Source organism: Bradyrhizobium septentrionale (assembly GCF_011516645.4).
GTDB lineage: Bacteria > Pseudomonadota > Alphaproteobacteria > Rhizobiales > Xanthobacteraceae > Bradyrhizobium > Bradyrhizobium septentrionale.
In genome coordinates this window covers 2,780,096-3,004,509 of record NZ_CP088285.1, presented here as the reverse complement: position 1 = coordinate 3,004,509, position 224,414 = coordinate 2,780,096, and the positions used below count along the sequence as shown (strand labels likewise).

Here is a 224,414-nt window from a genome sequence, read left to right as displayed (position 1 = left end):
CCGTGTTCGCCGTCCTGACAATTGGAAATGCCGTCGCCGCGCTGCCGGGCGCCGCACCGGCCGGGCACGTTGCTTCGGCCCGGGCGGTGCAGCCGCTTCTGACCATGGCCGAGCAGGAACTGCCGTTCGACCGCTACTGGTCCAAGAACTAAACCAAGAACTGATCCAAAACTGATCCAAGTGGTCCTCGCCGGACCCGGAGCGTGATGACCTCTTCATCGCGCTTTTTCTTGTCCGAACCTCGCTGGATCAGCGCCTGGCGCGTGCCGCCTCGACAATCGCGATGGCGGCGCGGACGCCGGCCTCGATATCGAGGTTGGAATTATCCAGCGTGTGGGCGTCCGCCGCAGGCCGCAGTGGCGCAATCGCCCGGTTCTTGTCCCGATCGTCGCGCTTTAGAATGTCGGCGAGCACCGCTTCCTCGTCGGCGTCCTCGCCGCGGGCACGCGCCTCCAGCGTGCGCCGCCGCGCCCGCACCCGGGGATCGGCGACCACGAAGATCTTCACGTCGGCATTCGGACAGATCACGGTGCCGATGTCGCGCCCATCCAGCACCGCCCCGGGCGGATCGGCGGCGAATTGGCGCTGGAAGTTCACCAGCACCTCGCGCACCTCGGGAATCGCCGACACCACCGAGGCGGCATCGCCGACCCTCTGGGTCTTGAGGATCGGATTGCCGAATTTTTCGGGATCGAGCTCGAGTGCCGCGGCCACCGCCAGCACCTTGTCGCTAAGATCGGCGCCGGCTTCGATCATGGCATAGGCCACCGCGCGGTAGATCACGCCGGTGTCGAGATGGCGATAGCCGTAGTGGTGGGCGAGCCGCTTGCCGAGCGTGCCCTTGCCCGAGGCCGCGGGTCCGTCGATGGCGATGATCATGCGAAATCAGCTCCGAGCGCGCGCATCATCGGAATGAAATCCGGAAAACTGGTGGCGATGAAGCCGGTGTCGTCGATCTTGACCGGCCGATCGGACGCGCAGCCCATCACCAGCGCCGACATCGCGATGCGGTGGTCCATATGGGTCGCGACCAGGCCGCCGCCCGGCACATGGCCGCGGCCCTCGACGATCAGGTCGTCGCCAGACACTTCGACCTTGACCCCATTGACCCGCAGCATGTCGGCGGTGGCTTCAAGCCGGTCGGATTCCTTGACGCGCAGCTCCTGCAGCCCGCGCATGATCGTGGTGCCCTCGGCGAAGGCGGCCGCAACCGCCAGCACCAGATATTCGTCGATCATCGACGGCGCGCGCTCCGGCGGCACCTCGACGCCCTTCAGCTTCGAGGCGCGCACGCGCAATTGCGCCATCGGCTCGCCGGCATCGCCGCGCACATCACTCTCCTCGATCGAGGCGCCCATCTCGCGCAGCGTGGTGAACAGCCCGGTGCGCAGCGGATTGGTCATCACGTCGGAGAACACCACGTCGGATCCCTGGACGATCAGCGCCGCAACGATCGGGAACGACGCCGAAGACGGATCGGCGGGCACCACGACGCCGGCGCCGTGCAGCTCGGGCTCGCCGTTCAGCGTGATCCTGCGGCCGTGGCTGCCTTCCTTCTCCGAGGAGATCTCGGCACCGAAATGCTTCAGCATCAGCTCGGTATGGTCGCGGCTTGCCTCCTGCTCGATCACAGTGGTGATGCCGGGCGCGGACAGCCCCGCCAGCAGCACCGCGGACTTGATCTGGGCCGAGGCGACCGGCGTCTTGTAGACGATCGGCACCGGGTAGCGGGCGCCATGCAGGGTGAGCGGCAGCCGGCCGCCCTCCCTGATGTCGCTGGTCCGGGCGCCCATCAGTTCCAGAGGGTCGAGGATGCGGCGCATCGGCCGTGTGCGCAGCGAGGCGTCGCCGTCGAAGATGGCCGCGATCGGACAGCCGGCCACCGCGCCCATCACCAGGCGGCAACCGGTGCCGGAATTGCCAAAATCGAGCGGGGCTGAGGGCTGGGCGAAGCCGCCGACGCCTACGCCTGCGACCGACCAGGTAAACGGGGCCGTGCGCTCCACCTTGGCACCCAGCGCGCGCATGGATTTGGCGGTATTGAGGACGTCCTCGCCCTCCAGCAGGCCGGAAATGCGGGTTTCGCCCACCGAAAGCGCCCCCAGGATCAGGGCACGGTGGGAGATCGATTTATCGCCGGGAACGCGGACTTTGCCGGCCAGGGGGCCGCAGGCGCGCGATTCCAGCGGGGTTGGGCTGTCAGAATGGGCCAAGATTGTGTCCTCTCGCGCCGCGGCAGGTATCACATAGGCAACACCGCGTCACGCGCCCGTCACTTGCGCGCAAACCGCTATTGACAGCGGCGGCTCAACTAGCCAAGTGAAGCACCGTTTTTCAGCAAAATTCTGGGATGACCACGTTGGCCAAGTCCGAGCTCGGAACCAAGCGTATTTGCCCGACCACGGGCAAGAAGTTCTACGACCTCAACAAGAATCCGGTGATCTCGCCCTACACCGGCGAGGTCGTGCCGATCGCACCCGTGGCCCCGCCGCGGGGCCGTGGCGCCACCGTCAGTTCGCCTGCGACCGCCGCCGAGATGCCCGAGGCGGCCGAGACCGAGGAGTTGGTCTCGCTCGAGGAGGCCGATGCCGAGGAGAACACCGGCAAGGTCAAGGCCGTGGTTCCCGAATCCGAGGACGATATCGAGGTCGACGAGACCATCGATGACGATGACGACGATGATTCGACCTTCATCGCCGATGAGGAAGAGGGCGACGAGGACGTGACCGATATCATTGGTGACGTCGGCGGTGATGAAGAGACTTGAGATCGGCGCCGATCTATGATCAACGGTGCTGCCGCGCGAGTCGCTTAGGCCGCGCGGGCCGGGATCGATCCCCCAGGGTCATCCCAACTGGATAAGGGGCCATAGCTCAGCTGGGAGAGCGCTTGCATGGCATGCAAGAGGTCGGCGGTTCGATCCCGCCTGGCTCCACCACGCTTCGCCCTTCGGGCTACGCGTGGCGCAGCCACGAGTTGCCTGAAGGGCGAAGCGTGGTGTCCGGCGTAGCCCGAAGGGCGAAGACGGACTGCCAACGGTTCTATTCCCGTCCGGATTCAGTGGGTGCGAATGTGGTACGTCTACATCATCCGCAGCATCAACTTCCCTGATCAGGGATATGTTGGCGCCACCGAGGATCTGAAACGACGGATTCCCGAGCACAATGCCGGCAAATCCGCGCACACCTCAAAGTTCCGGCCCTGGCAACTCGTTTGGTACTGCGCATTCCCGGACAAATACAAAGCCCTGGCATTCGAGAAATACCTTAAATCCCACAGCGGCCGCGCCTTCACCAAGAAGCGCCTCTGACAGCTCCCCCTACTCTCCCAGCACTGTATTCAGCCGGTCGCGCAGCGCGACGATCTCATCCTTCATCGCCAGTAACTCGCCGACCGTGCAGTCCGAGGCTGCGAGGATCGACTGCGGAACGACCTTGGCCTTTTCGCGCAGCGCGTGGCCCTGCGGCGTCAGCGCGATCAGGACCTGGCGCTCGTCCTCGGTGCTGCGGGTCCGCTTGATCAGTTCGGCGGCCTCCAACCGTTTGAGCAGCGGCGTCAGCGTGCCGGAATCCAGGAACAGGCGCTCGCCGAGGTGCTTCACCGGCACGTCGTCACGCTCCCACAGCGCCAGCATCACGAGATACTGCGGATAGGTCAGCCCGAGCCGGTCGAGCAGCGGCTTGTAGACGCGGTTGAAGGCGTGCGCCGTCGAATAGACCGCAAAGCAGATCTGGTTGTCGAGCCGCAGCGCCTGATCCGCCGCCGTAGGTTTCCTGACCATGATTCCCATCGAATCCATCTCGTTTCCGGGTCATTCTGGGCTCACTGGAGCCGGGATTCAATTGCGAACAATTAAATGTGAGGCCGCAGATTTTATATTGCGCGCAATCTAATTGCGTGCAACATAGACCGCGTCGAACACGAACTCAAGTCCACCGAAGTCCAAACCCAAGGGAGACCACCATGTCTGTGAACGTGCTCTACAAGACCAGCGCCAAGGCAACCGGCGGCCGCGACGGCCATGCGGCAACGCTCGACGGCGCGCTCGACGTCAAGCTCACCACCCCGAAGGAGCTCGGTGGCGGCGGCGGCGCCGGCAACAATCCGGAGCAGCTGTTCGCGGCCGGCTATGCCGCCTGCTTCATCGGTGCCATGAAGTTCGTCGCCTCCCAGGGCGGCCCGAAGGTTCCCGCCGATGCCTCGGTGACCTCGACGGTCGGTATCGGCCCGCGCTCGGCAGGCGGCTTCGGCCTCGCCGTCGAGCTCGCCGTCTCACTGCCCGGCCTTCCCCGCGATGAGGCCGAAGCGCTGGTCGAAAAGGCCCACCAGGTGTGCCCCTATTCCAACGCGACCCGCGGCAATGTCGACGTCAAGCTGAGCGTCGTCTAATTCGCCTTCCGCCCAATGGTCCGCCACATCAGCGTGGCGGACCATTGCATTTGAGCGGACTTTTTCATTTGAGGGCATTGCATTTCGAATGCCAGTTCGCTTGGCGAACGCAGGCGCAGCCCACTGCATGGGCCTGCGCGGACGGGAGCATTGCTGCCCTTTAAAGGCTCTGGGACCTCGTTTTTGAGTCCCAACTGAGTGAAGGTTGCTTCCATGAATACCCCAGCGGTGACGGGCGCGATGACCGGACTGCGCGTGATCGATCTGACGCGCGTGCTCGGCGGCCCGTATTGCACCCAGATCCTCGCCGACCACGGCGCCGACGTGATCAAGGTCGAGCCGCCCGCCGGCGACGAGGTGCGCGACTGGGGCCCGCCCTTCCACGAGGAAGACGCGGCCTATTTCGTCGGCATCAACCGCAACAAGCGCTCGATCGGCCTCGACCTCGCCTCCGAGGGCGGACGCGTGGTGCTGATGAAGATGCTCGAGACCGCCGACGTGCTGATCGAGAATTTCAAGCCCGGCACGCTCGACAAATGGGGCATCGGCAACGACGTGCTGCGCGCGAAGTTTCCGCGCCTCGTGCATTGCCGGATCTCCGGCTTCGGCGCCGACGGCCCGCGCGGCGGCAATCCCGGCTATGACGCGATCATCCAGGCGATGACCGGCATGATCGCGGCCACCGGCTCGCCGGAGAGCGGCCCGATGCGCATCGGCGTGCCGCTGGTCGACATCACCACCGGGCTCTATGCGGCGATCGGCATCCTGATGGCGCTGTCGGAGCGGCAGCGCTCGGGGCTCGGCCAGTTCATCGAGACCACGCTGTACGAGACCGGGCTCGCGATCATGCATCCGCACACCGCGAACTATTTCATGCATGGCAAGCCGCCGTCGCTCACCGGTAACGAGCATCCCAACCTCGTGCCCTACGCGATCTTCCCGACCAGGACCGACAACATCTTCATCGGCGTCGGCAATGACGGCACCTTCCGCAAGCTCGCCAAGGAAATCGGCAAGCCCGAGCTCGGCACCGATCCGCGCTTTGCCCGCAACAAGGACCGCATCGCCAACCGCGATGCGCTGCGCCTCGAGCTTGCCGCGGTGTTCAGCCAGCACGAGGCCGAGCCGCTGTGCAACCGGCTGCTCGCGGCCGGCCTGCCGGCAGGCCCGGTGCAGAAGATCGACCAGGCGCTGACCAACCCGCACACGATCCATCGCGGCGACGTCATCGAGAAGGATTGGTACAAGGGCGTCGCCTCGCCGATCCGCCTCGAGCGCACCAGGCCGAGCCTGCGCCGCACGCCGCCGAAGTTCAGCCAGCACGCCGCGGAGGTGCTCGGCGAGTTCGGCTACTCCAAGGACGAGATCAGCGGCCTAGTTGAAAAGGGCGTGGTCTGCGGTCCCCAGCGCAAACGTTGATCCTCACGCCTGCTCTGCGATGCAACGTCGCGTCCGGCGTTGCCCCGCACGGACGCGACCGCAATCTCCGCCTTTTTTACCGCTTCCCTTTGCTTCGGCTTCCCCCCTACCATGACTTTCGTTTATACGGTCATTTGAACGTCATCCGGCGCTGTTAACGCGCGCAACGAAAGATGGCGTTCCAACCGGGAGGGGTTTTGATGATCTTTCGACGACTCGGCGCTGCTGCGGCAGCCGCTGCCGCGCTTGCATTCGCGTCGCCTGCATTTGCGGTGACCGAGATTCAGTGGTGGCACGCGATGACCGGCGCCAACAACGACGTCATCGTCAAGCTGGCCAACGACTTCAACGTCGCGCAATCCGATTACAAGGTCATTCCGACCTACAAGGGCGGCTACGCCGACACCATGAACGCCGGCATCGCCGCCTTCCGCGCCGGCAACGCGCCGCATATCATGCAGGTGTTCGAGGTCGGCACCGCGACGATGATGGCCGCCACCGGCGCCGTCAAACCGGTCTACAAGCTGATGGCCGATGCCGGCGAGAAGTTCGACCCGAGCGTCTACCTGCCCGCGATCACCGGCTACTACTCGACCTCCAAAGGCGAGATGCTGTCATTCCCCTTCAACTCGTCGTCGACCGTGATGTGGGTCAATCTGGACGCGCTGAAGAAGGCCAACATCGCCGAGATCCCGAAGACCTGGCCGCAAGTGTTCGACGACGCCAAGAAGCTGAAGGCGGCCGGCTACGCCACCTGCGGCTTCTCCGGCTCCTGGGTCACCTGGGTCAATCTCGAGCAGCTCTCGGCCTGGCACAACGTGCCGCTCGCCAGCAAGGCCAACGGCCTCGACGGCTTCGACACCGTGCTCGAATTCAACGGCCCGCTGCAGGTCAAGCACCTCGAGAATCTGGTCGAGCTGCAGAAGGACAAGACCTACGACTACGCCGGCCGCACCAACACCGGCGAAGGCCGCTTCACCTCGGGCGAGTGCCCGATCTACCTGACCTCGTCGGCCTTCTTCGGCAACGTCAAGGCGCAGGCCAAGTTCAACTTCACCGCGGCGCCGATGCCGTACTATCCCGACGTCAAGGGCGCGCCGCAGAACTCGATCATCGGCGGCGCCTCGCTCTGGGTCATGGGCGGCAAGTCGGCCGAGGAATACAAGGGCGTGGCCAAGTTCCTGACCTTCCTCTCGGACACCGACCGCCAGATCTGGATCCACAAGGCCTCGGGCTATCTGCCGATCACCAAGGCAGCCTACGCCAAGGCCAAGGAAGAGGGCTTCTACAAGGACCAGCCCTATCTCGAGACCCCGCTGCTCGAGCTCACCAACAAGGAGCCGACCGCGAATTCCCGCGGTCTGCGCCTCGGCAACATGGTGCAGCTGCGCGACATGTGGTCGGAGGAGATCGAGCAGGCGCTGGCCGGCAAGAAGACCGCCAAGCAGGCGCTGGACGCCGCCGTCGAGCGCGGCAACCAGATGTTGCGGCAGTTTGAAAAGACCGCCGTCCGCTGACATGATGCCTTCGGCATGATCCGGAAAAGTGCGAAGCGGTTTTCCGGAAAGATCATGCCCAAACGACGAGCTAAAGCGCGACGACTGATTCAACCTAATCTCGTCGCGCTTTAGGGCCATCAACCGGCAGGCCGCAACCTAGCGGCCTGCTTTTTGCCGAGACCATGCAAAAGCAAGCGATCTTCCAATCAAAGCTGTTGCCTTACGCGCTGGTTGCCCCGCAACTCGCGATCGTGCTGATCTTTTTCTACTGGCCGGCCGTGCAGGCGGTGATCCAGTCCTTCCTGCTGCAGGACGCGTTCGGCCTGTCCACCAGCTTCGTCTGGTTCGAGAACTATCTCGAACTGTTCAAGGAGCCGGCCTATTTCGCCGCGATCGTCAGGACCTTCGCGTTCTCGTTCGCGATCGCGGCCTCCTCGCTGTCGTTCGCTCTGTTGCTTGCGGTGATGGCCGACAGGCCGCTGCGCGGCTCGACGCTCTACCGCACGCTGCTGATCTGGCCCTACGCGGTAGCTCCGCCGGTGGTCGGCGTGCTCTGGGTGTTCATGCTGCACCCCTCGCTCGGCGTGCTGTCGCGCTATCTGCGCGGCATGGGCATCGACTGGAATCCGCTGCTCAACGGCGACCAGGCGGCGGCGCTGATCATCCTCGCCGCGGCCTGGAAGCAGATCTCCTACAATTTCCTGTTCTTCCTCGCGGGCCTGCAGAGCATCCCGAAGAGCGTGATCGAGGCCGCCGCGATCGACGGCGCCCGCCCGATGCGGCGGTTCTGGACCGTGATCTTCCCGCTGCTGTCGCCGACCATCTTCTTCCTCCTGGTCATCAACATCGTCTACGCCTTCTTCGACACTTTCGGCATCATCGACACCATGACCCGCGGCGGTCCGGGCAAGGCGACCGAGACGCTGGTCTACAAGGTCTATACCGACGGCCTGCTCGGCGGCAATCTCGGCTCCTCGGCGGCGCAGTCGGTCATCCTGATGGCCATCGTCGTCGTGCTGACCGGCATCCAGTTCCGCTTCGTCGAACGCAAGGTGACCTACTGATGGTCGAGGAGGAAGGCTTCCAGCGCTATCTGGCTCACGCCATCCTGTGGATCGGGATCGCGATCGTCGCCTTCCCGGTCTATCTCGCGATCGTCGCCTCGACCCAGGACAACGCGGTCATCGCCAACGGCCAGATGTCGCTGTTGCCCGGCGGCCATTTCCTCGAGACCTACTACCAGACACTGTTTGTCGGCACGAGCGGATCGACCCGCGAGCCGGTGCTCAACATGATGCTGAACTCGCTGATCATGGCGCTCCTGATCGCGGTCGGCAAAATCGCGATCTCGATCATCTCGGCCTACGCGATCGTGTATTTCCGATTTCCCTTCCGGATGGCGATCTTCTGGATCATCTTCATCACGCTGATGCTGCCGGTCGAGGTGCGCATCTATCCGACCTACAAGATCGTCGCCGACCTGCATCTGCTCGACAGCTATGCCGGCCTGTCGCTGCCGCTGATAGCCTCGGCCACCGCGACGCTGCTGTTCCGCCAGTTCTTCATGACCGTGCCGGATGAACTGCTCGAGGCCTCGCGGATCGACGGCGCGGGCCCGTTCCGCTTCTTCTGGGATACGCTATTGCCGCTGTCGCGCACCAACATGGCCGCGCTGTTCGTGATCCTGTTTATCCTCGGCTGGAATCAGTATCTCTGGCCGCTGTTGATCACCACGCGCGACGACATGCAGACCATCCAGGTCGGCATTCGCAAGATGATCACCACGACCGACGCGCTGACCGAATGGCCTATCGTGATGGCGACCGCGCTGCTGGCGATGCTGCCGCCGGTGTTCGTCGTGGTCGTGATGCAGAAACTGTTCGTGCGCGGATTGGTGGAGACGGAAAAGTAATGGCTAACGTCACGCTGCGCAGCGTTCGCAAGACCTATCCCGGCGGCTTCGAGGCCATCAAGGGCGTCGATGTCGACGTCGGCGACGGCCAGTTCTGCGTGCTGGTCGGCCCGTCCGGCTGCGGCAAGTCCACGCTGCTGCGCATGGTCGCGGGGCTCGAGACCATCACCGGCGGCGAAATCGACATCGGCGGCCGCGTCGTCAACCAGGTCGAGCCCGCCGACCGCGACATCGCGATGGTGTTCCAGAATTACGCGCTCTATCCGCATATGAGCGTCTACAACAACATGGCCTACGGCCTGCGCAACCGCGGCATGGCCGAGACCGAGATCAGGACGCGTGTCGAGGAAGCCGCCCGCGTGCTCGAGCTCTCGCCGATGCTGGAGCGCAAGCCGCGGCAGCTCTCCGGCGGCCAGCGCCAGCGCGTCGCGATGGGCCGCGCTATCGTGCGCCAGCCAAAGGTGTTTCTGTTCGACGAGCCGCTGTCGAACCTCGACGCCAAGCTGCGCATCGCGATGCGGGTCGAGATCCGCAAGCTGCAGCGCCGGCTCAACACCACCTCGATCTACGTGACCCACGACCAGCTCGAGGCGATGACGCTCGCCGACATCCTCGTGGTCATGAATGGCGGCCAGGTCGAGCAGATCGGCAATCCGCTCGACATCTATCAGAGGCCGGCGACCACCTTCGTCGCCTCGTTCATCGGCGCGCCGCCGATGAACCTGATGCCGCTGCGCTCGGACGAGCTGAAGTCCCAGATCACCGGTGCCGACGGCGCCGGCATCGCTGGGATCCGGCCGGAGGATTTCGTCATTACCAACGAGACGGTATCCGGCGGCGTCGCGCTCGGCCTGACCGTCGAGGCGATCGAGCATGTCGGCGCCGAGACCTTCGTCTATGGCAGCCGCCAGCGCGAGCAGCAAAGCGTGGCCGCCAATCCCGGCGAGCTGCCGCCGGGCGAGGTGATCGTCCGGGTTCCCGGCGCCACCGGCCCCGCCATCGGCGAGCCGATCCGGGCGGTCGCCCCGCGGGACAAACTGCATCTTTTTACCGCTGATGGCCGCAAGCGGGTCGGACAATAACCAATCGGGAACGATTGGGAGCCATGCTGGCGCGTTTTCGAGCGAAGTGGACGCCGGTTCGCGTGAAGAAAACGCGGTCAAAACAAAAGGCTGGAGCTTCGGTTCTGATTTAATCAGAACCGATATGCTCCAGGCGGCATTTACGCTGGTTTCAGAGGCGCTTGAACGCTATCCAGATCACTCCCATATTGGCTTGTGACCGACGGGCAAGCGGCCCGCCGGTTGCATGGGGTGCCGCAAGGGCCCCTCAAAGTCGCTTCGAGAGGACTTTGTAATGTCTCGTGTTCCATCGTTGTCCAGTCCGTTCCTTCTGGGATTCGACGAGATCGAGCGTGCGCTCGACCGCGTCGTGAAGGGCGCCGACGGCTATCCTCCGTACAACATCGAGCGGTGCGACCGTACCAACGGTCAGCCTGAGCGGCTTCGCATCACGTTGGCGGTGGCGGGCTTCACCCGCGACCAACTCGATGTGACCATTGAGGAAAATCAGCTCGTCATCCGCGGCCGCCAGCAGGACGACAAGGCTCGGCAATACATCCATCGCGGCATCGCCGCGCGCCACTTCCAGCGCACCTTCGTGCTGGCGGAGGGGATGCAGGTGCTGGGCGCGGATCTGAAGAACGGGCTGTTGTCGATCGACCTGGCCAGGCCAGAGCCTGAACGGGTCGTTAAGACAATCGCTATCAGTGAACACGAATAATAGAAACCAGGAGCGGACTCGACCGCTTATCTGACTGAGGAGTCGAGACCATGAGTGAAGCGAGTATCATCTACCAATCCGACAGCGTCACGCCGGAAGCGCTGGCCCATCTGGGCGAGGGCCATATCGCCTATGTGAAGCAGGTCCGTTCCGAGGACGTGCCCGACCTCTTTCCGCAGGCGCCGAAGATCGCGCCGGGCCTCAAGCTGTTCGCACTGCATGCCGCCGACGGCACGCCGATCATGCTGACCGACAGCCGCGAAGCCGCGATCGCGAACGCCTGGAGCAACGAGCTGCAAGCCGTCAGCGTCCACTGACGCTGCGCTGAATTCAGCATCCGCTGATACAATGCGCGGGCATGCCTCGACACCGGTCGAGGCGGCCCGCGCATTCTTATTTTGGCGCCCCGTCCTGCGGGTAGTTGCAGCTGTCACAACTTTAACGAAGCCCGCGGTAAGCTTCCCTGATCTGACGCCATCAGTGCGCGGGTGCCTATGATCAGTCGATCGTCTAACTGGGGTCTTCTGTTTGGCGGACTGGCCTCGCTTGTCGTCGCCTGCTGTCTCACCCTCGCTTGGTCGAGAGAGCCCGGCAGCTTTGTCATGTTGCTGGTGATGTTCGTGCCCGCTGTCACGATCATGGGCGGCCTCGCTGGCGGGTTTCTGTTCGGCATCGTCGGTACCATCATTGCCCTCGGCAGGCATCGCATCGAGGCGTCGCCACTGAGTTATGCGCTGCTGGGAGGACTTGTTTCCCTGGGAGTGCTGGTGCCGTACGCGTCGTGGATAGCGGGCGGGATCCTTCCAGCGCTGCAAGGGCGGCAGGGTGTTTATGTGTTGCTTCCGACCGGGCTGCTGCCGGTTATGATCGCGGGCCTCCTTGTTGGATCGAAAGTCGCCTCGGAGCAGAACGCGGACGCAAGACGTGGCGCGCAGACAACTCCACCCCCGCTCGAAGGTGGGTCTCCTACTTAAGCCGCGGGCTGAGGCTGGGCCGCGACAGGTCGCGAAGCTCATCAATCATGTGACGGTCCGCGTTGACGCGGCGAGCATCGGGCCCATGCACAGCTGCACCTCGCCCGGCACATTGTAGGTGCGCATGATCGCGCGGCTGTCGCGCATGCCACAAGCCTCCCGCTGCACCACGAACATCCAGAGCGCGTGGCCGGCCTCCCGCACCAGAACGCGCCGCGCCTGCAGCCCGGATGCCGGCGCGCCCGAAGCCGGTTGCGCGGCATCGAACTCGCGCAATTTGGCGAGGGCTTGTTCCAGCGCACGCCCCATTCGTCCGAGCGCAGAAGCCTTCTCCTCGGCGAGCTCGTAAGTGAGGACGTCGAGGGGAGTGCGAAAGCGAAAGTCGAGGGACATCGGTATCCCCTGGGGCCGCGTGCATGATGATGCGCCCCAGATTCTTCTGGGGTGATGGAACGGTTGTCAATAGGCGCTCACGCCGGTGCCTTGCGCAGCTGACCATGGCGGCGGCCCCCGTTTCGCTGCGCGCCATTCCATGTTGTAATCAGTTCCCGTGACCAACAGTCCGCGCAGTCCTGAACCTCGGAGAAGGCAACGCGACAGGGGGAATTTCCAGCAAAGTTTTGTCAGACGCAAAATCGAATTGAGGAGATGCGACCATGCAGAAGAGCTCGCTGATCAGTCTCATTGCTTCGGTGCCGATCGCCATCCTGGCAACCGGCATCGCGATCTCCGCGCAGGACAAGTACACTCTGCAAGTGCCTGGTGGGCTCGCATTTTCCGAGTTCAGGGGATACGAGGACTGGCCGGTGATCGCGATCAGCGAGAACGAAGGCGTCATTGCCGTGATCCTGGGCAATCCGGCGATGATCGGCGCTTACCGAGAGGGCGTGCCCGGCAATGGCAAGCCGTTCCCGGACGGCGCCAGGATGGCGAAGATTCATTGGATCCCGAAAAAGCAGGAAGCGTATCCCGGCCAGCCGACGGTGCCGGGCGCCCAGCACGACGTCGACTTCATGGTGAAGGACAGCAAGAGATTCGCCGACAGCGGCGGATGGGGATACGGCGCGTTCGAGTATGACGCGGCGACCGATGTGTTCAGGCCCGCCACCACGGCGGACAATCCACCGCAGGAAAACGACGCGAAGTGCGGCTACGCATGCCACACCGTGGTGCAGAACCGCGACTACGTATTCACCGAGTACGGAAAGCGGTGAAGGGCCGGATTGTGTGAACCAACGCTCCGTCAGCCGCGCTGCGGATATCCGGCTTCAGTTTCTCGCTGAACCGAAGTTCTCCGCGCTGATGGCGCGGTCCAGGGCTTCGATCAACGCCTGAACCTCGACGAACTTGCTGCGTGCCCGCTCCGCCTTGTCACGATCGAAGGGAGCGGCCAGCACTTTCGCATGCGTGTCCCTGTCCTCGACCATGCGATCACGGGCTTTCTTCAGTGTTTCAAGTCGCTCGCTCATCTGGGTCCTCCCGTACGTAGCTGCTCATTCGTAACCAAGGACTCAGCCGAAGTTGGCCGGAAGCTCACCCTTCCGGAAGAAGACCGTAGGCTCATCATCATAGTCACCGATTTCGGGATCGCCGGTGGACGAGAATGCAACGACGGCGAGCTTGCTCAACGCCAGCCGCTCCGCCGTTCGCAGCGCGCCATTTGCCGTTTTGCAGACGATTGGAGAGTCGGGCTTCAGATACCCGCCTTTGCCGGCGTTGAATGCCTGCACGACGTAGGTTGTTTCGCGGGCCATGAAGGCTCCTTAAGCTGCCGAGGGATGCGGTTGATGCAAAAGACTGCGAACGCTGCGCTCAGCGTTTCATCGCTTCCATGAGCGCAGAAATCTTGATCGTGGCGAAACTGGAAAAGGTGTCGGACACGGCATATGGCAAAACGATCTGTTCGTTGTGCCTCATCGCACCGCAGGTATAGACGACGTTGGGGACGTAGCCTTCGCGCTCGGACGGTTCAGGCCGCAACAACGGCTCGCTCGAGCGTGCCAGCACCCTGGATGGGTCGCGCTTGTCGAGCAGCGCCGCCCCGATCGAGTATTTGCGGACCGGGCCAACACCGTGCGTCAGCAGCAGCCAACCTTCATCAAGCTCGATCGGCGACCCGCAATTGCCGATCTGGACGAACTCCCAGGGAAATTGCGGCCGCAGAACGGCCTGACCGCCTTCCCATGTGTAGAGGTCGTCTGAATAGATCAGGTACAGGTTCTCGTTATCCTGTCGCGCGATCATGGCGTATCTGCCGTCGATCTTGCGCGGGAACAGCGCCATGCCCTTGTTGCGTGCCGCGGCGCCCCGCAAGGGCGTCAGTCGAAACGACATGAAGTCGCTGGTCTCGATCAATTCGGAACGGATCGCCCGTCCGCTGTAGGCCGTATAGGTCGCGTAGTAGGCTTTTCGATCACCGTCGCTGAATTCAACAAAGCGCGCATCCTCGATGCCGTTGGATTGGGATTCGGTGATGGGAAAGATGACGCGCTCGCTGAGCTCTTCCTCACCCTTGAATGTCAACTCGACACGCTCGCCATCCGGACCCGATATGCGATGGGAAATCCGAGGGAGCGAGGCGAGGCGAGCCGTCGGATCAACGGTCAGGCTGCCATCGGCAGCGATCGTTCCGGTTCGAAAAGTCAGTGACGACACGTGCCCTTCGCCGATCGCACGCAGACTGATGACGACGCATATGCCGCCGTTCGGCGCACCCGATTGATCGGGGTGCGGCACGATGCTGGGATTGAATAAGGCAGAGGCTTCGAACGAATACTCACTGAGAAAATAGGCGCCAACGAGCTGGCGCTGGGTCTTTGAAAAGACGCCATGCGTCGCGAACGCGTCTTCCATTTCATCCGCGCGGGCTTCGAAGGTCTCCAACAGGTTCCGATGGCGGCCCTGGAAATTGTCCAGGACGTCCGCGAGCTGAGCGGCAACGGCATCCGGATCGAGTGCGAGAACCCGATCGACGATATGATTTGCGCGTATTTTGTCGGTCGGATTCAGATCGCGCGGTTCGGTCGCCGGCTTGAACGGCCGCACGATGACCCGCGCGGGATCGGGGCGCAGATGAAGCGCCTGCCGATTCAGAAAAGTAGCTTGTGACACGGCATCCTCGGCTCGCTGGATTGGAGGGTGAAATTCAGGCGCCTACAGCCCGCAAGGCCGCAGGCCTGGTCAGGCTGGTGTTGACGCGCGCGAGCTGGCGCATCTCTGCAAGTCCGAGGAGATAGCAAACAACCGATTCGCCACCGCGGTTTTCGTTGGCACGATCGGGGTGCAATCCATCGCGGCAACTTCCAGTTTGCGAATCGACCAACGCCACCGACAGATCGTTGCTGCCGAGAAACCAGCCGAAGGCGCGCGCTGCCATGGCCTTCCATTCGGCATCGCCGCTCGCGCGCCAGGCCGCAAGGCAGGCTGCGATCGTCGCCGTTGCTTCCACGGGCTGCTGATCGAAGGCACGGGGATGTTGCCGCTGCTCGCCGAACCCGGCGGTGCCGACCGGACGGAAATGACCCGCTGCTGTGGTTTGTTGCGTCATGAGCCAGCGCAGGGACCTCAATCCAGCATCGAGATATTCTGGCACTTTCGTCGCCACGCCCGTCAGCATCAAGGCCTGCGGCAGCCGCGCGTTGTCGTAAGCCAGCCCTTCTTCAAACCACACCCAGTCCGGCGTCTGGACACACGCCAGGCAAGACATCAAGCGGTCGGCAAGAGACAGCCGGATCGCCCTGGCGTGGAGATTGTCCGGCGTCACTGCGCAATAGGCGTCCAGGCCCAGAAGCATGAATGCCCACGCTCGCGGTGAACGAAAGCTCTCCGCGGTCGACAATGCCTCGGCGAACAAGGCCGCGGCCCATCGGCGCCGCGACGGGCTCAGATCACTGCGCGCGGCCTCGCCCAAGGCCCATAGCGTTCGCCCATTGCTGTCTTCGGAACCTTTGTCTTCAAGCCAGGTTCGATTGAAGCCCATGAAATTGCGAAACTGCCTGGTATCGGGGTTCCACGCGTGCTGCACGAAAGCCGCAAAGCGAGTCGTCAACAGCTCCGGCAGCGGCTGTTCACCCGGATTGTTCAGCGCGCAGGCGAGCAGCAGTGCGCGGGCATTGTCGTCGACGCAATAGCCGTGCGCGCGATCGGGCACCGAATGGACCGCGTGCTGGAACAGGCCGGTATCGTCGCACATCGACAGGAAGTGGCCGATCTGCATGTCCGGCGGCGCGGGACTGCGGAGCTCCGGCGATCCTACGTCGGAGCGCGCGAAGAGCTTCGGCCGGTGCGCTTGCCGTGCAGTCTCGAAGACCGCCATGTAACGCTCGGCCGTGCGTTCCCATGTCATCGTTCGGCTCGCCGCGTAGGCGCGCCGCGACATCGCCTGCCGGCGAGCGTCATCGGTGAGCAACTTTGCGATTTCGTTGCCGATCGCCGAGGCGTTGCCGAAAGGCACCAGAACGCCGCATCCATCTGCCAGCAGCTCGCGCGCGTGCCAATAGGGCGTCGAAACGACCGGCCTCCCCAGTCCGAAGCTGTAGGCCAGGGTCCCTGACGTCATCTGGGCTTCGTTGAGATAGGGCGTGACGTAAACGTCGCACATCGAGATGAATTCGAGCAGCGTCGCCAGATCGACGAACCGGTCGAGGAACACCACCTGACCGTCTATTCCGAGTTCGCGCGCTCGCGCCATCAGGCTCTCGCGATACCCCTCGCCCTGGTTTCGAACCAGGTTGGGGTGTGTTGCGCCGAGCACGACGTACACCGCATCCGCGCAGCGTTTCAGGATCGACGGCATGGCGTCGATCATGACTTCGATGCCCTTGTTCGGTGACAACAGGCCGAATGTCAGGATGACCGACTTTTCCTCAAATCCGAGCCTCGCCTTCGCTGCATCGGGCTCGACAAAGGCGACATCGGGAATGCCGTGGGCGATGATCTCGATCTTGTCCTCCGGCACCAGATAGATATCGCGCAACAGCTCGCGCCCCTTGTCGGCCATTACCACGACCTTCGACGACAAATCGACGATGCGCTCCATGACCATACGTTGCCTGGCCGTCGGATCGGCCAGCACGGTATGGAACGTCGTCACCACCGGCATGGTAAGGCGCGACAGCAGCACGAGGATATGAGCACCGGCTTCACCGCCGAAAATCCCGAATTCGTGCTGCAGGCACACGATGTCAAACTGGCCGGCATTGAGGAAATCCGCGGCGCGCGTGTAATCTTCGAGATTGCCGTCCTTGATCTGAAAAGCGACCGCCAAGGGATAATCATAGACTTGACCCCGATCGGTCATCGCCACGATGCAGGCCTCAAGATCCGGGCGCGAAACCGATATCGCGTTTCGCAGATCGGTCGTGAAGGTTGCAATTCCGCATCGGCGCGGCAACGAGTTGCCGATAAAGGCGATACGGCGGGGCGATGTCATGTCTGTACCTCGATGATCCGGCTTGATGTCGGAGCGTGCACGGCGCCGGATGCGGCGGCAGATTTGGCCGTTCGTTCTGCGCAATCCTGCATCAGGGCTGCAATTGGATCAGGTCCCGGATAGGCGATCAAAATACTCATTCCCTCCGGGCCAACCTCGATGCCGGCGCTGTCGGCTTCGGCAAAAATTGCGTCCCCAACGGAGGTAGCGGTCGACCCGATGCGCCCGCTCCCTTCGATCACAAGGATCCAGGTTTCCCGGTCGGTATCGAGCGCCCAATGCGAATTCGCCTGAAGATCGATCCGCTCAAGAACGAAATGCGGACTTGCGACGAGAACCTTCCGGACATCGGTGAGACGTCGTGGAGGCGATTGCGTTGGGGGTGGCCCGGCAACCGAGGCCGCCACGGCGCTATCCTCGTGCAGCTCCCGATTCCGGCCAAAGTCGAACAAACGGAATGTCGTATCGCTGCGCTGCTGGATCTCGGCGAGCACGATATCAGCTCCGAGAGCGTGGATTGTGCCGGCGGGGACGAAGATGACGTCGCCCTGCATGACAGGATGCCATTGCGCCAAGCCGGCAATCGTGCCGTCCCTGATCGCTGCGCGCAAAGCCTGCAGCGTAAGATGTTGCTTTAGCCCCAGCGCAACCCGCGCCCCCGGCGCGGCCGAAAGGATGTACCAGGCCTCGGTTTTCCCGTTCGGCAGACCGAGGGCGTGCGCAAGCTCATCATCCGGATGAACCTGGATCGACAGGGGTTGGCTGGTAAACAGCAGTTTGAACAGGAGTGCCGAAATCGGCGCGCTCTCGCCTGTACGCTCAAGCCACAATTCTCCAACGGGATCGGCGGAAGCGTCGATGCGGCTCCAGGGACGCAGATCGACGCGCCCCCACGGCTTGCGGGTGATCTGTATCGAGGCTTGCTCGACGGTCATCTAATGTCCTGACCCAAAACGCGCATGTCGATACGACAGCCGTTGGTCGATTCCGCTCGGAAGATTTGGCGTGGCTAAGACGTCGCACTTCGCGACAGGCGCTGTCGCAACGATCCGGTGACGTCATCTATTCAATTGGCTACTCTGACGCCCGATAGCAACCTGCGCTCTCTTCGGCCGCCCGCACTTTCTCCCGCTCTCGTGCGGACTGTGTCGCAGACCTCAGCAGCCGCGACAGATATTCTTTAGCTTGGCCGCGATTCGAGCCTCTTCCGCAAGCAACGGATCTTTGTATTCAGCTCGCGGCGTGCGGTTATCGACCGCCGCAGGCTCCTTCGGCTTCGGAGGGAATGCCGCGTCGTAACAGCTGAGGCGCGCGCCCGTGCTTTCGATCGCGCGGCAGTTCGGTTCTGCGGCGAGCGCGCCTTGCGCGAATGCGCCTAGCGCCAAGGCGAGAACAAGCGTCTTCATGCAGGTGCCTTTCCGGGCAATATTCAATCTAAAAATCCCATCGTCTGTCCTTCTTGCCCGCCGACTATTGCCTTGCTCGCCTTCGGTCGAGCCGTGCGCCCGGCGAGGTATCGACGCAGCCATTGAAGATCGGCCGACGCTTCTTCACGTTTCGAGCTGATCGAACTCATCAGGCATCAGGACCTGGCCTCGCGGCGTGCATATCCGCACGTCCATATAGCCGTCCTGCAGAAGCTCCCTTGCCTTCGACAAAGCAGCGGCGATCGTGGCGCGGCCAAGGTTGACGCGACCGAATTGATGGTTTCCGCTGACCAGATATTGGAGCTGCGTCGTCTTATCCATGCAAGGCGGCCGCAGCAGCCACCAGGAGCAGAAGAAATAACGGGACGATCACCGGCGGCACGATCCAATCGGCCAGGCGAAATCGAGACACGTATGCTCCTCATCTTTGTGGCGGGAGCCCTACGTTACCCTCAGTCACCGGTGAATGCCGTGGATGGACGGTGATGACGCGACTCTACGCTCAGGTCCGGCAAATAGCGAGCTTTTAAAACCTGGTGCGGTAACAGCGCCAGGTCCATGGCGCCCCGGACCACGCAAACGCCCTAGCTGCCTGAACGCTCCGTCAGCCGCGCGCGGATATCCGGCTTCAGCACCTTGCCGACCTTGGACCGCGGAAGATCGTCCCAGACCTCGATTTGCTTCGGCGTCTTGATGCTGCCGATCTGCTGCTTGACGAAGGCGGCCAGCGCTGTTGCATCGATCGTTTGGCCGGCGCGCGGCTGCACCACCGCGACGATCCGCTCGCCCCATTTGTCATCGGCTAACCCGATCACCGCACAATCCTGCACCGCTTCATGGGCGCGCAACGCGTTCTCGACCTCGATCGAGTAGACGTTGAAGCCGCCGGTGATGATCATGTCCTTGGCGCGATCGACGATGTAGAGATAGCCATCGCCGTCGATGTAACCGATGTCGCCGGTATGGTGCCAACCATGCGCCGAGGCTTCCGCCGTAGCCTGCGGATTCTTGTAGTAGCCCTCCATCACCAGCGAGCCGCGCACCACGATTTCGCCGCGCGATCCGGCCGGCAAGAGCTTGCCGTCGCCGTCCATGATACCGGCCTGCACCAGCGGGCTGATCCGCCCGGCGGACGACAGCCGCTGCATCGCGATCGTGCCGTCCGGATTGTAGTGATCGGCCGGCGCCATCATCGAGATCATCATCGGCGCCTCGGTCTGGCCGAACAGCTGCGCCATCGGCCCGATCCGCCGCAAGGCTTCCGCGAGCCGCGCCGCCGAGATCGGCGCCGCGCCATACCAGAAGCATTGCAGCGAGCCGAGATCGGCCACATCGAGCTTCGGGTGATCGAGCAGCATGTAGATCACGGTCGGCGGCAGGAAGGTGTGGGTGACGCTGTAACGCGCGATCAGCGTCAGGAACTCGCCGATATCAGGGTGGTGCATGATCACGATGCGGCCGCCGAGCGCCATGATCGGAAAACAAAGCACTCCCGCGGCATGCGTCAGCGGCGCCAGCGCGAGATAGACCGGACGGCCCTTGAACGGATAACCCATCAAGGTCAGCGCGGTCATCGCCTCGATGTTGCGCCCCGACAGCATCACGCCCTTGGGCTTGCCGGTGGTGCCGCCGGTACCCGGGATCATCGCGAGATCATCGATCGTGTCGCGTTCATAGGGATCGTCGGCGAGACCGCTCAGCCAGCGGTCGAACGACGGCGCGAACGGCAGCTCGGTATCGAGACAGACCAGCGCGCGCAGCTTGGGCAGGTCCTGCCTGACCGCGTCGACCATCGGCGCAAAGCTCGAATGGAACAGCAGCAGGCTGCAATCGAACTGGTCGAGGATGAACTTGTTCTCAGCCGCCTCGTTGCGCGGATTGATCGGGCACCACACCGCAGCGGCGCGCGAGATGCCGAATACGCAGGCGAAGGCGAGCGGATCGTTGCCTGACAGGATCGCGACCTTGTCGCCGGGAGCAATGCCGGATCGGTCGAGCCCGCGCGCGATCCGGTAACTCAGCCTTTGCACCGCGCCATAGCTGAGGTCGCGTCCGTCCATGGTCAGACACGGCGCGTCGGCGCCGAGCGAGGCGCCCTTGTCGAGATAATCGATGAAGCGCATGGCGGGCCTCGCGCGCGAGGCGGGTGGCGCGGACGACCGCCCCACCCGCGATTGACTCAGTCGTGCACAGTCAGGACCGGCTTGCCGACAAGCCCGAAGCTGCGCAATTGCCCGAGCAGTTCGTGATGGCCGAACGCCTGGCAGCCGGAGGCGAAGCCGACACGCTTGGGCGGCTGCTGCAGCAGATGCGCCGCGGCATAGGCCTGCAGCATGCCGGTCTGCTTGTAGTTGCTGTTGCCGTAGATGACGCAGTGCGCGCGCCCCAGCGGGCCGGAGGCGTACACAGAATCCATCGACTTGTTGACGCGCGGGTTCTCGCGCGGTGGCATGGTGTTCATCACGCCGGCTGCGGTCTGCGCCAGTGCGGCGTAGCGGTCGTCGGGGTTCATGTCCTTGGTCGCCTCCAGCGCGGCGGCGACGATCTGCGGCACGCCCAGCATCAGCGCGCGGTTGAACACGCCGCCCAGCACCTTCACGTTGGCGACGCGCGGATCGCGCTTGAACCACACCGGATGCGAGGTGCCGCCCCAGGGCAGCGCCAGCGCCAGCTCGTGCTGGCCGGGGATGGCGAGGTTGTAGAGGCCGGCATCGGGCTGATGCTCGACGTACTTGTTCTGCTCCAGGTAGTAGGCCTTGGCCATCGCGGCGTTGACCAGGATGGTCTGCGTCGAGGCGATGGTCGGGCTCCCGCCCCAGAACACGGCGATATCAAGCGTGTCGAGGCCGGGCGTCTCCAGGCAGAGCTGCGCGGCGATCTCGCCGGTGGTGTACATCTGCGCGATGCCCGGCGCCAGCAGCAGGCCGGCATTGGCGAACCTCTTGCCAAACTCCTGCTCGAGCGTGATCAGCCAGTCCTGCTCGCCCGTGGTGTCGGTGTAGTGGCACTTGGCAGCCAGACAGGCCTGCACCACCTCGACGCCGAACTTGGCGAACGGGCCCACGGTGTTGAGCACCACCGAGGCGCCCTTGAACAATTCGGTCAGTGCGGCCGCGGTGTGCGGCACCGTCACCACCTCGTACTCGGCGGTCTCGATACCGGCCACGTTCGACTTCATCGCGGCGTTGAGCTTCTCGGCGCTGCGGCCGGCGGCGATGAAGGGGATGTTGTACTCGCGCAGATATTCGCAGACCAGCCGGCCGGTGTAGCCGGAAGCGCCATAGACGATGACGGGCTTCTTCTCGCTCATTGCGATCCTCCGAAATGCTTGTTGTCGGCTTTGTTGCTACATGCCCATGCCGCCATCGACCGGCAGGCCGATGCCGGTGATGAAGCGGGCGTCGTTCGAGCACAGGAACACCGCGGCGTCGGCGATGTCGGAAACCTCGGCGAGCTTGCCGAGCGGCGTCTGCTCCACCACCGAGCCGACGGCGGCGTTGACGTCGGGCGCCAGACCGATCTTCACGATGTCATTGGCGAGCTGCAGGCCCATGTCGGTCGGGATCAGGCCGGGATAGATGCAATTGACGCGCACGCCAAAGCCGAGCTTGCCGGCTTCCATCGCCGCGACCCGCGTCATGCGGTCGACCGCGGATTTGGTGCCGGAGTAGACGGCGATGCTCGGGAACGCGATCGTCGCCGCAACGGAAGCGATATTGACGATCGCGCCGCCCTTGCCGGCGGCGCCGCCCGGCCGCATCGCGCGGAAGGCATGCTTCATGCCGAGCACGGTGCCGACGATGTTGACGTCGCACATGCGGCGCGCGTCCTCGGCCTTGATCTCGCTGACCAGCGAGGTGATCTCGATGCCGGCATTGTTGATCAGGATGTCGTAGCCGCCGAGGGTTTCGACCGTCGCGGCGGCAGCCCGCTCCCATTGCGCGTCGTCGGTGACGTCGAGCTTGACGAAGCCGGTTTTCACGCCGGCCTTGGCGATCTCGCCGGCGGTGTCTTTGCCGACGCTTTCGAGAATATCGCCGATCATGACCGCGGCGCCGGACCGTGCCAGCGCCTGCGCGATCGCCGCGCCAATCCCCCGGGCGCCGCCGGTGACCAGGGCTTTCCTGCCTTCAAGGCTCTTCGCAGTCATGACGTAGTCCTCCCTTTGCTTGGTGATTGATCGGTGCTGTGGCGATCGGCGGGCCGGGGGCCTTGCGCATTCTCTGCGCATTGGTGGTCGCGGCCGGCGTCGGGGGGCGCAGCGATGGCGCGCCCGGCGGTGCATTTCCTCCTGTTTGTCGTTTAGGTCAGCCGTCTTGACGGTTGTCCAAATTATTGCGCCAACCCTCGTCCAGTAACTTGACACTTGTCAAGCCTGAATTTGACAAGTGTCAAATAGGATGGTGTGTGAAGGGATGGAGCATGCCGCGGTCCGCGCGGTATAGTCTCGGCAAGGAACAGTCAGACGAAAGGCACGAGATGGCGCGGCAAGCGACGGGAGCGGCCCAACGCGTGGCGGTGGCGGCCGAGGCGCTGCGCGACGAGAAGTTCAGTGCGCGGCGCATCGAGCTTGCGGAAGCCGCGCTGGAAACGCTCGGCGAGCTCGGCTTCGCGCGCACCAGCCTGCGCGAGATCGCGCAGAACTCCGCCTTCACGCACGGCGTGTTTCACTACTACTTCAGCGACAAGCTCGACCTGATCTGCTGCTGCGTCCGTCACTACAAGGCGAAATGCGTGACGCGCTATGACGAGGTGGTGACGTCGGCGCAAAGCCGCGACGAATTGACCGAAGGTTTTCTCGCCAAGCTCGCGGCAACGTTGCGGGACGAAGCCCGCATGCACCGGCTCTGGTACGATATGCGCTCGCAGGCGATGTTCGAGCCGGCGTTTCGCAAGGACGTGCTCGAGATCGACAAGAGCCTGGAAGCGATGATCTGGCGCATCGCCACGCGCTACGCCGAGCTCGGCGGCAAGCGGCCGGCATCCTCTCCGGCCGCGCTCTACGCGTTGCTCGACGGCCTGTTCCAGAACGCGCTGCTCAGACACCTCGCCAACGACGAGAAGGCCGTTCCGGATCTGCTCGACGAGGTCCGTCGTCTGCTGCCGACGATCTGCTGAAGGGTTGCGAAGACCTGAAACGATCGCCAACGCGTTGGCGTGCGCCAGCGCCTGACGCATCGGCTATGCTCTGATGACAGTGGCGCGAAAACAAATTCGCGATTACGCCGCGCTCGCCGGCGGCAGTGCGAGCACCGAGTAGATCGCCTGCGCGTCGCGCGAGGCACGCAGCTTCTTGGCGACGTCCTGGTCGCGCAGCAGGCGGGCGATCCGTGCCAGCGCCTTGAGGTGGTCGGCACCGGCGCCTTCGGGCGCCAGCAACAGGAAGATCAGATCGACCGGCTGGCCGTCCATCGCCTCGAAATCGATCGGGCGCTCGAGGCGGGCGAAGAAGCCGAACAGCTTCTCCAGTTTGGGCAGCTTGCCGTGCGGAATGGCGACGCCATAGCCGACCGCCGTGGTGCCGAGCTTCTCGCGCTGCAGCAGCACCTCGAAGACGGCGCGCTCGTTCTGCCCGGTCAGAGCCGACGCACGCGCGGCAAGTTCCTGCAGCGCCTGCTTCTTGCTGATGACTTTTAAAGCCGGGAGAATCGCCTCGGGTGCGACCAAATCGGTAATCGGCATTGGGACGTTCCGAGGTGAATGAACCGTCAGGTTGCGAAATAGGCTTTACAGCGGCGGCGTCAAGAAGTTGAGGTGGGATGCGGGCTTAGCCCGGGTCCAGCTGGCAGGGCTTCTACTCCAACGTATCGGCGGTGCCAACACCTGCGAACCCTGTTCCGCCCCCCTTATTGCTGGAGGCGGCGGACCATAAGCAGGGCCGGCTTCGGACGTCAATGCCATCTCTCGTATATCCTCAGGGGCTCATCGCGGGCGGGTCGACCCAGCCGACATTGCCGTCCGTACGGCGGTAAATGATGTTCACCCGGCCGCTGCCGCCATGCTGGAACACCAGGCAGGAGGCGCCGGACAGGTCGAGCTCCATCACCGCTTCACTGACCGACAGCCGCTTCAGCGCGGTGGTTGCCTCGGCAATGATCACCGGGCTGTATTCGGTGACCTCGTCGTCGTTCTCGGGCGCCTCGATGACGTAGCTCGGCGCGTCGAGCCCGGCGCCGTTCAATTCGGCAAGCGCTGCGTTAGCGGCATAGGTCTTGCGGTGGGAGCGATCCTTGAGCCGGCTCTTGTAACGGCGCAGGCGCTTCTCGATCATCAGGAGCGCAACATCCGCGCTGGCATAGGCGTCGACGGCGTTGGATTCGGCTTCCAGCGTGATGCCGGAATCCAGATGCAGCGAGCAATCGGTTCGGAAGCCGAAGCCATCCTTGCTCAGCGTGATGTGACCGGAATAGTTGCCATCAAAATACTTTCGCAGGACCTCGTCGGTGCGCTCGCTGACGCGCGCGCGAAGCGCCTCGCCGATGCTGATGCTCTTTCCCGAGATACGAAGGGTCATTTGATGCCTCAATTGCTGGATGCCTCGATCACTCTTGCAGGAGCATGATGCTTGCTGGGCTTCCGGTCACCTTCCTTCCTGGACGACGCTTCACCTGGAAAGGTTGAGACTATCGCGATTTGACGCGAACGCAACGAGCGCATGGTCCGGTCCGTACTCGGACGGGGTCATGCTCAAAGAGTAACCTAAACGGGGGCTGTATCGCGCGACCGGTCGGACGAGGAGGCGGGAGCCGAAAGGGCATTGCCAAGCATGCTCTGTTTGTCACGGCGGCGCTGCACCGAAGATGGGATCCGCATCGCTTCGCGGTACTTCGCGACGGTGCGGCGGGCAATATCAATGCCCGAGGCGCGCAAACGTTCCACGATCGTGTCGTCGGACAGGATCGCCGACGGCGCCTCGCCGTCGATCAGTTGCTTGATGTGGTGACGCACCGCTTCGGCGGAATGCGCCTCGCCGCCGTCTGCGGACGCGATCGAGGCGGTGAAAAAATACTTCAATTCAAAACTGCCGCGATTGGTCGCCATGTATTTGTTGGCGGTGACGCGCGACACCGTCGATTCATGCATCTGGATCGCATCCGCCACCGCCTTCAGATTGAGCGGCCTCAAGTGCGCGACGCCATAGGTGAAGAACCCGTCCTGCTGGCGGACGATTTCGGTCGCGACCTTCAGGATGGTGCGGGCGCGCTGATCGAGCGCGCGCACCAGCCAGGTCGCGTTCTGCAGGCAGTCGGTGAAGTACGACTTGTCACCGTCCTTGCGGATCGTCTTCGACAGTTCAGCGTAATAGGTCTGGTTGACCAGAACGCGTGGCAGAGTGTCGCTATTGAGCTCGACATGCCAGCCGCCGTCGGGGCCGGGACGGACATAGACGTCGGGCACCATGGTCTGCGTCCGCGCGGTGCCGAACTTCAGACCGGGCTTCGGATCGAGCCGGCGGATCTCCGCGATCATGTCGGTGATGTCTTCGTCGTCGACGCCGCAGAGCTTTCGCAAGGCCGCGATGTCGCGCTTGGCGAGCAGGTCGAGATGCTCGACCAGCGCCTGCATCGCCGGATCGTAGCGATCGAGCTCACGCAGCTGGATCGCCAGGCACTCGCTCAGGTTTCGCGCGCACACGCCCGGCGGATCGAATTTCTGCAGCACCGCGACGACCTCGTCGACCGCCTGCTGCGACGCACCGAGCCGCTCGGCGGCCTGGCCGAGATCGGCGGGCAAATAGCCGGCGTCGTCGACCAGATCAATCAGATACTGCCCGATCATGCGCTGCGCCGGCCCCGAGAACGCCACCGCAAGCTGTTCGGCGAGATGGTCGGCGAGCGTCAGCTCGGCGGCGACGAAGGCTTCGAGATTGTACTCGTCGTCGCTGGAGGCGCCACCGCCCCATTCGGTATAGACAGAGGGTGGCGCGTCCTGCGCGGCGCGCGCGGCCGCCTCCGCCGGCTCCTCGGAGAATACGTTGTCGAGACCGGTATCCAGCGTCTGCTCGATCTCGGCGCGGGTGCCGAGGTCGCGGTTCATCCATTCCTCCTGGCCGGGCTCGAAGGCGGTCTCGCCGCCCGAGCCTGCCGCCATATCGGGATGATCGCCGTCATCCCCGTAGCTGCTGGAACCGTCGGAATCGCCGTAATCGGACCGTTCCATGGCCGGCTCGCCCGCCACTGGCGGTTCCGGCCCGTCGGCGGCGCGATCGAGCAGCGGGTTCCGTTCCAGCTCTTCCTCGACAAAGGCCGACAGATCGAGGTTCGACAGTTGCAGCAGCTTGATCGCCTGCATCAGCTGCGGCGTCATCACCAGCGACTGCGACTGGCGGAACTCTAGTCTTTGCGTCAGCGCCATGGAGGCAAGAACGACCCTAAAAGTTGGCTCGATTCTTGCTTATCTTAGTCCGCGAAGCTTGTATACGGCTTGACGGATGCAATTTTTGGGGTATGCGCGACCAGCAAGAGTGGACGCCCGGTTTTGCGGCCGATCGCGCGTCAGATTCTCTAATTAGCGCATGATCTTGTCGCCAAACCGCTGCACACTTTGGCAGATCATGCGCTACAGGCGGAATTCCTCGCCAAGGTAAAGCCGACGTACATCGGGATCATTAACGATCTCCTCTGGGCTTCCCTCAGTCAAGATCTCACCGGCATAGACGATGTAGGCGCGGTCGGTCAGGCCGAGCGTCTCGCGGACGTTGTGGTCGGTGATGAGGACGCCGATGCCGCGGTTGGTGAGATGGCGGACGAGGTCCTGGATGTCGCCGACCGCGATCGGGTCGATGCCGGCGAACGGCTCGTCGAGCAGCATGTAATTCGGGCGGGTCGCCAGCGCCCGCGCGATCTCGACGCGGCGGCGCTCGCCGCCGGACAGCGCGATCGACGGGCTTTTGCGCAGCCGGGTGATGTTGAATTCGTCGAGCAGCGAATCGAGCTCATGCTCGCGCTTCTTCTTGGAGGGCTCGACGACCTCGAGCACGGCGCGGATGTTCTGCTCGACCGTGAGGCCGCGGAAGATCGAGGCTTCCTGCGGCAGATAGCCGATGCCGAGCCGCGCGCGCTGATACATCGGCAGCTTGGTGACGTCATGGCCATCGAGCTCGATCGCGCCGCGATCGGCCTTGATCAGGCCGGTGATCATGTAGAATACGGTGGTCTTGCCGGCGCCGTTGGGCCCGAGCAGGCCGACCGCTTCGCCGCGGCGCACATAGATGCTGACGCCGCGCACGACCTGGCGGCTGCCAAAACTCTTTTCCACGCTATGCACAGCCAGATAGCCCGGCCGCTTGATCAGCTGTGGCGCAGCCGGAGCGCTGTTTCTGGCGGGACGCGCACGCGCCGGCGCTGCAGCGGGCTGCGACCGCGGCAACTCGACGTCGGGAACGGGGGCGGCGCGCGCCATCGGGGGCGCGTCGCGCACCGGTGACGTCAGCATCTCGCCGAAGGAATCGCCGAGCGCCGTGATGTCGTCATGCGAGCGCGCAAATCCGGTGCTGCGTTTCGCAGGGCGCCGCCGGAACATGCCGAGAAAATCCACCATCCCCGCTTCGCTTCAGCCTTTCACGGTAATCCGGCGACTTTGCCTGCGGACCAATCGATTCGCACGCGAAGGCGCAAGCATGATCCGGAAATCTGGATTCCGGCCTCCCCTCGCGACAACAGCGGACGCGTTTGCGCGGAGATCATGCTCAAACAACACGGCAAAGCGCGATCACCCGCGCCTTGAATGAATGGATGCCCCTGACCGGCCAACATGACTCCCCCTCAAGGCGCATCGTTTGGCCGGGCCGCTGCAGTAGATACAGCCTCACCCCGCGCGCTTCAACCTCGCAGCCGCAAAATATTATCTAATGCATTGATTTATCTTGATTTTGGTGGTTTGGCGGAAGCTGACGGGGGGCTTACGGGTGCGGTCGGCGCCGGCGCGCCGCTGCAGTCTTGTCCCTGAACGACCATGGCCTGCACCCTGCCGGTGTCGGATTCCACGCGCGAGACGCCGGTCGTCATGTCCACAAGCAGGCGATCGCCGCGCACCACGTTCTGGCACTGGGTCAGCACCACCTGGCTGCCGCTGCCGCCGAGCATGGTGATCAAATTGGTCCTGGTGTCGAAGATCGCGGTCGTGCCGGTGACGACCTGATCCTTCTGGGTCACGACGACATCGCCCTTCGCTTCCAGCCGCTTGATCGAGGACGCGCCGGCGGGGCCGGGTGTCATCGGTTGCACCGCAGTATCCCGGGGCGGGTCCTTGGATGGGGTGGCCCCCGGGGCAGCCGCCGGCGGCTGGGTTGATTTATCCTCGTAGAACACGACCAGGATCTTCGAGGTCATGGTGGTATCGCCCTGCACGACCTTCACATTGCCGGAGAAAGTCGCCTCCTTCTTCTTGTCACGCATTTCGAGCACGGCCGCCTCGATCTTGACCGGCTGGTTGCGGTTCTGCGCGAAGCCCTGCATGGCATTGGGCACGGCCGCGGTGCCCTGCCCGCGCGCGCTGTCGGACGCCATCAGAGCGAGGAGAGCGACGATTGCGGCGCGCGAAAGCAGCATCGGCATGACGATCCTCGCGCCACCGGCGCCTATTTTGGCTTGCCCGGAACGAGTTGAAGCGGCGATGGGGCCACTGGAGGGGTTGCAGGGGCGGCAGGGGCCGCGCCGGGGGCAGCCGGCGCTGGACAGCCGCCCTTGCCGCTCTGTCCGCCCTGCGACTGGATGAACAGGCCCTGCACCTTGCCGTTGTTGGATTCCACCCGCGACACGCCGGTGGTCATGTCGACCAAAAGGCGGTCGCCGCGCAGCACGTTCTGGCACTGGGTCAGCACCACCTGACCACCGGCGCCGCCGAGCATGGTGATCAGATTGGTCTTGGTGTCGAAGATCGCGGTCTCGCCGGTGACGACCTGGTCCTTCTGGGTCACCACGACATCGCCCTTCGCCTCCAGCCGCTTGATCGAGGACGCGCCGCCGGGGCCTGGTGTCGCCGACTGCATCGGCGCAGCACCCTTGGCGGCCGCGGCCTTGCCGGCCGGCGCAGGTGCCGGCGCCTGGGTCGACTTATCCTCGTAGAACACGACCAGGATCTTCGAGGTCATGGTGGTGTCGCCCTGCACGACCTTCACATTGCCGGCGAAGGTCGCCTCCTTCTTCTTGTCGCGCATTTCGAGCGAGGCCGCCTCGATCTGGATCGGCTGGTCGCGGTTCTGCGAAAAGCCCTGCATGGCGTTGGGAACGCCGGTCATCGTGCCCTGCGCGGACGCAGTGCCGGCTGCGAACAGCGCGAGCAGAAGGGCCGCCATTGCGACGCCGTGCGGAAAAAATCTCATCATCAAAATCATTTCGTGTTGGCGGATTTGCGCGCCTTCGGTGGCGGCGGAGGAGGCGGCGCGGGCTCGGCAGGCGGGTTGTTGTCGCCGAGCTTGTCCAGATTCATCACGACATTGCCTTCGAACCGCACAAGCTCGCCGCTGTTGTAGATCCGCAGCCGGTCGGAGGTCAGCGTGCCCTCGAGCAGCTTGACGTCGACATGCTCGTCCGACGACACATTGCCCTTGTTGATGTCGACGAAGGCCTGCGTCAGCTTCGCCTCATAGCCGGTGGACGATTGCAGGAAGATATCCTGGCGCAGGTCGAGCAATTGCTTCTTGTTGTCGAAGAAGCCGGTGCGCGCGTCCATCGTCACCGTCGACTGATCCTGCTGCGCCACCTTGGCGCGGATGGTCTTCAGCTCGACATGGTCGGGATCGGTGACGTCCTGGATCGCCGCCTTGGCCCACATCTCATAGGGCCGCCCATCGGCCGAGAAGCCGGCGATATGCGGCGATTCCATCGTGATCTTGGTGCCCGACACCACGAGGTTGTCCATCTCGAGCGGCAGCTTGGGGATCACGTCGTGGAATGGATTGAACACCGAGATCGAGATGATCGAGGCCATCGACAGCCCGACCACCGCAGGTACCGCGATGCGCAGGATCCGCACCATACGGCTGTGCCGCGCGGCGGCGGCAAAGCGCGCCTCGAGGCCCGTGACATAGGCTGGATTCTGAACCGAATTCACCTGAGCTCCAGAGGCGCGAAATCGCCCCTATTCTAGCCGGAGCCGCCCAAATATGCAGCCGGGACCCGGCGTCGCGCCCCCCAGCCGACTTCAACCCGGACCACGCGTGAACAGTTTGGCCGAAACGGGGCGGAATCGCCCCTGCTGCGACGAATTCGGCGCCCATTACGAATGGGCGAAAATGTCCTCGGCCTCCCAGCCGTCGAGATCGAGCCTAGCCCGCGTCGGCAGGAATTCGAAGCAGGCCCTGGCGAGATCCGTCCGTCCCTCGCGCGCCAGCATGACATCCAGTTTGTCGCGCAGCGCGTGCAGGTGCAGCACGTCGGACGCGGCGTAGGCGAGTTGGGCTTCGCTCAGGCTTTGCGCGCCCCAGTCGCTCGACTGCTGCTGCTTCGACAATTCGACGTTCAGCACCTCGCGCACCAGATCTTTCAGGCCGTGGCGGTCGGTGTAGGTGCGCGACAGGCGCGAGGCGATCTTGGTGCAATAGACCGGCGCCGGCATCACGCCGAAGGTGTTGTAGAGCACCGCGACGTCGAACCGCGCAAAATGGAAGATCTTGGTGACTTTCGGATTGGCGAGCAGCGCCTTCAGGTTCGGCGAATCGGTGTGTCCCTTTGGAATCTGGATCACGTCGGCGGTGCCGTCGCCGTTCGACATCTGCACCACGCAGAGGCGGTCACGATGCGGATGCAGTCCCATGGTCTCGGTGTCGATCGCCACCGAATCGGTGTAGCGGGACAGATCGGGCAGATCGCCGCGATGCAGGCGGATGGTCATGAAATAAGGCCTCGGGTCTCGGATCGATTCGACGGGCGACACTAGCGCTCAAACGCCCGGGAGGCGAGCGGATAGGCCGTTTCCGGGCGGCTCGGCCTTGCGTTTTCTGCCGGGCTCTTGCCGTTTCCCGACACGGCGGCCCGGCATCGCGCCGCTCTGTTGCATTTGCATCACGCTGCAATTCAAACGATCAGGGATGGGATGATCGGCAGCCACGCAATTCCTATATATGGAAGCTCGGGAAACGTCGCGGTTATTGATCGCACTTCCGCGCATTTTTGCGCTTCGGCACCGATGAAATCCGCGAACGGCGCCCCCATTTGTGCCGGGCCGCTCGCACGCCCTTCTCATCATCTGAAATGAGCCTCATGTCGGAACAGACCCTCGCCGCGCCGATCGACGACGACCAGCAGGAGCGCGGCTTTACGCGCTATCAGTCGTTCCTGATCGCGCTGCTTGCCTTCACGCAGTTCACCCTGATCCTCGACTTCATCATCATGTCGCCGCTCGGCGCCATCCTGATGCCGTCGCTCAACATCACGGCCGGGCAGTTCGGCGTCGCGGTGTCGGCCTACGCCTTCGCCGCCGGATTTTCCGGCATCCTCGCCGCCGGCTTTGCCGATCGATTCGACCGCAAGCGGCTGCTGCTGTTCTTCTATGTCGGCTTCATGCTCGGTACCGTGCTTTGCGCGGTGGCGCAGAATTTCCACGTGCTGCTGCTCGGCCGCATCGTCACCGGCCTGTTCGGCGGCGTGATCGGGTCCGTCGTGCTTGCGATCGTCACCGACCTGTTTCCGCTGCAACAGCGCGGCCGCGCGATGGGCGTGCTGCAGACGGCGTTCGCCGCGAGCCAGGTGCTCGGCGTCCCGGCCGGACTTTTCCTGGCCAATCACTGGAACTGGCACATCTGCTTTGTCGCCATCGTCGGCCTGTCGATCGCGGCGATCGCCGTCATCGCGCTGGTGATGGAGCCGGTCGACGGGCATCTCAAGCTGCAGCACGACAGCAATCCATTCCGCCATCTGGTCGCGACCGTAGGACAGCCGCGCTACACGCTGGCTTTCCTGGTGACGACGCTGCTGGCGACCGGCGGCTTCATGCTGATGCCGTTCGGCAGCGCCTTCACCGTGCACAATCTCGGCATCGACATCGTCCATCTGCCGACGATCTATCTGGTCTCCGGGCTGTTCAGCATCCTCATCGGGCCGTTGGTCGGCCGCGCCAGCGACAAATTCGGCAAATATCCGACCTTCGCGTTCGGCTGCGTGGTGTCCGTCATCATGGTGCTGATCTACACCAATCTCGGCCACGTCTCGCTGCTGACCGCGATCGTCGTCAATGTGCTGATGTTCGTCGGCATCTTCTCGCGCATGATCCCGTCGCAGGCGTTGATGTCGGCGATCCCCGATGCCAGCCAGCGCGGCTCGTTCAGCGCGGTCTCAGCATCCGTACAGCAGTTGTCGGGCGGGCTGGGCTCGGTGTTCGCGGCGGCGATCATCGCCGAGAACCCGGACGGTTCGCTGCTGCACTTCGACCGTCTCGGCTACATCGTCGTTGCGACGACCCTCATCTCGCTGACCGCGATGTATTTCGTGCAGCGGCCAATCGCGCACCGCGCCGGCCGGCGCATCGTCTGACGGGAGGTGCCGGGCGGTTGACGAAGTTCGGTAGCTACACTTGAAGCAAGGAAACGAGAGGAATTGCGCAGAATGCCTTGTCAAGCAAGACCTTGCGAAGGTGCTGCGCAACGCCGCGTAGCTTCGGGTGGTGCTCCACCAACCGCTTGGTGCGAGCGACCGCGGACATCACTCCGGCGGCTTGTCGGCCCAGCCTGGTGAGCGGAATGAAACTGTCGAACAATGGCTCGTCGTCATTGCAGAACAGCCGCTTGTATTCATGCGAGCCGAAGTCGAAGTCGCGATAGTGCCGGCCGGCAAAATGATGGATGATTTCCTGCATCAAGAGCAGACCGGGGCTGAATTTCGCATTGCCTGACAAAGTGTAGGTGTTGAACATCGTCGAGAAGCGGTGGCCGTCGGCAACCACGGCGAAGATCGCGATCACTTCCTCGTCGCTTTCGAGCGCGTGAATTTCGATGGCACGGCCGCCGTGGGGCAGCTTTGTCGTGCAGGCGGTGCGGATGAATGTCTCCACGGCGCGTTCGGCGAACACATTGGACAGCTTGCGCTCGGCCAGCCGCTCCGACTTCACGCGGAAGAACCAGTCGAGCAAACGGGCAATATCGGCGTCGGCAGAGGCGACGTGATAGCGGTAGCCGGTCAACTCAAGCAGCTTGCGCTGCTTGAGCTTCATGCGGCGGGAGGGATTGTCGATCAGGCTTGCGGCCGTCGCGCCCGGCTCGATTGTGCGCTTCGGGCAGTTGAAGACCGGGGGCTCATGAGGCAGCAGCGCCAGCGGATTTTGCACGTCGCGCCACTGCGCCGGCTGTTGGCGCAGCACCAGCACGTCGCCCTCGTCGCGCTTGGCGAGCATCGCGATGACTGCGTTGAGATCGGCCTTCGTGGCACCGGCGGCGAACTCGCGATCCCACAGGCCCATGTTGAAGGTTGCGTGCTCGCCACCCATGAAGCTCGCGCGGCGCACGCCCAGCGCTGTTTGCAGGGCAAGCGGCAGCAAGCCCCGTGGTTGGCCGTCGCCGTCACGCATAACAACGATGAAAGGCGACAGTCCTGCGCGCTCACCGACATCACGCTGCCACGGGGCGAGGAAGTCGAAGCGCTGAAAGGGCGTGATGGAATGGTTCGAGCGCTCAAGACTCCGCCAAATCGTCTCGGCGGCGTCGAGATCGTGGACGACATCGACGGCGGCGATGCGCGCTGGTTGAGCCCGCGCTGCGTGGCTTTCGATCGCGATCATCCCCTAGCCCTGTCGTAGTGCGTAGTCCCAGCGCAGCTGAGGCCGTCCGGTCGGCGCACCATCTGAGCGTAGTTCGATGTCGGGACAGAAATGGTAAAGTGTCGCAGGACGAGAGAAGGGGGGTTACCTCCATCGTTTATCGGTTAGTCATGAGGCTATCGGTTCCGTTTTGGATACACCGACCGTCAGGCTCCTTGTTGACCACGGAACGACGTATTCGGCGGCCACGTGGCTCGCTGGTTTTGTCGATGTTTGATCAGGTAGCGTTTGGCTGTGACGCTTGAGGCACGAAATTGGCGACACCCCCCTCAGTTCCTGAATCTGGACCTGGATCTGAAGTCGAACTCGGACCTCGGTGCACTCGTGGCGCATTTGGATCAAAACGTCGTCGTCATCTCGCATCAGGAATTCGAAGGGCAGTTTCTGCTTGTTCTCGAACTCGCCGACGAAGAGCGCGCTCGGGATTGCACGTTGGTGCACACTGCAGTTTCTGACGATCGTTGACGAGCTTCCCGACACGATGCGCGAGCTTTGGAAGGGGTGCACCTCGCGTACCTTCTCCTACGGATTTGAGGGAGGATGCGATGGTGCCGCGCTGGACACGACAATCCCGGCGGATTTGCTGCTCCGGATAGGACGGGCCGGCGCTGAACGTCGGGATCACGGTGTCTCCCTATCGGCCCGATTGAAGTGCGAGCGATCTCTGGAGCGACGCAGCGCGCGTAGGGCAGACGGTTGATGGCGTGATCGCCGTCTCGCCCCACCCTCGGCGGGTTACGCCTTCGCCGCACCCACCCTTAGGGATGCTGAGCGATTTCAATCGCTTAAAAAGGGGGTGGTGCCCAGGAAAGGACTCGAACCTTCACGGCCGTTAAGCCACTGGCACCTGAAGCCAGCGCGTCTACCAATTCCGCCACCTGGGCATGTGGAGCGGCTTAGTAAGGATCGGTTACGCGCTTGTCAAATTCGGGATTGGAAATTCAAATAGCCTGTACAGGATTGGGCTGATGGCGTATCGCGAGAGGCGCTAAATGCGCTCAATCGCTCTCGAATCCGGCAGGAATTTACCTCATGGCATCGAACCTGGAAACGCTCGTCACAGTCTTCGGCGGATCGGGTTTTCTGGGACGGAACGTGGTCCGGGCGCTGTGCAAGCGCGATTACCGCGTGCGGGTAGCGGTGCGGCGGCCCGAACTGGCCTTCCATCTGCAGCCGCTCGGCCGCGTCGGGCAGATTCATGCGGTCCAGGCCAATCTGCGCTACCCGGCCTCTGTCGAGGCGGCGATGCGTGATTCGCATATCGCCATCAATCTGGTCGGCATCCTGGCCGAGGGCGGCGGGCAGAGCTTTGACGCCGTCCAGGTGAAGGGCGCGGAGACCATCGCCAAGGCGGCGGCTAGCGCCGGCGCCCGGATGGTCCACGTTTCGGCGATCGGGGCCGATGAGAATTCGCTGTCGGGTTATTACCGCGCCAAGGCGGCCGGCGAGGCGGCGGTACAGGCGGCCTTGCCACAGGCCACCATCATGCGGCCGTCGCTGCTGTTCGGGCCGGAGGATCAGTTCACCAACCGCTTTGCGGCCTTGGCGCGGATGTCGCCGGTGCTGCCGCTGGTCGGCGGCGGCACTGGCAAGCTGCAGCCGGCCTATGTGGCCGACGTTGCCAAAGCGGTGGCCGATGCCGTCGACGGCAAGGCGAAGCCGGGCGCGACCTACGAGCTCGGCGGGCCGGAGGTGCTGACCATGCGCGAGGTGATGGAGATCATCCTCCAGATCACCCAGCGCGACCGCATGCTGGCGCCGCTGCCGTTCGGCCTCGCCAAGCTGCAATCGTATGTCCTGCAGTTCGCGCCGGGGCCGTTCACGCTGACGCCCGACCAGGTCGCGATGCTGCGTTCGGACAATGTGGTGTCGGATGCCGCCAAGGCCGCCGGGCTCACTTTCGCCGGCCTCGGCATCGCGCCCGATTCGATGGAAGCGATCGCCCCGCAATATCTCTGGCGCTTCCGCGCGACCGGGCAGTTCCAGAAGAAGAGCGCGTAAGCACTCTCTCCAAGCGTCGTCCCGGCCAAGCGAAGCGCGAGCCGGGACCCATAACCACGAATGTCCAAGGTGCGCACCGCTGGGGCCACAGCTCTTCATGACTGAAAGAGCTGTGGTTATGGGTCCCTGCTTTCGCAGGGACGACGGTGGAGTGTACCTTACCTTCCCATCGCCAGCGCGATCAGGCCGAGGGTGCCGACGATCACGCGCCACCAGGCAAAGAACGTGAAGCCGCGGCGGGTGACGAAGTTGAGGAACGCCCGCACCACGATCATCGCCGTGATGAACGACACCACGAAGCCGACCGCGATGACGCTCAGATTGTCCGAGGTGAAGTCGGCGCGGTTCTTGTAGAAATCATAGGCGAACGCGCCGACCATGGTCGGGATCGCGAGGAAGAACGAGAACTCCGCCGCCGAGCGCTTGTCGGCGCCGAGCAGCATCGCGGCCACGATGCTGGCGCCGGAGCGCGATACGCCGGGGATCATTGCCAGGCACTGCGCGACGCCGATCCAGAAATACATCAACAGCGGGAACCGGGTCGCATCGTCCTCGTACACCTTGAGATCGAGCTGATCGACCCAGAGCAGGACGGCGCCGCCGACGATCAGCGTGAAGCAGACCACCCACGGATTGAACAGGAATTCCTTGATGTATTTGCCGGCGATCAGGCCGATCACGACGGCAGGCAGGAACGCCACCAGCACGCCGATCACGAAGCGGCGGTCGTCGGGATTGGAGAACATGCCGAGCGCGACGCGCCACAATTTGACGAAATACAGCGCGACGATCGCGAGGATCGCACCGAGCTGAATCAGGATCGCAAAGCTCTTCCAGAAATTGCCTTCGCCGAGATTGAAGAAGCGTTCCGCGAGCAGCAGGTGGCCTGTCGAGGAGACCGGCAGGAACTCGGTGACGCCCTCGACGATGCCGAGAATCACCGCTCGCAGCATATCCGTCATCATGATGTGGCCTGCCCCGTGTGGAAAACGGGATTCTTCTCGCTTATTCGCACATTGGCCGCAATCGCAAAAAATCGTCAAACAATGGGTTACCTGACCGATTTGCTGGGCTATAGCGTTTTTGTGACCCGCACCGTCTGCGGGGGTGGCTACCGGTTTGCGTGCTGACGCGACATAGAGACGACCGGGTCAGGTCTGGCCAAATCACAGACCCAGGTCACACAGGTTGATGGTTTCTTAATCGCCGCGGAACTACCAAGGACTTCATGTACACGCTGTATCACCATCCGTTCTGTCCGCATTCGCGATTCATTCGCCTCGTGCTCGGCGAGTACGGGCTCGATCTGCGTCTGGTGGAGGAGCGGGTGTGGGAGCGGCGCGAGGCATTCCTGGCGCTCAATCCGGCGGCAACCACGCCGGTCCTGATCGCCGAAGGTTTTCCGCCGATTCCGGGGGCGCCCGTGATCGCCGAATATGTCGACGAGGCTCATGGCCTCGATGCCGGCGAGCGGCGGCTGATGCCGACGTCGACGGCCGAGCGCGTCGAGGTGCGCCGGCTGGTGGCATGGTTCAACGAGAAATTTTTCGAGGAAGCCTCCAACCCTCTGGTGACCGAGCGGATCTACAAGCGCTTCATGAGCGAGGACAATGGCGGCGGCCCGCCGGCCCCCGACATCATGCGCGCCGCCAAGGTCAATGTGCGCTATCATCTGAGCTATATCGGCTGGCTCGCGAAGACGCGGAACTATCTCGCCGGCGACCGCCTCACCTACGCGGACCTCGCCGCCGCGGCGCATCTTTCGGCGATCGACTATCTGGGCGACGTGCCATGGAGCGAGGACGACGCAGCAAAGGCGTGGTACGCGCGGGTGAAATCCCGCCCGTCGTTCCGCCCGCTGCTCAGCGAATGGCTGGCGGGGGTGCCGGCGTCGCGCACCTATGTGGACCTCGACTTCTGAACCCGGCGGTCCGGCTCTCTCCTGCCGATCTCAAGGCGGCACTGACGCGCGAGGCGCGCGCGCTCGGCTTCGATGCCGTCGGCTTCACCGGCCCTGACGCGATGCGCGAAGCCGGGCAATACTTCCACGAGTTCCTCAACTCCGGCGGCCATGGCGACATGGACTGGCTCGCCGCCAATCCGGAGCGGCGCGCCGATCCACGCGTGCTGTGGGGCGGTGTGCGCTCGATCATCATGCTCGGGGTCAATTACGGGCCCGACGACGATCCGCTAAAAATTCTCGCGCGTCGATCGCATGGCGCGATCTCGGTCTATGCCCAGGGCGACGACTATCACGACGTGATCAAGAAGCGGCTGAAGATTCTGGCGCGCTGGCTCACTGCTGCGACCGGCGACGAGGTGAAGGTGTTCGTCGACACCGCCGCCGTGATGGAGAAGCCGCTCGCACAGGCCGCCGGCATCGGCTGGCAGGGCAAGCACACCAATCTGGTGTCGCGCGAGTTCGGCTCGTGGCTGTTTCTCGGCGCGATCTATTCCGCCACCGAGCTGCCGCGCGACGATAGCGAAGCCGATCATTGCGGCAGTTGCCGCGCCTGTCAGGACATCTGTCCGACCGCGGCGTTTCCGGCCCCCTACACGCTCGATGCGCGGCGCTGCATCTCGTATCTGACGATCGAGAACAAGGGCCCGATCCCGCACGAATTCCGCAAGAGCATCGGCAACCGCATCTATGGCTGCGACGATTGCCTCGCGGTGTGTCCGTGGAACAAGTTCGCGCAAGCGGGACGTGAGCAGAAGCTCGCGGCACGCGATGCGCTGCGCGCGCCCGCGCTCGGCGAGCTGGCGCGGCTCGACGATGCCGCTTTTCGCGCGCTGTTCACGAAGTCGCCGGTCAAGCGCATCGGCCGCGACCGCTTCATCCGCAATGTGCTGATCGCGATCGGCAATTCCGGCGATACAAACCTTGCCACTGAGGCACAGCGGTTGCTCGACGATGCAAGCCCGCTGGTGCGCGGCGCCGCGGTGTGGGCGCTGTCGCAACTGATCGCCCGCGATGCGTTCGCGGCGCTGGCCTCACGCGCTGGCGGCGAGCCTGATGTCAGCGTGCAACAGGAGTGGCGCGCGGCAGCGGCCTCTTGATTTCATCGCGGCATTCCCGTCATGGTCGACAACCATGACAAACCAGCCCTTCTTCACCAGGCACGGCGACGGCTTCATGCCGACGGCTGTTGCGAACGGACCGTGGAGCCCGGAATCGATGCACGGCCGCGTCGTGATCGGCCTGCTCGGCTTCGTCATCGAGCAGCGTCACGGCTCCGACGACTTCGTCCCGGCGCGGCTGACAGTCGACATGTTTCGGCTGCCCAACATCACGACGCCGGTCGAGGTGACGACGAAACTCGTCCGCGACGGGCTCCGCATCAAGATGATCGAGGCCGAGTTTGTCTCCGGCGGCACCAGCATGGCGCGCGCCTCCTGCCAGTTGTTGCGCAGGACGGAAAATGCGCCGGGCAATGTGTGGTCGCCGCCGAACTGGACGGTGCCGCGGCCTGCGGACATTCCAAAGCCGGCCGATCCGAGGCTCGGCATGAACGGCAAATGGGAGACGCGGCCGATCGCAGGCCACATGGGTTCGCTCGGCGAGCGCCGGCTCTGGATGAGCGAGGTGCGCGAGCTCGTCGCCGGCGTGAAGATGACGCCGTTCGTCCATGTCGCGACCGGCGCGGATTTCGCCAGCCCCTTCGCCAATGCCGGCGACCAGGGGCTCGGCTACATCAACAGCGACGTCACGATCTATCTGCACCGTTTGCCGGTGACCAACTGGATCGGCTTCGAGGTCGTCAACCACCACGCCACCGACGGCGTCGCGATCGGCGAATGCTGGCTCTATGACGAGAAGGGCCCGATCGGCACGTCGACCGTGGCGGCGCTGGCGCAGCGCAAGCCGATGACCAATCCGCCGCCGCCGTAGACTCTCGCCATCGTCGCAGGATTCTCACCCCGTCATTGCGAGGAGCGCAGCGACGAAGCAATCCATATATCAGCGTATGCGGAGCGATGGATTGCTTTGCTTCGCTCGCAATGACGGCGAATTACTCGGCCAAATGCCGCTTCATCTCCGGCCGCTCCTTCAGCGCGGCACCCTGCTTGCCTACGATCTTGGCGATCCGCTCCGGCGCAAAATTCAGATCGACGAAGGCCGGCGCGGTGTTGGCGACCTCGTGGTATTCCGTGATCTTGCCGTTACGCAGCCGCATGATCGCGACGCCCTCGAACATCGCCCGCGCCCCCTTGGCTTCCGGCAAGGTCGAGCGGTAGCTGAACGTGTAGCGCGCATAGAGCGTCGCGCCGTCAGAGACGGGATCATGCATCACCCAGCGGAAATCGGTCGCGGTCCGGTAGAACCAGTCGTCGATCATCTCGGCGATTTTGGCGTGGCCCTTGAACGCGCCGTAGAACACGTCATGATAGACGCCGTCCTCGGTGAAGAGATTTGCAAACGCCTTGCCGTTGCGCTGCTCGACCGCGTCGCAGAACGCGCGCAGCATGTTCGTTGTGTCCATTGGCGTTTCTCCCCGGTGTGTGTGGCCCATCCTTCGAGGCTCGCTTACGCTCGCACCTCAGGATGACGTCTTTATCCGTAGCCGTCACCCTGAGAGCTTGTGAGGTTTTTGCCTGTTTGGGGCGAGGCTGGGCTGGTTGTCGGTCGATGATGGAGTTTGAGTTGACTGATTAGTTCGCTTTTACGCGGCGCGGAGGCGGATACCTTGCAAGATGTTGTTGGTGAGGGCGAACCAGAGCACGACGGCGCGGACCTTTTCGATGCCGCGCACGGTCAATTGCCGCAGGTCCCAGTTGCGCCAGCGGGCATGGATGCACTCGCAGGTCGAGCGGGTTTTGTATCGGGCCTTGCCTGCCTCGCTTGCCATCCGTGCGCGCCAAGCCAACACACCCGGACCGTCGCCGCGTCGCGGCAGGCACGGGTCTGTGCCATGCTTGGATTGCGTGGGCGGACAAAACACCTCGACACCTTCGGCATGCGCCCATTCGATGTCCTCGGCGCTGCCAAAGCCGCCGTCGACGAGATGGCGCTTGGGTAGACCGCCGGGGCGCGTACGCTGCTGCTCCAGCATCGGCCGCATCAAGCCGCGATCGGACCCGATGCTGGTAACGTTGAGCCCGGTCACGATCTGCTCGCCGGCCGCACTCGTCACCTGCACGTTGTAAGCGGGGCGGAAGCCGCCGCCGGCCATCTTCATGACCCGTGCATCGGCGTCCGTCGTGGAGGCCCGCGGCTCTTTCGGCTTCTTGCCATTGCCACGCTTTTCTTCACGCTCTTTGCGCCGTTGCTTGATCTCGGCGAGCGCCGTCTGCGCCGCTTTCAGGCGGCCCTGGCGCTCACGCGCAGCCCGCTCTCGAGCGGCCCGAATGCGCTGATTGCTGGCATCCGAGCGTGCTTCAACCTCTCCTTTGAGGTCTTCAACCACCGCCTCAGCCTGTGCCAGATGCTTGTCCAGCGTCGCCTCGCGCCGGAATGAGGCGGCCCCGGCGCTGGCGCGGACCCGTACGCCGTCCTGGGCCAGGGTCTCCAGATCGACCAGGCCGGCCTTCGCCAGCGCCGCCAAATGCTCGCAAAGCAACCGGTCGAGCAGATCGGCGCAGCCCACCCGGAAGTCCGCCAACATGTGATAGTTCACCGATACCCCGCCGCACAGCCAGCGGTAGGCGTCGTGGCTCTCGCAAAGGCGCTCCAGGGCACGCGCGCTGCCGACGCCCTCGCTGGTGGCTGAGAGCCACAGCGCCAGCAAAAGCCGCGGCGATGTCGCGGGGTGACCGGGGCGATCGCCGCGAGCCTTGATCCGGTCCTCCAGATCGCTCAGATCGAGCCCTTCGACATAAGACCAGATCAGGCGCACCGGATGGTCTTCCCCGATCAGACTCTCGATATCCACCGCACGCAACGCGATCTGGTCGCGTTGCGGCTCGCGCAGCCGCGGCGCCCCGCGCGCTGTCGCTTCAGCCGGCGGCTTTGCCTGCTCCGGCAAATCCCCAAACAGCTCATCGGCAGCCATCGTCGCCTCCCGCGATTCATCGTCGCCAGACAACCACATCGCACAACAATCCGGACAAATTTGCTCGGCTCCCCGCAAAAAAATCACATCCTGTGAGGTGCGCGCCCTTGCGCGCCTCGAAGGGCGGCGGCGTGGCTAAATCTCCGCCACCGCGGCGATGATCCGCGCGATGTCCTGCGGTCGCGACAGCCGGTGATCGCCGTCCTGGATCATGGTCAGCACCACGTCGTCGGCCGGCAGCCGGTGCACCAGCGCGAACGCGTGCTTCCACGGCACGTCGGGATCCTGCGCGCCCTGCAGGATGCGCACCGGACAGCCGACGTCGATCTTGCTTCCGAGCAGCAGATGATTGCGGCCCTCCTCGATCAGGTTGCGGGTGATCGGATAGGGCGAGCCGTCACCATAGTCCGACGGCCGCAGCCACAAGCCCTTGGTCTCGATCTCGGCGCGGATCTCCGGCGGGAACGCCTTCCACATCAGCTCCTCGGTGAAATCCGGCGCCGGCGCGATCAGCACGAGGCCGGCGAGCGACGCACGGCCGCTTCCGCGCCTCGCAATCTCGCGCGCCAAAAGCAGCGCCATCCAGCCGCCCATCGAGGAGCCGATCACGACCTGCGGCCCGCTGCAGAACTGCGAGAACACAGCAAAGCTCTCCTCAAGCCAGCGGCCGATCGTGCCGTCGGCGAAATCGCCGCCGGATTCGCCATGGCCGGAATAGTCGAACCTGGTGCAGCCGCGGCCGTGCTCGGCGGCCCATGCGTCGAGCGCGATCGCCTTGGTGCCGGTCATGTCGGACTTGAAGCCGCCGAGCCAGAACAGCCCCGGCGCGCCAGTTGCGCTGCCGGGAGCGGCACCGGCACGGGCGCGCACCGCGATCCGGCGCGCCCCACTGCCCTCGCCGACCTCGATGAAGGCGGGTTCCTGCCCGGATGCGGCGGTTTGGCTCATGGTTCGGTCACTCGCGTGTCAGACATCTGCTTTTCAATCGTCGTGCGGCGCCGGTCAACGGCGGCAAGTCCGCCTTGCGGAGGAGCAGTGCCCGCTATATGTGCCGGGCGTGGCTAAAATGCCTCGCAATTGACGGTTTTGCCGCTTAGAAAGCGAGTTCGCTTGCCCGTTGCAGCATCTTGCTTCAAAATATCCGCCTTCCCTTTCACAACTTTGGAGAGTTACCCATTCGCCGTCCCAATAGAGCCCCGCCCACAGTCGCCAAAGACGGGCCGCGCACCAATGATGAGATTCGCAACGCGCAGATCCAGCTGATCGATGCCGCCGGTGTCAACCAAGGCACCGTCGAAACCATGGTGGCCATCAAGATGGCCATGGAAGCCGGCATGGACCTCGTCGAGATTTCGCCGAATGTCAGTCCTCCGGTCTGCAAGATCATGGACTACGGCAAATACAAATATTCCGCGCAGAAGAAGGCCGCCGAAGCCCGCAAGAAGCAGAAGGTCGTCGAGATCAAGGAGATCAAGCTCCGCCCGATGATCGACGATCACGACTATGACGTGAAGATGCGCGCCATGCAGCGCTTCTTCGAGGAAGGCGACAAGGTCAAGATCACCTTGCGCTACCGCGGTCGTGAGATGGCGCACCAGGAGATCGGCACCAAGCTTCTGGACAAGGTGAAGGCCGACGTGGCCGAGTTCGCCAAGGTCGAGCAGGACGCGAGGTTCGAGGGCCGCCAGGTGGTGATGGTGCTGGCGCCGCGCTAGTTCGAGTTAATCGATTTCAGCATTTGGAGCGGCCCGCCGGATCGGCGGGCTGTTTCGTTTCGTAGCCCGATGCTGCCAACCTCCCCTTGAAAAGGGGAGGTCGCTTTGCTCGCCCGAGCAAAGCGGGTGGGGATCATCTCTTTCGGCAGGCCACGGCGTCTGCGGCTGACGCCCATCCCGGCCTTCCCCCTTCCAGGGGGGAAGGAGAAGAGGCCGGGTCCCACCCGCCGGTTCCATCCCGCAAAGCGTTGCAAAACAGCCGATCCTCTGTCATAAGCCGGCCTTCGCCGCCCGGCTGATCAAGGGCTGCCGTGGCGACGTATCGTGCAGGTTCTTTCAATTCGGAAAAAACCATAGCACTTCCAACGCTCTAACGAGCATTTTAGCCGACCGAACGCCTCTTTGGGCGATATTCGTGTTGGGCGACAGGAGAGCCAAATGCCCAAGTTGAAGACCAAGTCGGGCGCTAAAAAGCGCTTCAAGGTGACTGCCACTGGCAAAGTCATGCACGCCCAGCGCGGCAAGCGCCACGGCATGATCAAGCGGACGAAGAAGCAGATCCGTCAGCTCCGCGGCACCCGCGTGCTGTTCAAGACCGACGGCGACAACGTCAAGAAGTACTTCTTGCCGAACGCCTGATCGCGCTGATCCGCTTGAACCCCGCCGCGACCGTGCGGCGCCCCGTCACCTCTTCTTAGATCTCAAGGATTTCCGTCATGTCTCGCGTCAAACGCGGTGTGACCTCTCACGCCAAGCACAAGAAAGTCTTCAAGGCCGCCAAGGGCTATTACGGCCGCCGCAAGAACACGATCCGCACGGCCAAGCAGGCCGTCGAAAAGGCCGGCCAGTACGCCTTCCGCGACCGCAAGCGCAAGAAGCGCACCTTCCGCGCGCTCTGGATCCAGCGCATCAATGCCGCGGTCCGTCCGTTCGGCATGACCTACAGCGTGTTCATCAACGGCCTGTCCAAGTCGGGCGTCGTCGTCGACCGCAAGGTGCTGTCGGATCTCGCGATCCACGAGCCGGTTGCGTTCCAGGCGATCGCCGAGAAGGCCAAGGCCGCGCTGGCGGCCTGATCCTAGCGGGCGTTTAGCGCCTTGTGCGAGTAGCGCTGGGCGACTTCCGCCCGGCAGAACGCCGTGAACGAGCGGTACATAGTGCCGCTCTCGTTCTGGTATTTGGCGTCACAGCGCTTGAGCCGGCTCGCATAGACCTTCTTCTGCGATGCTCCGAGGCCGGGCAGGAAGTCCGCCTCGCATTTCTTCTCGACGGCGGCGCCGAGCAGGACGTCGCCGCTCGCCCCGAACTCGCAGACCCGAAACACCTTCATCGCGCCGTCACAGCTGCGCTGGGCGTTGATGGTGTCGACGATCTCGTCCTGGGTCATGGACTTGTCCATGCAAACCGCCGCCAGCGCCGGTGTGGCTGATATCGACATGATGGCGGCCAAACTGGCCATGGCAACTCGGGCAGCGGTCAGGCGGGGTCTCAAGGGCATCGGGCGGTCTCCTCACATCCCACTTGGGTAGCGTCCCCCGCGCGCGGGGTTCAACCCTGCCGGTCATATGCCCGAAATGACCGGCTTTTTGCTTGACGTTACGGCCTTCGGGCGGCGACAACCCAGCCGAATTTTTGGCGCATGGTCCGCAAAGGCGAGCACCGGTTCGGGTACCGGTTTGTCCCGCCAGATCATGCGCCGCTCAAGCGCAGGAATTGACCGTGTCCGACCTCGCAACGCTCGAAAAGTCCATCCTCGACCAGATCGCCGCAGCCGGTGACGAAGCCGCCCTCGAGGCGGTGCGCGTCTCCGCCCTTGGCAAGAAGGGCTCGATCTCGGCCTTGCTCGCCACTCTCGGCAAGATGTCGCCAGAGGAGCGCAAGACGGAAGGCGCCAGGATCAACCTCGCCAAAGATACGGTGACCCAGGCGCTCGCAGCCAGGCGCGACGTGCTGAAAGCGGCCGCGCTCGATGCGCGGCTTGCGGCCGAGACCATCGACGTCACGCTGCCGCTGCGCGAGGCGCCGGCGGAGACCGGCCGCATCCATCCGCTGAGCCAGGTGTTCGAAGAGGTCAACACCATCTTCGCCGACATGGGATTCGCAATCGCCGACGGTCCCGACATCGAGACCGACGACTACAACTTCACCAAGCTGAACTTCCCGATCGGCCATCCGGCGCGCGAGATGCACGACACCTTCTTCTTCAATCCGAAGGAGGACGGCTCGCGCATGCTGCTGCGGACCCACACCTCGCCGGTGCAGGTGCGTACGATGCTGACGCAGAAGCCGCCGATCCGCGTGATCTGCCCCGGCCGCACCTATCGCATTGATTCGGACGCGACCCACACGCCGCAATTCCATCAGGTCGAGGGCCTCGTGATCGACAAGGGCTCGCATCTCGGCCACCTCAAATGGATCCTGCACGAGTTCTGCAAGGCGTTCTTCGAGGTCGACCACATCAACATGCGGTTCCGGCCGTCGTTCTTCCCGTTCACCGAGCCGTCGCTCGAGGTCGACATCCAGTGCCGCCGCGACAAGGGCGAGATCCGCTTCGGCGAGGGCGAGGACTGGATGGAGATTCTCGGCTGCGGCATGGTGCATCCGAACGTGCTGCGCGCCTGCGGCATCGATCCTGACATCTACCAGGGTTTTGCCTGGGGCATGGGCATCGACCGCATCACGATGCTGAAATACGGCATCGCCGATCTGCGCCAACTGTTCGAAAACGACGTCCGCTGGCTCAACCACTACGGCTTCAAGCCGCTCGACATCCCGACGATTGCGGGGGGATTGAGTTCGTGAGCCTCGTTCTCAACCACACATGCACCGGGACTCTCTCCGTTCCCTCCCCCCTTGTGGGGGAGGGTCAGGGAGGGGGGTAGCCCAGGATGCCGCACGCAGTCGTCAGCGAACGTCAGCGCAACAAGGCGAAGCAGCTTCGCCAGACGATGACGCGCGCCGAGACGCTGCTGTGGCGCCACCTCAAGGCAAATCGAATGGACGGCATCGGATTTCGCCGTCAAACGCCGATCAAGAACTACGTCGTCGACTTCGTCTGCTTTTCCGCAAACCTCATCATCGAGCTCGACGGCGAGACGCATGATTTCGACGAACGCCAGAAGGCGGACGAACGTCGTGATGCTTTCTTCAACTCTGAAGGCTTTCGGGTTCTGCGCTTCACCAACGAGCAGGTGATGTCGAACCTCGAGGGTGTCGTAGAGGCGATCCGCGAGGCGACTCAAGCCGGAGCAAGCGGCTTACCCCCCTCCCTGACCCTCCCCCACAAGGGGGGAGGGAACGGAGAGGCCGACCAAAACAACTCTGTAACCACCAACAAGAACCGAGGCATGCAGCCGTGAAGTTCACCCTCTCCTGGCTGAAGGAACATCTCGAGACCGACGAGCCGCTCGACAAGCTCGCCGACAAGCTCACCATGATCGGGCTCGAGGTCGAGAACATCGAGGACAAGGCGAAGGCGCTCGCGCCGTTCACCATCGCGCGCGTGATCTCGGCCGAGCAGCATCCGAATGCCGATCGCCTGCGCGTCTGCATGGTCGACACCGGCGACGGCGGTGCGCCGGTACAGGTGGTGTGCGGCGCGCCGAATGCGCGTGCCGGGCTGATCAGCGTGTTCTCGGCCCCCGGCACCTACATCCCCGGCAAGAACATCACGCTCGGCGTCGGTACCATCCGCGGCGTCGAGAGCCGCGGCATGCTGTGTTCGGCGGCCGAATTGCAGATCTCCGAGGATCACGACGGCATCATGGAGCTGCCGGCCGACGCACCGCTCGGCAAGGGCTATGCCGATTGGGCCGGGCTCGGCGATCCCACCATCGAGATCAATCTGACGCCGAACCGGCAGGACTGCACCGGCGTGCACGGCATCGCGCGCGACCTGTCCGCCGCCGACATGGGCAAGTTCAAGGACCAGGGCATCAGGCCGATCAAGGGCGAATTCCCCTGCCCCGTCCAGGTGAAGGTGGAAGACACCACGCTGTGCCCGGGCTTCGCGCTGCGGCTGGTGCGCGGGGTGAAGAACGGCCCGTCGCCGGAATGGCTGCAGAAGCGGCTGACCTCGATCGGCCTGCGCCCGATCAACGCGCTGGTCGACATCACCAACTTCATGACCTATGACCGCGCCCGCCCGCTGCACGTGTTCGACGCCAGGAAGGTGATGGGCAACCTCAGCGTACGCCGCGCGAAGGATGGCGAGACGCTGCTCGCGCTCGACGGCCGCACCTACACGCTCGACAGCAATGTCTGCGTGATCGCCGACGAGCACGGCGTCGAATCGCTCGCCGGCATCATGGGCGGCGAGGCGTCGGGCTGCGACGACAACACCACGGACGTGCTGATCGAATCGGCGCTGTGGAACGAGATCAACATCGCGCAGACCGGCCGCAAGCTCGGCATCAATTCGGATGCGCGCTATCGCTTCGAGCGCGGCGTCGATCCGGCCTTCATGGTGCCCGGGCTCGAGCTCGCGACCAAACTGGTGCTGGAGCTGTGCGGCGGCACGCCGTCCGAGAACGTCGTGGTCGGCAAGCAGTTCGGCGAGGACCGAATCATCGACTTCCCGCTCAGTGAGGTGAAGCGCCTTGCCGGCATCGAGGTGCCCCTGGTCGAGGTGAAGCTGATCCTCACCCGGCTCGGCTTCATGCTGGCCGGCAACGGCCCCGTGGTGAAGGTCGCGGTTCCGTCCTGGCGCACCGATGTGCACGGCAAGGCCGACATTGTCGAGGAGATCGTGCGCATCGTCGGCGTCGACAAGGTGCCGATGACGCCGTTCGAGCGTGGCGAGGAGCCGCGCAAGCCGGTGCTGACGCCGATGCAGCTGCGCACCCGCCGCGCCAAGCGCGCGCTCGGCGCGCGCGGCATGGTGGAGGCCGTGACCTGGTCGTTCATCACCAATGACGCGGCAAAGCTGTTCGGCGGCGGCCAGAGCGAGCTGGTGCTCGCCAACCCGATCGCGGCCGATCTCTCCGACATGCGGCCGAGCCTGCTGCCCGGCCTCGTCGCCGCGGCTCAGGCCAACATCAATCGCGGCACTCCCGACGTCGCGCTGTTCGAGGTCGGCCAGGTGTTCCGCGGCGACCGGCCGGAAGACCAGCTAGTAGCCGCCTCCGGCGTGCGCCATGGCTATGCCTCGACGAACGGAGCGGGCCGTTCCTGGACCGGCTCGGCGACAGCGGACGCGATGGACGCCAAGGCCGACGCCTTCGCCGTGCTGGCGGCCGCCGGCGCGCCGATGCAGGCGGTGCAGATCGTCCCCGGCGGCCCCGCCTGGCTGCATCCGGGACGCTCCGGCACCATCCAGATCGGCCCGCAGAACGTGCTCGGCACCTTCGGCGAGCTGCATCCGCGCGTGGCCGAGGCGCTCGGCGCCGATGGTCCGATGATCGTGTTCGAGGTGATCCTCGAGCGCATTCCGGAAGGCAAGCAGCGGGCAACCCGCGCCAAGCCGGTGCTGGAGCTCTCGGCCTTCCAGCCGGTGTCGCGCGACTTCGCCTTCATCGTCGACCGCAGCGTCAAGGCGGGCGACATCGTCCGTGCGGCGCAGAATGTCGACAAGAAGCTGATCACGGCTGTCACCGTGTTCGACGTCTATGAAGGCAAGGGTATCGATCCCGACAAGAAGTCGATCGCGATCGCAGTCACGATCCAGCCGCGCGAGAAGACGATGACCGACCAGGAGATCGACGCCGTCGCCGCCAAGGTCGTCGCCGAGGTGACCAAGAAGACCGGCGGCACGCTGCGGGCGTGAGCCGCCAGGCAGGCTGCGCGACTCCCTCTCCCGCTTGCGGGGGAGGTGGGTCGGGAACGTACGCGGACCTATCACCGTCACCCTGAGGAGGCCGCGTAGCGGCCGTCTCGAAGGGTCGACGGCCCGACTGTGGCCGTGCATCCTTCGAGGCTCGCTCCGCTCGCGCCTCAGGATGACGGGTCTGAATGGCGGGCGCTTTGTATCACGACATGAGTTCGTTCGCCGGCTAGCTAGTTGAACCTATTCCCCTCCCATGACCTCCCTCACCCTCCTCCCCTCCGACATCTCGACCAGCATCGCGCTCGCGATCTGCGCGATCGCGTTCGTGTCGGGCACGGCGCGCGGCTTCTCGGGGTTCGGCTCGGCGCTGATCTTCATGCCGCTCGCAAGCAGCGTCGCGGGACCACGGCTGGTAGCGGCTCTCCTGCTCATCATCGATTTCGTCGCCGCGGCGCCGCTGCTGCCGAACGCCTGGACCCATGCCGACCGCAAGGCGACCGCGGTGATGGTGGCCGGCGCGCTGGTCGGCGTTCCCATCGGCACCTACTTCCTCACGGTGCTCGAGCCCGTGACCACGCGCTGGATCATCTCCTGCTTCGTCGCGGCACTGCTCGCGCTGCTGCTGTCGGGTTGGCGCTACCACGGCAAGGATCACGCCGCGCTGTCGGTCGGCGTCGGTGGCCTCTCCGGCTTTTGCAGCGGCCTTGCGCAGACCGGCGGCCCGCCGATCGTCGCCTACTGGCTGGGCCGCCCGATCTCGTCGGTGATCTCGCGCGCCAACATCGTGCTGTTCTTCGGCGCCTCGGATTTCTTCTCGCTGATCAGCTACTGGTTCACCGGACTGATCACGATCGAGTCGATCAAGTTCTCGCTGATCGTGGGCCCGGTCTACGGCATCGGCGTCTGGTTCGGCGCCTCGCTGTTCGGCAAGGCAAGCGAGCAGGTGTTTCGCGCCATCTGCTACGCGCTGATCGCGGCGGCCGTCATCGTCGGCCTGCCCGCGCTTGATGGCATCTTGCGTGGCGGCTAGGTGACGGTGCACCTCGCCCCGCTTGCGGGGAGAGGTCGGATTGCGTAGCAATCCGGGTGAGGGGGTACAGGTTCTTCAACGTACACCGCCTGGCCGAGAGAGCCCCTCACCCATAGCCGATGCTTCGCATCGGCGTTCTTCTAAGTAAAGGACGGCGGCCGTAGGCCGCCTACGCCTCTCCCCGCAAGAGCGGGGCGAGGGAGACAAGCGAGGAAGCAATGATCGATCGCCGCAACGCATTGAAACTGGCGCTCGGCAGCGCTGCGATGCTCGCGTCGCCCGTGCGCGCGCAGGGCACCAAGCCGCGCACCCGCATCGTGTTCCTCGGCACCAAGGGCGGCCCCCGGGTCGGCAACGGCGCCTCCAATCCGGCCAATCTCGTCGTCGTCAACGACACGCCGTTCGTGATCGATTGCGGCATGGGCGTCAGCCGCCAACTGGTCAGCGCCGGCGTGCCGATCCCGTCCGTGAAGTACATCTTCATCAGCCACCATCATTCCGATCACAATCTGGAATACGGCAATCTGTTCTACAACGCCTGGGCGGCGGGCCTCTCGACGCCGATTCATTCGTTCGGTCCTAAGGGTATCGAGGCGATGACCAAGGAATACTGGGAGCTGAACAAGTTCGACGTCGAGACCCGGATCGAGGACGAAGGCCGGCCCGATCCGCGCAAGCTGCTGATTGCGAAAGACATCACCGACGACGGCGTGGTGCTGAAGACGGCAGATGTCACCGTCACCGCGTTCCGCACGCCGCATCCGCCGATCACGGACAATTTCGCCTACAAGTTCGAGACCCCGGACGGCACCATCGTGTTCTCCAGCGACACCGCCTACAATCCGAAACTCGCCGAGTTCGCCAAGGGCGCCGACGTGCTGGTGCACGAATGCCTCTATGTTCCCGCGGTCGATCGGCTGGTCGCCAAGACCAGGAACGGCGCGACACTGAAGAAGCATCTGCTCGACAGCCACACCTCGACCGAAGACGTCGGCCGCATCGCAGCCGCCGCCGGCGTGAAGACGCTGGTGCTGAGCCACTTCGTCCCCGGCGACGACCCTAATGTCACCGACGACGACTGGACCAGGGACGTGAAGACGAATTTCTCCGGCCGGATCGTGGTGGCGAAGGATCTGATGGAGCTGAAGCTGCCGGAGTGAAGGGCGGCCGGTGTCTCCCGCAAAACGCGAATGCGTTTTTGCGGAGACGGTGACAAACAAGCCCAGTCTCGCCGGAGAGAGCACGAAATAAGCCGTAACCCATCGCGCAGGGAAAGCCGGGATGTTCCCGGTGACACCTGCTTTCTACCTTTGCACGGGGCCCATGGGTGCGATCGGCACCCGGCTTTCCCTGCGCCCTCTGATCGAAGAGTGGCGAAACGAACGGCAAAACTCGGGCAAATCATGTCGCGAGAACGCGAAGCTGCGCCCCTTTCCCAGCTGTCATCGCCCGGCTCGACCGGGCGATCCAGTACGCCGCGGCCTCACGGCTCAAGCACCAGCGTCTCTGGAATACTGGATCACCCGCATGCGCGGGTGATGACACCGAGCAAGCCGTTTGACATCTTGAACCGTGAACCAACCCAACGGCCGCCCGCGGTGCCCGATCTCACCCCGCCCATCAATTCATCGGCCCGGTGGACCGATGCGGCGCGCGGCGCTTTTGTTTTGCGGCGGGCGCTGCGGGCTCCGGCGCCGCATCCTTCAGCGCGCCGATCCGGCGCAGCGCGGCGTCGGCGGCGCGCTCGCCCGAGTCCCAGGCGCCATCGACGGTGCCCCACAGCGTCTCATGGGTGGCCTCGCCGGCGAGATACATCGCGCCGATCGGCTCGCTCAAGATCTTGCGGGAGAACTGTGCGCCGGGCACTGCTGCCGACATCGCGCCGAGGATAAAGGGCGATGCATTCCAGCGCGTCGCGCTGGTCTGCTTCACCGCAGCGCCGACCTCGCTGCCGTAGAGCTTGGTCAGCCATTCCACCGCGAACGCGGACATTGCCTTCTCGCCCTGCGCCGACAGATCGCGGCCGAAGGACCCCGCGACGTCGATCGTGCACAGCGAGGAGCCCGCGATATTGCCGTAAAGAAGCGCCGTCCTGGTCGAATTGCTTTGCTCGATAATCACGTCATCGCGCGACAGCCCGAGCGGATTTCCGGGGAGCTGCAGCGCGATGCGGTCGTAGCTGCCGAGGCTGAGCTTGGCTGCGGCATCGAGCGCACGCTTCGGAAGTTCCGGCGCAAACTTGATATTGCCGCTCGCAAGCACATTGCTCGAGACGGTGACGATGGCGGCGCGCGCCGTGATCTTGCCTGTGGGCGTCTCGACCATCACGTCGCGATTGCTCCACAGGATGCGCTGCGCCGGCGTCGAGAGCACCATCGGCAGCTGCTCAGCGAGCTTGGCGATCAGCGTACCGAGCCCCTGTCGGCAGGCGATCGCGGTGTTGCGATCCTGCGCGCGCACCTTGTCGACGGCGGAGAGGTCCTTCAGATCCTTGCCGCTGAAATTGCCGCCGAGCAGGAATTCCGCGGTGCCGGCCCAATCGCCGAGATCCTTCGGCATCGCCGCGGCGCAGGCGATATCGGCCTTGCGCGACGCGTCGTCGACGGCGCGGTTGGCGCGCACCAGCGCCGCCAGGAATTCCTCGGTCTCGCCCGGGCGGGCGTAGCGCCGGCCGATGCGAATCTTCTGGCCTGCGGGCGCCGTGACGATGTCGAGGCCCGCGGAGCGGGCCAGCCGGATCATCGGATTGGTCTCGGGATTGTGCATCCAGCGCGCGCCGCGGTCGAACGGCACGCCGAATGTCGATGCATCGGTCTGGCAGCGGCCGCCGACCTGGCCCGACGCCTCCACCACGATCACCTTGCGGTTGGCGGCGACGATCCTCCGCGCCGCGGCAATGCCCGCGGCGCCAGCGCCGATCACGACGATGTCGGCCTCGCGCGGCGGCGGCGCGGCAAGCACCCGGCCGCCCAGCGCGGGCGCCAGCGCGAGAGCTGCGGACGCCGACAGGAAATCGCGACGGGTCACTGTCATGACATAGCTTCGAGCATGGTTTCCGGGGACTTGCAGAAAACGGGAACGCTTCGCGAACTGTGCCGCATCTCACCGACCGCAGCAACCATCATGGTAAATCAATCATGATTGATCCGCTGATGGCATGAACTAAATTGCAACGGCTTGCGACCATGATTAAGTCAACACAAGCGGTCGTAGAACCGCTGGGGGGAATCCATGGGCTTAATGCTCGATACCGTCGGTAAATGGATCGCGGGGTACCTGCAGAAGGAAGTCCCCGGTTACGAGCCGTTCACGCCGAGCGACCCGGACCATCTGCGGGGCATCATGCAGCCCGGCGATGTGCTGCTGGTCGAAGGCAACAACCGGATTTCCGGCATCATCAAATACCTCACGCAATCGACCTGGTCGCACGCCGCACTCTTTGTCGGACCGATCGACAGCGCGTTCGAGCCTGACGGCGAGCAGCATGTGCTGATCGAGGCCAATATCGGCGAGGGCGTGACCTCGGCGCCGCTGTCGAAATATCTGTCCTATCACACCCGCCTCTGCCGTCCGGTCGGCCTGTCGTTCGAGGACCGCACCACGGTGTGCCGCTACGCCATCAACCGCATCGGCTTCGGCTACGACACCAAGAACATCGTCGACCTCGCGCGCTTCCTGTTTCCGCTGCCGATCCCGCAGCGCTGGCGCCGCCGCATGATCGCGTTCGGCTCCGGCGATCCGACCAAGATCATCTGCTCGGCGCTGATCGCGCAGGCATTCGACGCCGTGCGCTATCCGATCCTGCCCAAGATCACGCGCGCCGCCAGCCGCAAGGCGCGCCGCGAGATCCTGCATATCCGCGATTCCTCGCTCTACATGCCGCGCGACTTCGACATCTCGCCCTATTTCGAAGTCGTCAAACCCACCATCGTGCACGGATTCGACTACACGGCCCTGCACTGGGCCGACAAGCAGAAGCCGCTCCAGGAGGTAGCGGGCGAATTCAGTGTGTTTCCAGAATCTAAGTCGCCGCCGCTTGTTCCTGAAGCGATTGACGAAGAGGCGACGCTTCCGGCTGCGGCTGCGGAAGTGATCACCGCGGAGCCCACACCGGGGTGAGCGTTCAGAACGTCGCCGCCAGCGTCAGCCTCACGGCAAGCGGTTCGGCGGGATGCACATGGCGGTCGGCGACGCCTTCGATCGGTTCGCCCGGCAGCCGCGACAGATAGTAATATTCGATCTGGTTGGTCTGTGCGTTGAAGAGATTGAGGACGTCGAGCTGCAGCCGCATCCCGTTGTCGAATTTGTAGCCGGCGCGAGCGTTGACGATGAACGACGACAGCGAGCGGACGCTGTCGTCCTCGATCAGCGGGCGCGGGCCGAAATAGCGGGCGCGCAGGCTGCCGAACCAGCCGGTCTCGCGGCCGAAGGTGACGCCGCCGCTGGCGACCCAGGCCGGCGCACCCGGAATGTAATTGCCGACCGGATCGACATCCGTGAAGCGCGCGCGGGTATAGGCGAGATCGAAATCGAGGCTCATCCACGGCGAGAGCTTGTATTGGTTGGTCCACTCGACGCCGACCCGCCGGCTCGGCCGGCTCGGCTCGGTGGTGCCGGCATCGCCGACGAACAGCAGCTCGGAATCGAAGTCGAGCACGAACACCGCAAGCGACGAGGTCAGACCGTCGATCGCCCTGGTGCGGATGCCGAGCTCGGCGCCCTTCGAGCGCACCAAAAGCGGCACGCGATCGAGCGGCGTCACCTTGTCGTTGGGATCGACCGTGATGGTCGCGCCGCGGATATCATTGGAATGCAGGCCGAAGCCGGCATTGCCGTAGAACTCGGTCTTGGCCCAGGGACCGAGCACGATGCCGGCCTTCGGGCTCGTCATCGCCGCCTGCGCGTTGCCGGAATTCTGCGGCGTGTCGCTCAGCACATGGCCGGCGAAATAATCTTCGCGGATGCCGACGGTGGTGCGCAGCCAATCAGTCCAGCGCGCGGTCGTATCGGCCCACAGGCCGACACTGCCCTCCTGGACCTGGTCGTTGCGCACCGTGGAGAGGATCTCGCGCTGCACCGTCTTGAACAGGCCGACATTGATGTCGTCGTAGCGGGTCTGCACGCCCACCCGCGTCTGGGTGTCAATGCCGGCGACGCGGACATCGACCGCGTGGCTGGCATCGAAGCCATAGACGGTGCGCTTATCAGTCTGGCTGAACTGGTCGCCATTAACGGGATCGTCGAGAAAATAGGTGAAATCGTTGTAGAGCTGCAGCGAGGAGCGGATCACATAGGCGTTGAGCTTGGTCTGCCCGTACTCGCTCGACTGCGCCCAATTGCCCGACAGGCTGAAGCGGCTCGAGGTACCGCCGTCGGTCGGGTTGAGCGAGCCGTAGCGGTCGATCAGGCCTTGGTCGATAGCGCGCTGCGCCACCTGGTCGGTCGAATTCCAGCCGTTGGAATAGGCCATCGCGGTCAGCGAGAAGCCGTCAGTCGCGGTACCCTGGCTGTAGCGCAGCACGCCGTTCAGCTTGCGGATGTCGTCGGGCACGGCCCACGGGCCGTTATATTTGTTGGCCTCGAAGGCCGCGAGCAGCGTGCCGTCACCGACCTTGGTCGAGCCCGCGGCCATCGCGCGCTGATAGAAGAAGCTGCCGGCGGTCAGCTCCACGATATTCTTTGGCAACCGGTCGAGATAGTTGATGTCGACGGCGCCGGCAGAGGCGAAATCGCCCTTGTCGGCGTAGTAGGGACCCTTGCGGACGTCCATCGACTGGATGAGCTCCGGAATCAGGAAGTTGATGTCGGCATAGCCTTGGCCGTGACCATGGGTCGGCATGTTGACCGGCATGCCGGCGACGTTGATGGCGAGATCGGTGCCGTGGTCGAGATTGAAGCCGCGCAGGAAATACTGATTGGCTTTGCCTTCGCCGGAATGCTGGGTGACGATCAGGCCCGGCACCACCTCCAAAACCTCGCCGACGCGCGAGACCGGCCGTGCATTCACCTCGTCGCCGCTGATCTGCCGCGCGCTTGCCGCGGTCGGTTGCAGGCTGGAAGACACCGTTGCGGAGCCGCCGGTGATTCCGTTGGTCGTAGACGTGGACTGGCTCGGTTGCGGCGCGGCGGGCTTGCGGCCGCCGGCGGCTACATGGTGCGGACGCTGAATCGGCCTGGCACGCTTGGGCTTCGCCTGATCGGGCGACGTCACCGTCACTGGCGGCAGCTGGCCGGGCGCGTCGACGGTTTGCGCTTCGGCAGCGGGCACAAACGCAGCAATGGATGCGGCGGCGGGAAATATCCGCCATACGGTCCGACGCAACGCCCATGCCCCCGCATGATACCTGCTACAGTCACGCTACGACCGCACCAGCTTCAACCAACCCGGCGAAACGACGCTAGCAAGCACGGTATGACGTTACAAGAAAAATGTCATACCGTGCGGCGGCCTGCCAACACGGATAGTCCATGCAACGCATCACCATCACCATCGAGGATGATCTGCTCGCGGAGATCGACGCCGCCGCCGCGGCGCGCGGCTATCAGAACCGCTCCGAGATTATGCGCGACCTGGCGCGCGCCGGCCTACAGCAGAGCGCGGAGGAAGCGCCGTCAGGGCAATGCGTCGCGGCGCTGGTCTATGTCTATGATCACGCCGCGCGCGATCTGTCGAAGCGGCTCGTGCAGAATTTTCACGGCCATCACGACCTGTCGCTGGCGACGCTGCATGTCCATCTCGACGACGACAGCTGCATGGAGGTGACGGCGCTGAAGGGCGCCAGCGGCGAGGTCCGGCATCTCGCCGACCACGTCATCGCCGAACGCGGCGTGCGTTACGGCCGCGTCGTAATGATCCCGACCGCGGCGGACAAGAAGCCGCGCAAGCGTGGACATCGGCACACGCATGATTGAAGATGCTCACCTCGCCCCGCTTGCGGGGCGAGGGAGAAGAAAGTCACGCCGCCCTCGCCTTGGTGCCGCTCGGGAGGCCGGCGCGGGCGAGGCCGCCATAGAGCGCTTCGCCCGGCATCTCGGATTTCAGGATCGCGCGTACCGCGACCAGCCGGTCGAGGTCGATACCGGTCGGAAATCCCTTGCTCTCGCAGAGGAAGACGAGATCCTCGAACACGACGTTGCCGGTGGCGCCCGGTGCGAACGGGCAGCCGCCGAGGCCGCCGAGCGAACCGTCGAGCACGCGGGCGCCTTCGTCGAGCGCGGCGGAGGCGTTGGCGATGCCCATGCCGCGGGTGTCATGCAGGTGGACGCAGACCGGCTTCGATCCGGCGATCTTCACCGCCCCCCGCGTCAGCTCGCCGACCTGCTTCGGCCCGGCATAGCCGACGGTATCGGCGATCGCGACCATGTCGACGCCGGCCTCGTAGAGCTTCTCGGTGAGGCGCAGCACTTCCCTGGGATCGACGGCACCGACGATCGAGCAGCCCAGCGCCATCGAGATCGCGGCATTGACCACCGGCCTGTGCGCGCTGGCGTCGCGCAGCTCGCAGAGCCGCTTGATGTTCTCGATCGCGGATTCGCGCGAGCGGTTGGCATTGGCCTGGCTGTGCTCCTCGGTCGCCGACACCACGGAGGCGATCTCGGCGACGCCGGAGGCCAGCGCCTCGTTGACGCCGCGCTCGTTCAGCGCCAGCGCGACGCCATGCGCGCCGGGCAGCGCGGCAATGGTCGCGACGACGTCGCGGACATCGACGAACTGCGGAAAGGTTCTTGCCGGCAGGAACGAGCCGACCTCGAAATGCCGGACGCCCGCGGCATATTCGTCGCGCACCCAGCGCTGCTTCGCCGCGGTCGACGGGAACGTCTTCACGAGCTGCAGACCGTCGCGCAGGCCGACTTCGCGCAAGGTTACCTTGTCGTTGGGATAGATATCTTGGACGCGGGTCATGTCAGCCTCACGCAGCGTTTCCGGTTGATGAAATCTTCTGTTGTGCCAGCTCGGCGCGCACCGCGTCGGTGTCGGCGCCAAGCACCGGCACTCTCAATCCTTCGCCGATATTGCTGCCGTTCCATTCGACCGGCAATGCGGGGACGCGGAACGGCTTGCCGTCGGCGTTCACATTGTTGACGAGCCCGCCGGGCCGCAGCACGTGCGGGTCCTGCAACAAATCTTCGGGCCGATTGATCGGCGAGAAGCAGATGTTGAGCGCGTCGAGCCTGGCCGACAGATCAGCCACGTTCCAGCCTTTGATCACCTCGGCGACACGCGGAATGATTCGGTCGCGCGCCATGATGCGGTCCGTGGTGGAGCGCAGCGTCGGATCGTCGGCGAATTCCGTCAGGCCAAACTCGCGGCAAAAACTCTGCCAATGGCCTTCTGTGACGACCCCGATGAAGATGCGATCGCCGCCGGCGGCATCGAAGATGTCGTAGATCGGCCAGGCATGCTCGCGCTCCGGCATCGAGCGCGGCTTGCGCCCGGTCATCTCGTACTCGACCATGTGCTGGGCGACCAGGAACAGGCAGTTCTCGAACAGGCCGATGCGAATATCCGCGCCGTTCCTGTTGCCGCCCCGCTTCTGGTAGAGCGCGGCCAGGATCGAGATCACCCCGAACATACCGCCCATGATGTCGTTGGCGGAGGAACCGACGCGCTGCGGCTTGTCGCGTGTGCCGGTCATCGCCGCGAGGCCCGACATCATCTGCACGACCTCATCCAGCGCCGGGCGATGATCGTAAGGGCCCGACAGAAAGCCCTTGTGGCCGGCGATAATCAGCTGCGGATATTTCGCGCGCAACTCATCGGCGCCGAGGCCCTGCTTGTCGAGCTGGCCGTCGCGAAAGTTCTCCAGGAACACGTCGGCGCTAGCGAGCAGCCGGTGCATCGTGTCGCGGTCCTCGGGCTTGGCGAAATCCAGCACCACGCTGCGCTTGCCGCGGTTGAACAGCGGGAAGAACGACACGCCCATGCCGCCGAGCGAGCGGGTCTTGTCGCCGGCGGGAGGCTCGACCTTGATCACCTCGGCGCCGAGTTGCGCCAGGATCATCCCGCAGGTCGGCCCCATCACCATGTGGGTCATCTCGACGACCCTCACGCCCTCCAGCGGCAGTCCGCTCCCGGTCATCGGTTTCTCCGTACTCGTTGCGCTCTTGTTCTGACGCGTTTTCTTCAGGCGAATCGGTACCCGCTTCGCTCGAAAACGCTTTGCTATCGGCGCAGGTTAGGCTTCCGCACGCTATCTGAAAAATATAATCTGTCGAATAGTGTATTCGCGGTTCTAGAACGCTGAACCCTCATGGATTCCCGCCAGCTTCGCTATTTCATCGCGGTTTACGAGCAGCGCAACCTGTCGCGGGCGGCGGACCAGGCCAATGTCGCGCAGTCCGCGCTGAGCCATCACATCGCCAATCTCGAGGCGGAATTTGCCACGCCGCTGTTTGAGCGCAAGCCGCGCGGCATGGAACCGACCGCGGCGGGCGAGCGGCTCTATGAGCACGCCCGCATCATCCTGCGCGCGATGGCGGCGGCCGAGCGCGAGATCAAGGAGGGCGGCAGCGAGATCGCCGGCGACATCTCGATCGGCATGGCCAATTCCGGGATGAAGGCAATCGGCGTGCCGTTGATGCGGACGGTGCTGACGAAGTATCCGAACCTGAAGCTGGCGCTGACCGAAAGTCTCTCCGGCGCGACACTGCTGCATTTGATGAGCTCGGAGGTCGACCTGGCGCTGGTCTACAATCCGCCCTCGGAAAAGGACCTGATCGCCGAGCCGGTGCTGGAGGAGCAGATGTTCTGCGTCGGCACCGAGAAATTGATCGGCAAGAAAAGACCGATCACGTTCGAGCAGGTTGCGCAACTGCCGCTGATCCTGCTCCGGCACGGGCTGTCGGCCCGCGCCCTGCTGGACGACCCCGTGCCGCTGAAGCGGCTGGAGGCCAACGCCATCCTGCATCTCAATTCAACCAGCGGCATGATCGGCGCCCTGACCGCGGGCCTCGGCTGCACCATCGCGACGACGCACTTCGTGAGAGAGCCGTTGCAGGCAGGGGCGCTGGTCGCACGCGAGGTGATCGAACCCAAGCTGAACCGCACGCTCTATCTGTGCCGCCTGCGCAACCGGCCGATGACCTATGTCATGGAGGAAATGTGCCGGCTGATCCGCTCCCTGATCGCCGAACAGGTCGGCCGTGGCGCGTGGGAGGCGACGCTCCTGATCTAAAGCGCTTTCAAGCGGAGCCTGCCCGCACTCGATGCGAAATGGGCACCGGTTCGCGTGAAGAAAGCGCGTCGGAAACAGCGCTATCGAAAATATCGAACGATCTCTTCGATATGTTCGTCTGGATTTCTGGCTTCCGGCTGCCAAACATGCGTGACCGGCACGACCTCACAAGAACGGCGGCCGCTGGACCATACGGGGAGGACCATCATGAGCGCCGTCGAACTCGGCTCGGTTGCCGATCTCGCCAAAACGACAGCCGGGCCCGACGGGATTTCGCGGCGGCTCGAGGCGCTGCCCACCTCCGCCTATGTCTGGCGGCTGGTGATCCTGCTCTCGCTCGGCGGCTGCTTCGAGATCTATGATCTGTTCTTCACCGGCTACATCGCGCCGGGCCTCGCCCGCAGCGGGCTGATGACCACGACGACGCAGGCCTTCTTCGGCTTCTCCGGCATCGGCGCCTTCGTCGCCGCGACCTTCGCCGGCCTCTTCATCGGCACCTTCTGCCTCGGCTTCCTCGCCGATCGTTACGGTCGCAAGGCCGTCTTCACCTATTCCCTGCTGTTCTACAGCGCGGCCTCGATCATCATGGCGTGCCAGACCACGCCTGGCGGCCTCTTGCTGTGGCGCTTCGTCGCCGGAATCGGCATCGGCATCGAGATCATCACCATCGATGCCTACATCACCGAGCTGGTGCCGAGCTGGATGCGCGGCCGGGCCTTTGCGATCAACCAGGCGGTGATGCTGTCGGCGGTGCCGATCGTCGCAGCACTTGCGTGGTGGCTGGTGCCGCTCACGCCGCACGGCATCGACGGCTGGCGCTGGGTGGTGCTGATCGGCGCGGCCGCCAGCATGGTGATCTGGGTGCTGCGGCTCTACGTGCCGGAAAGCCCGCTCTGGCTGGCCCGCCACGGCCGCGTTGCCGAGGCCGAGAGGATCATGCGAACGCTCGAGGCCTCATCGGGTGCGGCTGCTCCGCGCCCCGCCCCCACGGTCACGATGGTGCCGGCACGTGCGCCGGTCAGGACCGGCTACGCCGATTTGTTCAGGCCGCCTTACGCTTCGCTCGTCGTGCTGTTCATGATCTTCAATTTCTGTCAGGCGTTCGGCGTCTACGGCTTTTCCAACTGGGTTCCGGCGCTGCTGGTCGAGAAGGGCATCAACGTCACCAAGAGCCTGCAATATTCCTTCATCATCGCGTTCGCCTATCCGCTGGCACCGCTGTTGGCCGCAACCTTTGCCGATCGCTTCGAGCGCAAATGGATCATCTGCGGCGCGGCTGCCGCGATCTCGGTGTTCGGCCTCGCGTTCGCGCAGCTCACCGAGCCGGTGCTGCTGATCGCCAGCGGCGTGCTGGTGACCGGCGCCAACATGACCCTGTCCTACGCCTATCACGCCTATCAGACCGAGGTATTCCCGACCGCGATCCGGGCCCGCGCCGCGGGGCTGGTCTATTCGATGAGCCGGCTCAGCGCGACCTTCTCCGGCTTCATCGTGGCGTTCATGTTGAAGGAGGCCGGCGTCAGCGGGGTGTTCGGCCTGATCACCGCGGCGATGCTCATCGTGATCATTGCTGTCGGTGTCTGGGGACCGAACGTCCGCGGCAAGCCGCTCGACGCCTGATCGCGACATAAACGGCACTTGCCGAAGCCATATTGGGTGTCTACCTCTGCGCTCGTCATTCTGCAGAGGTACCCCAGTCATGTTGGACGCCGCCGTCAAGGCGCTTTCGCAAATCCTGTCGCCGCCAATGCGCACGATCCTGTGGCGTTCGATCGGGCTTGCGCTGGTGCTGATCACCGTGCTGGCGATCGGCTTGCAGCGGCTATTGAGCTGGTTTGCCGACACTGGCGAGGTCTGGGCCGAAGGCATGCTCGGCCCCAACTTCCATTCCACGCTGCACGTGCTGTCCTGGATCATCTCGATCTCGGCAGGCCTTGGCGTCGTGCTCGGCGGCATCTTCCTGATGCCCGCGATCACCTCGCTGGTTGCGAGCTTGTTTGTCGACGACGTCGCCGACCATGTCGAGCGCGAGCACTATCCGGCCGACCATCCCGGCACGGCGCTGCCGGTCACAATCGCCACGATCGAGGGCGTCAAGACGGCGCTGCTGACGATTTTGGTCTACCTGGTCGCGCTGCCGTTCGTGCTGTTCGCGGGCGCGGGCTTCATCATCTTCTTCATCGCGACCGCCTGGCTGCTCGGCCGCGAATATTTCGAGCTCGCGGCGATGCGGTTCCGCTCGCCTGATGACGCCAAGGCGATGCGCAAGGAGAATGCGGCGACCGTGTTCACCGCCGGCCTGTTCATCGCGGCCTTCGTCTCGATCCCGATCGTCAATCTGGCGACGCCGCTGTTCGGCATGGCGTTCATGGTGCACATGTACAAGCGGCTGTCAGGTCCCCGGCGCGAGGTGATCGAGCCGGCGCGGCGAAGCAACGTGCCCTCGGTCTAGGCCGGATCTGCCGGCACCGGCAGCGATGCCGGCACCCGATCGCGCGCCAGTGGCACCAGCAGCAGCCCAATGATCGCCACGCAGGCGAGCATCGCCCATGCCTCGTTGACGGTGAGCGCGAGCGATGCCCGCTCGACCAACGGCCGGATGAACGCGATTGTCGCTTCATCCGGTGGCCCCGGCGGACGGTCGATCAGCAATTTTGGATCGAGCCCGATCGCCTGCGCCGCGGTGACATCGCCGGCCAGCAGGCGCGCACGGAAATCCTCGCCGTAGATCGAGCTTCGGCCGTAGAGGATGGTGTCGATCAGGGCGATCCCGATTGCGCCGCCGAGATTGCGCATCAGGTTGAACAGTCCGCTGGCGTCGGCAACCTCCGCCTCCGGCAGCGCGCCCAACGCAATGCGCGTCGGCGGCAGCAGGCAGAACATGATCGCGACGCCGCGCACGACCTGCGGCCAGAACATCTCGCCGAAATCCGCCGTGCGGGGCTGAAACGCGCTGAGGCCGAGACCGAGCGCGAACAAGGCGAAGCCCGCACCGGTCAACCACCGCGCGCCGATGCGGCTCTCGAGGATTGCCGCGAGCGGCGCTGCGATCAGCTGCGCAACTCCGGTGACCAGCATGATCGTGCCGATCTCGAAGGCATCATGGCGGCGAACGAAGCCGAGAAACACCGGCATCAGATAGGTCGATCCATACAGGCCGATGCCGAGGCAGAAGCTCAGGGCGCAACCGACCGCGAACGAACGCCGCCTGAACAGGTTCAATTGCGCAATCGGATATGCCGCGCGGAGCGTGCGCCGGATCAGCAGCGCCATCCCGACGATGCTTCCGATCAGCAAGCTGACGCAAAGCATCGAGAGCCAGCCGCGTTGCGGCGCTTCCTTCAGGCCAATCATGAAGCTTGCGAGTGCGGCCGCGAGCAGCACGAGCGACCATTTGTCCAGCCTGGAGAGCACCCGCAGATGCACAGCGTCCCTCGGAAGCAGCAACGATGTGACGGAGGCCGCAATTACTCCGGGGACAACATTGATCAGGAACAGCCACGGCCATGACCAGGTCTGCGTGATCCAGCCGCCGACGACGGGTCCAATGGTCGGTGCAAGCACCGCGACGACGCCGCCGATCGTGGTGGCCACCGCGTGAAGGCGCGCCGGGAACAGGATGAACACGGCGGAGAACACCGCGGGGATCAGCACGCCGCCGGAAAATCCCTGCAGCACGCGAAATACCAGCAGCACGGCGAAACCGCCGCTGAAGGCGCAGCCGATCGACGCGACCGTGAACAGGCTGACGGCGATGACAAACAGCCATCGCAACGACAGCGCATGCGTGAACAATCCGGTCAGCGGGATAGCGATCACCTCCGCGATCAGATAGGCGGTCTGGATCCAGCTCATCGCCGCCGGCGAGATCGCAAGCGCGCGTTGGATCGTCGGCAACGAGGTCGCGACGACCTGGATGTCGAGGATCGCCATGAACATGCCGAGGCACATCAGCAGAAAGCCGGCCCAGGTTGCAGCCGATGGGCTGTCGGTGCAGTGCCCCGCCCGGCCGCTCATGGCGAGCGTGGGCGCGGCCAGCCGGACACGGAGAGCGCGCGGCTCTCGGCGCGAATCCGGATGGCAAGCACCGCGAGATTGAGGACGGTGAAGATCAGCGCCAGCACCGGCAGATGCAGTGCGAACGGCAGCAGCGCGATTTCACCGACGACGACGGCATAGTTTGGATGCGGGAAAAGCCGGTAAGGCCCGGACGCGACCAGCGGCGCGCCCGGCAGCACGATGATCCGCGTGGTCCATCGCGGCCCGAGCGCGGCGAGCACCCACAGCCGCAGGCCTTGCAGCAGCAGAAAGGCCGCGAGCGCGGCCAGATTGACATCCTGGTCGCGGCCCCAGATCCACAGCGCGATCAGCCAGCCGGCGTGAACCAGCACGATGAGCGGGTAGTGATTGGCGCCGACCTCGATCGCGCCTCGCGCCAGCAGTCGCGCCGTGTTGCGATGCGCGAGCACGAGCTCGCCGAGACGCTGCAGCGTGACCAGCGCAAGGATGATCGACGCGAAGCTCACGCCGCGTGCCTGAGCGCAACGCAGCTGAGCGTGAAGCCGGGCCCGAGCGCCGTGAGCAGCGAGCGTGGCGGCAATCCCTTGGCGCGGGCGCGTTCGAGGACAAAGAGAGCCGTCGGGGCCGACATGTTGCCGCAAGCAGCGATGACCTCGCGTTCGTGGTCGAGCGTGCCCTGATCGAGCGCAAGCGCGCGCTCCAGCGCGGCGATGACCTTGGTGCCGCCGGGATGGCAGAGGAAGCGGTCGATATCGCCGGCCGTCAGCTGCATCCGCGTCAGAATTTCGGCAACGGCCGGCCCGAGGTTGTCGCGGACAAAATCCGGAATGGTGCGCTGAAAGACGACGCCGAATCCTTCCGGATCGACCGTCCAGCCCATGATGTCGAGCGTGTCTGGCCACAGCTTTTCGCCGGACGCCTCGATCCGCGTCGCACCACCGTCTCCGGCGCGTAGCACGATCGCGGCGGCGCCATCGCCGAACAGGCTGGCCGCCACGATATTCGCCTTGGTGAGTTCGTCGTGCCGGACCGCGAGCGTGCAGAGCTCGAGCGCGACCAGCAGCACGTTGGCACCCGGTCGCGCTTCCGCCAGCCTCGATGCGATCGACAGGCCCGACACGCCGCCGGCGCAGCCGAGGCCAAACACCGGCACGCGCGACACATCCGTTCGCAGTCCGAGCTTGCCGGCGACGCGCGCATCCAGCGTCGGCGTGGCGATGCCGGTCGAACACACCGTGACGACGATATCGATGTCGCTGCCGGTCAGGTTGGCACGGGCGATCGCCTTGCGGGCGACGTCGACATACAGCGCCTCCGCACCCTCGAGAAAGGCTTGCGTCCGCTCCGGCCAACTGCGCCGTTCGAGATACCATTCGATCGGCTTCACGCCGTAGCGACGCTGAATGCCGGTGTTGGCGAACAGGCTGGAGAGCGTCTCGAATTCGGGATAGCGGTCGGCCAGAAGGTTTCGCGCGGCCTGCAGGACTTGTCCCTGGTGGAATCGATGCGGTGGAACCGCGGTCGCCATGGAGACAAGCGCGGCCGTCTGCCTGTTGTAGCTCATCGTAGCTCCGGTTCCCCCGCTGTGTGGAACCGCGCGATTAGCAAAATATTTCAGACGCTCACCACACAGGTGAGAGCACTGCATTCACTATAAGTTGACCCGCCGGCGATATCAGTGCCGCGCCTCGCGCAAATCACAGCGCGCAGGCTCGATCAGGAAGCCGCTGCGCCGAACTTGCGCATCACGTTCTTCACGAAGCCAAACGGCACCGGCGACAGCGGGCCGGCCGGTGCGCGCTTGATCAGGGCGACCAGGAACAGCGCCAGCATCGCGAGCCAGAAGCAGAGCCAGAAGCCGTCAATATAGGCGAGCGTGTTGGCCTCGCGCTGCACCAGTGCCGCAAGCGTGCCGACGGCGCGGCCCGTCGCTGCCCCAATGCCGTGACCGGAAAAACCCTCCGTCAACCGCTGCAGCCGGTGCACGACGTCGGCATCGCCACTCTGGACGTATTGCCCAAGATAGTTCGAGTGGATCTGCTCGCGAACCCGCAGCCAGGTGCCCATCAGTGCGATGCCGATCTCGGCGCCGCCGAGCCGGCAGATCTGGATATAGGCTGCGAACGCCGTCGCCCGTGACGGATCGGAGTTCGACAGCGCCATCATGATGATCGGCAGCAGCGTGAGCGCCTGCCCGACCGACAGCAACAGCACGATGCCGACAAAATCCTCCCGCGCCCAGACATGGCTCAGCTGGGTGCCCCAGAGATTGGCCGCAGCGAATGCCGAGAAGCCGAGCACCACGACGACGCGCGGATCGAGGTGACGGAGCAGGACAATCGAGACCGGCACCAGCACGAACATCGGCAGCGCGCCATAGGTGAACAGCAGCACGCCCGATTGCTCCGGCCGCAGCGCACCGACGGAGCCGAGGAAGTTCGGCACCAGCGACGAATTCGACAGGCTGGTCAGCGTGTAGAGCAGGATGACGATCAGCGAGAGCCCGATATTGCGCGAGAACAGCACGTTGAAATGTGCCCAGGGCTGGCGCACCAAGGTCTCGTTGATCATGAAGCCAATGATCAACAATCCGCCGCCGATCAGGAGCGCCATCACCGTGCCCGACGACAGCCAGTCCAGCCGGTTGCCCTGGTCGAGTCCGGCATAGACCATCGACACTCCGGCGCCAAGCAACAGCATGCCGCCCCAATCGGCATTGCGCAGAAGGTCGCGATTGACGGGCTCGTTGGGCGTGCCGAGATAGACCATCAGGCCCATCAGCGGCGCCACCACCGCGCCCTGCCAATACAGCCATTGCCAGCCGAGGTGCTCGACATAATAGCCGACCAGCGAGCTCGATGAGTCCAGCGCAAAACCGACCCGGATCGAATACATCGCGATCGCCGGCAGCCACCAGCGGATCGGCAGGTTGCGCAGGATGATCATCAGGGTCGCCGGCACGAAGGTGCCGAGCAGCATGCCGTGCGCGACGCTGAGCGCGATCAACGTCGTGTAGTCGCGCACGAACGGAATGATCAGGGAGACCACGGCGTAGATCAGGCTCGGGACCCCCAGCACGCGCCGCAGCCCGAACGCGGTGGCGAGCCAGGCCACTGCGGGCGCGACGAAGATCTGCGAGCCGATCGCGGCGGTCGAGAGCCAGGCCCCCTCGTCGAAGCTGAGCGAGAACGCGCCGCGCAGGTCGGGCAACCCGACCGTGGTCAGGCGGCTGTCGAAATTCGCCAGGAACGCGCCGAGCAGCACCGCGCCCACGGCGAACAGCGGAAAGCGCGCGATGTCGCCGCGCGAGACCGGACCATGACCGCGGTCGTCACTTTCCACCATTGGCGGCCGCCTCGCCGGTGTTGATCCGCGTGACGACCGACATGCCCGGCAGTAGCCGCTCGAGCAAGGGCTGGTTCTTCTCGAACTGGATCCGCACCGGGATGCGCTGCACCACCTTGGTGAAATTGCCGGTGGCGTTGTCGGGCGGCAGCAGTGCGAATTGCGATCCGCTCGCCGGCGCGATGCGCTCGACGACGCCGCGCAGCTTCTGGCCGGAGAAAGTATCCACGGTGACCTCGACCGGCTGGCCCGGCCTGACGTTGGTCAGCTGGGTTTCCTTGTAATTGGCGATCACATAGACGTTTGGCAGCGGCACGACATTGATCAGATTGGTGCCGATGTTGACGTAGTCGCCCGGCTGCACCTGGCGCTCGCCGGTGACGCCGTCGAACGGCGCTACGATCTTCGTGTAGCCGAGCTTGAGCCTGGCCTGAGCGAGCTGCGCCTTGGCGGCGTCGAGATCGGCGGCGCGCTGCTTCTTGGTGCCCTGCAGGACCTCGAGCTGATGGCGCTGCGCAGCGATCACCGCGCGGCTGGCCTGAACATCGGCCTCTGCCTTGGCATAGGATGCGGTTGCCTGCTCGAGCCGTTGCCGCGTGCCGGCATCGGTTTGCGACAGCGACTGCTGACGCTCTTGCTCCTGGCGAGCCAACGTCTGCTGCGCCTCCGCGGACAATCGCGAAGCCTCGGCCTGCGCGATGGTCGCATATTGCAGCTCGACCTGGTTGTTGAGGTTGTCGAGCACGGCCTGCGCGCCGACCACGCCGGCCTCGGCCTGCGCGACCTGGGCCTGGTAGTCCGCGGGATCGATCTGCACCAGCAGATCGCCGGCCTTGACGCGCTGGAAATCGGAGATAGCGACGGTCAGAACTTCGCCGGACACGCGGCTGGAGAGCTGGGTCAGCTCGGCGCGCACATAGGCATCATCGGTGGTCTGGATCGTGGCGCTGCCGACCCACGCATCCCAGCGCGTGGTCGCCACCGCGACAAAGGTGAGCGCGGCGAGCACGGCAAACAGCGGAATGGCGAAGCGGCCCCAGAAATTGCTCGCCGCAGGCTGCGGCTTGGCTGGCGCCGGTACCGGTGCAGGCGCGGTCTGACTGGCTTGTGACGGACCGCCCTGAACCTGCTCTGTCACGCCTCACTCCCTCGGTTACGCCGGAACGCGAGACAATCGGTTAGCACATGAAGACGATCATGGCTCAGATGGTCTTTTCCGGCCACCGGCAAAGATCATTGATCAGACATACTTCGCAACGCGGCCCGCGGGCGAGGCAGGTATAGCGGCCATGCAGGATCAGCCAGTGATGGGCGTGCAGCATGAACTCGGTCGGGATCACCTTCTCGAGTTCGAGCTCGACCTCGAGCGGCGTCTTGCCGGGCGCGAGCCCGGTGCGGTTGCCGACGCGAAACACATGGGTGTCGACCGCCATCGTGTGTTCGCCGAATGCCATGTTGAGCACGACATTCGCGGTCTTGCGACCGGCACCGGGCAATGACTCGATCTCGGCGCGGGTGCGCGGCACCTCGCTGCCGAATTCGGCGATCAACTTCTCAGAAAGCGCGATGACGTTCTTCGCCTTGTTGCGATAGAGCCCGATGGTCTTGATGTACTCGCGCACTTTGTCTTCGCCGAGCACAAGCATCTTCTCCGGCGTGTCAGCGATCGCAAACAACGCCCGTGTCGCCTTGTTGACGCCGGCGTCGGTCGCCTGTGCCGACAGCACCACCGCAACCAGCAGCGTGTAGGGGTTGAGATGCTCGAGCTCGCCCTTCGGCTCGGGATTGGCTTTGCGGAACCGGTCGAAGGCCTCGTAGACCTCCTCTGCCGTCCACGGCTTTGGTTTTGCGGCCTTCTTGACGGCCCTCTTGGCCGCCGTCTTTGCCGCGCGTTTGGGCGGCGGCTTTGGCGTTTTCGCGGCCTTCTTCGGCGCGGACCGAACGCTTGATGAGCTGGCGCGTTGAGGGCGGATGATTTTGGCCATGAACGGGATATACTGATACGTCATGACCGCAGGCAACGACTTTGATCCGAGCGACGACCTCAGGGCCAGTAATGTTGAGACTGGTGACCTCGAGGCTGATGACGCCGGGGCCGAGCCAAAGCTGTTCTCGGCATTGCTGACGCCGCACCGCTCGCTGAACCGCACGGGCTTTATCGTGCTGATGTCGTTCGTCACCGTGGTCAGCTTCATCGCCGGCGTGGTGTTCTGGTGGCTGGGCGCCTGGCCGATCTTCGGCTTCTTCTGGCTCGACGTGCTGGTGATCTACTGGGCGTTCAAGGTCAATTTCCGTACCGCCAGAGCGAGCGAGGAGATCACGGTGACGCCGTCGGAACTGCGGGTCCGCCGGATCAGTCACCGCGGCCATGTGGCGGAATGGGTGCTCAATCCGCTCTGGGTGCGGTTCGAGCAGATCTCGCACGAAGAATTCGGCATCGAGCGGCTTTATCTGGTGTCCCGGGGCCGCCGGATCAGCATCGGCAGCTTCCTCAGCCCCGATGAAAAGGCTAGCTTTTCCAAAGCCTTGACGGCGGCGCTGAACACCGCGAAACGCGGCCCGACCTACAACCCCATCGCTTGAGTAAGCTCATTTGAGCATGATCTTGTCGGAAAACCGGTCCCCACTTTTCCGGATCATGCTTGTCAGAAATCGGGTGGTTTGGATGCGCCATGGCTCCTAAATCAGACACCATGATGACACTCGCCATACATGACCAGCGCCTAGCCAAGCCGGGCCCCCAGAACGCCGCGCTGCGCGACTATGATTCGGTGCGGCGCGCCATCGCGTTCATCTCGGAGCAATGGCGCACGCAGCCGACCATCGAAGCGATGGCGGATGCCGCCGCCGTCACGCCCGATGAACTGCACCATCTGTTCCGCCGCTGGGCCGGGCTGACGCCGAAGGCTTTCATGCAGGCGCTGACGCTCGATCACGCCAAGCACCTGCTGCGCGATTCCGCAAGCGTGCTCGACGCGGCGCTCGACTCGGGCCTGTCGGGGCCGGGACGGCTGCACGATCTGTTCGTCACGCATGAGGCGATGTCGCCCGGCGAATGGAAGACCGGCGGCGGCGGCATGACGCTGCGCTACGGCTTCCATCCCTCGCCGTTCGGCACCGCGATCGTGATCGCAACGGACCGCGGGCTCGCTGGGCTTGCCTTCGCCGATCCCGGCGATGAGCAGACCTCATTTGCCGACATGAAGCGGCGCTGGCCGAACGCGACCTTTGTCGAGGACACCGGCGGCACCACCGCACTGGCGCAGCGCGTGTTCGATACACGGCTGTGGCGGGCGGACCAGCCCCTGCGCGTGGTCCTGATCGGCACCGACTTCGAGGTGCGGGTGTGGGAAACGCTGCTCAAAGTGCCGATGGGTCGCGCGGTGAGCTATTCCGACATCGCCTGCAAGATCAGCAACCCGAAGGCCTCGCGCGCCGTCGGCGCCGCGGTCGGCCGCAACCCGGTGTCGTTCGTGGTGCCCTGCCATCGCGCACTCGGCAAGAGCGGTGCGCTGACCGGCTATCACTGGGGCATCACCCGCAAGCAGGCAATGCTCGGCTGGGAAGCCGGCCAGGTGGGCTTGCACTGATCGTCTTCAAGCGAAGCGTCCGGCCTCTCACCGTCACCCTGAGGAGCGCGCTTATGCGCGCGTCTCGAAGGGTCGACGGCCCGGCCAGTGGCCGTGCATCCTTCGAGACGCGCTTCGCGCTCCTCAGGATGACGGATCGAAGAGGCTGATCGCCTCCTCAGCCTACGCCGCGAGATCGACCTTCGATGCAACCGTGGAATCGGCGTTGAGCCGATAGACCACCGGAGCGCCGGTCGCGAGCTCGCGCTTGAGAATCTGCTCCGGCGAAAGCTTCTCCAGCACCATGATCAGCGCGCGCAGCGAATTGCCGTGGGCGGCGATCAGCGTGCGTTGGCCGCGCAGCACGCCGGGCAGGATCTCCTGCACATAATAGGGCAGCGTGCGCGCCAGCGTGTCCTTCAGGCTTTCGCCGCCGGGCGGCGGCACGTCGTAGGAACGGCGCCAGATCAGGACCTGGTCCTCGCCCCACTTCTTGCGGGCGTCGTCCTTGTTGAGGCCGGAGAGATCGCCATAGTCGCGTTCATTGAGCGCCAGATTCCTCGTGGTCGGCAATCCGGTCTGGCCGATCTCGGCGAGCATCAGCTTCAGCGTGTGCTGCGCGCGCGTCAGGTCGGAGGTGAAGGCAACGTCGAACGACAGGTCCTGCGCCTTCAGCTTGCGGCCGGCGTCCTTGGCCTCGGCGACGCCCTGCTCGGTGAGATCAGGGTCCTTCCACCCGGTGAACAGGTTCTTCAGATTCCATTCGCTCTGACCGTGACGAACGAGCACAAGAAGACGATCACTCATTTCAGATTCCGTTTCGCTTAGCTGGATTTGATCTCGTCGGGCGATCTCAGTCGCTCAACCCGAGCACGTCGGCCATCGAGTACATGCCGGGCTTCTTGCCATGTGCCCACAGCGCCGCCTTCAGCGCGCCCTGCGCGAACAGCGCGCGGTCCTCGGCATGATGCGACAGCGTGATGCGCTCCGAGGGACCGGCAAAGATCACGCTGTGATCGCCGGCCGCGGTGCCGCCGCGCAACGAGGCAAAGCCGATATCGCCCGCACGCCGCGCGCCGGTCAGGCCATCGCGGCCCCGCGCCCAATGCTGATCGAGCGCGATCTTGCGTCCGGCAGCGGCGGCTTCGCCGAGCATCAGGGCGGTGCCCGACGGCGCATCGATCTTGGACTTGTGGTGCAGCTCGAGAATTTCGATGTCAAAACTCTGGTCGAGCGATTGCGCGACGCGCTTGACCAGCGCGGCGAGCAGATTGACGCCGAGGCTCATATTGCCCGACTTCACGACGATGGCACGGTCGGTGACGCTCCGGATCACCGCATCGTCGGACTGCGACATGCCGGTGGTGCCGATGACGTGGACGAGGCCGCGCTCGGCCGCGATCGCGACATTGGCGATGGTCGCGGCCGGTACGGTGAAATCCAGGATGCCGTCGGCGCCCGCCGACATCGACCACAGATCGGCCGACAGCGCGACGCCATTGGCGGGAAGGCCGGCGAGCACGCCGGCGTCCTTGCCGAGCAGCTCCGAGCCCGGCGCTTCCAGCGCGCCGACCAGCACCGCCCCCGGGGTTTCGGAAATCACCCGCGTCAGCGTGCGGCCCATCCGGCCGCCGGCTCCCGCAACAATCAGACGCATGTCAGCCATGGCTCACCTCTGCAGGCCGTATAAAGCATGATCCGGAAAAGGGGAAACCGCTTTTCCGGGCCGAAATCATGGCTCTAACGGACGAATCCCACGGCTGTTCCCGGCAATCGAGCCGGCGGCCTGGTGTCCGGGCTACGGGCTGTCGTGCCCCTCGATGATGATCAGGTCGGCGATCGAATGCGGCTGCCGCACCTTGAGGTTGGCCTGGTATTCCGGCGAGTTGTAGCAGGCGAGCGCGGTCTGATAGTCCGGGAATTCGATCACGACGTTGCGCGAGCGGCTCTGGCCCTCGACGCCGGTGAACTTGCCGCCGCGAACAATGAACTTGCCGCCGAATTTCTGGAAGATCGCCGGGTTCGCCGCGATGTAGGGCTTGTAGCCCTCTTCATTGTGAACGTCGACGCGTCCAATCCAGTATCCCTTCGCCATCTCTGTTCTCCCTCGTTGTTGTTCAGGCGAGCGCCTCGGCGATTTCGGCGTGAATGGCTTCGGCTGCGGCCTTCGGATCGGCAGCTTCCATCACCGGACGCCCGACCACCAGATAGTCGGCGCCGGCGGCGATCGCACGGGCCGGCGTCATGATGCGCTTCTGGTCGCCGGTCGCGGAGCCCGCGGGGCGGATGCCCGGCGTCACCAGGTTCATCTGAACGCCCACGATCTTGCGCAAGGCTGCGGCTTCCTCGGGCGAGCTGACGAGACCGTCGACACCGAGCGCCTGCGCCTGCCTGGCGCGCGCTTCGACGAGATCGGAGACGCTGAGGCGGTAGCCCGCGGCCTGAAGATCGTTGTCATCGTAGGAGGTCAGCACCGTCACCGCGAGGATCTTCAGGGTAGAGCCGGCGCGCGCCTCGACTGCCGCCTTCATGGTCTGCGGATAGGCATGCACGGTGAGGAAGGTGGCGCCGAGACCAGCGACGCTTTCGACCCCGCGCGCGACCGTATTGCCGATGTCGTGCAGCTTGAGATCGAGAAACACCTTCTTGCCGCTGCCTGCGAGCTGCTTCGCGAGCGTGAGGCCGCCGGCATAACCGAGCTGATAACCGATCTTGTAGAAGGTGACGCTGTCGCCGAGCCTGTCGATCATCGCCTCGGCGCTAGCGACGGACGGCAGGTCGAGCGCTGCAATCAACCGGTCTCTTGGAGCGATCTTGGCTGGGTGCATGTCACCTCACATCATGCGTTGGGAATAGTCGACCAGCTGCCGCACCAGTCCCCGCATCGCGTCGATGTCGGCCTGGTGCTTCAGATGATCCATATCGTCATAGGCCTGCTCGGCGAATGACAGCGCGAGCTGGCTCGGGATCACGGTGGCGTGGCACGCCGACAGGATCAGGCGCAGCGCCGCCAGCGCGCGCGTGCCGCCGAGCCGGTTGCCGGATGCGGCTGCGATCGCGAAAGCGCGGCCATGGAACACCTGGCCGCGGGCCTCGTGCGGATCCTGCACGCGGCTTACCCAGTCGATGGTGTTCTTCACCAGCGCCGGCACCGAGGAATTGTATTCTGGCGTCACGATCAGGACGCCATGGTGGGCGCCGATCATCCGCTTCAAATTGACGGCATGCTGCGGCACGCCCGATTTCGCCTGCAGGTCGCCGTCATAGATCGGCAGCGGAAAATCGCCGAGCGAGATGCGCGTGACGTCGGCCCCCAGCTGCGCGAGCTCATGTGCCAGCACGGCAGCCAGCTTCGTATTGAGCGAGCCGGATCGAAGCGATCCCGGGATCACGAGGATTTTCAGCGCGGACATTTCGAAATCGCGGTTAGGGCGCGCGCCGCCCAGCGCGACACCGCAGGGCGATCAGCCCTTGCGATACACCCAGACCCGCGCGGGCGGAAGGTTCATCCAGATCCGCTCGGACGCCTCTGTGGACACGCCGGGCAGCGACTTCGGAATCGGGGGCACCACCGAATAGGTGAACTGCACGAAGGGCGCACCGGGAGCGAGCGCCAGGAAGGCGTCGCGAACCAGCCTGAGACGGGTCAACATCGGCTTGGTGACCAGCGGCAGGCCGGAGACCATCGCGGAGGCCGGAGACTTCAGCACCTCCCACAGCGTATCGCGAAGCCTGTAGGCGTCACCCTGGACCACCTTGGCCTGCGGATAGCGTTCGCGCAGCAATGCGCAGAAACCGGGATTGTATTCGACCAGCACGAGCCGCTTTTGATCGACGCCATGCTCGATCAGCGCGTTGGTGATCGCCCCGGTGCCGGGTCCAAGCTCGACCACCGGACCTTCCGCATCAGCATCGACATATTGCGCCATGGTGCGGGCCAGCAGCCGTCCTGACGGCATCACCGCGCCCATATGCAGCGGCTTCTCCATCCATGAACGGAGAAAACGAACCTCGTCGTCGAGACGGAGGGGCTTCTTCGACGCACGCACGGACGATTGCAGGGGCATGTCGCTACCAGGCGGGACCGCACAATCGAGCGGTTGTCAGAAAACGGTCATAAAGACGTATAGATCGAAGCCGTTACGGTCAAGCGCGACGACAACTACTGGGTGGTGCGGTTTCCGAAGAAGTCCTTGACCTTAGAGAAGAAACCCGCCGCCTCCGGCTGGGTTGCACCGGACGACAGCTTTTCGAACTCCATCAGCAATTCCTGCTGCTTCTTGGTCAGATTCTGCGGCGTTTCGACCACGACCTGGACATACATGTCGCCGGTCTGGCGCGAGCGGAGCACCGGCATACCCTTTGATGCGATGCGGAATCGTCGGCCCGACTGGGTGCCGGAAGGCACCTTCACCTTGGTCTTGCCCTTGTCGATGGTCGGCACCTCGAACTCGCCGCCGAGTGCCGCTGTGACCATCGAGATCGGCACGCGGCAGTGCAGGTCGGCGCCGTCGCGCTGGAAGAATTGATGCGTGGTCAGCGACAGGAAGATGTAGAGGTCGCCGGGCGGGCCACCGCGGACACCGGCCTCGCCTTCGCCGGCGAGACGAATGCGGGTGCCGTCCTCGACTCCCGGAGGAATGTTGACCGACAGCGCGCGGTCGCGCGTCACCCGGCCGGAACCGGCGCAGGAGGTGCAGGCGTCCTCGATCATCTGGCCGCGGCCCTGGCAGCCGGGGCAGGTCCGCTCCAGCGTGAAGAAGCCCTGGGCCTGCCGGATACGGCCGGCGCCACCACAATGCGAGCAGGTCTTCGGCTTGGTGCCGGCCTTGGCGCCGGTGCCCGAGCAGGATTCGCAGGTGACCGAGACCGGGATCTCGATCTGCGCGGTCTTGCCCTGGAAAGCGTCCTCGAGCGTGATCTCCATGTTGTAGCGCAGGTCGGCGCCGCGCTCGCGGCCGCCGCCGCCGCGGCGCTGCCCGGCCATGCCGAACAGGTCCTCGAAAATGTCGGAGAAGGACGAGGCGAAGCCGGCGCCGAAGCCGGGACCGCCGCCGCCCATGCCTTGCTCGAAAGCGGCATGGCCGAAGCGGTCATAGGCGGCGCGCTTGTCGCCGTCCTTCAACACCTCATAGGCTTCGTTGATTTCCTTGAACCGGACCTCGCTGCTGGAGTCGCCCGGATTCTTGTCCGGATGCCACTTCATCGCGAGCTTGCGGAAAGCCGTTTTCAGCTTAGTCTCGTCCGCGTTCCGCTCGACCTCGAGGGTCTCGTAATAGCAGCGCTTGGTCGACATCCTTCAATTCCGTCCGGAGTTCATCGCCATCGCCAAGGATTGCGCTTGTAGGGATTGCGCCTGTCTGGAAGATGCAGCGATCGCCTTAAAGAAAAATGACCCCCACTCCTCCGAGACGCGTCGCGTGCTCTTTGGTGCGAGGGTCATCATCTCAAACCCGCTTAAGCAGACTTCTTGTTGTTCTTGTCGTCGTCGACCTCGGTGAACTCCGCGTCGACGACGTCATCCTTGGCAGCGTCCTTGGCCGCATCGGCCTCGGCCTGCTGCTTGTACATGGCTTCGCCGAGCTTCATCGAAGCCTGCGCCAGCGTGTTGGTCTTGGCCTTGATCGCCTCGGCGTCGTCGCCCTTCAGCGCTTCCTTGAGGTCGCTGACGGCGTCTTCGATTGCGCGGCGGTCGGTGTCCGGAATCTTCGAGCCGTGCTCGGCCAAAGCCTTCTCGGTCGAATGAACCAGACCGTCGGCGTGGTTCTTGGCGTCGACTGCCTCGCGGCGCTTCTTGTCCTCGGCCGCATTGGCCTCGGCGTCCTTGACCATCTTGTCGATGTCGGCTTCGGACAGACCGCCGGATGCCTGGATCCGAATCTGCTGTTCCTTGCCGGTCGCCTTGTCCTTGGCCGAGACGTTGACGATGCCGTTGGCGTCGATGTCGAAGGTCACCTCGATCTGCGGCATGCCGCGCGGAGCCGGCGGAATGCCCATCAGGTCGAACTGGCCGAGCATCTTGTTGTCGGCCGCCATTTCACGCTCGCCCTGGAAGACGCGGATGGTGACGGCGCCCTGATTGTCTTCGGCCGTCGAGAACACCTGGCTCTTCTTGGTCGGGATCGTGGTGTTGCGGTCGATGATGCGGGTGAACACACCGCCCAGCGTCTCGATGCCCAGCGACAGCGGGGTCACGTCGAGCAGCAGCACGTCCTTGACGTCGCCCTGCAGCACGCCGGCCTGGATCGCAGCGCCGATCGCGACGACTTCGTCGGGGTTGACGCCCTTGTGCGGCTCCTTGCCGAAGAACTGCTTCACCACTTCCTGGATCTTCGGCATGCGGGTCATGCCGCCGACCAGCACCACTTCGCCGATCTCGCCGGCGGTCAGGCCGGCATCCTTCAGCGCCTTGCGGCACGGCTCGATGGTCTTCTCGACGAGGTCGGCCACCAGCGCCTCGAACTTGGCGCGGGTCAGCTTCATCGTCAGATGCTTCGGACCGGTCTGGTCAGCCGTGATGAACGGCAGATTGATTTCGGTCTGCGTGGTCGACGACAGCTCGATCTTGGCCTTTTCAGCGGCTTCCTTCAGGCGCTGCAAGGCGAGCTTGTCGTTGCGCAGGTTGATGCCCTGCTCCTTCTGGAACTCGTCGGCCAGATAACCAACGAGGCGCATGTCGAAATCTTCACCGCCGAGGAAAGTGTCGCCATTGGTCGACTTCACCTCGAACACGCCGTCGCCGATCTCGAGGATCGAGACGTCGAAGGTGCCGCCGCCGAGATCGTACACGGCGATCGTGCCGGTCTTCGACTTATCGAGACCGTAGGCGAGCGCGGCAGCGGTCGGCTCGTTGATGATGCGCAGCACTTCGAGGCCGGCGATCTTGCCGGCGTCCTTGGTGGCCTGACGCTGTGCGTCGTTGAAATAAGCGGGCACGGTGATGACGGCCTGCTCGACCTTCTGGCCGAGATGCGCCTCAGCGGTCTCCTTCATCTTCTGCAGGATGAAGGCCGAGACCTGCGAGGGCGAATAGGTCTTGCCATCGGCTTCGACCCAAGCGTCGCCGTTCGATGCCTTGACGATCTTGTAGGGAACGAGCTTCTTGTCCTTCTCGACCATCGGGTCGTCATAGCGGCGGCCGATGAGGCGCTTCACCGCAAAGAACGTACGCTCGGGATTAGTCACCGCCTGGCGCTTCGCCGGCTGGCCGACGAGGCGCTCGCCATCGTCAGTGAAAGCAACGATCGACGGCGTCGTCCGCATGCCTTCCGCGTTCTCGATCACCTTGGCGTTTTTGCCATCCATAACGGCAACGCACGAATTCGTCGTGCCGAGGTCGATCCCAATGACCTTACCCATGGTTTTGATATCCTCATTTGTTGCGGCAGGTTGGTTGGGCCCTGACGGCGCTCCGTACCGAACCCCCAGACGTTCACATACTCGCGATATTGCGACGGTGAGCCTGATATAGGAGAGAGGGTCCTGCCCGCAAGGACTGGACGCAACGTTGAGGCCTGAAAAGACTGACGTTTGAAAGATTGTGTCAGCCCGACTGCGGCGCCGGTTCAGGCCCGAAGCGAGTCCGTAGCGAGCCCAAGGCACGCCCCGAGACGGGCCCAAGCTACGCCCAAGCCAAGTTAACAAATCCGCAATGATTCAGGGCGCCGTCGGCCGCGAACGTCCGCCGCGCGACGTCATCGCTGTTGAGTGAATACTCACAAACGTCGTATGCGAGAGCGGCGCACGGCCGAGGCGCGCTGTTTGGCCGCTGGCCCGCCGCAGGCGGTGGGCTCGTGGAAACGTCGGGAAGCTGAAAAGTGCCAGCCAATCAGGGCGAAAAGCCCATGGAATCGGGCCCGCGGGCCCTGAGCGGAGATTTGGTGGCCTGTTGCAGGGACATCAAAACCGCTAAAAGCGGTCCGACTGAAAGAGGCCATCCAGCCCTGCACCGGCCCCGTTGCGTGGCCACCAAGCAAAACCGGTAGATCCCCCCATGATGCCTTTTCGAGTTCTCGTTGCGGTTGCCTTGCTGATTGCTGCCACCTGTCGTGGCTTCGCCGCCGACGTGGTGTTTCCGCCGGGCGCGCATGTCGGGATGAAGCCGCTGGTGGGCCTCAACCGGGCCAAGTCGTTCATCGGCTTCGAGACCGAGGACCAGGGCGTGAAGGTCCTGATCGCCGACCTGCCCGCGGACGCCTACGCCGAGGTCGTGAGCGCGTTCAAGGCCAATCCCGCCGGCACCGGGAATATCAAGCCCGAGAGCCTCGAGACGCCGGCCGGCCTTGCCTACTACACGGTGGAGAGCGGGCGCGACGGCGCCAGCAATGTGCGGCGCTATTCCATGATCCTGCCGGGGCCGACCTTCTCCGGCTATGTCGCGGTGCAGGTGCCGGAGAATGCGAGCAAGATCTACACCGACGACGCCGTGCGGCAGATGTTCGCCACCGCCCAGATCCGCAACGAGGTGCCGGTCGACGAGCAGCTCGGCATGATGCCGTTCAAGGTCACCGAGCTCAGCGGTTTCAAGAATATCCGCATGCTGGCGCCGGGCGCGGCACTGCTGTTGGCCGACGGCGACGAGAAGGCCCTCGAGACCAAGCCCTTCTTGCTGCTTGGCATCATCGGCTCGGCCCCGGCCACGCCAGATGATCGCGGCCGCTTCGCCCAGCAGATCGCGACCACCATCCCCGGCGTGCGCGACGGGCGGATCACCATGTCCGAGCCGATCCGTATCGACGGCCAGGCCGGCTTCGAGACCCGGATCGACGCCGTCAGCGGCAAGGACAACACCCCGGTGACCATCGTGCAGTGGCTGCGGTTCGGCGCGCAAACCTCGATGCGCATCATCGGCAGCTCGCCGCGCACCGATTGGGAGAAGGCCTTCCCGCGCTTCCGCGCGGTGCGCGACGGCATCCAGCCGCGCGGCTGATCTCTTTCGTCGAGCCCTCAGAAAAATCGGACTTTCGCAGCTCCGCGAACGGAACTAGCCTCCTCGCGCGATATCACACAAAGCGAGGAGGGCGCGATGTTGGATCGACGACAGATTGTTGCAGGCCTTGGCACGATCCTTGGCTCGATGGCGCTTGCGACGCTGGTTCCCAGGAATCTCTGGGCGGCCGCGATCAAGCCTGACGACGGCTCAGCGCTGCTCGTGATCGACGTGCAGAACTGCTTCCTGCCCGGCGGCAGCCTCGCGGTGAAGGACGGCGAGCAGGTCGTGCCGGTGATCAACAAGATCGCCAAGAGCTTTGCCAATGTGGTCATGACGCAGGACTGGCACACGCCCGGCCACGTCTCCTTTGCCTCGGTCCATGCCGGCAAGAAACCGTTCGAGACCATCGACCTTGCCTATGGCAAGCAGGTGCTGTGGCCTGACCACTGCGTGCAAGGCACCGACGGCGCCGCGCTGTCGAAAGAACTCGCGATTCCGCAGGCCGAGCTGATCATCCGCAAGGGTTTTCACAAGGACGTCGACAGCTACTCCGCCTTCACCGAAGCCGATGGCAAGACCACCACCGGGCTTGGCGCCTATCTGACGGCGCGCAAGATCAATCGCGTGTTCGTCGCCGGGCTCGCCACCGATTTCTGCGTGGCCTGGACCGCGCTCGATGCGCGCAAGGCCGACTTCGAAACCTTTGTGGTGGAGGATGCCTGCCGCGGCATCGACACCCAGGGATCGCTGGCCAAGGCCTGGTCCGACATGGACAAGGCCGGCGTCAAGCGCATCCAGTCGTCGGATATCGCGTGAGACATTGGATCAGGCGGTGATGTCGGCGCTTGGGGCGGCCTTGGCGCCGCCCTTCGAGACGCCGACCAGCGCCGGACGCAGGATGCGCTCGCCGATCATGTAGCCGGCTTGCACGACCTGCACCACGGTGCCCGACGGCACTGACGGATCAGGCACCTCGAACATCGCCTGCTGGAAGTTCGGATCGAACTTCTCGCCGATCGGGTCGAACTTCTTGACGCCGTTCTTCTCCAGCGTGTTGAGCAGCGAACGTTCGGTCAGCTCGACGCCTTCGAGCAGCGCCTTCAGGCCGGGGTCGGCGGCTTCCTTGGTCTCGGCCGGCACGGCGTCGAGCGCGCGCTGCAGATTGTCGGCGATATCGAGCACGTCACGGGCGAAGCCGGTGATGCCATAGGTCTTGGCGTCGGCAACCTCGCGGCGGGTGCGCTGACGGAGGTTCTCCATCTCGGCCAGCGTGCGCAGCGTCCGGTCGCGCGCCTCGGCGAGTTCCTTGGTCAGCGCCTCGGCCGATCCCACCTCGGGATCGTCAGGCATGATGTAGGGCTTCGAGACCACGGGCTCACCCGTCGGCGCCGAATTCTCGGTGTTGTCATTGGCCCGGTTCGGATCAGTCATGGCTTACCTTCTCGAAAACTCGCGTCGGTTCAAATCTTGGGGATTGCTGCCCGGGATATCGTGCTTTGAGCGGCGAAAATCAAGCGCAACATACCGGTTAGGGCCAGCGCACCTCCACTTCGCGTCAGGAAACCCGTCAAATGAAACCGAATTTCGCTCCGATCAGCCACCCAGCATCTTGCTGACGATCCGCGCGGCATAATCCACCGTCGGGATCACCCGCGCATAGTTCAGCCGCGTCGGTCCGATCACGCCGAGCACGCCGACGATCCGGCCCTGGGCGTCGCCGTATGGCGCGATGATGGTGGAGGAACCCGACAGCGAGAACAGCTTGTTCTCCGAACCGATGAAAATCCGCACGCCTTCGCCGCGTTCGGCGCGGCCGAGCAGATCGATCACGCCGCGCTTGGTCTCGAGATCGTCGAACAGCGACTTGATGCGCTCGAGATCGTCGAGCGCGTGCAGATCCTCGAGCAGATTGGCGTGGCCGCGCACGATCAGCTGGCGGTCCTCGTTCGCGCCGCCGGACCAGCTCGCGATGCCGGCCGCGACGACTTTTTGCGTGAGCTGGTCGAGCTCGGCGCGGTTTTGCGTCAACGCCGTCTCGAGCTCGAGCCGCGCTTCGGCCAGCGTCCGGCCGCGAATCCGCGCATTGAGGAAATTGGTCGCTTCGGTCAGCGCCGAGGACGGCACGCCCGGCGGCAGCGCCAGTACACGGTTTTCGACCTGGCCGTCTTCGCCGACCAGCACGACCAGCGCCTTCTCCGGCTCCAGCCGCACGAATTCGATATGCTTCAGCCGCGCATTCGACTTTTGCGTCAGCACCACCGCCGCGGCACGGGTCAGCCCCGACAGCTGCGTCAGCGCTTCGCCAAGCGCCGCCTCGACGGATTGCGCACGGCCGACGGCGGCAAGCTGGGTCTGGATCGATTGCCGCTCGGCCTCGGTGAGGTCGCCGACCTGCATCAGGGCGTCGACGAAGAAACGCAGGCCGAGTTCGGTCGGCAGCCGGCCCGCCGAGGTGTGCGGCGCATAGATCAGGCCGAGCTGCTCGAGGTCCGACATCACGTTGCGGACCGAGGCCGGTGACAACGGTAATGCGATCAGACGCGAGATGTTGCGCGAGCCGACCGGCTCACCGGTCGCAAGGTAGCTCTCGACGATTTGGCGAAAAATGTCGCGCGACCGCTCGTTGAGCTGGGCGAGCCCCGCATGCGGTGCGATCAGGCCAATCGGATCGTGATGAGTCACACTCCAGTCCCTCACAATTGCTGCCTAATTTGTCGCTCCCGGAGGCCGGTGACAAGCATGCATTCAGCCCCCCGGTACCGGGCCAACCCGGGGCCGAAAACCCTTGCCGCTGCCCGTTCCCCCTCCTACAAGCACGCCCAGCCATATATCTCGGATTCTTGGAGGATTTCATGCGGCCAAGCCGCCGTGCGCCCGATGAACTGCGTCCCGTGTCGCTGGAACGCGGCGTCGTTAAATATGCCGAGGGTTCCTGCATGGTGAAATTCGGCGACACCCATGTGCTCGTGACCGCCACGCTGGAAGAGCGGCTGCCGCCCTGGCTGAAGGGCCAGGGCCGCGGCTGGGTGACCGCCGAATACGGCATGCTGCCGCGCGCCACCCTGGAACGCACCCGCCGCGAGGCCTCCGCCGGCAAGCAGGGCGGGCGCACGGTCGAGATCCAGCGGCTGATCGGCCGCTCGCTGCGCGCGGCCGTCGATCTGGAGGCGCTCGGCGAGCGCCAGATCACAGTCGATTGCGACGTCATCCAGGCCGATGGCGGCACCCGCACCGCCTCGATCACCGGTGCCTGGGTGGCGCTGGCCGACTGCATCAACTGGATGAAGACCCGCAACATGCTGAAAGCCAACGTGTTGCGCGACAATGTGGCGGCGATCTCCTGCGGCATCTACCAGGGCACACCGGTCCTCGACCTCGACTATGCCGAGGATTCCGAGGCCGACACCGACGCCAACTTCGTCATGACCGGCGACGGCCGCATCATCGAGGTGCAGGGCACCGCCGAGAAGACGCCGTTCTCGGAAGGCGAATTCCTGGCGCTGATGGCGCTGGCGCGCAAAGGTGTCGCGCGTCTGGTCGACTTGCAAAAGATCGCGGTGGCGTAGTCAGATTGGTCATGCATCGCCGAATCACCGGAAGGCTCGTCATCGCCACCCATAATCCCGGCAAGCTCGCCGAGATGCGGGAACTGCTGGCGCCGCACGGCGTGGAGGCGGTGTCGGCCGGCGAGCTCGGCCTCGCCGAACCCGAGGAGACCGGCGACAGTTTTCGCACCAATGCGGCGATCAAGGCGATATCAGCGGCGAAGGCGACCGGACTACCCGCGTTTGCCGACGATTCCGGCCTCGTGGTCGACGCGCTCGACGGCGCACCCGGGATCTACTCGGCGCGCTGGGCCGGCGAGGGCAAGGATTTCATGGCGGCGATGACGCGGATCGAGCGGCTGCTGCAGGAGCGCGGCGCCACCGCGCCGGACCGCCGAGGCGCGCATTTCGTCTCCGCGCTGTGCGTGGCGTGGCCCGACGACCATCTCGAAGAGGTCGAGGCCCGGGCCGATGGAACCCTGGTTTGGCCGCCACGCGGCACCGCCGGCTTCGGCTATGATCCGGCCTTCCTGCCCGACGGCCATACGCGGACCTTCGGCGAGATGACCAGCATCGAGAAGCACGGCCTGCCGCCGCTAGGGCTCGGCCTGTCGCATCGCGCCCGCGCCTTCGTGAAGCTCGCGGAGATCTGCCTTGAGCCACGCTGAACGAAAAGCCTTCGGCGTCTACGTGCACTGGCCGTTCTGCCTGTCAAAATGCCCGTATTGCGATTTCAACAGCCACGTGCGGCATGCGCCCATCGATGAGGAGCGCTTCGTGCGCGCGTTCGCCCGCGAGATCGAGACCACGGCCGCGCGGGTGCCGGGGCGCGAGGTCACTTCGATCTTCCTCGGCGGTGGCACGCCTTCGCTGATGCAGCCGCAGACCGTCGGCGCCGTGCTCGATGCGATCGGCAAGCATTGGTCGGTGGCGCGCGACGTCGAGGTCACGCTCGAGGCCAACCCGACCAGCGTCGAGGCGACGCGCTTTCGCGGCTATCGCGTAGCCGGCGTCAACCGCGTCTCGCTCGGCGTGCAGGCGCTGGACGACGCCTCGCTGAAGGCATTGGGCCGCCTGCACACCGCGCGCGAGGCGCTCGACGCGGTTGCGATCGCGCGAAGCGCGTTCGACCGTTACTCGTTCGATCTGATCTATGCGCGGCCCGACCAGTCGCCGCAGATGTGGGCGAGCGAGTTGAAGCAGGCAATCTCGGAAGCCGCCGAGCATCTGTCGCTCTATCAGCTCACGATCGAGGAAGGCACGCCGTTCTTCGGGCTGCATGCCGCCGGCAAATTGCAGACGCCGGACGAAGCGACCGCGCGCGCACTCTACGACGTGACACAAGAAGTCTGCGCCCGCGAGGGATTGCCGGCCTACGAGATCTCCAATCACGCCCGCACTGGGGCGGAGTGCAAGCACAACCTCGTCTACTGGCGCGGCGAGGAATATGCCGGCATCGGCCCCGGCGCGCATGGCCGGCTCGACATCGATGGCGTCAGGCACGCGACCGCGACCGAGCGGCGCCCCGAGGCGTGGCTGTTGAATGTCGAGGAACGCGGTCACGGCGTCGTCACCGATGACAGCCTCAACAGCGAAGAGCGCGCCGACGAATTTTTGCTGATGGGGCTGCGGCTCGCCGAGGGCATCGATCCCAAGCGCTATGCGGCACTGTCCGGCCGCCAGCTCGACCCGCAGCGGATCACAATGCTGCGCGAGGAAGGCGCGATCGCCGTCGACGCCGACGGACGGTTGCGCGTCACGAAGTCGGGATTCCCGGTGCTCGACGCGGTCGTCGCAGATCTCGCCGCCTAGAGCCTATCCCGTTCCGATGAATCGGAACGGGGCTCTAGATTCTTGTTTTGACGCGTTTTCTTCACGCGAACCGGCATCCACTTCGCTCGAAAACGCTCTGCGTGCACGCTGCCAAAATATCGAAAACAACCCCATGCAAAGTAGCTGGCGGGTGCCGGCGCTCGACAAGGCAGCTTGACCGCCTGACGAAAACTAAGCCCCAAAACTCTTCGGCGAGCCCGCAACCGGCGTGCCGCCGCCGGACGCCACCTTCATGACCGCCAGGCCGCGCTCATTGGTGCCGTCGGAGCGGAAGCGGAACAGACCATCGATACCGGCAAAGCCGGATGGATTGGTCAGCGTCTCCGGCGCGAAGCGTTGCGCGCCTTGGGTGCGCGCCAGCGCCGCCATCAGCGCGACGGCATCATAGGCCAGCGTCGCGGTACGCACCGGCTCGCCGCCATATTTGGCGCGATAGCGACCGGCGAAGCTGCGGAATCCGGACGGATCGGGCGCGGCATAGAGCCCGCCCTGCAGCACGGGGCTCGCGAACACCCGCGGATTGTCCCACAGCCCGGTGCCGAGCAGCTGGATGTTGCGCAGATTGGCGCCGGCAGCGGTCAGCGCATCGGCGGTCGCGACGACCGAATCGCCATCGTCGGCGATCAGCAGCGCATCAGCCTGGCCGAGCGCCTGCGCCACGGTCCGTGCCGGCGTTGCGCGATCGGCGCCGTATTTCTCGAACGCGACGACGCGGCCGTTCTTGCGGCCGACCGCCTGCTTGAACGCGGCCTCGACCACATTGCCATAGGCGTTGTCGGGCACCATCGCAGCGAACGAGCGCTTACCGATCCCGGCCGAATAGTCGACGATCCGGTTGATGTCGGACTCCGGCAGGAAGCTCAAGAGATAGACGCCGCGTCCGGCCACGCTTGAATCGGTCGAGAATGCGATCACCGAGGTCCCGCGCGGCCGCGTCAGTTGCGCGGTGGCCGGCACCGAGCCCGCGAACAGCGGTCCCAGAATGATCTCGGCGCCTTCGGACAGCGCCTGCTGGGTGCCCTGCGCCGCGCCTTGCGAACTGCCGCCATCGTCCTTGATCAGCAGCTGAATGTTCGGGTTCTGAAATTCCGCCAGCGCCATCTCGGCGGCGTTCCGCATCGACTGGGCGGCGAGCCCGGCATTGCCGGACGCCGACAGCGGCAGGATCAGCCCGATCTTGACTTGCCCGGTACCGACCGCTTGCGGCTGTTGCTGCGGGCCGGCGGGCCCTGCATCCTGGCCGCCGCCGAACGGGCTGGAAAACTGGCTCAGGCTTTGCTGGATTCCGGAGCAGGCCGACAGCAGCGGCGCGCCCAGGATAAGGCCAAGTGCAGTCCGCCGGGTCGTGCCCGACGGCGGGGACTTGTAGTGGTGCGGGCCTTCCATCGTCTCTCTTCTCTTGGCCGACCATGATCGGCCAGGACTCCATCCAGCTCTGATGAGGCGGGTGGATTCAGGCATATTGTCGGCGAATAGTTAACCGGAACAAAAGGATTATGGCCCCGCGGCGCCGTTGCCGCGACCCACATTTCCGGAGCAGCGACCTTCAAGCAACACCCCTGCGGGTGTGGCGCAAGCGCTGCCATCCCTCTAGATTGGCATTATGCGCGCAAAAGCCAGTTCCCTCCACAGTCCGGACGCCACGGCGGCGGGCGCTGCGGCCAAAACCTTTTCGATCGGCGGCCAGCTGCTGGCCGCGCCAAGGGCTACGCCCGGGCTCCATCTGGTCGCGACCCCGATCGGAAATCTCTCCGACATCACCCTGCGCGCGCTGGAGACGCTGGCGGGCGTCGACGTCATCGCCTGCGAGGACACCCGAATCACGCGCCGGCTGACCGAGCGTTACGCGATCACCGCCGAGCTTGCGCCCTATCACGAGCACAACGCCGCGCAGGCGCGGCCGAAGATCCTGGAGCGGCTGGCGCAGGGCGCCTCGATCGCGCTGGTCTCGGACGCCGGTACGCCGCTGATCTCAGATCCCGGCTTCAAGCTGGTGCGTGAGGTCTGCGCCGCCGGGCATGCCGTCATCGCGGTGCCGGGGCCGTCGTCGGTGTTGACGGCGCTGTCGGTCGCGGCGCTGCCGACCGACCGGTTCTTCTTCGAGGGATTTTTGCCAACGAAGGAGCAGGCGCGACGCGCGAGGCTCACCGAGCTGGCGCGGATCGATGCGACGCTCGTGATGTTCGAATCGGGCAATCGCGTGCAGGACACGCTGCGTGATCTCGCTGCGATCATGGGCGGGCGCGATGCCGCAATCTGCCGCGAGCTGACCAAGCTGCACGAGGAGGTCAAGCGCGCGCCGGTCGCCGAGCTCGCGGCAGGCGCGGACGCGCTGGAGACCCGCGGCGAATTCGTGCTGGTCGTCGGACCGCCGGCCGATGATGCCGGCGTGATGGACCAGGACGCACTCGACGATCTGCTGCGCGGGCAGCTTGCGCGCGGCAGCGTCAAGGATGCGGTCGCGCACGCGGTCGAACTGTCGGGCCGGCCGCGCCGCGAGGTCTACGCCCGCGCCCTCGAGCTGGCGAAAACAGCCGGGGACGACAATGGCGAAGACTGACAGCGCCTCGCCCGAGCGCGTCGCGGCGTTCCGCACCGGCATATCGGCCGAAAGCCGCGCCGCAGCCCTTTTGATCGCGAAGGGCTATCGCATCCTTGCAAGACGCTTCCGCACCCCCTATGGCGAGATCGATCTGGTGGTGCGGCGGCGCAATCTGCTCGCCTTCGTCGAGGTCAAGGCTCGCGCCAGCCTCGATGACGCCGCCTATGCGGTGACGCCGCGCCAGCAGCAGCGCATCGTCAATGCCGCCCAGGCCTGGCTGATGGCGCATCCCGAGCATGCCGAATTTGATCTCAGATTCGACGCCGTTCTGATTGCGCCGAAGAGCCTGCCGCGCCATCTGTTAGCGGCATTCGACGCCAGCCCTTAAAGTTACCTCCAGACCTCGCGGGATACGCTTATGAAATTGAAGATCGCCGTCCAGATGGATCCCATCGCGCGCATCAACATCCGCGGCGATTCCACCTTTGCGCTGCTGCTCGAGGCGCAGAAGCGCGGCCACGGCATTTCCTACTACACGCCGGATAGACTGTCGCTGCGCGGCGAGGAGCTGGTGGCGCCGGTGCAGCCTCTCACCGTGCGCGACGAGGTCGGCAATCACTTCACGCTGGGCGAACCGAAGCGCGAGGCGCTCAACGGCTTCGACGTCGTGCTGCTGCGGCAGGATCCGCCGTTCGACCTCGCCTATATCACCTCGACCCATTTCCTCGAGCGCATCCATCCGAAGACGCTGGTGGTCAACGACCCGGCCAGCGTGCGCAACGCGCCGGAAAAGCTGTTCGTGATGAATTTCCCGCAGCTGATGCCGCCGACCCTGATCTCGCGCGACCTCGACGAGATCAACGCATTCCGCGATCAGCATGGCGCCGTCGTCATGAAACCGTTGCACGGCCATGGCGGCGCCGCGGTGTTCCGCGTGATGCCGCAGGACATGAATTTCGGCTCGCTGTTCGACATGTTCTCGGTCACCTTCAAGGAGCCCTGGGTGATCCAGCGCTTCCTCCCCGAGGTGAAGCATGGCGACAAGCGCATCATCCTGGTCGACGGCGAATTCGCCGGCGCCGTCAACCGCGTGCCGGCGCCGGATGACCTGCGCTCCAACATGGTGCGCGGCGGCGCGGCCGCGGCGACCGAGCTCTCGGATCGCGAGCGCGAAATCTGCGCCACCGTCGGGCCCGCGCTGCGCGAACTTGGCCTGCTGTTCGTCGGCATCGACGTGATCGACGGCAATCTCACCGAGATCAACGTCACCTCGCCGACCGGCATCCGCGCCATTCAGCGGCTCAACGGCCCCGACGTCGCGGCCAGGGTCTGGGATGCCGTCGAGAAGAAGCGCGCCGCCAAATAACCCTCCCTTGTGCGCCGCACATGCTGGCTGAATTCCAAAGCGCGATGAGATCGGGTTGAATCATCATCGCGCTTTAGCCTCTTGTTTGAGCATGATCTTTTCGGAAAACCGCGTCACACTTTTCCGGATCATGCTTTAGCCAGCGTTCGACCGCGCCAGCGTTCGCCTTATTCTTCTTGCCAGCTTGCGCGGGCGAGGGCAGCATTCTCTTGCCTGCGTCAGGTCAAGCGGCGGGTCAATGGGCAGGCATCAACGCGAAAATCTCATAAAAAATGTGGAGGAAGACGTTATGACGCTCAATGTCTCACGACGATCCTTGCTCGCGCTTGGCGCCGGTCTCGGCGCCAGCACCATCCTCGGCGGCACGGCCGAGGCGCGCGCTCCCAAACTCGGCACGCAGACACCCTATTGGCACCGTTTCACGCTCGGCGATGCGGAAGTGACCGTCGTCTCCGACGGCCCGCTGCCGCTCGGCGATCCCTCCGGCACCTTCACCGGCGTGCCGAAGGAAGAAGTGAAGAAGATGCTGTCCGACAACTTCCTCTCGCCCGACAATGTCGTGCTCGAGCAGAACTCGCCGATCGTCAACACCGGCGACAAGCTGATCCTGTTCGATACCGGCATGGGCACGTCGCAACTGTTCGGCAAGACCACCGGCCGGCAGCAGAAGAGCATGAAGGAAGCCGGCATCAAGCCGGAGGACATCGACGCCGTCGTGCTGTCGCATGCGCATATCGATCATATCGGCGGCATTGTCGATGCCGACAACAAGCCGCTATTCCCGAACGCGCAGTACTACATCGCGCAGAGCGATCTCGATTTCTGGACCGACGAAGGCAAGATGGGCAGTCCGTTGAAGGACTTCATCGTGCACGCCCGCAAGAACCTGCTGCCGGTGCGCGACCGCATCGTGTTCTTCAAGGATGGCCAGGAATTCCTGCCCGGCGTGCAGGCGATCGCAGCGCCCGGCCACACCGTGGGCCACACCATCTTCATGGTGAGCTCGGGCGGCAAATCCTTCGCCTTCCTCGGCGATCTCTCGCATCACGCGGTGCTGCTGCTGGAGCGGCCGCGGATGGAGTTCTCCTACGACACCGACCCGAAGCAGGCGGCGGCCTCGCGGGTCAAGCTGCTGGAGATGCTGGCCGCGAACAAGACGGCAGTGATGTCCTATCACTTCGCCTGGCCGGGCTATGGCCACGTCGCCAAGGTCGGCGAGGGCTTCCACTACTATCCCGAGCCGATGCAGATGATGCTGTGATCGCCGCGCATCCGGGGGCGGCGCACGTCGCCCCCGGATGTTCCCTTAATGTTCTTGCGCTGGGCAGCCCGCTCCGCTACCTTGGGTGGCGGAAGATAGGGGCAGCATGGTCCAGCGGGTTTCTACCGTCGCTTTCGAGGGGATCGAGGCCCGCGCGGTCGACGTGCAGGTGCAGGTCACGCCGGGACTGCCGGCCTTTGCAATGGTAACTACTATTAACCCCAAGAAGGGATGATATAGCGGCAGCGACTTCGAGCCATTTCACACCGAATTGAGGCGGCTTAGGTCGGCTGATATCGGGTTCGTTAACGCCCAAGGAATTTCAGGTGCGAAACGAATGTCGGATACAAATTAACGGCTGCGCAGAGGTTTGCCGTTTACACGGTCCTTTGCGCGGTCTGTTACCTCAACGGCGAGCCACACTACGTCAAGACGATGCGGATCGATCATGTCCTCCCGCGCACATCGAAGGACGATCCCGAACGGATCTCGACGGTCCCAGGGAATACGGGCTACGAGATGACTTTGATCTGACTCTTTCGAAGATCGGTTGCCCACGCGTGATGCGTACAACAAGGAGCCGTCAGGCCGACGCCAGTCATCCAGAGGTATGTCGATCGAGCGAGCGCAAGGCAGCGGAAACCAAAGCTCTTGCTGAGAGAGTTGTTACGAACCGAGCGATATCGAGGCCTTGCGCACGATCGAAATGGCTATCGATCAAGCCCCCCCGCTCGACCCAAATGCCTCGAGCCGCTGATCAAGCTGTACGAGGAGCATCAGCGGCAAGCGCAGGTTCCAGAATTTCGGTTGACGACGCAATTTGCGATCCTGCATGAGCGTGGAGGGTATCGCATTGTCCAGACCACATGCCCTCTGAGGCCACGACGCATCCTTCATCGCTGTGCCCCAATTGCGGTGACGTCACTCCATGGAACGGTGCACGTTGTCTCGGTTGCGGCCGCTCTGATTCAAATCGATTGATGCCAATGATCCGGTCGAGCGAAGAACTTCGCCCGAATAGTTAGTTACGGGCGAAGGTCGTGTGATGTCTACCGTGGGTATAGCGGGAAAGGACCTTCATCCCGACCAGCCGTACGAACCATCAAGTGAGCGAACTCGCTACTATCGACATCCGTCGTGGACACCCAAAGCAGGTCCTCGGGTATTGAGTGCTCTGCAGCGAGCCGTTCAAACATTGCCGAAGTTATGTCGTGATATCGCTCAAGGGCCGCTTCGTTCCTGTATTGACAGAGGATTGTGTAGCATGCCCCTACGGGCGTCCGCTCCAATACTACGATAAATGGCACGAAGCTCAGATCTGGCCCACGAAGATCTGTCTCCGAGACGGCCTGCAAAACGCTACGTAGTGTACGCTGCAACGGCTCTTCTTCCTCGATGACCCAACCGTTGTTGCACCCAATCGTAACGACGATGCGTGCGACAGACTCCGGCAACCGCAGGAAATCCTTTCGATCACCTCCCATTGTTACCGAGCAAGTGTATTTTACTGGATCAGACGAGTGTGCTGCTTGTTTCAGCTTGGGCAATCCGCCAAGCAACGAGACAAAGGGGTCGGCCATCACTCCACCGCCTGCCTTGAGTTATACTGCTGTGCGGCCGCGTCGCGTACGAACCGAAGCGCTTCAATCGCCTGCACGAGCCTGGAACGGTCCACCTTTTTCAGGAAGAGGATGCTGTTCGGCCCGTACACGAAGAAATTCTCGCGCTCGGAGTCCTCTGTTTCAACTCGCCGATAGTCCCCGAACGTTCCGCCCTCGGCAATCGCTCGCGTAAGATCAGCAAACTCCTGTGCGGACTTAGGCCCATCCGTCTTCAGAAACGTCTCGATATCAAACGTGTCTGTCGTCTCTTCCAAACTGCCACGCCATCCGGCCAGCGGTCCTTTACCTCGATTGGTCATTCGTATCTCGTCTCCTGTCATATGATAAATTCGGCCGTCACAGGCCGCACACAGGAGGACGAATTAAAAGCAGCGGAGCAAAACTCAATCCGGTAGAGCAAGACTCTCGAACATGGGAGATCCTCCTTGTTCAACTTCGTACGACGAGCCAAAGAACTTCTTCACTTCAGGCAATATGATCTGCAGCCGCGCTTTACGCTTTGCAGTCAACTTCATTTGCCCGGCAATCGCCTTCTTCGCTGCACGATTAAGCCGCATGCGGAAACGATCAGCTGAAGTATCGTTGCCGTGCTCCGCATGCACTGCCTCATCCTTCTTGATGAAGTGACGGCGGATAACACTAGGACGTTTCAATTGGCTCGACTTCGCGAACCTTATGAATCGTTCAAGCACGTCAAAATCCTTATCGTCTCCAAACTTGATCTCTGTAGCGGACGGCTTATTGAGGTATAAATGGTCGTAAACAATCGAGCATAGGAAGGCGACATGATGCTCGTTATTGGGGTCCAGCTTGAGCTTTTTGAATAGTTGGTCGCGTTTGCGGAGATGCTGCTTCTGCTGCGTGATCTCTGGGGGCAGCTGCAATCCAGATTTCCCAGCCACACTTCGCAGCAGCTCGAATTCATCGATGATCAATTGTCCACGTGGCTTCATTGGAGCTCATCATGTCCGTTGATTGCACTCGGATGATGTCCAGGGCCTTGGGCACATATCGTCGGCGCCTCGTGGCTGCCCCGGCCTATCTGGCGGCCAAGGGTGTCCCTCTGACCCCCGACGACCTCAGGGCTCATGCCTGTCTGCACCACAAGTTTCCGACCAGCGGAAAGTTCGAGCGATGGCCGCTGCGGGGCGAGCATGCCGGCATCGAGAGTGAACTGCCGAAAACGGCGGTGGCAAGTACGCTTGAGCCGCTGATCTGTATGGCCGAGCAAGGCCTGGGTATCGCCTACATGCCGGACTTCGCCATAAGCCGGCAACTTCGCGAAGGTCTGCTCGTCACCGTGCTCGATGACTACACCGATCGCTCCGGACCGCTTCGGGTGCTATGGCCGTCGAACCGCCATCTCGCTCCCAAGCTCAGGGCATTCGTAGACTTTCTCGCAGCGAATCTTGTCCCGGCCGTCGAAGGCGAAGCAGGATAAGGGTCGATCTCGATCGGCGCGGGGGGTGAGCAATGTCGGTGGCACTTTGTGACCGCCTCCGCGGTCCTGAGGTTAATGTACAGCTCGGATTTTGTGGACTGCGTAACAGGCAAGTCAGCCAAACTTTTCTCGGTCGTCCGCTTAGGGTCAAACTCGGAAGTCGGAACGCGCAACCGTAACGTTCCGCTTCACCCCCGACACCGGACTTTCGATAGCAAGCGCGGCACTTCCGAAAAGGGCCAACAACGGACATCCAGCCTGACGGATTGCTTGATTTTGCATAGACCTACCCGCAGGGTGCGCCTAACTTTTGTCGTGCCAGTCTACGTTGAGCTCAAGTCGCAAAATCGGAAGGAGTGTTCAAATGCTGACGAAACGCGATCTTCTTCGTTCGGCCGCCTTGGCTGCAATCACTGCCTCAACGGCGAAGTCCGTCCCAGTGCACGCACAGACGAGCGCCGACCGTCCTGGGTTTTTCAAGGCAAAAGACATTGCGGAAGCAGGTTTCATCTATGGCCTGCCAATCGTGATGAACTACGGGGTCATGTACGAGTACGCCGTCGATCGCAATTCGGGGCAGTTCAAAGCCCCCTTCAATCAGATCAAGAACGAGCCCAACGTCTTCACCTACAAGGACACCGCTATTGTCACGCCGAACAGCGACACCCCTTACTCGTTCGTGTGGATGGACCTGAGGGCAGAGCCTTTCGTCCTTTCGGTCCCGGCGGTGGACCCCAAGCGCTACTACTCGGTCATGCTCTGCGACGGCAATACCTATAATTACGGCTATATCGGCAGCCGTGCCACGGGAAGCGAGGCCGGCGATTACATGGTGGTCGGGCCGGACTGGAAGGGCACGACCCCGCCCGGCATCAAGAAGGTGTTCCGGTCGAGCACACAATTTTCATTGGCGGGCTATCGCACCCAGCTATTCAGTGCTGACGACCTCGACGGCGTGAAGAAGGTCCAGGCGGGCTACAAGGCACAGACGCTGTCCGACTACCTGAAGCAGCCGATGACCACGGCTGCTGCGCCAGCCATCGACTTTCCGAAAATCAACACGGAACTCGCGAAGACGAACTTCTTCGAGTTTCTCGACTTCGCGCTGCAATTCGCCCCGCCGCAGGAGAACGAAAAGGAGATACGCGCGCAGCTTGCCAGTATCGGCGTCGGACCCGGCAAAACCTTCAACTTCAAGGACCTGCCGTTGGAGCAAAAAGTCGAAGTCGGTTTGGGCATGAAGGAAGGCGAGAAGAAGATCGCCGAATATCTGGCCAATGTTGCCGGCAAGGAAATCAACGGCTGGCGGGTCAGTTCGCTGTTCGGCGACAGTGCTTTTTACAACGGCGATTGGTTGAAGCGCGCTGCCGGCGCGAAGGGTGGCATATACGGCAACGACGCAGTGGAGGCGATGTATCCCGCCAGGCGCACCGACAGCGACGGTCAGACGCTCGACGGCAGCAAGAATAATTACACGCTGACATTCCCCGCGGGGCAGTTGCCGCCGGTGAATGCCTTCTGGTCGGTGACCATGTATGACGGCAAGTCACAGTTGCTGATCGAAAACCCGATCAACCGTTATCTGATCAACTCGCCGATGTTGCCGACCATGAAGACAAATGCGGACGGGTCGCTCACGCTTTACATCCAGGCCAAATCGCCGGGCGCCGACAAGGAATCCAACTGGCTGCCTGCTCCAAACGACACGATTTACCTTGTCATGCGGCTCTACTGGCCGAAGACCGAAGCACCTTCGATCTTGCCTCCGGGCGAAGGGACATGGCAGCCGCCCGGCATAAAGCGGGTCGCATAGAACGACCGAGATAGCGGCCACCCGCAGGTACGAGCACCGCGCTGGTCAATTTCATCGCCAGTGCGCGCGGCTGCCTGAAAGGATGGATTGTCGCCTTTGGGTCAAACACGGAAGTCGGAACACGCAACAGTAGCGTCCGCTTCACCCCGACACCGGACTTTCGATAGCCCGCGCGGCACTTCCGAAAAAGGCCAAGAGGCGACATGGGATCGCGTCAATAAATGAAAGAAGCCGCCAACTGAGGCGGCCTCTGGTCGAGCGCTCCGGCAACACCTTTTTTGGGGCCACGGGGCCGGTACTGGGGCCATCTACCGGCCCGGGTGGTCGGTCGGGCCAGGTTGCGGGGAATTACCCTGAAATAAACATAACGGCGGCTGCCAGTGCGACAGGGCAAAGCCCGAAAACTACAGCGAGCACCTTGTAGAGTAGGTCGTCCGGCATAACGCAACCGTCCTCTCTTTTAGGTTGAAGACGTAAGCCGGGAAAACTCGGTAACGCCAGTGCAGTTTGTGCCAAGCCATAAAAGTTATATCACCGGAACTCCGTTCACCCACGGAGAGCGCCGGAAGGCGCTCGGCTACATTGTGAAGATGACAATCAGGATCAGCACGGAAAGTGCGATTGAGACGCAGCCAGCCATCGTTATCCGATCCCATTTCATGCTGTGAACGTTTGAAGCTGTGGCCGGTCCGCTCGTTGATTTGGGTCATGAAACGCATTGCGACCTGTCGAAACTTATATGCCTAGAACAGTGAATAGGGCCTCTCTGTAGTCCTACCGAGAACGGGCGAGGGCGCTGCGATGCCGGATGTTCGTCATCGTTCCTTAAGGGTCCTGTCGAGGCGCAACTTATGCGGGGACCGCGCTACCCCGGATACCGATTTCGGCGAGATAGATCCCTGGGCCTTTGCGTAGCTCCTCGTGCCTGAAGCATAAAACGATGACGAAGGTTGCCAATGGACCGTTCGATCCCTTGAACCGACAGGGTCGCTTGGTAGGATGCTTCGATGAACCGGCATGGCGTTGGGGTGCAATTGACGGTCAGTGATGCGCCCGTTGTGGTCGACGCAAGCTCCGATGCGCCTGAAGCGCGTGTCGCAAGCCGGCTCTCTCTCTGCTTGGCATACGGAATGATCGCCGCTTTGTCCGTGGTCTCCAATGCGAAGGCACAGGAGGCAGAGCCGCGATCCTACTCTAATACGCCTATCGGGTTGAATTTTCTGATCGCAGGTTACGCTTACTCGCAAGGCAAGCTCGCGTTCGATCCTAACACGGCGATTGCCGACACTACATTCCGCTCCGACACCGGGGTGCTGGCCTATGTTCGGTCCTTCGAGCTTGCGGGCCAGTCTGCCAAGCTTGATGTGATCGTGCCGACATCATCCTTCGCCGCGCATGGCCTCGTGAACGGTGAGCCGCGCGAGCGGGAGACGTTGGGCTTGGGCGATCCGCGATTTCGCTTCTCGGTCAACTTGTTTGGGGCACCCGCGCTCTCGGCGAAGGAATTCGCCAGCTATCGGCAGGATCTAATCGTCGGAGTAAGCATGCAGGTCTCCGCGCCGGTCGGGCAGTATGACAACACGAAGCTGCTCAACCTAGGCGGAAATCGCTGGTCATTCCGGCCCGAGTTCGGGATTTCAAAGGCATGGGGTCCATGGACCGTCGAGCTAGCCCCAAGCGTAACTTTCTTCAGCAACAACACCGACTTCTTCGGCGGCAATACGTTCTCGCAGGCTCCGATCTATGCCGTGCAGGGACATGTCATCTACACGTTTCAGTCCGGCGTATGGATGGCGCTGGACGGGCTCTATTTCGCGGGCGGCCGCACGGCCCTCAACGGCGTCAAAAGTGATAACGAGCAGGCGATAACGCGAGCTGGCTTGACGGTCGCCTTGCCGATCAATCGACAGAACTCACTCAAGCTCTCTGCCAGTACCGGCATCACGACCCGCACAGGAAGCGAACTGACGGCAGTTGCTATCGCATGGCAGTATCGTTGGGGCGACGGATATTGAGGAAGGATGTCGTATGGCAGGGCGACAGTCCGTAGCGGTTCTGGTCGCTCGATCAGGCGCGGGCCATCGTCGCGGTAAGACAGCAATGCAGTTTTGGCTAGTTGCCTTATCATGGCGATCTTGCACGTGGACCTTCGCCGCTGCGCTGGCGGTCGCATTTTTGCTGGCGACGCTGGGTCAAAGTCAGGCGGCTGATCCAGGGCCCAAACGAGTTCTGATGCTGCATTCATTCGGTCCTCGTTCCAAACCTTGCAGCGACTACGCTCAGGCCATTCGCACAGAAATAGACCTGCGCTCGCAGAGTTCGGTGGAATTTCTGGAACATTCACTTGTGAATGCCGGCCAATCTCAGGAAAAATTGGAAGGTGCCGTCGTTGAGTACCTTAGCACCCTCTACACGGACCATCCGCCCGACCTTATCGTGGCCCTCGGCGCACCGGCAGCCAGTTTCATCCAGCGCCATCGTCAGCTTATTTTTCCAATGGTGCCGATGATCATTACAGCCGTAGACCAGCGCTTAGTTCAATATGAAAAACTGACGGATAATGACGCTGTAGTGTCGGCCACGAATGATGTTCCGTTTCTCTTCGAGAATATCATGCGCGTCTTGCCCGACACAAAGACCATCGCAATTGTAAACGGCACTTCCCAAATAGAGCGATTTTGGACGGAAGAAATGCGTCGAGAACTCGCGCCACTCGCGGGCCGGGTCGAGCTAAAATGGTACGATGAACTTCCATTCGACGAGCTTCTTAAGAAAGCAGAACATCTTCCGCCTCATACCGCAATCTTCTTTGTTCTAATGAATGTCGATGCGGCAGGGATAACACACGAAACGGGCAATGCTCTGAATAAGCTCGCTGCCTCAGCCAGCGCGCCGATTTTCTCTTTCGATGGTTCTTTTTTCGGAGAGAATGTCGTTGGCGGACCGATGTTCTCTCCGCTTGAGGGAGGGCGGATAGCCGCAGCCGTTGCCATTCGCATCCTTGAGGGAGAAAAAGCAGGCAATATCAAAACTCCGGCCATTGAATACGCGTCGCCAAAATTTGACTGGCGGCAAATGCAGCGGTTTGGGATCAGCGACAGTAACCTGCCTATTGGCAGCACCGTCTACTTCCGACAGCCAACGGTTTGGGAGCGGTATAGGTGGCAGATCGCATCCATCGTCGCGGTTCTTCTGATACAGATCGGGTTTATCTCGGTCCTGCTGCGTGAGCATCGTCGGCGTCAACTTGCCGAAGTGCAGGCGCGGCAGCGCATGGCTGAACTTGCTCATGTCAATCGCTTCTCGACTGCTGGTGAACTGACCGCCTCAATCGCTCATGAAATCAACCAGCCGCTCGGGTCCATTCTGACCAATGCCGAGACCGCAAAGGTAATCCTGCAATCTCCCAGCCCTGACATTTCCGAACTGAACGAGATTGTGGACGATATTTTGAACGATGACCGGCGCGCTAACGAGGTCATCCGGAGTATGCGCAGCCTTCTGAAAAGGGCACCCTTCGAACTGAAACGTCTCGACCTCAATGACGTCGCGCGGGAAACCATCGAATTTCTCTCGGCGTTGGCTGTCGCGCGAAAGGCCGAGTTGATCGGCGTGATAACGCCGGGTGCGCTTCCGGTGCTCGGCGACCGCATCCAGCTTCAACAAGTCATTCTGAACCTTGTCGTGAACGGGATCGACGCGATGAAGGACATGCCGAGCGAAAATCGCATCATCAGCATCCGAACTTCGCGGGTCGAAAGCTTCGCTCAGCTATCCGTGTCAGATCATGGTCCAGGCATTCCCGAAGACAAACTAGAAAGGGTCTTCGCGCCGTTCTACACCAGCAAGGCCGAAGGCATGGGGATGGGACTATCCATCGCGCGCACTATCATCGTGGCACACAAGGGGCTGATATCAGCGAGAAATAGGGATCACGGTGGCGCGTCGTTTAGGATCAGGCTTCCTCTTGTTAGTTGACCCAGAGCGGCGGCTCCGCGCCGAAAGCCACCGTCGAGCCGATCCATCCGAAGGCCATGCCGGTGGCTGCAAGAAGGCGAGTGGATCGGTCGTCAGTCAGCAGGGCGGCGCACTTGCCCGATCCCGCCTATGGGCCTCCCGGTCGGTCGTGTTCGCTTGATCTGGATCAAGCCCTCCGCGCGAGAGGGGGGACTAGGCTCTCTCACCCGCAACTTGCGTGGCCAAGGCTGAAGGCGCGTCCGTGAGAACACTCCGTCAGATCATCTCCGGAGACGAGATCATCCAGCTTGTGATCCGGCTGGGTTTGCTCGCGGTCCTGATCGCCTGGACACTGCTCCTGATCCGTCCGTTCGTGCCAATCCTGGCATGGAGTGTCGTGCTCGCCGTTGCGCTTAATCCGGTGTTTCAGCGCCTCGCCAAAATCCTCGGCGGCCGGCCCAAACTTGCGGCAGCGATCCTAACCCTTATCAGTCTTGCCGTTGTCATCGGGCCCGCGACGTGGCTCGGCATGGGCGCAGTCGACGGGATCAGGGATCTTGCCGGTCAAATGACGGCGGGCGAGATGTTGGTTCCTTCGCCACCTCAATCGATCAAGGATTGGCCACTCGTCGGGCCTCGGCTCTTCGATCTCTGGGATCAGGCCTCGACCAATCTGCGTTCGCTTCTGCGCGAAGTGGTGCCCTATCTCAAGCCCCTCGCGACGACCTTGCTTGGATTTGCCGGCAATGCCGGTGTGGGGACCGTGAAGTTCCTGCTGTCCGTGGTCGTGGCTGGCGTCCTGTTTCCATATGGCCCGCAGCTCGTGGTCGCGGGTCGTGACTTTCTGTCACGGATCGTGCCGGACCAGAGCGAGCACTTTCTGGACCTCGCGGGTACCACCATCCGTGCGGTCGCCCAGGGTGTGATCGGCGTCGCGATCCTCCAATCCTTGCTCGCCGGCATTGGGTTCAAGCTGGCCGGTATCGCCAGCGCGGGACTGCTGGCGTTCGTGGTGCTATTGCTGTCGATCGTGCAGATCGGCGGAACGATCGTTATCCTGCCGGTCATTATCTGGATCTGGACCGACAAGGAATTCCCGATCGCACTTCTGCTGACGGTGTTTCTCGTGATCGTATCAGTGCTCGACAACATCCTAAAGCCGCTCGTCATGGGGCGAGGCCTTACTACGCCCGCACTCGTCATCCTGATCGGGGTGATCGGGGGAACCCTCGTCCACGGCATCATTGGCCTCTTCATCGGACCGATCATTCTGTCGGTGGCTTGGGAACTGACGGTTGCCTGGATCCGTACCGAACGCGCTCCGCAGCGGGGAGATGTTGGCTATGGGCCGCCGCGCTCTCTTGATCTGCATCAAGGCGTCTCTTCAGCCCCTTCGCTGGATAACAATCGCTGACCCACCAAACCAAGAGCATGGCCGAGTCCGCGATGGGAGCACGCGATGGCAGTCCAGTTCCTGCTTGGCACCGTCATCAGCGTGATCAACATCGTGATTCACGCGCTCGTGACTGTCGTGGCAATCGGCATCGCCCGCACCGCCGGATTGTAGCACACGGCACTGCCTCGATCGCACCTGATGGCTGTGATGGTCACGACAGCCGTCATTTGGTGGTCGCACACACGGTCGAGGTCCTGGTCTTGGCGCTTGCCTACGCCATGGTCGACGCGACCACCACGACCTGCTGCAAAGGTGATGATCGCCCTGACCTGCGGCGGGTTCACACTCGACAGCGCGATGGAAGCCCAGCCGCGGCGGACTGTCCGACGACGACGTCGTCCTTCGGGAGAACGCGTTTCTCGGCTACCATGTAGTCGATGATCCAGAGATCGACCTGCGCCACCGAACGTCCGGCGTCGTGGAAGTTCGGATTGGTACAGTTTCCGACCATGGAGAAAAACGGCCCGTAGAGACCGTGCTCGGGAATGTCGATGGCGGCTGCACCATATCCGCTGCCGACCGGCGCCACCACGAAGTAGCCGCCGGCTTGAGCGAGACGCCATGGTTCATGATCGCGAGCGGGAAGGGGCCGTAGCCGACGGGGCGAACATCGGGAGTAGCAGCGGCCGCGCGCAGATCTCCTCCTAGGTACGGACATTGTCCTCGGCGATGGCCGGCAAGCCGACGGCGGCAAGGAGCCCAAAGCCGTCAAGAGCGGTCGGAAGATTGCGGCCAACTGCCTACGCATCGTCGCCGCCGTCAGCCGGTATAAGTGAGCGCCACGATGATCGGGCCGAGTACGGTCAGGACGACATTGCCGATGGCGTAGGGCACTGCGACGCCGAGTACTGGGGTCTGACTCTCGGCGACTTCGCAGGCTCCGGTCACCGCAGCATCGACGGTCATGGCGCCAGCCAGCGCCCCACAGGTGATGACCGGATTCATGTGCAACACATAGCGCGCAAACAGCGTCGCGACGATCAGCGGCACGAGCGTGACGACCAAGCCCATGCCCACCAGCAAGGCCCCGTGCGCCTGTATCGCAGCCCAGGCCGCGGCTCCGTTGCCGAGGCCGACTGCTGCGATGAAGCCACCGAGCCCGAGATCGCTCAGTGTCTGCTGTGCCGCGCGTGGTAACGCTCCGATGGTCGGCCGGCGCGACCGCAGCCAGCCGCAGACGAGGCCAGCGATCAGCGCGCCGCCGCCGCCGCCCAAGGTCAGCGGGATGCCGCCGACCCTGAAGCTGACGAGACCCGCGAGGAGGCCCGCGGCGATGCCGGTTGCGAGAAAGGCGATGTCGGCGCGGTCGCCGGAGCGCAGGATCTGCCCGACCTTCGTGGCGGCGCGCTCGATGTTGCGAGTGCTGCCGACGAGCGTCATGACGTCCCCGACATAGACGCGGGTGTCCGGGCCCAACGGGACCTCGCGGCCCATCCTGGTCAGCGTGCGGAGATAGACGCCGCGGGCGTCGTTGCCGACGCGTTCAGCGATCTCCTTGATCGATCGGCCATGGAGATGGCGGCTGTCGACGAGGACGTCGATCACGTTGCCCGGGATTGCCTTCAGGATTTCGTCGGCATCGATTTCGTTGCCGATGACCGGCTTTGCCGCGACGAGGGCAGCGGTTCGCCCGGCGACGACGATGTCGTCGCCGGGTTCGAGAATGGTGTCGAGGCGCGGCTCGATATCGGCTCCCTGCCGCACGATTCGCTCGACGACAGTGCGGCTGCCAATTTCCTCTTCGACGTCCTTGACCGTGCGTCCCGCGGCGGCCAATACCCGGTACGCGCGCGCCTGGAATTTGCGATAGTGGAGATTTTCACTCTGTGGCGGGTTGCCGCCGGAAAGCTCCGCCTCTAGCTTCGCCGCCTCCGCCTTCAAATCGATCCGCATCAGTTTCGGTGCGACAAACGGCACGTACAGGAGCGTGAGAATATAGCCGAGGACATAGGTGACGGCGTATCCGGCTGCGATGTTTGCTTCCTGCTGCTTCAAAGCATCACTGGACAGGCCGACCTGCGCGAGCGCTCCGGACGCCGTGCCGATGATGGAAGATTGCGTCAGCCCACCGGCGGCAAGTCCCGAGGCCGTGCCCGGATCGAGCTTGAACGTGAATGCAAATATCAAAACGAGGATGAGGCCTGTGCTGCCGAGCACGAGCGCCATGCCGACCTGCGCCAGGGTGCGGATGCTCAAGGAGGCGAAGAATTCGGGGCCGGACCGGTAGCCGATCGTGAACACAAACAGGCTGAACAGAAGCACGCGCAGCACCGACGGGAATGTAAAGGTCCCGAGCTGACCAATGAGAACGGCCACCACCAGTATGCAGGCTGTCGTTCCGATCGAGAAACCACGAATCTTGACTCGGCCCAGCACCGTGCCGATGGCGATCGAAAGCAGCAGGAAGATTTCCGGAGCGGTGGTGATCATCCACCTGACGGTACCCATGGCGCATGCCCTCCAGCCATTTGCGCGGAATCTGGTCAGTGAAACCCGGCGACGCTTGATTCAGATCAATCCTGCGGCCTCAAGGCCATCGTCGATAAGAGGGGCATGTCTCGGTGCTTCGGTGCTTGCCACAGGCTCCTTCTGCAGCGCGGCACAAAAGAAAGAGCTTGATCTAGATCAAACCCGCCGCCGCGTTTCGCAGATTGATCTGAATCAATACTGGCAGCCGATTCTCCTTCCTGAATGCGCCTCATCGGTGACGGAGTTGATTATGCGGAAATCCGTGCTCTATCTGATCCTCGCGGGCGCGACCTGGCCATGCGCAGCCCATGCGCAAGTTAAGATCGATATGGCCCGTGTGACATGTGCCGACTATCTAGCGCTTTCAGCCGAAGACTCGGCGGTCTTTTCTGCGTGGATGAGCGGTTGGTTCAATCAGAAAACCGGTTACGTGTTCGTTGACTTGAATGCCTATGCTCGAAACGTCGCGAATGTGAAGTCGTGGTGCGCTTTAAACCCGACGCAAACCGTGATGGCCGGTCTTCAACGCGCAACGGCTCAATAGCGACCACAGGCGACACTGGAGGCCTTATGAAACGGACCATCATTTCCAGCTTCTGTGTGTTGATCCTGATGAATATTACGCCAGCCCACGCCCAGGTCGTGATTGACCTTTCGGTGCTCACCTGCAAGCAGCTCCTTGATTCAGATGCCGGGCGACAGGCCCTGATAAGTTCGTGGATGGGCGGCTATTTCAGCGCGACAAAGAATCTCAGCGAACTCGACATCCGCTACGTTAAGCGGAACGCGAAGGTTGTAGGCAGCTACTGCAAGACGCACAGGTCGGATACCGTCATGAATGCAATGCAGAAGAACTGGCACTAGACTTAGCGTCCGGGCCTGCCGGCACTCTCTTTTGGAGGCTGACCCACGATGGGGTTGAGCCGAAGTTGCCAGCTTAAGGGCGGATCTTCGCGGTTGACCAGGTCGACATCGTCACATGCAGTATGAAGCCCGGCGGCGCGCATCTCCGCGGATCCGTCAGCAATACTTTTTGCCTGGCTCAAATCACCAGCGCGGTGTTAACGGGTCATTCCGGTCGCACATCTGCGGACGGCTCGGCGAGTCCGGCGCACCGTCGTTCTCTCGACGCACACTCCGTCGAACCGACAGTTCCGTTTCGATGAGGAGACGGTTGTCGTCGATGCCAGCTCGACCATGCCCAAGTTGCGATTTTTTCCCGCCGGGTCATGCTCGTGTGACGTGTTCACAGTAAGTGGAAGAGGAGCCGGCGCCAGGGCCCGCGCGCCAGGCTCCTCCCCGAAACGCGACCGCGTTGCGTCCCCAACGGTCCCGTCCCGAAGGAAGCGTGCGCCAATCGGGTTGCTCATTTGCTAACGTATTCGAGGCGGCCGACTAGGAACCTTCGTGTTTTTTCTGCCTAAGAGATTTGGGCCAACTTTTCGTTCGTGGAGGTGGAGTTGAAGCGCTCCTGGACCACCGAAGAAATAGAAAACTTAAAAGCTATGGCGGGCAAATTACCCGCTAGCAAAAACGCCGAGCAATTGGGCCGCGGTCCGGTGCGATCACAATGAAGGCGCACAAGCTTCACGCTGATCGCCGGAAACCGTTTGCTCCAGTCGTGGCCGTTGCGGGTGAACAGGCGTACGTGCTGGCCGTCGCGCTGGACGATGAGGCGGTGCCAGTCGTGCTTGATTTCATGCAGCCAGTCGGCGCCGGCGGGCACGGCCGTGGCACGGCTGGGCGGGCAGGGCTGATCAGAGCCGGATGGGCACCTTAGCTCGCCTTCCGGCGCGGCTTGGCCGACGTCTTCTTGGTTTTCGTTGTTTTGGCTGCCGCCGCCGGCTTGCCCGGACGCTCGATGCTCTGCTTAAGCGCGTCCATCAGGTTGAAGACATTGCTCGGCGCGGGCTTGCGGATTGCCGCGATCGGCTGACCCTTCCGCTTTTGCTCGAGCAGCTCTTGCAGAGCCTGCTCATAATGATCTTCGAACTTTGTCGGCTCAAAATGGCCGGACTTCTGCTCGACGATGTGTTTTGCGAGATCCAGCATGTCCTTCGTGATCTTCACGTCCTGGATATCGTCGAAATATTCCGCGGCGTCTCGAACCTCGTACGGATAGCGGAGCAGCATGCCCATCAGGCCCTTGTCCCGCGCCTCGAGCGCGATGACGTGCTCGCGATTGGTCAGCACCACGCGGGCGAGGGCGACCTTATCGAGCGAGCGGATGGTTTCGCGAATGACGGCGTAGGCATCGTGGCCGACCTTGCCGTCCGGGACGATGTAGTAGGGCCGAACGAGATACAGATCGTCGATCTCGCTTCTTGGCCACGAACTCGTCGATCTCGATGGTTCGGGTGGATTCCAGCGCGATGTTCTCAAGCTCGTCCTTCGTCACCTCAAGATATTGGTCGGTGTCGACCTTGTAGCCCTTGATGATGTCGTCTGATGCGACCTCTTCGCCGCTGTCGGCGTCAACCTTGAGATACTTGATCCGGTGGCCGGTTTTCTTGTTGATCTGGTTGAAGCTGATCTTGTCGGATTCAGACGTCGCCGGAAACAGTGCGACCGGGCACGTCACAAGCGACAGCCGCAAGAATCCTTCCAATTGGCGCGCGGGGCCATACTCAAACTCCACCTAAACTCAATGAGTCCAATATAGGCGGAGGGGCAGGGAAATGGAGTCGCAAGCGCGACATTAGGCGCATCAGCCGATAGGAACTGCTCGCGCGGCCAGGACTTGCCCGGGAACCAACCACGGGAGCGACCGTGACGGGCGAGGCTTTTTATCTAATGGTGTTGTTATGGCTCATTGGTGCTTTTCTGCTGGGCGCCGCGCTCACCTATGGCGTCATACGAGCAGGGCGGCTGCGACGGAGTGAGCGAGCACGCCTAGACCAAAACACGGCGCGGACTCAGCGGGCGGAAGACCCGCACAAACGTCCATTTTAGGATCTAGCAGTCCGGACAGCTATCGCCGATCCCGCGCAAAACGTCCTCGATCGCGGCCAGGCACTGCTCGGGGGTGGCGCCGGGAAAGGGGTGGTTCCAAGCCGCCTCACGGGCGCGGTTCCTTGCATCCGGATCGTTGCGGTCGAGCGCGTGTCCGTGGTGTTCACATTCGCGAACGGCGTGGTGTTCGATCAGAGTGCCCAGCGCCCAGCCTTCGAGGCTGCGATAAGCGGGGCGGTTGGCCTGCAGGGGCAGGCGGCGTTGTGCGTTGCTCTTCATGATGTGGTCTCGAATCGATCGACACCACCAGTTATAGCACCCCAGTCAAGTCAGCCCTGGGGGCCCGCCCAATTGTACCCGCTATTGCCTCCTGGAACTTGGTACGCAGGAGCTGGCGTTCACGCGCCACTCGCTGGAACGAGATCAACGTTTCGCAATTCATTGCCAATGACACGCTACTATTTCGATCTACGCGAAGATGGCGTCCTCGCGCCCGATGAAGAAGGCTTGGAGTTTGACAGCCTCGAGGCAGTCAAGGAAGAGGCGAGCCGCTCGCTGCTCGACCTTGTCCGTGACCAGGTGCTGGAGCGCGGGTTTCGAGATGCGGCAGTTGAAGTTCGCGATGGAGCCGATCGGGTTCTCAATGTGGCCGTCCTGTGGACGATGAAGCGCCTTGATTCTTGATCATCAGGGCTTCGCCTAGCTGTCTTCCTGATGGAGATAGTCAGGCACAAATCGCGCCTGCCATGAGATCAGGCCGCGACGCCTGAGGTCGTTATTGATCTGGATCAACTTGGCCGCGCGGTTCAAGCCACGCTGGAATTTCTACCGATGGGATTGACACTCTCGGCAGGTGCGGGATGATGGTTCCGGCAGTGACGATCAAACCGTCGTTGAATTTGGTTCGCGCAAAATCCTTAGCTTCTGCCTCTGTTGCGAACGTCTTAGTTAAGCGCGGATGTCGCCGCCTTGACAGCGTGCCATCTGTCGGAACTTCAAAAGTGACATACCACGTGTGCTTCATACCGCGATACCGCCACCCAGTATCGGTCGCCTGTCCTCCGCGCCGGGACGATAAAAAGCCATCACCGGGATGAAGCGGTGACGGCTTCTCTTTCGCTCGTGACCGCGAACAAGCTCTTACCGCCGCGCCCCAACGCGATTGACGCCACCATTCATGTTGCCACCGGCGTTATGACGAACCGCAGCGCGTGCCACCGGACGAGGCCTCAGCACGACGCCTGCGCGGGCAACGCAACCAGCCGGATATTCAGTGTACTGGCAGTACACGACCGCCTTGGCTGGCGCTGGATTGAGGGTGACGCCTGCAAGCCCCAACAGGGCGCTAGCAGCAATCCCGGCAACAGTCGCTGACTTGATCGAAAGACGCTTCCTCGAATGCATCGCGGACCTCCCTTTTTCGTGCCTGCGGAACAGATGCACGGGAGCCGCCTCAGGTGCGGCTGAACATAGCGTAAGCGCCAAAGGATCGCTGACGTTGACCTAGATCAAAGGAGCTGGGACGCTGTGTGGCCTTCTAATAGCCTCGACGCTGGTAGCGAAGAGGGCGGCGCGTGACAATCGCTGCTGGGGCCATCCACCAGCCCGCTTGGAGCGGCGGCCCGGATGGTCACATGAACAAGGCAAATGCAGTAAGGGCGACCGTGCAAATTCCGAGCACGACAATGCCGATGTAAAAGAAAATCTCTGGCATAGAGCAAGCCTCTGGTGCTTGCTAAATCAGCACACGGCCCGGCTCTCGTCTGAGCAAAATTGCTCACTTTTCCTCTCTTGCAGGGGAGCGCCCGACTACATCATAAGGATGAAAATTAGGACCAGCACGGAAAGTGCGATTGTGGCGCAACCGGCTATCGTTATTGCGTCCCATTTCATGCTGTGAACGCTGGAGCCGTTGCCGTTCCGCTCGTTGATTTGGATCAAGAGCGAATTGCGACCTATTGAAATTTATGTGCCCAGAACAGTGAATAGGCTTCTCGATGTGAGCGATGGCGATTTTATTTCGCTGTGTATGTCGATGGCTTGCCGCCCGTAGAGATCAGCCCGCGTGACACTGCAAAAAAAGCCATGGGCGCGGCAAGTGTGTCCGAGATCGCACTTTTTCGTCGGCTTCCGGGCGTATTGCGGGTGTGGGATATCATCATCACCGCCCTGCCTTCGGCTTTTATCGGTGACTGAGAGTGTTGCGCTCCCGCCTGACCTGGGGAGTGCATCACATGCCGGAATGTCATTCCCCTCGCATGATCGAGCGATCTCGCTGCCCCAAGTGCGACATTCGCATGATGCTGGTCTATGTCGAGCGCAGCTTTGCTGGTCCCGATTTGCACACGCTTGTATGCCCTAAGTGCGAACTGGCGTACAAGGCGCTGGCAGACCAATGAAAGAACCAAGCGGGCTGGCTCATCCGCCCTTTCACCAGAGCCGCCGGTCGTCAACGATCAAGCCAGCAGCGCGTAGGAAAAGGCAGGAGGGGCTAAATGCAGCGGGCCTATGCAAACGCGCAGTGCTCTGACGCGCACCACGGGCCTCCCTATTCGCTTTCCGGGTCCCTCGGGGCGCATCATGAACCGCCGGGACCGCGCGACCGCATCCATTGAAGAAATCTGGCGCGAGAAAATCCGTGGTTGCAGCTTCAGGCGAGGCAACACGTCTGCCTAGGACGCGCCCAGCTCGACGAAGGTCTCGCTGCATTTGCGGGCACGATCAATCCGCACTCACCGAAGCAGCTTGTCCCAGCTTCCCAGATCTTCGCCTGGCTCGCCGATGAAGACGCGAGTGGCGAAAGGCCTCACGGCAACGACCAGCAATAGTGCAAGGTGTCGTGCATAAACCTTTGTATATGAGTGTTGCCATTTTGTTACGGAGGTCTTGCCCGACACACACTACGCTCTAGGCTGGTAGTGCAAGTGGTTTGCACGCGAGCGTGCAGTTGAGAGAGGGGACACTGGGATGAGAAAGTTCTTAGCCGCCGCTGTCAGTTTCGCGGCAATTGCAATGGCCGCCGCACCTGCATCGGCCGCCGACATGGCCGTCAAGGCCCCGCCTCCGGCTCCGCTGCCGGTGATCTACAACTGGAGCGGCTTCTACATAGGCGCCAACGGCGGCTGGGGACAGAGCCGGAATTGCTGGGATTTCGTGGGGGTGGCCGGTACGGTCATCGGTGACGGCTGCCGCGAGCGGTCAGGAGGCCTCGTCGGCGGGCAGATCGGCTACCGTTGGCAGGCCAATCAGTGGGTGTTCGGCCTGGAAGCCCAGGGGGATTGGGCTGATCTCAGCAGCCAGCGTGTCAGTATTATCGCTCCGGCGTTCTCGACCCGCACGACAACGGACGGCATCGGGCTTTTCACCGGCCAGATCGGCTACGCCTGGAACGCCTCACTGTTGTACGTGAAGGGCGGCGCGGCGGTCACAAGCAATCGTTTCAGCATCCTTAGCACGCTTACCGGCGCCGAACTGGCCTCCGCAAGCGCGACCCGCTGGGGTGGGACCGTGGGTGTGGGCTGGGAGTACGGCTTTGCACCAAATTGGTCTGCCGGTATTGAATACGACCACCTGTTCATGGGGGACGCGAACAATTCGTTCTCTGTCGCCAATCCGATTGTTGCCGGTGCGCTCAATCGGATCAGCCAAGACGTCGATATGGTCACCTTGCGCATCAACTACCGCTTCGGCGGTTACGGCGCAGCGAGATACTGACCTCGTCCTATTCCAACTTCTCCCGTAAACTGGGCCGGCAGAAATGCCGGCCGATTTTGTTGGAGGGAATATGTCTGAAGAACCCGTCAGACGGGCGATCCGACCGCAATCGAACCGCCGCCAGGCTGCTGCCGTGGTTGCAGCTTCAGGCGAGGCAACACGTCTGCCTAGACGCGCCCAGCTCGACGAAGGTCTCGCTGTATTGCGGGCACGATCAATCCGCACGTCCCAAGGCAACTCATTCCGTCGTCCCGCATCCAAGCTTGGCATATTGATGAACAATGAAATGCTGAGCGAGATACAGGTCCCGACCGGACGCCGATCACCAAGTTCCGAAGCCGGACCAGCCGAACTGCCCTCGTCGTGCCGCCAGAAGCATCTGCGGCTGGACGTTTCGCCTCGGTCGAGCCGCAACATGCAACTTCTTGCGTTGTCGCTTGCGATCGACGGTTTCAGGCGGGCGTGTATCCGGCAGCATCGCGAAAGAATTCGCCACCCCCGGGCTCTGTGCGACGGTAATTGGCGATTCGGTCACATCCGACGAAGTTGCGACCTCGGTCGGCTCGGCCACGGGCGCAGCGGCGACGATCACCGGCGATCGGGTATCGAAGTCAACACGCTCGGGCCATTTGCGATCCGAGTGGATACGTACGGCCGGCCGGTTCGCAGCCGCCTGATCGACGGTCGGGGCTCTCGGCAGCGAATAATCTGCAACAAAGAGCAGTGCGAGCAACACTGCTCCGACCTTCCAGAAATATGCCGCCAGTGGCATGCCGGTCGCTCCGGTGCGCCCCGAACCATTGACCTTGGGCTCGTCCTGTTTCGTCGTCTATCGAGCCGCACGGCGGCGACTGGAACCGGTTCTGGCTCACTTTGCCCGCGCCATCATCATTGCCCATCGTGCTCTGTTAATAGACACCGCGCCGCACGGCGCGCCGTGTTTGGCGGAAATCGCGACGGTCGACACGACGCGCAGTCACGCGGGCGCGCCGGTACGTGATGGCCTGCGCTTGATCAACGCTTAACTCGACGCCGCGCGGTGTCACCTGCGGCGAGACCGGAACGGTCGCCAACACCACCGCTGCAAACAGCAGTCCGATAAGTGAGAAAGCTCTCATTGCACCTACTCCCTGTTGTCACATTGGGTAGACGGCAAAGGCTGTCTGGTCTGTGTGCCTATTGTCGACAACTGTTATAGGCAATCTGATAGATCGGCGGAGTGTTGATCTAGGTCAATCAATTAATACTCCTTCGTCTGAGCAGCTCGCAAAAAAGGCGGCCGAGAAAGCCGCCTCTTTCGCGATGCGTAGGTGGAGCCCCTACTGACAGAAATACATCTGACCGTCGTCAAGTTTAATTGCGCCACCCGGTGTGCATTTAATGCTGTTACGCGCCGAGTAATCATCCCATCCGGAATAACCGTAGTAGGGGCTATGTCCGTGGTAAGCCCTGTGGACGTAGTGAGCTTGCCCAAAGTAAGGATCAGTTTGGGCCGCGTAAGCGCCGCGCCAATTGTTGTTTCCCCAATTGTTGTTTCCCCAAGCGTTAGGCGCAGCCGTGGCGGCGATAGCGGCACCCGTGCCGACCGCTGCGACGCCTGCGCCGACAACACCTGCCCCGTAGTAGGCCGCCCGTCGGTTCTGACGACGCGCAACGCCCGCAACGCTCACGGGGGTTAGCGGGCGACCAACCCGCGCCTGGGCGCTCTCGACTGACAGCGAGATGCCGCCTTGCTCAGCCCAACCAAAGGAGAACAGTGCTGCACAACCGAAGGCAGAAGCTGCGTATCCCTCCGCTAAGGGCCGCCTTGTTTGATGGGCGCGAGCGCTGCAGGTCCTAGGGGTAATCCTAGGAGAAGCGCTATGACGATTTCGAGGGCGGAGGTGATCACAACGGTCGAGCGGCGGCGCCGGTGGTCGCAGGATGAGAAGGAACGGCTCGTCGCAGCGTCGCTCGAGCCCGGCGCCAATGTTTCCGAGGTGGCTCGCGTGGCCGGGCTTCATGTGAGCCAGCTGTTCAGGTGGCGTAAGGAGCTTTGCAGGCACGGCGAAGCGAGCATAGCGCCGTTTGTTCCGGTCGAGATTGGGCCGTCTGCGCTACCGCGGGAGGTGGCCGAAGCGCCGTTGACGCCAACGGCGCGTCGACGCAAGAGCCAGGGCATCATCGAGATTGATCTTGGTAGCGGGCACCGCATCCGGGTCGATGGCGACGTTGATGGAGATGCGCTACGTCGCGTTCTCGATGCTTTGGTCCGCCGATGATCCCGGTTCCGACGGGCGCGCGAGTGTGGCTCGCGACAGGCTACACGGACATGCGCCGAGGCTTTCCGTCGTTGGCGCTCCAAGTGCAGGAGGTGCTGCACAAAGACCCGCTCAGCGGTCATTTGTTTGTCTTCCGCGGTCGCCGCAGCGATCTTGTGAAGCTGATCTGGCACGACGGCCAAGGAGCATGCCTTTTTACCAAAAGACTCGAGCGAGGAAGGTTCATCTGGCCATCGGTTGGCGGTGAAACGGTAACGATCTCGCCGGCGCAGTTGAGTTATCTGTTGTCCGGAATCGATTGGCGCACCCCGCAAGAAACCCAGCGTCCGACGCGGGTCGGATAACCGTTTTGGGTTTGAATCTGCTGCTCGATCTGATTCAATGGCTTCATGAGCTCGAAGCCAGACGATCTTCCTGCGGATCTTGCGAGCGCCTACATGGCGCTGCTGGCCGAGCGCAAGGCGTTGCAAGTTGAGCGCGATATCGCAGTCGCGGATGCCGCCAGCGCGCGGGCGGAGCTGTCGGACAACGAAGCGTTGATCGCACATCTCGAACTGCGGATCGAGAAGCTCAAACGCGAACTGTACGGGCCGCGGTCCGAGCGCACGGCGCGGCTGATCGAGCAATTGGAATTGGAGCTCGAAGAACTCATCACCATGGCGAGTGAGGATGAGCTCGCCGCGCGTGCCGCGGCTGCAAAGGTACAGAACGTTCGGGCCTTCACGCGCAAGCGGCCGGTGCGCAAGCCTTGGCCGGACGACATCGAACGCGAGCGGGTCGTCATTGAGGCGCCAACGAGCTGCGCCTGCTGCGGCGGATCGCGCCTGGCGAAGCTGGGCGAGGATGTGACCGAGACGTTGGAGGAGATCCCGCGCCGGTTCAAGCTGATCGAGACGGTGCGGGAAAAGTTCACCTGCCGCGATTGTGAGAAGATCAGCCAGCCGCCCGCGCCGTTCCATGCCACACCGCGTGGCTTCATCGGTCCGCAACTGCTGGCGACAATCCTGTTCGACAAGTTCGGCATGCATATCCCGCTCAACCGTCAGAGCGTGCGCTTTAAGGCCGAGAGGATCGATCTGCCGCTGTCGACGCTGGCCGACCAGGTCGGCCACGGAACCTTCGCCGTTATGCCGCTGTTCCAGCTGATCGAGCACCATGTGCTCGCGGCCGAGCGCCTACATGGCGACGACACCACCATCCGCATCCTGGCGAAGGGCAAGTGCACGACTGGGCGGATCTGGACGTATGTGCGGGATGACCAGCCGTTCGCCGGGCCTGCGCCGCCGGCGGCGGTCTATTACGCCTCGAGCGACCGACGGGGCGAACATCCCCAGAAGCATCTGGCCGCCTTCGCCGGTATCTTGCAGGCGGATTGCTATAGCGGCTTCGAGCCGTTGTTCGATCCGAAAAGAAAAGCGATGCCGATCACGCCCGCATTTTGCCTGGCCCATGCGCGGCGGGGATTCTTCGAGCTGGCCGACATCGAGAAAACGGCCAGGGAAGGCCGCAAGGGCAAACCGGTCTCCCCGATCGCGCTGGAGGCGGTCAGGCGTCTTGACGCTCTGTTCGAGATCGAGCGCGCCATCAACGACCGCAATGCCGACGAGCGGCGTGCCGTACGCCAGGAGAGAAGCAAGCCGCTTCTCGATGGCTTGCACGACTGGCTGCTCCGCGAGCGAGAAACCCTGTCGCGCTCCTCCGAGGTCCTGAAGCCCATGAACTACATGCTCAGGCGCTGGGACGACTTCTCCCGCTTCCTCGATGATGGCAGGATCTGCCTCAGCAATAATGCCGCTGAAAGAGCGTTGCGCGGCATCGCGTTGGGCAGGCGCAACTGGACCTTCGCCGGCAGCCTGCGCGGCGCCGACCGCGCTGCCATCATGCTGACGATGATCACGACCTGCCGCCTGAACAACGTCGATCCCAAAGCCTGGCTCGCCGACGTCCTCGCCCGGATCGCCGATCTTCCCACTTCGCGTCTGCGCGAACTGCTGCCCTGGGAATGGAAGCTCCTGCGGCAAGCCAACAACCCCACCGATCAGCAGGCCGCCTGACCTTCACCCAACGCTATCTTACAGATCGCCACGCCCACGCGCATGCGTCAATCAGGCGGCCTTCGTCGTATGCGTACGAAACGGCAAGCGCTGCCTTTCTTACATACTTCATGAGTCTCTCCGGCCCGCTGATGGATCGCATCGATCTGCGGATCGAAGTGCCCGCCGTGACCGCGGCCGATCTGATCCTGCCGCCGCCGGCGGAGGGCTCGGCCGAGGTCGCCCGCCGCGTCGCGGCCGCGCGCGACATCCAGCTCGCGCGTTACGCGGCGGCCGGCATGCCGCAGGTCCGCACCAATGCGGAAGCGCCGAGCTCGCTGCTCGAGACCATCGCGCAGCCCGACGCGCATGGACAGAAGCTGCTCCGCGAGGCGGCCGAGACCATGCACCTCACCGCGCGCGGCTATCATCGCGTGCTGCGGGTGGCGCGCACGCTGGCCGATCTCGACGGCGCCGAGACGATCGGCCGGCTGCACCTCGCCGAAGCGCTGTCCTATCGTGCGTTGGCCGACGATTTGCGCCGCGCGGCGTAGCGTTTTCCGGCGAAGCCTGTCCCGCACTTGATGCGAAGTGGGCACCGGTTCGCGTGAAGAAAACGCGTCAGAACCGAAGCTCTCTCCCGTTTTCCGCCCGATGCCCGCCGCGTCAACGCGGCAGTAACCACTCTCATTTACCCTCCGCAAACCATAAGCACCGCGATCCGCGGCGAGCTTGGGTCGAGCGAGTTGTGTCATGTTGCGTTTGAAGATTCTGGCCTCGGTGGTCCCGCTTGCTGTGGCCGCGGTATTTGCCCGCGCTGAATTACTGCCGGGTCCGCGACCCTGCATCGAGGTTGGCGGCGCGACGATGCAGATCGCATCGATCTCCTGGCTGGCCCAGCTTCACGTCAGCTTCACCGACGATCCCGGCCTTGCCACGGTCCGGGTCCAGATCGCCGACAGCGCCGAGACCGCCGACTTCACCGTCATCGACGACATCGACGATGCCGAGGCCGGCGCCTGCGAAGGCAACGCCGTGCCGCAGCTGATCGGGATTTCCGGCAATCCCTCGGCGAGCGATCCGGTGATCTACCTTTCGCATGACGCTCCGTCGGATTATCGCGTCTTCGTGCAGTCGAAGACGTTCTCGGCCCGCGATGCCGCGGCCCTGATCGTCAGCGCCCGCGGCGAACACCGCCGCCTTGAGGCGGCGTTGCTTGCCCCTCGCGCGCCCTCCGCCGCTCGGGTCCTGGCAGAGTTAACCCTTCGCTAACCCTGTTCCGAGGGCAACGCGAAACGGCCACCAACTTCAAGCACTTTGCAAGGTGACCGACGCATCGTCGTCGGCAGATCAAGCACTCTCAGGGCCACCATTGATGGGGCGTTTCTTCCGGATCAAGTTGCGCCTTCGCCGCTTCCTGCGGCGCCATTCCTGGCTCGCGACGATCGTCCGGTCCTTCACGATCTTCTCCGTCGCATTCGGCAGCGCCTTCGGGTTCATTTCGGGCGCCCTCTCGCAGCAAAGCGGCTACGATCCCAATGCATTCGCGATCGGGGTCAGCTTCCTGTTCGCGCTGGCCTGCCTCTGGATCGTGACGCTCGGCATCCGCCTGCGGCTGATGCGCAGGAGGTTGCGCACCATCGCCATGCACAATGAGGCGATGGCCGACCGCAACTGGGAACTGCAGGAAGCCGAACAGCGCGCCTCTACCCTGTTCGAGGCGCAGGACGATTTGATCGTGCTGCGCGACCTCGACGGCCTCATCACCTACGCCAACGACGCCTATTGCGAGCTGGCGCAGTCCTCCCGCAGCGAATTGATCGGCGGCAGCGCCACGCTCAAGGTGCTCGAACAGGGCGACACCGCGCTCGAAGCCAACGGCACGCGGGTCTACGACCAGAAGATCGAAGGCCCGCTCGGGCCGCGCTGGATCGCCTGGCGCGAGGGCCTCGTGCGCAACGATGCCGGCGCGCCTGCCGAGATGCAGAGCGTCGGCCGCGACGTCACCGACCGCACCGAGAGCGAGCGGGCACTGGCCGAAGCGCGCGATCAGGCCGATGCCGCCAACCGCGCCAAGTCACGTTTCCTCGCGATGGCGAGCCACGAGATCCGCACCCCGCTGAACGGCATCATCGGCATGAGCGGACTGCTGATGGACACGCAGCTGACGCCGGAGCAGACGACCTACGTCAAGGCGGTCAAGACCTCCGGCGACGCGCTGCTGGCGCTGATCGAGGAGCTGCTCGACTATTCCAAGATCGAAGCCGGCAAGATCGATCTCGAGCACCGCGCCTTTGCGCTGTCCGGCCTGATCGAGGACATCACCGAGCTGCTGGCGCCGCGCGCGCAGGCCAAAGGCATCGAGATCGCCGCCTATGTCGACGAGCGGCTGCCGATGCAGGTGGCCGGCGACGCCGCGCGGCTGCGCCAGGTGCTGCTCAATCTCGCCGGCAACGCCATCAAGTTCACCGCGAGCGGCGGCGTGGCCCTGATCGTCGAGCCCGGCATCTGGCCGAACGAGATCAGCTTCCTGGTCCGCGACACCGGCATCGGAATCGCACCGGAAGCGCAGCAGCGCATCTTCCGGGAGTTCGAGCAGGCCGACGACCGCATCGCGCGCAGCTATGGCGGCACCGGCCTCGGCCTTTCGATCAGCGACCGCATCGTGAAGCGAATGGGCGGCCGCATCACGCTCGCGAGCACGCCGGGCTCCGGCTCGACGTTCGAAGTATCGATCCCGCTCGCCGCCGCCGACACCGGCGAGGCCAACGGCTTCGCCGCGCCCGACCTCACCGGCCAGTCGATCATGCTGGTTGCACCGCACAGTATCGAGGTTTCGCTGATCTCGCGGCGGTTGCAGCGCTGGGGTGCGCAGACCTGCATCGTGTCGGACACCGGTGTCGCCGAGGCGCTGTTGCCGGAACGAAGCTGGCACGCCGTCCTGATCGACCACACGCTAGGCACCGCGGCGATGGAGGCGTTTGCCCGCGCGGCGCGCCTCCATGCGACCCACCGCATCGTGATGTTCACGCCGGCGACGCGGCAGGAGCTGTCGGCCTCCGAGACGGCCATGTTCACAGGCTATCTGGTCAAGCCGCTGCGCGCGGCATCGCTCGCCGCACGCCTGACCGCATCGCCCGAGATCACGGCGCCGAGCCTTGTCGGAGATCAAAGCCTTGCGATCGAGGCACTTGCCGAGCCCGCGCCCGCTACGGCCGCGGCGCCGGACAAGGGGCTCTCGATCCTGGTCGCCGAGGACAATGAGATCAACGCGCTTTTGATGCGCTCGCTGCTCACGAGGCTCGGCCACAACGTGGTCATCACCACCAATGGCGAGCAGGCAATGGAATCCTGGCTGTCGGCGACGTCAGCCGGCACGCCCTATGATCTCGTGCTGATGGACATCCAGATGCCCCGCCTCAACGGCATCGAGACCACCAAGCAGATCCGCGGCCATGAGGCCGGCCAGTCCGGACGCCGGACCCCGATCCTGGCGCTGACCGCCAACACGCTGGTGGAGGACCGCTACGCCTGCTTCGAAGCCGGCATGGACGGCTTTCTGATCAAGCCGCTCGACCGCGAGAAGCTGGAAGAAGCGCTCGCCGGCCTCGCCGCCGCGCGGCATATCGCGGCGTAGTGCGCCACAAACCTCGCGTCGTCCCGGCGAAGGCCGGGACCCATAGCCACGAATGTCAATTGGTGAACGATCGTCTCGCCGCGTGCCTTTTGCAAGGGCCGCGGCGTATGGGTCCCGGCCTACGCCGGGACGACACCACAGATGTGGTTAGCTTTAGCGGACCAGAACTTACAGCCGGCGCAGCGCGACCGATTGCACCACGTGGTCGGCGCCCTTCTTGAGGATCAGCGTCGCGCGGGGGCGGGTCGGCAGGATGTTATCCTCGAGATTGGCGAGGTTGGTGCGCTCCCAGATCGCGATCGCGGTCGCGGTCGCTTCCTCGTCCGACAGCGGCGCATAGCGGTGGAAATAAGACCTTGGATCGGTGAACGCGGTATCGCGCAGCGCCAGGAAGCGCTTGATGTACCATTGCCGCAGCGCAGCCTCGTCGGCATCGATATAGACCGAGAAGTCGAAGAAGTCGGAGACGAACGGCACTGCCTTGCCGTCGCGCGGCAGCCGCCCGGTCTGCAGCACGTTGACGCCCTCGACGATCAGGATGTCCGGCTGGTCGATCTCGACCCATTTGTTGGGCACGATGTCGTAGGTCAGATGCGAATAGACCGGCGCGCGCACGCGACGCCGTCCCGCCTTGATGTCGCTGAGGAACGACAGCAGCGTCGGTAGGTCGTAGCTTTCCGGAAAGCCCTTCTTCTGCATGATGCCCTGCCGCTCGAGCACGGCATTCGGAAACAGGAAACCGTCTGTCGTGATCAGGTCGACCTTCGGCCGCGGCGACCAGCGCGCCAGCAGCGCCTGCAGCACGCGGGCCGTGGTCGACTTGCCGACGGCCACCGAACCGGCGACGCCGACGATGTAGGGCATCTTGCGGTCGCGGATGTTGAGGAATTGACGCTGCGAATAATACAGCCGCTGGGTCGCGTCGACATAGATCGAGAGCAGCCGTGACAGCGGAAGGTAGATGTCCTCGACCTCCTGCAAATCGAGGCGGTCGTGCATCGAGCGCAGACGGTCGAATTCGCCCGGCTCGAGCGTCATCGGCGTATCGTCGCGCAGATGCGACCATTGCTGGCGCGTGAAGGTGCGATAGGGGTTGTATTGCTGATCTGGTGCCCGGATGTCCATGAGGCTGCCCCTCTCTATGCGCTCGGTCATGTGCGCTAGTCGCGCTTGCGCGACGCCTTCTCTTCCAGTCCCGACATCGAAGTGCGCTTCTCCAGCGCGGCCTCGACATCCTCCAGCTTCACGCCGCGTGATTTCAACAGAACCAGCAGGTGAAATACGAGATCGGCACTTTCCGCGATGAGATGATCGCGGTCATTCTCGACCGCGGCGATCACCGTCTCGACCGCTTCCTCGCCCAACTTCTTGGCGCAGTGCTCCGCGCCCTTGTCGAGCAGCTTGCGGGTGTAGGACGCCTCGCCGCCCGCTGCAGCGCGGGCGTCGATGGTGGCGGCCAGATCGTGGACCGTGAAACGCGACATCAACTCAACTCAACATGCGCAGCGGCACCGCTCTTGTGCTATCCCTAAGTGGGGACTTAGCATTTTTGTGACAAGGAGTCCCAGATCAAGCTCTAGGGATCGAGGCGCATCGGCAGGCCGGCGCGCACCATGTGATCCTTGGCCTGGCGGATGGTAAATTCCCCGAAGTGGAAGATCGACGCGGCCAGCACGCCGGTGGCGTGGCCCTCGCGGACGCCATCGACCAGGTGATCGAGATTGCCGACGCCGCCGGACGCAATGACCGGTACGGGAACACTGTCCGCGATCGCCCGGGTCAGCGGCAGGTCAAAGCCCTGCCTGGTACCGTCGCGGTCCATCGAGGTCAGCAGGATTTCGCCGGCGCCGAGCGAGACGACCTCCTGGGCATATTCGATGGCCTCGATCCCGGTGGCATTACGCCCACCATGGGTGAATATCTCCCAGCGGTCCGAGCCGCCGGCGCGCTTGACCCGCTTGGCGTCGATCGCGACCACGATGCATTGCTCGCCGTACTTCTCGGCCGCTTCCTTGACGAATTCCCGCCGGCTGACCGCAGCCGAATTGATCGAGACCTTGTCGGCGCCCGAGCGCAGCAGGGTCTTGATGTCGTCGACGGTGCGGACGCCGCCGCCGACGGTCAGCGGCATGAAGCAGGCCTCCGCCGTCCGCCGCACCACATCCAGCATGATGCCGCGGTTCTCATGGGTGGCGGTGATGTCGAGGAAGGTGAGCTCATCGGCGCCGGCAGCGTCATAGGCGATCGCGGCCTCCACCGGATCGCCGGCGTCGCGCAAATCGACGAAGTTGACGCCCTTGACCACGCGCCCGTCCTTGACGTCGAGGCAGGGGATCACGCGAACCTTGAACATATCTCTGTCTCCTAGGCCGCGCTGCGGATCAGCTTGAGCGCGGCGGCCGGATCAAGCCGCCCGTCATAGAGCGCACGGCCGACGATGGCGCCGGCGAGCTTCCTGGCGCGCGGCTCCAGCAGTGCCTTGACGTCGTCGATCGAGGCAAAGCCGCCGGAGGCGATCACCGGAATGGAAATGCGATCGGCGAGCGCGATCGTCGCCTCGAGGTTGAGGCCCTTGAGCAGGCCGTCGCGGGCGATGTCGGTGAAGATGATCGCAGCGACCCCGGCATCCTCGAAGCGCTGCGCGATCTCGAGCGCCGTCACATGCGAGGTCTCGGCCCAGCCTTCGACCGCGACCTTGCCGTCGCGTGCATCGAGGCCCACCGCGACGCGGCCGGGGAATCTCTTCGCCGCGCCCTTCACGAGCTCCGGATCGCGTACCGCCGCGGTGCCGATGATGACGCGGGTGATGCCCTTGGCGAGCCAGGCCTCGATGGTCTCGAGGTCGCGGATGCCGCCGCCGAGCTGCACCGGCATGGTGACGGCCTTCAGCATCGCCTCCACGGCATGCGCATTCATCGGCTTGCCGGCGAAGGCGCCATCGAGATCGACGACGTGGAGATATTCGAAGCCCTGCGCCGCGAAGCTCGCCGCCTGCGCCGCCGGATCGAGATTGAACACGGTGGCGCGCGCCATGTCGCCCTGCTCCAGGCGAACGCACTGGCCGTTCTTCAGATCAACCGCTGGAAAGAGAATCACGGCTTCCACTTCAAGAAATTGGCGATCAAAGCGAGGCCGAAGCGCTGGCTCTTCTCGGGGTGAAACTGGGTGCCGATCGCGGTGTCCTTAGCCACGATCGCGGTCACCGGCCCGCCATAGTCGGCACGCGCCAGCACGTCCGCCTCATTGGCGGCGTTGAGGTGATAGGAGTGCACGAAATAGGCGTGACGCCCCTTCGGCCCGAGCGGCAGCCGCTCCAGCACCGGGTGCTCGCGCACCATATCGAGCGTATTCCAGCCCATATGGGGGACCTTCAGGCTTTCGTCGCGCGGCGCGATCTTCTCGACATCGCCGTCGATCCAGTTGAAGCCTTCGGTGATCACGTGCTCCTTGCCGCGCGTCGCCATCAGCTGCATGCCGACGCAGATGCCGAAGAACGGCCGCGCCTTGACCCGCACTGCCTCGGTCAGCGCTTCCAGCATGCCGTCGACCGCGTCGACGCCGCGGCGGCAATCGGCGAACGCGCCGACACCGGGCAGCACGATGCGATCGGCGCGATACACCGCATCGGGATCGCGCGTCACCTTGATGGCTTGCGGATCCTCCATGCTGCGCGCGGCGCGCTCAAACGCCTTGGCCGCCGAATGCAGATTGCCGGAGCCGTAATCGATGATTGCAACCGTCATCGCGATCCTCCTGGCTCTGGAAACAATCCGATAATGCCGCCCTGCGGCATCGGCGGCGGCTTTGAGAATGACTGGCCGGGAACGTCCCGGGTCGGCGGCGGCCCGCCGCGATCCACCGACCGCTGATCATTGACGACGCCGCGATGCCGTGCGGTCCAGCGCTCGAAGAAGCGGTGCTCGGCGGCCAACACATTGTCGGCCACGACGATGTCAAGCTGGCGCCATTTGCGCCGCGACAGGGTCCAGCGTTGCACGGTCGCGGCCTCCAGCCCGAGCAACAGCATCAGCACCAGATCGACGAAGAAGATCGCGCCGCGGCCGACGCCGAACTTGGCCAGGGCGAAATCGATCGCAAAGGTCAGCAAGAGCCAGCCGATCAGCGCCAGCCAGAGCCTGTTCCAGGCAAGCCAGACAACGCCCGCAACCGCGGCCCAGAAATGGAAACCGTCGCGCACGAAAACGAACTTGTCGGTCGCCGCGAGATCGGCGCCGTTGGCCACGGGGGCATGCACTGTATAGACCGGCATCGAACGCTCCGCCGAGGATGGACTCTTACTTACGGCATGATCTTCCGGAAAACCGGTAGCCACTTTTCCGGATCATGCACCCGGAGATCAGCCGCCGAGCTGACCCTTGGTCGAGGGCACTTCGCCCTGGGCACGCGGATCGATCGCAACCGCCGTCCGGAGCGCCCTCGCCAAACCCTTGAAACAGGATTCGGCGATATGATGGCTGTTCTCGCCATATAGGGTCTCGACGTGGAGAGTCACGCCGGCGTTCATCGCGAAGGCGTTGAACCATTCGCGCACCAGCTCGGTGTCGAACTCACCGATCTTGTCGCGGGGGAATTCGGCCTTGAAGACCAGCACCGGGCGGCCGGAAATGTCGATCACGACGCGCGACAACGTCTCGTCCATCGGCATGTGGATCGAGGCGTAGCGGGTGATGCCGGCCATGTTGCCGAGCGCCTGCTTCACGGCCTGCCCAAGCGCGATTCCGACGTCTTCGGTGGTGTGGTGGTAATCGACATGGAGATCGCCATCCGCCTTCACCGTGATGTCGATGCGCGAATGGCGGGCTAGGAGGTCGAGCATATGGTCGAAGAAGCCGATCCCGGTCGAAACCGTGGATACGCCTGCTCCGTCGAGGTTGACCGTCACCTCGATGTCGGTCTCCTTGGTCTTGCGCTTGATGGTTGCGGTGCGCATGAAGTTTAAGCTTTCCCGTGCCGAAAACGCCGGTCTTTTAACAGGCTGATGTCACCTTCGCTACTGCGGGATGACCTCGAAATGCCCCAACTTCCGGCCATGGTGACCGGAATTCGTTGCTAAATCGCCCCGATTGTAACCCCCTGCCCGACCGCCTAAATCTGCCCGGAAGAGAGGTAACCTATGCAAGCATCCCAAAATGAGCTGCCGGTCTGGCATGGCACCACGATCTGCACGGTCCGCAAGGGCGGCAAAGTGGTGATCGGCGGCGACGGGCAGGTCTCGATCGGCCAGACCGTGATCAAGGCCAATGCCAAGAAGGTCCGCCGGATCGGCAAGGGCGACGTGATCGGCGGCTTTGCCGGCGCCACCGCGGACGCCTTTACCCTGTTCGAGCGGCTGGAAAGCAAGCTGGAGCAATATCCGGGGCAGCTGACCCGGGCGGCCGTCGAGCTCGCCAAGGACTGGCGGACCGACCGCTATCTGCGCCGGCTGGAGGCGATGATGATCGTGGCCGACAAGGACGTCTCCCTGGTGCTGACCGGCACCGGCGACGTGCTGGAGCCCGAGTCGGGCGTGATGGCGATCGGTTCCGGCGGCAATTATGCCCTCGCCGCGGCACGTGCCCTGGTCGACACCGACAAGGACGCCGAGACCATCGTCCGCCGCGCGCTCGATATCGCCGCCGATATCTGCGTCTACACCAACCGGAACGTGACGATCGAGACGATCGGCGGCTGAGCATGGCCGGCTCCTTCAGCTTCCGACCAATGACGCGGGACGACCTGCCGCAGATCAAGCGGTGGCTGGCATTGCCGCATGTCCGGGAATGGTGGGGCGATCCGGCCGAGCAATATGCGCTGGTCAGCGGCGACCTCGACGAGCCGGCGATGGACCAGTTCATCGTCGCGACCGAGGAGGGCGATATCGGCTATATCCAGTGCTACGACCTGACGGCGTGGAATTCGGGCTTCGGCACGCATCCGGCCGACACGCGCGGCATCGATCTCTTCATCGGCGAGCCGACGATGATGGTGGGCGGCCACGGCTCGGCGCTGATCCGCGCCTTTGTTGACGAGCGGCTGGCGCAAGGCGCGCCACGCATCGTCACCGATCCCGATCCGGACAACCCGCGCGCGATCCGCGCCTATGAGAAGGCCGGTTTTCAGAAGCTCCGCATGGTCGAGACGCCTGACGGTCCGGCGCTTCTGATGGCTCGCGAAGCATGACGCTCGCGCACAAGCCCGTCACCGGCGTTTCAGCGTGGCAATGGCTGGCGATCGCGGCCGCGGTGCTCGCGCTGCAGGCGGCGCTGCTCTATGCGATGGGCCGCTTGCCGATCTGCGCCTGCGGTTATGTCAAACTCTGGCATGGCACGGTTCAGAGCTCGGAGAATTCGCAGCACATCGCCGATTGGTACACGCTGTCGCATGTGCTGCACGGCCTGCTGTTCTACGGTCTGACCTTCCTGCTGCTGCCGCGCCTCGCCTGGCCGGGGCGGCTGATTGTCGCGATGCTGATCGAGGGCAGCTGGGAGCTCGTCGAAAACTCCAACTGGATCATCGAGCGCTACCGCGCCGGCACGATCTCGCTGGACTATTATGGCGATACCATCGTCAATTCGGTATCGGACACGCTTGCGATGATTGTCGGCTTCCTGCTGGCGCGCAAGCTGCCGATCGCCGCGACCGTCGCGCTCGGCGTCCTGTTCGAAATCGTGATGCTGCTCCACATTCGCGACAATTTGACACTGAACATCATCATGCTGATCCACCCGTTCGAGGCGATCAGGCAGTGGCAGGCAGGGCCGCCCATCCTTTAGCGGATCATGCCCTGGAAGACCGCCGCTTGCCGAGACCGCCATTTCAACCTAGCTAGAGACAATGACCGACTTCTCCCCCCGCGAAATCGTTTCCGAACTTGACCGCTTCATCGTCGGCCAGACCGACGCCAAGCGCGCAGTGTCGATTGCGCTGCGCAACCGCTGGCGGCGGCTGCAGCTTGCCGGTTCCCTGCGCGAGGAGGTTCTGCCCAAGAACATCCTGATGATCGGGCCGACCGGCGTCGGCAAGACCGAGATCGCGCGACGGCTGGCCAAGCTCGCCGGCGCGCCGTTCCTCAAGGTCGAGGCCACCAAGTTCACCGAGGTCGGCTATGTCGGCCGCGACGTCGAGCAGATCGTCCGCGACCTCGTCGAGGTGGCGATCGCGCAGACCCGCGAGCGCAAGCGCAAGGATGTCCAGGCCCGTGCTCAGCTGGCCGCCGAGGAGCGCGTGCTGGATGCGCTGGTCGGCCCGGGATCGAGCCCGGCGACGCGCGAGTCGTTCCGCAAGAAGCTGCGCGCCGGTGAGCTCAACGACAAGGAAATCGAGATCGAGACGCAGTCGGGTGGCAGCGGCATGCCGATGTTCGAGATCCCCGGCATGCCCGGCGCCCAGATGGGCGCGATCTCGCTCGGCGACATCTTCGGCAAGATGGGCGGCCGCAGCAAGACGCGCCGCCTGACGGTCGAAGGCTCGCACGAGATCCTCGTCAACGAGGAATCCGACAAGTTGCTCGACACCGATCAGCTAGTGCAGGAGGCGATCAGCGCGGTCGAGAACAACGGCATCGTCTTCCTCGACGAGATCGACAAGATCTGCGTGCGCGAGAACCGCCAGGGCGGCGACGTGTCGCGCGAGGGCGTCCAGCGCGACCTGTTGCCGCTGATCGAGGGCACCACGGTCTCGACCAAGCACGGCGCTGTTAAAACCGACCACATCCTGTTCATCGCCTCGGGCGCGTTCCACATCGCCAAGCCATCGGACCTGCTTCCCGAATTGCAGGGCCGCCTGCCGATCCGCGTCGAGCTGCAGGCGCTGAGCCGCGACGACATGCGCCGGATCCTGACCGAGCCGGAGGCGTCGCTGATCAAGCAATATGTCGCGCTGTTGAAGACCGAGGGCGTCACGCTCGACATCACCGACGGCGCGATCGACGCGCTGGCCGACATTGCGGTCGCGGTCAATTCCACGGTCGAGAACATCGGCGCGCGGCGGCTGCAGACCGTGATGGAGCGGGTGCTGGACGAGATTTCCTTCACCGCGCCCGATCGCCACGGAGAGACCATCCAGGTCGACGCCGACTACGTCACCAAGCATGTCGGCGACCTCGCCAAGAACGCCGATCTGAGCCGGTTTATTTTGTAGGCGCAGTAGCTAAAATCGTCGTCCCTGCGAAAGCAGGGACCCATAACCACCGGCGCCCATTGTTGAAGCAAGCTGCAGCCCCAGCGTTGGTCAAACGAAGGCCTGTGGTTATGGGTCCCGGCTCGCGTGGAGTTTATCATCGGGCGGCGCTTCGCGCCGACCCGGTGGCTTGGCCGGGACGACAATGAGTTTGAACGTGGGATGGTGGCAAAACCCCTGGCGCCTGATGCTGGCCGTCAACGCCGCCGTGCTGGTCGGGGTGTTCCTGCACAAGATCGCGCTGCCGCCCTTCGTCCCCTACATCCATCTGCTGGTCGATTATCATTACGGCTTCACCAAGCGCGCGCTGATCGGCGCGATCGTGTCGCTGTTCACCGACAGGGTGCCGGTGTGGCTGGTGTTCGCGCTGGCCGGCGCGATCTGGCTGATCACGCTTGGCCTGTTCATCAGGCTGTTTCAGCGGACATTCGGCTTCGACGACGCGCATTGGCCGTTGTTCGTTTTCATCGCGGGATCGCCGTTCTTCCTGAAGAATTTCATGCACACGCTCGGCCATTTCGACATCTATGGCTGTGCGCTCGCGATCGTGCTGCTGCTGATCCCGGCGCGCTCGGTCATGTACGTGGTGATTGCGGCGCTGGTCTCGATCCTGCTGATCCTGGTCCATCACATCTTCGTCCTGATGTATGTGCCGACGATTGCCGCCATCGTTGTGCTGCGCTTCTACCTGGTGCAACGCGTGACGCCGCGGAACGCCGCCATCGGTCTCGTGGTGCTTGCCGCAGTCGGCATCCTATTCCTGGTTGCGCAGTTCGCCGGCACGGTCGACGTGCCCTATGACGAGTTCATCCGCCACCTGCAAAGCCGGATGGCCGATCCGTCGCGCATCGACCTGCTTGAGTTCGGCTACATCTGGTACCAGCCGCTGTCGAAGGAGTTCGCCGATACCTGGGCGCGCATGCCCTCGAACATCCTCGGCGTCCCGGTCTTTGCGCTCTTGATCTGGCTGCACACGCCGCTGTGGCATTATTTCGCGCGGCTGATCGAAGCGCTCGCGAGCGAACTGCATCGCCGGATCGTGATGTCAGCGCTCGCCGTGATCAGCGCCGGCTATCTCGTGATGTTCGTGACCGTGTTCGATTATTCGCGCTGGATCTCGAACTGGGCGGTCTGCATGTTCCTGATGCTGCATGCCGTGAAGATGCTGCCGGCGTCAAAGGACGTGCCGACGATTCCGTCGGACGATCGCAAGACGACGATGTCAGGCTGGATCGTCACGCTGATCCCGCGCGTCGGGATCGTCCGCCCGTTCTAATATTTTTCAGCGCGCGCGCCGGACGCGAACATAAAGCGCGCCCTCGCCGCCATGGCCGATATGCGCTTCCTCGAAGCCGACCACCAGCGAGCGGAATTCCGGCAGGCTGAGCCATTCCGGCACCTGGCGGCGCAGCACGCCGCGCTCCGAATCCAGCCCGCCGACCTTGCCTTTGCCGGTGATGACCAGCACGAAGGTGAGCCCGTCGCTGTGCGCGCGTTGCAGGAAGGTGAACAGCACGCGGTGTGCGCGGATCTGCGTCATGCCGTGCAGATCGAGCCGGGCATCGATCTCCTGGCGGCCGCGCGACAGCTTTGCCCGCTCCCGGCGGCCGATCGGCGCCAGCGGCGGCGCTTGCGGGCGCGGCGGCGGCGCAGCCTTGACCGAATTGACCGGCTTGACCGGAATGGGTTTCGCCGCGGCGTGATGGGTGGCCGGATCAGAGGCGGCGGCATGCGCCTTCGCGGCGGCCGCTCGCTTGCGCAGCGGCTTGACCTGTTTAGCCACGCTCTCCCAGAGCGCACGCTCCTCCTCGCTCAGCGCACGCTTGCGCCGCGACGGAGCGGACAGATCGGGGATCGGCGCGGGTCGTTTCATTGATCGCGGTGATGGCGAGTGCGCCGATAGCGCCGCTTCTCCGGTTGCGGAATGTCAGGCCGGGCTACCGGCAACGGCACCGGTTCTGCCACAGGCGCCGCCTGCGCGACAGAGGTCGTTGCAGCCGGCGCCGGGGACGCGGCATCCTTCGCGGCCGGGGTCTGGGCGGCGTGATTGGCCGCGTCTTTCGCCGTAGCCTTGGCAATACCGGCCGTCGGCACATCCGCGGCGTTCGCCGCCGGCTGGTCCTTCTGCGGATCGGTCTGCGGAAACAGTTTTGCGATCCTGGCCGACGGTCGCTCGTCCGGAACAGGCAGCCTGTGGCCGCGCGCGACGGGGTCGAGACCCCTGGGCACCAGCATGACGAACTGCATGTTGTGCCGCAGCCGGCCCGAGACCTTTCCGGCGTCGGCGCCGGCGCCGAAATAGAGATCAGCGCGCGCCGGGCCGACGATCGCCGACCCGGTGTCCTGCGCGATCATCAGCCGGTGGAACGGCGTCTTCGATTGCTCGGAATCGATCGGCAACTCGCCGGCGATGAAGAACGGCGTGCCGTAGACATGCAGCGCCTTGTCGACCGCGATCGAGCGGCCCGGCGTCAGCGGCACGCCCTGCGCGCCGACGGCCTCGTCCTTGTCGGACAGCGGGACATGCCGGAAGAACACGTAGGAGCGGTTCGATCGCCGCAGCTCGTTGGCGCCGTCAGGGTTCTGCTCCATCCATTCCCTGATCTTCTGCATCGACATCTGGTCCTTCGGGATGATGCCGCGGTCGATCAGGGCGCGGCCGACCGCCGTATAGGGATAGCCGTTGTGCGCGTCGTAATTGATGCGCAGCGTGGTGCCGTCCTCGAACTTGATTCGCGCCGAGCCCTGGATCTGCGCGAACAGGAGATCGGTCTGGCTCTTCAGCCAGGCGAGTTCGAGCCCGCGGCCGGCGATCGCGCCATCCTCGATCTGGGCGCGGTCGCAATAGGGCACGAGCTTGCGGCGGCCGATCTTGCGGTACACCGCGCCGCCATTGGGCAGGCCGACCGAACTCTGCGTCTTGCCGCGCACGAACAGGTTGGAGGGACGGCGATAGACCGGAACGTTGTAGACGTCGGTCTGGGTCCGCGATCCCTCGAGCACCGGCTCGTAGTAACCGGTGACGAAGCCGGCGTCCTCGCCGAGCCGCGAGATGCGCAGCGGGACGAAATTCTGCTCGAAGAACTCCTTGGCCTTGACGCCGTCGCCGAGCTCGAGCCCCTTGGCGATCCGGCAGGGATCGCGCAGCGAGCTGCCGAGTGCTTTCGAATCCGCCGGCGCGCCCTGCTGGGCCGCGATCGGCTTGCAGCTGGTGCGAAACGCCTTGTAGGCGGCGAGATGGTCGTCGTCGCTCCAGCCGGAGACGTTGGCCCAGGCGAGCGGCTCATACTGGCTGCCGCTGACCTGCAGCGGCAATTCCAGATTGGGATAGGGGATCGGGTGAGAATGCTCGTGCCGCGGCGGCGGGTGCCGGCTCGACCGGTAACGCGCAGCGATCGCCGCGGTAGAGCACAGCACCGCGAGCGCGCAGCACGCGACCGCGAGGCGCCCGTAGCTGAGATGTTTAGTGAGCGCTTCCAGTTCCAACCAGCTTCCAATTCGGATCGCGGGAAGTCGAGTCGCGGGCGAATGTCCAGACGTCGGTGATGTCGGCGACCTTGTCGGGGCTGCCGTCGACGATGGTGCCCGCCTTGTCACGCGTCACCGAGATCATCTGCGATACGAAGCGGACGGTGAGTTGCGTCGAGCGATCGCGCGCCTCGGCGCTGACGATTTCGGCCTTGTCGATCGAAACGAACCGCGTCTCGGTCTTCTGCTCGTGCTTCTCGCGATCCTTGATCGCGGTCTCGAAGCTTTCATAGACCTCGGTCGACAGCAGGTCGCGCAGCGCGCGGCGATCGCCATTGGCAAAGGCCAGCACGATCATTTCATAGGCCGAGCGGGCGCCTGAGAGGAAATGCTGCGGATCGAACGAGGGATCCTGGACAGCGACAGCGTCGAGACCCTGCGCCAGCGGCGTGCCCGGTTCGGCAGTGCCCTTCCAGCGGTCGGAAGGTTCCGCCGGCTCGGTTGACGGCACCGGCGGCGGCTGGTCGATGACCGATCCCGGGATCGGCACGACGTTGTTATCCTGGCCACGCTGCAAGACGTTGGGAGCGGCGCGATCATAGGGCGGCCGCTCGCTTCCCGTGCGCTGTCCAAGAACGCTGCGCAGGCGCAGGAAGATGAACACGGCCAGCGCCAGGAAGATGATGGTGTAGATATCCACGTCGAATTCGCTTTCTGGTCTCTGCCGGCAACCGGCCGGGGTCAAAGCGTTCCCGGTCGGGAACGGCAGAGATTACATCACCGTTTGAGTCCGCAGCATGTAGGCACGAAACTATGCCTGGCCAATGGCGCTTTTTGGCACGGGCAAGTGTAGCGCGTTTTAACCCCGGGGGGAAACCCGTTCCTTGCAAGAAATCGCGCATCTTCAATAATTTAGGAAGCTGTTAAGAGATTGGGCGGAGTTGCGCCGGCAGCGCTTTGCCAAAGAATTTGGCCGCACCGGCGCCCCGGCGCGCCCGCTCGTCCTGCTTGTGGACCGAGCCGGGCCTATGATAGCCACTCGCCCAGCATCGGCATTCCCAACACCTTAACGCGTGCCGTCGGACACTCTGTCCATCGAGCGCTGCTCCAGGAGACATTTCATGACCAATGGCAACGGCGCCCCCGTCGAACAGGCCCCTCCCCAGCTCAACGTGCTGGCGCAGTACACCAAGGACCTGTCGTTCGAGAACCCGAATGCGCCGGCCTCGCTCGGCCAGCAGCAGCAGCAGCCGGCGATCAACATCCAGATCAACGTCTCCGCCAACAACCTGTCGGAAAATGAGTACGAGGTGATCCTCTCGGTCGAGGGCAAGGCCGAGACGGCTGGCAAGGTGATGTTCAGCTTCGATCTCGCCTATGCCGGCGTGTTCCGGATCGTGAATGTGCCGAAGGAGAACCTGCACCCGCTGGTCATGATCGAGTGCCCGCGGCTGCTGTTCCCGTTCGCCCGCGAGATCGTCGCGACCTCGGTCCGCGACGGCGGCTTCCCGCCTTTGTTGCTCGATCCCGTCGACTTCCTCGGCCTCTACCGCCAGAACATGGAGCGGCAGGCCGCCGCCCAGGCCGCCTCCGGCGTCAAGCCGAGCTGAGCTGAGCCAGAGAATACCGGCGCCTAACCCCGTCATCCTGAGGAGCGCGTAGCGCGTCTCGAAGGATCGACGGGCTCCGCTGGTGGCCGTGCATCCTTCGAGGCTCGCAAGAGCTCGCACCTCAGGATGACGGAACTGCGCGCCGCGCCATCCCTGTCAGTGCGAGCAAAGCGAAGCAATTTATCGCACCTCCAGCGACAACGGCGAAGCCTCCGCGCGGGGATGACGGAACTAAGAGTTCAAGCCGCCGGGGCTTCAGCCGGCGCTGGCGACGGCAAATAATCATTCCAGATCGGCTTGTCGCCGAGCGTGGCAACGAAGGCCTGGTGGGCTTCCCGATCGGCGTCGCTGACGCGCGCCAGCAGCGGGGTCTCGCGCTGCCGCCGCGGCGAATCACCATGGCTGCCCGCACGCGCATCCGAGGTTTCCGACGCCAGGATGAGCTGCGACTGCCGCGCCCCGATCAGGTCGATATAGACCTCGGCCAGCAACTCGGCGTCGAGCAACGCGCCGTGCTTGGTGCGGCGGGAATTGTCGATCTGATAGCGCGAGCAGAGATCGTCGAGCCGATTCGACACGCCGGGATGCTTGCGGCGCGCCAGCAGCAGCGTATCGACCAGCCGGTCCTTCGGGATCACCCGCCGCTTGATACGGTCGAGCTCGGCGTTGATGAAGCTGATGTCGAACGACGCGTTGTGGATCACCAGCGGCGTATCGCCGATGAAGGCCAGGAAGTCGTCGACCACTTCATTGAACAGCGGCTTGGAAGCCAGGAACTCGGTCGACAGCCCGTGCACGGCGAACGCTTCCGCCGGCATGTCGCGCTCAGGATTGATGTAGACGTGGTAGGTCTGACCCGTCGGCATGCGGTTGAACATCTCGACACAGCCGATCTCGACCAGCCGGTCGCCGCGCAGCGGATCGAGGCCGGTGGTTTCGGTATCGAGAACGATTTCGCGCATGATTTGAAGCAATCCGGAAAGCGACGAATCAGACGCGCCGCTTCGGCATCTTAGCAACCTCGGCCAGAATGTCGCGGATACACGCCCGCACCGGATCAAGTCCGTGCGAGGTATCCACGATGAAATCCGCGCGCTTGCGTTTTTCGGCGTCCGGCATCTGCTTGGCGATGATGGCGTCGAGTTTCGCGGCATCCATCGTACCGCGGGCCAGCACGCGCTCGCGCTGCAGTTCCGGCGAGGTCGTCACGACCACAACGGCATCGACGCGCTTCTCGCCGCCGGTCTCGAACAGCAGCGGTATGTCGACCACGACGATCGGCGCACCGGCCACCTCCGCATCGGCAAAGAATTTCTGCCGCGACGCGCCGAGCATCGGATGCACGATCTGCTCGAGCCGCTTTATCGCCGCAGCGTCGTGCACCACGCGCGCCGACAGCTTGGCGCGGTCGACCTTGCCATTGGCGGTGGTGCCGGGAAAAGCGGCTTCGATCGCCGGCGCGGCTTCGCCTTCGTAGAGCTGATGCACAGCCGCATCGGCGTCGTAGACCGGCACGCCGGCTTCGATGAATAATTTGGCCGTGGTGGATTTCCCCATCCCGATCGAGCCGGTCAGTCCAAGAATCAACATCGGATCAACATCGCATCAACATCGGTTCAGCATCTCTCCGTCATCATGCGCCTCACACCGCAAGCAGCTTCTCGCGGCGCAGGAACGCAAGCAGCGACAATAGCGGCAGGCCGAGGATGGTGAAATGGTCGCCTTCGATCCGCTCGAACAGATGCACGCCCAGACCCTCGAGCTGGTAGGCGCCGACGCTGGTCGTCACCGCCGCCCCGGCCTGGTCGAGATAGACCTCGATCTCGCCGGCCGCGAGCCGCCGCATCGTCATGCGGGCCACGCTCACGTCGTCGAACAGAGCCCTTCCGTCACGCGCCACCGCGACGGCTGAATGCAGCTCGTGGGTCTGCCCGGCAAGCAGGCCAAGCTGCTCGCCAGCCTGCGCGCGGCCGGTAGGCTTGCTGAACATCCGCTGCCCCAGTGCCAGGGTCTGATCGGCGCCGACGACATATTGGCCAGGCTTCTGCCTTGAAATGAACAGCGCCTTCTCGCGTGCGAGCAGCGATGCGATCTCGCCCGGCGCGGAAAGGCCGGAATCCTTCTGCACCGCGCGCTCGTCGATGTCGGCGGGCAGCGCCTCGAAATCGAGCCCGGCGTTTTCGAGCAGCATCCTTCGCGCGCGGCTCTGGGACGCGAGGATCAGCTGCTGTGGGCCGCGCCAAATGCTCATCGTGTTCTGATCACTCCGACGGCCGTGCGCGCTGGCGGTCGTTATAGAGCTTCATGATCGCGGCCGCCGTCTCCTCGATCGAACGCCGCGTCACGTCGAGCAGCGCCCAGTTGAACTTCGCGCTCAGGCGCCGCGCAAACGCGACCTCGTCGGCCACCGCCTGCTTGTCGATGTAGGTGTCGTTGTCGCGGTCGCCCATCGTCAGCAAGCGGTTCTGCCGGACCTGGATCAAGCGCTCGGGCGTCGCATGCAGACTGACCACCAAGGGCTTCTTCAGGGTCTCGAGCTGGTGCGGCAGCGGGATGCCCGGCACCAGCGGCACATTCGCGGTGCGGATGCCGCGGTTGGCGAGATAGATCGAGGTCGGCGTCTTCGAGGTGCGGGACACGCCGACCAGGACGACGTCGGCGTCCTCGAGGCCTTCGACATGCTGACCGTCGTCATGGATCATCGTGTAGTTCAGCGCGTCGATCCGGGCGAAATATTCCGCGTTGAGAACGTGCTGTGCGCCGACACGTCCGGTCGTCGCGGCGCCCAGATACGCCTCGAACAACTGCATCACCGGCCCGATGATCGACAGGCTCGGAACGTTGATTTCCTTGCACTTGCCCTCGAGCCGGCCGACCAGGTCCTTCTCCAGCAGCGTGAACAGGACGATGCCGGGCGATTCCTCGATCTCGTCGAGCACGCGATCGAGCTGCTTCTGGCTCCGCACCAGCGGATAGACATGCTCGACAGCCGTCACGTTGGCGTATTGCGCGGCGACCGCGCGCGCCACCGTGATCAGCGTCTCGCCGGTCGAATCAGACACCAGATGCAGGTGGAAATAGTTGGAGGTCGTCGGCACCAGAGCCCCTGTCTATCCTGTGAATCCCTGTGGAGGTCGAGGAGAAGAATCCGGGTCCGCCGCCCGGCCCCTGTATATCTCGCCCCTTTCTTCACAGCACTGCCGAAAAGGACAAGTCGAGGTCATGGCAAGGATGATAGTGAACCGGTGTGGATTTGTCTCTTGATAAGCTGGCCACGGAGGTGCGCAACCGATTGAGTCAAGGAACAGATTCCGGATACCCGTCTCGGCCGGCCGCAATGTTGAGGGATGTGAACAAGCCCGCAAGAACCGCTGGATCGCGTTGCATGAGTCAAATTCACCGCCACTTAGACTCAAACCTTAGATTCTAAACTTAATTAGTTTTAGGAAAGCCGTGTGAGCGGATATGTATCCGTCCCTCGCTTGCAGCGCATTGCTCGCAACGCCGAGCCCGCCCGAACTGCTCCCTGAAAGGCATCACTGCGATGTTGTACGACTGGATCAAGGCGCTGCACGTCATTGCCGTGATCTCCTGGATGGCGGGCATGCTCTATTTGCCGCGGCTGTTCGTCTATCATTGCGAGGCCGAAGCCGGCTCGAAGCAGTCCGAGACCTTCAAGGTCATGGAGCGGCGGCTTTTGAAGGCAATCATCAACCCGGCGATGATCGTGACCTGGCTGGCCGGGCTTTATCTGGCCTGGGCCGGACACTGGTACCTTTCGGGCTGGTTTCACGTCAAATTTACGCTGGTGCTCGTCATGTCGGGTATCCACGGCTTTTTGTCCCGCTGCGTGAAGGATTTCGCCGCCGACCGGAATCAGCGTAGCCAGAAATTCTACCGCATTATCAACGAGGTGCCGACGCTTCTGATGATCCTGATCGTGATCATGGTGGTCGTGAAGCCGTTCTAGACATCGCGATGCCCAGGAAGCATGCTTCAGTCCTTCTTGCGAAGGACGGATCGATTTTCTATATAGGTTTTATCCCACCCCACGCAGGCGGATGTGGTCGCGTTTCGGTTCTTTTCGGGCCGGCGCCGCATCAGGTTTGAAGCCCAAACGGCACTTTCCTGGCTGAGACCTGCGGACCTTCCTTTGGCGTCCGCTTTTTCCAAGCCACCTCGCACCCCTTCCCTACTTACTTCCTCACAGGACGACCCCAATGCGGGAAATCAAACTCCAGGACCTCAAATCAAAAACGCCGGCCGAGCTCGTCTCGTTCGCGGAAGAGAACGGGGTCGAGAATGCCAGCACCATGCGCAAGCAGGAGCTGATGTTCGCAATTCTCAAGCAGCTCGCGATCGCCGAGACCGACATCATCGGTGAAGGCGTTGTCGAGGTGCTGTCCGACGGCTTCGGCTTTCTTCGTTCGCCCGATGCGAACTATTTGCCCGGCCCCGACGATATCTACGTTTCGCCGTCGCAGATCCGCCGTTTCGGCCTGCGCACCGGCGACACGATCGAAGGCCACATTCGCAGCCCGAAGGAAGGCGAACGCTATTTCGCGCTGCTGAAGGTCAACACGCTCAATTTCGAAGACCCGGAAAAGTCGAAGCACAAGGTCAATTTCGACAACCTCACGCCGCTGTTTCCCAATCAGCGTTTCCGCATGGAGCTTGAGGATTCTACCAAGAAAGACCTTTCAGCACGCGTGATCGATATCGTCGCGCCGATCGGCAAGGGCCAGCGCGCGCTGATCGTGGCGCCGCCGCGCACCGGCAAGACGGTGCTGATGCAGAACATCGCGCACTCCATCACCGCCAATCATCCCGACTGCTATCTGATCGTGCTTTTGATCGACGAACGTCCGGAAGAAGTCACGGACATGCAGCGCTCGGTGAAGGGCGAAGTGGTGTCGTCGACCTTCGACGAACCCGCGGTGCGTCACGTCCAGGTCGCGGAGATGGTGATCGAGAAGGCGAAGCGCCTCGTCGAGCACGGCCGTGATGTCGTGATCCTGCTCGATTCGATCACGCGCCTTGGCCGCGCCTACAACACCGTGGTGCCGTCATCCGGCAAGGTGCTGACCGGCGGTGTCGACGCCAACGCGTTGCAGCGCCCGAAGCGGTTCTTCGGTGCTGCGCGCAACATCGAGGAGGGCGGTTCGCTGACCATCATCGCGACCGCGCTGGTCGATACCGGCAGCCGCATGGACGAAGTCATCTTCGAAGAGTTCAAGGGTACGGGTAACTCCGAGCTGATCCTCGACCGCAAGGTCTCGGACAAGCGGACCTTCCCGGCGATCGATATTGCCCGCTCCGGCACCCGCAAGGAGGAACTCATCACCGATCCGCAGGTGCTGAAGAAGATGTACGTCCTGCGCCGCATCCTCAATCCGATGGGCACCATGGACGCGATCGACTTCCTGCTCGACAAGCTCCGGAACACGAAGAGCAACTCGGAATTCTTCGATTCCATGAACACCTGAGGCCACGGCCGAAATGGATAGGGCGCTCCGCACAAGCGGGGCGCCTTTTTTTATGCTGCGGATTTGCTGCAGCTGGGTGCAGCATAGATTGGGTCGTTTCGGCGCGTCGAATATTTATACAACTGTATGATATAATTTATATTTCTGTCGCACAGGTGTGACCCAGGCCGGCGCTAGTGCAGCATGATTGCTGCGCGGCGGCAGCAACGAAATTCGATCATGCTGCACCGCAGCATATTGCGATATTGCTTGCGAAATGGAAGCGGCATTGCCTTTGCCGATTTGCTGGAAGAAATAGGCGATGCATCCGCACGACCAAACCATCTTTGCGCTGTCCTCCGGACGGCCACCGAGTGCGATCGCCATCATCAGGCTGTCTGGCCCAATGGCCGAGTCGGTCATTGTCGGCTTGGCCGGCAAGATGCCGGTTCCGCGAATGGCGACCCGGGCGCTGCTCCGCGATTCGAGGCAACAGCCGATCGATGACGCAGTCGTGTTGTGGTTTCCAGGGCCGGCAAGTGCCACCGGCGAGGACGTCGCCGAATTCCATGTCCATGGCGGACGCGCGGTTTTGTCGGCGATGTTCGACGCGATCGCGGGATTCGAGAATGTGCGGGCGGCCGAGCCCGGCGAGTTCACGCGGCGGGCATTCGAGAACGGCAAGCTCGACCTGACCGAGGCCGAAGGCCTCGATGATCTGATCCACGCCGACACCGACCGTCAGCGGCGCCAGGCGCTGCGGCAGCTGAAGGGTTTGCTCGGCGATCGCGCGCGGGACTGGCGCGAGCGGATCATCGCGGCGTCGGCGCTGATCGAGGCCGGGATCGATTTTTCAGACGAAGGCGACGTGCCGGCGGAGCTGATCGCGCCGGCGCTCGAGCGGATCGGGGCGCTGCATGATGAAATCAAGCAAGTCCTTGCGGGGCAGGGGCAAAGCGAGCGGCTGCGCGACGGCCTGGTGGTCGCGATCGCCGGCCCGCCGAACGTCGGCAAATCGACCCTGATCAATCAGCTCGCCCGGCGCGAGGTCGCGATCGTCTCGCCGCATGCCGGCACGACGCGGGATGTGATCGAGGTGCAGCTCGATCTCGACGGCTATCCGGTCACGGTGATCGACACCGCAGGGATCCGCGAGACCAATGACCCGGTCGAGCAGGAGGGCGTCCGCCGCGCCCGGGCCCGCGCCTCGGAGGCCGATCTCGTGCTGTGGCTGGCCGACAGCGGCGGCGCCAAGGTCGGGCATGGCGGAACGACGCCGACCTGGTTGGTACGAAACAAGATTGACCTCGTCAGGGCTCCGTCGGGTGAGGGTGGCAATTACCCCGAATTCAGGATCTCGGCTGCCCGCGGCGACGGCCTCTCCGAGCTCATCGCCGCACTGGTCGGTTTCGCTCACGACTATTTTGCGACCAGCGAAGGCGGTTTGATCAGCCGGACTCGGCAGCGCGGATTGCTCCAGGAGACGGTCGAATCTCTCCAGCGCAGCATCGACGTGGTCGGGCAGGGCGAGGAACTCGCCGCCGAGGAACTCCGAAGGGCGGCCTATTCTCTGGGCCGTCTGCTCGGTCGGGTCGATGTCGAGGACATCCTGGACGTCATCTTTCGCGAATTCTGCGTCGGGAAGTAGCGGCACCCTTCTGTTTCACGTGAAACATGGTTTCGATCTGGTTAACGAACCCTGGTCCCGTTTCACGTGAAACAATCGCGTCGCGTTGTTGTGCTGTTTCAGGTGAAACACCACCGTCGGTCATTGAGCGCGAAGCGACTTGTCTCTCGGCCTGACGACCCCAACTTCGTTCTTCCGGCTTTCATCACTCCGCGATAGAAGTCCCGTCATGACTTCCAGGGCAGACTCATTTGACGTCATCGTCATCGGCGGCGGCCATGCCGGCTGCGAGGCCGCGAGCGCGTCTGCCCGGATGGGCGCGAAGACCGCCCTTGTGACCCATCGGTTTGCGACCATCGGCGCGATGTCCTGCAATCCGGCCATCGGCGGGCTCGGCAAGGGCCATCTGGTCCGCGAGGTCGACGCTCTGGACGGCCTGATGGGCCGGGTCGCCGACGCCGGCGGCATCCAGTTCCGCATGCTCAATCGCCGCAAGGGCCCGGCAGTCCGCGGCCCCCGGGCCCAGGCCGACCGCAAGCTCTATGCCGCCGCGATGCAGGCGGCGATCACCGAGACCGCGAACCTGAGCGTCATCGAAGGCGAGGCAGACGAGCTGATCGTCGTTGATGGCCGCGTCACCGGCATTCGCCTGGGTGACGGCCGCGAGCTTTCGGCGGGTGCGGTTGTCATCACGACCGGCACCTTCCTGCGTGGCCTGATCCATCTCGGCGAGAAGAACTGGCCGGCGGGCCGGGTCGGCGAAGCGCCGGCCATGGGCCTATCTGCCTCGTTCGAGCGGGCCGGATTTGTGCTCGGCCGGCTCAAGACCGGGACGCCGCCGCGCCTGGACGGCACCACGATCGACTGGTCCGCGGTCGAAATGCAGCCCGGGGACGATCCTCCGGAGCCGTTTTCGGTGATGACGGACCGGATCACGACGGCGCAGATCCAGTGCGGCATCACCCGGACCACGCCGGCGACGCACGAGGTGATCCGGGCCAATGTGCATCGTTCGCCGATGTATTCCGGCCAGATCAAGAGCTCCGGACCGCGCTATTGCCCCTCGATCGAGGACAAGATCGTCCGCTTCGGCGATCGCGACGGCCATCAGATCTTCCTGGAGCCGGAAGGGCTCGACGACACCACGGTCTATCCCAACGGAATCTCGACCTCGCTGCCGGAGGAGGTCCAGCTCGCGATCCTCGCGAGCATCCCCGGCCTCGAGCGGGTGAAGATGGTCCGGCCGGGCTATGCGATCGAGTACGACCACGTCGATCCCCGCGAGCTCGATCCGACCCTGCAGACCAAGCGTCTGCGCGGGCTTTTCCTGGCTGGCCAGATCAATGGCACAACAGGTTATGAGGAGGCGGCGGGGCAGGGCATCGTCGCCGGGCTCAATGCTGCGCAGGCGGCCGGTGGGGCCGATCCGATCGTGTTCGACCGCGCCGACGGCTATCTCGGGGTGATGATCGATGACCTCGTGACCCGCGGGATCACCGAACCCTATCGGATGTTCACCTCGCGCGCCGAATATCGGCTGACGCTGCGGGCCGACAATGCCGACCAGCGGCTGACCGACAAGGGTATCGCACTCGGATGCGTCGGAACGGCGCGCGCGGAGCGTCACCGGACCAAGATGGCGGCACTGGAGGCCGCCAAGACCTTGGCGAAGTCGCTCGCGATCACCCCCAACGAAGCGGCCAAGCACGGGCTGTCGCTCAACCGCGATGGGCACCGCCGCTCGGCGTTTGAGCTGCTGGCTTATCCCGAGATTGAGTGGCCTGCGGTCCAGGCGATCTGGCCCGAGCTGTCGGCCATTGACCCTGCTATCGCGGTGCATCTCGAGATCGATGCCAAATACGATGTCTATCTGAAGCGCCAGACCGCTGACGTCGACGCCTTCCGGCGCGATGAGGGCCTGGTTCTGACCGATGTCGACTATGCCGACGTGCCGGGTCTCTCGAATGAAGCGCGCGCCAAGCTTGAGAAGGCGCAGCCGCGGACGGTCGGGCAGGCGGGTCGGATCGACGGCATGACGCCGGCGGCGCTTGGCATTTTGGCCGCCTATCTGCGGCGCGAGGCGCGACGGAAATCAGCCAAGGCCTCCGCCTGACGTTTCACGTGAAACGTACGAGCTGAGCGCTTATCTTTGCGGGGTGGAGACGATTCCGTCGTCTCCGAGACCCGCGGTCTACCTCCCTTTCGTTCAGACAGCCCGACCTCCGCCCAGAATGGCCCCAGCCTCGCAATCCGCAGAACTCACCGTCTCCGCCAAGGACAAGGCGGCAGCGCTCGCGCTGACCCCTGTTTCACGTGAAACAGAGGCGCGGCTCGATCGCTACATCGCCCTCCTCCTGGAATGGCAAGCGAAGACCAACCTCGTCGCGCCATCGACGCTGCCGAATCTCTGGACCCGCCATATCTCCGATTCGCTCCAGCTTCTGAACCTCGCGCCCTCGGCCAAATCCTGGGTCGATCTCGGCAGCGGCGGCGGCTTTCCTGGCGTCGTCCTCGCCTGTGCCTTGGCCGAGACGCCGGGGGCATCGATCCATCTGGTTGAACGAATCGCCAAGAAGGCCGCATTCTTGCGCGAGGCTGTCAGGGTGACGGCGTCGCCGGGGACGGTGCATCTCGCTGATATCGGGGATACTGTGGATAGAATCGCGGGGCCCATCGATTGCGTCACCGCACGGGCGTTGGCTCCGTTACATCAACTGATCGGCTTTGCGGAGCCGTGGGTCAAAAAGGGCGCCAATGCGCTGTTTTTGAAGGGGCAAGATGTAGAGGCCGAATTGACCGAGGCCACTAAATATTGGATTATTGAGCCAAAGCTACACGCCAGCCGTACCGGCGGACAGGGCTGGATCGTCGAACTCGGGTCAATCGAGCGGCGCTAGGGGACTCCGCAAGAGCAAATGGTATTTTGGTATGACCGTGATGGACGAGGTTTATCAAGAGGATAGGACGTCGCAGCCGCCCGGCCAGCCGCGCATCCTGTCGCTCGCCAACCAGAAGGGCGGCGTCGGCAAGACAACCACAGCGATCAATCTTGGCACGGCACTCGCGGCGATTGGTGAGCGCGTCCTGATCGTCGATCTCGATCCCCAGGGCAACGCCTCGACCGGCCTCGGCATCGATCGCCGCAACCGCAGCTGCTCGACCTACGACGTCCTGATCGGCGAAGCGCCGCTGCGCGATGCCGTGGTCGCGACCGCGGTGCCGCGGCTGCATATCGCCGCCTCTACCATGGATCTCTCCGGCCTCGAGCTCGAGCTCGGCACCACGCCGGGCCGCGCGTTCCGGCTGCGCGATGCGATCGCCGGGCTGAACAACAACGTCTCGCCGGAAGCCGACTACACCTACGTGCTGATCGACTGCCCGCCCTCGCTCAATCTGCTCACCGTGAACGCGATGGCGGCGTCGGATGCGATCCTGGTGCCGCTGCAATGCGAGTTCTTCGCGCTCGAAGGTCTGTCGCAATTGCTGCAGACCGTGGAGCAGGTGCGCTCGACGCTCAATCCGAGCCTGTCGATCCACGGCATCGTGCTGACCATGTTCGACTCGCGCAACAACCTCTCCAACCAGGTCGTCGCCGACGTGCGCCAGTTCATGGGCGACAAGGTCTACGACACCATGATCCCGCGCAACGTGCGCATCTCGGAAGCGCCGTCCTACGGCAAGCCGGTGCTGGTCTACGATCTCAAATGCGCCGGCAGCGATGCGTATCTCAAGCTCGCCACCGAAGTGATCCAGCGCGAGCGCGAGCTGCGCGCGCATTGACGGTGCGCAGGATGGGTGGAGCGAAGCGAAACTCGTCACTCTCCTTGCGCGCTGCGATGGGCTTCGCTGCGCTGACCCATCCATCGATTCTGAAATTCAAGTCTGGAGTACTGCGCGTGAATCCAAGGGAGCTCGCAACAATGGCCGATGAAGCGCGTTCGCGACTGGGGCGCGGGCTGGCAAGCCTGATCGGAGATGTCGGCGGCGAGGCCGCGCATGTCGAGCGGCCGCGCAACCAGCGCAAGGTGCCGATCGAATTCCTCAAGGCCAACCCGCGCAACCCGCGGCGCAGCTTCGCCGACGCCGAGCTCGGCGAGCTTGCCGATTCGATCAAGGCGCGCGGCGTGATCCAGCCGATCGTGGTGCGCGCCATCAAGGGCGTGCAGGACCGCTACGAGATCATCGCAGGCGAGCGCCGTTGGCGCGCCTCGCAACTCGCCGGGCTGCACGAAGTGCCGATCGTGCCGGTCGAGGTTTCTGATTCCGACGCGCTCGAGATCATGATCATCGAGAACGTCCAGCGCGAAGACTTGAACGCGATGGAAGAGGCGCAGGGCTATCACGCGCTCGCCGACGAGTTCAAACGCAACCAGGAAGACATCGCCAAGATCGTCGGCAAGAGCCGCAGCCATGTCGCCAACATGATGCGGCTGACCAAGCTGCCCGCCGAGGTGCAGGCGCTGATCTCCAAGGGCGATCTGTCCGCCGGCCACGCCCGCGCGCTGATCGGCGTGCCGGATCCGCTCGCTGCCGCGAAGCGCATCGTCGCCGAGGGCCTCAACGTCCGCCAGGCCGAGGCGCTGGCGCATGAGGAGGGCGTGCCGGAGCGCAAGCCGCAGAAGGCGCGTAGTGGCAGTGCGGCCAAGGTCGACAAGGATGCCGATACGCTGGCGCTCGAGAAGCGCGTCAGCGATGCGCTCGGCCTTGCCGTCACCGTCAGTCATCGCGATCCCGGCGGCACCGTCCAGATCAGCTACCGCAACCTCGAGCAGCTCGACGAGGTGGTGCGGCGGCTCGAGGGCGGCTAGCGGTTTCGTCATTCCGGGGCGCGCGTCAGCGCGAACTATGGTGCGCAATTGCGCACCTGAGAATCTCGTTTCACCACATCCAGATTCCGGGTTCATGCTTCGCATGCCCCGGAATGACTCCATCAAATTCACCCCCGCCGCTTCGCATTCGCCGCGATCGACAGCAGCGCGCGCTGTGCGATCACGGCGGCGAGCGCGGCCTGCTTGCGCATGTCGAGCGCTGCGGTCGCGAGCTGATCGATCACATTCACCAGCCGCGGCGGCGTGAAATTGCGCAGCGCGATCTCGACCATGGGTTTGCGCGAGAAGTGTAGCCGCGGAAATCCGCTCTCGAGCACGGTTGACGCCGGCGCGCCGTCCGCGATCGCAAGCGCCGATTTGTGCAGCCACGCCGCCTGGCGCTGCGCGGCCGAGATGATGACGCCGGGATAGGTGCCGGCGACCATTGCTTTGGTGAACTCGCTCTCGACCAGCGCAGCGTTGCCGGCGAAGGCGCCATCGACGATCGGATCGAGTTTCAGCTCGGAGGCGTCGGAGACCACGGTCATGACGTCGTCGAGCGTGATCTCGCTTTTGCCGTGGGCGAACAGCGCAAGCTTGCGCAGCTCGTTGCGCGAGGCCATACGGTCGCCGCCGAGCAGCGACATCAGCACCGCGCGCGCATCGGCGGCGAGCCGCAGATTGGAGAGACGCAGCTCGTCCTCGATCAGCTTGGTGAGGTCGCGTTCGGTGTCGGGATAGCAGCCGATCGCGACCGCATTCTTGGCGCGCTCGCAGATCTTGCGGAGCGGCGATTCCGGCCGCAGTTCGCCGGCCTCGATCACGATGCGGCAATCCTTCAGTGCGGCAGTCTCGGTCAGCGTCTCGACGCCGCTCGAGAAGTTGCGCGAGCCGGCGCGGACGCGGATGGCGCGGCGGCCGCCGAACAGCGGTACGGTCATGGCTTCATCGACCAGCCGCGACGGCTCGGCGGCGAGCTCGTCGCCATCGAGCCGCACCAGCGAGAACGGATCGTTGGGATCGTCGACGGCGGAGGCCATCAGCGCGTCGGCGCGCTCGCGCACCAGGCCCAGGTCCGGACCGTAAAGCAGGATGATCGGACGGCCGGCGTCAGGCCGGGCGAGGAAGCTGTCGATCTCTTTTCCGCGAAGTGCTGCCAATGCGGCGATCAGGTTCCGGTGGCGAAGAAGGAGGCGAGCCGGGTCTGGATGTTGTCGGCGATCTCCTGCGCGGCGCGGTCCTCGGCGTCGCGGAAGGCGCGGGCGCGGGAGTAGCGCTGGTAGGAGCCCGGCATGTCATAGGACACGCGCGAAAACGTGGTGCCGCTCATCACCGACTTGTTCGACGCGATCTCGACCAGGTTGAACTGGGCGTCGATGCCGTAGTTCTCGCTGGTCGGCAGCGCGGTGGTCGGGTCGAGCATCAGTGAGGCGCGGTTGGTGGTGAAGCGCAGCACCAGCCGGTGCGTCGGCGGCACGCCGGTGGCGGTGCCGTAGAGCTTGAAGGCGAGCGCGTTGCGGACCTCGACGCCGACCCGGGCCTCGCGGGAGGCGTTCGGCTTGTCGACCGGCGGAACCTCGACGGCCATCAGCTTTTCGCGCAGCGCGGACGACGACCCGTCGAGGGTGCGCTCGGCATACATCGGCTGGAAGCATCCGGCCGTCAGCGCGGCCAAGGCGGCCACGGCCAAGAGCCGAGCAGCGATCCCAATCCTAGCCGACAACATTGACGATCCTCATGGGCACCACGATCACCTTGCGGACGGGTTTGCCGCCCAAGGCGGCTTTTACCGCATCGAGCGCCAAAACGGCAGCCTCTATATCCGCATTTTGCGCCGCCCGTGGCACGGTAACATCACCTCGTTTTTTACCGTTGACCTGGACGACCAGGGTCACGCTGTCTTCGACCAGCAAATCGCGTTCGATTTGCGGCCAATCGGCCTCGGAAACCAGCCCCTCCCGGCCCAGAACCACCCAGCACTCCTCGGCCAGATGCGGCATCATCGGCGAAAACAGCTGGACCAGGATGGTCGCAGCCTCCTTGACCGCCCAAGCGACATCGGGCGCTGGCTTGTCGCCTTTGGCCAGCACCTCGGCCAGCGCGTTGGCGAACTCGCGGATATGGGCGAGACACACATTGAAATGCAGCCGCTCGATCCCGGACGACACCTTGTCGAGCGCGCCATGGGCCGCCTTGCGCAGCGTCAGCGCCTCGGGTCCGAACGTCGCCGGCCGGGCCGCCGGCGCCGTTTTGGCGATCTCGGCCGATTCGTTCACCAGCCGCCACAGCCGCTGCACGAAGCGCGCAGCGCCCTGGACGCGTTCGTCGCTCCAGATCACGTCGCGGTCTGGCGGGGAGTCCGACAGCATGAACCAGCGCGCGACGTCGGCGCCGTAGCTCGCGATGATGTCGTCGGGGTCGACGGTGTTCTTCTTCGACTTCGACATCTTCTCGATCGGGCCGATCTCGACGTCTTCGCCGGTCGCCAGCAGCACCGCACGGCGGCCGTTGCCGCCAACCTCGATCTTCACCTCGGCCGGCGTGACCCAGCTGCCGTCGGCCTTCTGGTAGGTCTCGTGCACCACCATGCCCTGCGTGAACATGCCGGCGAACGGCTCGGTCATGTCGATATGGCCGGTCGCCTTCATCGCGCGCGTGAAGAAGCGGCTGTACAGCAGATGCAGGATCGCGTGCTCGACGCCGCCGATATACTGGTCGACCGGCATCATCCGGTTAGCGACCGTGGGCGTGGTCGGCGCCGTCTCGTTCCAGGGATCGGTGAAGCGCGCGAAGTACCAGGACGAGTCCACGAAGGTGTCCATTGTGTCGGTCTCGCGCACCGCCTTGCCGCCGCACTTGGGACAAGTGACGTGCTTCCAGGTCGGATGATGGTCGAGCGCGTTGCCGGGTTTGTCGAAGCTGACATCCTCAGGCAGCGTCACCGGCAGCTGGTCATCCGGCACCGGCACCACGTCGCAGGTCGGGCAGTGGATCACCGGGATCGGGCAGCCCCAATAGCGCTGGCGCGAAATGCCCCAGTCGCGCAGGCGGAAATTGACCTGCCGCTCGCCGACCGGCGCGTTACCGCGCAGCTCGCTCTCCAGACGCTTCGCAACCTCTTCCTTCGCCTGGTCGATCGTCATGCCGTCGAGGAAGCGGGAATTGATCATGCGGCCGTCACCGTCATAAGCGGTGTCGGTGATGAAAAACGTCTTCGGGTCCTGGCCCTCGGGGCAGACCACCGGCACGTTGCCGAGGCCGTATTTATTGACAAAGTCGAGGTCGCGCTGGTCGTGCGCCGGGCAGCCGAAGATCGCGCCGGTGCCGTATTCCATCAGCACGAAGTTCGCGACATAGACCGGCAGCTTCCAGCTCGGGTCGAACGGATGCACCGCCTTGATGCCGGTGTCGAAGCCCTGCTTCTCGGCCGTGTCGATGATCGACTGCGCGGTGCCGATCTTCTTGATATCGGCGATGAACTCGGCGAGCCTGGGATTCTTCGCGGCAGCGGCGACCGCCAGCGGATGATCCGCCGAGATCGCCATGAATTTTGCACCGAACAGCGTGTCCGGCCGCGTGGTGAAGATCTTCAGCTCGGTCTCGCCGGCCGGCGTCGTCGCCGCATCAAGCGCGAAGCGGATCAAGAGGCCTTCGGAGCGGCCGATCCAGTTGCGCTGCATCAGCCGCACCTTGTCGGGCCAGCGATCGAGACCGTCCAGCGCCTCCAAGAGCTCCTGCGCGTACTTCGTGATCTTGAAGACCCACTGGCTCATTTCCCGTTGTTCGACAACCGCCCCCGAGCGCCAGCCGCGGCCGTCGATCACCTGCTCGTTGGCGAGCACGGTCATGTCGACCGGATCCCAGTTCAGCTTGCGCTTCTCGCGCTCGGCGAGGCCTGTGCGCAGCATGTCCAGGAACATCTTCTGCTGATGCTTGTAGTAGCTGGGGTCGCAGGTCGCGAATTCGCGTGACCAGTCGAGCGACAGCCCGATCGAGCGCAGCTGCTTCTTCATCGCGGCGATGTTGTCGTAGGTCCACGCCTTCGGCGCCACCTTGCGCTCGATCGCGGCATTCTCCGCCGGCAGGCCGAACGCGTCCCAGCCCATCGGGTGCAGCACGTTGAACCCCTTGGCGCGCATGAAGCGCGCCAGCACGTCGCCGAGCGTGTAGTTGCGGACATGGCCGATATGGATGCGCCCCGACGGGTACGGGAACATCTCGAGCACGTAGTATTTCGGCCGCTTATCGTCGTTCTTGGAGGCGAAGATCGCCTTTTCGTCCCACAGGCGCTGCCAGCGGGGTTCGGATTCACGGGCGTTGTAGCGTTCGGCGGTCATGAAATCGCAGGGATTTTGGGTGGCTTTGGGTGATTTTCGGGTCCCGTTCGGGGACGGCGGACTAGGCCACAAAATCGCCCATGGGGTCAACGGCTTGGGGCCTCCAAACGCCCCATCCCGTCGCGCAGCCGCCCTGCCGCTGTCGCAGGGGAGAAGGGCCAGGCTGAGATGGTCGCCGCACGGGAGCCCGTCAGGAATCCATCCGGTGTCGTCACCCGGCTTGACCGGGTGACCCAGAGACGTCCGTGCCTGAACCGAGAGGCCGCGGCGTACTGGATCGCCCGGTCGAGCCGGGCGATGACAGCACCATAGAAGGCACGATTTCGAATCCTCGCGACATGTTTGTCCGAGTTTTGCCGTTCGTTCCGCCCCCCTCCAATCAGAGGGCGCAGGGAAAGCCGGGCGCCGATCGCACCCATGGGTCCGGTGCAACAAAAAGCACCGGGGTGGGACCACAGGTGAAACCGGAAGCATCCCGGCTTTCCCTGCGCGATGGGTTACGGCTTATACGTGCTCTCCCCGGCGAGACTGGGCTTGCTTGTCACCGTCTTCACAGGACGCGTTAGCGTTCTGTGAAAAGACACCTGCCGCTAGGGCGTCAGGACCACACGATTTCACCGTCCGCCTTGGCCCACGTTCGTCGCGTGCACTTCGGCGTCCACCGCATCCCACCGCAACGTTCCTGACGATCGCGAGCGCCCCTCAATCGGGTGAGACGAAGGATTCATACCACTGAGTTGTCCTTACGATAAACCGAAATGTTTTTGCTGCGGGGGCTTGCGCCGTCGGGCAACTCAGCGCTAGAGCGGGATGGGGTTAGGTTGAATCGATTTGGGATTCCCAAATCGGTGTGTTTCTGATTCACCATGCTGACTGGGTTGGAGGCCAGCATGGATGGGCAAGCCTTATTCTCTGGATCTTCGCAAGCGAGTCGTGTCGGCGATCGAGGGCGGGATGTCTCGCAATCAGGCGGCCAAGCAGTTTGGGGTCGCGATCAGCACCGCAATCGGTTGGATGCAGCGGGTCGAGGAGACCGGCAGCGTTGAGCCTGGCCAGATGGGCGGTCATAAGCCGAGGGCGGTTTCGGGAGACCACGCGGCTTGGCTGTCGCAGCGGATCAAGGACGGCGATTTCACTATACGGGGGCTCGTTGCCGAGCTTGCTGGACGCGGCCTGAAGGTCGACTATCACTCGGTGTGGGACTTCGTGCACGCCGAGAAGCTAAGCTTCAAAAAAAAGCGTGGCGGCTGGCGAACGGGATCGACCCGCGGTCGCGCGGCGGCGAGCCCAGTGGACAAAATATCAAGGGCGCGTCGAAGCTGAGCGGCTCGTCTTCATCGACGAGACATGGACCAGAACCGATATGGCGCCTTTGCGTGGATGGGCACCGCGCGGGCACAGACTTCCTGCCACGGTTCCCCACGGTCGCTGGAAGACCATGACCTTCCTGGCGGCCTTGCGCCATGACCGGATCGATGCGCCATGGTTCATCGAGGGGCCGATCGATGGCGTGAGCTTTCGCACCTATGTCGAGAAGGTTCTTCTGCCTGTCCTTCGACCCGGCGATATCGTCGTCTTGGATAACCTCGGTAGCCACAGGAGCAAAGCAGTTCGCCAACTCATCCGTTCGGTCGGCGCCAAACTCTTCTTCCTGCCCAAATACTCGCCCGACCTGAACCCGATCGAACAGGTCTTTGCCAAGCTCAAGCATCTGCTCCGCAAAGCTGCCGCGCGAACCGTCGACGCGGTCTGCGCCGCAATCGGCCACGCACTCGACGCCTTCACCCCCGAGGAATGCGCCAATTACCTGAAAAATTCAGGCTATCGAACTTAATGCCATCACGCTTTAGGGGGCTGTCCCATCCATCCGCATTCCGGGGCATGCGAGGCACGAAGCTGGCATCCGTTGGGCCGCAGAACTAGGGCACGTCCTCGCAAATGCGGCGTCTGCTTTACCCATCAAGAGGCGACACAGAACTGATCTGGATGCGTGTCGGCCTTGGGTCAATAGCGATCATTGACGCGCGCGTGGAATGTCCACTCACGCCTGACAAGCAAACATTAATTTGCGCGGCCGCCATGCCTCCTTGACCTAGGTCAATACTCTCCGCCCGGGTTTACCTTGGAGATAGCAACTAACTGTCGGAGCGACTGCACTCTTGGCCTTGTGCGCAACACCGATGAAGGAGCTGCAGATGGGTATCCTTGACGAGCTAATTGGCGGTGGGCAACGCCAGAAGGAGTACCGGGATTTCGTTGATCGATACGAACAAGGAGACCCGTCCCAGGGCTACTCTGATCAAGAGGTTCTCAAGCGGTATGGTGATGTGTCACACGCCGTGCCGCCTGACCAGTACGCGCAGGCAGCGATAGAAGCGTTGGCCAAGCTTTCGCCGGAAGAGCGCGGGGCGTTCGTGAAGATGCTGCAGGAGCGAGCCACGGCGCGCGGCGTGGCGCTACCGAGACAAGTGGCGCCCGAACCGAAGGAACTGGGCGAGGTGCTCACCGATCTGCATGGGAAGCCCGGTCAGCTCCGGGATATTCTCGTCAGCGGCGACGCCCAGCCTCAAGAGCAAGCGCAACCGTCGAACCCGATCATCGACATGCTTGCGTCCCCGCAGGCAAAGGCTGTGCTCGCGGGCATCGCGGCCATGGTGGTCAAGCGTGTCATGCAGGGTTCATCCCGAACCGCGTAGCGTCCGCGTGAGGACCACAAGAAACCCGTAGCATCTGCGTTGGGCAGAGATCAGGCCAAGGTCCGGTTGGGGCCAAAAGCCGCCCTTGGTACTGAACCGGACAGGGTTCGCTCTTCTCCAATGAGCCGACGCCACGATGGCTAATGGGACCTTCGGCTATGGGCCATCAACGGGAGTGCACATGGGTAAGCCATACCGTCCTGCTATCGCGCCCTGTTCCTGCTCTGGGGCTGCCGGGCCGCGATCCGTTCGTCGTGTGTTCACGGCGGACAGGTTCCATTGATTTAGATCAATCGCGGCCGACACCCTCGGGGTGCACATGCGCCCCGGGGCCGGACACGGAGATGATGGCGCGGCAGCGACGCTAATCAATCTGGTGTCGACGTCCTGGTGACGACGTTCGACCCAGGTTCGCTCCTGCGCAATCTGCCTGACGCAAGAGGTGCGGAGGAACGACCGGAGATCAAGCCGCAGTCCCGACTCACTTCACAACACACCTCACAATCAAAATGGAGAGAATGCCATGGCCGCAAATCTCGTTTCTGTTGTGATGCAATTCCTGACCCCTGACATGGTCGCAAAGATCGCTTCTGTCTTGGGCATCGACCGCAATGTCGCGCAAAAGGCGATTGGCGGCGCCATCCCGGCACTGCTTGCCGGCTTGGCGGACGTTACCGCCACTCCCCAGGGAGCCCGCCAACTCAGCAGCTCGTTGGCCCAGCAACAACCCGGATCGCTCGACATTCTCAAAAGCCTGATCGGTGGTTCGGGCCAGAACAACCTCGCGGAAACCGGATCCAACATGCTCTCCGGTCTATTCGGCGGAGGAGCGCTGGACACAATCGCACAATCGATTGGCAAGTTCGCGGGAATCGACGGCCAAGCCAGCAAGTCATTGCTCGGCATGCTTGGCCCGGTGGTTCTCGGGACATTGGGCCAGCAGCAGCGCAGCGCCGGCCTGGATACGAACGGTCTCGCCTCGCTTCTCGGCTCGCAAAAAGATCAGATCGTCGCGGCGATTCCGTCCGGCCTCGCCGACCATCTGACCTCTGCCGGCCTCATCGACAGAGCAGCGGGAGTTGCGCGTAGCGGTGCTGCGGCAGCTTCAGCCGCCGGGAGCCGTATTGCCGGAGTCTCGGAGCGGACCAGTGCCGAGGCCAGCCGGGCAGCTCAGGCCACAACAAGCGCAGCGTCGTCGCAATTGTCCTACTGGTTAGCGGCGGTGGCCATTCTGGGTGCTCTCGCCTGGTATTTCTTCCAGCCAAGAACTGAAACGGTTGCCGAGTTGCCGCGTCCCGCCGCAGTGCAGCCTGGGACTGCAACCGTGGGCCTCGCTCCATCAGACCTGACGATTGGAGGCGTGAGTCTGACGAACAAGGTCAACTCGTCCGTCGGCACCTTGAGATCCGTGCTGCCAACGATCACGGACGTTGCTTCCGCCCAGGCGGCCATCCCCAAGCTCCGGGAAGCAACAGCCCAATTGAATGAAGTCAGCGACCTTGCGGGAAAGCTCAGCCCGGAAGGAAAAAGTGCTCTTGCCAAGTTGATCGCAACAGCAAAGCCGACCATTAACCAGATGTGTGACAACGTGCTGGCAATGCCGGGTGTTGGTGACGTTGCCAAACCCACGATCGACGAGCTTCGCCGCAAGATCGAAACACTGTCGCGATCCTGATTTCGCTGATGTTGAGCCGTGCGCCCAGAAGCGTGCGCGCAACGGCGAAGGATGATTCACACATACGCGTCAGGAGATGACCAATGGTAGACAAGACGAGCTTCACCAAGGATGAATGGACGCTGCTTCTGAAGAGCCCAATGATTGCGGGGATGGCCATCACGGCCGCCGAACCCAGCGGGCTGTGGGGCCTGCTCAAGGAATCATTCGCTGGCGGCGCCGCATTGAGCAAGGTTGCGACCGACTCCAACGCCAACGGCCTCGTGAAAGCGGTGGTCGCCGATTTCTCGACCAGCGAGGGGCGAAGCGCCGCTCGCGATGGCCTGCAGGCGGAATTCGCCGGCAGCAAGCCCCCGGAGATGAAGACTAAATCCATCGATTCATTGCGCCAGGTCTCGGCATTACTCGGAGCCAAGGCGCCGGGTGATGCAGCTGCGTTCAAGGATTGGCTACGTCAGATCAGCCAAAGCACTGCCGAAGCCTCTAGCCCGTCTTATTCGTCAGAGTGCGCCTGAGAGGCTGGCGAGCGTGGTGTAAAGCGCTGATGCGGCGTAGGATTCGGTTGCAAAGCCAACCCCATCACCTCAACCGCGAACGCCAGGCCCGCCATGACCGATGATACGATTCTGCCCTTCTCGTTTCCAGCCGTTCACGCCAAGAAAGTCACAGCTGCCTTCGATGGCGGTCGGCTGACCTCGAACGGGGGCGTGATGCTTCTGGCGATGGCCGAGCGGCGTCTCGGCTTGGCCGACAATTTGGCCCGGGTGTTCCCGGATCGGCGCGATCCGACGCGGGTCGTGCACAGCCTTGTCGATATGTTCCGCGCGCGCATGTTCGCGATCTGCTGCGGCTACGAGGACGCCGACGACCTCGATCATCTGCGGTCCGATCCCGCATTCAAGCTGGCCTGCGGACGGCTGCCGGACACGGGTCGCGATCTGTGTTCCCAACCGACGCTGTCGCGGCTGGAGAATGCTCCGCGCCTGCGCGACGTGATCCGACTGACCTACACTTTGGTCGACGCATGGATGGATAGCTACCCGCGCGAGCCGGCATCCGTCACGCTCGACATCGATGATACCTGCGATGTCGTCCACGGCCATCAGCAGCTCTCGCTGTTCAACGCTCATTATGACGAACGCTGCTTCCTGCCGATCCACGTCTACGACACGGAGAAGAGCCGGCCCGTGGCGGTCGTGCTGCGGCCCGGCAAGACGCCGGGCGGCGTCGAGGTGCGTGCCCACCTGCGCCGCCTGATCCGGCATATCCGGACGCGGTGGCACAACACGCGAATTACGTTCCGTGGCGACGGGCACTATGCCCGGCCGGAGGCAATGGCGTGGTGCGAGACCAACGGCATCGACTACATCTTCGGTCTGTCCGGCACCAAGCCGCTCGCCAGAAAACTCGACGAGGCCGCCGACGACATCCGCACGCGACGCGCCATCGAGAACCTGCCGGTTCTGCGTGGCTATACCGAGACGCGCCACAAGGCAAAGTCCTGGGATCGCGAACGGCGTACCGTCGCCCGTATTGAGGCGACGATGCTCGGCCTCGACATCCGTTTCGTCGTCACCAGCCTCGATGTCGGCTCGGCCGAGTGGATCTACGACAGCCTGTATTGCGCGCGCGGCCAAGCCGAGAATCTGATCAAGCTGCATAAGACACAGCTCGCCTCCGATCGCACCAGCTGCCGTTCGGCGCTCGCCAATCAAGTCCGCCTCGTTCTCCACACCGCCGCTTATTGGCTGATGCTGACCGTGCGCGACGCGATTCCCAAAGCCCGGGAATTGGCCACAGCCGAGTTCGCGACGCTGCGTCTTCGTCTCTTGAAACTCGCTGCCCGTGTGGTCGAGACCACGAGCCGCATTCGCCTTGCGTTTGCCGCGGCATGTCCCGAAGCCGACCTGATCCGCGGCTTGCCAGGCGCGCTGCTGCCTCTCGGTCCTTGACCGGCGGGGCGTCCGCCCCCCGTTCGCCCAACCTACACCTCAAGCGCGTTGCAAAGTACGGGTCGGTCAGGCGGTGAAAAGCCGAAGGCAATCCCGCGCGCCTCGTCAGAGCAGATGTGCGGCCACATCAATCGGACTAAAAAAAGCACTCTCACGAATAGGACGGGCTAGCGAGGGCGGCAGCCTGTTCGGTGGAGGCGTTCAGGTGAGCGACGCTGAAAAGGCGACCCTGGCCGAGATATCGAGCGCGCTCGGCGTCTAACGACACGTCCGCAATGTACCAGAAGCAAATCCCCGACGCCGCGCGCTGAAGGGAAAGGGACGTCAGCCGCCTGGCGCCTTCATGTTGACGATGAATTCAACGGGCGCGTCGGGGGCCATGCCCGCGACGCCTTTGAAAGAAGCGTGCAAATCCTGCCAACGGACCGGGCCGTTGGCCGCCTGCAGCGCAAAAACAACGCGCTTCCTTGAGCGTTCAACGCGCACTTCGACGAAGCTTTGATAGAAGGGCGCATGATTGAAATCGAAGATGCCTGACAGGGTTTCGGTTGAGACGGGCCATGCGCCAAAGCGCTTGATCCAGGCCCAGACCGGTTGTTTCCATGCCGGAGTTTCGGTGTCGAGTTTGGCGCGGACGGCATCCGGACCTGGATAGAAAGCCCAGGTCTCTACCGGCAAGACATCCGGCCACCCCAGTGCGCCACCGATGCTGAGATACGCTCCGCCGCCGCCGTTGACGAAGTGATAGATCGGGCGCGCGCCGCCCGCGACGTCTTTATACTGGACATAGAACTCGAAGGCGTGGGTGTCGCCGGCCATCACGACATCGACGCCGGCGTTCTCAAGCGTTGCAAAAAGAGCAGAGAAGGCGTCGTCGCCGGTGCTGGTATCCGTACCTCCTGCATATTTTGGGTGACCTGGAATAACCATGGTGAATTTTCCGCGCGCACGCGCCAGTGCGTCGGTCAACCACGCGCGTTGCCGATCGTCTATCGTACGCAGAATGCCCGTATCGATCGCAATCAAGGCAAAGTCCGCGGTCTGAATCTCGAAGAACGGACCCCGCTGCAGGCCGTTCTGAATACCGTAGAGTTCGCGAAGTCGCTGTGCCCGATCAACCAGCCGATCGATACGATTGGTGCCGGTACTGGTGAGATTGAGGTCAGTGTCGGCACGCGCCGCCAGCGCTGCGCGCGCGGCTTGCGGCTCCAGGAAGTTGGCGTTGAAGCCTTCCAGCGCATCGAACCAGTCATGGTTGCCCGGGATCGCATAAATGGGCTTCCTGAATCCCTTGAACGGCAGGTGAAAATTCTTCTCGTAATCCGCCATGGCGCCGGCCGGATAGATGACGTCGGAAGCAATGATGAGGAACTTGACATCGTCCCGCCGTCCGATCTCCAGGTAACGCTCGATCAGTGCGTATTGCGACGCATCGCCTTCGCCGGGATCGCCGATGACGATGAAGCTGAAATCCTGATCGTCGATTCCTGGCGGAGCCACCCGAAACAGCTTGTCGATTTTCCCGCCATAGGCCGACAGGACGCCGTCGACCATGCCGGCACGCCAAGTGTCGACGCGCAGTTCGGCCATCTTCTGATAGAAAGCGCTCGCCCAGCTTTCCGTGTTGAAGTACCAGGTGAATCCCCAGATCGTGTTGACGGCAACAAACAACACAGTGAGCGGCAAGCCAAGGCGGATCGTCAAACCCACGGCTGAGGAAAGCGAACTTCGCGCGTCGCGCAGCGATGCTGCGAACGACAGTCGTGCATCAGTCCACCCCCGAACCAGACGCCGCGGCAAAGCTTGCAACTTGACATCCTGTCCGGAGAACCGCAGCCGCCATGCTATTCGCTCGAAGGGACGGGTCAGCAGCCGCCAGCCCAAGCGCAGCGGTAGTACCAACAGCGCTCCAAACAATATGGCCATCAGGATCCCCGACGGTGGCCACGACCGGAGAGATCAGACCGAGCCAGGTATCGCTGGATTCCATGCGGGCGAGGTGCACGACAAACAGCACCGCGCCCACGACCATCAGCCACTGCAATTCGGTGCGTCCCACGATGGGCGCGCTTGATGCACGGGATGCGAGCCCTGCGGCAAACAGTTCATGGCTGTCGAAGTTGAGCCTGTTATCGGGGTGCTTATTGGTCGCATCGGATGTGTGGTCACGCTCTCGGTGCTCCGTCGGCGCCACAAGCAGGCGCCATCCCGCCGAGGCGGCATACCCGGCGACCGCTACGCCGAGCGCGATCTGCAGACCAAGTGTTTTCCATACCCAAAAGCCAATCAGAGCCAGCATGAAGCTGGACAGGCCGTTTACGATCGCGACCGTTCGCGACGTGCCCGATGGAGGCCCGAAGACCGCTTGACTGGCTTTTACGACGCCATCGACCACCAGAAACGTCAGAAATATCGCGACAACACCAGAAGCAACCAGGGACGGACTGAGATACAGGACAAGGGCGGCAGCGGTCGCAAGAATGCTGGTGACATACGAAGCCGGATGGGTCCGAAGCTGCGGACTGGCAAGAGTCTGGTAAAGGTCGGCCATCGCAACCGCCAGCATGGGAAGGCCGAGGAATTGCAGGGACCAGGTGCCAACCGCGAACGGCGCCGCCAGCGCCAGCCCGCCGATTACGACGAGCCCGATGCCGGCCGTCACGCGAGTAAGATGTGCGGACCAGTGCCGCATCAGCGAATGCCTATTTGCAGCATTTTCTCGCTCGCAAGCCCACCGGATGCACCGAAAAGTCTAGTCTGAGCGACCGTTGCGCGCGGCAATCTGTCCGCAAAGGAGACCCACTAACTCGCGTCGTCTGATTGCCGTGCCCACGGCCTTCGGGCCAAGCCTAGCATATTTCCCTGCCGAGATTCCGGCCGGATCTGCTCAAACCCCTCGTCGCCAGATCGGATGAAAAACGACGGTGGTTGCAGAAGCCAACAAGATTCGACTTCCGCTTCGGGTCAAAAGCCAACGTTTTCAGGAGGCGCCGCCAACGCCGAGCACGGCGGTGCGTACCGTCCAGCCAACCACTCTAGGGGTCCGCGCGTGCGCCATCGGGAGTGTCGAACCTATTCGCTTCAAATTGCGCAGAGCTCTGTTCGGCAAACTTTGTGAACGACGTCACATATCCGGCCGGCGATCGAATGTAACATCGGCGCCAGGGGCGCAGGATGAACTCGATCGACAACGCTAAAAGCACCGAGCGTCCCGACGGCACACCCTCAGCGGTCCGTGCAATGGAGCGGGGCATGGTCGATCCATCAGAAGCAAAGCGGCTCGTCGAGGTCATCATCAAGAACTTGCCGGCTCCGGTCCCCGGGCAGCGGCCGGTTCACACGCTCGGCATCGGCGTGACAGGCAAATTCGTGGCGTCGAATGTCGCGCGCACCTATTGCACCGCGGAGCATTTCAACGGAAAGCCCGTCGACGTGTCGGTGAGGTTCTCCAACGGATTGGGGGGGCCGGAGCGGCATGATGGATGGTCCGATGTCCGGGGAATGGCGACACGTTTTCACCTGTCGGACGGGACGGCAAGCGACCTGATCGCCACGACGCTTGCCGAATTCTTCGTCCGCAATGTCGAGGAATTTTTCGGATTCTCGGAGGTCGCGACGCTCGCGCCGTATCAAAGAGAGACCTGGTGGCGCAAGCTTGGCGACCTCTTGCAGCTGAAGGTGCCTAGGCGCAACCCGTACCCGAGCGAGACCAAGAGTGTCGATGCGGGAGCACTCCATTACGCCGACCAGCACCGGTTTGCACAGCTCGGAATATTTCAGGTCGGCCTGATCGGCGCGCCGGTGAGCTATGCCCGCGCGGCCTATCACGCCGTCCACACCTTCTGGGTGACGGCACCCAATGGCGTTCGCCGCCCCGTTCGCTTTTCCTGGCAGCCGGTCGCAGGCGTTTGCAACACCGATCCCCTCGCCGCGCCGCGCGATGACTATCTGCGCGCGGAGCTGCGAGACCGCCTGCGGCGGTGGCCGGCCCGATTCATGCTGATGATGACGATCGGCGAATCGGGCGATGAGCTCAACGATCCCACAAAGCCCTGGCCGGGGACACGAATCCGGATCGCCATGGGGACCCTGACGCTGATCAAGGTGGCCGAAGATCAGGAAAAGGCCGGCGAACGCATCAGCTTCAATCCCAACCGTCTCGCGCCCGGCATCGAACCCTCTGAGGATCCGATCCTCAAGGCCCGCCTGGGCGCCTATGAAGCCTCGCGTGAAATGCGCGGCGGGTGTCCGTTCAAGTGGAGGCCGGATGATGCCAAGTGATGCAGGTGTGCTCGATCGCTTTGTGGACTGGTTGCCCACGACCCTCTTCTTCAAGCGCGCGGCGTCATGGATCCTGGTGCCCTACTGGGCGCGAAAAACGCCGGTGAAACCTCTGCCCGGTGGTCCCCACGCGTCGTTCCAGCACGGTGACAATGTTCAGTGCATGATGAATCTGATCATGCCGCTCAAGGTCAAGTCGCCGATCGGACGAGCGGAAGCCGCGCTGGCGATCGCGCAAAACAAGGATGCGATCTATGCCGGATTGAACAACGTCGGCACGGTGCACTTCGCGCGCTTCGTCATCGTCGGCGACAACATTTGCATGTTCTCCGTCTATGACGGGGATTTCACCAATTACATTCGTGACTTCATCGCCACGATCGGCAGTGTGTTCGATGCCGTGGTCGGACTCGTCGAAGGCGGAGATGACGTGATCCCTTGCGAGAAGAATGTCGATGCGTTCATCCAATGGGTGCACGAGCGCGACCTGTACCAGGTGCCGGACACCGCCACCGATTTTCTGAGAGATCAGGAAGCCTTGAATGGAGACAAGGCCGTATCACCCGTCAATGACGAACTGACCCTGCTGCCGCGCAAACTGGTGCTGCAGCTTCGCGCCAATCCGAACGTTTCGCTCGGCAGCGGCTACCGGGCCTATCCCGGATTTTCGGCGGCTCAGGTCCGCGAACGATTGGAACTGGGCTGGTGAGCGCCATGATCAACTTGGCTGATCTGCAGGGCAATATCTTGCGTGGCTACACCAAGAAGCCGTACGTGCGCTACCTCATCCTGGAAGTCGCCGATCGCGTGGCGGCCAGGCGCTGGCTCGCCGCCTCGACATCCGGCCGCAGCGATGGTGTTCCGCAGATCACGAGCGGAGACTGGGGGGCAAGCAAGCCGGACACCTGTTTCAACATCGGCCTGACCTACGAGGGATTGCGCGCCCTCGGCACGCCGAGCGCTTCGCTTGAAATGTTCCCGAACGAGTTCATCGAAGGCATGACCGCCCGCGCCTTGAAGCTCGGGGATGTTGGACCGAGCGCGCCGGAAACCTGGCCGAAACCTTTCAACGAGCCCAAGCGGATCCATCTCATCGCGACGATCTACGCCGAGCAGGCCGAGCAGCTGGACGACGTCCAGAAGCGCGCCCTCGCCGACACAAGCGCCGTCACACTGGTCGGCACCCGCGAGGGCTGCAGCTTCCCCGATGACCGCGTTCACTTCGGCTACCGCGACAACATCATGCAACCAAGGTTCGAGGGCATTCATGACTCGGATCGCTATGACGACGGTCAACCCAGGGCTCCGCTCGGCACCGTATTGCTGGGGCATCGGACCAACCTGGAAGGTTTGATGTGGCGGGTTCCTCAGCCCGAAGAGTTGGGACACAACGGCACCTTCAACGCCTTTCGCGTGTTGAAGCAGGACGTCGCAGGCTTCGAGGAATATCTCGATCAGGCCGCCGACGAATTGCTCAAGGACACCCGGGCCGTCGGCGAATTGCTGCCGCCCGGCGCTGAAGCGAAAATCTGCCAAATCCTCTCGATCGAAGGCCCGACGCCTCGGGCTGCCCTGCGCGAGATCGTCGCCGCCAACCTGTGCGGCCGATGGCGCGATGGCACGCCGCTGGCCCTTTCGGCAGACGTGCCTGATCCCAATCTCGTCAAGGCGGCGGATTTCGACTACGTCGGCGAGTCCCGTTGTCCCTACGGAGCCCATATCCGCCGGAGCAACCCGCGGGGCGGACAGATCGTGCAACGGGTGGCGAACAACAGCCGGCGCCTGGTTCGGCGAGGCGTGCCTTACGGGCCAGCCTATGATCGGACGCAGCCGCGCAAACCCGAACCGGAGCGAGGCCTGCTGGGCAACTTCATAGGGGCAAACCTTGGGGCCCAGTTCGAGGCCATGTCCTGCGATTGGCTGAACCTCGGCCTGCAGGATCCGCGCATCACCGGATCCAACGATCCGGTCACGGGCGCCAACGATCCGGCCGCCAGCTGGTTCGACTTGCCGCTCAAATCCGGCAGCACGATCCGGCTGCGGGGATTGCCGCGATTCGTCAGTACCCAGGGCGGCGCCTACGCGTTCCTGCCGAGCCTGCGGGCGATCCGCTATTTGGGATCGCTGACGACGTAGGTCGCCCAAACACAGGTGCGCGCGAAAGAAGTGCGTAAAAGCAAGCCCGTTCCGATTCCATCGGAACGGAAACGGCGCTGGATTGGCTAGCTCAGCAGCCGCACCAGGTCATCAGCCTCACGCAGATCGCGGGACGTTTCCGCGGATGCAAATTTCGCCCGGGTCGAGATCAGCAGGTCTCGTGCTTCGGCGCGTCTGGATGCGCTCTCGCTGGCGCCGAGCAAGCGCGCGATGCTGATCGCCGTGCGCAATTCCCAACCGACCGCCCCGAGCTTCCGGGCAGAGGCAAGCGAGCGTTTGAACAGGCGCATGGCAGCCCGGTCGTCTCGCAATGGTTCCTGGCACAACAGCGAGCCGTGGATTCGATCGATCTCGGGAGCAGCCCAGCGCTCGCCGGTTCGCTTCACCAGGGACGCAGCCGAAGCCGCGAAGCTTCGGGCCCTTTCGATCTGCCCGATCCGTCCGAATTCGGTGGCGAGCAGAATCCGATAGAGCGGCATCTGAATGCACCGATCCTCGACGGGTAGTTTTTCCAGCAGGCCGCACAATTGCTCGAGCACCTTGGGCGCAGAGCCTCGTGCCGCCAGCGCAGAGGTCGCCCATAACGGACCAATGACCCGGTACATCGGATAGCCAAACTCATCGGCGACCTTCAGGCCGCGTTCGACGCTGGCAAGGTTGGCCGCAAGATCGCCTTCATACCAGTGATCGGACACGCCAAGAATGGAGGCAAATGCCAACATGAAGGGATGCCCGATCTCATTGGCGAGCTGCCGCGCCGTCTCACAGCACTCTCTGGCCCGGCCGGGCCGACCCAACAGCCATTCGATGTGTCCGGAATAGACCAGCGACACGATCAATGGATCATGCTGATAGATCTGGACCAGTTTGCCGTGATCACGAGAATTGTAACGGGCGCTGATCAGCGCGGCGAGCTCGCTCGCCTGCTCCAGACGACCGAGAAAGAAATTGGCGATCAGGGCGGCGGTGTACGCCATGAGGGCAGCCTCGTCGTCGCGCCACTCCTCGGCCCTCCGGACGAAATCCTCCGCATGCTCGAGGCCCTTGGTGAGCTCGCAGTTGACCAGCTTCGCTATGGCACTTCCCCACAGCACCGTCGCCTTTTCGCGCGTGGTGCCATGGCTCGCGCAAAGCTTGAGTGCGCGACTGTAGGATCCATAGACGTGCGGATCGGACCACCCTGCGTTCGCGGTGTAGGCCATCGCCAGGTTGGATTGCAGCGCGATTTCAGCTTCGAAGCGCTGCTGTGAAGCGGGCAGCCGCGGAATCAGCGAGAGGCCTTCGCGCAGATGGGCCACGGCCTCCTTGGTGGCTGATCGGCGGAGCGCCGATTTGCCGGCCTGGAGCCAGGCCTCGATCGCTTCCGGAATGTTGCCTGCGCGCGCATAGTGATAGCCGAGCACGGCAGGCTGACTGCTCTCCCGGATCGCGGCCTCCTGAAGCATCCATGACGCGACGCGCGCATGGAGCTCGCGCCGTTCCTCCTTGAGCAGCGAGGAGTAGGCGGCCTCCTGTATCATCGCGTGCCTGAACGCGAAGATGGCGCCCTGGGATTGCTCGACGCGATACACGATCTCTGCGCTCTCCAGCGCCCGCAACGCGTGTTGCAGCGTTTGGTCCCTGCCTGGAAGGACGTTGAAAATTCCTTCATAGCTGAATTGCCGCCCGAACACGGAGGCGATCTGGGCGACACGCTTGGCCGGACCAAGGCGATCAAGGCGCTCCATCAGTGAGTCTTGAATACTCGACGGCACCAACGTTTCGGGCAATTTCCTGCTCAGCGTCAAACCGTCAGCGGTGCGCTCGACCGTGCGGGCATCGATCACGGCCCGCGTAAACTCCTCGATGAAAAGTGGCACGCCATCCGTTCTTGCAACGATCTGGCTGGTGATCCGGCGTGAGACGACATCGCCGCCGGCAACGGCTGCAACCATTTGCTCGCATTCGTGCGGTGCCAGCTTTTGCAGAGCGATCCGTCGAACTGCCGAGCCCGGCAACCAGTCTGCCTGGTAGTCATCGCGATGCGTGATCAGGATCATCACCCGCTCGCCAGAACAGCGAGCTGTTATTCGTCCCACCAGTTCGATGGTGGTCGGGTCGATCCACTGGACGTCCTCCGCGACAATCAGGATGGGCCGCTTGCGCGAGGCCGCGATGAGAACATCGATGAACGCCTGAAAAGCCCGGTCGCGCTCAAAGGGAGACCCGAGGTCCACGGGTTCGTATTCCGAGCAGGCAGGTATCGACAGGACAGCCCCGTAGTAGCTCAGCGCGTTCGTGACGTTGGGGGCTTCTCTTGCCAAAAACGAGCGCAATTTTGCCAATGCGAGTTCCGCATCGTCGGCCTCCTGGATGCCGGTCACGCGCCTGAGCCGCTCGATTTCCGGGGCAAGCGGCGTGTTGACGTGGAACGGCGAGCATTGCAGCGACACAACACCGCGGCGCGAGGCATCAAGTGAGCTGCGGAACTGACGGATCAGGCGTGACTTGCCGATGCCGGGCTCGCCGGAAATGACGCCGATATGTCCTGAGCCCGCGACCGTCTGCTGCCACATCTCGGCAAGCAGTGCGCTTTCGCTGGTCCGGCTGATCATCGGAGCAAGAGGCAACCTCTGCGCCCTGTCGAACCGGCTCTCGCTGGGCGCGAGAGCTTCCGCACTCCAGGCGTCGACCGGCTCCTCCACGCCCTTGAGCGGTCGTCTGCCAAGCGGCACGTAGTTGAATGTTCCGCGGGTCAGCTCGTAAGTGCTCGCCCCGACCACGACGCCATTCTCGCCGGCGAGCCCTTGCAGGCGGGCCGCGACATGTGCGGAGCTGCCGAACACTTCCCGCCGTTCGGGGGGCTCGCCGGGCACGCTGCCGACGACGACCACCCCGGTATTCACCCCGATCCGCACACCAAGGCGGACGAAGCTGCCATCCGACAGCGGAAACTGATGTTCCTTGATCGCCGCGGCGACCGCCAGCGAAGCACGCACCGCGCGTTCGGGATCGTTTTCATGCGCTTGTGGCACGCCAAAATAGGCCAGCAATCCGTCGCCAATCAGTCTGGCGATGTGGCCGCCATAGCGCTTGATCTCCTCGTCACAGATATCGCGGTAGGTTTTGATGATCGCAAAGAATTCTTCGGGATCGATGCTCTCACTCAGGGGTGTCGAGCCGACGATGTCGACAAATGCCACGGTCAGCTGCCGGCGTTCGGCATGCGGAGCCTCGCTCCCGACATTCGTCGGCAACCGGGTCCACTGAGGTTCGCTCGCCTGATCCGGATTCGGCAGGCTGCTCATGACGCCACCATGTTCTGGTTCCGCCGTACCTGCCGCGAGGCCAGGTAGACGGCAAGTCCCCGTTGTCGCTGCCAATCCTGCGCTCAGGCAGCCGGTTCCAAGGGATAGAACACCATGTGCTCGCAGTCGTACAGCTGATTTTGCGCCGGAAAATGCTGCTTTGGAAGGGCGACGCGTCCGCCTCTCTTGAGGGCGGGTCCACCACCGCTGCACGGCGATACAGTCAGCTCGCCAGCGCCATGCCGGCTTCGTCCAGCGTCTGTAGGAACCCGTGCTCGATCACGGCGTTGCGGCCGCGGCGCTTGGCGGCGTAGAGGGCGGCATCGGCGGCTTCGATCAGATCGCCGGGACGCTGGGTGTCGTTCGGTTTTGTGGTCGCGACGCCGACGCTGACGGTGACGACGCAATAGCTCGAGGGCGCATGCGGCACCGCGAGGCCGAGCACAGCGGTACGCACCGTCTCGCCGATCGCGAGCGCATGTGCGGCGTCGGTGTTCGGCAGCAGCAGGCAGAATTCCTCGCCGCCATAGCGGCCGGCAAAGCCCATGGTGTCGGCGGCGATCCCGGCCAGGGTTTCGCCGATCCTGGTCAGGCAGACGTCGCCCTCGGGATGGCCGTAGGTGTCGTTGTAGAGCTTGAAGTGATCGACATCGATCATCAGGAGCGACAGCTCGCAATCATATTGCTGCGCCCGCATCCATTCGAAATCCAGCCGGCTCTGGAAGCCGCGGCGATTGGCAAGACCGGACAGCACATCGATCGAGGCCATCACGGTGAGACGGTCATTGGACGCGACGAGCTCGCGCTCGCGCTGGCTGAGTTGCGCCGCCATCGCGTTGAAGGCGCGCGCCAGCGGGACGAATTCCGCCGGCAGCCTGTGCTTGGCGACGCGCGCCGACCAGTCGCCCTCGCCGAAGCGCCGTGCCATGCTGGTCATCAATTCGATCGGATGGATCACGAGCCGTTCCGCGCCGACGAGGGCACCCAACAAAACGAAAAGGCAGACGAAGCCGAGCTGCAGATAGGCGGTGCGGATCTCGCGGCTGATCGCCGCCGTCACCTTGGCCTCATCCATGCTGACGATCAGCCGCGACTGCGTTCCGGTGATGCGGGCGAAGCTCAGCGTGCGCTGGCCGCCGTCGGCTGCGGTGAACGACACCGAGCCGGATGGTTCGTCATAGCTCAGCGCCTTCTCGGCAATCGCCGCCATCAACGGGATGGTGTCGAGCGAGCGGCCGATCAGGCTCGCATGATCCGCCGGTGCCGCGACCACCACACCGGTCGAGTCGACCAGCACCGCCGACATGCCGGGCTGGCCGCCGAGATTGGCCATGATCTGCGACAGCCAGTCGATATTGATGCCGGCGACCACGACGGCATCCTGCTCGGGATTGATTGCGGCCACCGGATAGGCCGCCATCATCATCGGTCGGCCATTGGTCCTGCCGCGCAGATAGTCGCTGAACACGAAGCCGCGGTTGTCCTGCGCCTTCTTGAAATATTCGCGGTCGCCGATATTCATCCCGACCTGGCTGTTGAGGGTCGAGCACTGCACCAGCCCGTCCCTGGAGACGAACATGATGCTGCGGATCCAGGGCAGCACCGTCGGCAGGCTGGCGCGCAACACCTCGCAGCTCTGTCCGATGCCGCCGGAGGCACGGATATAGGCGGCCGATTTCAACATGGTCTCGACCGAGGAGACCACCTCGCGCTGGGTTTCGGCGGCGTGCGCGGTCAGATTGGCATAGCCGGCGGCGGCATGCGCGATCTGCGTTGTGCGGAAATTTTCCAGCGTGCGGACGCGATCGAGCATCAAGGGCGCGACCAGCATCAGCGCAAGCAAGGCCAGCCGGGCGCGAATTCCCAGAACCTTCTTGAGTTTGACGCGGTTGCGGTTGAAATTGACGCCCGACATTCTATTCCCTTGCCCGTGCGCAAGGTAAAATGAAGGGCTTCAAAAAGCCTTTCCCGAATTTGGTAAAATTCGAGCCAACCCCCGCATCCTGTCAGAGAACGGCACAAGCATGACGCAAAGCCCGACCACGCCGTTATCGGCCGATTCACCACACGGCCTCGCCGCCGTGGAGCGGGAGATCGCGCATGCCTGCAAGGAAGCACGGCGCGACCGCGCATCGGTGACGCTGATCGCGGTGTCGAAGACCTTCGCTGCCGACGCAATTTTGCCGATTATCGGCGCGGGACAGCGCGTATTTGGCGAAAATCGCGTGCAGGAGGCCAAGGGCAAGTGGCCGGAGTTAATCCAGGTTAATCCAGGATTGAAGCTGCATCTGATCGGGCCGCTGCAGTCGAACAAGGCCAAGGAGGCGGTCGCACTATTTGACGCGATCCATTCGGTGGATCGCACCAGCATTTGCGAAGCGTTAGCCAAGGAAATCAAAAATCAGCAGAAGCACCCGGACCTGTTCGTCCAGATCAATACCGGCGAGGAGCCGCAGAAGGCCGGCGTCGCGCCGCAGGACGCCGATAGCTTCATCGCGGCGTGCCGCGACAAATATGGCCTGCCGATCTCGGGGCTGATGTGCATCCCGCCGGTCGACCAGGCGCCGGCTCCGCACTTTGCCTTGTGCGCCAAGATCGCCGCGCGCAACGGGCTGAAGAATTTGTCGATGGGCATGAGTGCGGATTTTGCCGTGGCGATCCAGATGGGCGCCACCCATGTGCGGGTGGGCTCGGCGATCTTTGGGACACGGACGGCGGTGCACGCGTAGCGGCGTCGGGGCTTCCGCTAGCATCACACCGCGGACTGCCGTCATCGAACCCGTCATCCTGAGGAGCCGCGAAGCGGCGTCTCGAAGGATCGACGGCCACCAGCCGGGCCGTGCATCCTTCGAGACGCCGCTTCGCGGCTCCTCAGGATGACGGTATTGCCTTGGTCGTTGGAAGGATGTCTGATCGCGTGCCCTTTTCTGAGGCCGCGAAGTATGGGTCCCGGCCTTCGCCGGGGCGACGGTGTGTGGCGCCTGCGCGGGTTACGCGAACTTCACCGACACTTTTCCGATCGCGCCGAAATCCGCCTGGAAATGATCGCCGGCCGCGATCGGCAGCGGCGGGTGGCAGGTGCCTGTGGTGACGACCTGCCCTGCCCGCAAGGTCAGCCCGAGCGCGCGCAGCTCGTTGGCGCACCAAGTGAGTGCTAACAGGGGATCACCGAGCACGTTCTTGCCGTGGCCGGTGTAGCGCTCGCCGCGCAGCGTGATGGTCGGACGCTGCTCGACCAGATCGATCGCGCGCCAGTCTGCTAACGTTGCTTCTCCGAGCACGAACAGATGCGCGCAGGCGTTGTCGGCGATCAGCTGCGCTTCGCCGGCGGAGACGAAATCGGCGAAGCGTGAATCCGGAATCTCGATCGCCGGATGCAGCGTGGCGACGGCGTCAAGCACCTCCTGCACGCTGTAGGGCGTCGCGCGCGGCACGAGATCGCGTGCCATGCGGAAGGCGTATTCCGGTTCTCCGACGCGCATCGCGTTGCCCTTCATCGACGCGGTGCCGCCATCTGCAATCAGCGTCTCGGCGAGGATGCGTCCGGCGAGCGGTCCCGCGACATTGATGTGCTTCTGGCCGGCCTCGCTGGTCGCCGCGATCTTCCAGCCGAACAGTTTTTCGCGCGACGTCTTCTCCAGCGCCGCCTGCACTGCATAGCCCTCAGCGCGATCGCGCGGCCGCATGGCGCCGTCGAGCGCGCCGAGTTTTGTTCCCGCGTGCCAGTGATCGTGCAGGACTTTTGCGGCGGCTGCGATTTGGTTGTGGTCGAGCATGGTTTTTCGCTCCCCCGGAATCATTTTTGGGAATGTTTTCGTGTTGTGCGCAATCTCAGCACAAACGCGTCGCGCTTGTCGCGTGGGAAAACCGATGCTCAGCTATTCCACCACTCTACTCGATGACGATCCTGGTCTGCGGCGACATCCGCCGCAACAGCCGCAGCATCGACGCCTTCGTCATCGAGACGCAGCCCGCGGTCGGCCCGAAATTCGGCCGCGCCAGATGCAGGAACACGGCGCTGCCGCGGCCGGCGATGCGCGGTGCGGCGTTGTGGTCGATCTCGACAATGAAGTCGTAGAGATGATCCGCGCGGGTCAGGCGGTCGCCGCCCTGCTCCCCCGCGAGCCTGATCGGCTGGTTGTAGTGGCGATCTCTGGGGTCCTCGCACCAGGCATCCTCGCGGCGGATCGGCCGGGCCGGCAGCAAGGTCTTTGGCAGACGGTGCCGGTCGGCGCGCCACCAGAGTTGCCTCGGATGGAAGATGCCGCGCGGGGTGCCGCCGTCGCCTTCGCGCTTGTTGGCGAGAATTCCGCCGCGCCCGAGCGCCACCGGCACGGTCCAGCCGTCGGCCGAAAGCCAGCCGCGGCGCGGGTCGCCGGCGGCACGCCGGACTTCGATGAGCGAGAGCGGATGATCACGTTTCTCTGTCATATAAGTGATTGAAATAACTGATGTTCCTTTCAGAATCGTTCCAAACTGAACTTGCCTTGGACGAGCAGATCATTCTATCTCCCGGCATTACAGGACATTCACGTCCTGCCCCGCCGGATTTGAGGTAAGCTGCGTTGCCTTGTGAATCGGTAACGATCGCCTACCTGAGAGCGTATCTAGCCTACGTACGGCCATAAGCGCTGCCCGCTTCTGACCGCCCCGCCCCCGAAGGATGACCCTATGGCCAATGCCCGCAAGATCTTGATCGTGGATGACGATACCGATCTGCGCGATACGCTGGTCGAGCAGCTGTCCCTGCACGAGGAATTCGAAGCCTCCGCAGTCGACACCGGCGCCAAGGGCGCCACTGCCGCCAAAGCCAATTCCCCCGATCTGGTCTTGATGGATGTCGGCCTGCCCGACACCGACGGTCGCGAAGTGGTTCGCAGCCTGCGCAAGGGCGGCTTCAAGGCCCCGATCATCATGCTGACCGGCCACGACACCGATTCCGACACCATCCTCGGCCTGGAAAGCGGCGCCAACGACTATGTGGCCAAGCCGTTCCGCTTCGCGGTGCTGCTGGCCCGGATCCGGGCGCAGCTGCGCCAGCACGAGGCCAGCGAGGACGCGGTGTTCTCGGTCGGCCCCTACTCGTTCCGCCCCGGCTCGAAGATGCTGACCGGCGCCAATGCCAGGAAAGTGCGGCTGACCGAGAAGGAAACCGCGATCCTGCGCTTCCTCTACCGCGCCGGCCAGATGCCGGTGTCGCGCGAGACCCTGCTCCAGGAAGTCTGGGGCTACAATTCCGGTGTCACCACCCACACGCTGGAAACCCACATCTACCGCCTCCGCCAGAAGATCGAGAAGGACGCCGCCAACCCGGAAATCCTGGTGACGGAAGCCGGTGGCTACAAGCTGGTGCCGTGATACGCTTCGCGCTCAACGATTCGTGAAATCGAGGCGCACCGCGGTTACCGGCCCTGAATGTCGATCGATGATGACGTAGCCCTGCTCGAGCGGGTCCCGACGATGCGTCTGTTGGGCGAAAGCTCCTTGCGCATGCTGGCGATCGGCTCCGAGCAACGTGATTTCAATGCAGGCGAGGTGCTGTTCAAGGTCGGCGACGCTGCTGATGCCGGCTATGTCGTGCAGCGCGGCACGTTCCGGGTCGAGGAAGGTGGCGCCGAGATCATCGCGGGCCCCGGCGCGCTGATCGGCGAGCTCGCGTTGATCGTCGCGATGAAGCGGCCGTCGACCGCCACCGCGCTGGAGCGCGGCTCCGTGATCCGAATCGCGCGCAGCTTGTTCCAGCGCGTGCTGGAAAGCGACCCCGGCGCTGCGCGCCGGCTGCGCGACGAACTCGCGCTGCGCACCAGCCAGCTCGCGAGCGATATTTTGATCGCGGGCGGGAAGCTGAGCACGTAGCCGCCGTCGTCCTGGCGAATGCCAGGCCCATTACCCCGAATGTCGATTGTCAAGCTGAGCTGTTGATCCAGCTTCCAAGACAACAGGGGTTGGTGGTTATGGGCCCTCGCCTTCGCCAGGGCGACGATAAAGTTAAACCTCCATCACCGCCGTCACCGGCACGTGGTCCGATGGGCGCTCCCAGCCGCGGGCGTCGCGGGTGATCTTGAAGTCGCTGACGGAATCCTTCAGCGCGCGCGAGACCCAGATGTGATCGAGCCTGCGGCCACGGTCGCCGGCGGTCCAGTCGGCGGCGCGGTAGCTCCACCAGGTGTAGACCTTTTCCGACATCGGGATCCGCTCGCGCGCGATGTCGAACCATTCGCCATGCGCTTGCGCCGCGAGCAGCTTCTCGGTCTCGACAGGCGTGTGCGAGACCACCTTCAAGAGCTGCTTGTGCGACCACACGTCGTTCTCATGCGGCGCGACGTTGAGGTCGCCGACCAGGATGTGGCGATCGTCGCCGCGCGGATGCAGCGGCTCGCACGCCTTCATCTCGTCGAGGAATTGCAGCTTGTGCTCGAACTTCGGATTGAGCGCGGGATCGGGAATGTCGCCGCCGGCAGGCACGTAGAAATTATGCAGCACCACAGGCTTTGCGAGCTGCGCCTTTTCTCCGAAGGACACCGAAATGTGCCGCGAATCGATCTTGTCGCAGAAGGTTCGGATGTCGGTCGTCTCGAACGGCAGGCGCGAGACGATGGCGACGCCGTGATAGCCCTTCTGCCCGTTCAGCGCGACGTGCTCATAGCCGAGCCGCTTGAAGCGCTTCAGCGGAAACGCATCGTCGATGCATTTGGTCTCCTGCAGGCACAGCACATCCGGCCGCGCGCCCTTCAGGAATTTGGCGACGATGTCGATGCGCAGGCGCACCGAGTTGATGTTCCAGGTGGTGACGGAGAACCGCATGAGAGCTGCGTCTTAGCACGGTTCTCGCGCTGGATTGGCGCGTTGTCCACAGGGGACTCTGGGCACCTCGCCCCGCTTGCGGGGAGAGGCGTAGGCCGCCATCGGCGGCCGTCCTAACGAACGCTGAAGCGAAGCTTCAGCGATGTCGCATGCAAATGCGATCCGGGTGAGGGGGACTCACCACGTACTCACGTCTCTCGAATTTGTGGAGACAGCCCCTCACCCCAACCCTCTCCCCGCAAGAGCGGGGCGAGGGAGAAGAACCGGCTAGCCCGGCGACGAGCCCGGATAGGTCGTGAAGTCGATCTTGAACAGCCCCGGATCGGGCTTCTGCGTCGCGTCGAGATTGTAGACCGCAACTGTGGTGTCGTAGCCCTGCGGATCGGTGACGGTCCACTGCTTGAGCTTGCCGTCCTTGGCGCCGACCATCAGCAGGAAGCGGCTGGTGCCGATCAGCGCCTGCTTCTCCTCGATGGTAATGCTGACGAACAAATCATCGGCGGTGACGCTGATGACGTTGGTGTCCTTCATCAGGTCGATGCGGTCCGACAGCAGATAGCGCAGCGGGGTCTGCGACAGCGGATAGACGTCTTGCGTTGCGAGCCTGCGGTCACGCACCGCGACCGACGAGCCGTCGGCGATCACCTCGATCGGGCTCGGATCGTCATATTCGAAGCGCAACTTGCCGGGCTTCTGGATGTAGAAATCGCCCTTGGTCTTGGTGCCGTCGGGGCCGACCTGGACGAAATTCCCGACCAGCGTCTGCAACGACGACAGATAGGCCGAGACCTTGGCGGCCTGCGCCTTCTGGTTGGCGTCGAAGGTCTGGAAGATGTTGGCGGGGACGTTGCGGCGCGGATCGGGAATCACCGGGTTCGGCGGTGCCTGGGTGGCGCCCGTGGTGGTCGGGCCCTTGTCCGCGTTGGTCTGCGCGCCGGCGTCCTTCGCAGCGTCCTTCGCCTTCGGCGCAGCCTTGGGTCCAGCGCTGGGTGCGGGCTTCGGCGCCGGCGTGTTCTGCGCGGTGGCGGCGCCGGCGATCGCGGCGGCGGCGAGAACAGCCAGCGCGGTGCGCATGCCGCGGTCAATGAGGTGATTTGCCATCAGATATGTCAGGTCTCTGTTTGACGCTCGTCCCGCTTGGTCGGATTTTATCCCGCCTCTTCCGAGGGAGATATGGTTTTTCCGTGATGATCGCCCCCGATCATCAGAACTGGCCTTCTTCTTCCCCGACCAGGATTTCGCGCTTTCCGGCGTGATTCGCCGGGCCGACAATGCCCTCAAGTTCCATCCGCTCCATCAGCGAGGCGGCGCGGTTATAGCCGATCTGCAGCCGGCGCTGGATGTAGGAGGTCGATGCCTTGCGGTCGCGCTTGACGATCGCAACCGCCTGCGTGAACAGATCGCCGCCGCCGTCGCCACCCATGCCGGTGGCATCGAACACGGCGCCGTCCTCGTCGGTCGGCTCTTCCGCGGTGACGGCTTCGAGATATTCGGGCTGGCCCTGCGTCTTCAGGTGACGCACCACCTTCTCGACTTCCTCGTCCGACGCGAACGGGCCGTGCACGCGGCTGATTCGGCCGCCGCCTGCCATGTACAGCATGTCGCCCTGGCCGAGCAGCTGCTCGGCGCCCATCTCGCCCAGGATGGTGCGGCTGTCGATCTTCGACGTCACCTGGAAGGCGATGCGGGTCGGGAAGTTCGCCTTGATCGTGCCGGTGATGACGTCGACCGACGGACGCTGCGTGGCGAGGATCACATGCAGGCCTGCGGCGCGCGCCATCTGCGCCAGGCGCTGCACCGCGCCTTCGATGTCCTTGCCGGCGACCATCATCAGGTCGGCCATCTCGTCGACGATGATGACGATGTAGGGCAGTGGCTCGAGATCGAGCTTCTCTTCCTCGTAGATCGCCTTGCCGCTCTCCTTGTCGAAGCCGGTGTGCACGGTGCGGGTCAGCTCTTCGCCCTTGCCCTTGGCTTCGACGAGGCGCTGGTTGTAGCCGTCGATGTTGCGCACGCCGAGCTTGGCCATGCGCTTGTAGCGCTCTTCCATCTCGCGCACGGCCCATTTCAGCGCCACCACCGCCTTCTTCGGATCGGTGACGACGGGCGTCAACAGATGCGGGATGCCGTCATAGACGGAGAGTTCGAGCATCTTCGGGTCGACCATGATCAGGCGGCACTGATCCGGGCGCAGCCGGTAGACCAGGCTGAGGATCATGGTGTTGATCGCGACCGATTTGCCGGAGCCGGTGGTGCCGGCGATCAGCATGTGCGGCGTGCGCGCGAGGTCGATGATGACGGGGTCGCCGCCGATCGTCTTGCCGAGGCACAGCGGCAGTTTCGCCACCGAATCGACGCTCTCCTTGGCGACCAGCAGCTCGCGCAGATAGACCTTCTCGCGATGCGCGTTCGGCAGCTCGATGCCGATCGCATTGCGGCCGGCGACGACGGCGACGCGAGCCGACAGCGCGCTCATCGAACGCGCGATGTCGTCGGACAGCCCGATCACGCGAGACGACTTGATGCCGGGCGCCGGCTCGAGCTCGTACAGCGTGACGACCGGGCCAGGATTGGCCTTGACGATCTCGCCGCGCACGCCGAAATCCTGCAGCACGCCTTCGAGCGCTCGCGAATTGGCTTCCAGCTCGGCCTTGCTCAGCGGCTGGCGGTCGCTCGCCTTCGGCGCACTGAGCACGGAGACCGACGGCAGCTCGAACTTGTCGGAGTTCTTCTTCTTCGGCTTCGGCTCGGCCTTCTTGCGCGGGGCGCGGGCGGCGGGAGCTTCCTCCTCGTCCTCTTCCTCCTCGTCGTCGAAGGCGTGAGCTTCGTCCTCGTCATGATCGTCGTCTTCGGCAGCGGGCGCGATCGACGGCGCGGTGCGGCCGGCGCCGATATTGGGCTCCTGGCGCTCGAACGCGGCCGTGCGGCCCTGCGCTCCGCTCGACACCAGCGATTTGTAGGCGGTGGTGAACAACCAGCCGAGCCGGGCCTTGGTGCTCATCAGCGCGTGGAACAGCCAGCCCAGCGACACCGAGCTGCGGTCGCTGTCTTCCTCCTCGACGAACGGCTCGTCGTCATCGGTGATCGGCGTCAGCTCGTCGTCCTGCTCCTGGGCGCCCCAGCCGCAGGCGAACAGGAAAGCTGCTGCCATCGCGACGAACAGGATCAGGCCGAGCACGACGCGATAGATGAAGCCGGGCGGACCGAACACCACAGCCGGCGCCCGCAGCAGCGCGTCGCCGACGACGCCACCGAGCCCTGTCGGCAGCGGCCATGAAGTTTTGTGCGGCCAGCAGCTTGCAAAGCCCGCCGCGATCACCGTGCACAGGATCCAGCAGCCGAGCCGCAACGCCTCACGGTCGAACGGACGGTGCGTCAGCATCCGCCAGCCCCAGACAGCCACCGGCAGCAGCAGCATGATCGCGCCGAGCCCGAGAATCTGCATCAGGAGGTCGGCGCCGATCGCGCCGGGATAGCCGAGCACGTTGCGGATCGCGCGCGAGGTGGCGTGGCTCAGCGACGGATCCTGCACCGACCAGGTCATCAGCGCAGCCGTGATGGCGCCGGACAGCGCAATCAGGCCGAGCCCGGTCAGTTCACGCAGCCGCCGCGCCAGCGCCTCGCGCAGCGAGAGCGGCAGATGGCCGACCAGGGGGATGACACGTTCGATCGCTGGCATACTCAATCTTCGCGCTTCGCGATTAACCCAGGGTTTCGACCAGGCGATGCATCGCCTCGGCCGTCGATTCACTGTCGGAGACCAGCGCAAGGCGGATATAGCCCGCGCCCGGATTGGAACCGTCGTTCTGCTCGCGCGCCAGATAGCTGCCGGGAATCACGCGAACGCCGGCGTCGCGATAAAGCCTGACCGCCGCGGCCTCGTCGCCGCCGCGATCCGAGACGTCGAGCCAGACGCAAAAGCCGCCGGCGGGACGCTTGTAGCCGTAGCGGTTGCCGAGGATCTGGTCGGCGAAATCGAACTTGATGCGATAGAGCCTGCGATTCTCTTCGACATGCGCCTCGTCGCTATAGGCGGCGACCGCGACATGCTGCAGCGGCACCGGCACTTGCGGTGCGGCGACATTGCGCAGTTCGTGGAACGCGGCCAGGAACTTCCTGTCGCCGGCGGCGAAGCCGACGCGCATGCCCGGCAGGTTCGAGCGCTTCGACAGCGACTGGAACGCAACGACATTGGTAAAGTCGGGACCGCCACATTCCAGAATGCTGCCCGGCGCTTCGCGGGTGTAGATCTCCGAGTAGCACTCGTCGCTCAGGATGATGAAGCCATGGCGATCGGCGAGCTGCTTCAGCCGCGTGAAGTAGGCGCGCGAGGCGACCGAGCCTTGCGGATTGGCGGGCGAGGCGATGAAGAACGCCACGGTGCGCGCCAGCGTCGCCTCGTCGATCGAATCGAGGTCGGGCAGAAAGCCGTTGGCGAGCGTGGTCGGCAGATAGATCTGCTCGCAGCCGGCGGCGCGGGCGCCGGCGCCATAGGCCGGATAGAACGGGTTCGGCATCAGGATCGCCGGCCGGCCCTTGCGCGGCGAGACGTAGCGCGACGCGGTGATTGCGGCGAAGAACAGCCCCTCGCGGCTGCCGTTCAGCACCATCACCTCGCTCTCCGGATCGACCGGACGTGGCAGTTGGAACCGGCTTCCCAGCCAGGTCGCGACTGCGCGGCGGAACGGCTCGATGCCCTTGGCGATCGGGTAGCGGCCGAACTCGGCGGTGTGCTTGGCGAGCACCGGCCCGACGAATTCCGGCACCGGGTGCTGCGGTTCGCCTAATGACAGCGTAATCAAGGGCTTGGCGGGCTGATACGGCGCCAGCAGCTCGGTCGTACGCAAGAACGGGGAACGCTCGGCCTGGCCGGCGGAGGCGACATCGCCGGCGCCCTGCGCCAGGCCGGATGAGGCGGTCATTGCCATGGTTGAAATGCCAGCACTTTCACTGCGGTCGGGGGTAAGGGGGACCCGACCGTAAACCGATCAAATCACCATAGATAGGGCGAGGTTAAGACGCGATTAACCATCGGCGGCGCGGCACGATGTGCAGGCGCGTGATATCAGCACTGGCCCCGCAGAACCGCACCGAAATTGCACCGAGACATGATTCACCGCCGCGCCATCAGGGCCCTCATCATCACGGGCGAGCGCGAGGTCCTGCTGATGCGGATTCGCCCGCCGCACGGCGGCGACAGTTTCTGGATCGCACCGGGCGGCGGCATCGAGGGCGACGAGACGCCGGAAGCGACCTTGAAGCGGGAACTGGCCGAGGAATTGGGGCTGACCGAATTCGCGCCCGGCCCTGCCGTCTGGCGGCGTCACCACACCTTCAATTGGGGCGGCCGGCGGATATCCCAGAAGGAAGAATACCGGATCGTTCAGGCTGACAGATTCGATCCTGTGATGGCCGACAAGGTCGAGGCGAAAGTGCTGGATTGCTTCCGTTGGTGGCCGATCGCCGATCTGTCCGACGCGCGTGAGCGGCTCACACCGCTGTCGCTCGCCGATATCCTTGAAGGATATTTGCGCGATGGCGCACCCAACGAACTGCCGACCGAGGAGGTCCTGATCGACTGACGAGGCTCGCCGGACACGTCGCGGATTCGAGCGATCCGCGATCCCTCGCGCCGGCGAGTCACGGTCTGTCCTCTCCTTCCCCCTGCAAGGGGGAAAGTCGGGATGGGGGTCAGCCGCAGGCGACCGTGTCTGTGGAGAGAGCAGATCCCCACCCGCTTTGCTCTGACGAGCAAAGCGACCTCCCCTTTTCAAGAGGAGGTTGGAGCTGCGCGCGCTCGTCATGCCCGGGCTTGACCCGGGCATCCATCAATTAGGCAAGAGTCTTGCGAAGCAGGATGGATGGCCGGGTCAAGCCCGGCCATGACGACCGCAGGAACATCGGCACAGCGCGCGCCTTAGCGCGCCGGCAGCTTCTCGAACGACGGCTTGCCGTCGGGCACATGGTGGAAGGTCTGCTTGTCGCAGGTGTAGATCGTCATCTGCGGGGTGAACACACTGGGGTCGTCGAAGGTGCCGACCTTCAGGATCGTGGCGGGCAGGCCGGGCACCTTGGTCACGAGATGCGTGCCGCATTCGGGGCAGAATTCGCGCGTCACGGCGCGCTCGAGGTCCTTGCGGGTAAACTGCTTGGGCTCGCTGGCGGTGTATTTGAAGCCGGTGGTCGGCATCGCCATGAACATGTTCGGCCCGCCGCCGGTGATGTACTGGCATTCGCGGCACAGGCACTGCGCCGCCATCATCGGTTCGCCCTCGGCCTCATAGCGCACGTTGCCGCAATAACACCTGCCTTGCACCTTCATGACATCCTCCGGTTTTTGTTGTCTGTTTTGTTGTCTGTAGCCTGTCCTTCCACAATGGCAGGCAATTCCGACATTATTTTCTCAAACGGACGAAAAAAGAAAGGGGCTCCAACTTGCGCTGGAGCCCCTCAACGGTCCGGACATTGCCGGGTATGTGCCCGAACCGTAGTTCTGGGAACGACCGCTTGGGGAGGTCGCGCCCCGGGAGAACTCACATGTTGTAGGCGCGCTCCGTGTGCTCGGTGATGTCGAGGCCTTCTCGCTCGGTCTCGACGTTGGCGCGCAGGCCGACGATCACGTCGACGATCTTGTAGAGGATCGCCGAGCCGATGCCCGACCACACCAGCGTGGTGGAGACGCCCCAAACCTGGGAGATCATCTGCGCCGCGAAGTCGTAATCGGCAACCTTCGGCGGGATCGCGGTGTAGTCGATGATGCCCGCGCCGCCGAGCGCCGGGTTGACCAGGATGCCGGTGCCGAGCGCGCCGATGATGCCGCCGACGCAGTGGACGCCGAACACATCGAGCGAGTCGTCATAGCCGAGCGCGTTCTTCACGACCGTGCAGAAGAACAGGCAGACCACGCCGACCACGAGGCCGAGCACGATGGCGCCCATCGGACCGGCGTAACCGGCCGCCGGGGTCACCGCGACGAGGCCCGCGACTGCGCCCGAGAGCGCGCCGAGCAGCGAGGGATGGCCCTTGATGATCCATTCCGCGAACATCCAGGCCAGCGCCGCCGCGGCAGTCGCCACGAAGGAGTTGGTCATGGCGAGCGCAGCACCACCATTGGCTTCGAGGTTGGAACCGGCGTTGAAGCCGAACCAGCCGACCCAGAGCAGCGAGGCGCCGATCATGGTCATGGTCAGCGAGTGCGGAGCCATCAGCTCCTTGCCGTAGCCGGTGCGCTTGCCGATCAGCAGCGCGCCGACCAGGCCGGCGATGCCGGCGTTGATGTGCACCACGGTGCCGCCCGCGAAGTCGATCGCACCCTTCTTGAAGATCCAGCCGGCATCGGCGTTGATCTCGTCGAGCTTGGCCTGCGCCGCGGTCTTGGCCGCACCGTCAGCCGCAGCGGCGAGTGCCTTGGCGGCATCCTGGATCGCGTCCGGGCCCGGCCAGTACCAGACCATGTGCGCGATCGGGAAGTAGATCACGGTGACCCAGATCGGGATGAACAGCGCGATGGCCGAGAACTTCATGCGCTCGGCAAAGGCGCCGACGATAAGGGCCGGCGTGATCGCCGCGAAGGTCATCTGGAAGCACATATAGACGAGCTCCGAGATGTTGGCGTCGACCGAGAAGGTCGCAGCCTTGGAGTCCGGCGTGACACCCATCAGGAAGGCCTTGGAGAAGCCGCCGATGAAGTCGGAGCCGCCGGTGAAGGCGAGGCTGTAGCCGTAGAGGGCCCAGAGCACGGTGACGATGCAGACCGTGTAGAACACCTGTGCCAGCACCGAGAGCATGTTCTTGGAACGGACCAGACCGCCATAGAACAGCGCAAGGCCGGGGATGGTCATCAACAGCACGAGCACCGTCGAGGTCAGCATCCAGGCGTTGTCGCCCTTGTTGACGGTTGGCTCGGCGTAGGCGGCGGTCGCGGCAAAGAGGCCGACTGCGAGGGCCGCCAGTCCCGCGCCATAGGGACGCTTGAACGTCATGTTATTTCACTCCTGAGGTCTTAAAGGTTTGAGCGCGAAATCAGAGGGCCGCGGCATCGGCCTCGCCGGTGCGGATGCGCACGGCGTGCTCGAGGCTGATGACGAAGATCTTGCCGTCACCGATCTGTCCGGTCTTGGCGGCGGAGGTGATGGCGTCGATGGTCTTGTCGACCTGATCGGAGGCGACTGCGACCTCGATCTTGATCTTGGGCAGGAAGCTCACGGCATATTCGGCGCCCCGATAGATTTCCGTGTGCCCCTTCTGGCGGCCGTAGCCTTTGACTTCCGTCACCGTGAGACCGTGAACGCCAATGGCGGTCAGGGCGTCACGGACCTCTTCCAGTTTGAATGGCTTAATGATCGCCATAACAATTTTCATGAGTCCTATCCCCGCTTGGGCCCGGCGCGAACGAACGCCGGGAGTTTCGACTGAGGGTCACCACGCGGAGGACTTCCACTACGCGGGCACAGCCAGGACCCTTAGAATCAAATGCCGTGCCAAACGGCGGGGGGTCGCTAATGGATTATGAATCAGGACCTTTTCCCGCTTTGCCGGGGGAATGTGCCCCTGCGCTATTCCGTCGCGCCTAAAATATAATCAGGTCTGTCTAATTCGGAAGCACGTCAGGGTCTGGACACAATTCTGCCCAGCGGCGGGGCAGGGTTAGGTATTCAAATAAGGTATTGCCGGGCCATTAGGCGGCGTCCCGCGCTGCAAAGACCTTGTCGATCAGCCCCCATTCGAGCGCCTGCTCCGCCGACATGAAGTGATCGCGGTCCAGCGTTCGTTCCACATCGGCTTCCGAACGCCCGCAATGCTGCGCATAAAGCCGGATGATGCGCCGCTTGGTTGCCTGCATCTCGGTGGCATGGATCAGGATGTCGGACGCCTGACCCTGGAAGCCGCCGAGCGGCTGATGGACGTGGAGGCTGGCGTTCGGCAGCGCCGCGCGATGACCGGGTTCGCCGGCCATCAGCAGGAACGATCCCATGGAACGCGCGGTGCCCATGCACAGCGTGTGCACCGGCGCCTTGATGAACTGCATGGTGTCGTACATCGCAAGGCCGCTGGTGACCACGCCGCCATACGAGTTGATGTAGAGGTTGATCGGCTTGTTCGGGTTGTCCGCCTCGAGGAACAGAAGCTGGGCGCAGACCAGCCCGGACATCGCATCATTGACCTCGCCGTTGAGGAAGATGATGCGTTCGCGCAGGAGCCTGGAATAGATGTCGAAGGACCGTTCGCCGCGCGCCGACTGCTCGACGACCATAGGGACGAGTTGCATCATGTCGCGCATCGGCGACCTCCCATGTCAGTAGATGATGAAGCTTTTGATCAGGCCGCGCGCATCAGGCAGCGGCCGTTGCTGTTGGCCGCGCGCGGTGGCCTTGCGCTGACGTCGCAGGTTTCCTGAATGATGCGAAACCGGGTGCCGCCGACCTCGTTCGGCTCGATCCGGAAGGTGACGCGGCTTTCGCGAAACGGCGGCCTGGAATCGCGCAGGCGATAGCGCACTTCTTCGCCTGCCACCGACGATTCGGGTTCGGCTTCGGACAGGTCGCAATCGGGCAGCCAGCGTTCGCGCAGCGCAGGAATGGTCACCGCGCGCCACACCTTTTCGGGCGGCGCATCGAGTTCGTATTCGAGGACAAGGGCGGCGTCGGCGTGATCAGGCTCAACTGTGTCGCTCATTGATCCATGTCCTTCAACAGCTCGGAGAGCGCTTCGATGCGCTTCGGCCAATAGGCGCGGTAGCGGGCAAGCCAGGTCCCGATGCTGGCGATCCCGTCCGGGTCGACTTCATAATTCACGAAGCGGCCCTGCCGCTGCTCACGCACCAGCCCCGCCGCGCGCAGCACCGCCAGATGCTGCGACATCGCCGGCTGGCTGATCTGAAGTCCGTCGCGCAAGGCGCTGGCATTCAGGCTGCCGCCTGCCAGCTTCTCGAAGACCTTGCGGCGGGTCGGATCGGCCAGCGCCTTGAAGATATCGGTGTCGACCATGACAACACATAAGCATATACTTATGTGTCGTGCAAGCCTGAACTGGCTGAAGCGGGCGCCTACTGCAGCGCCTCGCCGTGCTGCGAGATGTCGAGGCCCTCGAGCTCCTGCTGCATCGAGACGCGCAAGGGGACGAAGGCGCTGACCAATTTCAGCAGCACGAAGGTGACGCCGCCGCACCAGACCAGCGTGGCGACGACGCCGTACAGCTGGATCAGGAGCTGGTTCGGATTGCCCTCGAGCAGGCCGGCCGTGCCGCCGATCGCCGCTGAGCCGAAAACGCCGGCGAGCAGCGTGCCGGTCAGGCCGCCGATGCCGTGGACGCCGAACACGTCGAGCGAATCGTCATACTGGAAGCGATGCTTCAGCCAGGTGCAGGCCCAGAAGCAGACGAGGCCGGCGATGATGCCGATGATGATGCCGTGCCACGGCGCGACGAAACCTGATGCCGGGGTGATGGTGCCGAGCCCTGCGACCGCACCCGAGATCATGCCGAGCACCGAGGGCTTGCGACGCGTCGCCCATTCGATCGCGCCCCAGGTCAGCGCGCCCGCGCAGGCCGCAAGGTGGGTGGCGGTGATCGCCATCACCGCGCGCGAATTGGCTGATAGTGCCGAGCCGCCGTTGAAGCCGAACCAGCCGACCCAGAGCAGGCCGGTGCCCATCACAGCGAGCGACAGATCGAACGGCGACAGGTTCTCGCTGCCATAGCCGTGCCGGTTGCCCATCACCTTGGCCGCGACCAGGCCGCTGATTCCAGCGGATAGATGCACGACGAGGCCGCCGGCGAAATCCATCACACCCATCTGGGCGAGGACGCCGCCGCCCCACACCCAATGCGCCAGCGGCACATAGGCGAAGACGAACCAGCCGATCGAGAACAGCACATAGGCGGAGAACCGCATGCGGTCGGCGACCGAACCCGCGACCAGCGCCACGGTGATGATCGCAAACGTCATCTGGTACAGCATGAACAGCGCTTCGGGGATGGTCTTCGCCGCCGGATTGACGCTGTCCATGGTGATGCCGGCCAGGAACCAGCGGTCGAGCGAGCCGAGCCATGGACCGTCGCCGACAAAGCTCAGCGAGTAGCCGAAGGTGACCCAGAGGATCGAGACGATCGCAACGGCGGTGAGGCTCTGCGCCATCGTCGCCAGCACGTTCTTCTTGCGCACCATGCCGGAATAGAACAGCGCAAGCCCCGGGATCGTCATCATCAGCACCAGCGCGGTGGCGACGATCATCCAGGCGGTGTCGGCGGGGTTGATGCCGGAGGCGTTGGCGCCGGGATCCTGCGCGAAGGCCGGCGTGGCCCATGCGAACAGGATTGGAGCATTGATCGGCGCAGCTGACATCGCTGCACGAAGAGCCCGTGCCCCCATCATCATTCCCCGGCGTGGTTTCTTGGCGTGATTTATTGGCGTGTGGATTTGGCGTGCGCCGGCGTCGTTGCCGGCGGCGATCTCGATTGAGCTTCAGAGCGCGTCGTTGTCGGTCTCGCCGGTGCGGATGCGCAGGGCGTGGTCGATCGGCGTCACGAAGATCTTGCCGTCGCCGATCTGACCGGTGCGGGCGTTCTGGGTGATGACGCTGACCGCCTTTTCGGCGAGCTCGGTATCGACGGCGATCTCGATCCGGAGCTTGGGCAGGAAATTCACGACATATTCGGCGCCGCGATAGATCTCGGTGTGGCCCTTCTGGCGGCCATAGCCCTTCACCTCTGTCACCGTCATGCCGTGGACGCCGATCGCGGTCAGCGCCTGGCGTACCTCATCGAGCTTGAACGGTTTGATGATCGCGACGACGAGTTTCATGGCTCAGGCCTTCATTCCCTTGAGGTTTTCCGTGTACGCCCGTCCCCGAGCCGGCGCGTGCCGTACCGGTGGGCTTGCACGTGCCACCGCCCGGAACGGCAAATTGCCATCCCGGGGCCGGCATTTCGCGTCCGCCAAATCTGGCAGCTTTCTGGGCAAATGGCATAAAAAAGTTGCAGGTTGAAGCGGAAAACATGCGCAGCGGGTGAGCGCCGTCACTGTACGGAATGGAAACGCTCGGCCACAATGTGGCTTTCCCGCCCCGGCCAGCGGTCCTTGCTGGCCCGTTCTCGCCACAGCGCGTGCACTCGCGCCCCGAGGAAACAGAAAATGTCGAACCGAAACTGGTTTTATGCATCCGAAGGCCAGCAGAAGGGCCCTTTGCCTGAAGCTCAGCTCCGCGACCTGATCACCCGTGGCATGGTGGGGGCCGATACCCTGGTGTGGACCGAGGGCATGGCCGGCTGGCAGAAGGCCGGGGAGATTCCGGGCCTGGTTCCGAGCGCGGCGGGCGCGCCGCCGGCGTTTCCGCAGGCCGGACCGCCGCCGGTGGTGGCATCCGGAAGCTACAGCGGAGGAGCACTGTCGGCCGATTTCCCGATCTGGGGCCTGTTCGGACGCAGCCTCCTGATGTTCATCGGCCAGATTTTCGTGATCCCCGCGCCGTGGACCGCGACCGCCCTGTATCGCTGGTCCATTCCGCACATCCGCGTGCCGGGCCGGCCGAATCTCGGCTTCACCGGACAGCCGCTCGACATCTGGTACGTCTTTATCATCCTCGGCCTGCTGACCTACTCCAGCGCGGCCAACAGCACGATCGTTTCGCTGCTCTCCCTCGCGGTGCAGGGCTTCCTGAGCTGGATGATCGTCCGCTGGATCGCGGGCCGCCTCAGCTCGAACGGTCAGGAGCTGCCGATCTCGTTCAAGGGCAGCCCGGCCGTCTATGTCGGCTGGTATGTGCTGATGGTGATCTCGGCCATCACCATCATCGGCTGGGCCTGGGTGATGACCGCCTGGATGCGCTGGATCTGCCGCAACATCGAAGGCACCCGCCGCGAGGTCACCTTCAATGCGACCGGGCTCGAGGTGCTGTGGCGCACCATCGTGTTCGCAGTCGGCTGCAGCTTCCTGATCCCGATTCCGTGGGTGCTGCGCTGGTACGCGAACTGGATCATCTCGCAATTCGCGCTGACCGAGCGCGGCGCCTACGCCGAGGCGTAAGCTCGCAGGGCGCTCCCTCTCTCCGGCCTTGCGGGGAGAGGGGCGCTCGCGGAATGCCGACTTTCTCACCCCCGCCAACGGTCCGCTGACCTGTTTCCGCTGGTGCGTCCGCCTCGAGGAAACGAAATGTCGAACCGATCCTGGTTTTATGCATCCGAAGGCCAGCAAAAGGGCCCGTGTTCGGACGCCGAACTCCGCAACCTCTTCGCCAGGCGGAAGGTGAGCGCGGATACGCTGGTCTGGAGCGAAGGGATGTCGAGCTGGACCAAAGCCGGCGACGTCCCCGGCCTCCTGAACAACGCGCCACAGCCGACGAAGCCCTTCGGTCAAGGCGCGGCTCGGCTGGATCCATCATTCGGCAATGGCGACGCCTCGCTGGACCAAACCCTGGGAACGGGGAAAATCCAGGAACTGGACATCACCCTCGGGAGACTGCTGAAGTTCTACTGGCTGTTTCTTTGGCGGTCGTTTCTCGGATCAGTCGTGATCGGCTTTGTGCTCGGATTCTTCATCGGCTTTGGGTTGAGGCTGTTCGGTGCGCCGCCATCCCTGACAAAAACCATGAGCAGCCTGGCTGGCGCCGTCGTTGGTGTGGTCTGGTCGATTGTCTGCCTGCGGATGGCGTTCGAAAAGAAATACAGCGACTTTCGAATCGCATTTGTGCCGCTCGACACCGGGCACGATTGATCGCGCGGACGAGGCGGCGTGGCGCAATCTCTATTTGCGTTCGCGCACCGAGCCCTCTTGCGCGACGGACGCCACCAGCGTGCCGTCGGGCTTGAAGATCAGGCCGCGGGTCAGGCCGCGGCCTGACTGCGCGCTCGGCGAATCCTGCGCGTACAGCAGCCATTCATCGGCGCGGAACGGGCGGTGAAACCACATCGCGTGGTCGAGGCTTGCCGGCATCATGCGCCGGTCGAACAGCGTGCGGCCGTAGCGCGCCATCACGGCGTCGAGCAGCGAGAAATCCGACGCATAGGCGAGCGCGCACAGGTGCAGCGCCGGATCGTCGGGCAGTTTCGCCGCGGTGCGGATCCAGACATGGATGCGGCCGTCGTCGATCTTCTGGCCGAAATAGCGGCCGAGCTCGACCGGACGCAGCTCGATCGGCCGGTCGCTCTCGTAGTAGCGGCGGATGAACTCCGGCATCTCCTTGAACATCGGCTGCTTCGAGACTTCCTCCGCGGTCAGCTTCTCAGGCGGCGGCACGTCGGGCATCTTCTCCTGATGGTTGAAGTTGCTCTCCTCGTCGGCATGGAACGACACCATGATGGAGAAGATCGCGTTGCCGTGCTGGATCGCGGTGACGCGGCGGGTGGTGTAACTCTTGCCGTCGCGCAGCCGCTCGACCTGGTAGATGATCGGGATCTGCGGATCGCCGGGCAGGATGAAATAGCAATGGATCGAATGCGGCAGGCGGCCCTCGACGGTGCGGCAGGCCGCCACCATCGCCTGGCCGATCACTTGGCCGCCGAACACGCGCTGCCAGCTCGTCTTCGGGCTGTTGCCGCGGAATAAATTCACCTCGAGCTGCTCGAGATCGAGGATGGACAATAGGTCGATCAGGCTCTTGGACATGGGGGCTTTCGTTGTCGTCTCGGCGTCATTTCGGGGCGATGCGCCAGCATCGAGCCCGGAATCCCGAGATTCCGGGTTCTCGCTTCGCGAGCCCCGGAATGACCGTCGGGCTTGTTTCTGCCCCCTGTTTCGCCCAGCTATTATCAGGTAGCAAGCACAGTCTGAGAGCGCAGGGCGCGTAAAGGAAGGGCATGCCGGCACAGCGTAGTATTGTCATCTGCGGCGGCGCATTTGCTGGGTTGGCGCTGGCCGTGGCGTTGCGCCAGGGGCTTGGGCCGGACATCCCGGTCGTCGTGGCCGATCCGGCGCTCAGCCGGCGCCCGAGCCGCGATCCGCGCGCAACCGCGATCGTGGCGGCCTGCCGGCGGCTGTTCGAGACGCTCGGCGTCTGGGGCCAGGTCGCGCCCACCGCGCAGCCGATCACGGACATGGTCGTGACCGACTCCAAGCTGGAGGACGCGACGCGTCCGGTGTTTTTGACTTTCACCGGCAATGTCGAGCCCGGCGAGCCGTTCGCCCATATGGTCGAGAACCGCTATCTGATCGATGCGCTGGCGACCCGCGCCGAGGCCGAGGGCGTCGAGCTGCGCGCCACCGCGGTGTCGAGCTTCGAGTCACGGCCCGATGGCGTCACCGTGACACTGGCCGATGGCACCGTGATCGATGCGAGCCTGCTGGTTGCCGCCGACGGCGCGCGGTCGAAGCTGCGTGAGCGCGCCGGCATTGCGACCCATGGCTGGGACTATGATCAATCCGGCATCGTCGTCACCGTCGGGCATGAGCGCGCGCATCACGGCCGCGCCGAGGAGCATTTCCTGCCCGCCGGCCCGTTCGCGATCCTGCCGCTGACCGGCAATCGCTCGTCACTGGTGTGGACCGAGACCCGCAAGGACGCCGCGCGCATCATTGCGTTGAACGACGAGGAATTTCACGCCGAGCTCGAGCAGCGCTTCGGCCTGCATCTCGGCGAGATCAAGGCGCTCGACAAGCCGCGCGCGTTTCCGCTCGGCTATTTCGTCGCGCGTTCCTTCATCGGCGAACGGCTGGCGCTGATCGGCGACGCCGCGCATGTGATCCACCCGATCGCGGGGCAGGGGCTCAACATGGGCCTCAAGGACGTCGCTGCGCTCGCCGAGGTCGTGGTCGATGCGGCGCGGCTCGGCATGGATCTCGGACAGGCCGACGTACTCGAGCGCTATCAGCGCTGGCGACGCTTCGACACGATGGCGATGGGGGTTGCCACCAACTCGCTGAACTTCCTGTTCTCCAACGAATCGACGCTGCTGCGCACCGTGCGCGACATTGGATTGGGCCTCGTCGACCGCGCGCCGCCATTGAAGGAGATGTTCATCCGTCAGGCGGCGGGCCTGTCCGGCGAGGTGCCGCGGCTGTTGAAGGGCGAGGCGCTGTAGCGCCAGGAGGGATCGTGATCGGCAGCAAGGCGATCCGTCGATTGTTGGCCGCGTCGCTTCTGATGGTTCTGCGGGTCACCGACGCGCCGGCCCAGATGGCGAGGCCGGAACCGTTTGACACGCCTGTCCCGGAAGCATGGCGCGCGCCGTTTACGCGCTTCCTGAGCGGCCTGAATGTCAGCGATGCGGTAGCTACCGTCGAAGCCAGCAGGGCGGTCGTTTTCCAAAATCCAGCCGGCGGTCCGGAGAGGATGATTATCAGGGTCAGGCACAAAGAGGCCTGCACGGTCGATCAGGATGAGTGTCTTACGGTCATCGCTCACATCGAGAACAACGAACTGGTCTCCGACGCGATGTTCTATGCCGGCGACAAAATAAGTTATGGCGACTTTAAACCCAGGGTTCCGGGCGTGCGGTCATTGCCGATCTTCTTCTACGGCAGGCAGCAGGTCGTCGCCGTGATCGTCACCGCGAAGGGGCTCGTGGTCAGCAGTCATTCGGCGGAAGCGCCAAAATGATGCGGTCCGCAGCACCGGCAATCATTTCTGTGAAATGAAGCCCGCCACCGCGTCGATCAGGTCGGGGTCGAGCGGCCGTTCCGGCTGATTGTAGCTCGCCACATCGTCGGTCGCGTCGGTGACGTCGACCAGCACGTGGTTCATATCCGGTAGCCACAATGATTTGGCCGCGACGTCGGCGGTGGTGAGCGCGAGGAAGTCGAGCCGCGCCAGCTGATGATCGCGGCCGCCGGCGATGATCAGTGTCGGCCCGGTGATCTTTCGCATCGGATCGATCGGATCCTCGGTAAAGCCGGATGCGATCGAAGGCTGCATCGCGGGCGCGATTGCAAGCGCCGGCGGCGGCGGGTCGACGATCTGCCCGGCCATGATGTCATCGATGGCCTTTCCGATCGGCGCGAATTTGTCCGGCGGCAGCTGCTTCTCGAGCTGCGCCTTCAGCAGATCGCCCTGCTTGCGCGCCGCCGTTGCCAGCAGCACCAGCCGGTCGACCGGCCCGCGTTGCGCGGCGAGGATCGCGACCAGCCCGCCCTCGCTGTGCCCGACCACCGCAACACGAGAGAATCGGCCGCTGCCGCGCAGGTAGTCGATCAGCGCCGCCGCGTCGCCGACGAAGTCCTTGAAGCGAAAGTCCTCGGGACGACCGAATTCCTTCTTCCATTCGCCGGCGCCACGCTTGTCGTAGCGCAGCGTCGCGATGCCGCGCGCGACCAGCTGCTCGGAGAGTTTATTCAGCGTTGCCGGCTTGAGCTGCGGCCCGTTGCCGTCGTGATCGGTCGAGCCGGAGCCGGCGATCAATAGCGCCACCGGCGGCTTTGCGATGTCGGGCGGGACCGTCAGCACCGCGTCAATGGGGCCGATGCGCAGCCTGCTCTCGTCAGCTGCGGCGCTCGCCAGCGAGACGAGCAGCAGCAGCCATGTGACGAGGATGCGCATTTGGTCCTCTTATCGGAGCATGATCTCCGCGCAAACGCTCCGCGTTTGTCGCGAGGAAAACCGCTTCACACTTTTCCGGATCATGCTCTAGATTCTTGATTTGACGCGTTTTCTTCACGCGAACCGGCGTCCACTTCGCTCGAAAACGCTCTAGTCGATCTTGCGCGCCTCTTCCGGCAGCATGATCGGGATGCCGTCGCGGATCGGATAGGCAAGTTTTGCGGACCGTGAGATCAATTCCTGCCGCGCGGCGTCGAATTCCAGCGGCCCCTTGGTGATCGGGCACACCAGGATTTCGAGCAGCTTCGGGTCGGCGGTGCTGTCGAGATTGTCGGTCGTTGAATTCATTGCGGTCTCCGACTGGAGCGTTTTCGAGCGAAGTGGGCACCGGTTCGCGTGAAGAAAACGCGTCAGAATAAGCTCGCCGTCATGTAGCACAATCAAATGCACGCTGTCAGCGCTTCGCCATGCGCAACAGCTCGTCGATTGCGGCCTGCTGCCGTGCTTTCGGGAGCGCCTGCTCGGACAGCGCGTAGCCGATGAACGCCCAGTAGAAGATTTGCGCGCGGCCGCGCGCCACGTCGTCGGGGAAGCCGGCCTGCCGGAGCAGGGTTTCGATGTAGCCGATCCGGCGCTGGTCGACCTCCAGCACGGCGGCGCGCGCTTCGGCATCGACGGTGGCCCAGCTGCGGACCGCGCGTTCCAGCGCCAGCCGCGCCGAGAAGGCGCGGCGCAGCAACAGCGCCAGCGCCTCGTCGCCTTTCGAAATGGTCTCGAGCTCGGCGATCACCTGCTCGGCGGCGACCTCGCGCCAATGGCTGAGGATCGCGCTGCGGTAGGCGGCGATGTCGGCGAAATGCCAGTAGAAGCTGCCGCGCGACACCCCCATGACCTTGGCCAGCGGCTCGGCCTTGAGCGCCGTGAAGCCGGTCCTCGCCAATGTCTTCAGGCCCTGATCGAGCCAGTCCTTGACTGAGAGCTGTTCCGTCATGGTTCCCCGTCCGCCCGTCTACCATACACAACTGTATTGACAGGCGCCAGCGGCCGGTGTCATATCCATACAGTTCTGTATGGAGAGTTCCGATGCGTGATCTCTTGCTTCAGGGTGCCGGTGTCGTCGCCATTGTGGTCAGCCTGATCCATGGCGTCCTCGGCGAGACCAAAGTGTTCGCGCGCGCCACGATCGAGCCGCCGCGGCTGCGCTTGCTGCTCCGCCTGGTCTATCAGGCCGGCACCGTCGCCTGGATCGGCGGCGGCGTGCTGCTGATGGTAGCGCCGACGATGGCGTCGGATCCCGCGCGGCACTGGATCGTGGCGACGCTCGCCGTCGTGTTCGGCTTCGCCGCGCTGGCCAACGCGCTGGCGACCCGCTTCCGTCACTTCGGCTGGATGGCGATGAGCGCGGTCGTGGCGCTCGCGGTCGCCGGCTATTAGCGAGGAGCGATCATGACGAATGTTCGCGTCACCGTGAGCATCGCCGATGGCGTCGCCGACGTCAGGCTGAACCGCCCGGACAAGCTCAATGCGCTCGATCCTGCGATGTTTACCGCGATCGCTGACGCCGGTGCGCAGCTGGCGGACAATCGCAAGGTCCGCACCGTGGTGCTGTCCGGCGAAGGCCAGGCTTTCTGCGCCGGTCTCGACATGGAACGCCTGGTCGCGACGACCGAGGGCGAATCCATCCTGCCCTTCGTCGATCTCGGCCGGCGGACGCACGGCATCGCCAATTTCGCGCAGCATCTGGTGTGGCTCTGGCGCGAGCTGCCGGTGCCGGTGATTGCCGCCGTCCACGGCATCGCCTTCGGCGGCGGTTTCCAGCTCATGCTCGGCGCCGATGTCAGATACCTCGCGCCCGCCACGCGCCTTGCCGTCATCGAAGCCAAATGGGGGCTGGTGCCCGACATGGCCGGCACGCAGCTGATGCGCCATCTCGTGCGCGAGGACGTGGTCCGTGAACTGACCTACACCGCGCGCGTGTTCTCCGCGGAGGAAGCGCTTGGCTACGGCTTCGCCACGCGAATTGCGGAGCGGCCGCGCGAGGCCGCGCTAGAGACGGCGCGTGCGATCGCGGACCGCAGCCCGGACGCGATCCGCGCCGCCAAGCGGCTGCTCAATCTGGTCGCCGACAGCGATGCGGCGACCGGGCTCGCAGCCGAGACCGCCGAGCAGGCCCTTCTGCTCGGCGCGCCCAATCACATCGAGGCCGTCAGGGCGAATCTCGAGCGACGGCCGCCGCAATGGAGCTTTGCGTGACCACTGGTCCAGGATTCGATCTCGAACGTCTCATTGCGACCAATGCGTCCGCGGCCTTCAACCGGCTGGCCGGCTTCGAGGTCGTCTCCGCCGGTGCCGGCGCGGTGGAACTGCGCATGCCCTGGCGCGACGATCTCACCCAATATGCGGGACATCTGCACGCCGGCATGATCGCGGCCCTGCTCGACACCGCCTGCGGCTTTGCCGCGGCGTCGATCGCGGGTTCCATCACCGCATCGCATTTCTCGATGAATTGTCTCAAACCTGCCGTGGGCCGCTGCTTCATCGCCAAAGGCACCACGCTGCGTGCGGGACGCAGGCAGGTCTTTGCGCGCGCGGAACTGTTTGCGGAGAACGAGCAGGGCGAGATGTCGCGGGTCGCAACCGGTGAAACCGTGTTGGTTCCGCTGGACGTTTGAGGTGTCCGATTGCCGTATGGGTGCGAAATTGATGGAGCTATCAATTTCGGTGGGGAATCGGCTTACGCGCGGATAACCATGCTACCGAAAGTTGAGAAAAATTATCGAGACCGACATTCAATCGGCCTAGCTTGTTCGCGCGAACAACCATGGACCGATGCATGTTTCGTGTTCTTACGTGTCTTTCAGGTGAGCATGACTGGCGGCTCGTCCTGCTCGCCGGACTGGTCTGTTTCGTTGCCAGCATCGTTGCCGTCAACATCTTCCATCGCGCGATCGCCACGCAGGCGAGGACGCGCCTGATCTGGATCGCGATCGCAGGCGCTGCGATCGGCTACGGCATCTGGGCAACGCATTTCATCGCGATGCTCGCCTACGAGCCGGGCGTGCCGACCGGCTACGGTATCGTCCTGACCGCGCTGTCACTCGCCGCGGCGATGATGCTGACGTCATGCGGCCTTGGCCTTGCCGCCAGCGACCCCAGCCGGTGGCGTGCGCCGGTCGGCGGCGCGGTGATCGGCGCCGGCATCGCCAGCATGCACTATCTCGGAATGTGGGCGCTCGAAGTGCCGGGCCATGTGGTCTGGTCGCTCGACCTCGTGGCGGCCTCCATCGTGCTCGGCATGCTGTTCGGCTATGCCGCACTGGCGATCGCGGTCCGCCATCAGGACCGCTGGATGTCGCTCGCCGCGGCGCTGTTGTTGACGCTTGCGATCGTGTCGCATCATTTCACCGCGATGGGCGCGGTCGAGATCGTTCCGGATCCGCTGCAGGCCCCCGCCGCCCTGTCGCTCTCTCCGGCCTTCCTCTCCATCGTGATCGCGGGCGTGGCGCTTTCGGTGCTCGGGATGAGCCTGGTCGGCGTGCTCGCCGATCGCCGCCTGGCGCTGCGCACCCGCCGCTTCGAGGAGATCATCAGCCAGCTTTCGCTGGCGCGGCAGCAGGTCGAGGCGTCGCAGAAGGAGCTGGAGGAACACAGGTTCCGGCTGGATACGGCGATCAACCACATGGGCGAAGGTCTCTGCATGTTCGATGCGGAGAAGCGCCTCGTCGTCTGCAATGACCGCTACGCCAAGATGTACCGGCTGCCGCCTGAATTGCTGCTGCCCGGCACGGCCCACCGCGAGATCATCAGACATCGGATCGCCAACGGCATCCTCAAGGGCGAGACCAGCGACAGCGCCGCGACGCAGGTGCTCGCGACATTGAATGCGCTGCCAGCGGGCGAGATCAGCAGCCGGGTCGACGAGCTTGCCGACGGCCGGCTGATCTGCGTGACGCGGCAGCCGATGCCCGGCGGCGGCTGGGTGGCGACGCATCGCGACGTCACCGAGCAACGGCGCTCCGAGGCCAAGATCACCCATATGGCGCAGCATGACGCGCTGACCGATCTGCCGAATCGCGTGCTGCTCAAGGAATGGATGGAGCAGGCACTCTCCGGCGCCCGGTGCGGCGGGCCGAGCCTCGCAGTGCTGATGCTCGATCTCGATCGCTTCAAGGACGTCAACGACACGCTCGGGCATCCGGCGGGCGATGCGCTGCTCAAATCGGTGGCCGCACGGTTGCGTCGGTGCGTCAGCGATACCACGCTGATCGCGCGGCTCGGCGGCGACGAGTTCGCGGTGATCGACTACGTCACAGATCCGATCGCGGAAGCGGGCTTGCTTGCCGAGAAGATCAGAAAGGCGCTCAGCGAGCCGATCGATCTCGGCGATCATCGCGTGACCACCACGACCAGCATCGGCATTGCGATCGCACCGCGCGACGGCACCGATTCCGACGAGGTCCTGCGCAGCGCCGATCTTGCGCTCTACTCGGCCAAGAGCGGCGGGCGCGGCTCGTTCCGCTTCTTCGAGCCGGAGCTCGACCGGCTGTTGCAGGCCCGGCGCAGCCTCGAGCGCGACATGCGCAGCGCGCTCGTCAACGGCGAGTTCGAGTTGCACTATCAGCCGTTCATCAATGTCGCGAGCGGGGAGACCTGCGGCTTCGAGGCGCTGTTGCGCTGGCATCACCCGCAGCGCGGCATGATATCCCCGGCCCAGTTCATCCCGCTGGCGGAAGAGACCGGCCTGATCGTTCCGCTCGGCGAATGGGTGCTGCGCACCGCCTGCGCCGAGGCCGCGAAATGGCCCGACGATCTCAAGATCGCGATCAATCTGTCGCCTGTGCAGTTCAGGAGCCCGGACCTGGTCCCGGTGATCGTGCACGCGCTGGCGAGCGCGGGAGTTTCGCCTGAGCGGCTCGAGCTCGAAGTCACCGAAACGGCGATCATCCAGGACAGCGAGGCGGTGTTCGCGGCTCTCAGCCAGCTGCACGATCTCGGGGCGCGGATTGCGCTCGATGATTTCGGCACCGGCTACTCGTCGCTGAGCTTCCTGCAGAAGTTTCCGTTCGACAAGGTCAAGATCGACCGCAGCTTCGTGTCCGAACTCGCCGGCGCAACCGACGAGTCGCGCAGGATCGCGCGCGCGATCGTTCGATTTGCCGTCAGCCTCGGCAAGACCACGACGGCCGAAGGCGTCGAGACCAGGGAGCAGCTCGACATCCTTCGGGCGGACGCCTGCGTGGAAGTGCAGGGCTTCCACTTCAGCCCGCCAGTGCAAGGTGAGAAGGTCGCACAAATGATCGGTGGATGGAGCACGGCATCCGCGCAACGCCCGGCAGTTCGATTGGCAATGGCGGGCGCCGCTTCCTGACCGCGGGACCGCGGCGGCGGACCGGATCCGTATGAGGCGTAAGGCCGCAGCAGGCGGTCAAAACCGGATTGCGCGTGGAGAGCAAAGCGGTTTTCGCAACCGTTAGAATAGCTCTAAAGCCAGGCCGCAAACGCGCTTGCTTGACTTGGCAATCACCTCAGTTTTGTTCACGCATGTGCTCCGCGCGACGGTGTTGCGGGCATGACCGAAAACGGAGGGGAGATGCGCGTGAAAGTGATTTTGAGTGCGGTGCTCGCAGCTTGTGTTCTGGGGCTGATGGGATCGGCGGCACTCGCCGACGGCTACAAGAATTGCACGAAGCTCGACAAGGCGTCGTGGAAACCGGCAAGCGATGCCGAGGCCAAGGCCAAGGCCGCCGGCTACGAGGTGCGCCGCTCGAAGATCGAGGGCTCCTGCTATGAGGTGTACGGCGTCAAGGAAGGCAAGCTCTACGAGCTGTTCTACAGCCCGGAGGATCTCAGCCTGAAGCACACGATCGCGAAGTGAAGCAGGCGCGATGATCGAGGCGGCGTCCGGTGCGCGCGGCGCGACCAGCGTGCAGGTCTGGGACCTGCCGCTGCGGCTCTGGCACTGGGCGCTCGCCATCCTCGTCCTCGTCGCATGGGTGACACCCAGCACCCATGACCGGCTGCACCGGCTCGCCGGTTACTCCGTGATCGGGCTGCTGGCGTTCCGGCTGATCTGGGGCTTTGCCGGCACCCGCTACGCGCGCTTCGGCAAGGTTGGCGTCCGGCTGCGCGCCGCGCCGCGCTACATCTGGAATCTCCGCCGCGGCATCACCGGGCGCTATATCGGGCTCAATCCCGCGGGCACCGTGATGCTGGTGACGCTGCTGTTCCTGCTCGCGGTCTCGGCGATCACGGGCGCGATGGAGGTCACCGTCACCTTCTTCGGCGTCTGGTGGGTCGAGGACACCCACGCCTACGCCTCCGATGCCGTCCTCGTCCTGGTCGCCCTGCACGTGCTCGGCGTCGTCGTGGTGGGGTTGCTGCAGCGCCAGAATCTGGTGCGCGCGATGTTCACCGGACGCAAGCAGCTTCGTAATCGCTGACGTGGAAGGCTGAGAGCGCCTCACTGCACCGGCGGGTCGCCGCTGGTGCGCTTCTTGGCGAGATCCATCTCGGTGACGGCGATCAGGATTTCGGCGCGAGTCTTCAGGTCGGGCGCCTCCAGCATGGCCTGCTTCTCGGCCGGGCCATAGGGCGACATCATCGCCAGCGCATTGACCAGCGCCTCGTTGGGCGCGGACTCGATGCCCTCCCAGTCGACCTTCAGATTGTTGGCTTCCAGGAAATCGGCGAGCACCTCGAGCAGTGCCTTGCGGTCGACGGCGTCCTCGCCCTTGCGCGCGGTGAAGTCGCCGGTGAAGGAGAAGAAGTCGACCTTGCACTGCCGGTACGCCGTCTGCACGGACAGCTCCTCGACCACCTTGAAGCGCGCGACGCCGGTCAGTTCGAGGATGTAGCGGCCGTCGCCGGATTCGGCGAGCTGGGTGATGCGGCCGACGCAGCCGATCCGGAACAGCACCGGCTTCGCCTCTTTGTGCGAATGCGCCACGTCGGGCTGGATCATGCCGATCAGGCGGTGGCCGTCGCGCAGCGCGTCGTCGATCATCGCGAGGTAGCGCGGCTCGAAGATGTTGAGCGGCATCTGGCCGCGCGGCAAAAGCAGCGCGCCAGGCAGCGGGAACACCGGGATGATCTCGGGGAGCTCGCCGGGCCCGCGATATTCGGCATTGATCGGCATCTGCAGTCCCGCTGCTGTGACGGGCGTGCGTTACGAGAACAGGATCGTCGACAACCGCTTGCGCCCGTCGACGGTTGCCTCATCGGTGCCGCCCCACGCCTCGAAGAACTGCACCAGCTGCTTGCGCGCGCCGTCGTCGTTCCACTTGCGGTCACGCTTGACGATCGCGAGCAACTGCTCGGTCGCCTCAGAGCGCTTGCCCGCCGCATTGAGCGCGGTCGCGAGATCGAATCGAGCCTGATGATCGAGCGGGTTTGCGGCGACTTTCTGTTCTAGCTCCGCGATCGGTCCGACCGACTGCGCCTGCTCGGCGAGATCGATCGCCGCCTGCACCGCCTTCACCGCGGCATCGTTGCGCTTGGATTCCGGCACCATCGCGAGCGTCTGCTTGGCCTGCTCGACCGCGCCGGTCGTCATGTAGCATTTGGCGAGGCCGGCCAGCGCCGCGATGTTGGTGGCGTCATGCGCCAGCACCTCGGCATAGATCTGCGCCGCCGCTTCGGCGTCGCCCTCGGCGAGCACGGCGTCGGCCTCGGCCAGAATCTCCGCGAGATTCGGCTCGCCGGCGGCGGGCACGCCCTTGGTGATCTTGTCGATGAAGGCGTTGACCTGGCTCTCCGGCACCGCGCCCATGAAGCCATCGGCGGGCTGGCCGTTGACGAAAGCGATCACGGCCGGGATCGACTGGATGCCCATCTGGCCGGGAATCTGCGGATGCTCATCGATGTTCATCTTGACCAGCTTGACCCGGCCCTTGGCGTTGCGGACCGCCTTTTCCAGCATCGGCGTGAGCTGACGGCAGGGACCGCACCAGGGCGCCCAGAAGTCGATCATAACCGGCTGGCGGCGCGACTCCTCGATGACGTCCTTGACGAAGGTCTGGGTCGTCGTCTCCTTGATCAAATCGGGCGCTGCCTGGGGCGTGGGGCCGCCCTGCTCCATTATCGTCACGTTGTCCTCACCTGGTCTTCTGAGGTCGGAAATCCGGGGGCGTTCTAGCACGCTCCGCACGGCACGTTCAGCCGTTCTGTCAGGCTAGAGCATGATCCCGGAAAAGTGGGAACCGGTTTTCCGAAGATCATGCCCATAAATGGCGGTCGGCCAGCAAAATTCAATCGCTTGGCGTCCGTCCTGTTCCATCGGAGATCGGGTGGGTTCGCGCTCCGGCCCGGCCGAACCCTTCACTGCAACAGGGGGCGCCCATGGCAAAGGCCTATTACAGCACCGTGTTCGAGCAGCCGGCCGGCGACGTCTGGAAAATCATCCGCGATTTCAACAATTACCCGGTCTGGGTCCGCGGCGAGGGGGTGAGCGAGATCGAGCAGGGCAAGTCCGGCGCTTCCAGACCTACGAATTTGCCGGTCTCCCGACCCAGCGCGACGCTGCGGGTCACCCCGGTGGTCGGCGGCGATCGCGCCTTTGGTCGGCGGTGTTCGATTGCGACGCCGACCGCCGCGCCGAGCTGGCCCGGACGCTGGCCGGCTGGTTCGAGACCTGGCTCGAATCGCTCCGGGACGAGATGGCTGTGAGGCCGGTTCCGGTCGAGACACAGGTAGAAATCATCGGGCTGGCCCGATTTCGGCCGATTCGAGCTCAAATTTTAAGGAAACCGTGCGATTTCGTGAGGCCCGGACTGCGCTTCTTGTGTTGCATTCACAGACGGCATTTGGCATAGCTCTGCCGTTGTCGGCGAGCGATCGCCGCCAGTTCGGATGCGGGTGTAGCTCAGTGGTAGAGCACGACCTTGCCAAGGTCGGGGTCGAGGGTTCGAGCCCCTTCGCCCGCTCCAAACTTTCTCGCTGACCGAGCTGACGCCTGATGAAGCCCGCCCGTCAAAGCGGGCTTTTTGCTTGTCAGGCGGCGCCGGCGCGCGAGATTTTGCGCCGACGATCGCGCCGCTCCGGCGGGCCCTTCATTAGCCGTCAAACGATGCATTCTCAAAACTGATAGAAATCTGTGGTTGTGTCGGCGTTGAAATGGCTGCCGCTCGCCTTCCGATGCGGCAAGCAAGTGCATGATGTCGATCAGCCGGACGCCAGATACCGTCTTCAACCGCAGCCTGGCGCGCGCAAGCGTGGCAGCGCTGGTCGCGCTCGTCGGCAATTGGGCATCGTCGCCGGTTTCAGCACAGCAATTGCCTAGCGACTCGGCGTATACCGCGGCGCCCAGCTTTGCTGCCGCGCCGGAATTTGAGCCCGCCGAAGAACGCCGGCGGCCGCGGGTGTACATCACGACGCGATCAGGCGGCGGCCGGCAGAACTTCTGCGTCAGGACCTGCGACGGCCGCTTCTTCCCGCTGCCGCGCGTGAGCGAGGCGGCCAATGCCGGGGCATGCGAGGCGGCCTGTCCCGCCGCCGAGGTGAAGCTGTATTCCGGCTCCGACATTGACGGCGCCATGACCGAGCAGGGCGAGACCTACAAGACGCTCGCAAACGCATTTCGATTTCAGCGCGAGATCGTGCCGCAATGCTCATGCCGCACCGGCGCAACGGCCGGCCTCTCGCCGATTGCGATCGAGAACGATTTGACGCTTCGCACCGGCGACATCATCGCCGCCGATGACGGCTTCAAGATCGCGGCGATCTCCAGCGGGCAGAAGCGCAGCGTGCTGTTCAGGCCGCTGTCGAAAGCGAAAGCGCAGGCACTCGGCCTGGCGCGGATTTCGTCGCGATAGAACCGTCGCGAGCGTTGGCGTCGTTTGGATATCGCGTGCGGTGCAGAACGGCTGTTGGTCTCGTTCGCAAGGTGGCGTTCGGCGACGAAACTGGTTTTGAACAGTTTTGACATCTTTAGAAACGACAGCGGCTGTTGACTTGCCCAAAATCTGTCGCTTAGATTGCTTCCAGATTATTTTATTATTTTTCTAATCGTTGCATAAGGGGTGGGACATTTCGAATTTCCTTGCCGCTCCAATCGGCCTGAACGGCCCCGATTGGACCTGATCAGCTCGACGCACTGACTGAGCCCGGCAGCTTTTCCGCTGCTGCATGGCTTTTGCATTTTTTGGCTCTCGAGCGGTTCGTTTCGGCTGATCTCGCCGGTTCGCACTCCGATTTCTTCTGCTGATTTCTGAAGTCCGCCGACTACTCGCATTGCACAGCAACAATTGATCACGCGAAGGGGATTACCATGGCTACATTTATGGGCACATCGGGCAACGACACGGTTACCGGCACGCCTAACGGTTCGAACACCAATGACACGCTGCAGGGACTTCAGGGCAATGATACGCTCATCGGCGGCGATGGCGCCGACTCCCTGGACGGCGGCACTGGACAAGACTTCGCATCCTACATCGACTCGGGCACCGCAGTTGTAGCAAGTCTGGCGAACCCGGCTGTCAATACGGGTTTCGCGGCCGGGGACACCTACACCTCGATCGAAGGCCTGATCGGCAGCAACTTCAACGATACGCTGACTGGCAACGGAAACACCTCTTTCCTGCAGGGCGGATTGGGTGCCGACTCGATCATCGGCGGTTCAGCCAACGACTACGCCGACTACGCCAACGCAAGCGCCGGACTTACGGTCGACCTCGCCGATCCCACCCAGAACACCGGGGAAGCCACCGGCGACACATATGTCAACATCGCCAAGATCAGAGGCTCGGCGTTCGACGACACGCTGATCGGTGACGCTAACGGTAATACGTTGCGTGGCGGCGCCGGCGCCGACGTGCTCAACGGCGGCGGCGGCTTCGACTTTGCGTCCTATTCCGACTCGGGCGTTGGGATCACGGCAGACCTGGCAGACTCGTCCCAAAATACGGGCGAAGCCGCCGGCGACACCTATATCTCCATCGAGGGACTGCGTGGCAGCGACTTCAATGATCATCTGATCGGTGACGGCAACATCAACCTCCTGCAAGGTGGTCTCGGTGCCGATACGCTGGATGGCGGTGCCGGCTTCGACTATGCCGACTATTTCAACGCGACAACCGGCGTCGTCGCCGACCTGGCCAACTCGGCGCTGAATACCGGAGAAGCCACCGGCGACGTCTACATCTCGATCGAAGCCATTAGAGGAACCGCATTCAACGATACGCTGATCGGCGATGCCAACACCAATTTCCTGCGCGGCGGGACCGGCGCGGACTCGCTCGACGGCGGCGCAGGTTACGACTATGCCGATTATGGCAATGCGACCACCGGCGTTCTGGTCGATCTCGCAAACAACGCGCTGAATACCGGCGAAGCCCTGGGCGACACACTCACCTCGATCGAAGGCATTCAGGGCGGTGCCTTCAACGACACACTGATCGGCGATGGAGGTAACAACAACCTGCGCGGCCAGGCCGGCGCCGATTCGCTCGACGGTGGCGCAGGCTTTGACTTCGCGGATTACGGCAATGCTGCGACGGGAGTGGTCGCAAGTCTCGCAACTCCGGGCGTCAACACCGGCGACGCCGCGGGCGATAGCTATACTTCGATCGAAGGTATCATTGGCTCGGCGTTCAACGATACCCTGACGGGCGATGGCGGAGACAACAATCTGCGCGGCGGTGCTGGTGCCGACGTGCTGGACGGCGGAGCCGGCAATGACGTTGCGGAATATGTCAACGCCACCGCTGGCGTGCTCGCCAGCCTGGCTACTCCCGCCTCGAACACCGGTGAGGCTGCCGGGGACACCTACACCTCGATCGAGGGACTGAGAGGGTCGAACTTCAACGATACCCTTATCGGCGACGGCGGCGACAATCTGCTCGACGGCATCGGCGGCGTCGATTCGCTCGTCGGCGGTTTGGGCAACGACATCTACATTCTCGACAATGCCCTCGACGTCATCACCGAGAATCCGGGAGAGGGCATCGACACCGCGGTCGTCACCGGCACCTTCAACTACACGCTGGCTGCCAACGTCGACAATCTCTTCATTTCGACGTCTGCCAATGTTTCGGGCACCGGCAACGGGCTCGCAAATTTCATGACTGGCGGCTCGGGCAACAACACGCTGGACGGCGGAATTGGCGCCGACACGATGGTCGGCGGGCTCGGCAACGACACCTATTACGTCGACAATGCCGGCGATGTGGTAACCGAAAACAGCGGCGAAGGCACCGACACCGTTCACACCACGATCACCTATGGCCTGACCGCAAACGTCGAGAATCTGATCCTGGACGGATCCGGTAATCTCACCGGCAGCGGCAACGCATTGAACAATGTTTTGACGGGCAATGCCGGCAACAATTCCCTCTACGGCAACGACGGCAACGATACCGCCTACGGAGGTGCCGGAGCTGACGTCCTCGTTCTCGGCAACGGCGATGACTTTGGCGATGCCGGCGACGGCAACGACTACATCTATGCCGGAGCCGGCAATGACGTCCTGATCGGCGGAACCGGGCTCGACGTCCTGCTGGGCGAGGACGGCAATGACGTGATGTATGGCGGTGCCGGCTTCAACTATCTGTTTGGCGGTGCCGGCACCGATACCTTGATCGGCTCGGGAGGCACCGGCGGAAGCGACGTCAATGTGATGTTTGGCGGAGACGGCACCGACTTCCTCTATGGCGGGAACAGCACCAACTACTTCTACGGCGGCACCGGCGTCGACACGATGTACGGCGGCTCGGGCCTGAATATCTTCATCTCGTCGGGCGAGACCGACGGTAACCTCATCTACGGCGGTTCGGGCCAGAACTACGTCTACGGCTCCAACGGCGGCGATACGGTGACCGGCGGCAGCGGCGTCGACGTGTTCCTGATGGGCACCGGGGCCGACAACATCAGCGGCGGCGGCGGCGTTGACTATGCCTGGGGTGGCGGTGGGGCCGACACCTTCAACATCAGCGACACCAGCCAGGAGGTCATGGTCGTCCAGGACTTCAATACCGGCGGAGTGAACGACTTCGTCAACTTCGCGGGTACATCGCTGCATTCGTTCGCCGATGTTCAGGCCGCGGAGACCTACGTTGCCGGGATCAACACCACGATCATCACCGACGCCGCAGGCAGTGCGGTTTGGCTGATCGGTGTCGCGCCGGGACAGCTCGACGCCAGCATGTTCAAGTTCAGCTGAGGGCTTTTGCCCTGATCCGTTGAGCTTGACGGCTACGCGCACGAAAGAAGGCCGCCCCTCGAGGCGGCCTTCTTGATTCCGGATGCGATCGCGATCGCCGCTCCCGAGCGTTAGGTTCGTTCAAATATTACGCTGCAGTGCGGAATGCCTTGTTCTCCGGCAGCCGGCGCGGGAAAATTTCGTCTCAATTTGTTTTGACCGCAGTGCACCCTGATCCATGCGCTTTTCAGCGTCGATGGATGTGCTACCATTTCGCGGTCTGACCTACCTCACAGACCGCCACCATCATCTCTCAGGGCGTTCAAAATCAATAACAGGCAAGCTGCAACGGCTTGCGTAGGGGAGTGACGCGATGAAGTCCGCTTTCAATCGATCAATACTTGCGTTCGCGGCGATTGCGCTGCTGGCGGGGACAACCTTCGCCAGTGCACAGCAACAAACCGACAAGAACCGTGCGCTGAAGAAGTACGAATCCGGCACCAAGGAGTTCTGGACCCATCCGCCGGATGACTGGTTCCTCGGCGACGAGACCGAAGCGCAGAAGGGCTTGGCCCCGCCGTCCGGTCCGCCGACCGGCGCCTCCGACGCCGAACTCGCGGCGATGATGAAGAAGATCAAGCTGCCGCCGGGCTTCAAGATCGAGGTCTATGCCTCGAACGTGCTGGCCGCCCGCCAGATGGCCTGGGGCGACAAGGGCACGCTTTTCGTCGGCTCGTTCGGCCTCGGCAACGTCTATGCGATCAAGGACAACAACGGCAAGAAAGAGGTCAAGACCATCCTCAAGGGCCTCAACATGCCGACCGGCCTCGCCTTCCAGGATGGCTCGCTCTACGTCATCGCGGTCGACAAGCTGATCAAGTATGAGAACGCCGAGGCCAATCTCGACAAGCTTGGCAGCGGCAAGGTGGTGTATGACGACATGCCGTCCTACGCGGCGCATGGCTGGAAATACATCGCCGTCGACAAGGAAGGCTGGTTCTTCCTGCCGTTCGGCCCGCCCTTCAACATCGGCGTCCCTCCGACCTCGGTGTCGCAGATCCGCCGCGTCGATCCGAAGACCGGCAACGCGGAAATCTATGCGCTCGGCGTGCGTAACTCGGTCGGCGGCGACGTCGATCCGCGCACCGGCAAGTACTGGTTCACCGAAAACGCCCGCGACTGGATCAGCGACGATCTGCCGAGCGACAAGCTCAACATGATCTCGAAGATCGGCGAGCACTTCGGCTATCCCTATTGCCACCAGGGCAACCTGCCCGACACCAAGTTCGCGATGGGCCACAAGTGCTCGGAGTTCACCCCGCCGGTCTACAATCTTGGCGCGCATGTGGCTCCGCTCGGCATGAAGTTCTATACCGGCAGCCAGTTCCCGGCCGAGTACAAGAACAGCATCCTGATCGCCGAGCACGGCTCCTGGAACCGGCATAAGTACCAGGGCGGCCGCATCGTGCGGATCACCGCGAGCCCCGACGGCAAGAACGCCAAGCAGGAAATCTTCGCCGACGGCTGGATCCAGGGTGACCAGGGCTATCTCGGCCGTCCCGCCGATATCCTGCTCGACAAGGATGGCTCCATCCTCGTCGCCGACGACTGGGCCGGTGCGATCTATCGCATCAGCTACAGCAAGAAGTAACGGTTGAAGGTCAGGAGGCTGCGGTGGCCATGCGGCGGCCGCAGCCTCTGTTGCGATCGGATAACGGAACCACCTTGTCATGCCCGGACTTGATCCGGGCATCCATCCAAACCAAGAAACCCCCTTCAAGCCAGATGGGTTGCCGGGATCTAGCCCCGGCAATGACACGCGGAGAAAACTGGCAATGCGTAGTGCCTCACTCGGAGTTTTATTGGCGGCAATTCTGCTGGCGTCGTCCGCCCAGGCCGCCGACGTCGCCGCCGGCAAGGAGAAGGCCGAAATCTGTGCCGGCTGTCACGGCGACAACGGCATCTCGCAGACCGAGAACATTCCCTCGCTGGCCGGCCAGCTCGACCAATTCATTCAATGGCAGCTGGTGTTCTTCCGCGCCGGCGCGCGCAAGAACGAGCAGATGCAGCCGATCGTCGAGCAGCTCAACAACGAGGACATCCGCAATCTCGGCGCCTATTTCGCCTCGCTGACGCCGTTCAAGGGCAGCAAGGACGACAATCCGGAATTGTCCGAAAAGGGCAAGCAGGCCGCGGCCGGCCGCCGCTGCGCCTCATGCCACACCGACACCTATGTCGGCACCAAGGCGGTCGCCCGCATCGCCGGCCAGCGCGAGGAATATCTCGTCAAGGCGCTGCACGACTACAAGTCGGGCGTCCGCTCCGGCGGGGCGCAGGCCGCGATGGCCGACGTGGCGTATCCGCTGAGCGACGAGGAGATCACCGCGCTTGCGCATTATCTGGCGCATTTGTAAGCACCATAATCGGGTCGCACGAATACGCGCTTGATTTGCGAAATTGCTCCACCTCCCCTTGAAAAGGGGAGGTCGCTTTGCTCGTGAGAGCAAAGCGGGTAGGGATCTGCTCTCTCCGCACGAAGCATCGCCTGCGGCCGACCCCCATCCCGACCTTCCCCCTTTCAGGGGGAAGGAGACGTCAGCGCGTCGCCCGGATCGAGATCTGTATTACGCGCCCCGCTGCTTCTCATACGCCTTGAGATGCGTGTAGGCGGTGCGCAGCTTCGGCACCGGGATCTTGGCGGCGTCGGCGCGGACGATCAGGTCGCCGATCACGTGATCGGCCTCGACCGGCAGCCCCGCCTTGATGTCGCGGAACATCGATGCGGTCATCGGCGATCCTTCGGCGGTCAGAAGCCCACGGGTGCGCTGGAAGAACGGGCCGCCAGGCCCATGGCCGGCGTCGGCCGCGATCGCGCTGCATTCGTCGAGGATGCCGAGCAGGAAATCCTGGCCGCCGGGCGCCGCCAGGATGTTGCCGACCGAGGTCCGCATCAGGCTGGTGGAGGCGGCGAGCGAGGCCAGGAACACCCACTTCTCCCACATGTCCTGCATGACGTGGTCGCTTGCGGCCGCACCATTGATCGAGGAGAACGTGTCCGCGATTGCGCGCACCCGCTCCGACGTGCCGCCGGCGCGTTCGCCGAAACCCAGCGACTGCATCGGCTGCAGCTGCACCACCTCGCGCTTCTCGTTCAGCGTCGCCGCGATCGCGCAGAGCCCGCCGAGCACATGCTGGGCGCCGAATGTCTTGTCGAGCGCATCGAGATGCAGCATGCCGTTGAGCAGCGGGATGATCGCGGTCTTGTCGCCGACGGCGGGCGCAAACGACTTGATCGCATCTTCGAGATCGAACGCCTTGCAGCTCAGCAGCACGACGTCGAATTTGTTCGAGAGCTTGTCGGCCTGCACGCTCGGCGGATTGTTCAGCGTGACATCGCCGTTCGGGCTCTTGATCACGAGTCCGGCCGAGGCGAGTTCGGAGGCGCGGCGGGGCCGGACGAGAAAAGTGACGTCGCGGCCGGCCTGAAGCATCCGGCCGCCGAAATAACCGCCGATCGCACCGGCGCCGACCACGAGAACACGCATGGGAATTTGTCCTTCTTTGTTGTTGCCCGGGGAAGGGGCGAATCGCGAATGAGGAGTGGGGAATAGATAGGGCCGCTATTCGCTAGCCGCTATCCTTCGCCCGCTCATCTCACTTTCCCGACACCAATTCCTCGACTTCGCGCAGCTGCTCCTTGCCGAAGAAGATTTCGTTGCCGACGAAGAAGGTCGGCGAGCCGAACGCGCCGCGCTCGACGGCGGCCTGGGTGTTGGCGATCAGCTTGGCCTTGACGTCCGCGTCCTGCGCGCGGGCAAGCAGCTTGGCGCCATCGAGGCCTGAGGACGTGAGGGCTTTGGCGGCGATCTCAAGGTCGTCCATCTTCTTCGGCTCGACCCACATATGATGGAAGGCGGCTTCGACGTACTTCTCGAACACGCCTTCGAGCTGGGCGGCGACCGCCGCGCGCATCAAATTCAGCGTGTTGACCGGGAAGAACGGGTTCCAGACATAGGGCTTGACCTTGAAGCGCTTGAGGAAGCGCTCGGTCTCGATCTGCTGGAACTCCGGCTTGTTCTTGACGCCCGCCAGCGTCTCGGCCGGCGACTTGTTGTTGGTGGCCTTGAAGATGCCGCCAAGCAGGATTGGGACATATTCGAATTTGACGCCGGTGCGCTGCTCGATCGCCGGGATCGCCTCATGGCTGAGGAAAGCGTTGGGGCTGCCGAAATCGAACAGGAATTGCGGATTTGGGCTCACGGCGGTCTCTCCCCTCGGCTTGTCTAGTTTGGGCTTGTTTGGCGTGTCTCTAGGATGGCCCCGCTGTCGCAGGCGCCATCAGGAGAATATGATACTCATCATGTGAGCCGCAGCGCGCGATGTCAAATCAGCCGCGTGATGGTTTGCTTGCGCCATACCAGGGCGTAATAGGCCATCTGCAGCACGAACATGGTTGCAAAGGTGACGGGATAGGCGATCCAGATGCCGCTGATGCCGACGGCGCGGCTCAGCAGGATCGCAACCGGCACCTCGACCAGCGTTATGGCCAGGATCGAGATGAACAGTGGTATCCACACCGTGCCGCCGGCGCGCATCGCGCCCGAAAACACCGTCGCCATGCCGAACAGGACCATGCTCCACAGCACGATGTACAAAAGCTGCTGCGCGAGCGCGAGCACCGCGCCGTCGACGATGAAGCAGCCCATCAGGGGCCGCGCAAAGAGATAGCCGAGCACGACCAGTCCGCCCGTCAGCGCGAGATTCATCTCGATCCCGGTCCTGACGATGGCGCCAACCCGGCCGGAATCGCCGCGGCCGATCGCCTGCGCACCGAAGATCGACACCGATATCGCGATCGAGATTGCCGGAAACTGCACATAGCCGATCACCTGGTTGACCGCGCCATAGGCCGCGGTGGCGTCCGAGCCGAAACCGTTGACGAGGCCGAGCAGCACCAGCTCGGCGAGCGAGACCACCACCATGCCGATCGCGGTCGGAATGCCGAGCCGCAGCACGATGCGCAGCAGCGCGCCGTTGGGCCGCATCGCGCGCAGGAACGCCGCGTCGAAAGCGAGCGGATGCCGGTGCCGCAACATATGGACATGCAGCCACAGCAGCGTGACCACGCCCGAGACGGCTGAGGCGACGGCGGCGCTGGCCACGCCGAGCATCGGCAGGCCGAGCCAGCCGCGGATCAGCGCCGGCGTCACCACGAGGCCGACGATCGTCGACACCGTCAGGGCGAGCAGCGGCGTCACGGTATCACCGACGCCGCGCATCATTGCCGCGAGCAGCAGGAATGCGAAGGTCACCGGCATCGTGATCATCATGATCCGGGCATAGGACACCGCGGCGTCGAGTACGTCCGGCGGCGTGGCGAGCGCGATCAACAGCGGCCGGGCGAACAGGCCGCCGAGGATCGCGATCGCGAGCGCCAGCAGCAGCGTCACGGTCATGGTCGTGCCGGCGACCGCCTTCACCCGGCCGGGCTCGCGGGCACCCCAGGCCTGGCCGATCATGACCGACGCGCCCGCGCTCAAGCCGATCACGAAGGAGATGAAGAAGAACATCACCGGGAAGAACACCGACGCAGCCGCGAGCGCGTCGACCCCGATCATCTGGCCGAGATAAACGCCGTTGATGGTGCCGAACAGCGACTGCAGCACGTTGCTCAGCAGCATCGGCGCGAGGAACGACACGAAGGCTTTGCGTAAGGAGGGAGGCTTGGACACTTTCAACTTCCAAAGAATGGGGACAGTCACGAATCAACGATCCGCCGAGTGCCCGCTATTTCGTACGAAAACGCGCTAGTCCGCTTGATCGCTATAGGCGAGCCTGACTGCGTGATCGCGGATGTCGGCCGGCCAGTCCGCGATGAGCGTCGCAAAGCGGCGCCGGTCGTGGGCGAACAGGGCGCGGATCGCGTCCTCGTAATGCGGCCGGTTGCCGGCCATCGTTGTCATGAAGCGATAGGCGGCATCCTGCGCGCTACGTGTCCGGTCCTTGTCGCCGCTGGAGCGCCGCGCCTCGTCGATCAATCTGCGGATCGCAACCGACGCGCCGCCCTTCTGCTGGGCGAGCCAGTCCCAGTGCCGCGGCAACAGCGTGATCTCGCGTGCGACGACGCCAAGCTTCGGACGTCCCGGGCCGCGCGGCGCGACCGGTGCGGGCGGCTCCTCGTCGAGCGGAGGCGCTGGCTTCGGCAGCCGCGCCAGCACATCGTCGATCGAGCCGCGGAAATCGATGTCGACCAGCGCTGAGGTGCGGCCGTCGAACACCAGGATCGCGGCGTCCTTGCGCCGATCCAGCAATTGCCTGGCGGCGCGCGCAACCTCGGGGAGGTCACCGGCCCCGATGCGACGCTCGCCTTCGAAGGCGACATAGGCAGGATTCATGGTAGACCTTTCCGATTGCGCGACATATCGCCCGGGTAATTCTTGGCAGTGACGGCGTGTGGATCTCGACTTTCCTGTTCCCGGCTGGCACCAAACGCCGTCCGATTGCGCTGATTTTTCAGAGGACGCTCATGCTGACGGTTCATCATCTCAACAATTCCCGCTCGCAGCGCGTGCTGTGGCTGCTCGAGGAATTGGGCGTGCCGTACGAGATCGTGCGCTATCAGCGGCAGCCCGACATGCGGGCGCCAAAGGAGCTGCGCGCGATCCATCCGCTCGGCAAGTCGCCCGTCGTCACCGACAATGGCAACACGATCGCGGAATCCGGTGCGATCCTCGAATACATCATCGCGACCTACGGCAATGGCCGCCTGATCCCGCAAGCCGATACGCCGGAGCGGCTGCGCTACACCTATTGGCTGCATTATGCCGAGGGCTCGGCGATGACGCCGCTGCTGCTGAAGCTCTTGTTCACCTTGATGCCGAAGCGCGCGCCGGCGCTGCTGCGGCCGCTGGTGCGCAAGGTGTCCAACACGGCGCTGTCCACGCTGGTCAATCCTCAGATCAAGCAGCACATGGCCTATTGGGAAGGCGAGCTCGGCAAGAGCGAGTGGTTCGCCGGCAGCGACTTCTCCGGCGCCGATATCCAGATGAGCTTTCCGCTGGAAGCCGCCGCCGCGCGCGGCGGGCTCGAGGACGGCCATCCCAAATGCGTCGCGTTCCTCGAACGCATCCACGCCCGCCCGGCCTATGCGCGCGCGCTGGAGAAGGGCGGGCCGTACGAGGTCGGCCGATAAAATCACGATCATGGTGATGTTTTATCCGGGTGTAATTGCTTTGTCAATAACACCCGGGTATAAACAGTCTGTCGACACGACAGGAGCCGCCATGAAGACCGAGGACCGCAAGCTCGCCATCGCCGACTACAAGAAGCGCGCCGCGGTCGCCGGCGTGTTCGCGATCCGCTGCCGCGCGAGCGGCGAAGTCTGGGTCGGGCAGGCGCTCGATCTGGAGAAAATCCAGAACCGCATCTGGTTCACGCTGCGGATGGGGAGCCACCGCAATGTGGAGCTGCAGCGCGTATGGTCGGCGCACGGCGCGGACAATTTCTCGCTCGAAACGCTGGAGCAGATCGAGGACGAGGAACTCGCTTATGTCCGCGAGACGCTGCTCAAGGAGCGCGTGCAGCACTGGCGCGCGCAGCTCAAGGCGTCGGCAATCTAGCCGCGTTCAGCGCGATGTCTGCGCGCCGCCGGCTGACGGCAGTGCCTGCACGGTGACGCCGGGCGGCGGCACGTCGTCGTCGGGCACGAAGAAGTCCGACATCAGCGGCACCGAGGGATCGACGCGGTAGCGCTCGAAATCGCGCACCCCATTGGCATAGAGCACCTTGTCGTCGATGCAGAAATGGCCGGTGAATTCGCGCGACGGCCGCGTGACGATTGCGTAGGCCGCATCGCCCATGATCTCGGGCGTGCGGCTGGCGCGCATCATGGCGTCGCCGCCGAGCAGATTGCCGACCGCGGCGGTTGCGATCGTGGTGCGCGGCCACAAGGCATTGACGGCGACGCCTGAAGATTTCAGTTCGCCGGCCAGCCCGAGTACGCACATGCTCATGCCGAATTTCGCCATCGTGTAGGCGGTCGAGTGCTCGAACCATTTGGTCTTCATGTCGAGCGGCGGCGACAGCATCAGGATATGCGGGTTCTCCGCCTTCTTCAGATGCGGGATGCAGTATTTCGACACCATGAAGGTGCCGCGGGTGTTGATTCCCATCATCAGGTCGAACCGCTTCATGTCGGTCGCCTGCGAATTGGTCAGGCTGATGGCGCTGGCATTGTTGACGCAGACGTCGATGCCGCCGAACTCGGCGACGGTGGCTTCGATCGCCGCCATCACCTGTGCTTCGTCCCTGATGTCGCAGAGCACCGGCAGCGCCTTGCCGCCGGCGGCGCGGACCTCGTCGGCGGCGGTGTAGATCGTGCCTTTCAGCTTCGGATGCGGCTCGGCGGTCTTCGCCGCAATCGCGACATTGGCGCCGTCACGCGCGGCGCGAAGCGCGATCGCCAGCCCGATGCCGCGGCTCGCGCCCGAGATGAACAGCGTCTTGCCTTTGAGCGATGTCATGGCAGCCTCCTGTTAGGGACGCACGGACCGGTGGCCCCCTCTCCCCTTGTGGGAGAGGGTTGGGGGTGAGGGGTACCTCTCCACACGGCGTACTGCATGGATGGACCGCGACCCCTCACCCGGATTGCATCTAATGATGCAATCCGGCCTCTCCCACAGGGGGAGAGGCAAAGCGGAGCGAGCGGCGCAGTCATCACATCACCTCATCACATGTTCTACCCATCCGCATGCAGCACACGCCCGCGCGTTTCCGGCAGCGCGTAGGCGGCGATGAAGAACACGCCATAGGCGGCCACCGCAAAGATCGCGATCGCGTTGGCGAGCGTCGTCGTGGTCGAAAGCGCGCCGACCAGGAACGGGAACAGCGCGCCGATGCCGCGGCCGAAATTGTAGCAAAAGCCCTGGCCGGAGCCGCGCAGCCGGGTTGGATACAGCTCGGTCAGGAACGCGCCCATGCCGGAGAAATAGCCCGAGGCAAAGAAGCCGAGCGGGAAGCCCAGCACCCACAGCACCTCGTTGGAGATCGGCAGCTGGGTATAGAGCAGCACGATCGCGATGGCGCCGATCGAGAAGATCAGGAACAGGTTGCGGCGGCCGATGCGGTCCGCGAGCCAGGCGCCCACCAGATAGCCGATGAACGAGCCGATGATCAGGGTCGCGAGATAGCCGGTCGAGCCGACCACGGAAAGCTTGCGCTCGGTGGTGAGGAAGCGCGGCACCCAGAAGGTGATGGCATAGTAGCCGCCCTGCATGCCGGTGCCGACCAGTGAGGCCAGCAGCGTGGTCTTCAGGATCGGCCCGTGAAAGATCTCCCACAATGCAGCGGGTTTGCTGCCAGTCGCCTGCTGCTGCGCCATTGTCGCGGCCGAGATCTCGGGCTCGGTGACGTAGCGGCGCAGATAGAACACCAGCAGCGCCGGCAGCGCGCCGATCGCGAACATCCAGCGCCAGGCGTTTTCTGCAGGGAGTACCGAGAACAGGATCGCCTGCGCCAGCACCGCAAGGCCCCAGCCGATCGCCCAGCCCGACTGCACCGAGCCGACCGCGCGTCCCCGATATTGCGGCCGGATCGCCTCGCCGATCAGCACCGCGCCGGCCGCCCATTCGCCGCCGAAGCCGAGGCCAAGCAGCGCGCGGGCGATCAGCAGCTGGTCGAAATTCTGCACCACGGCGCAGACCAGCGAGAAGAACGAGAACCAGATGATGGTGAGCTGCAGCGTCTTGACCCGGCCGATGCGGTCGGAGAGGTAGCCGCCGAGCCAGCCGCCCACGGCGGACGCCAGCAGCGTCACGGTGCCCGCGAGGCCTGCGGTGCCAGGATCCACCTTCCACAGCGTGATGATGGTGCCGATCACCAGCGGATAGATCATGAAATCCATGCCGTCGAGCGTCCAGCCCGAGGCGCAGGCCCAGAACGTGCGCCGCTCCTGCAGGTTCATGTCGCGATAGAAGGCGAGGAGGCTGGTGTCCTCGATCTCTGCGACTTCAATTGATTTGGATTCGGCCGTGCTCATGCGCGTTCCCCGGAGAAATCTTTCACCGGCTCTTTGCATCCGCGGCCGGACTTGCGCGGACCGCCAATCTACCGCGATGTCGCAGGCTGGGCAAAGCCGCGTTTACGCTAGCTTTTGTTTTGACGCGTTTTCTTCACGCGAACCGGTGGCCATCCCGCATCAGGTGCGGGACAGGCTTCGCTCGAAACGCTCTTTAGTGTCCCGCGGCCTCCGAGCCACGCGTGCGCGGGTCGGGCGCGCCGAGCAGACCATTGGTCGTGACCATGATCGAGTTCGCGGAGGAGTAGCCGAGCGGCTCGACCGGTTTGTGGCCCTTGGCCTTCAACTCGGCCAGCACCTCGTCGGGAAAGCCTTTCTCGATCCGGACCTCGTCGGGCAGCCATTGGTGATGCATCCGCGGCGCGGCGACTGCGGCTGCGATATCCATTTTGTAGTCGATCACGTCGACGATGATCTGCGTCACAGCCGAAATGATGCGGCTGCCGCCGGGCGATCCCGTTACCAGCATCGGCTTACCGTCCTTCAGCACGATGGTCGGCGCCATCGACGACAGCGGGCGCTTGCCGGGTCCCGGCAGATTGGCCTCGAAGCCGACCAGGCCGAAGGCGTTGGAGGCGCCGGGAGCCGCGGTGAAATCGTCGAGTTCGTTGTTGAGCAGCACGCCGGTGCCGTCGGCGACGAGGCCGACCCCATAGGGGAAGTTCAGCGTGTAGGTGTTGCTGACGGCGTTGCCGCCGGCATCGACGACGGAATAATGCGTGGTGTTGTCGCCCTCATGCGGCTGTTTCGCGTTGCGCACACCGGTCCAGGGCGTGGCATGGGCGAGTTCGATGGTCGCGCGTTGCCTGGCGGCATAGGCCTTGTCGGTCAGCAACTGCGTCGGCGCATCGACGAAGGCGGGATCGCCGAGATAGCGGGCGCGGTCGGCATAGGCGCGCTTCATCGCCTCGATCATCACATGCAGCGAGGCGGCGGAGCCCTGCTTCATGTCGGACATCGGAAAGCCCTCGAGGATGTTGAGGATTTCGAGCAGCACGACGCCGCCGGAGGACGGCTGCGGCATCGAGACGACGTCGTAGCCGCGATAGCTGCCGCGGATCGGCGTGCGGATCACCGGCTGATAGGATTTCAGATCCCCGAGGCTGAAGATGCCGCCGGCATTCCTGATCCCTGCGACAAGCTTCTCGGCGACCGCGCCCTCGTAGAAGCCGCGCGGCCCCTGTTCGGCAATTGCGGTCAGCGTCGTCGCGAGATCGCCCTGGATCAGGCGGTCGCCCTCACGCAGCGGCGTCCCGTCGGCGTGCGAGAATGTCTTCGCCGAGTTCGGCCAGCGCGACATGCGGCGATACATGTCCGACAGCGTGTCCGACGTGTCGTCGGTGACGATGAAGCCGTCGCGGGCCAGATCGATCGCGGGCTTGACGATCTGCGCCAGCGTGAACTTGCCGGAGCCGTATTTGTCCAGCGCCAGCGCGAGGCCTGCGACCGTGCCGGGCACGCCGATCGCAAGCGCGGAGTTGCGCGACTTGTCCGGATCGGGCTTGCCCTCAGCGTTCAGGAACATGTCGCGGGTTGCGGCCTGCGGCGCGGTCTCGCGATAGTCGATCGCGACTTCTTCATTGCGCCCGGCGAGATGGATCACCATGAAGCCGCCGCCGCCGATATTGCCGGCGCGCGGATAGGTCACCGCCATCGCAAAGCCGGTGGCGACCGCAGCGTCGACGGCATTGCCGCCCTGCCGCAGAATGTCGGCGCCGACCCGCGCCGCAAGCTTCTCCTGCGCCACCACCATGCCGTGTTCGGTGCGAATGCTTTGAATCGCATCGGTGGCCGAAGGCTCGTAGGCGCGACGCTGCACCTGGCCGAGGGCCGGCATCGCGATGCCAATCACCAGGAGAACGGCAAACAGCCGTCGCGACATCGTTGCCGTCAGCGCCATCGAAATGTCCTGCCCTGTTCATCGCGGTATCAGCAAACCGGCTCATGCTATATGGGAACGGATTGAAGCGGCAAAAGCCTGCCTGCGGTTCGACTTGAGGAATATGTTTCGCGATGACGGCAACAATGCAGACGGCTACTGATGATGCGAAGGCCACCACCAAGGTCTATCCTGGCCGCGCCGCCGTCGTCAGCTGGATCTTCTTCGACTGGGCCGCGCAGCCCTATTTCACGCTGATCACGACCTTCGTGTTCGCGCCATACTTCGCGAGCTTCGTCGCGCCCGATCCCGCGAGCGGGCAGGCGCTGTGGGGCTTTGCCACGGCAGCCGCAGGACTTGCGATCGCGCTGCTGTCGCCGGTGCTAGGTGCGATCGCCGACGCCAGCGGCCGACGCAAGCCGTGGATCGCGGGCTTCGGCGTGCTGCTGGTGATCGGCGCGAGCGCGATGTGGATCGGCAAGCCCGGCAATCCCGACATCATCCCCGCGCTGCTGCTGGCCTATGCGATCGCGAGCGTCGGCGTCGAGTTCGCGACCGTGTTCAACAATGCGATGATGCCGACGCTGGTGCCGCCCGACAGGATCGGGCGGCTGTCCGGCACCGGCTGGGCCACCGGCTATATCGGCGGCATCCTGAGCCTCGTGCTGGTGCTCGGCTTCCTCGCCGCCAACGCCGAGACCGGCCGTACGCTGTTCGGCTTCACGCCGCTGTTCGGTCTCGATCCCGTCATGCACGAGGGCGATCGCATCACCGGGCCGCTGACCGGGCTGTGGTTCATCATCTTCGTGACGCCGATGTTCCTGTTCACGCCGGACTACCCGGCGAAACGCCCGTTGCGCGAGGCGGTCGGCGAAGGCCTGCGCGGGCTCAGGGAATCATTGGCGGGTCTGCCGAAGCGGAAATCGATGGCGCGGTTCCTGCTGGCAAACATGATCTACACCGACGGGCTGGTCTCGCTGTTCGCTTTCGGCGGCATCTATGCCGCCGGCACGTTCGGCTGGGACACGATCCGGATCGGCACCTTCGGCATCATTCTGGCGGTGGCCGGCACGTTCGGCAGCTGGCTCGGCGGCAAGCTCGACGATGCGTTCGGGCCGAAGCGCGTGATTACCTGCAGTCTTGTGATCCTGCTGTTTGCGATCGTCGTGATTCTGACCGTGAACAAGGATTCCATCCTGTTCATTCCAGTCGCGCCACCGGTGCCCGGCGGCCCGCTGTTCGCGGGCGCTGCCGAGCGCGCCTATATCGTGCTGGGCTGCCTGATCGGCGCCGCCGGCGCGCCGCTGCAGGCGGCCTCGCGCTCGCTTCTGATCCGCCTCGCGCCGCAGGATCGCATCGCGCAGTATTTTGGCTTGTTCGCGCTCACCGGAAAGGTGACGTCGTTCATCGGCCCGCTGCTGATCGGCGCGATCACCGCGGCGACCGCGAGCCAGAAGGCCGGCATGGCGGTGCTGGTGGGGTTTTTCGTGGTGGGGTTGGTGTTGCTGGCAAGGGTGCGGGAGTAGGTTGCTTCGTCATGCCCGGGCTTGACCCGGGCATCCATCGTCCTTCGCGAAATTTTCTTCAGGAGATGGATTGCCGGGTCAAGCCCGGCAATGACGATGCTGCGTCAATGCCGGAAGTGCCGCACGCCGGTGAACACCATGGCGATGCCGTGCTCGTCGGCGGCCTTGATCACCTCGTCGTCGCGCATCGAGCCGCCGGGCTGGATCACCGCGGTGGCGCCGGCCTCGATGCAGGCCAGCATGCCGTCGGCGAACGGGAAGAACGCGTCGGAGGCGACCACCGACCCCTTGGTCAGCGGCTCGGCAAGCTTCAGCTCGGCCGCCGCATCCAGCGCCTTGCGCGCGGCGATGCGCGCGGAATCGACCCGGCTCATCTGGCCGGCGCCGATGCCGACGGTGGCGAGGTCCTTGGCATAGATGATGGTGTTCGACTTGACGTGCTTGGCGACACGGAAGGCGAATTTGAGATCGCGCAGCTCGGCGTCGGTCGGCGCGCGCTTGGTCGCCACCTTCAGGTTCATGTCCTCGACCACAGCGTTATCGCGGCTCTGCACCAGCAGGCCGCCGGCAACGGTCTTGGCGGTGAGGCCGGTCGCGCGCGGATCGGGTAGCGCGCCCGCAAGCAGCAGGCGCAGATTGCGCCGGCCGGCGATGATCGAGATCGCCTCTTCGGTTGCGTCGGGCGCGATGATCACCTCGGTGAAGATGCCGATGATGGCGCGTGCCGCGTCCGCATCGAGCGTGCGGTTGACTGCGATGATGCCGCCATAGGCCGAGGTGGAATCGCAGGCGAGCGCGCGGGCATAGGCGGTGGCGAGATCGGGACCCTCGGCCACGCCGCAGGGATTGGCGTGCTTGACGATGACGCAGGCCGCGGTGCGCTGCGGATCGAATTCGCCGACGCACTCATAGGCCGCATCGGTGTCGTTGATGTTGTTGTAGGATAGTTCCCGGCCCTGCAACTGCCGTGCGGTCGAGACACCCGGGCGCATTTCCGGCGTAGCGTAGAACGCCGCGCTCTGGTGCGGATTCTCGCCATAGCGCAGCGGCTGGAGCAGCCGGCCGCCGATCGCGCGGAAGTCCGGCGCGTCGGTCTTCATCTCCTTCGCAAACCAGTTCGAGATCGCGGCGTCATAGGCTCCGGTGCGGGCATAGGCCTTGGCGGCGAGCCGGCGGCGCAGGCCGAGCGAGGTCGCGCCCTTGTGCGCGGCGAGTTCGTCGAGCACGGCCTGATAATCCTGCGCCTCGACCACCACGGCGACGTCGTCATGGTTCTTCGCGGCGGCGCGGATCATCGCGGGACCGCCGATGTCGATGTTCTCGATGCACTCCTCGAAGCCGGCGCCTTTGTCGACGGTGGCCTCGAACGGATAGAGGTTGACCACAAGAAGGTCGATCGGCGCGATGCCGTGCGAGGCCATCGCCGCGGCATGTTCCTTGTTGTCGCGGATCGCGAGCAGGCCGCCATGCACCTTCGGATGCAGTGTCTTGACCCGGCCGTCCATCATCTCGGGGAAGCCGGTGAGTTCGGAGACGTCCTTGACCTTCAGCCCGGCCGCCGCGATCGCTTTGGCGGTGCCGCCGGTCGAGACCAACTCGACGCCATGGTCGGCCAGCGCCCTGGCGAAATCGATCAGTCCGGTCTTGTCGGAAACGGACAACAGAGCGCGGGTCACGCGGCGAAGCTGTTCGGTCATTCTAGGAAATCCCTGGCTGTTAAGGCAGCCGGGTAGCATGGTTTGGTGCCCTACGAAACCGGTCTCCGAGGCCGATTCCCCCGAAATTGCGGATGATTGGGTCGAAATCGGTCGGCCCTGTCTAACCGTCACCCTGGGAGGATGTGAAGCTTTGTCTTCATCCACTGTTGTCGTCGCCCGGCTCGACCGGGCGACCCAGTACGCCGCGGCCTATCGGCTCAAGCACGACCGTCTCTGGAATACTGGATCACCCGCATGCGCGGGTGATGACACTGAGCAAGCTGAGTAAGCCAATTCCGTCATCCTGAGGAGCGCGGAGCGCGTCTCGAAGGGTCGACGGCCACCAGCCGGGCCGTGCATCCTTCGAGACGCGGCGTAAGCGCCGCTCCTCAGGATGACGGTCGGGAGTCGTTCGGTCGCCCTACAGCGGCAGTTCCGGCTCGCGGCGGGCGTTGCGGCGCGCGTTGGTGGCGGTGGCCGAGGTCGAGGAGCGCACGAAGCTCCAGCGGATCGTGGCGGCCTGCCTTGCGTCCTGGCGGATCACGATCTGGGAGGTGCGGCGCGGGCCGTCATTGCCGGCCAGGAACACGCTGTCCTCGAGGTCGACCTTGTCGTCCATCGCCTCGAAGGTCCAGACGTCGCGGTTCGGCAGCACCAGCATCACGCCGCGGGCATCCGACAGCCGGCTCGCCTTCACTGAAGGATGCAAATGGAAGCGCAGCGCGAAATCGGCCTCGCTGCCCTTGATGCGGCCGCCCGGCGCCGGCGACAGCGAGTCCTCGCCTTCGAGCCGGGTGCCGTCCTGGGAGACCATCAGCACGCGGCGGTGGATCACGCCGAAGCGCGAGAGATAGCCGTCATGCGAGGCGGTGAGCACGTCGCCGTCGGGGACGGCCTCGCGGTAGCTCTCGACATTGTTGGGGCCGCTGGTGATCGGCGCGCCGCGCAACAGCCGCTTCATCGCCGACAGCTCGACGAACTGGCACGACGAGGTGTCGCGATAGGTCAGCGTCGCATGCGCGGCGGTGGAGCGTGCGAACGGCCGCCAATTGTCGCGCCCGGTCGACGGCATGCCGCAATTCACGACGATGCGGCTCGGCCCCGAGGAGAGTTCGAACGACAGGCAGCCGGCATGCGCATCCTGGCTGACGCTTGGCGGCGGCGGCGGGCCGGTGTCGATGATCAACGCCGTGGTGCCGGCATCGAGGCGCTGGAAGCCGCTATGCGGCATGCTCGCCATCGGCACGCCGCGGGTGTCGTCATAGGCGAGCAGCGTCGCGACCAGATCGGACGGCGCGGTCGACATGCCGTTGAACAGCGCGAAGCTGCCGTCGCCGTGACGGAAGAAGCGCAGCATCGGCATCATGCGGTCGATGGCGTTGAGCAGCGCCGACGGCGGCGCGATATTCCGTGCAGCAAAGGTCTGTCGCAGCGGCAAGAGATCGCTGAGCAGCTCGACCAGTGCGCCGGGGTTGCGCGAGATGTGGCCGCCATCGGGCAGGATCTGGCGCTGCAATTCGTCCGACAGCTTGCGCGTGGTCGTCTTGATATTGCGCGCCTGGTTGGCGAGGCAGAGCGAGGCGTAGCACAGCGCGATCAGCACCTGCAGGCGCGGCACGCCGTCATTGTCGAGGATGGAGTAGCGCAGATAGCGGATCTCGCGCGCCAGCCCGCGCAGATATTTGCGGTAGAATTTTCCGTCGGTATCGCCGAGCACCAGCGGCGCCTGCGACAACAGCGAGATCACGCGCCGCGCGCGGACATCGGCGCGGCGCTCCAGCGGCCGCCTGCGCGCCTGGTTGGAGATCCAGTCGTCGACCAGCGAGCGGGCGTTGGCGCGGGTCAGCGCGGTGTCGGCAGCGCGCAGATGGCGCAGCCAGCCGAAGCCGAGCAGGGCGGCTTCCCAATCCTCCGACGGCGGCTCGAGGTCGAAGATCGAGCGGCCGTGGCAGGTGACGATCTTGCCGGCGAAGACGAATCGGCCGGCATAGATCTCGGCGGCGCGGGTGGCGTCGGCGGTCCTCAGATCATGCGGGGCGATGATCAGCCGGTCGGTGCGGCCAGGCCACAGCCGCGACAGCGCAACCGTGCTCCCGCTGGCGCGCGCGATCACGCTGCGCGCGAAGCGGCCAGCAATCAGCGTCGAGATGCGTCTGCTTTGAGCGACCGACACGCCTAACCTTGAGGGGAGGGAATTTTCAACGAATCCTTATTTAATCCGGAAACGCGGCCAAGACACCCTCTTGATACCGCACGAATCACTTCGAGCTTAGAAGACTGAAGTTTAAAATCAGGACTTAACCAGCCTGGCGGCGTAAAACCCGTCCAGCCCGCCCAGCCGTGGGTCGGCATTGGGCAGATGGCAGGGCAGGGTGCGCAGATCGCCGTCGGCGGTAATGATGTCGTCGAGGCCGGCGACCTCGTCCTTCTCGACCGGCGCACGGCGCAGGCCCGCTTCGCTCGCCAGCAGCGCTGCAATCGCCTGCTCGCCTTCTTCCGGCTCCAGCGAGCAGGTGCAGTAGACCAGCGTGCCGCCCGGCTTCAGCAGATGGGTGGCCTTTTGCAGCAGCCGCTTCTGCAGGGCCGATAGCGCCGCGATATCGCCTTCCTGGCGCAGCCAGGCGACGTCGGGATGGCGGCGGATGGTTCCGGTCGAGCTGCAGGGCGCGTCGACCAGAATACCGTCAAAGCTTCCGGCCGCAGCAGACCATTCGGCGGCGTCGGCGACGACCGTCTCGGCCTCCAAGGCCAACCGCGTGAGATTGTCGCGCAGCCGCGCGACCCGCGCCGGCGAGCGGTCGATCGCGGTGACATGCGCGCCTGCCAGCGCGAGCTGGGCGGTCTTGCCGCCGGGCGCCGCGCAGAGGTCGGCGATCGCCTTGTCCTTGATGTCGCCGAACAGCCGCACCGGCAGCGCGGCGGCGGCGTCCTGCACCCACCAATGGCCTTCGGCAAAGCCCGGCAGCATCGTGACGGACCCCTGCAGCAGCGTGCGCACGGTTCCCGTCGGCAGCGTCTCGCCATGCAGGCGGCTCGCCCATTGCGGCGCGTCCGACTTCACCGTGAGGTCGAGCGACGGCTCATGGCCGAGCGCCAGCGCCATGTCGCGCGCGGTCGATTCGCCGTAATGCGCGTCCCAGCGCGCCAGCATCCATTGCGGCAGGTCCAGCGTCTGCGTGCTGGTCTCATCGATCAGGCCCTGGCCCTCGCGCGCGCAGCGGCGCAGCACGGCGTTGACGAGCCCGGCATATTTCGCCGCGCGCCGGTCCGACTGCACCAGCCGCACCGAGAGATCGACCGCGGCGTGATCAGGCACATCCATCCAGAGGATCTGCGCGGCGCCGATCAGGAGCGCGCTCTGCGCGCGCGGCGCATCGGTCGGGATGCCGCGATCGAGCAGGCGCGACAGCAGATGGCCGAGCGTGCCGAGCTTGCGCAGGATGGTCGAGACCAGCCGGCGCATCAGCGCGCGGTCGCGATCGGCGAGTGATTTCAGGCCGGGATGCGCGCCGGCGCCGTCGAGCTGATCGTCGAGCGTGCGGTGCTTGTGCAGCACGCCGTCGAGGATGTCGGCCGCGATACGGCGCGCCGCGAGACCGGGGACTTCGGCAGGAACTGCAAATCTTGAAGGAGGCATGTAGCGGAGATATCTCGAAGGTGCTGGAGTTACATTCGGCTCATGCCATCAACTCGAAAACACCTCTGGCATGCGAATATGCCAAATGTAAGAATCGCCTTGCGGGATTTCGCGATCGTGATGCCGTCACTGAGCCGACACTGAGATACGAATTGCGCTGGCAGAAAGTTTTGCCAAGAAAGTCTGCCATGTCTGAGAAATCTGCGTCTGAGAAATCTGCATCGCCGCCGGAACCCGTGGCGCGCAAGCCATTGACGCCGGCGGCGCAGCGCGCGCTCGCCGAGGCCGCGGCGCGGCGCAAGGCCGCCGAGGAGCTAGCCGCGCAGGAAGCGGCCGCACGGCCGAAGGAATTCCAGGGCCCGAAGGGGCCGGAACCGACCCGCTACGGTGATTGGGAGACCAAGGGCATCGCCTCGGACTTCTGAGAGCCGGACTTCTTAAGGGTCTTGCGAGAGTCTTGCCTGGCGGTCCGACTCAGGCCAGTCTGGGAATATGTCCCCATACGAGAGAATAAATCCTTATCGTGGGACGGGACGTCCGCCCTTCCGAAGATCACCGTGGGGCCGGCGCGTCTCGGCGGCGCTGCCCTGGGTGTTCGTTCTCGGCATCGCCGTCGGCAGCATGCTTCCGATCCGCCAATGGGTGCCTCAATGGGTGCCGTCGCACTGGTCGTTGAACCGGTCGCGCGACACTGACGTGATCTGGCAACGTGCCGGCGCGCCTGACGCCAGGCACAGCGTCGATGTCGTCAGGACGATCGATGGCGACACCTTCGAGGCGCGGGTGCATCTCGCGCCGGGCCCTGATCTCTTCACGCGGGTCCGGCTGCGCGGCATCGACGCGCCGGAGCTGAAGGCGTCCTGTCAGCACGAACTGCAGATGGCGGAAGCGGCAACCGTCGCGCTGCGCGACCTGCTCGGCCAGGGCGATGTCGCGATCTACAATATCGGTCCCGACAAATATCAGGGACGCGTCGTCGCCGACGTTGCGACGAAGAAGACCGACAACGTCTCGGCGGCGCTGCTCGCGGCCGGCCATGCGCGCGCCTACAATGGCGGCCACCGCTTCGGCTGGTGTGGAAATTTGATCCGCTAAGCGCCAGCGATCACATCCACCGTTCCACGGCACCGGATCGGCAAACAAAAAGCCGCGCGTAGGCGCGGCTTTTCTTCGGTGAGAGATTTGTAGTGATCAGCGGGTGACGACGACCGTCGTGCCGACCGAAACGCGCGAATAGAGATCGGTAATGTCGTCGTTCAGCATGCGGATGCAGCCGTAGGACACGAAGCCGCCGACCGAGCCCGGCCGGTTGGTGCCGTGGATGGCATATTCGCCGCCGGTCAGCGTCATCGCGGCCACGCCCATCGGATTGGCCGGCGAACCGCCCGCAATCACGTTCGGGATGCTCGGCTTGTCGCGCTTGACCTCGGCGGGCGGCGACCAGGCCGGGTAGCGATACTTGCCGTCGATCCTTGTGGTGCCGGCCCACTGCTTGCCGGACTTGCCGACGCCGACCGGATAACGCACGGCATGGCCGGAATCGAGAATGAGATACAGCCGCCGTTCGTTGGTCTTCACCACGATGGTGCCCGGCTCGTAAGCGTCACCGTGCATTCCCACCATTTCCGGCCGCGCTTCGGCCGTCTGCGACATCGAAACAACAGCACCAAGGGTGGCAGCCAGCGCCACCGCAACCTTCAACGACATCAACCTCTCCACTTCCCAACGGCCCCAATGAGGGAGCCAAAAACGAAGGTGCAGAGCCCTGAAAAAATGGGCCCGCCGGTCTCGCGCACGCAATATTAACTGCGTGTCTTAACCGGGTGGTTTCACACCGGCCGCGAGAACCGTCCTGATGGCGGGAGAGAAGAAAAAGTTCGGATTAAAGTAAATGACCTGAAAACAACACTTGGCCACAAACGCGCCACAGTGCTGCCTTGCCTCTGACAATCCCGTGAAAGGGTCCACCCCGTGAAAATGGAAGAGGCACCGTTCGGAACGGCGTGGTGGGAGGAAGGGGCGTGCGTTTAGATCTACTTCAGTGCAGGCAGCGCGGAGAGCGCTTTAGTCGCGGGGGCGCCCGGGTGATCCCCGACATATCTGACGACCGTTTGCTTGACGTAGTCGTGCTGGCGCGAATTGGAAGCGATCGCCCATAACGCTGTCGCTGCAAGGATCATCTGCATGGCGCCGGCATCGCCATATTTTGCTTTCAAGCCGGCAATGGTGCCTTTGGGACCGCCCGTCATTTCAACGGCCGTCTTGGTAATGTCGATCGCTACGAGTTCGGACGTGTTCGCGGCGGCAGCGAAGTAGTCGACGATCGGCATGACATAGCGGCTGTCGCCGGCAGCGAACGATGCGCCCCACAAGATATCCAGGTGGGTAGGCCGGGTGATTTGCAGGTCTTCGAAGCGAGTCGGAATACCTGCGAACTCGGCGTTGAGTGTTTGATCGAAACCAAGGTTGGTGAATTTGGCCCGAAGCATCTCGGCCTTCGCCGGTTGGCCGGACAACCGCGCGGCGGTGATCAGGGCATAGGAGGCTTTGACGTCCTTAACGATCGGGACAAGCCTGTCGATGTGTTCCGGGTGAGACTTGAAATCGGCCGCCAGCAAGCCTGTCAGCGGAGGAAATGCAATCCAGCTTGTTGCGGTATTTTGCACGCTAGCGAAAATCTCGGTGAGACGCTCCGGTCGCGGATCCTGGTAAAAGTAAGCAAAATTATCGGGGGGCAGCGTGGACGCCTGTTGGGCGGGCGCGGGCAACGTGCTGAAGAGAAAAACAGGGATCGCGCAGGCCAGCTGGACTGCGCGACCAATCAAATGCCGGAGCAAGGTCACCTCTCGTGGTGCCTACTTTTTGTTCTGCCGGTTCTCGACGAGGTCGTCGACCACGGCGGGATCGGCCAAGGTCGAGGTGTCGCCGAGGCTCGACGGCTCGTCCTCGGCGATCTTGCGCAGGATGCGGCGCATGATCTTGCCGGAGCGCGTCTTCGGCAGGCCGGGCGCGAACTGGATCAGATCCGGCGAGGCGATCGGGCCGATATCCTTGCGGACCCAGGCGACCAGCTCCTTGCGCAGCGCTTCCGTCGGCTCGGTGCCCTTCATCAGCGTGACATAGGCATAGATGCCCTGGCCCTTGATGTCGTGCGGATAGCCGACCACCGCGGCTTCCGACACCGCCTCATGCGCGACCAGCGAGCTCTCGACCTCGGCGGTGCCCATGCGGTGGCCGGAGACGTTGATGACGTCGTCGACACGGCCGGTGATCCAGTAATAGCCGTCGGCATCCCGCCGGCAGCCGTCGCCGGTGAAATACTTGTTCTTGTAGGTCGAGAAATAGGTCTGCTCGAACCGGGCATGATCGCCATAGACCGTGCGCATCTGGCCGGGCCATGACTTGGTCAGGCAGAGATTGCCCGAGGTCTCTCCCTCCAAGGTCTTGCCGTCGGCGTCGACGATCTCCGGCACCACGCCGAAGAACGGCCGCGTCGCCGATCCCGGCTTCAGCTTGGTGGCGCCCGGCAGCGGCGTGATCAAGATGCCGCCGGTCTCGGTCTGCCACCAGGTGTCGACGATCGGGCAGCGCTCGTCGCCGACCACGCGGTAATACCATTCCCAGGC

General features: G+C 63.8%; 218 protein-coding genes, 3 tRNA genes and 2 pseudogenes (2 of these 223 running past the window's edge). 109 read left to right on the top strand and 114 right to left on the bottom strand.

The annotated features are described in order from the left end of the window. Window positions 1–152: the 3' portion of a hypothetical protein gene (locus tag HAP48_RS16050; protein WP_166212769.1), read on the top strand. 22 nt of this gene lie to the left of the window's left edge; the window shows 152 of its 174 coding nt (coding positions 23–174); the start codon falls outside the window, past its left edge; its stop codon occupies window positions 150–152. A gap of 97 nt (window positions 153–249) precedes the next feature. On the opposite strand, the gene cmk is transcribed toward HAP48_RS16050, so the two are convergent. Both cmk and aroA read right to left on the bottom strand, forming a co-directional pair. Then, window positions 250–879: a (d)CMP kinase gene (gene cmk / locus HAP48_RS16045; RefSeq protein WP_166212772.1), complete on the bottom strand. Its 630-nt coding sequence runs from the start codon at window positions 877–879 to the stop codon at window positions 250–252. After that, the gene (gene aroA / locus HAP48_RS16040) at window positions 876–2,213 is read right to left on the bottom strand and encodes a 3-phosphoshikimate 1-carboxyvinyltransferase (RefSeq protein ID WP_166212774.1); all 1,338 of its coding nucleotides are present in this window, start codon (window positions 2,211–2,213) and stop codon (window positions 876–878) included. The genes cmk and aroA overlap by 4 nt, the downstream gene beginning before the upstream one ends. A gap of 146 nt (window positions 2,214–2,359) precedes the next feature. Here aroA and HAP48_RS16035 point away from each other — a divergent pair, with 146 nt between their 5' ends. The 3 genes from HAP48_RS16035 (at window position 2,360) to HAP48_RS16025 (ending at window position 3,310) form a co-directional block, all read left to right on the top strand. Beyond that, window positions 2,360–2,767, top strand: coding sequence for a TIGR02300 family protein (locus HAP48_RS16035; RefSeq protein ID WP_029082481.1), 408 nt, complete (start codon window positions 2,360–2,362; stop codon window positions 2,765–2,767). 95 nt (window positions 2,768–2,862) lie between these two features. Beyond that, window positions 2,863–2,938 (top strand) — tRNA-Ala (locus tag HAP48_RS16030). A 132-nt stretch (window positions 2,939–3,070) separates the two neighbouring features. Next, on the top strand, window positions 3,071–3,310 hold the full coding sequence (locus HAP48_RS16025; protein WP_166212777.1) for a GIY-YIG nuclease family protein: 240 nt from the start codon (window positions 3,071–3,073) through the stop codon (window positions 3,308–3,310). A 9-nt stretch (window positions 3,311–3,319) separates the two neighbouring features. Here HAP48_RS16025 and HAP48_RS16020 read toward each other — a convergent pair whose 3' ends face one another. Next, entirely contained in the window at window positions 3,320–3,781 is a 462-nt protein-coding gene (locus tag HAP48_RS16020) for a MarR family winged helix-turn-helix transcriptional regulator (RefSeq protein WP_166212779.1), read from the bottom strand. A gap of 182 nt (window positions 3,782–3,963) precedes the next feature. Here HAP48_RS16020 and HAP48_RS16015 point away from each other — a divergent pair, with 182 nt between their 5' ends. From HAP48_RS16015 to HAP48_RS15970, 10 genes are all read left to right on the top strand, one after another. Further along, a complete protein-coding gene (locus HAP48_RS16015) occupies window positions 3,964–4,389 on the top strand; it encodes an organic hydroperoxide resistance protein (protein ID WP_166212781.1) in 426 nt (141 codons plus the stop codon). A gap of 213 nt (window positions 4,390–4,602) precedes the next feature. Next, window positions 4,603–5,808 carry a CaiB/BaiF CoA transferase family protein gene (locus HAP48_RS16010; RefSeq protein ID WP_166212783.1) on the top strand — a complete coding sequence of 402 codons (1,206 nt, stop codon included), beginning with the start codon at window positions 4,603–4,605 and terminating at the stop codon, window positions 5,806–5,808. Between the two features lie 200 nt (window positions 5,809–6,008). Continuing rightward, window positions 6,009–7,325, top strand: a complete 1,317-nt coding sequence (gene ugpB, locus HAP48_RS16005; RefSeq protein WP_166212785.1) for a sn-glycerol-3-phosphate ABC transporter substrate-binding protein UgpB — start codon at window positions 6,009–6,011, stop codon at window positions 7,323–7,325. A gap of 164 nt (window positions 7,326–7,489) precedes the next feature. Continuing rightward, entirely contained in the window at window positions 7,490–8,371 is an 882-nt protein-coding gene (gene ugpA / locus HAP48_RS16000; protein WP_166212787.1) for a sn-glycerol-3-phosphate ABC transporter permease UgpA, read from the top strand. Further along, window positions 8,371–9,219: a sn-glycerol-3-phosphate ABC transporter permease UgpE gene (gene ugpE, locus HAP48_RS15995; protein ID WP_166212789.1), complete on the top strand. Its 849-nt coding sequence runs from the start codon at window positions 8,371–8,373 to the stop codon at window positions 9,217–9,219. Before ugpA ends, ugpE begins: the two co-directional genes overlap by 1 nt. Continuing rightward, window positions 9,219–10,301, top strand: a complete 1,083-nt coding sequence (locus HAP48_RS15990) for a sn-glycerol-3-phosphate import ATP-binding protein UgpC (protein WP_166212792.1) — start codon at window positions 9,219–9,221, stop codon at window positions 10,299–10,301. The genes ugpE and HAP48_RS15990 overlap by 1 nt, the downstream gene beginning before the upstream one ends. Further along, on the top strand, window positions 10,276–10,500 hold the full coding sequence (locus HAP48_RS15985) for a hypothetical protein (RefSeq protein ID WP_166212794.1): 225 nt from the start codon (window positions 10,276–10,278) through the stop codon (window positions 10,498–10,500). The genes HAP48_RS15990 and HAP48_RS15985 overlap by 26 nt, the downstream gene beginning before the upstream one ends. Before the next feature lie 75 nt (window positions 10,501–10,575). Further along, a complete protein-coding gene (locus HAP48_RS15980) occupies window positions 10,576–11,001 on the top strand; it encodes an Hsp20 family protein (protein ID WP_029082490.1) in 426 nt (141 codons plus the stop codon). 50 nt (window positions 11,002–11,051) lie between these two features. After that, window positions 11,052–11,318, top strand: coding sequence for a BQ00720 family protein (locus HAP48_RS15975; RefSeq protein WP_029082491.1), 267 nt, complete (start codon window positions 11,052–11,054; stop codon window positions 11,316–11,318). A gap of 285 nt (window positions 11,319–11,603) precedes the next feature. Continuing rightward, on the top strand, window positions 11,604–11,975 hold the full coding sequence (locus tag HAP48_RS15970) for a hypothetical protein (RefSeq protein WP_166212796.1): 372 nt from the start codon (window positions 11,604–11,606) through the stop codon (window positions 11,973–11,975). A gap of 45 nt (window positions 11,976–12,020) precedes the next feature. Here the strand turns inward: HAP48_RS15970 and HAP48_RS15965 are convergent, their stop codons facing one another. Next, window positions 12,021–12,368, bottom strand: a complete 348-nt coding sequence (locus tag HAP48_RS15965; protein ID WP_166212798.1) for a DUF6665 family protein — start codon at window positions 12,366–12,368, stop codon at window positions 12,021–12,023. Window positions 12,369–12,631: 263 nt separating this feature from the next. On the opposite strand from HAP48_RS15965, the gene HAP48_RS15960 reads away from it, so the two are divergent. Beyond that, window positions 12,632–13,189 (top strand): cytochrome P460 family protein, encoded by a 558-nt coding sequence (locus tag HAP48_RS15960; RefSeq protein WP_166212800.1) that lies wholly within the window; start codon window positions 12,632–12,634, stop codon window positions 13,187–13,189. Window positions 13,190–13,243: 54 nt separating this feature from the next. On the opposite strand, the gene HAP48_RS15955 is transcribed toward HAP48_RS15960, so the two are convergent. The 10 genes from HAP48_RS15955 to HAP48_RS15910 all read right to left on the bottom strand — a co-directional run bounded on the left by HAP48_RS15955 (window position 13,244) and on the right by HAP48_RS15910 (window position 22,983). Then, window positions 13,244–13,444: a hypothetical protein gene (locus HAP48_RS15955; protein ID WP_166212802.1), complete on the bottom strand. Its 201-nt coding sequence runs from the start codon at window positions 13,442–13,444 to the stop codon at window positions 13,244–13,246. 42 nt (window positions 13,445–13,486) lie between these two features. After that, window positions 13,487–13,729 carry a hypothetical protein gene (locus tag HAP48_RS15950; protein ID WP_166212804.1) on the bottom strand — a complete coding sequence of 81 codons (243 nt, stop codon included), beginning with the start codon at window positions 13,727–13,729 and terminating at the stop codon, window positions 13,487–13,489. A gap of 58 nt (window positions 13,730–13,787) precedes the next feature. Next, window positions 13,788–15,086, bottom strand: coding sequence for a glycoside hydrolase family 130 protein (locus tag HAP48_RS15945; RefSeq protein WP_166212806.1), 1,299 nt, complete (start codon window positions 15,084–15,086; stop codon window positions 13,788–13,790). Window positions 15,087–15,120: 34 nt separating this feature from the next. After that, window positions 15,121–17,406, bottom strand: a complete 2,286-nt coding sequence (locus tag HAP48_RS15940; protein WP_166212808.1) for a glycosyltransferase family 4 protein — start codon at window positions 17,404–17,406, stop codon at window positions 15,121–15,123. Beyond that, window positions 17,403–18,341 (bottom strand): type I phosphomannose isomerase catalytic subunit, encoded by a 939-nt coding sequence (locus HAP48_RS15935; RefSeq protein WP_166212810.1) that lies wholly within the window; start codon window positions 18,339–18,341, stop codon window positions 17,403–17,405. Before HAP48_RS15935 ends, HAP48_RS15940 begins: the two co-directional genes overlap by 4 nt. Before the next feature lie 222 nt (window positions 18,342–18,563). Then, window positions 18,564–18,839 carry a type VI secretion protein gene (locus tag HAP48_RS15930; protein ID WP_225024668.1) on the bottom strand — a complete coding sequence of 92 codons (276 nt, stop codon included), beginning with the start codon at window positions 18,837–18,839 and terminating at the stop codon, window positions 18,564–18,566. Window positions 18,840–18,956: 117 nt separating this feature from the next. Beyond that, window positions 18,957–19,154, bottom strand: a complete 198-nt coding sequence (locus HAP48_RS15925; protein ID WP_166212812.1) for a hypothetical protein — start codon at window positions 19,152–19,154, stop codon at window positions 18,957–18,959. 263 nt (window positions 19,155–19,417) lie between these two features. After that, window positions 19,418–20,956 carry an AMP-binding protein gene (locus HAP48_RS15920; RefSeq protein WP_166212814.1) on the bottom strand — a complete coding sequence of 513 codons (1,539 nt, stop codon included), beginning with the start codon at window positions 20,954–20,956 and terminating at the stop codon, window positions 19,418–19,420. Between the two features lie 56 nt (window positions 20,957–21,012). After that, window positions 21,013–22,143, bottom strand: a complete 1,131-nt coding sequence (locus HAP48_RS15915) for a DUF5938 domain-containing protein (RefSeq protein ID WP_166212816.1) — start codon at window positions 22,141–22,143, stop codon at window positions 21,013–21,015. Between the two features lie 36 nt (window positions 22,144–22,179). Beyond that, window positions 22,180–22,983, bottom strand: coding sequence for an SDR family NAD(P)-dependent oxidoreductase (locus tag HAP48_RS15910; RefSeq protein ID WP_166212818.1), 804 nt, complete (start codon window positions 22,981–22,983; stop codon window positions 22,180–22,182). Between the two features lie 329 nt (window positions 22,984–23,312). Between HAP48_RS15910 and HAP48_RS15905 the strand changes: the two genes are divergently transcribed. Next, on the top strand, window positions 23,313–23,951 hold the full coding sequence (locus HAP48_RS15905; RefSeq protein WP_166212820.1) for a TetR/AcrR family transcriptional regulator: 639 nt from the start codon (window positions 23,313–23,315) through the stop codon (window positions 23,949–23,951). Window positions 23,952–24,053: 102 nt separating this feature from the next. Here the strand turns inward: HAP48_RS15905 and ptsN are convergent, their stop codons facing one another. From ptsN to HAP48_RS15865, 8 genes are all read right to left on the bottom strand, one after another. Next, window positions 24,054–24,515 carry a PTS IIA-like nitrogen regulatory protein PtsN gene (gene ptsN / locus HAP48_RS15900; protein ID WP_029082506.1) on the bottom strand — a complete coding sequence of 154 codons (462 nt, stop codon included), beginning with the start codon at window positions 24,513–24,515 and terminating at the stop codon, window positions 24,054–24,056. A gap of 232 nt (window positions 24,516–24,747) precedes the next feature. Further along, window positions 24,748–25,347 (bottom strand): ribosome hibernation-promoting factor, HPF/YfiA family, encoded by a 600-nt coding sequence (gene hpf / locus HAP48_RS15895; RefSeq protein ID WP_166212823.1) that lies wholly within the window; start codon window positions 25,345–25,347, stop codon window positions 24,748–24,750. 185 nt (window positions 25,348–25,532) lie between these two features. Continuing rightward, entirely contained in the window at window positions 25,533–27,188 is a 1,656-nt protein-coding gene (rpoN, locus tag HAP48_RS15890; RefSeq protein ID WP_166212825.1) for an RNA polymerase factor sigma-54, read from the bottom strand. 204 nt (window positions 27,189–27,392) lie between these two features. Next, window positions 27,393–28,373: an LPS export ABC transporter ATP-binding protein gene (gene lptB, locus HAP48_RS15885; RefSeq protein WP_166212827.1), complete on the bottom strand. Its 981-nt coding sequence runs from the start codon at window positions 28,371–28,373 to the stop codon at window positions 27,393–27,395. A gap of 320 nt (window positions 28,374–28,693) precedes the next feature. Beyond that, a complete protein-coding gene (locus HAP48_RS15880) occupies window positions 28,694–29,389 on the bottom strand; it encodes an LptA/OstA family protein (protein WP_166212829.1) in 696 nt (231 codons plus the stop codon). Between the two features lie 23 nt (window positions 29,390–29,412). Continuing rightward, window positions 29,413–30,168 carry an LptA/OstA family protein gene (locus HAP48_RS15875; protein WP_420869870.1) on the bottom strand — a complete coding sequence of 252 codons (756 nt, stop codon included), beginning with the start codon at window positions 30,166–30,168 and terminating at the stop codon, window positions 29,413–29,415. Then, on the bottom strand, window positions 30,165–30,887 hold the full coding sequence (gene lptC, locus HAP48_RS15870; RefSeq protein ID WP_166212833.1) for an LPS export ABC transporter periplasmic protein LptC: 723 nt from the start codon (window positions 30,885–30,887) through the stop codon (window positions 30,165–30,167). Before lptC ends, HAP48_RS15875 begins: the two co-directional genes overlap by 4 nt. 165 nt (window positions 30,888–31,052) lie before the next feature. Further along, window positions 31,053–31,667 (bottom strand): ribonuclease H-like domain-containing protein, encoded by a 615-nt coding sequence (locus HAP48_RS15865; RefSeq protein WP_166212835.1) that lies wholly within the window; start codon window positions 31,665–31,667, stop codon window positions 31,053–31,055. Between the two features lie 368 nt (window positions 31,668–32,035). Between HAP48_RS15865 and HAP48_RS15860 the strand changes: the two genes are divergently transcribed. Continuing rightward, a complete protein-coding gene (locus HAP48_RS15860; protein ID WP_166212837.1) occupies window positions 32,036–33,304 on the top strand; it encodes an MFS transporter in 1,269 nt (422 codons plus the stop codon). 34 nt (window positions 33,305–33,338) lie between these two features. On the opposite strand, the gene HAP48_RS15855 is transcribed toward HAP48_RS15860, so the two are convergent. Both HAP48_RS15855 and HAP48_RS15850 read right to left on the bottom strand, forming a co-directional pair. Beyond that, window positions 33,339–34,544: a GNAT family N-acetyltransferase gene (locus HAP48_RS15855; protein ID WP_166212839.1), complete on the bottom strand. Its 1,206-nt coding sequence runs from the start codon at window positions 34,542–34,544 to the stop codon at window positions 33,339–33,341. Between the two features lie 836 nt (window positions 34,545–35,380). Continuing rightward, window positions 35,381–35,467 (bottom strand) — tRNA-Leu (locus HAP48_RS15850). Between the two features lie 148 nt (window positions 35,468–35,615). On the opposite strand from HAP48_RS15850, the gene HAP48_RS15845 reads away from it, so the two are divergent. Continuing rightward, window positions 35,616–36,584: a complex I NDUFA9 subunit family protein gene (locus HAP48_RS15845; RefSeq protein ID WP_166212841.1), complete on the top strand. Its 969-nt coding sequence runs from the start codon at window positions 35,616–35,618 to the stop codon at window positions 36,582–36,584. A gap of 158 nt (window positions 36,585–36,742) precedes the next feature. Here the strand turns inward: HAP48_RS15845 and HAP48_RS15840 are convergent, their stop codons facing one another. Continuing rightward, complete coding sequence (locus HAP48_RS15840) at window positions 36,743–37,549, bottom strand: undecaprenyl-diphosphate phosphatase (RefSeq protein ID WP_029081040.1); 807 nt, start codon at window positions 37,547–37,549, stop codon at window positions 36,743–36,745. Window positions 37,550–37,812: 263 nt separating this feature from the next. On the opposite strand from HAP48_RS15840, the gene HAP48_RS15835 reads away from it, so the two are divergent. The 3 genes from HAP48_RS15835 to HAP48_RS15825 are packed head-to-tail and all read left to right on the top strand — an operon-like array spanning window position 37,813 to window position 40,476. Continuing rightward, window positions 37,813–38,505: a glutathione S-transferase family protein gene (locus tag HAP48_RS15835; protein WP_166212843.1), complete on the top strand. Its 693-nt coding sequence runs from the start codon at window positions 37,813–37,815 to the stop codon at window positions 38,503–38,505. Next, window positions 38,454–39,644 (top strand): tRNA epoxyqueuosine(34) reductase QueG, encoded by a 1,191-nt coding sequence (queG, locus tag HAP48_RS15830; protein ID WP_166212845.1) that lies wholly within the window; start codon window positions 38,454–38,456, stop codon window positions 39,642–39,644. Before HAP48_RS15835 ends, queG begins: the two co-directional genes overlap by 52 nt. A 34-nt stretch (window positions 39,645–39,678) precedes the next feature. Continuing rightward, window positions 39,679–40,476 (top strand): acyl-CoA thioesterase domain-containing protein, encoded by a 798-nt coding sequence (locus HAP48_RS15825; RefSeq protein WP_166212847.1) that lies wholly within the window; start codon window positions 39,679–39,681, stop codon window positions 40,474–40,476. Between the two features lie 121 nt (window positions 40,477–40,597). On the opposite strand, the gene HAP48_RS15820 is transcribed toward HAP48_RS15825, so the two are convergent. From HAP48_RS15820 to HAP48_RS15810, 3 genes are all read right to left on the bottom strand, one after another. Beyond that, window positions 40,598–41,068: a nuclear transport factor 2 family protein gene (locus HAP48_RS15820; protein ID WP_166212849.1), complete on the bottom strand. Its 471-nt coding sequence runs from the start codon at window positions 41,066–41,068 to the stop codon at window positions 40,598–40,600. 180 nt (window positions 41,069–41,248) lie between these two features. Then, a complete protein-coding gene (locus HAP48_RS15815; protein WP_166211244.1) occupies window positions 41,249–42,577 on the bottom strand; it encodes an IS1182 family transposase in 1,329 nt (442 codons plus the stop codon). Between the two features lie 135 nt (window positions 42,578–42,712). Beyond that, on the bottom strand, window positions 42,713–43,525 hold the full coding sequence (locus tag HAP48_RS15810; protein WP_166212851.1) for an alpha/beta hydrolase: 813 nt from the start codon (window positions 43,523–43,525) through the stop codon (window positions 42,713–42,715). 227 nt (window positions 43,526–43,752) lie between these two features. Here HAP48_RS15810 and infC point away from each other — a divergent pair, with 227 nt between their 5' ends. The 3 genes from infC to rplT all read left to right on the top strand — a co-directional run bounded on the left by infC (window position 43,753) and on the right by rplT (window position 45,368). Continuing rightward, window positions 43,753–44,292 (top strand): translation initiation factor IF-3, encoded by a 540-nt coding sequence (gene infC, locus HAP48_RS15805; RefSeq protein WP_029081034.1) that lies wholly within the window; start codon window positions 43,753–43,755, stop codon window positions 44,290–44,292. Window positions 44,293–44,730: 438 nt separating this feature from the next. Then, window positions 44,731–44,931, top strand: a complete 201-nt coding sequence (gene rpmI, locus HAP48_RS15800; protein ID WP_008539890.1) for a 50S ribosomal protein L35 — start codon at window positions 44,731–44,733, stop codon at window positions 44,929–44,931. 77 nt (window positions 44,932–45,008) lie between these two features. Continuing rightward, window positions 45,009–45,368 carry a 50S ribosomal protein L20 gene (gene rplT, locus HAP48_RS15795; RefSeq protein ID WP_029081033.1) on the top strand — a complete coding sequence of 120 codons (360 nt, stop codon included), beginning with the start codon at window positions 45,009–45,011 and terminating at the stop codon, window positions 45,366–45,368. A 2-nt stretch (window positions 45,369–45,370) separates the two neighbouring features. On the opposite strand, the gene HAP48_RS15790 is transcribed toward rplT, so the two are convergent. Continuing rightward, entirely contained in the window at window positions 45,371–45,751 is a 381-nt protein-coding gene (locus HAP48_RS15790; RefSeq protein WP_175612323.1) for a hypothetical protein, read from the bottom strand. 260 nt (window positions 45,752–46,011) lie between these two features. On the opposite strand from HAP48_RS15790, the gene pheS reads away from it, so the two are divergent. The 5 genes from pheS (at window position 46,012) to HAP48_RS15765 (ending at window position 52,246) form a co-directional block, all read left to right on the top strand. Continuing rightward, complete coding sequence (gene pheS / locus HAP48_RS15785; protein WP_166212856.1) at window positions 46,012–47,094, top strand: phenylalanine--tRNA ligase subunit alpha; 1,083 nt, start codon at window positions 46,012–46,014, stop codon at window positions 47,092–47,094. Window positions 47,095–47,180: 86 nt separating this feature from the next. Further along, entirely contained in the window at window positions 47,181–47,651 is a 471-nt protein-coding gene (locus tag HAP48_RS15780; RefSeq protein ID WP_166212858.1) for an endonuclease domain-containing protein, read from the top strand. Further along, window positions 47,648–50,056 carry a phenylalanine--tRNA ligase subunit beta gene (gene pheT, locus HAP48_RS15775; protein WP_166212860.1) on the top strand — a complete coding sequence of 803 codons (2,409 nt, stop codon included), beginning with the start codon at window positions 47,648–47,650 and terminating at the stop codon, window positions 50,054–50,056. The genes HAP48_RS15780 and pheT overlap by 4 nt, the downstream gene beginning before the upstream one ends. A gap of 253 nt (window positions 50,057–50,309) precedes the next feature. Beyond that, window positions 50,310–51,086 (top strand): sulfite exporter TauE/SafE family protein, encoded by a 777-nt coding sequence (locus HAP48_RS15770; protein WP_166212862.1) that lies wholly within the window; start codon window positions 50,310–50,312, stop codon window positions 51,084–51,086. A 218-nt stretch (window positions 51,087–51,304) separates the two neighbouring features. Then, a complete protein-coding gene (locus tag HAP48_RS15765) occupies window positions 51,305–52,246 on the top strand; it encodes an MBL fold metallo-hydrolase (protein WP_166212864.1) in 942 nt (313 codons plus the stop codon). Window positions 52,247–52,706: 460 nt separating this feature from the next. Here HAP48_RS15765 and HAP48_RS15760 read toward each other — a convergent pair whose 3' ends face one another. Continuing rightward, window positions 52,707–54,119, bottom strand: coding sequence for a flavin monoamine oxidase family protein (locus HAP48_RS15760; protein WP_166212866.1), 1,413 nt, complete (start codon window positions 54,117–54,119; stop codon window positions 52,707–52,709). Window positions 54,120–54,317: 198 nt separating this feature from the next. Here HAP48_RS15760 and HAP48_RS15755 point away from each other — a divergent pair, with 198 nt between their 5' ends. Continuing rightward, the gene (locus HAP48_RS15755; RefSeq protein WP_224496481.1) at window positions 54,318–55,205 is read left to right on the top strand and encodes a YiiX/YebB-like N1pC/P60 family cysteine hydrolase; all 888 of its coding nucleotides are present in this window, start codon (window positions 54,318–54,320) and stop codon (window positions 55,203–55,205) included. A gap of 4 nt (window positions 55,206–55,209) precedes the next feature. Here HAP48_RS15755 and HAP48_RS15750 read toward each other — a convergent pair whose 3' ends face one another. After that, window positions 55,210–57,408 (bottom strand): TonB-dependent receptor domain-containing protein, encoded by a 2,199-nt coding sequence (locus HAP48_RS15750; RefSeq protein ID WP_420869869.1) that lies wholly within the window; start codon window positions 57,406–57,408, stop codon window positions 55,210–55,212. A 146-nt stretch (window positions 57,409–57,554) separates the two neighbouring features. On the opposite strand from HAP48_RS15750, the gene nikR reads away from it, so the two are divergent. Continuing rightward, window positions 57,555–57,998, top strand: a complete 444-nt coding sequence (gene nikR, locus HAP48_RS15745; RefSeq protein WP_166212868.1) for a nickel-responsive transcriptional regulator NikR — start codon at window positions 57,555–57,557, stop codon at window positions 57,996–57,998. Between the two features lie 43 nt (window positions 57,999–58,041). On the opposite strand, the gene HAP48_RS15740 is transcribed toward nikR, so the two are convergent. Both HAP48_RS15740 and HAP48_RS15735 read right to left on the bottom strand, forming a co-directional pair. Further along, window positions 58,042–58,989: a hydroxymethylglutaryl-CoA lyase gene (locus tag HAP48_RS15740; protein ID WP_166212870.1), complete on the bottom strand. Its 948-nt coding sequence runs from the start codon at window positions 58,987–58,989 to the stop codon at window positions 58,042–58,044. Window positions 58,990–58,996: 7 nt separating this feature from the next. After that, window positions 58,997–60,166, bottom strand: a complete 1,170-nt coding sequence (locus tag HAP48_RS15735; RefSeq protein ID WP_166212872.1) for a CaiB/BaiF CoA transferase family protein — start codon at window positions 60,164–60,166, stop codon at window positions 58,997–58,999. A 171-nt stretch (window positions 60,167–60,337) separates the two neighbouring features. Here HAP48_RS15735 and HAP48_RS15730 point away from each other — a divergent pair, with 171 nt between their 5' ends. The 3 genes from HAP48_RS15730 (at window position 60,338) to HAP48_RS15720 (ending at window position 63,713) form a co-directional block, all read left to right on the top strand. Next, the gene (locus tag HAP48_RS15730; protein WP_166212874.1) at window positions 60,338–61,261 is read left to right on the top strand and encodes a LysR family transcriptional regulator; all 924 of its coding nucleotides are present in this window, start codon (window positions 60,338–60,340) and stop codon (window positions 61,259–61,261) included. A gap of 207 nt (window positions 61,262–61,468) precedes the next feature. Next, window positions 61,469–62,881 carry an MFS transporter gene (locus HAP48_RS15725; RefSeq protein ID WP_166212876.1) on the top strand — a complete coding sequence of 471 codons (1,413 nt, stop codon included), beginning with the start codon at window positions 61,469–61,471 and terminating at the stop codon, window positions 62,879–62,881. 79 nt (window positions 62,882–62,960) lie between these two features. Beyond that, window positions 62,961–63,713, top strand: a complete 753-nt coding sequence (locus HAP48_RS15720) for a sulfate transporter family protein (RefSeq protein ID WP_166212878.1) — start codon at window positions 62,961–62,963, stop codon at window positions 63,711–63,713. On the opposite strand, the gene HAP48_RS15715 is transcribed toward HAP48_RS15720, so the two are convergent. The 6 genes from HAP48_RS15715 to nth form a co-directional block, all read right to left on the bottom strand. Continuing rightward, window positions 63,710–65,212 carry a DHA2 family efflux MFS transporter permease subunit gene (locus HAP48_RS15715; RefSeq protein WP_166216361.1) on the bottom strand — a complete coding sequence of 501 codons (1,503 nt, stop codon included), beginning with the start codon at window positions 65,210–65,212 and terminating at the stop codon, window positions 63,710–63,712. The two genes, HAP48_RS15720 and HAP48_RS15715, sit on opposite strands and share 4 nt — an antisense overlap. Before the next feature lie 62 nt (window positions 65,213–65,274). Continuing rightward, window positions 65,275–65,787 carry an isoprenylcysteine carboxyl methyltransferase family protein gene (locus HAP48_RS15710; RefSeq protein ID WP_166212880.1) on the bottom strand — a complete coding sequence of 171 codons (513 nt, stop codon included), beginning with the start codon at window positions 65,785–65,787 and terminating at the stop codon, window positions 65,275–65,277. Beyond that, window positions 65,784–66,845, bottom strand: a complete 1,062-nt coding sequence (locus HAP48_RS15705) for a type III polyketide synthase (protein WP_166212882.1) — start codon at window positions 66,843–66,845, stop codon at window positions 65,784–65,786. Before HAP48_RS15705 ends, HAP48_RS15710 begins: the two co-directional genes overlap by 4 nt. A gap of 152 nt (window positions 66,846–66,997) precedes the next feature. Further along, complete coding sequence (locus tag HAP48_RS15700; RefSeq protein WP_166212884.1) at window positions 66,998–68,626, bottom strand: MFS transporter; 1,629 nt, start codon at window positions 68,624–68,626, stop codon at window positions 66,998–67,000. After that, entirely contained in the window at window positions 68,613–69,764 is a 1,152-nt protein-coding gene (locus HAP48_RS15695) for an HlyD family secretion protein (RefSeq protein WP_166212886.1), read from the bottom strand. The genes HAP48_RS15700 and HAP48_RS15695 overlap by 14 nt, the downstream gene beginning before the upstream one ends. Window positions 69,765–69,828: 64 nt before the next feature. Further along, a complete protein-coding gene (gene nth, locus HAP48_RS15690) occupies window positions 69,829–70,611 on the bottom strand; it encodes an endonuclease III (protein ID WP_175612424.1) in 783 nt (260 codons plus the stop codon). A 22-nt stretch (window positions 70,612–70,633) separates the two neighbouring features. On the opposite strand from nth, the gene HAP48_RS15685 reads away from it, so the two are divergent. Both HAP48_RS15685 and HAP48_RS15680 read left to right on the top strand, forming a co-directional pair. Further along, window positions 70,634–71,209 carry a DUF2244 domain-containing protein gene (locus HAP48_RS15685; protein ID WP_175612324.1) on the top strand — a complete coding sequence of 192 codons (576 nt, stop codon included), beginning with the start codon at window positions 70,634–70,636 and terminating at the stop codon, window positions 71,207–71,209. Window positions 71,210–71,319: 110 nt separating this feature from the next. Next, complete coding sequence (locus tag HAP48_RS15680) at window positions 71,320–72,216, top strand: methylated-DNA--[protein]-cysteine S-methyltransferase (RefSeq protein ID WP_166216367.1); 897 nt, start codon at window positions 71,320–71,322, stop codon at window positions 72,214–72,216. Window positions 72,217–72,378: 162 nt separating this feature from the next. On the opposite strand, the gene HAP48_RS15675 is transcribed toward HAP48_RS15680, so the two are convergent. The 8 genes from HAP48_RS15675 to dnaK form a co-directional block, all read right to left on the bottom strand. Further along, window positions 72,379–73,002, bottom strand: a complete 624-nt coding sequence (locus tag HAP48_RS15675; RefSeq protein WP_166212890.1) for a 2,3-bisphosphoglycerate-dependent phosphoglycerate mutase — start codon at window positions 73,000–73,002, stop codon at window positions 72,379–72,381. Window positions 73,003–73,048: 46 nt separating this feature from the next. Then, complete coding sequence (dapB, locus tag HAP48_RS15670; protein WP_166212892.1) at window positions 73,049–73,861, bottom strand: 4-hydroxy-tetrahydrodipicolinate reductase; 813 nt, start codon at window positions 73,859–73,861, stop codon at window positions 73,049–73,051. A 132-nt stretch (window positions 73,862–73,993) separates the two neighbouring features. Next, entirely contained in the window at window positions 73,994–74,290 is a 297-nt protein-coding gene (locus HAP48_RS15665; RefSeq protein ID WP_166212894.1) for a DUF1330 domain-containing protein, read from the bottom strand. A gap of 22 nt (window positions 74,291–74,312) precedes the next feature. Then, window positions 74,313–75,023, bottom strand: coding sequence for an orotidine-5'-phosphate decarboxylase (pyrF, locus tag HAP48_RS15660; RefSeq protein WP_166212897.1), 711 nt, complete (start codon window positions 75,021–75,023; stop codon window positions 74,313–74,315). A gap of 6 nt (window positions 75,024–75,029) precedes the next feature. Beyond that, complete coding sequence (locus tag HAP48_RS15655; protein ID WP_166212899.1) at window positions 75,030–75,608, bottom strand: NADPH-dependent FMN reductase; 579 nt, start codon at window positions 75,606–75,608, stop codon at window positions 75,030–75,032. A 51-nt stretch (window positions 75,609–75,659) separates the two neighbouring features. Then, entirely contained in the window at window positions 75,660–76,262 is a 603-nt protein-coding gene (locus tag HAP48_RS15650) for a class I SAM-dependent methyltransferase (protein WP_166212901.1), read from the bottom strand. Window positions 76,263–76,357: 95 nt separating this feature from the next. Further along, the gene (dnaJ, locus tag HAP48_RS15645; protein WP_029081007.1) at window positions 76,358–77,491 is read right to left on the bottom strand and encodes a molecular chaperone DnaJ; all 1,134 of its coding nucleotides are present in this window, start codon (window positions 77,489–77,491) and stop codon (window positions 76,358–76,360) included. 161 nt (window positions 77,492–77,652) lie between these two features. Further along, entirely contained in the window at window positions 77,653–79,554 is a 1,902-nt protein-coding gene (gene dnaK, locus HAP48_RS15640; RefSeq protein WP_029081006.1) for a molecular chaperone DnaK, read from the bottom strand. Window positions 79,555–80,188: 634 nt separating this feature from the next. Between dnaK and HAP48_RS15635 the strand changes: the two genes are divergently transcribed. Then, a complete protein-coding gene (locus HAP48_RS15635; RefSeq protein ID WP_166212903.1) occupies window positions 80,189–81,124 on the top strand; it encodes a hypothetical protein in 936 nt (311 codons plus the stop codon). Between the two features lie 96 nt (window positions 81,125–81,220). Beyond that, entirely contained in the window at window positions 81,221–81,943 is a 723-nt protein-coding gene (pncA, locus tag HAP48_RS15630; RefSeq protein ID WP_166212905.1) for a bifunctional nicotinamidase/pyrazinamidase, read from the top strand. A 9-nt stretch (window positions 81,944–81,952) separates the two neighbouring features. Here pncA and grpE read toward each other — a convergent pair whose 3' ends face one another. Together grpE and hrcA are read right to left on the bottom strand one after the other, a co-directional pair. Then, window positions 81,953–82,558 carry a nucleotide exchange factor GrpE gene (gene grpE, locus HAP48_RS15625; protein ID WP_166212907.1) on the bottom strand — a complete coding sequence of 202 codons (606 nt, stop codon included), beginning with the start codon at window positions 82,556–82,558 and terminating at the stop codon, window positions 81,953–81,955. A 162-nt stretch (window positions 82,559–82,720) separates the two neighbouring features. Next, complete coding sequence (gene hrcA, locus HAP48_RS15620; RefSeq protein WP_029081002.1) at window positions 82,721–83,809, bottom strand: heat-inducible transcriptional repressor HrcA; 1,089 nt, start codon at window positions 83,807–83,809, stop codon at window positions 82,721–82,723. A 170-nt stretch (window positions 83,810–83,979) separates the two neighbouring features. Here hrcA and rph point away from each other — a divergent pair, with 170 nt between their 5' ends. From rph to hemW, 3 genes are read left to right on the top strand one after another with little or no spacing between them, the layout of a single operon-like run. Beyond that, window positions 83,980–84,693 carry a ribonuclease PH gene (gene rph / locus HAP48_RS15615; RefSeq protein WP_157342828.1) on the top strand — a complete coding sequence of 238 codons (714 nt, stop codon included), beginning with the start codon at window positions 83,980–83,982 and terminating at the stop codon, window positions 84,691–84,693. An 11-nt stretch (window positions 84,694–84,704) separates the two neighbouring features. After that, window positions 84,705–85,340, top strand: a complete 636-nt coding sequence (gene rdgB, locus HAP48_RS15610) for an RdgB/HAM1 family non-canonical purine NTP pyrophosphatase (protein WP_166212909.1) — start codon at window positions 84,705–84,707, stop codon at window positions 85,338–85,340. After that, window positions 85,327–86,484, top strand: a complete 1,158-nt coding sequence (hemW, locus tag HAP48_RS15605; protein WP_166212911.1) for a radical SAM family heme chaperone HemW — start codon at window positions 85,327–85,329, stop codon at window positions 86,482–86,484. The genes rdgB and hemW overlap by 14 nt, the downstream gene beginning before the upstream one ends. 192 nt (window positions 86,485–86,676) lie before the next feature. Here hemW and HAP48_RS15600 read toward each other — a convergent pair whose 3' ends face one another. Beyond that, window positions 86,677–87,891: a penicillin-binding protein activator gene (locus HAP48_RS15600; protein WP_166212913.1), complete on the bottom strand. Its 1,215-nt coding sequence runs from the start codon at window positions 87,889–87,891 to the stop codon at window positions 86,677–86,679. Between the two features lie 217 nt (window positions 87,892–88,108). Between HAP48_RS15600 and rsmI the strand changes: the two genes are divergently transcribed. The 5 genes and pseudogenes from rsmI to HAP48_RS15575 all read left to right on the top strand — a co-directional run. Then, the gene (gene rsmI, locus HAP48_RS15595) at window positions 88,109–89,065 is read left to right on the top strand and encodes a 16S rRNA (cytidine(1402)-2'-O)-methyltransferase (protein WP_166212915.1); all 957 of its coding nucleotides are present in this window, start codon (window positions 88,109–88,111) and stop codon (window positions 89,063–89,065) included. Next, window positions 89,052–89,435 (top strand): YraN family protein, encoded by a 384-nt coding sequence (locus tag HAP48_RS15590; RefSeq protein WP_166212917.1) that lies wholly within the window; start codon window positions 89,052–89,054, stop codon window positions 89,433–89,435. The genes rsmI and HAP48_RS15590 overlap by 14 nt, the downstream gene beginning before the upstream one ends. A 30-nt stretch (window positions 89,436–89,465) precedes the next feature. Continuing rightward, on the top strand, window positions 89,466–90,413 hold the full coding sequence (gene gshB, locus HAP48_RS15585; RefSeq protein WP_166212919.1) for a glutathione synthase: 948 nt from the start codon (window positions 89,466–89,468) through the stop codon (window positions 90,411–90,413). Window positions 90,414–90,702: 289 nt separating this feature from the next. Then, complete coding sequence (locus tag HAP48_RS15580) at window positions 90,703–91,674, top strand: MBL fold metallo-hydrolase (protein ID WP_166212921.1); 972 nt, start codon at window positions 90,703–90,705, stop codon at window positions 91,672–91,674. Window positions 91,675–91,780: 106 nt separating this feature from the next. Further along, a pseudogene (locus HAP48_RS15575) lies at window positions 91,781–91,882 on the top strand (ATP-binding protein); the annotation flags it as partial. A 1,371-nt stretch (window positions 91,883–93,253) separates the two neighbouring features. Here the strand turns inward: HAP48_RS15575 and HAP48_RS15570 are convergent. Both HAP48_RS15570 and HAP48_RS15565 read right to left on the bottom strand, forming a co-directional pair. Beyond that, window positions 93,254–93,595 (bottom strand): hypothetical protein, encoded by a 342-nt coding sequence (locus HAP48_RS15570; RefSeq protein ID WP_166212923.1) that lies wholly within the window; start codon window positions 93,593–93,595, stop codon window positions 93,254–93,256. An 84-nt stretch (window positions 93,596–93,679) separates the two neighbouring features. Further along, complete coding sequence (locus HAP48_RS15565) at window positions 93,680–94,249, bottom strand: hypothetical protein (protein ID WP_166212925.1); 570 nt, start codon at window positions 94,247–94,249, stop codon at window positions 93,680–93,682. A 47-nt stretch (window positions 94,250–94,296) separates the two neighbouring features. On the opposite strand from HAP48_RS15565, the gene HAP48_RS15560 reads away from it, so the two are divergent. The 5 genes from HAP48_RS15560 to HAP48_RS15540 all read left to right on the top strand — a co-directional run bounded on the left by HAP48_RS15560 (window position 94,297) and on the right by HAP48_RS15540 (window position 101,921). Beyond that, entirely contained in the window at window positions 94,297–94,737 is a 441-nt protein-coding gene (locus HAP48_RS15560) for a LysR substrate-binding domain-containing protein (protein WP_166212927.1), read from the top strand. A 364-nt stretch (window positions 94,738–95,101) separates the two neighbouring features. Next, window positions 95,102–96,550 carry a DUF1254 domain-containing protein gene (locus HAP48_RS15555; protein WP_166212929.1) on the top strand — a complete coding sequence of 483 codons (1,449 nt, stop codon included), beginning with the start codon at window positions 95,102–95,104 and terminating at the stop codon, window positions 96,548–96,550. A gap of 1,007 nt (window positions 96,551–97,557) precedes the next feature. Then, the gene (locus HAP48_RS15550; protein ID WP_166212931.1) at window positions 97,558–98,565 is read left to right on the top strand and encodes a transporter; all 1,008 of its coding nucleotides are present in this window, start codon (window positions 97,558–97,560) and stop codon (window positions 98,563–98,565) included. Window positions 98,566–98,650: 85 nt separating this feature from the next. Next, window positions 98,651–100,528 (top strand): sensor histidine kinase, encoded by a 1,878-nt coding sequence (locus HAP48_RS15545; protein WP_166212933.1) that lies wholly within the window; start codon window positions 98,651–98,653, stop codon window positions 100,526–100,528. Between the two features lie 241 nt (window positions 100,529–100,769). Beyond that, window positions 100,770–101,921: an AI-2E family transporter gene (locus HAP48_RS15540; RefSeq protein ID WP_166216370.1), complete on the top strand. Its 1,152-nt coding sequence runs from the start codon at window positions 100,770–100,772 to the stop codon at window positions 101,919–101,921. A gap of 322 nt (window positions 101,922–102,243) precedes the next feature. Here the strand turns inward: HAP48_RS15540 and HAP48_RS50740 are convergent, their stop codons facing one another. Next, window positions 102,244–102,492, bottom strand: a complete 249-nt coding sequence (locus tag HAP48_RS50740) for a hypothetical protein (protein WP_420869868.1) — start codon at window positions 102,490–102,492, stop codon at window positions 102,244–102,246. A gap of 230 nt (window positions 102,493–102,722) precedes the next feature. Continuing rightward, window positions 102,723–104,411, bottom strand: a complete 1,689-nt coding sequence (locus tag HAP48_RS15530) for an aspartate:alanine exchanger family transporter (RefSeq protein WP_166212935.1) — start codon at window positions 104,409–104,411, stop codon at window positions 102,723–102,725. On the opposite strand from HAP48_RS15530, the gene HAP48_RS15525 reads away from it, so the two are divergent. Next, on the top strand, window positions 104,386–104,976 hold the full coding sequence (locus tag HAP48_RS15525; RefSeq protein ID WP_224496479.1) for an HdeA/HdeB family chaperone: 591 nt from the start codon (window positions 104,386–104,388) through the stop codon (window positions 104,974–104,976). The two genes, HAP48_RS15530 and HAP48_RS15525, sit on opposite strands and share 26 nt — an antisense overlap. A 26-nt stretch (window positions 104,977–105,002) precedes the next feature. Continuing rightward, window positions 105,003–105,296: an HdeA/HdeB family chaperone gene (locus HAP48_RS15520; RefSeq protein WP_166212938.1), complete on the top strand. Its 294-nt coding sequence runs from the start codon at window positions 105,003–105,005 to the stop codon at window positions 105,294–105,296. Between the two features lie 556 nt (window positions 105,297–105,852). Here the strand turns inward: HAP48_RS15520 and HAP48_RS15515 are convergent. The 3 genes and pseudogenes from HAP48_RS15515 to HAP48_RS15505 all read right to left on the bottom strand — a co-directional run bounded on the left by HAP48_RS15515 (window position 105,853) and on the right by HAP48_RS15505 (window position 107,663). Then, a complete protein-coding gene (locus HAP48_RS15515; RefSeq protein ID WP_166212940.1) occupies window positions 105,853–106,158 on the bottom strand; it encodes a DNA ligase-like domain-containing protein in 306 nt (101 codons plus the stop codon). Between the two features lie 50 nt (window positions 106,159–106,208). Beyond that, window positions 106,209–107,057, bottom strand: a pseudogene (gene ku, locus HAP48_RS15510) (non-homologous end joining protein Ku). Between the two features lie 330 nt (window positions 107,058–107,387). Further along, on the bottom strand, window positions 107,388–107,663 hold the full coding sequence (locus tag HAP48_RS15505; protein ID WP_166212942.1) for a hypothetical protein: 276 nt from the start codon (window positions 107,661–107,663) through the stop codon (window positions 107,388–107,390). A gap of 168 nt (window positions 107,664–107,831) precedes the next feature. Here HAP48_RS15505 and HAP48_RS15500 point away from each other — a divergent pair, with 168 nt between their 5' ends. Next, window positions 107,832–108,068, top strand: coding sequence for a DUF6894 family protein (locus HAP48_RS15500; protein WP_166212944.1), 237 nt, complete (start codon window positions 107,832–107,834; stop codon window positions 108,066–108,068). Window positions 108,069–108,524: 456 nt separating this feature from the next. On the opposite strand, the gene HAP48_RS15490 is transcribed toward HAP48_RS15500, so the two are convergent. Then, window positions 108,525–108,788: a hypothetical protein gene (locus tag HAP48_RS15490; RefSeq protein ID WP_166212946.1), complete on the bottom strand. Its 264-nt coding sequence runs from the start codon at window positions 108,786–108,788 to the stop codon at window positions 108,525–108,527. Between the two features lie 621 nt (window positions 108,789–109,409). Here HAP48_RS15490 and HAP48_RS15485 point away from each other — a divergent pair. Next, window positions 109,410–109,580 carry a hypothetical protein gene (locus HAP48_RS15485; protein WP_166212948.1) on the top strand — a complete coding sequence of 57 codons (171 nt, stop codon included), beginning with the start codon at window positions 109,410–109,412 and terminating at the stop codon, window positions 109,578–109,580. Window positions 109,581–110,351: 771 nt separating this feature from the next. Beyond that, the gene (locus HAP48_RS15480; protein WP_166212950.1) at window positions 110,352–111,098 is read left to right on the top strand and encodes an outer membrane protein; all 747 of its coding nucleotides are present in this window, start codon (window positions 110,352–110,354) and stop codon (window positions 111,096–111,098) included. Between the two features lie 322 nt (window positions 111,099–111,420). Here the strand turns inward: HAP48_RS15480 and HAP48_RS15475 are convergent, their stop codons facing one another. Further along, a complete protein-coding gene (locus tag HAP48_RS15475; protein WP_166212952.1) occupies window positions 111,421–111,870 on the bottom strand; it encodes a hypothetical protein in 450 nt (149 codons plus the stop codon). On the opposite strand from HAP48_RS15475, the gene HAP48_RS15470 reads away from it, so the two are divergent. The 7 genes from HAP48_RS15470 (at window position 111,869) to HAP48_RS15440 (ending at window position 119,029) form a co-directional block, all read left to right on the top strand. Then, entirely contained in the window at window positions 111,869–112,123 is a 255-nt protein-coding gene (locus tag HAP48_RS15470; protein ID WP_166212954.1) for a hypothetical protein, read from the top strand. The two genes, HAP48_RS15475 and HAP48_RS15470, sit on opposite strands and share 2 nt — an antisense overlap. A gap of 837 nt (window positions 112,124–112,960) precedes the next feature. Next, the gene (gene tnpA / locus HAP48_RS15465) at window positions 112,961–113,359 is read left to right on the top strand and encodes an IS66-like element accessory protein TnpA (protein ID WP_028182054.1); all 399 of its coding nucleotides are present in this window, start codon (window positions 112,961–112,963) and stop codon (window positions 113,357–113,359) included. Beyond that, window positions 113,356–113,703 (top strand): IS66 family insertion sequence element accessory protein TnpB, encoded by a 348-nt coding sequence (gene tnpB / locus HAP48_RS15460; protein ID WP_028182053.1) that lies wholly within the window; start codon window positions 113,356–113,358, stop codon window positions 113,701–113,703. Before tnpA ends, tnpB begins: the two co-directional genes overlap by 4 nt. A 45-nt stretch (window positions 113,704–113,748) precedes the next feature. After that, window positions 113,749–115,413, top strand: a complete 1,665-nt coding sequence (gene tnpC, locus HAP48_RS15455; RefSeq protein ID WP_166204034.1) for an IS66 family transposase — start codon at window positions 113,749–113,751, stop codon at window positions 115,411–115,413. Beyond that, a complete protein-coding gene (locus HAP48_RS15450; RefSeq protein ID WP_166212956.1) occupies window positions 115,362–115,946 on the top strand; it encodes a magnesium chelatase subunit ChlI family protein in 585 nt (194 codons plus the stop codon). Before tnpC ends, HAP48_RS15450 begins: the two co-directional genes overlap by 52 nt. 199 nt (window positions 115,947–116,145) lie before the next feature. Continuing rightward, window positions 116,146–116,664 (top strand): hypothetical protein, encoded by a 519-nt coding sequence (locus HAP48_RS15445; protein WP_166212958.1) that lies wholly within the window; start codon window positions 116,146–116,148, stop codon window positions 116,662–116,664. 103 nt (window positions 116,665–116,767) lie between these two features. Continuing rightward, window positions 116,768–119,029 (top strand): PAS domain-containing hybrid sensor histidine kinase/response regulator, encoded by a 2,262-nt coding sequence (locus tag HAP48_RS15440; protein WP_166212960.1) that lies wholly within the window; start codon window positions 116,768–116,770, stop codon window positions 119,027–119,029. A 168-nt stretch (window positions 119,030–119,197) separates the two neighbouring features. Here the strand turns inward: HAP48_RS15440 and coaA are convergent, their stop codons facing one another. From coaA to hisB, 7 genes are all read right to left on the bottom strand, one after another. Next, entirely contained in the window at window positions 119,198–120,154 is a 957-nt protein-coding gene (coaA, locus tag HAP48_RS15435) for a type I pantothenate kinase (RefSeq protein ID WP_029080991.1), read from the bottom strand. Between the two features lie 35 nt (window positions 120,155–120,189). Then, on the bottom strand, window positions 120,190–120,513 hold the full coding sequence (locus HAP48_RS15430; RefSeq protein WP_029080990.1) for a phosphoribosyl-ATP diphosphatase: 324 nt from the start codon (window positions 120,511–120,513) through the stop codon (window positions 120,190–120,192). A 92-nt stretch (window positions 120,514–120,605) separates the two neighbouring features. After that, on the bottom strand, window positions 120,606–121,382 hold the full coding sequence (gene hisF / locus HAP48_RS15425) for an imidazole glycerol phosphate synthase subunit HisF (RefSeq protein WP_029080989.1): 777 nt from the start codon (window positions 121,380–121,382) through the stop codon (window positions 120,606–120,608). Window positions 121,383–121,393: 11 nt separating this feature from the next. Continuing rightward, the gene (gene hisA, locus HAP48_RS15420) at window positions 121,394–122,125 is read right to left on the bottom strand and encodes a 1-(5-phosphoribosyl)-5-[(5-phosphoribosylamino)methylideneamino]imidazole-4-carboxamide isomerase (RefSeq protein WP_166212962.1); all 732 of its coding nucleotides are present in this window, start codon (window positions 122,123–122,125) and stop codon (window positions 121,394–121,396) included. After that, the gene (hisH, locus tag HAP48_RS15415; protein ID WP_166212964.1) at window positions 122,122–122,772 is read right to left on the bottom strand and encodes an imidazole glycerol phosphate synthase subunit HisH; all 651 of its coding nucleotides are present in this window, start codon (window positions 122,770–122,772) and stop codon (window positions 122,122–122,124) included. Before hisH ends, hisA begins: the two co-directional genes overlap by 4 nt. After that, the gene (locus HAP48_RS15410) at window positions 122,769–123,299 is read right to left on the bottom strand and encodes a DUF2628 domain-containing protein (RefSeq protein WP_166212966.1); all 531 of its coding nucleotides are present in this window, start codon (window positions 123,297–123,299) and stop codon (window positions 122,769–122,771) included. Before HAP48_RS15410 ends, hisH begins: the two co-directional genes overlap by 4 nt. A gap of 87 nt (window positions 123,300–123,386) precedes the next feature. Continuing rightward, on the bottom strand, window positions 123,387–123,980 hold the full coding sequence (gene hisB, locus HAP48_RS15405) for an imidazoleglycerol-phosphate dehydratase HisB (RefSeq protein WP_029080985.1): 594 nt from the start codon (window positions 123,978–123,980) through the stop codon (window positions 123,387–123,389). Window positions 123,981–124,163: 183 nt separating this feature from the next. Here hisB and hslV point away from each other — a divergent pair, with 183 nt between their 5' ends. From hslV to HAP48_RS15380, 5 genes are all read left to right on the top strand, one after another. Continuing rightward, window positions 124,164–124,721, top strand: a complete 558-nt coding sequence (gene hslV, locus HAP48_RS15400; protein ID WP_024583062.1) for an ATP-dependent protease subunit HslV — start codon at window positions 124,164–124,166, stop codon at window positions 124,719–124,721. Between the two features lie 2 nt (window positions 124,722–124,723). Beyond that, window positions 124,724–125,209 carry a GNAT family N-acetyltransferase gene (locus tag HAP48_RS15395; RefSeq protein ID WP_166212968.1) on the top strand — a complete coding sequence of 162 codons (486 nt, stop codon included), beginning with the start codon at window positions 124,724–124,726 and terminating at the stop codon, window positions 125,207–125,209. Then, window positions 125,206–125,802, top strand: a complete 597-nt coding sequence (locus HAP48_RS15390) for a DUF2585 domain-containing protein (protein WP_166212970.1) — start codon at window positions 125,206–125,208, stop codon at window positions 125,800–125,802. The genes HAP48_RS15395 and HAP48_RS15390 overlap by 4 nt, the downstream gene beginning before the upstream one ends. Window positions 125,803–125,863: 61 nt before the next feature. After that, the gene (gene hslU / locus HAP48_RS15385; protein WP_166212972.1) at window positions 125,864–127,168 is read left to right on the top strand and encodes an ATP-dependent protease ATPase subunit HslU; all 1,305 of its coding nucleotides are present in this window, start codon (window positions 125,864–125,866) and stop codon (window positions 127,166–127,168) included. Between the two features lie 184 nt (window positions 127,169–127,352). Further along, window positions 127,353–128,483 carry a hypothetical protein gene (locus HAP48_RS15380; protein WP_166212974.1) on the top strand — a complete coding sequence of 377 codons (1,131 nt, stop codon included), beginning with the start codon at window positions 127,353–127,355 and terminating at the stop codon, window positions 128,481–128,483. Between the two features lie 6 nt (window positions 128,484–128,489). Here HAP48_RS15380 and HAP48_RS15375 read toward each other — a convergent pair whose 3' ends face one another. The 3 genes from HAP48_RS15375 to HAP48_RS15365 are packed head-to-tail and all read right to left on the bottom strand — an operon-like array spanning window position 128,490 to window position 131,375. Beyond that, complete coding sequence (locus HAP48_RS15375) at window positions 128,490–129,080, bottom strand: Smr/MutS family protein (RefSeq protein WP_166212976.1); 591 nt, start codon at window positions 129,078–129,080, stop codon at window positions 128,490–128,492. Next, window positions 129,077–130,693 (bottom strand): murein transglycosylase A, encoded by a 1,617-nt coding sequence (gene mltA / locus HAP48_RS15370; protein ID WP_224496478.1) that lies wholly within the window; start codon window positions 130,691–130,693, stop codon window positions 129,077–129,079. Before mltA ends, HAP48_RS15375 begins: the two co-directional genes overlap by 4 nt. Continuing rightward, window positions 130,671–131,375 (bottom strand): Tim44/TimA family putative adaptor protein, encoded by a 705-nt coding sequence (locus HAP48_RS15365; protein ID WP_166212978.1) that lies wholly within the window; start codon window positions 131,373–131,375, stop codon window positions 130,671–130,673. The genes mltA and HAP48_RS15365 overlap by 23 nt, the downstream gene beginning before the upstream one ends. 421 nt (window positions 131,376–131,796) lie before the next feature. On the opposite strand from HAP48_RS15365, the gene secB reads away from it, so the two are divergent. Then, on the top strand, window positions 131,797–132,285 hold the full coding sequence (secB, locus tag HAP48_RS15360) for a protein-export chaperone SecB (protein WP_029080978.1): 489 nt from the start codon (window positions 131,797–131,799) through the stop codon (window positions 132,283–132,285). A 239-nt stretch (window positions 132,286–132,524) separates the two neighbouring features. Here the strand turns inward: secB and dnaQ are convergent, their stop codons facing one another. Genes dnaQ through HAP48_RS15340 form a run of 4 tightly spaced genes read right to left on the bottom strand, consistent with a single transcriptional unit; the run spans window position 132,525 to window position 135,383 of the window. Continuing rightward, the gene (dnaQ, locus tag HAP48_RS15355) at window positions 132,525–133,247 is read right to left on the bottom strand and encodes a DNA polymerase III subunit epsilon (protein ID WP_166212980.1); all 723 of its coding nucleotides are present in this window, start codon (window positions 133,245–133,247) and stop codon (window positions 132,525–132,527) included. Window positions 133,248–133,275: 28 nt separating this feature from the next. After that, complete coding sequence (gene coaE, locus HAP48_RS15350) at window positions 133,276–133,875, bottom strand: dephospho-CoA kinase (RefSeq protein ID WP_166212982.1); 600 nt, start codon at window positions 133,873–133,875, stop codon at window positions 133,276–133,278. Window positions 133,876–133,927: 52 nt separating this feature from the next. After that, entirely contained in the window at window positions 133,928–134,536 is a 609-nt protein-coding gene (locus tag HAP48_RS15345) for a Maf family protein (protein WP_166212985.1), read from the bottom strand. A gap of 10 nt (window positions 134,537–134,546) precedes the next feature. Beyond that, window positions 134,547–135,383: a pyruvate, water dikinase regulatory protein gene (locus HAP48_RS15340; protein ID WP_029080974.1), complete on the bottom strand. Its 837-nt coding sequence runs from the start codon at window positions 135,381–135,383 to the stop codon at window positions 134,547–134,549. A 449-nt stretch (window positions 135,384–135,832) separates the two neighbouring features. On the opposite strand from HAP48_RS15340, the gene hemJ reads away from it, so the two are divergent. Together hemJ and rho are read left to right on the top strand one after the other, a co-directional pair. Further along, a complete protein-coding gene (gene hemJ, locus HAP48_RS15335; RefSeq protein WP_166216376.1) occupies window positions 135,833–136,255 on the top strand; it encodes a protoporphyrinogen oxidase HemJ in 423 nt (140 codons plus the stop codon). A gap of 250 nt (window positions 136,256–136,505) precedes the next feature. After that, a complete protein-coding gene (gene rho, locus HAP48_RS15330; protein ID WP_021078151.1) occupies window positions 136,506–137,771 on the top strand; it encodes a transcription termination factor Rho in 1,266 nt (421 codons plus the stop codon). Between the two features lie 114 nt (window positions 137,772–137,885). Here the strand turns inward: rho and HAP48_RS15325 are convergent, their stop codons facing one another. Next, complete coding sequence (locus HAP48_RS15325) at window positions 137,886–138,173, bottom strand: hypothetical protein (RefSeq protein WP_224496477.1); 288 nt, start codon at window positions 138,171–138,173, stop codon at window positions 137,886–137,888. Here HAP48_RS15325 and mnmE point away from each other — a divergent pair. The 5 genes from mnmE to HAP48_RS15300 all read left to right on the top strand — a co-directional run bounded on the left by mnmE (window position 138,073) and on the right by HAP48_RS15300 (window position 144,185). Continuing rightward, window positions 138,073–139,398 (top strand): tRNA uridine-5-carboxymethylaminomethyl(34) synthesis GTPase MnmE, encoded by a 1,326-nt coding sequence (gene mnmE / locus HAP48_RS15320; RefSeq protein WP_166212989.1) that lies wholly within the window; start codon window positions 138,073–138,075, stop codon window positions 139,396–139,398. The two genes, HAP48_RS15325 and mnmE, sit on opposite strands and share 101 nt — an antisense overlap. 208 nt (window positions 139,399–139,606) lie before the next feature. After that, window positions 139,607–141,490 (top strand): tRNA uridine-5-carboxymethylaminomethyl(34) synthesis enzyme MnmG, encoded by a 1,884-nt coding sequence (gene mnmG, locus HAP48_RS15315; RefSeq protein ID WP_166212991.1) that lies wholly within the window; start codon window positions 139,607–139,609, stop codon window positions 141,488–141,490. A gap of 118 nt (window positions 141,491–141,608) precedes the next feature. Further along, a complete protein-coding gene (rsmG, locus tag HAP48_RS15310; RefSeq protein ID WP_166212993.1) occupies window positions 141,609–142,274 on the top strand; it encodes a 16S rRNA (guanine(527)-N(7))-methyltransferase RsmG in 666 nt (221 codons plus the stop codon). A gap of 31 nt (window positions 142,275–142,305) precedes the next feature. Continuing rightward, window positions 142,306–143,157 carry a ParA family protein gene (locus HAP48_RS15305; RefSeq protein WP_166212995.1) on the top strand — a complete coding sequence of 284 codons (852 nt, stop codon included), beginning with the start codon at window positions 142,306–142,308 and terminating at the stop codon, window positions 143,155–143,157. Between the two features lie 140 nt (window positions 143,158–143,297). After that, window positions 143,298–144,185: a ParB/RepB/Spo0J family partition protein gene (locus HAP48_RS15300; protein ID WP_166212997.1), complete on the top strand. Its 888-nt coding sequence runs from the start codon at window positions 143,298–143,300 to the stop codon at window positions 144,183–144,185. Between the two features lie 128 nt (window positions 144,186–144,313). On the opposite strand, the gene holA is transcribed toward HAP48_RS15300, so the two are convergent. Genes holA through leuS form a run of 3 tightly spaced genes read right to left on the bottom strand, consistent with a single transcriptional unit; the run spans window position 144,314 to window position 148,522 of the window. After that, window positions 144,314–145,345, bottom strand: a complete 1,032-nt coding sequence (gene holA / locus HAP48_RS15295) for a DNA polymerase III subunit delta (RefSeq protein ID WP_166212999.1) — start codon at window positions 145,343–145,345, stop codon at window positions 144,314–144,316. Between the two features lie 8 nt (window positions 145,346–145,353). Beyond that, window positions 145,354–145,911 (bottom strand): LPS assembly lipoprotein LptE, encoded by a 558-nt coding sequence (lptE, locus tag HAP48_RS15290; protein WP_166213001.1) that lies wholly within the window; start codon window positions 145,909–145,911, stop codon window positions 145,354–145,356. Then, window positions 145,898–148,522, bottom strand: a complete 2,625-nt coding sequence (leuS, locus tag HAP48_RS15285) for a leucine--tRNA ligase (RefSeq protein WP_166213003.1) — start codon at window positions 148,520–148,522, stop codon at window positions 145,898–145,900. The genes lptE and leuS overlap by 14 nt, the downstream gene beginning before the upstream one ends. 894 nt (window positions 148,523–149,416) lie before the next feature. On the opposite strand from leuS, the gene HAP48_RS15280 reads away from it, so the two are divergent. The 5 genes from HAP48_RS15280 to HAP48_RS15260 all read left to right on the top strand — a co-directional run bounded on the left by HAP48_RS15280 (window position 149,417) and on the right by HAP48_RS15260 (window position 154,845). After that, window positions 149,417–150,356, top strand: a protein-coding gene (locus tag HAP48_RS15280; RefSeq protein ID WP_420869839.1) for an IS630 family transposase whose coding sequence is annotated in 2 segments (ribosomal slippage) — window positions 149,417–149,752 and window positions 149,754–150,356 — 939 coding nt in all. Because the reading frame shifts where the segments join, the coding sequence is not laid out codon by codon here. A 361-nt stretch (window positions 150,357–150,717) separates the two neighbouring features. After that, complete coding sequence (locus tag HAP48_RS15275; protein WP_166213005.1) at window positions 150,718–151,218, top strand: hypothetical protein; 501 nt, start codon at window positions 150,718–150,720, stop codon at window positions 151,216–151,218. Window positions 151,219–151,741: 523 nt separating this feature from the next. Continuing rightward, entirely contained in the window at window positions 151,742–152,893 is a 1,152-nt protein-coding gene (locus HAP48_RS15270; RefSeq protein WP_166213007.1) for a DUF937 domain-containing protein, read from the top strand. 83 nt (window positions 152,894–152,976) lie between these two features. Then, complete coding sequence (locus HAP48_RS15265) at window positions 152,977–153,408, top strand: hypothetical protein (RefSeq protein ID WP_166213009.1); 432 nt, start codon at window positions 152,977–152,979, stop codon at window positions 153,406–153,408. Window positions 153,409–153,501: 93 nt separating this feature from the next. Next, window positions 153,502–154,845: an IS1380-like element ISBdi2 family transposase gene (locus tag HAP48_RS15260; protein ID WP_166204320.1), complete on the top strand. Its 1,344-nt coding sequence runs from the start codon at window positions 153,502–153,504 to the stop codon at window positions 154,843–154,845. 324 nt (window positions 154,846–155,169) lie between these two features. Here the strand turns inward: HAP48_RS15260 and HAP48_RS15255 are convergent, their stop codons facing one another. Further along, a complete protein-coding gene (locus HAP48_RS15255) occupies window positions 155,170–156,654 on the bottom strand; it encodes a metallophosphoesterase family protein (RefSeq protein ID WP_166213011.1) in 1,485 nt (494 codons plus the stop codon). Next, window positions 156,614–157,537, bottom strand: a complete 924-nt coding sequence (locus HAP48_RS15250) for a DUF308 domain-containing protein (protein WP_166213013.1) — start codon at window positions 157,535–157,537, stop codon at window positions 156,614–156,616. Before HAP48_RS15250 ends, HAP48_RS15255 begins: the two co-directional genes overlap by 41 nt. 560 nt (window positions 157,538–158,097) lie before the next feature. Here HAP48_RS15250 and HAP48_RS15245 point away from each other — a divergent pair. The 3 genes from HAP48_RS15245 to HAP48_RS15235 are packed head-to-tail and all read left to right on the top strand — an operon-like array spanning window position 158,098 to window position 161,262. After that, a complete protein-coding gene (locus HAP48_RS15245; protein WP_166213015.1) occupies window positions 158,098–159,126 on the top strand; it encodes a catalase in 1,029 nt (342 codons plus the stop codon). Between the two features lie 7 nt (window positions 159,127–159,133). Further along, window positions 159,134–159,835 (top strand): hypothetical protein, encoded by a 702-nt coding sequence (locus HAP48_RS15240; protein ID WP_166213017.1) that lies wholly within the window; start codon window positions 159,134–159,136, stop codon window positions 159,833–159,835. Next, window positions 159,832–161,262, top strand: a complete 1,431-nt coding sequence (locus tag HAP48_RS15235; protein ID WP_166213019.1) for a Dyp-type peroxidase — start codon at window positions 159,832–159,834, stop codon at window positions 161,260–161,262. Before HAP48_RS15240 ends, HAP48_RS15235 begins: the two co-directional genes overlap by 4 nt. 86 nt (window positions 161,263–161,348) lie before the next feature. On the opposite strand, the gene HAP48_RS15230 is transcribed toward HAP48_RS15235, so the two are convergent. Together HAP48_RS15230 and HAP48_RS15225 are read right to left on the bottom strand one after the other, a co-directional pair. Continuing rightward, window positions 161,349–164,570, bottom strand: a complete 3,222-nt coding sequence (locus HAP48_RS15230) for an AAA family ATPase (protein WP_166213021.1) — start codon at window positions 164,568–164,570, stop codon at window positions 161,349–161,351. A 223-nt stretch (window positions 164,571–164,793) separates the two neighbouring features. Further along, window positions 164,794–166,485, bottom strand: coding sequence for a sensor domain-containing diguanylate cyclase (locus HAP48_RS15225; protein ID WP_166213023.1), 1,692 nt, complete (start codon window positions 166,483–166,485; stop codon window positions 164,794–164,796). Between the two features lie 109 nt (window positions 166,486–166,594). On the opposite strand from HAP48_RS15225, the gene HAP48_RS15220 reads away from it, so the two are divergent. Next, window positions 166,595–167,299, top strand: coding sequence for a YggS family pyridoxal phosphate-dependent enzyme (locus HAP48_RS15220; protein ID WP_166213025.1), 705 nt, complete (start codon window positions 166,595–166,597; stop codon window positions 167,297–167,299). Between the two features lie 261 nt (window positions 167,300–167,560). On the opposite strand, the gene HAP48_RS15215 is transcribed toward HAP48_RS15220, so the two are convergent. Further along, window positions 167,561–168,346, bottom strand: coding sequence for a 2-keto-4-pentenoate hydratase (locus HAP48_RS15215; protein WP_166213028.1), 786 nt, complete (start codon window positions 168,344–168,346; stop codon window positions 167,561–167,563). 115 nt (window positions 168,347–168,461) lie between these two features. After that, the gene (locus tag HAP48_RS15210; protein ID WP_166213030.1) at window positions 168,462–169,001 is read right to left on the bottom strand and encodes a L,D-transpeptidase family protein; all 540 of its coding nucleotides are present in this window, start codon (window positions 168,999–169,001) and stop codon (window positions 168,462–168,464) included. 240 nt (window positions 169,002–169,241) lie between these two features. On the opposite strand from HAP48_RS15210, the gene HAP48_RS15205 reads away from it, so the two are divergent. Together HAP48_RS15205 and HAP48_RS15200 are read left to right on the top strand one after the other, a co-directional pair. Further along, the gene (locus tag HAP48_RS15205) at window positions 169,242–169,928 is read left to right on the top strand and encodes a response regulator transcription factor (protein WP_016841446.1); all 687 of its coding nucleotides are present in this window, start codon (window positions 169,242–169,244) and stop codon (window positions 169,926–169,928) included. A 57-nt stretch (window positions 169,929–169,985) separates the two neighbouring features. Continuing rightward, a complete protein-coding gene (locus tag HAP48_RS15200; RefSeq protein ID WP_029080953.1) occupies window positions 169,986–170,426 on the top strand; it encodes a Crp/Fnr family transcriptional regulator in 441 nt (146 codons plus the stop codon). Between the two features lie 132 nt (window positions 170,427–170,558). Here the strand turns inward: HAP48_RS15200 and HAP48_RS15195 are convergent, their stop codons facing one another. The 4 genes from HAP48_RS15195 to HAP48_RS15180 form a co-directional block, all read right to left on the bottom strand. Further along, window positions 170,559–171,374 carry an exodeoxyribonuclease III gene (locus HAP48_RS15195; protein WP_166213033.1) on the bottom strand — a complete coding sequence of 272 codons (816 nt, stop codon included), beginning with the start codon at window positions 171,372–171,374 and terminating at the stop codon, window positions 170,559–170,561. 267 nt (window positions 171,375–171,641) lie between these two features. Next, window positions 171,642–172,475: an outer membrane lipoprotein carrier protein LolA gene (locus HAP48_RS15190; RefSeq protein WP_166213034.1), complete on the bottom strand. Its 834-nt coding sequence runs from the start codon at window positions 172,473–172,475 to the stop codon at window positions 171,642–171,644. Window positions 172,476–172,578: 103 nt separating this feature from the next. Beyond that, complete coding sequence (locus tag HAP48_RS15185; RefSeq protein WP_166213036.1) at window positions 172,579–175,059, bottom strand: DNA translocase FtsK; 2,481 nt, start codon at window positions 175,057–175,059, stop codon at window positions 172,579–172,581. 16 nt (window positions 175,060–175,075) lie between these two features. Further along, entirely contained in the window at window positions 175,076–176,302 is a 1,227-nt protein-coding gene (locus HAP48_RS15180) for an aminotransferase class I/II-fold pyridoxal phosphate-dependent enzyme (protein ID WP_166213038.1), read from the bottom strand. Between the two features lie 180 nt (window positions 176,303–176,482). On the opposite strand from HAP48_RS15180, the gene HAP48_RS15175 reads away from it, so the two are divergent. Then, window positions 176,483–176,956: an NUDIX hydrolase gene (locus HAP48_RS15175; RefSeq protein WP_166213040.1), complete on the top strand. Its 474-nt coding sequence runs from the start codon at window positions 176,483–176,485 to the stop codon at window positions 176,954–176,956. 335 nt (window positions 176,957–177,291) lie between these two features. Here HAP48_RS15175 and HAP48_RS15170 read toward each other — a convergent pair whose 3' ends face one another. The 8 genes from HAP48_RS15170 to HAP48_RS15135 all read right to left on the bottom strand — a co-directional run bounded on the left by HAP48_RS15170 (window position 177,292) and on the right by HAP48_RS15135 (window position 183,174). Continuing rightward, window positions 177,292–177,696 (bottom strand): GFA family protein, encoded by a 405-nt coding sequence (locus HAP48_RS15170; protein ID WP_050401313.1) that lies wholly within the window; start codon window positions 177,694–177,696, stop codon window positions 177,292–177,294. Window positions 177,697–177,907: 211 nt separating this feature from the next. After that, window positions 177,908–179,356 carry an ammonium transporter gene (locus HAP48_RS15165; protein ID WP_166213042.1) on the bottom strand — a complete coding sequence of 483 codons (1,449 nt, stop codon included), beginning with the start codon at window positions 179,354–179,356 and terminating at the stop codon, window positions 177,908–177,910. A 40-nt stretch (window positions 179,357–179,396) separates the two neighbouring features. Next, window positions 179,397–179,735 (bottom strand): P-II family nitrogen regulator, encoded by a 339-nt coding sequence (locus HAP48_RS15160; RefSeq protein WP_029080945.1) that lies wholly within the window; start codon window positions 179,733–179,735, stop codon window positions 179,397–179,399. A gap of 316 nt (window positions 179,736–180,051) precedes the next feature. Continuing rightward, complete coding sequence (locus tag HAP48_RS15155; RefSeq protein ID WP_166213044.1) at window positions 180,052–180,654, bottom strand: ATP-dependent Clp protease proteolytic subunit; 603 nt, start codon at window positions 180,652–180,654, stop codon at window positions 180,052–180,054. 38 nt (window positions 180,655–180,692) lie between these two features. Beyond that, window positions 180,693–181,049, bottom strand: coding sequence for an SRPBCC family protein (locus HAP48_RS15150; RefSeq protein WP_166213046.1), 357 nt, complete (start codon window positions 181,047–181,049; stop codon window positions 180,693–180,695). Then, the gene (locus tag HAP48_RS15145; RefSeq protein ID WP_166213048.1) at window positions 181,046–181,360 is read right to left on the bottom strand and encodes an ArsR/SmtB family transcription factor; all 315 of its coding nucleotides are present in this window, start codon (window positions 181,358–181,360) and stop codon (window positions 181,046–181,048) included. Before HAP48_RS15145 ends, HAP48_RS15150 begins: the two co-directional genes overlap by 4 nt. Before the next feature lie 59 nt (window positions 181,361–181,419). After that, window positions 181,420–182,715: an ammonium transporter gene (locus HAP48_RS15140; RefSeq protein WP_420869867.1), complete on the bottom strand. Its 1,296-nt coding sequence runs from the start codon at window positions 182,713–182,715 to the stop codon at window positions 181,420–181,422. 120 nt (window positions 182,716–182,835) lie between these two features. Continuing rightward, the gene (locus tag HAP48_RS15135) at window positions 182,836–183,174 is read right to left on the bottom strand and encodes a P-II family nitrogen regulator (protein WP_029080941.1); all 339 of its coding nucleotides are present in this window, start codon (window positions 183,172–183,174) and stop codon (window positions 182,836–182,838) included. Window positions 183,175–183,504: 330 nt separating this feature from the next. Here HAP48_RS15135 and HAP48_RS15130 point away from each other — a divergent pair, with 330 nt between their 5' ends. Both HAP48_RS15130 and HAP48_RS50460 read left to right on the top strand, forming a co-directional pair. Continuing rightward, on the top strand, window positions 183,505–184,395 hold the full coding sequence (locus HAP48_RS15130; protein WP_166213052.1) for a DUF4339 domain-containing protein: 891 nt from the start codon (window positions 183,505–183,507) through the stop codon (window positions 184,393–184,395). Between the two features lie 126 nt (window positions 184,396–184,521). Next, on the top strand, window positions 184,522–185,082 hold the full coding sequence (locus HAP48_RS50460; protein WP_166213054.1) for a GYF domain-containing protein: 561 nt from the start codon (window positions 184,522–184,524) through the stop codon (window positions 185,080–185,082). Window positions 185,083–185,112: 30 nt separating this feature from the next. Here HAP48_RS50460 and tesB read toward each other — a convergent pair whose 3' ends face one another. Beyond that, window positions 185,113–185,973, bottom strand: a complete 861-nt coding sequence (tesB, locus tag HAP48_RS15120) for an acyl-CoA thioesterase II (RefSeq protein WP_166213056.1) — start codon at window positions 185,971–185,973, stop codon at window positions 185,113–185,115. A 191-nt stretch (window positions 185,974–186,164) separates the two neighbouring features. Between tesB and HAP48_RS15115 the strand changes: the two genes are divergently transcribed. Both HAP48_RS15115 and HAP48_RS15110 read left to right on the top strand, forming a co-directional pair. Beyond that, window positions 186,165–187,385, top strand: a complete 1,221-nt coding sequence (locus HAP48_RS15115) for a ubiquinone biosynthesis hydroxylase (protein ID WP_166213058.1) — start codon at window positions 186,165–186,167, stop codon at window positions 187,383–187,385. Between the two features lie 14 nt (window positions 187,386–187,399). Continuing rightward, entirely contained in the window at window positions 187,400–187,903 is a 504-nt protein-coding gene (locus HAP48_RS15110; RefSeq protein WP_166213060.1) for a hypothetical protein, read from the top strand. Between the two features lie 21 nt (window positions 187,904–187,924). Here the strand turns inward: HAP48_RS15110 and HAP48_RS15105 are convergent, their stop codons facing one another. From HAP48_RS15105 to HAP48_RS15095, 3 genes are all read right to left on the bottom strand, one after another. Next, window positions 187,925–188,839: an alpha/beta hydrolase family protein gene (locus tag HAP48_RS15105; protein ID WP_166213062.1), complete on the bottom strand. Its 915-nt coding sequence runs from the start codon at window positions 188,837–188,839 to the stop codon at window positions 187,925–187,927. A gap of 150 nt (window positions 188,840–188,989) precedes the next feature. After that, on the bottom strand, window positions 188,990–189,187 hold the full coding sequence (locus HAP48_RS15100; protein ID WP_166213064.1) for a Trm112 family protein: 198 nt from the start codon (window positions 189,185–189,187) through the stop codon (window positions 188,990–188,992). Window positions 189,188–189,293: 106 nt separating this feature from the next. Further along, a complete protein-coding gene (locus tag HAP48_RS15095; RefSeq protein WP_166213066.1) occupies window positions 189,294–189,830 on the bottom strand; it encodes a TetR/AcrR family transcriptional regulator in 537 nt (178 codons plus the stop codon). Window positions 189,831–189,922: 92 nt separating this feature from the next. Between HAP48_RS15095 and HAP48_RS15090 the strand changes: the two genes are divergently transcribed. The 6 genes from HAP48_RS15090 to HAP48_RS15065 all read left to right on the top strand — a co-directional run bounded on the left by HAP48_RS15090 (window position 189,923) and on the right by HAP48_RS15065 (window position 195,279). After that, window positions 189,923–190,273: a hypothetical protein gene (locus tag HAP48_RS15090; RefSeq protein WP_166213068.1), complete on the top strand. Its 351-nt coding sequence runs from the start codon at window positions 189,923–189,925 to the stop codon at window positions 190,271–190,273. A gap of 12 nt (window positions 190,274–190,285) precedes the next feature. Next, window positions 190,286–191,092, top strand: coding sequence for a crotonase/enoyl-CoA hydratase family protein (locus tag HAP48_RS15085; RefSeq protein ID WP_166213071.1), 807 nt, complete (start codon window positions 190,286–190,288; stop codon window positions 191,090–191,092). Next, on the top strand, window positions 191,089–191,511 hold the full coding sequence (locus HAP48_RS15080) for a PaaI family thioesterase (RefSeq protein ID WP_224497055.1): 423 nt from the start codon (window positions 191,089–191,091) through the stop codon (window positions 191,509–191,511). Before HAP48_RS15085 ends, HAP48_RS15080 begins: the two co-directional genes overlap by 4 nt. A 161-nt stretch (window positions 191,512–191,672) precedes the next feature. Continuing rightward, window positions 191,673–194,207, top strand: coding sequence for a bifunctional diguanylate cyclase/phosphodiesterase (locus HAP48_RS15075; protein WP_224497054.1), 2,535 nt, complete (start codon window positions 191,673–191,675; stop codon window positions 194,205–194,207). Window positions 194,208–194,429: 222 nt separating this feature from the next. After that, entirely contained in the window at window positions 194,430–194,714 is a 285-nt protein-coding gene (locus tag HAP48_RS15070; RefSeq protein WP_166213075.1) for a PepSY domain-containing protein, read from the top strand. A 10-nt stretch (window positions 194,715–194,724) separates the two neighbouring features. Further along, entirely contained in the window at window positions 194,725–195,279 is a 555-nt protein-coding gene (locus tag HAP48_RS15065) for a cytochrome b/b6 domain-containing protein (protein ID WP_166213076.1), read from the top strand. Window positions 195,280–195,299: 20 nt separating this feature from the next. On the opposite strand, the gene HAP48_RS15060 is transcribed toward HAP48_RS15065, so the two are convergent. Both HAP48_RS15060 and trxA read right to left on the bottom strand, forming a co-directional pair. Then, a complete protein-coding gene (locus tag HAP48_RS15060) occupies window positions 195,300–195,974 on the bottom strand; it encodes an LON peptidase substrate-binding domain-containing protein (protein ID WP_166213078.1) in 675 nt (224 codons plus the stop codon). A 30-nt stretch (window positions 195,975–196,004) separates the two neighbouring features. Continuing rightward, window positions 196,005–196,925, bottom strand: coding sequence for a thioredoxin (gene trxA, locus HAP48_RS15055; RefSeq protein WP_166213080.1), 921 nt, complete (start codon window positions 196,923–196,925; stop codon window positions 196,005–196,007). 251 nt (window positions 196,926–197,176) lie between these two features. Here trxA and HAP48_RS15050 point away from each other — a divergent pair, with 251 nt between their 5' ends. The 6 genes from HAP48_RS15050 to HAP48_RS15025 all read left to right on the top strand — a co-directional run bounded on the left by HAP48_RS15050 (window position 197,177) and on the right by HAP48_RS15025 (window position 204,388). Then, complete coding sequence (locus HAP48_RS15050; RefSeq protein ID WP_224497053.1) at window positions 197,177–197,503, top strand: SRPBCC family protein; 327 nt, start codon at window positions 197,177–197,179, stop codon at window positions 197,501–197,503. A gap of 185 nt (window positions 197,504–197,688) precedes the next feature. Continuing rightward, window positions 197,689–197,763, top strand: a tRNA-Gly gene (locus tag HAP48_RS15045). 225 nt (window positions 197,764–197,988) lie between these two features. Beyond that, a complete protein-coding gene (locus HAP48_RS15040) occupies window positions 197,989–198,648 on the top strand; it encodes a DUF2865 domain-containing protein (RefSeq protein ID WP_224497052.1) in 660 nt (219 codons plus the stop codon). Window positions 198,649–199,103: 455 nt separating this feature from the next. Next, window positions 199,104–201,995, top strand: a complete 2,892-nt coding sequence (locus HAP48_RS15035) for a beta strand repeat-containing protein (RefSeq protein WP_166213082.1) — start codon at window positions 199,104–199,106, stop codon at window positions 201,993–201,995. Window positions 201,996–202,347: 352 nt separating this feature from the next. Continuing rightward, window positions 202,348–203,625 (top strand): PQQ-dependent sugar dehydrogenase, encoded by a 1,278-nt coding sequence (locus tag HAP48_RS15030; RefSeq protein ID WP_166213084.1) that lies wholly within the window; start codon window positions 202,348–202,350, stop codon window positions 203,623–203,625. Between the two features lie 184 nt (window positions 203,626–203,809). Then, on the top strand, window positions 203,810–204,388 hold the full coding sequence (locus tag HAP48_RS15025) for a c-type cytochrome (protein WP_166213086.1): 579 nt from the start codon (window positions 203,810–203,812) through the stop codon (window positions 204,386–204,388). 210 nt (window positions 204,389–204,598) lie between these two features. On the opposite strand, the gene panE is transcribed toward HAP48_RS15025, so the two are convergent. The 4 genes from panE to HAP48_RS15005 form a co-directional block, all read right to left on the bottom strand. Then, entirely contained in the window at window positions 204,599–205,519 is a 921-nt protein-coding gene (panE, locus tag HAP48_RS15020) for a 2-dehydropantoate 2-reductase (protein ID WP_166213088.1), read from the bottom strand. A 109-nt stretch (window positions 205,520–205,628) separates the two neighbouring features. After that, a complete protein-coding gene (locus HAP48_RS15015; protein ID WP_166213090.1) occupies window positions 205,629–206,234 on the bottom strand; it encodes a 2-hydroxychromene-2-carboxylate isomerase in 606 nt (201 codons plus the stop codon). 122 nt (window positions 206,235–206,356) lie between these two features. After that, window positions 206,357–207,712 carry an MATE family efflux transporter gene (locus HAP48_RS15010; RefSeq protein ID WP_166216385.1) on the bottom strand — a complete coding sequence of 452 codons (1,356 nt, stop codon included), beginning with the start codon at window positions 207,710–207,712 and terminating at the stop codon, window positions 206,357–206,359. A gap of 69 nt (window positions 207,713–207,781) precedes the next feature. After that, window positions 207,782–208,369 carry a DUF2239 family protein gene (locus HAP48_RS15005; protein WP_166213092.1) on the bottom strand — a complete coding sequence of 196 codons (588 nt, stop codon included), beginning with the start codon at window positions 208,367–208,369 and terminating at the stop codon, window positions 207,782–207,784. Between the two features lie 131 nt (window positions 208,370–208,500). Between HAP48_RS15005 and HAP48_RS15000 the strand changes: the two genes are divergently transcribed. Continuing rightward, the gene (locus HAP48_RS15000) at window positions 208,501–209,166 is read left to right on the top strand and encodes a glutathione S-transferase family protein (protein ID WP_166213094.1); all 666 of its coding nucleotides are present in this window, start codon (window positions 208,501–208,503) and stop codon (window positions 209,164–209,166) included. Between the two features lie 91 nt (window positions 209,167–209,257). After that, a complete protein-coding gene (locus HAP48_RS14995; protein ID WP_166213096.1) occupies window positions 209,258–209,593 on the top strand; it encodes a GIY-YIG nuclease family protein in 336 nt (111 codons plus the stop codon). Between the two features lie 6 nt (window positions 209,594–209,599). Here the strand turns inward: HAP48_RS14995 and HAP48_RS14990 are convergent, their stop codons facing one another. The 3 genes from HAP48_RS14990 to ggt all read right to left on the bottom strand — a co-directional run bounded on the left by HAP48_RS14990 (window position 209,600) and on the right by ggt (window position 213,949). Beyond that, window positions 209,600–210,496 (bottom strand): SDR family oxidoreductase, encoded by an 897-nt coding sequence (locus tag HAP48_RS14990; RefSeq protein WP_166213098.1) that lies wholly within the window; start codon window positions 210,494–210,496, stop codon window positions 209,600–209,602. A 215-nt stretch (window positions 210,497–210,711) separates the two neighbouring features. Continuing rightward, complete coding sequence (locus HAP48_RS14985) at window positions 210,712–212,010, bottom strand: MFS transporter (RefSeq protein ID WP_166213100.1); 1,299 nt, start codon at window positions 212,008–212,010, stop codon at window positions 210,712–210,714. Window positions 212,011–212,203: 193 nt separating this feature from the next. Continuing rightward, on the bottom strand, window positions 212,204–213,949 hold the full coding sequence (ggt, locus tag HAP48_RS14980; RefSeq protein ID WP_166213103.1) for a gamma-glutamyltransferase: 1,746 nt from the start codon (window positions 213,947–213,949) through the stop codon (window positions 212,204–212,206). A gap of 125 nt (window positions 213,950–214,074) precedes the next feature. Between ggt and HAP48_RS14975 the strand changes: the two genes are divergently transcribed. Continuing rightward, window positions 214,075–215,454, top strand: a complete 1,380-nt coding sequence (locus HAP48_RS14975) for an MFS transporter (protein ID WP_166213105.1) — start codon at window positions 214,075–214,077, stop codon at window positions 215,452–215,454. A 104-nt stretch (window positions 215,455–215,558) separates the two neighbouring features. Here the strand turns inward: HAP48_RS14975 and purH are convergent, their stop codons facing one another. The 3 genes from purH to HAP48_RS14960 form a co-directional block, all read right to left on the bottom strand. Next, entirely contained in the window at window positions 215,559–217,151 is a 1,593-nt protein-coding gene (purH, locus tag HAP48_RS14970; RefSeq protein WP_166213107.1) for a bifunctional phosphoribosylaminoimidazolecarboxamide formyltransferase/IMP cyclohydrolase, read from the bottom strand. Window positions 217,152–217,572: 421 nt separating this feature from the next. Continuing rightward, window positions 217,573–219,324 carry a heparinase II/III family protein gene (locus HAP48_RS14965; protein WP_166213109.1) on the bottom strand — a complete coding sequence of 584 codons (1,752 nt, stop codon included), beginning with the start codon at window positions 219,322–219,324 and terminating at the stop codon, window positions 217,573–217,575. Window positions 219,325–219,441: 117 nt separating this feature from the next. Continuing rightward, window positions 219,442–220,788 carry an RsmB/NOP family class I SAM-dependent RNA methyltransferase gene (locus HAP48_RS14960; RefSeq protein WP_166213111.1) on the bottom strand — a complete coding sequence of 449 codons (1,347 nt, stop codon included), beginning with the start codon at window positions 220,786–220,788 and terminating at the stop codon, window positions 219,442–219,444. A gap of 188 nt (window positions 220,789–220,976) precedes the next feature. Here HAP48_RS14960 and HAP48_RS14955 point away from each other — a divergent pair, with 188 nt between their 5' ends. Both HAP48_RS14955 and HAP48_RS14950 read left to right on the top strand, forming a co-directional pair. Next, window positions 220,977–221,213, top strand: coding sequence for a DUF1674 domain-containing protein (locus HAP48_RS14955; protein WP_166213113.1), 237 nt, complete (start codon window positions 220,977–220,979; stop codon window positions 221,211–221,213). 67 nt (window positions 221,214–221,280) lie between these two features. Further along, window positions 221,281–221,883 carry a thermonuclease family protein gene (locus HAP48_RS14950; RefSeq protein ID WP_175612325.1) on the top strand — a complete coding sequence of 201 codons (603 nt, stop codon included), beginning with the start codon at window positions 221,281–221,283 and terminating at the stop codon, window positions 221,881–221,883. A gap of 96 nt (window positions 221,884–221,979) precedes the next feature. Here HAP48_RS14950 and HAP48_RS14945 read toward each other — a convergent pair whose 3' ends face one another. The 3 genes from HAP48_RS14945 to acs form a co-directional block, all read right to left on the bottom strand. Further along, window positions 221,980–222,495 (bottom strand): L,D-transpeptidase, encoded by a 516-nt coding sequence (locus tag HAP48_RS14945; protein ID WP_166213117.1) that lies wholly within the window; start codon window positions 222,493–222,495, stop codon window positions 221,980–221,982. Window positions 222,496–222,821: 326 nt separating this feature from the next. Then, the gene (locus HAP48_RS14940) at window positions 222,822–223,625 is read right to left on the bottom strand and encodes a hypothetical protein (protein WP_166213119.1); all 804 of its coding nucleotides are present in this window, start codon (window positions 223,623–223,625) and stop codon (window positions 222,822–222,824) included. Window positions 223,626–223,643: 18 nt separating this feature from the next. After that, window positions 223,644–224,414, bottom strand: partial view of an acetate--CoA ligase gene (acs, locus tag HAP48_RS14935; protein WP_166213121.1) — the end only. 1,170 nt of this gene lie beyond the right edge of the window; the window shows 771 of its 1,941 coding nt (coding positions 1,171–1,941); the start codon falls outside the window, past its right edge — the gene reads right to left on this strand; the stop codon is at window positions 223,644–223,646.

Excerpts from the sequence above, each read along its gene's own strand:
- cmk (WP_166212772.1), bottom strand. The coding sequence starts at position 879 with ATGATCATCGCCATCGACGGACCCGCGGCCTCGGGCAAGGGCACGCTC.
- HAP48_RS16025 (WP_166212777.1), top strand. The coding sequence starts at position 3,071 with ATGTGGTACGTCTACATCATCCGCAGCATCAACTTCCCTGATCAGGGA.
- HAP48_RS16020 (WP_166212779.1), bottom strand. The coding sequence starts at position 3,781 with ATGGTCAGGAAACCTACGGCGGCGGATCAGGCGCTGCGGCTCGACAAC.
- HAP48_RS16015 (WP_166212781.1), top strand. The coding sequence starts at position 3,964 with ATGTCTGTGAACGTGCTCTACAAGACCAGCGCCAAGGCAACCGGCGGC.
- HAP48_RS16010 (WP_166212783.1), top strand. The coding sequence starts at position 4,603 with ATGAATACCCCAGCGGTGACGGGCGCGATGACCGGACTGCGCGTGATC.
- ugpB (WP_166212785.1), top strand. The coding sequence starts at position 6,009 with ATGATCTTTCGACGACTCGGCGCTGCTGCGGCAGCCGCTGCCGCGCTT.
- ugpA (WP_166212787.1), top strand. The coding sequence starts at position 7,490 with ATGCAAAAGCAAGCGATCTTCCAATCAAAGCTGTTGCCTTACGCGCTG.
- ugpE (WP_166212789.1), top strand. The coding sequence starts at position 8,371 with ATGGTCGAGGAGGAAGGCTTCCAGCGCTATCTGGCTCACGCCATCCTG.
- HAP48_RS15990 (WP_166212792.1), top strand. The coding sequence starts at position 9,219 with ATGGCTAACGTCACGCTGCGCAGCGTTCGCAAGACCTATCCCGGCGGC.
- HAP48_RS15985 (WP_166212794.1), top strand. The coding sequence starts at position 10,276 with ATGGCCGCAAGCGGGTCGGACAATAACCAATCGGGAACGATTGGGAGC.
- HAP48_RS15980 (WP_029082490.1), top strand. The coding sequence starts at position 10,576 with ATGTCTCGTGTTCCATCGTTGTCCAGTCCGTTCCTTCTGGGATTCGAC.
- HAP48_RS15975 (WP_029082491.1), top strand. The coding sequence starts at position 11,052 with ATGAGTGAAGCGAGTATCATCTACCAATCCGACAGCGTCACGCCGGAA.
- HAP48_RS15970 (WP_166212796.1), top strand. The coding sequence starts at position 11,604 with ATGTTGCTGGTGATGTTCGTGCCCGCTGTCACGATCATGGGCGGCCTC.
- HAP48_RS15965 (WP_166212798.1), bottom strand. The coding sequence starts at position 12,368 with ATGTCCCTCGACTTTCGCTTTCGCACTCCCCTCGACGTCCTCACTTAC.
- HAP48_RS15960 (WP_166212800.1), top strand. The coding sequence starts at position 12,632 with ATGCAGAAGAGCTCGCTGATCAGTCTCATTGCTTCGGTGCCGATCGCC.
- HAP48_RS15955 (WP_166212802.1), bottom strand. The coding sequence starts at position 13,444 with ATGAGCGAGCGACTTGAAACACTGAAGAAAGCCCGTGATCGCATGGTC.
- HAP48_RS15950 (WP_166212804.1), bottom strand. The coding sequence starts at position 13,729 with ATGGCCCGCGAAACAACCTACGTCGTGCAGGCATTCAACGCCGGCAAA.
- HAP48_RS15940 (WP_166212808.1), bottom strand. The coding sequence starts at position 17,406 with ATGACATCGCCCCGCCGTATCGCCTTTATCGGCAACTCGTTGCCGCGC.
- HAP48_RS15935 (WP_166212810.1), bottom strand. The coding sequence starts at position 18,341 with ATGACCGTCGAGCAAGCCTCGATACAGATCACCCGCAAGCCGTGGGGG.
- HAP48_RS15925 (WP_166212812.1), bottom strand. The coding sequence starts at position 19,154 with ATGGATAAGACGACGCAGCTCCAATATCTGGTCAGCGGAAACCATCAA.
- HAP48_RS15920 (WP_166212814.1), bottom strand. The coding sequence starts at position 20,956 with ATGCGCTTCATCGATTATCTCGACAAGGGCGCCTCGCTCGGCGCCGAC.
- HAP48_RS15915 (WP_166212816.1), bottom strand. The coding sequence starts at position 22,143 with ATGAGCGAGAAGAAGCCCGTCATCGTCTATGGCGCTTCCGGCTACACC.
- HAP48_RS15910 (WP_166212818.1), bottom strand. The coding sequence starts at position 22,983 with ATGACTGCGAAGAGCCTTGAAGGCAGGAAAGCCCTGGTCACCGGCGGC.
- HAP48_RS15905 (WP_166212820.1), top strand. The coding sequence starts at position 23,313 with ATGGCGCGGCAAGCGACGGGAGCGGCCCAACGCGTGGCGGTGGCGGCC.
- ptsN (WP_029082506.1), bottom strand. The coding sequence starts at position 24,515 with ATGCCGATTACCGATTTGGTCGCACCCGAGGCGATTCTCCCGGCTTTA.
- hpf (WP_166212823.1), bottom strand. The coding sequence starts at position 25,347 with ATGACCCTTCGTATCTCGGGAAAGAGCATCAGCATCGGCGAGGCGCTT.
- rpoN (WP_166212825.1), bottom strand. The coding sequence starts at position 27,188 with ATGGCGCTGACGCAAAGACTAGAGTTCCGCCAGTCGCAGTCGCTGGTG.
- lptB (WP_166212827.1), bottom strand. The coding sequence starts at position 28,373 with ATGGTGGATTTTCTCGGCATGTTCCGGCGGCGCCCTGCGAAACGCAGC.
- HAP48_RS15880 (WP_166212829.1), bottom strand. The coding sequence starts at position 29,389 with ATGCCGATGCTGCTTTCGCGCGCCGCAATCGTCGCTCTCCTCGCTCTG.
- HAP48_RS15875 (WP_420869870.1), bottom strand. The coding sequence starts at position 30,168 with ATGATTTTGATGATGAGATTTTTTCCGCACGGCGTCGCAATGGCGGCC.
- HAP48_RS15865 (WP_166212835.1), bottom strand. The coding sequence starts at position 31,667 with ATGACCATCCGCCTGCATCGCGGCGATCTGCCCGATCTGTCCCGCTAC.
- HAP48_RS15860 (WP_166212837.1), top strand. The coding sequence starts at position 32,036 with ATGTCGGAACAGACCCTCGCCGCGCCGATCGACGACGACCAGCAGGAG.
- HAP48_RS15855 (WP_166212839.1), bottom strand. The coding sequence starts at position 34,544 with ATGATCGCGATCGAAAGCCACGCAGCGCGGGCTCAACCAGCGCGCATC.
- HAP48_RS15845 (WP_166212841.1), top strand. The coding sequence starts at position 35,616 with ATGGCATCGAACCTGGAAACGCTCGTCACAGTCTTCGGCGGATCGGGT.
- HAP48_RS15840 (WP_029081040.1), bottom strand. The coding sequence starts at position 37,549 with ATGATGACGGATATGCTGCGAGCGGTGATTCTCGGCATCGTCGAGGGC.
- HAP48_RS15835 (WP_166212843.1), top strand. The coding sequence starts at position 37,813 with ATGTACACGCTGTATCACCATCCGTTCTGTCCGCATTCGCGATTCATT.
- queG (WP_166212845.1), top strand. The coding sequence starts at position 38,454 with ATGGCTGGCGGGGGTGCCGGCGTCGCGCACCTATGTGGACCTCGACTT.
- HAP48_RS15825 (WP_166212847.1), top strand. The coding sequence starts at position 39,679 with ATGACAAACCAGCCCTTCTTCACCAGGCACGGCGACGGCTTCATGCCG.
- HAP48_RS15820 (WP_166212849.1), bottom strand. The coding sequence starts at position 41,068 with ATGGACACAACGAACATGCTGCGCGCGTTCTGCGACGCGGTCGAGCAG.
- HAP48_RS15815 (WP_166211244.1), bottom strand. The coding sequence starts at position 42,577 with ATGGCTGCCGATGAGCTGTTTGGGGATTTGCCGGAGCAGGCAAAGCCG.
- HAP48_RS15810 (WP_166212851.1), bottom strand. The coding sequence starts at position 43,525 with ATGAGCCAAACCGCCGCATCCGGGCAGGAACCCGCCTTCATCGAGGTC.
- rpmI (WP_008539890.1), top strand. The coding sequence starts at position 44,731 with ATGCCCAAGTTGAAGACCAAGTCGGGCGCTAAAAAGCGCTTCAAGGTG.
- rplT (WP_029081033.1), top strand. The coding sequence starts at position 45,009 with ATGTCTCGCGTCAAACGCGGTGTGACCTCTCACGCCAAGCACAAGAAA.
- HAP48_RS15790 (WP_175612323.1), bottom strand. The coding sequence starts at position 45,751 with ATGGCCAGTTTGGCCGCCATCATGTCGATATCAGCCACACCGGCGCTG.
- HAP48_RS15780 (WP_166212858.1), top strand. The coding sequence starts at position 47,181 with ATGCCGCACGCAGTCGTCAGCGAACGTCAGCGCAACAAGGCGAAGCAG.
- HAP48_RS15770 (WP_166212862.1), top strand. The coding sequence starts at position 50,310 with ATGACCTCCCTCACCCTCCTCCCCTCCGACATCTCGACCAGCATCGCG.
- HAP48_RS15765 (WP_166212864.1), top strand. The coding sequence starts at position 51,305 with ATGATCGATCGCCGCAACGCATTGAAACTGGCGCTCGGCAGCGCTGCG.
- HAP48_RS15760 (WP_166212866.1), bottom strand. The coding sequence starts at position 54,119 with ATGACAGTGACCCGTCGCGATTTCCTGTCGGCGTCCGCAGCTCTCGCG.
- HAP48_RS15755 (WP_224496481.1), top strand. The coding sequence starts at position 54,318 with ATGGGCTTAATGCTCGATACCGTCGGTAAATGGATCGCGGGGTACCTG.
- nikR (WP_166212868.1), top strand. The coding sequence starts at position 57,555 with ATGCAACGCATCACCATCACCATCGAGGATGATCTGCTCGCGGAGATC.
- HAP48_RS15740 (WP_166212870.1), bottom strand. The coding sequence starts at position 58,989 with ATGACCCGCGTCCAAGATATCTATCCCAACGACAAGGTAACCTTGCGC.
- HAP48_RS15735 (WP_166212872.1), bottom strand. The coding sequence starts at position 60,166 with ATGACCGGGAGCGGACTGCCGCTGGAGGGCGTGAGGGTCGTCGAGATG.
- HAP48_RS15730 (WP_166212874.1), top strand. The coding sequence starts at position 60,338 with ATGGATTCCCGCCAGCTTCGCTATTTCATCGCGGTTTACGAGCAGCGC.
- HAP48_RS15725 (WP_166212876.1), top strand. The coding sequence starts at position 61,469 with ATGAGCGCCGTCGAACTCGGCTCGGTTGCCGATCTCGCCAAAACGACA.
- HAP48_RS15720 (WP_166212878.1), top strand. The coding sequence starts at position 62,961 with ATGTTGGACGCCGCCGTCAAGGCGCTTTCGCAAATCCTGTCGCCGCCA.
- HAP48_RS15715 (WP_166216361.1), bottom strand. The coding sequence starts at position 65,212 with ATGTGCCTCGGCATGTTCATGGCGATCCTCGACATCCAGGTCGTCGCG.
- HAP48_RS15705 (WP_166212882.1), bottom strand. The coding sequence starts at position 66,845 with ATGAGCTACAACAGGCAGACGGCCGCGCTTGTCTCCATGGCGACCGCG.
- HAP48_RS15700 (WP_166212884.1), bottom strand. The coding sequence starts at position 68,626 with ATGGTGGAAAGTGACGACCGCGGTCATGGTCCGGTCTCGCGCGGCGAC.
- nth (WP_175612424.1), bottom strand. The coding sequence starts at position 70,611 with ATGGCCAAAATCATCCGCCCTCAACGCGCCAGCTCATCAAGCGTTCGG.
- HAP48_RS15685 (WP_175612324.1), top strand. The coding sequence starts at position 70,634 with ATGACCGCAGGCAACGACTTTGATCCGAGCGACGACCTCAGGGCCAGT.
- HAP48_RS15680 (WP_166216367.1), top strand. The coding sequence starts at position 71,320 with ATGATGACACTCGCCATACATGACCAGCGCCTAGCCAAGCCGGGCCCC.
- HAP48_RS15675 (WP_166212890.1), bottom strand. The coding sequence starts at position 73,002 with ATGAGTGATCGTCTTCTTGTGCTCGTTCGTCACGGTCAGAGCGAATGG.
- dapB (WP_166212892.1), bottom strand. The coding sequence starts at position 73,861 with ATGGCTGACATGCGTCTGATTGTTGCGGGAGCCGGCGGCCGGATGGGC.
- HAP48_RS15665 (WP_166212894.1), bottom strand. The coding sequence starts at position 74,290 with ATGGCGAAGGGATACTGGATTGGACGCGTCGACGTTCACAATGAAGAG.
- pyrF (WP_166212897.1), bottom strand. The coding sequence starts at position 75,023 with ATGCACCCAGCCAAGATCGCTCCAAGAGACCGGTTGATTGCAGCGCTC.
- HAP48_RS15655 (WP_166212899.1), bottom strand. The coding sequence starts at position 75,608 with ATGTCCGCGCTGAAAATCCTCGTGATCCCGGGATCGCTTCGATCCGGC.
- HAP48_RS15650 (WP_166212901.1), bottom strand. The coding sequence starts at position 76,262 with ATGCCCCTGCAATCGTCCGTGCGTGCGTCGAAGAAGCCCCTCCGTCTC.
- dnaJ (WP_029081007.1), bottom strand. The coding sequence starts at position 77,491 with ATGTCGACCAAGCGCTGCTATTACGAGACCCTCGAGGTCGAGCGGAAC.
- dnaK (WP_029081006.1), bottom strand. The coding sequence starts at position 79,554 with ATGGGTAAGGTCATTGGGATCGACCTCGGCACGACGAATTCGTGCGTT.
- HAP48_RS15635 (WP_166212903.1), top strand. The coding sequence starts at position 80,189 with ATGATGCCTTTTCGAGTTCTCGTTGCGGTTGCCTTGCTGATTGCTGCC.
- pncA (WP_166212905.1), top strand. The coding sequence starts at position 81,221 with ATGTTGGATCGACGACAGATTGTTGCAGGCCTTGGCACGATCCTTGGC.
- grpE (WP_166212907.1), bottom strand. The coding sequence starts at position 82,558 with ATGACTGATCCGAACCGGGCCAATGACAACACCGAGAATTCGGCGCCG.
- rph (WP_157342828.1), top strand. The coding sequence starts at position 83,980 with ATGCGGCCAAGCCGCCGTGCGCCCGATGAACTGCGTCCCGTGTCGCTG.
- rdgB (WP_166212909.1), top strand. The coding sequence starts at position 84,705 with ATGCATCGCCGAATCACCGGAAGGCTCGTCATCGCCACCCATAATCCC.
- HAP48_RS15600 (WP_166212913.1), bottom strand. The coding sequence starts at position 87,891 with ATGGAAGGCCCGCACCACTACAAGTCCCCGCCGTCGGGCACGACCCGG.
- rsmI (WP_166212915.1), top strand. The coding sequence starts at position 88,109 with ATGCGCGCAAAAGCCAGTTCCCTCCACAGTCCGGACGCCACGGCGGCG.
- HAP48_RS15590 (WP_166212917.1), top strand. The coding sequence starts at position 89,052 with ATGGCGAAGACTGACAGCGCCTCGCCCGAGCGCGTCGCGGCGTTCCGC.
- gshB (WP_166212919.1), top strand. The coding sequence starts at position 89,466 with ATGAAATTGAAGATCGCCGTCCAGATGGATCCCATCGCGCGCATCAAC.
- HAP48_RS15580 (WP_166212921.1), top strand. The coding sequence starts at position 90,703 with ATGACGCTCAATGTCTCACGACGATCCTTGCTCGCGCTTGGCGCCGGT.
- HAP48_RS15570 (WP_166212923.1), bottom strand. The coding sequence starts at position 93,595 with ATGACCAATCGAGGTAAAGGACCGCTGGCCGGATGGCGTGGCAGTTTG.
- HAP48_RS15565 (WP_166212925.1), bottom strand. The coding sequence starts at position 94,249 with ATGAAGCCACGTGGACAATTGATCATCGATGAATTCGAGCTGCTGCGA.
- HAP48_RS15555 (WP_166212929.1), top strand. The coding sequence starts at position 95,102 with ATGCTGACGAAACGCGATCTTCTTCGTTCGGCCGCCTTGGCTGCAATC.
- HAP48_RS15550 (WP_166212931.1), top strand. The coding sequence starts at position 97,558 with ATGAACCGGCATGGCGTTGGGGTGCAATTGACGGTCAGTGATGCGCCC.
- HAP48_RS15545 (WP_166212933.1), top strand. The coding sequence starts at position 98,651 with ATGCAGTTTTGGCTAGTTGCCTTATCATGGCGATCTTGCACGTGGACC.
- HAP48_RS15530 (WP_166212935.1), bottom strand. The coding sequence starts at position 104,411 with ATGGGTACCGTCAGGTGGATGATCACCACCGCTCCGGAAATCTTCCTG.
- HAP48_RS15520 (WP_166212938.1), top strand. The coding sequence starts at position 105,003 with ATGAAACGGACCATCATTTCCAGCTTCTGTGTGTTGATCCTGATGAAT.
- HAP48_RS15505 (WP_166212942.1), bottom strand. The coding sequence starts at position 107,663 with ATGAAGAGCAACGCACAACGCCGCCTGCCCCTGCAGGCCAACCGCCCC.
- HAP48_RS15500 (WP_166212944.1), top strand. The coding sequence starts at position 107,832 with ATGACACGCTACTATTTCGATCTACGCGAAGATGGCGTCCTCGCGCCC.
- HAP48_RS15490 (WP_166212946.1), bottom strand. The coding sequence starts at position 108,788 with ATGCATTCGAGGAAGCGTCTTTCGATCAAGTCAGCGACTGTTGCCGGG.
- HAP48_RS15480 (WP_166212950.1), top strand. The coding sequence starts at position 110,352 with ATGAGAAAGTTCTTAGCCGCCGCTGTCAGTTTCGCGGCAATTGCAATG.
- HAP48_RS15470 (WP_166212954.1), top strand. The coding sequence starts at position 111,869 with ATGCCGGTCGCTCCGGTGCGCCCCGAACCATTGACCTTGGGCTCGTCC.
- HAP48_RS15475 (WP_166212952.1), bottom strand. The coding sequence starts at position 111,870 with ATGCCACTGGCGGCATATTTCTGGAAGGTCGGAGCAGTGTTGCTCGCA.
- tnpA (WP_028182054.1), top strand. The coding sequence starts at position 112,961 with ATGACGATTTCGAGGGCGGAGGTGATCACAACGGTCGAGCGGCGGCGC.
- tnpB (WP_028182053.1), top strand. The coding sequence starts at position 113,356 with ATGATCCCGGTTCCGACGGGCGCGCGAGTGTGGCTCGCGACAGGCTAC.
- tnpC (WP_166204034.1), top strand. The coding sequence starts at position 113,749 with ATGAGCTCGAAGCCAGACGATCTTCCTGCGGATCTTGCGAGCGCCTAC.
- HAP48_RS15450 (WP_166212956.1), top strand. The coding sequence starts at position 115,362 with ATGGAAGCTCCTGCGGCAAGCCAACAACCCCACCGATCAGCAGGCCGC.
- HAP48_RS15445 (WP_166212958.1), top strand. The coding sequence starts at position 116,146 with ATGTTGCGTTTGAAGATTCTGGCCTCGGTGGTCCCGCTTGCTGTGGCC.
- HAP48_RS15440 (WP_166212960.1), top strand. The coding sequence starts at position 116,768 with ATGGGGCGTTTCTTCCGGATCAAGTTGCGCCTTCGCCGCTTCCTGCGG.
- coaA (WP_029080991.1), bottom strand. The coding sequence starts at position 120,154 with ATGGACATCCGGGCACCAGATCAGCAATACAACCCCTATCGCACCTTC.
- HAP48_RS15430 (WP_029080990.1), bottom strand. The coding sequence starts at position 120,513 with ATGTCGCGTTTCACGGTCCACGATCTGGCCGCCACCATCGACGCCCGC.
- hisF (WP_029080989.1), bottom strand. The coding sequence starts at position 121,382 with ATGTTCAAGGTTCGCGTGATCCCCTGCCTCGACGTCAAGGACGGGCGC.
- hisH (WP_166212964.1), bottom strand. The coding sequence starts at position 122,772 with ATGACGGTTGCAATCATCGATTACGGCTCCGGCAATCTGCATTCGGCG.
- HAP48_RS15410 (WP_166212966.1), bottom strand. The coding sequence starts at position 123,299 with ATGCCGGTCTATACAGTGCATGCCCCCGTGGCCAACGGCGCCGATCTC.
- hisB (WP_029080985.1), bottom strand. The coding sequence starts at position 123,980 with ATGCGCACCGCAACCATCAAGCGCAAGACCAAGGAGACCGACATCGAG.
- hslV (WP_024583062.1), top strand. The coding sequence starts at position 124,164 with ATGCAAGCATCCCAAAATGAGCTGCCGGTCTGGCATGGCACCACGATC.
- HAP48_RS15395 (WP_166212968.1), top strand. The coding sequence starts at position 124,724 with ATGGCCGGCTCCTTCAGCTTCCGACCAATGACGCGGGACGACCTGCCG.
- HAP48_RS15390 (WP_166212970.1), top strand. The coding sequence starts at position 125,206 with ATGACGCTCGCGCACAAGCCCGTCACCGGCGTTTCAGCGTGGCAATGG.
- hslU (WP_166212972.1), top strand. The coding sequence starts at position 125,864 with ATGACCGACTTCTCCCCCCGCGAAATCGTTTCCGAACTTGACCGCTTC.
- HAP48_RS15380 (WP_166212974.1), top strand. The coding sequence starts at position 127,353 with ATGAGTTTGAACGTGGGATGGTGGCAAAACCCCTGGCGCCTGATGCTG.
- HAP48_RS15375 (WP_166212976.1), bottom strand. The coding sequence starts at position 129,080 with ATGAAACGACCCGCGCCGATCCCCGATCTGTCCGCTCCGTCGCGGCGC.
- secB (WP_029080978.1), top strand. The coding sequence starts at position 131,797 with ATGACCAATGGCAACGGCGCCCCCGTCGAACAGGCCCCTCCCCAGCTC.
- dnaQ (WP_166212980.1), bottom strand. The coding sequence starts at position 133,247 with ATGCGCGAAATCGTTCTCGATACCGAAACCACCGGCCTCGATCCGCTG.
- coaE (WP_166212982.1), bottom strand. The coding sequence starts at position 133,875 with ATGTTGATTCTTGGACTGACCGGCTCGATCGGGATGGGGAAATCCACC.
- HAP48_RS15345 (WP_166212985.1), bottom strand. The coding sequence starts at position 134,536 with ATGAGCATTTGGCGCGGCCCACAGCAGCTGATCCTCGCGTCCCAGAGC.
- rho (WP_021078151.1), top strand. The coding sequence starts at position 136,506 with ATGCGGGAAATCAAACTCCAGGACCTCAAATCAAAAACGCCGGCCGAG.
- mnmE (WP_166212989.1), top strand. The coding sequence starts at position 138,073 with ATGCATCCGCACGACCAAACCATCTTTGCGCTGTCCTCCGGACGGCCA.
- HAP48_RS15325 (WP_224496477.1), bottom strand. The coding sequence starts at position 138,173 with ATGACCGACTCGGCCATTGGGCCAGACAGCCTGATGATGGCGATCGCA.
- mnmG (WP_166212991.1), top strand. The coding sequence starts at position 139,607 with ATGACTTCCAGGGCAGACTCATTTGACGTCATCGTCATCGGCGGCGGC.
- rsmG (WP_166212993.1), top strand. The coding sequence starts at position 141,609 with ATGGCCCCAGCCTCGCAATCCGCAGAACTCACCGTCTCCGCCAAGGAC.
- HAP48_RS15305 (WP_166212995.1), top strand. The coding sequence starts at position 142,306 with ATGACCGTGATGGACGAGGTTTATCAAGAGGATAGGACGTCGCAGCCG.
- HAP48_RS15300 (WP_166212997.1), top strand. The coding sequence starts at position 143,298 with ATGGCCGATGAAGCGCGTTCGCGACTGGGGCGCGGGCTGGCAAGCCTG.
- lptE (WP_166213001.1), bottom strand. The coding sequence starts at position 145,911 with ATGTTGTCGGCTAGGATTGGGATCGCTGCTCGGCTCTTGGCCGTGGCC.
- leuS (WP_166213003.1), bottom strand. The coding sequence starts at position 148,522 with ATGACCGCCGAACGCTACAACGCCCGTGAATCCGAACCCCGCTGGCAG.
- HAP48_RS15275 (WP_166213005.1), top strand. The coding sequence starts at position 150,718 with ATGGGTATCCTTGACGAGCTAATTGGCGGTGGGCAACGCCAGAAGGAG.
- HAP48_RS15270 (WP_166213007.1), top strand. The coding sequence starts at position 151,742 with ATGGCCGCAAATCTCGTTTCTGTTGTGATGCAATTCCTGACCCCTGAC.
- HAP48_RS15265 (WP_166213009.1), top strand. The coding sequence starts at position 152,977 with ATGGTAGACAAGACGAGCTTCACCAAGGATGAATGGACGCTGCTTCTG.
- HAP48_RS15260 (WP_166204320.1), top strand. The coding sequence starts at position 153,502 with ATGACCGATGATACGATTCTGCCCTTCTCGTTTCCAGCCGTTCACGCC.
- HAP48_RS15250 (WP_166213013.1), bottom strand. The coding sequence starts at position 157,537 with ATGCGGCACTGGTCCGCACATCTTACTCGCGTGACGGCCGGCATCGGG.
- HAP48_RS15245 (WP_166213015.1), top strand. The coding sequence starts at position 158,098 with ATGGTCGATCCATCAGAAGCAAAGCGGCTCGTCGAGGTCATCATCAAG.
- HAP48_RS15230 (WP_166213021.1), bottom strand. The coding sequence starts at position 164,570 with ATGAGCAGCCTGCCGAATCCGGATCAGGCGAGCGAACCTCAGTGGACC.
- HAP48_RS15225 (WP_166213023.1), bottom strand. The coding sequence starts at position 166,485 with ATGTCGGGCGTCAATTTCAACCGCAACCGCGTCAAACTCAAGAAGGTT.
- HAP48_RS15220 (WP_166213025.1), top strand. The coding sequence starts at position 166,595 with ATGACGCAAAGCCCGACCACGCCGTTATCGGCCGATTCACCACACGGC.
- HAP48_RS15215 (WP_166213028.1), bottom strand. The coding sequence starts at position 168,346 with ATGCTCGACCACAACCAAATCGCAGCCGCCGCAAAAGTCCTGCACGAT.
- HAP48_RS15210 (WP_166213030.1), bottom strand. The coding sequence starts at position 169,001 with ATGACAGAGAAACGTGATCATCCGCTCTCGCTCATCGAAGTCCGGCGT.
- HAP48_RS15205 (WP_016841446.1), top strand. The coding sequence starts at position 169,242 with ATGGCCAATGCCCGCAAGATCTTGATCGTGGATGACGATACCGATCTG.
- HAP48_RS15200 (WP_029080953.1), top strand. The coding sequence starts at position 169,986 with ATGTCGATCGATGATGACGTAGCCCTGCTCGAGCGGGTCCCGACGATG.
- HAP48_RS15195 (WP_166213033.1), bottom strand. The coding sequence starts at position 171,374 with ATGCGGTTCTCCGTCACCACCTGGAACATCAACTCGGTGCGCCTGCGC.
- HAP48_RS15190 (WP_166213034.1), bottom strand. The coding sequence starts at position 172,475 with ATGGCAAATCACCTCATTGACCGCGGCATGCGCACCGCGCTGGCTGTT.
- HAP48_RS15180 (WP_166213038.1), bottom strand. The coding sequence starts at position 176,302 with ATGGCAATGACCGCCTCATCCGGCCTGGCGCAGGGCGCCGGCGATGTC.
- HAP48_RS15175 (WP_166213040.1), top strand. The coding sequence starts at position 176,483 with ATGATTCACCGCCGCGCCATCAGGGCCCTCATCATCACGGGCGAGCGC.
- HAP48_RS15170 (WP_050401313.1), bottom strand. The coding sequence starts at position 177,696 with ATGAAGGTGCAAGGCAGGTGTTATTGCGGCAACGTGCGCTATGAGGCC.
- HAP48_RS15165 (WP_166213042.1), bottom strand. The coding sequence starts at position 179,356 with ATGACGTTCAAGCGTCCCTATGGCGCGGGACTGGCGGCCCTCGCAGTC.
- HAP48_RS15160 (WP_029080945.1), bottom strand. The coding sequence starts at position 179,735 with ATGAAAATTGTTATGGCGATCATTAAGCCATTCAAACTGGAAGAGGTC.
- HAP48_RS15155 (WP_166213044.1), bottom strand. The coding sequence starts at position 180,654 with ATGCGCGACATGATGCAACTCGTCCCTATGGTCGTCGAGCAGTCGGCG.
- HAP48_RS15150 (WP_166213046.1), bottom strand. The coding sequence starts at position 181,049 with ATGAGCGACACAGTTGAGCCTGATCACGCCGACGCCGCCCTTGTCCTC.
- HAP48_RS15145 (WP_166213048.1), bottom strand. The coding sequence starts at position 181,360 with ATGGTCGACACCGATATCTTCAAGGCGCTGGCCGATCCGACCCGCCGC.
- HAP48_RS15140 (WP_420869867.1), bottom strand. The coding sequence starts at position 182,715 with ATGTCAGCTGCGCCGATCAATGCTCCAATCCTGTTCGCATGGGCCACG.
- HAP48_RS15135 (WP_029080941.1), bottom strand. The coding sequence starts at position 183,174 with ATGAAACTCGTCGTCGCGATCATCAAACCGTTCAAGCTCGATGAGGTA.
- HAP48_RS15130 (WP_166213052.1), top strand. The coding sequence starts at position 183,505 with ATGTCGAACCGAAACTGGTTTTATGCATCCGAAGGCCAGCAGAAGGGC.
- HAP48_RS50460 (WP_166213054.1), top strand. The coding sequence starts at position 184,522 with ATGTCGAACCGATCCTGGTTTTATGCATCCGAAGGCCAGCAAAAGGGC.
- tesB (WP_166213056.1), bottom strand. The coding sequence starts at position 185,973 with ATGTCCAAGAGCCTGATCGACCTATTGTCCATCCTCGATCTCGAGCAG.
- HAP48_RS15115 (WP_166213058.1), top strand. The coding sequence starts at position 186,165 with ATGCCGGCACAGCGTAGTATTGTCATCTGCGGCGGCGCATTTGCTGGG.
- HAP48_RS15105 (WP_166213062.1), bottom strand. The coding sequence starts at position 188,839 with ATGCGCATCCTCGTCACATGGCTGCTGCTGCTCGTCTCGCTGGCGAGC.
- HAP48_RS15100 (WP_166213064.1), bottom strand. The coding sequence starts at position 189,187 with ATGAATTCAACGACCGACAATCTCGACAGCACCGCCGACCCGAAGCTG.
- HAP48_RS15095 (WP_166213066.1), bottom strand. The coding sequence starts at position 189,830 with ATGACGGAACAGCTCTCAGTCAAGGACTGGCTCGATCAGGGCCTGAAG.
- HAP48_RS15090 (WP_166213068.1), top strand. The coding sequence starts at position 189,923 with ATGCGTGATCTCTTGCTTCAGGGTGCCGGTGTCGTCGCCATTGTGGTC.
- HAP48_RS15085 (WP_166213071.1), top strand. The coding sequence starts at position 190,286 with ATGACGAATGTTCGCGTCACCGTGAGCATCGCCGATGGCGTCGCCGAC.
- HAP48_RS15075 (WP_224497054.1), top strand. The coding sequence starts at position 191,673 with ATGTTTCGTGTTCTTACGTGTCTTTCAGGTGAGCATGACTGGCGGCTC.
- HAP48_RS15070 (WP_166213075.1), top strand. The coding sequence starts at position 194,430 with ATGCGCGTGAAAGTGATTTTGAGTGCGGTGCTCGCAGCTTGTGTTCTG.
- HAP48_RS15065 (WP_166213076.1), top strand. The coding sequence starts at position 194,725 with ATGATCGAGGCGGCGTCCGGTGCGCGCGGCGCGACCAGCGTGCAGGTC.
- HAP48_RS15060 (WP_166213078.1), bottom strand. The coding sequence starts at position 195,974 with ATGCCGATCAATGCCGAATATCGCGGGCCCGGCGAGCTCCCCGAGATC.
- HAP48_RS15050 (WP_224497053.1), top strand. The coding sequence starts at position 197,177 with ATGGCAAAGGCCTATTACAGCACCGTGTTCGAGCAGCCGGCCGGCGAC.
- HAP48_RS15040 (WP_224497052.1), top strand. The coding sequence starts at position 197,989 with ATGATGTCGATCAGCCGGACGCCAGATACCGTCTTCAACCGCAGCCTG.
- HAP48_RS15035 (WP_166213082.1), top strand. The coding sequence starts at position 199,104 with ATGGCTACATTTATGGGCACATCGGGCAACGACACGGTTACCGGCACG.
- HAP48_RS15030 (WP_166213084.1), top strand. The coding sequence starts at position 202,348 with ATGAAGTCCGCTTTCAATCGATCAATACTTGCGTTCGCGGCGATTGCG.
- HAP48_RS15025 (WP_166213086.1), top strand. The coding sequence starts at position 203,810 with ATGCGTAGTGCCTCACTCGGAGTTTTATTGGCGGCAATTCTGCTGGCG.
- panE (WP_166213088.1), bottom strand. The coding sequence starts at position 205,519 with ATGCGTGTTCTCGTGGTCGGCGCCGGTGCGATCGGCGGTTATTTCGGC.
- HAP48_RS15005 (WP_166213092.1), bottom strand. The coding sequence starts at position 208,369 with ATGAATCCTGCCTATGTCGCCTTCGAAGGCGAGCGTCGCATCGGGGCC.
- HAP48_RS15000 (WP_166213094.1), top strand. The coding sequence starts at position 208,501 with ATGCTGACGGTTCATCATCTCAACAATTCCCGCTCGCAGCGCGTGCTG.
- HAP48_RS14995 (WP_166213096.1), top strand. The coding sequence starts at position 209,258 with ATGAAGACCGAGGACCGCAAGCTCGCCATCGCCGACTACAAGAAGCGC.
- HAP48_RS14990 (WP_166213098.1), bottom strand. The coding sequence starts at position 210,496 with ATGACATCGCTCAAAGGCAAGACGCTGTTCATCTCGGGCGCGAGCCGC.
- HAP48_RS14985 (WP_166213100.1), bottom strand. The coding sequence starts at position 212,010 with ATGAGCACGGCCGAATCCAAATCAATTGAAGTCGCAGAGATCGAGGAC.
- ggt (WP_166213103.1), bottom strand. The coding sequence starts at position 213,949 with ATGGCGCTGACGGCAACGATGTCGCGACGGCTGTTTGCCGTTCTCCTG.
- HAP48_RS14975 (WP_166213105.1), top strand. The coding sequence starts at position 214,075 with ATGCAGACGGCTACTGATGATGCGAAGGCCACCACCAAGGTCTATCCT.
- purH (WP_166213107.1), bottom strand. The coding sequence starts at position 217,151 with ATGACCGAACAGCTTCGCCGCGTGACCCGCGCTCTGTTGTCCGTTTCC.
- HAP48_RS14960 (WP_166213111.1), bottom strand. The coding sequence starts at position 220,788 with ATGCCTCCTTCAAGATTTGCAGTTCCTGCCGAAGTCCCCGGTCTCGCG.
- HAP48_RS14955 (WP_166213113.1), top strand. The coding sequence starts at position 220,977 with ATGTCTGAGAAATCTGCGTCTGAGAAATCTGCATCGCCGCCGGAACCC.
- HAP48_RS14950 (WP_175612325.1), top strand. The coding sequence starts at position 221,281 with ATGTCCCCATACGAGAGAATAAATCCTTATCGTGGGACGGGACGTCCG.
- HAP48_RS14945 (WP_166213117.1), bottom strand. The coding sequence starts at position 222,495 with ATGTCGTTGAAGGTTGCGGTGGCGCTGGCTGCCACCCTTGGTGCTGTT.